General features: G+C 45.5%; 196 protein-coding genes and 1 pseudogene. 69 read left to right on the forward strand and 128 right to left on the reverse strand.

What is annotated here, in order from left to right:
- Window positions 1-792: 792 nt before the first annotated feature.
- Together ABWW54_RS15280 and purB are read right to left on the reverse strand one after the other, a co-directional pair.
- A complete protein-coding gene (locus ABWW54_RS15280; protein WP_353413493.1) occupies window positions 793-1593 on the reverse strand; it encodes a pseudouridine synthase in 801 nt (266 codons plus the stop codon).
- On the reverse strand, window positions 1594-2970 hold the full coding sequence (gene purB, locus ABWW54_RS15285) for an adenylosuccinate lyase (protein WP_353413495.1): 1377 nt from the start codon (window positions 2968-2970) through the stop codon (window positions 1594-1596).
- Between the two features lie 105 nt (window positions 2971-3075).
- Here purB and ABWW54_RS15290 point away from each other — a divergent pair, with 105 nt between their 5' ends.
- Genes ABWW54_RS15290 through ABWW54_RS15305 form a run of 4 tightly spaced genes read left to right on the forward strand, consistent with a single transcriptional unit; the run spans window position 3076 to window position 7135 of the window.
- Window positions 3076-3765 (forward strand): hypothetical protein, encoded by a 690-nt coding sequence (locus tag ABWW54_RS15290; protein ID WP_353413497.1) that lies wholly within the window; start codon window positions 3076-3078, stop codon window positions 3763-3765.
- A gap of 33 nt (window positions 3766-3798) precedes the next feature.
- The gene (locus tag ABWW54_RS15295; protein WP_353413499.1) at window positions 3799-4719 is read left to right on the forward strand and encodes a hypothetical protein; all 921 of its coding nucleotides are present in this window, start codon (window positions 3799-3801) and stop codon (window positions 4717-4719) included.
- Window positions 4720-4724: 5 nt separating this feature from the next.
- Entirely contained in the window at window positions 4725-5396 is a 672-nt protein-coding gene (locus tag ABWW54_RS15300; RefSeq protein WP_353413501.1) for a methylamine utilization protein, read from the forward strand.
- A gap of 20 nt (window positions 5397-5416) precedes the next feature.
- Entirely contained in the window at window positions 5417-7135 is a 1719-nt protein-coding gene (locus tag ABWW54_RS15305) for an adenylate/guanylate cyclase domain-containing protein (protein WP_353413503.1), read from the forward strand.
- A 14-nt stretch (window positions 7136-7149) separates the two neighbouring features.
- Here the strand turns inward: ABWW54_RS15305 and ABWW54_RS15310 are convergent, their stop codons facing one another.
- From ABWW54_RS15310 to ABWW54_RS15330, 5 genes are all read right to left on the reverse strand, one after another.
- A complete protein-coding gene (locus tag ABWW54_RS15310) occupies window positions 7150-7992 on the reverse strand; it encodes an alpha/beta hydrolase family protein (RefSeq protein WP_353413505.1) in 843 nt (280 codons plus the stop codon).
- An 89-nt stretch (window positions 7993-8081) separates the two neighbouring features.
- Window positions 8082-8882, reverse strand: a complete 801-nt coding sequence (locus ABWW54_RS15315) for a hypothetical protein (RefSeq protein WP_353413507.1) — start codon at window positions 8880-8882, stop codon at window positions 8082-8084.
- A gap of 57 nt (window positions 8883-8939) precedes the next feature.
- Complete coding sequence (gene cyoE / locus ABWW54_RS15320) at window positions 8940-9848, reverse strand: heme o synthase (RefSeq protein ID WP_353413509.1); 909 nt, start codon at window positions 9846-9848, stop codon at window positions 8940-8942.
- Window positions 9849-9887: 39 nt separating this feature from the next.
- On the reverse strand, window positions 9888-10502 hold the full coding sequence (locus ABWW54_RS15325; RefSeq protein WP_353413510.1) for a redox-active disulfide-containing membrane protein: 615 nt from the start codon (window positions 10500-10502) through the stop codon (window positions 9888-9890).
- A 37-nt stretch (window positions 10503-10539) separates the two neighbouring features.
- On the reverse strand, window positions 10540-11298 hold the full coding sequence (locus ABWW54_RS15330; RefSeq protein WP_353413512.1) for an SURF1 family protein: 759 nt from the start codon (window positions 11296-11298) through the stop codon (window positions 10540-10542).
- A 114-nt stretch (window positions 11299-11412) separates the two neighbouring features.
- On the opposite strand from ABWW54_RS15330, the gene ABWW54_RS15335 reads away from it, so the two are divergent.
- Window positions 11413-11700: a twin transmembrane helix small protein gene (locus ABWW54_RS15335; protein WP_353413514.1), complete on the forward strand. Its 288-nt coding sequence runs from the start codon at window positions 11413-11415 to the stop codon at window positions 11698-11700.
- Window positions 11701-11780: 80 nt separating this feature from the next.
- Here the strand turns inward: ABWW54_RS15335 and ABWW54_RS15340 are convergent, their stop codons facing one another.
- A complete protein-coding gene (locus tag ABWW54_RS15340; protein WP_353413516.1) occupies window positions 11781-12239 on the reverse strand; it encodes a DUF3237 domain-containing protein in 459 nt (152 codons plus the stop codon).
- Window positions 12240-12306: 67 nt separating this feature from the next.
- Entirely contained in the window at window positions 12307-13524 is a 1218-nt protein-coding gene (locus ABWW54_RS15345) for a BaiN/RdsA family NAD(P)/FAD-dependent oxidoreductase (RefSeq protein ID WP_353413518.1), read from the reverse strand.
- A gap of 331 nt (window positions 13525-13855) precedes the next feature.
- Here ABWW54_RS15345 and ABWW54_RS15350 point away from each other — a divergent pair, with 331 nt between their 5' ends.
- The gene (locus tag ABWW54_RS15350) at window positions 13856-14794 is read left to right on the forward strand and encodes an ABC transporter ATP-binding protein (RefSeq protein WP_353413520.1); all 939 of its coding nucleotides are present in this window, start codon (window positions 13856-13858) and stop codon (window positions 14792-14794) included.
- Window positions 14791-15552, forward strand: a complete 762-nt coding sequence (locus ABWW54_RS15355) for an ABC transporter permease (protein ID WP_353413522.1) — start codon at window positions 14791-14793, stop codon at window positions 15550-15552. Before ABWW54_RS15350 ends, ABWW54_RS15355 begins: the two co-directional genes overlap by 4 nt.
- A gap of 41 nt (window positions 15553-15593) precedes the next feature.
- Here ABWW54_RS15355 and ABWW54_RS15360 read toward each other — a convergent pair whose 3' ends face one another.
- Window positions 15594-16565 carry a TauD/TfdA family dioxygenase gene (locus ABWW54_RS15360; RefSeq protein WP_353413523.1) on the reverse strand — a complete coding sequence of 324 codons (972 nt, stop codon included), beginning with the start codon at window positions 16563-16565 and terminating at the stop codon, window positions 15594-15596.
- 33 nt (window positions 16566-16598) lie between these two features.
- Here ABWW54_RS15360 and ABWW54_RS15365 point away from each other — a divergent pair, with 33 nt between their 5' ends.
- Entirely contained in the window at window positions 16599-17630 is a 1032-nt protein-coding gene (locus ABWW54_RS15365; RefSeq protein WP_353413525.1) for a hypothetical protein, read from the forward strand.
- 7 nt (window positions 17631-17637) lie between these two features.
- On the opposite strand, the gene ABWW54_RS15370 is transcribed toward ABWW54_RS15365, so the two are convergent.
- The 4 genes from ABWW54_RS15370 to ABWW54_RS15385 all read right to left on the reverse strand — a co-directional run bounded on the left by ABWW54_RS15370 (window position 17638) and on the right by ABWW54_RS15385 (window position 20149).
- Window positions 17638-18144 carry a SixA phosphatase family protein gene (locus ABWW54_RS15370; RefSeq protein ID WP_353413526.1) on the reverse strand — a complete coding sequence of 169 codons (507 nt, stop codon included), beginning with the start codon at window positions 18142-18144 and terminating at the stop codon, window positions 17638-17640.
- Window positions 18145-18228: 84 nt separating this feature from the next.
- Entirely contained in the window at window positions 18229-18741 is a 513-nt protein-coding gene (locus tag ABWW54_RS15375) for a PDZ domain-containing protein (protein WP_353413528.1), read from the reverse strand.
- A 20-nt stretch (window positions 18742-18761) separates the two neighbouring features.
- The gene (locus tag ABWW54_RS15380) at window positions 18762-19490 is read right to left on the reverse strand and encodes a hypothetical protein (protein ID WP_353413530.1); all 729 of its coding nucleotides are present in this window, start codon (window positions 19488-19490) and stop codon (window positions 18762-18764) included.
- Window positions 19491-19519: 29 nt separating this feature from the next.
- Window positions 19520-20149, reverse strand: coding sequence for an RNA polymerase sigma factor (locus ABWW54_RS15385; RefSeq protein WP_353413532.1), 630 nt, complete (start codon window positions 20147-20149; stop codon window positions 19520-19522).
- A gap of 206 nt (window positions 20150-20355) precedes the next feature.
- Between ABWW54_RS15385 and ppc the strand changes: the two genes are divergently transcribed.
- The gene (gene ppc, locus ABWW54_RS15390) at window positions 20356-23121 is read left to right on the forward strand and encodes a phosphoenolpyruvate carboxylase (RefSeq protein WP_353413534.1); all 2766 of its coding nucleotides are present in this window, start codon (window positions 20356-20358) and stop codon (window positions 23119-23121) included.
- Window positions 23122-23307: 186 nt separating this feature from the next.
- Here ppc and ABWW54_RS15395 read toward each other — a convergent pair whose 3' ends face one another.
- Complete coding sequence (locus ABWW54_RS15395) at window positions 23308-24090, reverse strand: ion transporter (RefSeq protein ID WP_353413536.1); 783 nt, start codon at window positions 24088-24090, stop codon at window positions 23308-23310.
- 249 nt (window positions 24091-24339) lie between these two features.
- Between ABWW54_RS15395 and ABWW54_RS15400 the strand changes: the two genes are divergently transcribed.
- Both ABWW54_RS15400 and ABWW54_RS15405 read left to right on the forward strand, forming a co-directional pair.
- Window positions 24340-25290, forward strand: coding sequence for an SPFH domain-containing protein (locus tag ABWW54_RS15400; protein WP_353413538.1), 951 nt, complete (start codon window positions 24340-24342; stop codon window positions 25288-25290).
- A gap of 231 nt (window positions 25291-25521) precedes the next feature.
- Complete coding sequence (locus ABWW54_RS15405) at window positions 25522-26001, forward strand: 2TM domain-containing protein (RefSeq protein ID WP_353413540.1); 480 nt, start codon at window positions 25522-25524, stop codon at window positions 25999-26001.
- 77 nt (window positions 26002-26078) lie between these two features.
- On the opposite strand, the gene ABWW54_RS15410 is transcribed toward ABWW54_RS15405, so the two are convergent.
- The 5 genes from ABWW54_RS15410 to ABWW54_RS15430 all read right to left on the reverse strand — a co-directional run bounded on the left by ABWW54_RS15410 (window position 26079) and on the right by ABWW54_RS15430 (window position 30785).
- Window positions 26079-26828, reverse strand: a complete 750-nt coding sequence (locus tag ABWW54_RS15410) for an SDR family oxidoreductase (RefSeq protein ID WP_353413541.1) — start codon at window positions 26826-26828, stop codon at window positions 26079-26081.
- A 24-nt stretch (window positions 26829-26852) separates the two neighbouring features.
- Window positions 26853-27557 (reverse strand): histidine phosphatase family protein, encoded by a 705-nt coding sequence (locus ABWW54_RS15415; RefSeq protein WP_353413543.1) that lies wholly within the window; start codon window positions 27555-27557, stop codon window positions 26853-26855.
- A gap of 1 nt (window position 27558) precedes the next feature.
- The gene (locus ABWW54_RS15420) at window positions 27559-28626 is read right to left on the reverse strand and encodes a phosphotransferase family protein (RefSeq protein WP_353413545.1); all 1068 of its coding nucleotides are present in this window, start codon (window positions 28624-28626) and stop codon (window positions 27559-27561) included.
- A 22-nt stretch (window positions 28627-28648) separates the two neighbouring features.
- Entirely contained in the window at window positions 28649-29461 is an 813-nt protein-coding gene (locus ABWW54_RS15425; protein ID WP_353413547.1) for an SDR family oxidoreductase, read from the reverse strand.
- A 91-nt stretch (window positions 29462-29552) separates the two neighbouring features.
- Complete coding sequence (locus ABWW54_RS15430; protein WP_353413549.1) at window positions 29553-30785, reverse strand: acyl-CoA dehydrogenase family protein; 1233 nt, start codon at window positions 30783-30785, stop codon at window positions 29553-29555.
- 155 nt (window positions 30786-30940) lie between these two features.
- On the opposite strand from ABWW54_RS15430, the gene ABWW54_RS15435 reads away from it, so the two are divergent.
- Complete coding sequence (locus ABWW54_RS15435; RefSeq protein WP_353413550.1) at window positions 30941-31852, forward strand: LysR family transcriptional regulator; 912 nt, start codon at window positions 30941-30943, stop codon at window positions 31850-31852.
- A gap of 8 nt (window positions 31853-31860) precedes the next feature.
- Here ABWW54_RS15435 and ABWW54_RS15440 read toward each other — a convergent pair whose 3' ends face one another.
- The 10 genes from ABWW54_RS15440 to clpB all read right to left on the reverse strand — a co-directional run bounded on the left by ABWW54_RS15440 (window position 31861) and on the right by clpB (window position 43093).
- Window positions 31861-34611, reverse strand: coding sequence for a [protein-PII] uridylyltransferase family protein (locus ABWW54_RS15440; protein ID WP_353413552.1), 2751 nt, complete (start codon window positions 34609-34611; stop codon window positions 31861-31863).
- Window positions 34612-34890 carry a GNAT family N-acetyltransferase gene (locus ABWW54_RS15445; protein WP_353413554.1) on the reverse strand — a complete coding sequence of 93 codons (279 nt, stop codon included), beginning with the start codon at window positions 34888-34890 and terminating at the stop codon, window positions 34612-34614.
- Between the two features lie 65 nt (window positions 34891-34955).
- Window positions 34956-35615 (reverse strand): glutathione S-transferase, encoded by a 660-nt coding sequence (locus tag ABWW54_RS15450; RefSeq protein ID WP_353413555.1) that lies wholly within the window; start codon window positions 35613-35615, stop codon window positions 34956-34958.
- Between the two features lie 13 nt (window positions 35616-35628).
- Window positions 35629-37053 (reverse strand): TonB-dependent receptor, encoded by a 1425-nt coding sequence (locus ABWW54_RS15455; RefSeq protein ID WP_353413556.1) that lies wholly within the window; start codon window positions 37051-37053, stop codon window positions 35629-35631.
- Window positions 37050-37526: a 2-C-methyl-D-erythritol 2,4-cyclodiphosphate synthase gene (gene ispF / locus ABWW54_RS15460; RefSeq protein WP_353413557.1), complete on the reverse strand. Its 477-nt coding sequence runs from the start codon at window positions 37524-37526 to the stop codon at window positions 37050-37052. The genes ABWW54_RS15455 and ispF overlap by 4 nt, the downstream gene beginning before the upstream one ends.
- 21 nt (window positions 37527-37547) lie before the next feature.
- Window positions 37548-37793 carry an NF038104 family lipoprotein gene (locus ABWW54_RS15465; RefSeq protein WP_353413558.1) on the reverse strand — a complete coding sequence of 82 codons (246 nt, stop codon included), beginning with the start codon at window positions 37791-37793 and terminating at the stop codon, window positions 37548-37550.
- A gap of 123 nt (window positions 37794-37916) precedes the next feature.
- Window positions 37917-38642, reverse strand: a complete 726-nt coding sequence (gene ispD, locus ABWW54_RS15470; protein ID WP_353413559.1) for a 2-C-methyl-D-erythritol 4-phosphate cytidylyltransferase — start codon at window positions 38640-38642, stop codon at window positions 37917-37919.
- On the reverse strand, window positions 38629-39144 hold the full coding sequence (locus ABWW54_RS15475) for a shikimate kinase (protein ID WP_353413560.1): 516 nt from the start codon (window positions 39142-39144) through the stop codon (window positions 38629-38631). The genes ispD and ABWW54_RS15475 overlap by 14 nt, the downstream gene beginning before the upstream one ends.
- A 6-nt stretch (window positions 39145-39150) precedes the next feature.
- Window positions 39151-40278 carry a nucleotidyltransferase family protein gene (locus ABWW54_RS15480; protein ID WP_353413561.1) on the reverse strand — a complete coding sequence of 376 codons (1128 nt, stop codon included), beginning with the start codon at window positions 40276-40278 and terminating at the stop codon, window positions 39151-39153.
- 229 nt (window positions 40279-40507) lie between these two features.
- On the reverse strand, window positions 40508-43093 hold the full coding sequence (gene clpB / locus ABWW54_RS15485) for an ATP-dependent chaperone ClpB (protein WP_353413563.1): 2586 nt from the start codon (window positions 43091-43093) through the stop codon (window positions 40508-40510).
- A 137-nt stretch (window positions 43094-43230) separates the two neighbouring features.
- Here clpB and nadC point away from each other — a divergent pair, with 137 nt between their 5' ends.
- On the forward strand, window positions 43231-44091 hold the full coding sequence (nadC, locus tag ABWW54_RS15490; RefSeq protein WP_353413565.1) for a carboxylating nicotinate-nucleotide diphosphorylase: 861 nt from the start codon (window positions 43231-43233) through the stop codon (window positions 44089-44091).
- Window positions 44092-44138: 47 nt separating this feature from the next.
- On the opposite strand, the gene ABWW54_RS15495 is transcribed toward nadC, so the two are convergent.
- The gene (locus ABWW54_RS15495) at window positions 44139-46352 is read right to left on the reverse strand and encodes a S9 family peptidase (protein ID WP_353413566.1); all 2214 of its coding nucleotides are present in this window, start codon (window positions 46350-46352) and stop codon (window positions 44139-44141) included.
- Window positions 46353-46587: 235 nt separating this feature from the next.
- Window positions 46588-47535 carry a Gfo/Idh/MocA family protein gene (locus tag ABWW54_RS15500; protein ID WP_353413567.1) on the reverse strand — a complete coding sequence of 316 codons (948 nt, stop codon included), beginning with the start codon at window positions 47533-47535 and terminating at the stop codon, window positions 46588-46590.
- A 147-nt stretch (window positions 47536-47682) separates the two neighbouring features.
- On the opposite strand from ABWW54_RS15500, the gene ABWW54_RS15505 reads away from it, so the two are divergent.
- Entirely contained in the window at window positions 47683-48270 is a 588-nt protein-coding gene (locus tag ABWW54_RS15505; protein WP_353413569.1) for a Maf family protein, read from the forward strand.
- 69 nt (window positions 48271-48339) lie between these two features.
- Window positions 48340-49089 carry a glycosyltransferase family 2 protein gene (locus ABWW54_RS15510; protein WP_353413570.1) on the forward strand — a complete coding sequence of 250 codons (750 nt, stop codon included), beginning with the start codon at window positions 48340-48342 and terminating at the stop codon, window positions 49087-49089.
- Window positions 49090-49173: 84 nt separating this feature from the next.
- Here ABWW54_RS15510 and ABWW54_RS15515 read toward each other — a convergent pair whose 3' ends face one another.
- The 4 genes from ABWW54_RS15515 to ABWW54_RS15530 form a co-directional block, all read right to left on the reverse strand.
- Window positions 49174-50148, reverse strand: coding sequence for a S49 family peptidase (locus ABWW54_RS15515; RefSeq protein ID WP_353413571.1), 975 nt, complete (start codon window positions 50146-50148; stop codon window positions 49174-49176).
- A gap of 85 nt (window positions 50149-50233) precedes the next feature.
- Window positions 50234-50590: a Rieske (2Fe-2S) protein gene (locus ABWW54_RS15520; RefSeq protein WP_353413572.1), complete on the reverse strand. Its 357-nt coding sequence runs from the start codon at window positions 50588-50590 to the stop codon at window positions 50234-50236.
- A 4-nt stretch (window positions 50591-50594) separates the two neighbouring features.
- Window positions 50595-51263, reverse strand: coding sequence for an HAD-IA family hydrolase (locus tag ABWW54_RS15525; protein ID WP_353413573.1), 669 nt, complete (start codon window positions 51261-51263; stop codon window positions 50595-50597).
- Window positions 51251-52456: an RluA family pseudouridine synthase gene (locus tag ABWW54_RS15530; protein ID WP_353413574.1), complete on the reverse strand. Its 1206-nt coding sequence runs from the start codon at window positions 52454-52456 to the stop codon at window positions 51251-51253. Before ABWW54_RS15530 ends, ABWW54_RS15525 begins: the two co-directional genes overlap by 13 nt.
- A 1171-nt stretch (window positions 52457-53627) precedes the next feature.
- On the opposite strand from ABWW54_RS15530, the gene ABWW54_RS15535 reads away from it, so the two are divergent.
- The 5 genes from ABWW54_RS15535 to ABWW54_RS15555 all read left to right on the forward strand — a co-directional run bounded on the left by ABWW54_RS15535 (window position 53628) and on the right by ABWW54_RS15555 (window position 59933).
- Window positions 53628-55775, forward strand: a complete 2148-nt coding sequence (locus ABWW54_RS15535) for an Rne/Rng family ribonuclease (protein ID WP_353413575.1) — start codon at window positions 53628-53630, stop codon at window positions 55773-55775.
- A gap of 63 nt (window positions 55776-55838) precedes the next feature.
- A complete protein-coding gene (gene asnB, locus ABWW54_RS15540; protein WP_353413576.1) occupies window positions 55839-57635 on the forward strand; it encodes an asparagine synthase (glutamine-hydrolyzing) in 1797 nt (598 codons plus the stop codon).
- 1 nt (window position 57636) lies between these two features.
- Window positions 57637-58839: a glycosyltransferase gene (locus ABWW54_RS15545; protein ID WP_353413578.1), complete on the forward strand. Its 1203-nt coding sequence runs from the start codon at window positions 57637-57639 to the stop codon at window positions 58837-58839.
- Window positions 58840-59211: 372 nt separating this feature from the next.
- The gene (locus tag ABWW54_RS15550; RefSeq protein WP_353413758.1) at window positions 59212-59541 is read left to right on the forward strand and encodes an antibiotic biosynthesis monooxygenase family protein; all 330 of its coding nucleotides are present in this window, start codon (window positions 59212-59214) and stop codon (window positions 59539-59541) included.
- 35 nt (window positions 59542-59576) lie between these two features.
- Complete coding sequence (locus tag ABWW54_RS15555; RefSeq protein ID WP_353413579.1) at window positions 59577-59933, forward strand: hypothetical protein; 357 nt, start codon at window positions 59577-59579, stop codon at window positions 59931-59933.
- A 19-nt stretch (window positions 59934-59952) separates the two neighbouring features.
- On the opposite strand, the gene ABWW54_RS15560 is transcribed toward ABWW54_RS15555, so the two are convergent.
- The 10 genes and pseudogenes from ABWW54_RS15560 to ABWW54_RS15605 all read right to left on the reverse strand — a co-directional run bounded on the left by ABWW54_RS15560 (window position 59953) and on the right by ABWW54_RS15605 (window position 71752).
- Window positions 59953-60279, reverse strand: coding sequence for a low molecular weight protein tyrosine phosphatase family protein (locus ABWW54_RS15560; RefSeq protein WP_353413580.1), 327 nt, complete (start codon window positions 60277-60279; stop codon window positions 59953-59955).
- Between the two features lie 447 nt (window positions 60280-60726).
- Window positions 60727-61563 (reverse strand): annotated as a pseudogene (locus ABWW54_RS15565) (ATP-binding protein); the annotation flags it as partial.
- Entirely contained in the window at window positions 61560-62255 is a 696-nt protein-coding gene (locus ABWW54_RS15570; protein WP_353413582.1) for a response regulator transcription factor, read from the reverse strand. The pseudogene ABWW54_RS15565 and the gene ABWW54_RS15570, both read right to left, overlap by 4 nt.
- Entirely contained in the window at window positions 62255-64798 is a 2544-nt protein-coding gene (locus tag ABWW54_RS15575) for an ABC transporter permease (protein ID WP_353413583.1), read from the reverse strand. The genes ABWW54_RS15570 and ABWW54_RS15575 overlap by 1 nt, the downstream gene beginning before the upstream one ends.
- Complete coding sequence (locus ABWW54_RS15580; protein ID WP_353413759.1) at window positions 64795-65523, reverse strand: ABC transporter ATP-binding protein; 729 nt, start codon at window positions 65521-65523, stop codon at window positions 64795-64797. The genes ABWW54_RS15575 and ABWW54_RS15580 overlap by 4 nt, the downstream gene beginning before the upstream one ends.
- 19 nt (window positions 65524-65542) lie before the next feature.
- A complete protein-coding gene (locus ABWW54_RS15585) occupies window positions 65543-66526 on the reverse strand; it encodes an alpha/beta hydrolase (protein WP_353413584.1) in 984 nt (327 codons plus the stop codon).
- A 102-nt stretch (window positions 66527-66628) separates the two neighbouring features.
- Window positions 66629-68110 carry a sodium:solute symporter family transporter gene (locus ABWW54_RS15590; protein WP_353413585.1) on the reverse strand — a complete coding sequence of 494 codons (1482 nt, stop codon included), beginning with the start codon at window positions 68108-68110 and terminating at the stop codon, window positions 66629-66631.
- Between the two features lie 105 nt (window positions 68111-68215).
- Window positions 68216-68920 (reverse strand): tellurite resistance TerB family protein, encoded by a 705-nt coding sequence (locus ABWW54_RS15595; protein WP_353413587.1) that lies wholly within the window; start codon window positions 68918-68920, stop codon window positions 68216-68218.
- A 187-nt stretch (window positions 68921-69107) separates the two neighbouring features.
- A complete protein-coding gene (locus ABWW54_RS15600) occupies window positions 69108-69926 on the reverse strand; it encodes a hypothetical protein (RefSeq protein WP_353413589.1) in 819 nt (272 codons plus the stop codon).
- A gap of 98 nt (window positions 69927-70024) precedes the next feature.
- Complete coding sequence (locus tag ABWW54_RS15605) at window positions 70025-71752, reverse strand: bifunctional helix-turn-helix transcriptional regulator/alpha/beta hydrolase (protein ID WP_353413590.1); 1728 nt, start codon at window positions 71750-71752, stop codon at window positions 70025-70027.
- Between the two features lie 189 nt (window positions 71753-71941).
- On the opposite strand from ABWW54_RS15605, the gene ABWW54_RS15610 reads away from it, so the two are divergent.
- Window positions 71942-72424, forward strand: a complete 483-nt coding sequence (locus tag ABWW54_RS15610) for a hypothetical protein (RefSeq protein ID WP_353413591.1) — start codon at window positions 71942-71944, stop codon at window positions 72422-72424.
- A gap of 101 nt (window positions 72425-72525) precedes the next feature.
- On the opposite strand, the gene ABWW54_RS15615 is transcribed toward ABWW54_RS15610, so the two are convergent.
- A complete protein-coding gene (locus ABWW54_RS15615; protein ID WP_353413592.1) occupies window positions 72526-73980 on the reverse strand; it encodes an alpha/beta hydrolase family protein in 1455 nt (484 codons plus the stop codon).
- A 203-nt stretch (window positions 73981-74183) separates the two neighbouring features.
- Here ABWW54_RS15615 and ABWW54_RS15620 point away from each other — a divergent pair, with 203 nt between their 5' ends.
- Window positions 74184-75560: an NAD(P)/FAD-dependent oxidoreductase gene (locus tag ABWW54_RS15620; protein ID WP_353413594.1), complete on the forward strand. Its 1377-nt coding sequence runs from the start codon at window positions 74184-74186 to the stop codon at window positions 75558-75560.
- 30 nt (window positions 75561-75590) lie between these two features.
- Here the strand turns inward: ABWW54_RS15620 and ABWW54_RS15625 are convergent, their stop codons facing one another.
- Genes ABWW54_RS15625 through ABWW54_RS15635 form a run of 3 tightly spaced genes read right to left on the reverse strand, consistent with a single transcriptional unit; the run spans window position 75591 to window position 78680 of the window.
- Window positions 75591-77144, reverse strand: a complete 1554-nt coding sequence (locus ABWW54_RS15625; RefSeq protein ID WP_353413595.1) for a cryptochrome/photolyase family protein — start codon at window positions 77142-77144, stop codon at window positions 75591-75593.
- A complete protein-coding gene (locus tag ABWW54_RS15630; RefSeq protein WP_353413596.1) occupies window positions 77137-77301 on the reverse strand; it encodes a DUF2256 domain-containing protein in 165 nt (54 codons plus the stop codon). The genes ABWW54_RS15625 and ABWW54_RS15630 overlap by 8 nt, the downstream gene beginning before the upstream one ends.
- Window positions 77302-77327: 26 nt before the next feature.
- Window positions 77328-78680, reverse strand: coding sequence for a DASH family cryptochrome (locus ABWW54_RS15635; protein WP_353413597.1), 1353 nt, complete (start codon window positions 78678-78680; stop codon window positions 77328-77330).
- A 530-nt stretch (window positions 78681-79210) separates the two neighbouring features.
- Between ABWW54_RS15635 and ABWW54_RS15640 the strand changes: the two genes are divergently transcribed.
- Genes ABWW54_RS15640 through ABWW54_RS15650 form a run of 3 tightly spaced genes read left to right on the forward strand, consistent with a single transcriptional unit; the run spans window position 79211 to window position 83153 of the window.
- Window positions 79211-81271 carry a DUF1800 domain-containing protein gene (locus ABWW54_RS15640; RefSeq protein ID WP_353413598.1) on the forward strand — a complete coding sequence of 687 codons (2061 nt, stop codon included), beginning with the start codon at window positions 79211-79213 and terminating at the stop codon, window positions 81269-81271.
- Window positions 81272-81285: 14 nt separating this feature from the next.
- A complete protein-coding gene (locus tag ABWW54_RS15645) occupies window positions 81286-82671 on the forward strand; it encodes a DUF1501 domain-containing protein (RefSeq protein ID WP_353413599.1) in 1386 nt (461 codons plus the stop codon).
- Between the two features lie 8 nt (window positions 82672-82679).
- The gene (locus ABWW54_RS15650) at window positions 82680-83153 is read left to right on the forward strand and encodes a hypothetical protein (protein WP_353413600.1); all 474 of its coding nucleotides are present in this window, start codon (window positions 82680-82682) and stop codon (window positions 83151-83153) included.
- Window positions 83154-83677: 524 nt separating this feature from the next.
- Here ABWW54_RS15650 and rlmD read toward each other — a convergent pair.
- Complete coding sequence (gene rlmD, locus ABWW54_RS15655) at window positions 83678-85027, reverse strand: 23S rRNA (uracil(1939)-C(5))-methyltransferase RlmD (protein ID WP_353413601.1); 1350 nt, start codon at window positions 85025-85027, stop codon at window positions 83678-83680.
- A 178-nt stretch (window positions 85028-85205) separates the two neighbouring features.
- Between rlmD and ABWW54_RS15660 the strand changes: the two genes are divergently transcribed.
- A complete protein-coding gene (locus ABWW54_RS15660) occupies window positions 85206-85586 on the forward strand; it encodes an MAPEG family protein (RefSeq protein WP_353413602.1) in 381 nt (126 codons plus the stop codon).
- A gap of 134 nt (window positions 85587-85720) precedes the next feature.
- Here ABWW54_RS15660 and ABWW54_RS15665 read toward each other — a convergent pair whose 3' ends face one another.
- From ABWW54_RS15665 to recJ, 4 genes are all read right to left on the reverse strand, one after another.
- Window positions 85721-86500, reverse strand: a complete 780-nt coding sequence (locus tag ABWW54_RS15665) for a 3'-5' exonuclease (protein ID WP_353413603.1) — start codon at window positions 86498-86500, stop codon at window positions 85721-85723.
- Window positions 86501-87400 carry a cysteine synthase CysM gene (cysM, locus tag ABWW54_RS15670; RefSeq protein WP_353413604.1) on the reverse strand — a complete coding sequence of 300 codons (900 nt, stop codon included), beginning with the start codon at window positions 87398-87400 and terminating at the stop codon, window positions 86501-86503.
- 83 nt (window positions 87401-87483) lie between these two features.
- On the reverse strand, window positions 87484-88194 hold the full coding sequence (locus ABWW54_RS15675) for a Bax inhibitor-1/YccA family protein (RefSeq protein ID WP_353413605.1): 711 nt from the start codon (window positions 88192-88194) through the stop codon (window positions 87484-87486).
- 76 nt (window positions 88195-88270) lie between these two features.
- Window positions 88271-89989, reverse strand: coding sequence for a single-stranded-DNA-specific exonuclease RecJ (gene recJ, locus ABWW54_RS15680; RefSeq protein ID WP_353413760.1), 1719 nt, complete (start codon window positions 89987-89989; stop codon window positions 88271-88273).
- Between the two features lie 45 nt (window positions 89990-90034).
- Here recJ and ABWW54_RS15685 point away from each other — a divergent pair, with 45 nt between their 5' ends.
- The 3 genes from ABWW54_RS15685 to ABWW54_RS15695 all read left to right on the forward strand — a co-directional run bounded on the left by ABWW54_RS15685 (window position 90035) and on the right by ABWW54_RS15695 (window position 97158).
- Window positions 90035-90445, forward strand: coding sequence for a hypothetical protein (locus ABWW54_RS15685; RefSeq protein ID WP_353413606.1), 411 nt, complete (start codon window positions 90035-90037; stop codon window positions 90443-90445).
- A 246-nt stretch (window positions 90446-90691) separates the two neighbouring features.
- Window positions 90692-95257, forward strand: a complete 4566-nt coding sequence (locus tag ABWW54_RS15690; RefSeq protein ID WP_353413607.1) for an ATP-binding protein — start codon at window positions 90692-90694, stop codon at window positions 95255-95257.
- A 143-nt stretch (window positions 95258-95400) separates the two neighbouring features.
- Window positions 95401-97158, forward strand: coding sequence for a hypothetical protein (locus ABWW54_RS15695; protein ID WP_353413608.1), 1758 nt, complete (start codon window positions 95401-95403; stop codon window positions 97156-97158).
- A gap of 77 nt (window positions 97159-97235) precedes the next feature.
- Here ABWW54_RS15695 and ABWW54_RS15700 read toward each other — a convergent pair whose 3' ends face one another.
- From ABWW54_RS15700 to ABWW54_RS15715, 4 genes are all read right to left on the reverse strand, one after another.
- The gene (locus ABWW54_RS15700; protein ID WP_353413609.1) at window positions 97236-97628 is read right to left on the reverse strand and encodes a DoxX family protein; all 393 of its coding nucleotides are present in this window, start codon (window positions 97626-97628) and stop codon (window positions 97236-97238) included.
- On the reverse strand, window positions 97628-98356 hold the full coding sequence (locus tag ABWW54_RS15705) for a DNA-3-methyladenine glycosylase I (RefSeq protein WP_353413611.1): 729 nt from the start codon (window positions 98354-98356) through the stop codon (window positions 97628-97630). The genes ABWW54_RS15700 and ABWW54_RS15705 overlap by 1 nt, the downstream gene beginning before the upstream one ends.
- A gap of 200 nt (window positions 98357-98556) precedes the next feature.
- Window positions 98557-99195 (reverse strand): trimeric intracellular cation channel family protein, encoded by a 639-nt coding sequence (locus tag ABWW54_RS15710; protein WP_353413612.1) that lies wholly within the window; start codon window positions 99193-99195, stop codon window positions 98557-98559.
- Between the two features lie 153 nt (window positions 99196-99348).
- Window positions 99349-99978: a DUF302 domain-containing protein gene (locus ABWW54_RS15715; RefSeq protein ID WP_353413613.1), complete on the reverse strand. Its 630-nt coding sequence runs from the start codon at window positions 99976-99978 to the stop codon at window positions 99349-99351.
- A gap of 62 nt (window positions 99979-100040) precedes the next feature.
- On the opposite strand from ABWW54_RS15715, the gene ABWW54_RS15720 reads away from it, so the two are divergent.
- Genes ABWW54_RS15720 through ABWW54_RS15735 form a run of 4 tightly spaced genes read left to right on the forward strand, consistent with a single transcriptional unit; the run spans window position 100041 to window position 104581 of the window.
- Window positions 100041-101975, forward strand: coding sequence for an ATP-binding cassette domain-containing protein (locus tag ABWW54_RS15720; protein WP_353413614.1), 1935 nt, complete (start codon window positions 100041-100043; stop codon window positions 101973-101975).
- A 58-nt stretch (window positions 101976-102033) separates the two neighbouring features.
- Entirely contained in the window at window positions 102034-103041 is a 1008-nt protein-coding gene (locus tag ABWW54_RS15725; protein WP_353413615.1) for a 2-dehydropantoate 2-reductase, read from the forward strand.
- Window positions 103038-103868 (forward strand): Rossmann-like and DUF2520 domain-containing protein, encoded by an 831-nt coding sequence (locus tag ABWW54_RS15730; RefSeq protein WP_353413616.1) that lies wholly within the window; start codon window positions 103038-103040, stop codon window positions 103866-103868. Before ABWW54_RS15725 ends, ABWW54_RS15730 begins: the two co-directional genes overlap by 4 nt.
- Window positions 103865-104581 carry a glutathione S-transferase C-terminal domain-containing protein gene (locus ABWW54_RS15735; RefSeq protein WP_353413617.1) on the forward strand — a complete coding sequence of 239 codons (717 nt, stop codon included), beginning with the start codon at window positions 103865-103867 and terminating at the stop codon, window positions 104579-104581. Before ABWW54_RS15730 ends, ABWW54_RS15735 begins: the two co-directional genes overlap by 4 nt.
- A gap of 23 nt (window positions 104582-104604) precedes the next feature.
- Here ABWW54_RS15735 and ABWW54_RS15740 read toward each other — a convergent pair whose 3' ends face one another.
- The 5 genes from ABWW54_RS15740 to ABWW54_RS15760 all read right to left on the reverse strand — a co-directional run bounded on the left by ABWW54_RS15740 (window position 104605) and on the right by ABWW54_RS15760 (window position 108463).
- Entirely contained in the window at window positions 104605-105030 is a 426-nt protein-coding gene (locus tag ABWW54_RS15740) for a rhodanese-like domain-containing protein (RefSeq protein WP_353413618.1), read from the reverse strand.
- Between the two features lie 6 nt (window positions 105031-105036).
- A complete protein-coding gene (locus tag ABWW54_RS15745; RefSeq protein WP_353413619.1) occupies window positions 105037-105615 on the reverse strand; it encodes a rhodanese-like domain-containing protein in 579 nt (192 codons plus the stop codon).
- Window positions 105612-106415, reverse strand: coding sequence for a sterol desaturase family protein (locus ABWW54_RS15750; protein ID WP_353413621.1), 804 nt, complete (start codon window positions 106413-106415; stop codon window positions 105612-105614). Before ABWW54_RS15750 ends, ABWW54_RS15745 begins: the two co-directional genes overlap by 4 nt.
- A gap of 87 nt (window positions 106416-106502) precedes the next feature.
- Window positions 106503-106904 (reverse strand): hypothetical protein, encoded by a 402-nt coding sequence (locus tag ABWW54_RS15755; RefSeq protein WP_353413623.1) that lies wholly within the window; start codon window positions 106902-106904, stop codon window positions 106503-106505.
- Between the two features lie 32 nt (window positions 106905-106936).
- Window positions 106937-108463, reverse strand: coding sequence for a fumarate hydratase (locus ABWW54_RS15760; protein WP_353413624.1), 1527 nt, complete (start codon window positions 108461-108463; stop codon window positions 106937-106939).
- A 220-nt stretch (window positions 108464-108683) separates the two neighbouring features.
- Between ABWW54_RS15760 and ABWW54_RS15765 the strand changes: the two genes are divergently transcribed.
- Window positions 108684-110408 carry a proline--tRNA ligase gene (locus tag ABWW54_RS15765; protein WP_353413625.1) on the forward strand — a complete coding sequence of 575 codons (1725 nt, stop codon included), beginning with the start codon at window positions 108684-108686 and terminating at the stop codon, window positions 110406-110408.
- Between the two features lie 2 nt (window positions 110409-110410).
- Window positions 110411-111112, forward strand: coding sequence for a transglycosylase SLT domain-containing protein (locus ABWW54_RS15770; protein WP_353413627.1), 702 nt, complete (start codon window positions 110411-110413; stop codon window positions 111110-111112).
- A gap of 13 nt (window positions 111113-111125) precedes the next feature.
- Here ABWW54_RS15770 and ABWW54_RS15775 read toward each other — a convergent pair whose 3' ends face one another.
- Complete coding sequence (locus tag ABWW54_RS15775; protein ID WP_353413629.1) at window positions 111126-112046, reverse strand: YihY family inner membrane protein; 921 nt, start codon at window positions 112044-112046, stop codon at window positions 111126-111128.
- A gap of 27 nt (window positions 112047-112073) precedes the next feature.
- On the opposite strand from ABWW54_RS15775, the gene arsC reads away from it, so the two are divergent.
- Both arsC and wrbA read left to right on the forward strand, forming a co-directional pair.
- Complete coding sequence (gene arsC / locus ABWW54_RS15780) at window positions 112074-112424, forward strand: arsenate reductase (glutaredoxin) (protein WP_353413630.1); 351 nt, start codon at window positions 112074-112076, stop codon at window positions 112422-112424.
- 1 nt (window position 112425) lies between these two features.
- Window positions 112426-113013: an NAD(P)H:quinone oxidoreductase gene (wrbA, locus tag ABWW54_RS15785; RefSeq protein ID WP_353413632.1), complete on the forward strand. Its 588-nt coding sequence runs from the start codon at window positions 112426-112428 to the stop codon at window positions 113011-113013.
- 73 nt (window positions 113014-113086) lie between these two features.
- Here wrbA and hda read toward each other — a convergent pair whose 3' ends face one another.
- Together hda and ABWW54_RS15795 are read right to left on the reverse strand one after the other, a co-directional pair.
- Window positions 113087-113788, reverse strand: a complete 702-nt coding sequence (gene hda, locus ABWW54_RS15790) for a DnaA regulatory inactivator Hda (RefSeq protein WP_353413634.1) — start codon at window positions 113786-113788, stop codon at window positions 113087-113089.
- The gene (locus ABWW54_RS15795; RefSeq protein ID WP_353413636.1) at window positions 113788-114474 is read right to left on the reverse strand and encodes a CDP-alcohol phosphatidyltransferase family protein; all 687 of its coding nucleotides are present in this window, start codon (window positions 114472-114474) and stop codon (window positions 113788-113790) included. The genes hda and ABWW54_RS15795 overlap by 1 nt, the downstream gene beginning before the upstream one ends.
- A 5-nt stretch (window positions 114475-114479) precedes the next feature.
- Between ABWW54_RS15795 and purM the strand changes: the two genes are divergently transcribed.
- The 3 genes from purM to ABWW54_RS15810 all read left to right on the forward strand — a co-directional run bounded on the left by purM (window position 114480) and on the right by ABWW54_RS15810 (window position 117011).
- The gene (gene purM, locus ABWW54_RS15800; protein WP_353413637.1) at window positions 114480-115538 is read left to right on the forward strand and encodes a phosphoribosylformylglycinamidine cyclo-ligase; all 1059 of its coding nucleotides are present in this window, start codon (window positions 114480-114482) and stop codon (window positions 115536-115538) included.
- Between the two features lie 4 nt (window positions 115539-115542).
- Window positions 115543-116193 carry a phosphoribosylglycinamide formyltransferase gene (gene purN, locus ABWW54_RS15805; protein WP_353413639.1) on the forward strand — a complete coding sequence of 217 codons (651 nt, stop codon included), beginning with the start codon at window positions 115543-115545 and terminating at the stop codon, window positions 116191-116193.
- Window positions 116194-116321: 128 nt separating this feature from the next.
- Window positions 116322-117011 (forward strand): DUF3108 domain-containing protein, encoded by a 690-nt coding sequence (locus ABWW54_RS15810; protein WP_353413640.1) that lies wholly within the window; start codon window positions 116322-116324, stop codon window positions 117009-117011.
- 62 nt (window positions 117012-117073) lie between these two features.
- On the opposite strand, the gene ABWW54_RS15815 is transcribed toward ABWW54_RS15810, so the two are convergent.
- The 19 genes from ABWW54_RS15815 to ABWW54_RS15905 all read right to left on the reverse strand — a co-directional run bounded on the left by ABWW54_RS15815 (window position 117074) and on the right by ABWW54_RS15905 (window position 142237).
- The gene (locus ABWW54_RS15815; RefSeq protein WP_353413642.1) at window positions 117074-118093 is read right to left on the reverse strand and encodes an MraY family glycosyltransferase; all 1020 of its coding nucleotides are present in this window, start codon (window positions 118091-118093) and stop codon (window positions 117074-117076) included.
- Window positions 118094-118104: 11 nt separating this feature from the next.
- The gene (locus tag ABWW54_RS15820) at window positions 118105-119883 is read right to left on the reverse strand and encodes a carbamoyltransferase family protein (protein WP_353413643.1); all 1779 of its coding nucleotides are present in this window, start codon (window positions 119881-119883) and stop codon (window positions 118105-118107) included.
- A gap of 30 nt (window positions 119884-119913) precedes the next feature.
- Window positions 119914-121296, reverse strand: a complete 1383-nt coding sequence (locus tag ABWW54_RS15825; protein WP_353413644.1) for a hypothetical protein — start codon at window positions 121294-121296, stop codon at window positions 119914-119916.
- A gap of 170 nt (window positions 121297-121466) precedes the next feature.
- On the reverse strand, window positions 121467-122639 hold the full coding sequence (locus ABWW54_RS15830; protein WP_353413645.1) for a glycosyltransferase family 4 protein: 1173 nt from the start codon (window positions 122637-122639) through the stop codon (window positions 121467-121469).
- Window positions 122636-123571 carry a glycosyltransferase family 2 protein gene (locus tag ABWW54_RS15835; protein WP_353413646.1) on the reverse strand — a complete coding sequence of 312 codons (936 nt, stop codon included), beginning with the start codon at window positions 123569-123571 and terminating at the stop codon, window positions 122636-122638. Before ABWW54_RS15835 ends, ABWW54_RS15830 begins: the two co-directional genes overlap by 4 nt.
- A gap of 4 nt (window positions 123572-123575) precedes the next feature.
- Complete coding sequence (locus ABWW54_RS15840; RefSeq protein WP_353413647.1) at window positions 123576-124472, reverse strand: glycosyltransferase; 897 nt, start codon at window positions 124470-124472, stop codon at window positions 123576-123578.
- Window positions 124469-125851, reverse strand: coding sequence for a glycosyltransferase family 4 protein (locus ABWW54_RS15845; protein ID WP_353413649.1), 1383 nt, complete (start codon window positions 125849-125851; stop codon window positions 124469-124471). The genes ABWW54_RS15840 and ABWW54_RS15845 overlap by 4 nt, the downstream gene beginning before the upstream one ends.
- Window positions 125852-125929: 78 nt before the next feature.
- On the reverse strand, window positions 125930-126967 hold the full coding sequence (locus ABWW54_RS15850) for a glycosyltransferase family 4 protein (RefSeq protein WP_353413650.1): 1038 nt from the start codon (window positions 126965-126967) through the stop codon (window positions 125930-125932).
- A gap of 95 nt (window positions 126968-127062) precedes the next feature.
- Window positions 127063-128004, reverse strand: a complete 942-nt coding sequence (locus tag ABWW54_RS15855; protein ID WP_353413651.1) for a UDP-glucuronic acid decarboxylase family protein — start codon at window positions 128002-128004, stop codon at window positions 127063-127065.
- Between the two features lie 77 nt (window positions 128005-128081).
- Window positions 128082-129491 carry an O-antigen ligase family protein gene (locus tag ABWW54_RS15860; RefSeq protein WP_353413653.1) on the reverse strand — a complete coding sequence of 470 codons (1410 nt, stop codon included), beginning with the start codon at window positions 129489-129491 and terminating at the stop codon, window positions 128082-128084.
- Window positions 129492-129513: 22 nt separating this feature from the next.
- Window positions 129514-130101 (reverse strand): hypothetical protein, encoded by a 588-nt coding sequence (locus tag ABWW54_RS15865; protein ID WP_353413654.1) that lies wholly within the window; start codon window positions 130099-130101, stop codon window positions 129514-129516.
- Between the two features lie 130 nt (window positions 130102-130231).
- Window positions 130232-132325, reverse strand: coding sequence for a GumC family protein (locus ABWW54_RS15870; protein WP_353413655.1), 2094 nt, complete (start codon window positions 132323-132325; stop codon window positions 130232-130234).
- Entirely contained in the window at window positions 132322-133668 is a 1347-nt protein-coding gene (locus tag ABWW54_RS15875) for a polysaccharide biosynthesis/export family protein (RefSeq protein WP_353413656.1), read from the reverse strand. Before ABWW54_RS15875 ends, ABWW54_RS15870 begins: the two co-directional genes overlap by 4 nt.
- A gap of 260 nt (window positions 133669-133928) precedes the next feature.
- Window positions 133929-135311, reverse strand: coding sequence for an outer membrane beta-barrel protein (locus ABWW54_RS15880; RefSeq protein WP_353413657.1), 1383 nt, complete (start codon window positions 135309-135311; stop codon window positions 133929-133931).
- 95 nt (window positions 135312-135406) lie between these two features.
- Entirely contained in the window at window positions 135407-136924 is a 1518-nt protein-coding gene (locus ABWW54_RS15885; RefSeq protein WP_353413659.1) for a hypothetical protein, read from the reverse strand.
- 522 nt (window positions 136925-137446) lie between these two features.
- Window positions 137447-138727, reverse strand: a complete 1281-nt coding sequence (gene serS / locus ABWW54_RS15890) for a serine--tRNA ligase (protein ID WP_353413660.1) — start codon at window positions 138725-138727, stop codon at window positions 137447-137449.
- A gap of 163 nt (window positions 138728-138890) precedes the next feature.
- Window positions 138891-139265 (reverse strand): fluoride efflux transporter CrcB, encoded by a 375-nt coding sequence (crcB, locus tag ABWW54_RS15895; RefSeq protein WP_353413661.1) that lies wholly within the window; start codon window positions 139263-139265, stop codon window positions 138891-138893.
- A gap of 5 nt (window positions 139266-139270) precedes the next feature.
- On the reverse strand, window positions 139271-139900 hold the full coding sequence (lolA, locus tag ABWW54_RS15900; protein WP_353413662.1) for an outer membrane lipoprotein periplasmic chaperone LolA: 630 nt from the start codon (window positions 139898-139900) through the stop codon (window positions 139271-139273).
- Window positions 139901-139906: 6 nt separating this feature from the next.
- The gene (locus ABWW54_RS15905) at window positions 139907-142237 is read right to left on the reverse strand and encodes a DNA translocase FtsK (RefSeq protein WP_353413664.1); all 2331 of its coding nucleotides are present in this window, start codon (window positions 142235-142237) and stop codon (window positions 139907-139909) included.
- A 251-nt stretch (window positions 142238-142488) separates the two neighbouring features.
- Between ABWW54_RS15905 and trxB the strand changes: the two genes are divergently transcribed.
- Both trxB and ABWW54_RS15915 read left to right on the forward strand, forming a co-directional pair.
- Entirely contained in the window at window positions 142489-143442 is a 954-nt protein-coding gene (gene trxB, locus ABWW54_RS15910; protein ID WP_353413665.1) for a thioredoxin-disulfide reductase, read from the forward strand.
- A gap of 39 nt (window positions 143443-143481) precedes the next feature.
- Entirely contained in the window at window positions 143482-144006 is a 525-nt protein-coding gene (locus ABWW54_RS15915; RefSeq protein ID WP_353413666.1) for a Smr/MutS family protein, read from the forward strand.
- A 181-nt stretch (window positions 144007-144187) separates the two neighbouring features.
- Here ABWW54_RS15915 and ABWW54_RS15920 read toward each other — a convergent pair whose 3' ends face one another.
- The 9 genes from ABWW54_RS15920 to bioB form a co-directional block, all read right to left on the reverse strand.
- Window positions 144188-145075, reverse strand: coding sequence for a cytochrome c oxidase subunit 3 (locus ABWW54_RS15920; protein ID WP_353413668.1), 888 nt, complete (start codon window positions 145073-145075; stop codon window positions 144188-144190).
- A gap of 77 nt (window positions 145076-145152) precedes the next feature.
- The gene (locus ABWW54_RS15925; RefSeq protein WP_353413669.1) at window positions 145153-145704 is read right to left on the reverse strand and encodes a cytochrome c oxidase assembly protein; all 552 of its coding nucleotides are present in this window, start codon (window positions 145702-145704) and stop codon (window positions 145153-145155) included.
- A gap of 205 nt (window positions 145705-145909) precedes the next feature.
- On the reverse strand, window positions 145910-147493 hold the full coding sequence (gene ctaD, locus ABWW54_RS15930; protein WP_353413671.1) for a cytochrome c oxidase subunit I: 1584 nt from the start codon (window positions 147491-147493) through the stop codon (window positions 145910-145912).
- Between the two features lie 19 nt (window positions 147494-147512).
- Window positions 147513-148799 (reverse strand): cytochrome c oxidase subunit II, encoded by a 1287-nt coding sequence (gene coxB / locus ABWW54_RS15935; protein WP_502907822.1) that lies wholly within the window; start codon window positions 148797-148799, stop codon window positions 147513-147515.
- Between the two features lie 372 nt (window positions 148800-149171).
- Window positions 149172-149885 carry a dethiobiotin synthase gene (gene bioD, locus ABWW54_RS15940; RefSeq protein ID WP_353413672.1) on the reverse strand — a complete coding sequence of 238 codons (714 nt, stop codon included), beginning with the start codon at window positions 149883-149885 and terminating at the stop codon, window positions 149172-149174.
- A gap of 4 nt (window positions 149886-149889) precedes the next feature.
- Window positions 149890-150651, reverse strand: a complete 762-nt coding sequence (locus ABWW54_RS15945) for a methyltransferase domain-containing protein (protein WP_353413673.1) — start codon at window positions 150649-150651, stop codon at window positions 149890-149892.
- Window positions 150644-151405 (reverse strand): alpha/beta fold hydrolase, encoded by a 762-nt coding sequence (locus ABWW54_RS15950; protein ID WP_353413674.1) that lies wholly within the window; start codon window positions 151403-151405, stop codon window positions 150644-150646. The genes ABWW54_RS15945 and ABWW54_RS15950 overlap by 8 nt, the downstream gene beginning before the upstream one ends.
- 4 nt (window positions 151406-151409) lie before the next feature.
- Complete coding sequence (bioF, locus tag ABWW54_RS15955) at window positions 151410-152609, reverse strand: 8-amino-7-oxononanoate synthase (RefSeq protein ID WP_353413676.1); 1200 nt, start codon at window positions 152607-152609, stop codon at window positions 151410-151412.
- Window positions 152610-152645: 36 nt separating this feature from the next.
- Window positions 152646-153656 (reverse strand): biotin synthase BioB, encoded by a 1011-nt coding sequence (gene bioB / locus ABWW54_RS15960; protein ID WP_353413678.1) that lies wholly within the window; start codon window positions 153654-153656, stop codon window positions 152646-152648.
- 55 nt (window positions 153657-153711) lie between these two features.
- Here bioB and ABWW54_RS20155 point away from each other — a divergent pair, with 55 nt between their 5' ends.
- From ABWW54_RS20155 to ABWW54_RS16015, 10 genes are all read left to right on the forward strand, one after another.
- Window positions 153712-154425 carry a double zinc ribbon domain-containing protein gene (locus tag ABWW54_RS20155; RefSeq protein WP_502907823.1) on the forward strand — a complete coding sequence of 238 codons (714 nt, stop codon included), beginning with the start codon at window positions 153712-153714 and terminating at the stop codon, window positions 154423-154425.
- A gap of 178 nt (window positions 154426-154603) precedes the next feature.
- Window positions 154604-155470, forward strand: coding sequence for a helix-turn-helix domain-containing protein (locus tag ABWW54_RS15975; protein WP_353413679.1), 867 nt, complete (start codon window positions 154604-154606; stop codon window positions 155468-155470).
- A gap of 317 nt (window positions 155471-155787) precedes the next feature.
- Window positions 155788-156240 carry a pilin gene (locus ABWW54_RS15980; protein WP_353413681.1) on the forward strand — a complete coding sequence of 151 codons (453 nt, stop codon included), beginning with the start codon at window positions 155788-155790 and terminating at the stop codon, window positions 156238-156240.
- Window positions 156241-156697: 457 nt separating this feature from the next.
- Complete coding sequence (locus ABWW54_RS15985; RefSeq protein WP_353413682.1) at window positions 156698-157465, forward strand: O-antigen ligase family protein; 768 nt, start codon at window positions 156698-156700, stop codon at window positions 157463-157465.
- Window positions 157452-158057 carry a hypothetical protein gene (locus ABWW54_RS15990; RefSeq protein WP_353413684.1) on the forward strand — a complete coding sequence of 202 codons (606 nt, stop codon included), beginning with the start codon at window positions 157452-157454 and terminating at the stop codon, window positions 158055-158057. Before ABWW54_RS15985 ends, ABWW54_RS15990 begins: the two co-directional genes overlap by 14 nt.
- Window positions 158058-158078: 21 nt before the next feature.
- Window positions 158079-159434 (forward strand): exopolysaccharide biosynthesis polyprenyl glycosylphosphotransferase, encoded by a 1356-nt coding sequence (locus ABWW54_RS15995; RefSeq protein ID WP_353413685.1) that lies wholly within the window; start codon window positions 158079-158081, stop codon window positions 159432-159434.
- Window positions 159435-159666: 232 nt separating this feature from the next.
- Window positions 159667-160929, forward strand: coding sequence for an oligosaccharide flippase family protein (locus ABWW54_RS16000; protein ID WP_353413686.1), 1263 nt, complete (start codon window positions 159667-159669; stop codon window positions 160927-160929).
- A gap of 2 nt (window positions 160930-160931) precedes the next feature.
- Complete coding sequence (locus ABWW54_RS16005) at window positions 160932-163043, forward strand: hypothetical protein (RefSeq protein ID WP_353413687.1); 2112 nt, start codon at window positions 160932-160934, stop codon at window positions 163041-163043.
- Window positions 163044-163056: 13 nt separating this feature from the next.
- On the forward strand, window positions 163057-163791 hold the full coding sequence (locus ABWW54_RS16010; protein WP_353413688.1) for an FkbM family methyltransferase: 735 nt from the start codon (window positions 163057-163059) through the stop codon (window positions 163789-163791).
- Between the two features lie 63 nt (window positions 163792-163854).
- Window positions 163855-164802 carry a class I SAM-dependent methyltransferase gene (locus tag ABWW54_RS16015; RefSeq protein ID WP_353413689.1) on the forward strand — a complete coding sequence of 316 codons (948 nt, stop codon included), beginning with the start codon at window positions 163855-163857 and terminating at the stop codon, window positions 164800-164802.
- A gap of 11 nt (window positions 164803-164813) precedes the next feature.
- Here the strand turns inward: ABWW54_RS16015 and ABWW54_RS16020 are convergent, their stop codons facing one another.
- Window positions 164814-165785 carry a glycosyltransferase family protein gene (locus ABWW54_RS16020; RefSeq protein WP_353413691.1) on the reverse strand — a complete coding sequence of 324 codons (972 nt, stop codon included), beginning with the start codon at window positions 165783-165785 and terminating at the stop codon, window positions 164814-164816.
- A gap of 131 nt (window positions 165786-165916) precedes the next feature.
- On the opposite strand from ABWW54_RS16020, the gene ABWW54_RS16025 reads away from it, so the two are divergent.
- The 7 genes from ABWW54_RS16025 to coaE all read left to right on the forward strand — a co-directional run bounded on the left by ABWW54_RS16025 (window position 165917) and on the right by coaE (window position 173018).
- Window positions 165917-166738 carry a glycosyltransferase gene (locus ABWW54_RS16025; protein WP_353413692.1) on the forward strand — a complete coding sequence of 274 codons (822 nt, stop codon included), beginning with the start codon at window positions 165917-165919 and terminating at the stop codon, window positions 166736-166738.
- A 1-nt stretch (window position 166739) separates the two neighbouring features.
- Window positions 166740-167507: a WecB/TagA/CpsF family glycosyltransferase gene (locus ABWW54_RS16030; RefSeq protein WP_353413694.1), complete on the forward strand. Its 768-nt coding sequence runs from the start codon at window positions 166740-166742 to the stop codon at window positions 167505-167507.
- Window positions 167504-168424, forward strand: coding sequence for a glycosyltransferase family 2 protein (locus tag ABWW54_RS16035; protein ID WP_353413695.1), 921 nt, complete (start codon window positions 167504-167506; stop codon window positions 168422-168424). Before ABWW54_RS16030 ends, ABWW54_RS16035 begins: the two co-directional genes overlap by 4 nt.
- 96 nt (window positions 168425-168520) lie before the next feature.
- Entirely contained in the window at window positions 168521-170218 is a 1698-nt protein-coding gene (pilB, locus tag ABWW54_RS16040) for a type IV-A pilus assembly ATPase PilB (protein WP_353413697.1), read from the forward strand.
- 71 nt (window positions 170219-170289) lie between these two features.
- Window positions 170290-171510 (forward strand): type II secretion system F family protein, encoded by a 1221-nt coding sequence (locus ABWW54_RS16045; protein WP_353413698.1) that lies wholly within the window; start codon window positions 170290-170292, stop codon window positions 171508-171510.
- Window positions 171511-171529: 19 nt separating this feature from the next.
- The gene (locus ABWW54_RS16050) at window positions 171530-172396 is read left to right on the forward strand and encodes a prepilin peptidase (RefSeq protein ID WP_353413699.1); all 867 of its coding nucleotides are present in this window, start codon (window positions 171530-171532) and stop codon (window positions 172394-172396) included.
- 28 nt (window positions 172397-172424) lie between these two features.
- Window positions 172425-173018: a dephospho-CoA kinase gene (coaE, locus tag ABWW54_RS16055; protein ID WP_353413700.1), complete on the forward strand. Its 594-nt coding sequence runs from the start codon at window positions 172425-172427 to the stop codon at window positions 173016-173018.
- Window positions 173019-173097: 79 nt separating this feature from the next.
- Here the strand turns inward: coaE and mutT are convergent, their stop codons facing one another.
- From mutT to ABWW54_RS16075, 4 genes are all read right to left on the reverse strand, one after another.
- Entirely contained in the window at window positions 173098-173496 is a 399-nt protein-coding gene (gene mutT / locus ABWW54_RS16060; RefSeq protein ID WP_353413701.1) for an 8-oxo-dGTP diphosphatase MutT, read from the reverse strand.
- A gap of 8 nt (window positions 173497-173504) precedes the next feature.
- Window positions 173505-174719, reverse strand: a complete 1215-nt coding sequence (argJ, locus tag ABWW54_RS16065; protein ID WP_353413702.1) for a bifunctional glutamate N-acetyltransferase/amino-acid acetyltransferase ArgJ — start codon at window positions 174717-174719, stop codon at window positions 173505-173507.
- 40 nt (window positions 174720-174759) lie between these two features.
- Window positions 174760-177429, reverse strand: coding sequence for a preprotein translocase subunit SecA (gene secA, locus ABWW54_RS16070; protein WP_353413703.1), 2670 nt, complete (start codon window positions 177427-177429; stop codon window positions 174760-174762).
- Window positions 177430-177751: 322 nt separating this feature from the next.
- Entirely contained in the window at window positions 177752-178684 is a 933-nt protein-coding gene (locus ABWW54_RS16075; protein ID WP_353413704.1) for a M23 family metallopeptidase, read from the reverse strand.
- 99 nt (window positions 178685-178783) lie between these two features.
- On the opposite strand from ABWW54_RS16075, the gene ABWW54_RS16080 reads away from it, so the two are divergent.
- Window positions 178784-179314: a hypothetical protein gene (locus tag ABWW54_RS16080; RefSeq protein WP_353413705.1), complete on the forward strand. Its 531-nt coding sequence runs from the start codon at window positions 178784-178786 to the stop codon at window positions 179312-179314.
- Window positions 179315-179380: 66 nt separating this feature from the next.
- Here ABWW54_RS16080 and lpxC read toward each other — a convergent pair whose 3' ends face one another.
- From lpxC to ABWW54_RS16170, 18 genes are all read right to left on the reverse strand, one after another.
- Window positions 179381-180289: a UDP-3-O-acyl-N-acetylglucosamine deacetylase gene (lpxC, locus tag ABWW54_RS16085; RefSeq protein WP_353413707.1), complete on the reverse strand. Its 909-nt coding sequence runs from the start codon at window positions 180287-180289 to the stop codon at window positions 179381-179383.
- Window positions 180290-180891: 602 nt separating this feature from the next.
- Window positions 180892-182082, reverse strand: a complete 1191-nt coding sequence (ftsZ, locus tag ABWW54_RS16090; RefSeq protein ID WP_353413708.1) for a cell division protein FtsZ — start codon at window positions 182080-182082, stop codon at window positions 180892-180894.
- An 18-nt stretch (window positions 182083-182100) separates the two neighbouring features.
- On the reverse strand, window positions 182101-183336 hold the full coding sequence (gene ftsA, locus ABWW54_RS16095) for a cell division protein FtsA (protein ID WP_353413709.1): 1236 nt from the start codon (window positions 183334-183336) through the stop codon (window positions 182101-182103).
- On the reverse strand, window positions 183333-184235 hold the full coding sequence (locus ABWW54_RS16100; protein WP_353413710.1) for a cell division protein FtsQ/DivIB: 903 nt from the start codon (window positions 184233-184235) through the stop codon (window positions 183333-183335). Before ABWW54_RS16100 ends, ftsA begins: the two co-directional genes overlap by 4 nt.
- Window positions 184228-185166: a D-alanine--D-alanine ligase gene (locus tag ABWW54_RS16105; RefSeq protein WP_353413711.1), complete on the reverse strand. Its 939-nt coding sequence runs from the start codon at window positions 185164-185166 to the stop codon at window positions 184228-184230. The genes ABWW54_RS16100 and ABWW54_RS16105 overlap by 8 nt, the downstream gene beginning before the upstream one ends.
- Complete coding sequence (gene murC, locus ABWW54_RS16110; protein WP_353413712.1) at window positions 185163-186563, reverse strand: UDP-N-acetylmuramate--L-alanine ligase; 1401 nt, start codon at window positions 186561-186563, stop codon at window positions 185163-185165. The genes ABWW54_RS16105 and murC overlap by 4 nt, the downstream gene beginning before the upstream one ends.
- Entirely contained in the window at window positions 186556-187620 is a 1065-nt protein-coding gene (murG, locus tag ABWW54_RS16115; protein WP_353413713.1) for an undecaprenyldiphospho-muramoylpentapeptide beta-N-acetylglucosaminyltransferase, read from the reverse strand. Before murG ends, murC begins: the two co-directional genes overlap by 8 nt.
- Window positions 187617-188792 carry a putative lipid II flippase FtsW gene (gene ftsW, locus ABWW54_RS16120; protein WP_353413714.1) on the reverse strand — a complete coding sequence of 392 codons (1176 nt, stop codon included), beginning with the start codon at window positions 188790-188792 and terminating at the stop codon, window positions 187617-187619. Before ftsW ends, murG begins: the two co-directional genes overlap by 4 nt.
- Entirely contained in the window at window positions 188789-190183 is a 1395-nt protein-coding gene (murD, locus tag ABWW54_RS16125) for a UDP-N-acetylmuramoyl-L-alanine--D-glutamate ligase (RefSeq protein WP_353413716.1), read from the reverse strand. The genes ftsW and murD overlap by 4 nt, the downstream gene beginning before the upstream one ends.
- A gap of 5 nt (window positions 190184-190188) precedes the next feature.
- Window positions 190189-191271, reverse strand: coding sequence for a phospho-N-acetylmuramoyl-pentapeptide-transferase (mraY, locus tag ABWW54_RS16130; RefSeq protein ID WP_353413717.1), 1083 nt, complete (start codon window positions 191269-191271; stop codon window positions 190189-190191).
- Window positions 191271-192656, reverse strand: a complete 1386-nt coding sequence (locus ABWW54_RS16135) for a UDP-N-acetylmuramoyl-tripeptide--D-alanyl-D-alanine ligase (RefSeq protein WP_353413719.1) — start codon at window positions 192654-192656, stop codon at window positions 191271-191273. Before ABWW54_RS16135 ends, mraY begins: the two co-directional genes overlap by 1 nt.
- Window positions 192653-194134, reverse strand: a complete 1482-nt coding sequence (locus ABWW54_RS16140) for a UDP-N-acetylmuramoyl-L-alanyl-D-glutamate--2,6-diaminopimelate ligase (RefSeq protein WP_353413720.1) — start codon at window positions 194132-194134, stop codon at window positions 192653-192655. Before ABWW54_RS16140 ends, ABWW54_RS16135 begins: the two co-directional genes overlap by 4 nt.
- Entirely contained in the window at window positions 194134-195951 is a 1818-nt protein-coding gene (locus ABWW54_RS16145; protein ID WP_353413721.1) for a peptidoglycan D,D-transpeptidase FtsI family protein, read from the reverse strand. Before ABWW54_RS16145 ends, ABWW54_RS16140 begins: the two co-directional genes overlap by 1 nt.
- Window positions 195938-196237: a cell division protein FtsL gene (gene ftsL, locus ABWW54_RS16150; RefSeq protein ID WP_353413722.1), complete on the reverse strand. Its 300-nt coding sequence runs from the start codon at window positions 196235-196237 to the stop codon at window positions 195938-195940. Before ftsL ends, ABWW54_RS16145 begins: the two co-directional genes overlap by 14 nt.
- Window positions 196227-197198, reverse strand: coding sequence for a 16S rRNA (cytosine(1402)-N(4))-methyltransferase RsmH (rsmH, locus tag ABWW54_RS16155; protein ID WP_353413724.1), 972 nt, complete (start codon window positions 197196-197198; stop codon window positions 196227-196229). Before rsmH ends, ftsL begins: the two co-directional genes overlap by 11 nt.
- 8 nt (window positions 197199-197206) lie before the next feature.
- Window positions 197207-197662, reverse strand: coding sequence for a division/cell wall cluster transcriptional repressor MraZ (mraZ, locus tag ABWW54_RS16160; protein ID WP_353413725.1), 456 nt, complete (start codon window positions 197660-197662; stop codon window positions 197207-197209).
- A gap of 410 nt (window positions 197663-198072) precedes the next feature.
- Window positions 198073-198534 (reverse strand): hypothetical protein, encoded by a 462-nt coding sequence (locus ABWW54_RS16165; RefSeq protein WP_353413727.1) that lies wholly within the window; start codon window positions 198532-198534, stop codon window positions 198073-198075.
- Window positions 198535-198572: 38 nt separating this feature from the next.
- The gene (locus ABWW54_RS16170; RefSeq protein WP_353413728.1) at window positions 198573-200414 is read right to left on the reverse strand and encodes an SLC13 family permease; all 1842 of its coding nucleotides are present in this window, start codon (window positions 200412-200414) and stop codon (window positions 198573-198575) included.
- Between the two features lie 262 nt (window positions 200415-200676).
- On the opposite strand from ABWW54_RS16170, the gene ABWW54_RS16175 reads away from it, so the two are divergent.
- Entirely contained in the window at window positions 200677-202497 is a 1821-nt protein-coding gene (locus ABWW54_RS16175) for an SLC13 family permease (RefSeq protein WP_353413730.1), read from the forward strand.
- Between the two features lies 1 nt (window position 202498).
- Complete coding sequence (locus ABWW54_RS16180; protein ID WP_353413731.1) at window positions 202499-203455, forward strand: DMT family transporter; 957 nt, start codon at window positions 202499-202501, stop codon at window positions 203453-203455.
- Here the strand turns inward: ABWW54_RS16180 and ABWW54_RS16185 are convergent.
- Both ABWW54_RS16185 and ABWW54_RS16190 read right to left on the reverse strand, forming a co-directional pair.
- Entirely contained in the window at window positions 203452-204480 is a 1029-nt protein-coding gene (locus ABWW54_RS16185; RefSeq protein WP_353413733.1) for a metal-dependent hydrolase, read from the reverse strand. The two genes, ABWW54_RS16180 and ABWW54_RS16185, sit on opposite strands and share 4 nt — an antisense overlap.
- Window positions 204480-204800: a 2Fe-2S iron-sulfur cluster-binding protein gene (locus ABWW54_RS16190; protein WP_353413735.1), complete on the reverse strand. Its 321-nt coding sequence runs from the start codon at window positions 204798-204800 to the stop codon at window positions 204480-204482. The genes ABWW54_RS16185 and ABWW54_RS16190 overlap by 1 nt, the downstream gene beginning before the upstream one ends.
- A 154-nt stretch (window positions 204801-204954) precedes the next feature.
- On the opposite strand from ABWW54_RS16190, the gene ABWW54_RS16195 reads away from it, so the two are divergent.
- Entirely contained in the window at window positions 204955-206214 is a 1260-nt protein-coding gene (locus tag ABWW54_RS16195; RefSeq protein ID WP_353413736.1) for a 6-phosphofructokinase, read from the forward strand.
- A gap of 98 nt (window positions 206215-206312) precedes the next feature.
- On the opposite strand, the gene ABWW54_RS16200 is transcribed toward ABWW54_RS16195, so the two are convergent.
- Both ABWW54_RS16200 and ABWW54_RS16205 read right to left on the reverse strand, forming a co-directional pair.
- Window positions 206313-206522: a lasso RiPP family leader peptide-containing protein gene (locus ABWW54_RS16200; protein WP_353413737.1), complete on the reverse strand. Its 210-nt coding sequence runs from the start codon at window positions 206520-206522 to the stop codon at window positions 206313-206315.
- Window positions 206506-208413 (reverse strand): asparagine synthase-related protein, encoded by a 1908-nt coding sequence (locus ABWW54_RS16205; RefSeq protein WP_353413739.1) that lies wholly within the window; start codon window positions 208411-208413, stop codon window positions 206506-206508. The genes ABWW54_RS16200 and ABWW54_RS16205 overlap by 17 nt, the downstream gene beginning before the upstream one ends.
- A 374-nt stretch (window positions 208414-208787) precedes the next feature.
- On the opposite strand from ABWW54_RS16205, the gene ABWW54_RS16210 reads away from it, so the two are divergent.
- On the forward strand, window positions 208788-210869 hold the full coding sequence (locus tag ABWW54_RS16210; protein WP_502907824.1) for a TonB-dependent receptor: 2082 nt from the start codon (window positions 208788-208790) through the stop codon (window positions 210867-210869).
- A gap of 87 nt (window positions 210870-210956) precedes the next feature.
- On the opposite strand, the gene ABWW54_RS16215 is transcribed toward ABWW54_RS16210, so the two are convergent.
- Window positions 210957-212825 (reverse strand): N-acyl-D-amino-acid deacylase family protein, encoded by a 1869-nt coding sequence (locus tag ABWW54_RS16215; protein ID WP_353413741.1) that lies wholly within the window; start codon window positions 212823-212825, stop codon window positions 210957-210959.
- A gap of 42 nt (window positions 212826-212867) precedes the next feature.
- Entirely contained in the window at window positions 212868-213482 is a 615-nt protein-coding gene (locus tag ABWW54_RS16220; RefSeq protein WP_353413743.1) for a TetR/AcrR family transcriptional regulator, read from the reverse strand.
- A gap of 158 nt (window positions 213483-213640) precedes the next feature.
- Between ABWW54_RS16220 and ABWW54_RS16225 the strand changes: the two genes are divergently transcribed.
- The 4 genes from ABWW54_RS16225 to ABWW54_RS16240 all read left to right on the forward strand — a co-directional run bounded on the left by ABWW54_RS16225 (window position 213641) and on the right by ABWW54_RS16240 (window position 218280).
- Complete coding sequence (locus tag ABWW54_RS16225) at window positions 213641-214546, forward strand: alpha/beta fold hydrolase (protein ID WP_353413745.1); 906 nt, start codon at window positions 213641-213643, stop codon at window positions 214544-214546.
- 135 nt (window positions 214547-214681) lie between these two features.
- Window positions 214682-215305, forward strand: a complete 624-nt coding sequence (locus ABWW54_RS16230) for a response regulator (protein ID WP_353413747.1) — start codon at window positions 214682-214684, stop codon at window positions 215303-215305.
- Window positions 215306-215308: 3 nt separating this feature from the next.
- Window positions 215309-217075, forward strand: coding sequence for an ATP-binding protein (locus tag ABWW54_RS16235; protein WP_353413749.1), 1767 nt, complete (start codon window positions 215309-215311; stop codon window positions 217073-217075).
- A 173-nt stretch (window positions 217076-217248) separates the two neighbouring features.
- Window positions 217249-218280, forward strand: a complete 1032-nt coding sequence (locus ABWW54_RS16240; protein ID WP_353413751.1) for a pectinesterase — start codon at window positions 217249-217251, stop codon at window positions 218278-218280.
- A 76-nt stretch (window positions 218281-218356) separates the two neighbouring features.
- Here ABWW54_RS16240 and ABWW54_RS16245 read toward each other — a convergent pair whose 3' ends face one another.
- Window positions 218357-220216, reverse strand: a complete 1860-nt coding sequence (locus ABWW54_RS16245; RefSeq protein WP_353413752.1) for a DUF885 domain-containing protein — start codon at window positions 220214-220216, stop codon at window positions 218357-218359.
- 200 nt (window positions 220217-220416) lie between these two features.
- On the opposite strand from ABWW54_RS16245, the gene ABWW54_RS16250 reads away from it, so the two are divergent.
- A complete protein-coding gene (locus ABWW54_RS16250) occupies window positions 220417-222444 on the forward strand; it encodes an oxidoreductase (protein WP_353413753.1) in 2028 nt (675 codons plus the stop codon).
- Between the two features lie 92 nt (window positions 222445-222536).
- On the opposite strand, the gene ABWW54_RS16255 is transcribed toward ABWW54_RS16250, so the two are convergent.
- The 3 genes from ABWW54_RS16255 to ABWW54_RS16265 form a co-directional block, all read right to left on the reverse strand.
- Entirely contained in the window at window positions 222537-224678 is a 2142-nt protein-coding gene (locus ABWW54_RS16255) for a carbohydrate binding family 9 domain-containing protein (RefSeq protein ID WP_353413754.1), read from the reverse strand.
- Between the two features lie 86 nt (window positions 224679-224764).
- Window positions 224765-225130 (reverse strand): beta-lactamase hydrolase domain-containing protein, encoded by a 366-nt coding sequence (locus ABWW54_RS16260; RefSeq protein WP_353413755.1) that lies wholly within the window; start codon window positions 225128-225130, stop codon window positions 224765-224767.
- 121 nt (window positions 225131-225251) lie between these two features.
- Complete coding sequence (locus ABWW54_RS16265) at window positions 225252-226886, reverse strand: hypothetical protein (RefSeq protein WP_353413757.1); 1635 nt, start codon at window positions 226884-226886, stop codon at window positions 225252-225254.
- Window positions 226887-227132 lie beyond the last annotated feature (246 nt).

Here is a 227132-nt window from a genome sequence, read left to right on the forward strand (position 1 = left end):
CGTATAACGCCCGCTTAACGGGGCGCGTTGAAAACGCGTCCCGCCCGACCAACGGGAGGGATATTTAAAGCGCTTGTTAAGTGTTTTTATAAAAAGAACAAGTAGCATAAAAAACTATAAACGCTATAAATTATCATTACAAAGACCCAGTCCAGCCAAAATGGACCTTCATCCTCGATATCACTCATCGAGAACATAGATAGCATGTGAAGACTAAAAAAGAAAAAAACCGTGCTCAGTAGAAAGGATTGGACCGTCTGTTTAAATTCAAACTTTATCAGGAAGTATGTAGGTAATAGCGCATAGCCAAATGCCATAAGGCTAAAGTATACATTCTCCTTAGTTTTCTCTTTCATACACTTAACAGCGTATTAGTGTGCATGCGCATTTACGCCCTTTTTGAATTCGTTCGAAAACGTTGTAAGCCTTTGATTTAATTTTAAATATCAAGAATCCCTCCTTTTTCGATGGGATGAAAACGAGCATGCTCATTTTTGTTCCTTTGAAGGCACATTAACATTCTCCGCATGTTTTATAAAGCGCTGTTTATAATGCTTTATTCGTTACATGAATGGATAAAAACGCGCACAGACTAGTGACAAAGTTGACTCTGAATCGCAGATTATTCGAAAGTACCGCATATCTGCACTCAGCTAAGGGCTAATTCTCAATGCTTTATGATTTTTGAAATACGGTATTATTGGGCTCGAATACGTTAACCCAATAGGAAAAAGCGGTTAACGCTAACCCAAACTGATGCGCTCAAAAGAATTGCTTGGATTAAAAAGACGGCTAGTGTTTACGCTGCGTACGTTTATGGTGTCGGGGCTTTGATTGTCTACTTTGCTGCTTATTTCGGTGGGTAAATTCCTCTGCCTTTACGTAGCGCCACTCTCCTTCGGCGAGCTTACCTAGCCGCAATTCGCCCACTCTAACCCGTTTTAAGCCAGATACGTGTAGGCCAACGGCTTCGCACATGCGTCTAATTTGGCGTTTTTTACCTTCACGAAGGATGATCTGCAGCTGGTCTGGATTAAGCTGTTTTACCTTAGCCCGCTTAAGTGGCTTGCCGTCTAACTCTAGGCCAAAGGATAACTGGTCAATTCGCGCATCGCTAATATCGCCTTTTACGCGCACTAAGTATTCCTTCTCAAGCTCGGTGTTTTCGCCAATGAGCTGCTTTGCAATTCGTCCATCTTGAGTAAGCACGAGCAGTCCTTGGGAGTCTATATCGAGTCGCCCGGCTGGCGCGAGCCCCTTGAAGTGCGAGGGTCTTAACCTTAAGTTGGTCTGGTCCGTATCTGAATGAGTTTCCGCCGTAACCAATCGCACGGCGGGAACATAATCATCTTCTGCTTGGCCTGACACGTAGCCAACCGGTTTATTAATCATGATGGTCACACGCTCGTTTTGAATCGCTTGAGCGCGCTCAGATAACTCGATCTTTACGTCTTCAGGGAATTTAACGCCCAGTGTATTAACGGTCTGACCGTTAACACGGACTAAACCCTGTTCGATTAATTTATCAGCCTCTCGGCGCGAACATAATCCGCGCTGTGACATTAACTTTGATAATCGAACCGGATCACTCATTTAAGATTTTGCCAACTTGTCAGCAACACCAATGTAGTTAGATGGGGTCAATTTCTTCAGTTCGACTTTGGTGGCTTCAGGCATATCGAGAGATTCAATGAATACTTCTAGCGCCTGCTTATCGATGCCGTCTTTGCCTCGAGTTAATGCTTTCAGTTTTTCATAAGGCTCGGGGATGTCATAGCGACGCATCACGGTTTGGATGGCTTCGCCTAACACTGCCCAGTTGTCGTCAAGATCAGCTTCCAGTGCTGGCTCATTCACTGCCAACTTACCGATTCCTTTTAACGTTGCTGCGCACGCTAGCATGGTGTAACCAAAGCCCACGCCTATGTTTCTCAATACTGTGGAATCCGTTAAATCGCGCTGCCAACGACTGACCGGCAGTTTTAATGCAAGGTGATCGAACATTGCGTTTGCCAGCCCTAAATTACCTTCAGAGTTTTCAAAGTCTATTGGGTTAACTTTGTGAGGCATCGTCGAAGAACCTACTTCGCCAGCCACGACTCTCTGTTTAAAGTAGCCAATGGCTATGTAGCTCCAGATGTCTCGGTCAAAGTCCAACAATATGGTGTTGAAACGGGACACAGCGTGAAACAATTCGGCCATGTAATCGTGAGGCTCGATTTGCGTGGTTAATGGGTTCCAGTCAAGATCCAAGGATTCCACAAAACTCTTAGAGAACCGTTCCCAATCAACTTCTGGGTAGGCGACCACGTGTGCGTTGTAATTACCGGTGGCACCATTGATCTTACCTAAAATAGTGACGGCTTTAATCTGTTCCAGTTGTCGCTCTAAACGTGCGACCACATTGCGCATTTCCTTACCCAGCGTTGTTGGCGATGCCGGTTGGCCATGAGTTCTGGCCAACATAGACAAGTTGGCATTGTCATTTGCTAACTTAGAGATTGCGGCTATGACGTTTTGGAACGTCGGCACAATGACGTCTTTACGAGCGTCCTTAAGCATCAACGCGTAAGACAAGTTGTTAATGTCTTCTGACGTGCACGCAAAGTGAAAAAATTCACTCACCGCGTGAACTTCCTCAATTGACTCGGCTTTCTGCTTTAAAAAGTACTCAACCGCCTTAACATCATGATTAGTCGTGGCTTCAATCTTTTTAACTGATTCGGCATCGTCAACAGAAAAACCATCAATAATGGCGTCCAGTTTAGAACTAGACTCAATAGAAAAAGCAGGTACTTCGTTGATATTGGGTTCATTGGCCAGCGCTTGCAACCATCGAACCTCAACTAAAGAGCGATACTTTATTAAGCCATATTCACTGAATATTGGGCGTAAGTCGCCTACCTTATTGGCGTAACGACCATCCAATGGAGTTAGTGCGGTGGTTTCTGTCAACGGAAAATCAATCATGGGGCGTTCATGTGGCCGATTTTGTCGGCTGTGAAAGTGTGACTAAATTCGGGGCGGAATGTTACCATAAACCTTATCGTAGCTCTTGGCTAAAAAGCCCTAAATATGACATTTAACTGGCAACAATACACCGTTGAGGACTTGAGGTCGCATGCCACTTTCACGTTTAGAGAAGGTGGTGGCTCGCGACCAGATGTACTACTGATTGAAATTGATGGCCATAAAGCCGTACTCAAAGATCAGGCAGGTGCTGACAAATGGTTTGGATTACTGATCGGCCCGCTGCTTAACTGGCGGGAATGTAAAGCGCTAAAAAAGCTTTCAGACGTAAGCTGTATTCCTGATTTACTGAGCACACCAAGCAAACGCTCATTCTTAATGAGTTACCACGAATCAGAACAGATCACGCGGCTTACCAACTTCGAGCCTGATTGGCCTTCTTTTTTTGAAAAACTGGCTGGCGCGATCGAAGAACTTCACCACACGGGCGTAGCTCACAACGATTTACGCAACCCCACCAATACATTGATAACGCCCGATGGAGAGCCCGTGCTGGTCGATTTGGTCGCGTGCTTTTGTCGAGGGCGAAGCTGGAATTGGCCGAACCTTTGGCTTTTTAATAAATTTAGCCAAGTAGATAAATCAGCAATCACTAAAATGAAAAGTCGTGTGGCTCCAGAACTGCTCACAGACGATGACGTCAATCCGGAGCAAATTGCTGGTAAGGCCGGGATGTATGCAAAAGGGCTAGGGCAACAAATACGACGACTTTCTCGTAAGCTCTTCACTGGATGAGTAGAGACCCATCACTGCGATAATATTGCTTATATGACGGACATTATCAGAAAACACCAACCAACCAACGTAAAGGCTGGGGTCATACTCAGCCTGATATACGCTTTGTCGCCCCATTCTTGCCTAGCGGTTGAAGCGTTTAACGAGCTTTCTGTGGATGTCTCGTACTTAGATAATGTCGGCCTATCAAGTGTCGAGAATGACAAAACCAAAAGTTCAATACTAGAAGTCAATGCTGCAAGATTCTATCGAAAGACACTGGGTGTCTCCGAGTCCGTCAACTACGGTGCCAATCTAAGAACACGCAGCTATTCTAATTACCCGTGTAATCAGGCCAGCGTTGGCATTGCTCTTGGTTACAGAAAAAAATTGGGGCTAGGCTTTGATAAGCCGATTTTTTCGGCCACCTGGAGCGGCACCAGACATGTTTACAACGTCTCTGCTCGAAACCGCTTAGACTCGGAAGTCAGTCTAAGCGTCTCCAGACCCTTTGGAGAGCATTGGGATGCAAGTATCAGCTTGAGTAAGCGCTGGGAAATACCTGACCGAATCAATCAGACAGTGGGATTACCTGACTCACTTCAAGACATTGCCTCTAACGCCCTCGATAAAGAGTCCATACAGGTAGCGATCGCGACTGAGTATTACGCGTCTTCAACCTGGAGCTTTCCAGCATCATTGTCTTTCAGCAATGGCGATATCACCTCGGGAGCTCGTTATCGTCCGGCTTTGTCAAACGATGCGCGCGCGATCAGCAATGACGTTGGTATGGGCAACAACTGGTATATCTATCGCTATGAGGGCAGCGCCTGGTCAGCGAGCTTAAACGCGAGCCGTCTGCTGTCCGACGGGTCGTCATTAAACTTTGGAATAAGCAGAGTAGATGCACGCTCAGACGGCAACATCAGGTATGATCGCAATTCACTCTCTATTTCGTGGATAAAAAACTGGTGACCAATTTGTTTAATCTCGCAAGCATGACGTTTGTAAGCGCGAAGACACTTTTTTTATTGAGCGCCATCGTCGGCTCTACTAACACGCTGGCGCAACGTGGCTCGGCAAGCTTATCACTGACCGATCAAAAAGGCGTCGCGTTAACGGATGCTGTTGTGACCTTTAGTGCAGTTGCTAAACACCCCACCGAACTACAAGAGAACAAGGCCGTGATTGATCAAATCAACAAGGAGTTCGAGCCTCAGGTGTCAGTAGTACAGGCGGGCACCGCTATCAGCTTTCCGAACAACGATAACATTTTGCACCACGTTTACTCGTTTTCTAAAACCAAGTCTTTTGACTTACCCCTTTATGCTGGTACTCCTTCAGAGCCCGTCGTTTTCGACACGCCGGGTTTGGTAACGCTTGGCTGCAATATTCATGATTGGATGAGGGCATACGTTGTGGTCGTTGACACTCCCTTTTATGAAATCAGCAACCACAATGGCTCAGTCGAAATCTCAGACATACCTTATGGTGAATACGTGCTGGAGGTATGGCACCCGAGGCAACGTCAGCCTTTCAAGGACACGGTTAATATCGATGAAGGTTATTCTCTAAACTTAGAAATCGCCACCAAACCTCAACTCAGATCGCGGCGACACTCTTCAGGGAAAGGCAGTCGCTACAAACCGTAAGTGAACTGGCTGCCTTCGTAATGCTACGAACACGCTTTAAAAAAAGCCTTCGCTGGCGTATTGCCATCCTTTTTAGCGGCTTGATCTTAGTGCTGCTCACCACGGCGCTACTCGTGGTGAATCAACAAAACATCAAGAATGCTGAATCGAACATAGAATCAGATTTAGCGGTCACCGCTGGCGTTTTCCAGAGATTAATTAGTAACCGAACTCAAAGTCTGCAAGATATCGCCAAACCTGCCACAAGTGATCATGCGTTTCGGCAGGTATTTGGCGAAGGCCATACGCCCACCATGGTCTCTGCGATGAATAATCTCGTATCTCGCATATCAAACGTGTCCACGGGAACCATGCTGTTGATTGACTTTGATGGTCAAGTCATCGCCTCCACAAACGAAAAATTTAATACTGGCGAGCCAAACCCTTGGCCTTGGATGGTGGAAAGGGCTGAGAACAATGACCTGCTGGAATCCTCTGGCACGGTACTTATCGACAATAGGCCGTACCAACTGACGGTTTCCCCTCTTCTGATCCCCGACCCTGAGGCATGGGTCATCCTTGGTTTTGCAATCGACGACGAATTTGCTAAAGAAATTTCTCAAATTGCACTGACGGATGTCTCTGTCTACTCATCGACTGACAACCAGCGTCCAATGCTGCATGCCAGCAGTTTGGATGAGCAAATCAGAGCTTCTTTGTTCAGCGACTTCACGACTAAGATTCGATCGCTGGGCCGCCTCATCAAACATGAAACCCGCGGCGAAAACTTTCTCAGTTTGAATTTCAGTTTAGATAAAACACCGTTAACCCAAATAGACGTTGCCATACACGGTTCTCTTGATAAAGAGCTGGTTCCTTATCAACAACTCAGCCTAGCTCTAGTTGTAATATTTACTCTTGGCTTGGTTTTTTCTGCCATTGGCACATTCACTATTAGTCAGTCAATTACAGAACCAATACAACAGCTGAACCAGAGCGTTAGCGCTATCGGCGATGGCGATTACGGAGTTCGTGTCGGCGAATCCAGAGAAGACGAAATTGGTTCATTAGCAAAAGCAGTCAACATAATGGCCGTCGGCCTGGAAGAAAAAGAACGGGTGAGAAATTTGCTTGGCAAGGTCGTGTCCAACCAAGTCGCCGATGAATTACTTAATAACGACATAGAGCTAGGAGGCGAAGAGCGCGAGGCCAGCATTATGTTTTCAGACATTCGTAATTTTACCGGCTTAAGCGAAACCATGCCGCCGGCTGACTTACTGAATCTGCTGAATCGCTATTTTAATCGGATAACCTCCGTGATCGAGGAAAACAACGGAATCGTTGATAAATACATTGGAGACGCCGTAATGGCGGTGTTTGGTGCGCCCATTCGCTCAGAAGACCATGCAAGTCACGCCGTCAAGTCCGCTTTGGGTATGGTGGTTGCGCTCAAAGAGTTTAATCAAGAGCTCAAAGAAGAGTTGGGCATCGAGCTTGAAATCGGCATTGGGATATCCAGTGGCAAGGCGGTCGCAGGCAATATGGGCTCTGAAAGTCGCATGAACTACACCCTAATTGGAGACACGGTAAACACCGCGTCGCGTCTCGAAGGTTTGACTAAGGAATACGACACTCCCATTATTGTAAGTGCGCACACGGCAACGGCGGCCAGTGAGTACGATTGGGCAGATTTAGGTTTAACGTCGGTAAAAGGAAAAGTGAAAAAAATTCAAATTTTCACACCGTCAGAAATGATTTAACCCAGCAACACTGACTATAAACACTTGTTATTAAGAAAGGTCACCGTAGTCTCAATAAGCTTGTCTCTGGAAGAAGAAAAGCTATGGTCATCGTCAATTAAGCGATACTCAGTCTGATGACCTTTGTCCGAGCTCAAAGCGGCCTGTAGCGGCAGTATGTGTAGCTTTTCAGGTATTACTTCGGTGTCGGCCGAGAGCAACAGTACGGGTCTGCCATTGACTCTGGAGGCTCTCTTTGTCAGATCTAGCTCTTTGCCATAAGTTGATATTTCAGCGACAGCTTTATTTCCACTCCAGCCACTTAACATAAATAAAGAATCGGAGTACTCCTTCCATAACGCTTCACTTGTCGCGTCGGCAAACAGGCCTCGGCCTTTCGCTCCTAGGTTCGCGCCATCATAGGCGACTGCACACTTCACCGTTAAGTTATCCAGTAGACCGGCGATGGCCATATGCCCTCCCATGCTGTGGCCCACTAACACGATGTTATCGGGGTCCACCCTTAGCCCTTTTGCATTTTTAGGCATTTGGAGAAACTTGATTACGGACTGCACGTCTTGCTCAGAATTTCGAAACGAGAACTCGCCTTCAGCACCCCACGCGCCTCGGTAATTAAAATACACCGCATTCCAGCCTTTTTTACGGACCTCTTGCGCCACGTCTAGATTTTTTTCGTTGCCAGGGTAACCATGCAATAGAATCATCGTGGGGTGCGGACCCACTCCGGCCGCCTGATAAATAAGTCCAGGCAAGCGCTGACCATGTGAATCAATGGTTAACTCCGAAATGCTCGCTGGCGACGCTAACGCGACCATTGGCGCAAGGAGGAGTACTAAAATGAGTCTTTTTAAAATCACGAACATACCTTCAATATTTTCAGAGAGTAAGGTTTATCAAACAAGCGAGCCGCTCGCCATGAATAGACAGAGCGGTCCCTTTGGTTACGTCAAGCCCCACCAAACAAGCCTTCTAAACCAGGTGTTTTAGGCATGTCTTTAGCAGGTCGTGTAATCTCGGTTTCTGCGCCACTGCCCCCATACTCGAGCAGTTCCGTCGTTTCGTTACTCGTTTTGCCGTTGGTAGTCGTGGTTCCCTCCATTTTGATCAAGCCGAAAGGAATATCATTCGAATACCAATGAACCATGTCACTCTTAACCCTAATCTTTTTGATTATTGCGTTAATCTCTGTAGAACCTACACCTCTGGCTTTCGTAGCGTTGAACTCGCCAGCCGCCACGGTGACTGTTTCCGTACCCATTGGCTCAAAATCAAACTCGATATCCACGTTTGCCAATTGCATTGCACCAGAAAACATACCACCGGAATCCGTGATTCTCATCGGCTCTTGCTTGCCGTTTTGTACGATGGTTTCAATCGAAAAATTACGCAAATTTGACAGTACATTTTCAGGGTCGGCTTTAAGCTGTGATTCAGGCATAAGAGACTTCATGACAACTCGCTTACCCTTGTTTTTACGCTTACCTTTTTTACTAATTTTAAAACTCTGCATGGCCATTTCAACCCAGTAATGAGTTTCACCGTCGCGGTCTTCCTTGCCCACCATCGACGTGCGGATCGTGCTTCCTGTTTTCTTGCCTTTATGGTTTGTGGATATTTGCTCTCTGAGCTGCCAACTTCCCACAGGCGATGAAGCCACAAAATCGAGTATTGACACCTCGGCTTTACTGACGGATGGAAATACACACATTACAACGAGCACAACGCTCATTAAGACCCGAATCATCATTGCTTAATCTCCTTAATATTTAAGCTAAAAATCACCTCTTGTGATGATGAAACATACTCAATAAAAGAACTTCATCAACAAGAGGTCCCAAAAATAGTGATCAACCAGCATAACCGCAAACAAATACATCAGATACATGATCGAATAATAAAATGTCTTACGAGAAAGCTCGTCACTGTAGTTACGATACAACTTCACAACATAATACATAAACCGCGCGTTTAGATACAACGCACCCACTAAGTAAATACCACCGAACATATGAATGGTAAATGGCAATAGCGTGACAGCCACCAAAATATAGGTATACAGCAATATTTGTAGCTTAGTAAATTCCTCACCATGAGTAACTGGCAACATCGGCACGCCCGCTTCGGCGTACTCTTCTCGGCGATAAAGCGCCAATGCCCAGAAATGTGGCGGAGTCCACGCGAAAATAATCAGGAACAGCAAGCACCCTTCTGGCGTAATCGCATTGGTCATAGCGGTCCAGCCTAGTAACGGCGGAGCCGCTCCTGCAGCACCTCCGATCACGATATTTTGTGGGGTGGCCGGTTTTAAAAAGACGGTGTATATAACTCCGTAGCCAACCATTGACACGAACGTCAATATTGCCGTCAGTGTGTTTACCCACACCACCAAAATGACCATTCCGGAAATACAAAGTAATGCGGCAAATACCACAGCCTGCCACACATTAAGCCCACCTGTCGCAAGCGGTCTATCCTGCGTCCGCGCCATGATTGCATCCGCTCTCATGTCGATAATTTGATTCATCGCAGCCCCAGAAGAAGCCGCCAGTCCAATTCCCAGTGAAGCCAGAACAATGGTGACAAAATCTGGCCAACCTGGTACCGCCAAAAACATCCCTACAATGGCAGTAAACACAATCAACATCACCACTCTGGGCTTAGTTAAATCGTAATACTGTTGGATCGAGTGACTCAGTGATTCTTGATTTGCCATGATAGTTGCTATGCCAGCTTAGTTCGGTAGACTGTTAATTTAACGGCGTGACTTAAGCAGACGACTAAGGTCTTTCTTAACTCGGTTTGGCTCAGCATCGCTGGGGTAACTGATCATCAGAAGCCCCTTGGAGTCGACCACGTAAAACCGATCATCCAGCTCATTCGCCGGCACTCCTTCAGGCACTAACTGCTCTGCCCAGACCTTAAGTTGTTCAGGGTCTGCTTCATACACGTCGACGGGCTGGTATTTTTTGGCCAAATCTTGTGCTACTGAAGCGGGTAAATCGGAATAGATCAAGACCGAACGCAAACGTTCCAAGTGCTTGCCTTGCATCGCTCGCAGTTGGCGACTATTCAAAATGCTTTTCTCACAATTCTCCCCGCACGCGCCTTGAGCAACCACTAAAAACGCCCAAAGGTCTTGCTCTTTATATTGAGCAAATTCAGTCTCCCCATTCACGCCGGTCAGCGCTAACGGCGCCAATGTCGGAGCGGGAGTATACAAGTCGCCATAGTTATTAAACTTTGTGGGTTTGTATAAGAAAGCACCGGCTATCGGAGCCAAAAAGACAGCGAAAACCGCTAGCAGTTGAACACGATTCCAAAATAGGGTTTTGGCATCGGGCTTATAATCTGTCGTTTGCTCAGTCATATTACTAACGTTATATATCGGTCATCGCCGAGAGAGGTTAAGCGGGGCGAACGAAATTGCGAAACAGCAAAATCAAACACGCTATAAAAAAAGCCACCGCCATTGAGAACCATTGAAATGCATAGGCTTTGTGTTTTGCCACCCATTCATCGTTTATCGATTGCCATTGAACTTTTAAGCCCTCAGACCCGGTACTTTCGGGTGCCAATTCTATCATCAAAGGCAGTACGCTTGCCTGTATTTGAGATGCATACTGTTCAATCGGAAGGTATTGCCAAACCTGCCCCTCATTCACAGGGTAACCCTCTTTCCATAGAGGTGGCTGAGCGAACGGCTTGTTTAAACGCCCTTGTATAGTGACTCTTCCTTCAGGCGTTTCGAATTCGGGTAGGTCTTGACGCGTTGCTCCAGATGGCAACCAACCTCGAGACACCAACACTAACGATTTCATTCCTGCGACTCTGAATGGTGTCACAAGTTGATACCCGCCTTGGTGCCCAACGACTTGATTATCTATCAAAATAGACTGTTCGGAGATGTATTCACCAATCGCCTTGATGGGAGAAAATCGAAGATCGGTTTTCCCATCCGTGGTCAACAAATGGGGCTCTAAACCGGCTAACTCAGCGGGCATTGATTGCGACCTTTTTTGCACTTGAGTAAGCAATACTTGCTTTTCTTCAGCCCTATCCAATTGCCAAACACCCAATCGCAACATGCATAAAATCATCAAAACTGCGGCGATCAATAAGATCGGCAAAATAAATGCTCTTTTTGGTGACTTTTGAGACGGCATTCGCAATTCATAGACAGGATTAGGATAAACTCCGCGAACATATCACAGAGTGAAATGAGTTTCGCTTTGTTAAATGCCTATATTTAAATTAAGTTTACTGAAGCGAGAAGTATCATGACCAAGTTTGTCATCATCGTATTAATGATAGCCATGGTAGTCAGCCTAGGGATTGGCCTATACCATCTTCTAAAATCACCTGACGAGCGAGACAGCGGAGATAAGGTGGTTAAAGCGCTCACGTGGAGAATTGGCATTTGGATTGTTTTATTCGGCTTTATATTTTTATCTATAAAAATGGGCTGGATCACACCCAGTAATTCAGTAAACCCAGCTAAATTTAATGAAGAGCAACAACAACGAATCGACGACTCAAATGGTCGATACGAACAGCCTGAAAACTAGGGCCTTTTTGAGCCCTGGACCTGCTTGGTTACCCAGAGCTATTTAGGAAATGCCGTAGAGATAGAGAAGGCAAAAAAACGTCACAAGACATGATACATCTGGTAGCTAACGCCTCCGTCTATTTTTCTTCCCTTGCCCACACTAACAATGTGATTCAGCCATTGATAGTTTGACGCCGAAGTCTCAAAACGAGCCTGGGTTCTCAAATAGTACTCGTCCTCAGAGATAGACGCACCACTGTAGTAGCGCTCTAACACGTCTGCTTCAGCGTAAAACAGACCGTCATATTGCATATAGATAGACTGTGAATCATCGGTTTCTAAAGTCAATCGCACATCAATACGAAAGCTACCGTCGGGCTCAACTAATACCCAATCTGCGCCACCGGGCAGCACACGACCGTTCAATCTATCACCCGAAAAGCGCCCTCCTGAAATCGGCACTATTCGCCTTCCTCCATGAGGCAATGCTCCGATATTGATCATTTTCTCGGTAGACACCTGCAGTGTCATTTCAAACAGTTCTTTAGCTTCTAACATAAAATATGTATTGATCGATTGATTGATGCACCGAAACGGAAACACAGTATAACGGAATTAAATAACACTAAGCGTTCATTCCCGCAACGTAGCCCGACGACCATGCCCACTGAAAATTGTAGCCTCCAAGGTGGCCTGTTACATCTAAAACTTCACCTATAAAATACAGATTGTCTACTCTCTTATGTTGCATTGTCTTTGATGAAATTTGATCCACGCATACTCCGCCCTTAGTTACTTCAGCAGTTCGATAGCCCTCGGTGCCAGAGGGTGTTAGTCGCCACTGATTCAATTGAGCCCCTATTTGGTCCAACTGCGAATTCTTACACTCATGTATTGGCTTATCAATGAACTCAGAAAACCAACTGAGCATCATGGCCGTGACTAACGAGTTAGGGAGCAGCTTTGACAATATCGTCTCCAATTTCAGGTTCGGAGACTGAGTTTTGACGTGTTTTAGCTCATCGCTAACAACCATATTTGGCAGCAAGTCCAACAGTATGCCTTCACCCAATTTCCAGTAGTTCGAGAGTTGCAATATAGCCGGTCCACTCAGTCCTCGATGTGTAAACAAAAGGCTTTCGTAGAATCCCTTATTGGGGACGCTTGCGTAAACCGGCAAAGACACCCCCGAGAGAGCTGAAGAAAATTCCTGCCAGTGGCCACTCAGCGTAAAAGGAACAAGGGATGCAGATCGAGGCGTCACGTTGAGGCCAAATTGCTCAGCCAACCTATACCCTAACCCCGTCGCGCCACCTAACGAAGGAATTGATAGCCCCCCTGTGGCTACAATCAAACTGCTTGCGTTTACACTAATCCCCTCGCCTTCAACACTAAATCGATTTGCCACGCACTGCTCTACGGTCGATACCTCAGAGCCAATGATAAACTCTACATTATTAGTCTCGCATTCGTCGATGAGCATCGCCAGAATATCTTTGGAGGAATGGTCGCAAAACAATTGCCCGAGGTCTTTCTCGTGATAATCAATTCCGTGGGCAGCGACCATGCCGATGAAATCCCAATTTCCAAATTGGCTCAAGGCCGATTTTACAAAATGAGGGTTGTCACACAGAAAATGCTCGGCTTTTACTTCTAAATTTGTAAAGTTGCACCGCCCTCCGCCTGACATCAAAATTTTCTTGCCAAGTTTGTTGCTCACCTCTACGACGATTACTTTTCGTCCTCGTTTGGCGGCCGTTGCCGCAGCCATCAGTCCCGCGGCGCCGCCGCCCAGAACAATAACGTCATAGCTGTTTCTTTGGTCACCCGATGTTTGTGTCATACCTACAATACTGTTAATCAATGCATCGCCTAATTACAGTGCCTCCGTTAAAGGAAACTAAAACTTCTTAAAAGCGATTAAAGGACAAATTTGGCCCGAAATTATATAGGGAGACTGCCTTACATTCACCTCTCTAAAACCGGTAAAAATTCTATCGAATATCTATTGTACGGGTGTACACTTAAACTAACTTCACCTGAGTTTTTCTCTTAAGCCAACCTGTGAGAACTTTCCCCAAAGTTTACACTTTTATTCACCACTCGAAGACACTCAAAGTGAAACACTACCCCGAAGCGACTAGAAACCAGCACAGGAAAACGTGATCAGCGGCATGGACAACATAATTTCAATTCAGAATGTCTCCAAGACATACGACAATGGGTTTGTAGCCCTAAAGAACGTTAATTTAGATATCAAACGCGGGGAAATTCTCGCTCTACTTGGCCCCAATGGCGCAGGTAAGACCACACTTATTTCGGCAATAACCGGCATCGTAACCACGTCCGGCGGCTCAATTTCAGTTGATGGCAATGATACCGTCAAAGAGTTCAGAGAAGCCCGCAAACGCATAGGATTAGTCCCGCAAGAGCTAACCATCGGTGCGTTTGAAACCGTGTGGAATACCGTGCGCTTTTCTAGAGGTCTTTTTGGTAAACCTTACGAGCCTGAGCAAATCGAATCATTGCTGGCTGAATTATCTCTTGCAGATAAGAAGGATAATCAACTTAGAATGCTCTCAGGCGGAATGAAGCGGCGGGTGCTGATTGCCAAGGCGCTGTCTCATGAGCCTGAAATTTTGTTTCTTGACGAACCCACCGCTGGGGTTGATGTGGAATTACGAAAGGACATGTGGCAAACCATTTCAAAGCTTCGCGATCGTGGCGTCACCATTATTCTGACCACCCACTATATAGAAGAAGCTGAAGAAATAGCCGACCGCATCGCTGTAATCAACGCTGGTGAGATCCTGCTCATTGAAGAAAAAGCGAAGCTCATGCAACAACTTGGCAAAAAACAATTGATTATTGAATTGAAAGAGCAAGCTGACCAACTGCCTACAAAGCTAAAAAAACTGCCATTAGAATTAAGCTCAGATGGATTGTCCCTCACTTACACCTACGATATTAATGCCGATGCAAGTGGCATTACCTCCTTATTACAAGACCTGAAAGAAGAAGGTCTACAAATGAAAGATTTACAAACAACACAGAGTTCACTCGAGGAAATATTCGTTGACCTAGTGAGCCGAAAAGGCGGAGCGCAATCATGAACACAAGAGCCATTGCTGTGATATACCGCGCCGAGATGATGCGCGCCATTAATACTTTGTTTCAAACAATCGCTTCCCCGGTGATCTCAACCTCACTGTATTTCGTTGTGTTTGGTTCGGCAATTGGATCAAGAATAGACAGTATAGATGGCGTCGAATACGGACTATTCATTGTGCCTGGCTTAACGATGCTCACTCTACTCACTCAAAGCATTTCTAACGCATCTTTTGGCATCTACTTTCCCAAATTCACTGGTTCGATCTACGAAATACTCTCGGCACCGTTAAGCTTCTATGAAGCGTTAATCGGCTATGTGGGCGCGGCAGCGACGAAGTCTTTCGTTGTTGGAATTATAATTTTAGCAACCGCAAGCATGTTCGTTGATATGCGAATCGAGCACCCAATTTGGATGCTCAGTTTCCTCGTTCTTACCTGCATCACTTTCAGCCTTTTTGGTTTTATCATAGGCCTGTGGGCAGACAGCTTTGAAAAGCTCCAAATTGTGCCAATCTTAGTAATAACACCTTTGGTGTTTTTAGGTGGAAGTTTTTATTCTATAGAAATGCTTCCCCCTTTTTGGCAAACCGTGTCCCTATTTAACCCCGTTGTATATCTGGTCAGCGGCTTTAGATGGGCGTTTTTTGAAGTATCCGATGTAAATGTAATGACGAGCTTAAGCGTCATTTTAATTTTTCTGATCGCGTGTTTAGTTATCGTGTCATGGATGTTTAAAACGGGATACAAACTTAAGGAGTAGTCAGGTAACGACCCTCATTGGCGGTCCAAGTAACCCAGAACTTATGACCGCCATATTTGCTGCTCTAAATTCGGATAATCCTGAGGCACAAACGACACATAACCGAATTGAGTTAGAATCTTTCGGTTTTGAGGGTCTCCGATAGGATTACGGCCATGCATAAAGCGGGTGTTGTCCAACATGATGAGGTCTTTCTCACGCCACTTAATTTCGACCGACACCTTACGCGTTGCCGATTCAATTTCATCCACCCACTTATCTTCAATTTTCGCACCTGATAAATACGTCGGGAAGTTACTTATCCCTAGGTTTCTTCGAGCAAACACCAAAAAACTACCGTAGGCCCAGCGATCGTCAAACATCGGTTTATGCAACATAGGGCGCTCATAGGTACGAATAAGTTGGCCATTAACAATACTGAATTTAAAGCCAGACAAATAGCCGCTCTCCAAAAGCTTCGATAAGGTTAAGGTTGGGTCCTGTAAAAACTGAGAAGCCCAACCTAAATCGGTGGGCAATGCGTGCGACAAACCATTGTTCTGCATTAGCTCTATCAGCTCTGTCGAGAATTGTTCTACCGCCGCCACGCCGTCACACACTATCGTCTCCCCACCGACGTTGGAGGGAGACTGACAGGCAAACCAGGCTATGTCAGGCTGCCAAGGTTCACGGGCAATTTCAGGGTGTAATGAAAAGTGTTTTTCGCCCAGATTCACGGTCTGAACCCGTCCATCATCTGATAGTAGATCGCGCCCCGGGCTTCTATTACTGACGTAATTGCTGCAAAATTGATCGGTGAATAACTTGAATTCGTCAATTGTATAATCAAAACCACGAAAGAGTAGCGCTCCAAACTGCTTGTACTGCTCTGTAATTTCAAGGACATCAAGAGAGCCCAATGAACAGCCTCCATTGCTGGGTTTAACCACCAATAGTCCTTGTTCTATTTCACAGGTTTGAGTGTTCACTAACATTTTCACTGGTCTACATTCGAGCAGCAGATTATAGTCCATGTGGCCTCTCAGACTTAACCTTTAAATCGCGAAATGCAACTCCACATAGACTCCATCTTAGAATCGCCTGAGTTTTACCCACTAAAATTTGAGGGCCCTAACTTAGTCTTTGTTCGTATGTCTCAGGAAACCTACAAGGACTCTTCTTTTACGCTGCCCCGCCGCATCATTTCCAAAGGCAAAGAAACCTGGTCAATACCGTTCTCTGCGATCAATGCATTGGTCTCAGAAGACACTAGCCAGAGCCAAACACCCGCATTTTTGTTTCAAATTGCGCATTGTGGATCGACTTTATTATCAAAGGCGCTTGATCACGATGACGCCACTCTTGTAATCAGAGAGCCTTATGCGCTTCGACAGTTTGCGGCGGCCCCAAAAGGCTTAGATGAAGCCACGATCATGGCGCGCCAACAAGCTCTCAGTGTGCTAATGCGGCTTTACAGTAGAAAATTCACGAATGGCCAACGAGTCATAATAAAAGGCAATGTCCCGGTCAATTTCATCTTTGATGAGCTGTTAAAATACCAAGCTTCGCTCAACGCGATCTGCCTCCATTCTGACCTTGATAGCTATATAATCGCGGCCTTAAAATCCCCCGAAAGACAACAATGGGCTGCCCACGTTGTTCGAGAACTCGAGCTGAAAATTAGGGCAAGCCTTGATAATCAGCGCCTAAACACAATGAACTTCAGCCTGCTTAATCCGGCTCAGTCAGCCGCTTTACTTTGGTTCAGCCAAGTTGGAAATTTCACCAAGCTGGCCTCCACTAACGAGCAAATTGAACTGCTTGAGAGCGAACATTTTTTCACTACGCCATTCGATACACTGGTGCATTGCAGTCGCCTATTAGGCTTAACAGAAAACTCGCGCGCCCTAAAACTGACCACTGAGAGCACTTTGTTTTCTCGCCATGCAAAGGAGCCCAGTCAAGCTTACGACAATACCCAGCGCGCCTCTGATCAAGACAAAGCACTGCAACGTTATGCGGATGATCTCTACGCCGTTAGAAAGTGGTGTCTTGATATGTCTCTAACCAAACAAGGCGCCTTAGAAATCAAGGTATAATAAGCATTCAGTCATTTTCGCAGCCCGTTTTCGGCCTAGCAAAGTCGACGAGTCGGCCCATGCCCTGCTTGATATCACCCCATCGTTGACAGTCGAACTCCAGCATTGCAATCGCGGCCGTTGGAAAATTTGATACCTTATCTTCGCGACCAAAATTGGATAGTTGGTTCAGCACCTCCGTGACGGCTGGGTTATGGCCGATGACAGCAACGTGATTAAGATAGTCCGGAAGTTCCAAAACAACCTTTACAAGTCTCGAAGAGTCAAACGTATAGAGTGAGTCATGGATCTGTAATTGAGCACCATGGTGGCGATGAATGAACGCCGCTAGGTCTAACGCTCTGGTCGCAGAGCTCGAGTACACGATTTGGATTTCGGGAAAATTCGACTTGGCGAATTTAGCCATTACCATCTTCTCTCGCTCACCTCGTTGACTTAAGGGGCGATCATGATCATCTGTATCTGGGCCTGTCCAATTCGATTCAGCGTGACGGATTAAGTAAAGTGCTTTCATGGATTACAACCATAATGCGCCACCCTACCGAATCAGTCCATCGAATTTATGCCATACATTGAACTTTAGAGATTAACTGACAAATCAACTTCCTATTTCACAAACAAAGGCTGGTTGGCTTAATGAGCCAACGTTTACATCAATAGTCTGAGGTTCCCCTGAGCGTATTATCTCCATCTTAAGTAGGTCACCGGTCTTCATGTTTTTAACGATGTCCCAGTATCCATGGTCCTTCTTACTTCCATCTTTTCCCGTCATTGAAATGCCGTTAATCGCCACAACGAGATCACCTGTTTTCAGGCCATTTTTGTCAGCTTGTGATTCCGGGGTGATGCAGGTCAGTTTTACGCCTTGTTCATCAACCGAATTGCACACTCCAATAAATGGTTTGACCACGGAAGAAGATCTGATAGTCAATGACTTTTCTCCCTTCATGTCCAACAACTTTTTAGCCCAGAAACTGATTTCGCGTTTAATATCTTCTTCCGTATACTCTTTTTTCTTACCGTCTTCACCAGCGTGTACGCTCCAGAAACCAGAAATCAGAAAACAAACAATCGTTGTGAACAGGAGCTTTTTACGAAGCACTGCTTTCATCAAATTCATCATAATAAAACCTAAATCTGGCCGTTATTGGCCGCTACTTGGTTGTTGTAATACAGCTTATTCAGTTCATTCAAGGCATCAACTCGGTCCGCCCATAGTCCCTTTATTTGCTCATAGTTGATGTCATCAGAAGATTCACTTTCGTGAATTTTTTGATCCACCATCATCAATCTCCACTGTAACCTCTCTTCCATCGACTGTTGTGAAACCGTCAGAGGACTGGTTCGGGTCGCGACTTGTTGAAGCACACTTTCTAGACCCCGAGAATTGTCCATTAAGTTTTGCACACTGGCTTGTAGTGCTTGCGTTTCAAGTCGAGCTTGCTGATCTCCTTGAAACGTATAAAGGCTGACCGCACCTGTAAATACCACGGCCGCCGTTAAACTGTAAATGGCCGTACTAATTGAAGACCAAAAAGCGGTGTTAGTAGTTGTAGTCATCGCCTGGTGAGTGGCAACAGGAGGCACAGAAGCATGATCCTCTATACCCTTTGAGCGAAGCTCAGATTCTATTTTCAGCCACGCCGCATTCGGGACCGGTAATTCGGCTTCGAAAAGCAGTACGTCTTGTATCGATTTAGCAGCAGAATACACTTCTTCTAAGCGCGCCTGACAAAACACACATTCGTCTATGTGTTGAGTATGAGGTGATGCGTCACCGTCTCGCATACTGATCAAGTCACCAATGGAGGCGTGCTTGTTGTCAGTGTCTTCGATGTTGCTGTCAAAAGTATCCGTCATATTTATTAACCGTATGTCAGTGGGAATAATTAACCCACTTCTACTGTGCTTGTGGCGGCATTAGTACTTAATGCTACCTTCTTAGCCAAGGCCTTAAACGCCCGATGAGTTATTGATTTAGAATAACTTGGAGATTTATTCACCATCAGTGCTATTTCGTCATGTGTATAACCTTCAACTTCTTTCAACCAAAGTACGGTTCTCACGTCTAGTGGCAAGTTACTCAGCAGTTTTGCTAAATCGTGTTGATCCCCAAAGAGTTCAGCCATATTCGATTTTCGATTACTCAATGATTGCGTTTCTTGGTAATTCGTAAACTCATATTCATCAGTCGACAAGGTTTCCGAATATTTTTTATGCTTACGTAAGTACATCAAACATTCGTTCACGGCGATTTGACGTAACCACATACCAAATGGCGCCCTAAAGCCAAACGAACCAACTTTGTCGAAAAGCTTCAAAAATATGCTCTGCAATAAATCCTCAGCGCAGTGGGGGTCACGACAAATCCCGTTAGCCAGAGTATAGATTGCTTGTGAGAACATTTTGTAAAGCTCACTGTGCGCAGCCATATCTCCATTCTGAGCGCGACGAACCACTTCATCAGGCACGGCCTGCTGAAAACGCTGATATTGAATCGTCGTATTTTTGCTCTGCATGACCCAATGATGCACTCAATTTAAGTTTGGTCGCAAACATATTTAAAATAAGTTGCGATATTTTTGGCTTTTTAGAACATTACCATCCTTACTCAGTCAGTTTTTGAAACGATTAAGAAGACAGTAAATCAATTTATGAAACTTTCTTACAAAAGCTCGGCGCGCTATAATCAACTCGATTGAAACTCTTACACTATAGAAATTCTGTGAATCCACCTATTAGCGCCCTCGGCGACAATGCCAAACTGCTTCCTGATTTACTCGGCGAAGTTATTCTCGAACAAGAAGGTCAAGCCGTCTTCGATGCGGTTGAACTGCTTCGTAAAGGCTTTATTCAACAGCGTCAACAGCCAAACACACTGACACACGAGGAGCTAATAACGGCGATTGAAACAATGGACGTGGACTCTGTAGATCGCGTCATTCACGCATTCAGCACGTTTTTCCATCTCGCTAATATTAACGAGGAACAAGCCAGTCAAAAGATCCGTGCCCAGCTTGAAGAAGCAGGAGAAACATGGAACAACTCTTTTCTGGACACCATCAGTGGGTTTAAGGAGCAAGGAAAAAGCCTGGACGAAGTCCTTGAGCTAATCGGCAATTTAAATTATTACCCGACCTTTACCGCACACCCAACGGAGGCTAAACGCCCGATCGTCTTAGAGGCACTTCAAAGAATTCACAAGGAGTACAAAACCCTAACGAGTGGTCATATCCCCGAAGCTGAAGAAGCGGAATTTAGACATCGCCTAAAAGCGATGATCCAAATATTTTGGAAAACTGAAGCTGTACGACCCGCAAAACCAACCGTTTATGATGAAATTGAAAACTCTCTGTATTACTTTCGAGAGAGCATATTTTGCTGCTTGCCTGATATTTACAGAGACCTAGAAAACGCAATTAAAAGCGTTTATCCGGAAGCTCGAGGAGATTCACTAAATTTGCCCAAGATTGTTCAGTTTGGCACGTGGGTCGGTGGTGATCGCGATGGTAACCCGTTTGTCACGCCTGAAATTACCCGTAACGCGTTGCGCATGCAACAACTCGAGGTGTTGCAGGAATACGTTCGTCGTGTTGACCACCTAAGTAAAGTGTTCACACACAGCGCGGATCAGGTCGAGCTTTCGCCTGAGTTTGAAGCGTCAATGCAACGAGATGAACTTCGCTTAAACAAATACTTAGGGGCAAAACACGCTACCGAGCCATATCGAAGAAAGTTGAGTTTCGTAAAGCTTCGGCTAGAAAAAACAATCCATCAAGTGGAAGCACGTTTGGGCGATGCCACCCCATTCTTCGATCCATTGGCGTTCAAGCATGAAGATGAATTCCGTGAAGAGCTATTATTGGTTCGGAGCTCTTTGAGGCACCACAATGAGGGAAATATCACTCGAGGAAGCCTTAAGGCTCTATTACGATTGCTCGACACTTGTGGTTTTTATCTATCGAAAATGGACGTACGACAGGAATCAACCCTCCATTCTCAAGCCATTCATGAAATCGGCCTTACATTAGAAGATCCGATTGATTATTTTTCGATGGACGAAGCCCAGCGCCAACAATGGCTAACTGAGCAACTGCTTAAAACCTCGAAACTCAATTACGATCGCCGCCAAATTACCATTCAGAGCGCAGACATAATTGAAGTGTTTGAGTTGATGAGCGAGATGCGCTCCGAAGTATCCAAAGACTGCTTCGGAAGCTACATCATTTCCATGACGCACGAGGCGAGCCATTTATTAGAAGTTGCTCTGCTGGCCAAGATGTCTGGTTTGATCGAAACTGATGAGCAAGGAACCGTAACCAGTCAAATTCACATTGCTCCTCTGTTCGAAACAGTCAAAGATTTGGAGCACGCAGAGCCAACTCTTGAAAGTTTATTTCAGAATCCGGTGTATCGACAACTTCTTTCCTTCACCAATGACACTCAGGAAATAATGCTGGGTTACTCCGATTCGTGTAAAGACGGCGGGATCTTAGCGTCGAGCTGGAATTTATACAAAGCTCAACAGAACATCGTGTCGGTCAGCACAAAGCACGATATCCGTTGCCTGCTGTTCCACGGTCGTGGAGGCACAATCGGTCGCGGCGGTGGCCCAACTCACGAAGCAATTTTGAGCCAACCCAAGGGTACGGTTCAGGGCGGCATAAAGTTTACTGAACAAGGCGAAGTATTGTCGTTTAAGTACAACTTCAAAAACACAGCCCGATACGAGCTTACCGTTGGCATCACCGGTTTAATGAAAGCCAGTGCGTCTGATAGCGTCATAGACAAGCCTGAATACGTCGCAATGATGGAACAACTCACCAAAGACGGAGAATCTGCTTTTCGTGAGTTGACCGACGATAACGTCGCGACCATGCAGTACTTCTATGAAACCACCCCATCTAATGAAATCGGTTTATTGAACATAGGCTCCAGACCCTCACATCGTAAAAAAGCCGATTATTCAAAGAAATCCATTCGTGCGATTGGGTGGGTGTTTGGTTGGTCACAGTCAAGACAAAATATTCCAGGCTGGTATGGTCTTGGAAGTGCCCTCAAGCAAGCGATTGACGGCGGCGGCCTTGAAACATTGAAAGACATGCATAAAAACTGGCGCTATTTCCGCACACTCTTAAGTAACTCCCAAATGGTGATACTCAAGACGGATCAAAAGGTCGCTGAGGAGTATGCTCAACTATGCTCGGATAAAGACATAGCAAAGCTTACGTTTGATACGATATCAAGCGAATTTGACCTCGCAGTTTCAAACATATGCACGGTTGCCTCGATCGATGAAATGATGGCTGACTTCCCAGAAATCGGTCAATCGGTTCGTTGGCGGAATGCTTACCTTGATCCACTCAATCACATTCAAATATTGATGCTCAAGCGATTGGCTAAGGAAGACGACAGAATGCAGTCGCCTTGGCTGAAACCAGCGTTAGACAGCATAAACGGGATTGCGACAGGGTTACGAAACACTGGGTAATGAGTAAGCATAGCCGGTTTAGAGATCTATCGACCTCTGACTAAAGGCCAGCGAACTCCTTATTACGTTTGATCCTTAATAACACTAAGCCAGTTTGGGAAAGTAAACTGGCTTAGTGGATCCAACCAGCGCGTTAACACAGGCTGTTTAACATTGATCCCAATTCTCGACCCAGGCCGAGCCTAGTTAGTTGGGGTTAGAAAGCTCCGCGCGCAGCTCTTTTACTTCAGCATGCAGCTTACTGATCATGGTTTCAATGTCATCATGATCCGCGTGCAACTCTTTAGTCTCTGTTTCCTTTACCGTCGCCATGGCGTCGACGACGATGCCGATAAACAAATTGAGAACAGTAAAGGTAGTCACCGTTATAAACGGAATGAAAAAAGCCCAAGCATAGGGCTGTACGTCCATGATCGGCCTTACAATCCCCATGGACCAAGACTCTAGCGTCATTATTTGAAATAGCGAATACATCGACTTACCGAGTGTTCCAAACCACTGAGGAAAATTTTCGCCAAATAACATGGTACTTAATACACCAGAGATGTAGAAAACCAGCAACAACAGGCCAGCCACTGAACCAACACCAGGTATAGCCAACAGCATTCCTGACACCACGCGTCGAAAAGAATCTACGGCTGTGACCAAACGAAGCACACGTAATATTCTAAATGCTCGTAAAATTGACAGCCCACCAGAGGAAGGAATCAAGGCTACGATGACGATTGCGAGGTCAAATATATTCCACCCTTGTCGGAAGAACCCAAATCGATAAACCACGAACTTCATTAGAATTTCAATGCAAAACACGGCCAAACACATCGCATCCACAAGATCTAATAACTGCACCGTCTGAAGACTAAACTCAGACGAAGTTTGAAGACCAAGGACAATGCCGTTCAGAATAATCACAGCAATGATAAACGTTTGGAACCACTTGGATTCAACGGTGTTTTTAAGAAAAGTCATATCTGCTAGTAACCTTGGTTTGACTAATTTATTCACATTTTGGATTCAGCCCTAATGTAATGCCTTTTCGAGAAACTAAAAGGGCCTCTTCGCACCAAATTCATTCACTGAATAAAGCGACTATGACGGCAATTTACACTAAATCGCCACTTCTTTTACTTTCATTAAATGTGAAAATTTGTCATATTATGTCAAGAGTAATGAATGTTCGATACCAGAACTATAATTTCTATAAAAGGAGTATTAACTATGTTTGAAAACATCCAATTTATTTCGATTGCTATCATTCTATGTTCAATCGTCATACTAGTTGCCGGCAAACAAAATTCCACGTTAGGAGCGTTTAGAGGGCTAGCTAAAACGATCATTGCCCCAGCCGCCATTGTCTTTGTGGCCCTGTTCTGCGTACAACAAGTTCCCGCAGGCCACGTCAAAGTAGCCGCATTATTTGGTAAGGTACAGGATCAAGTCTATGAAGAGGGACTGCACTTCCCGGTAAATCCACTCTACGCCTGGAACCAATACGACGTGCGCCAAAAAACCATCAAGTTCGATAAAATGGGAGTGCCATCACAAGACCAGCTAATTTCACACTTCGATGTATCGTTGCAATACCGAATAATAGGCAGTAAGGCGCCTGAAATTAAAAAGAACACAGGTACATCCAATGACGTGGTGAAAATACACGTTGTGCCGTATTTCCGCTCATTGGTAAGAGAGCAAGGCAAAACCGTTGCAAATGCAGAGGAGTTTTACTCTGAGTCCGTTCAAAATCGTATGCAGGTGGAAATGATGGCCTCACTCACGCAAAAGCTTCAACCTATTGGCATAGAGATGCAAGGAATACTGATTCGTAACGTGATCTTACCGCCTTTTATCGCCACGGCCGTTGAAGATAAGAAAAGACGCGAGCAGGAAGCTGAAAAGCAAAAAGCCGAACTAAAACGATTTACGACAGAGCAAGAACAAAAGATAGCGACAGCCAATGCGGAATTCGAAGCAGCAAAACTCGAAGAACAAAAAATTCGCCTTTTAGCGGACGCTGAGGCCTATAAAATTGACAAAATTAATAAAGCTGCGCAACAGAGCCCAGCTTACATTCAGTTGAAACAAATTGAAGCGTGGGATGGCATCTTACCCAAATACGTGGGTGGCGAAAATATGCCGATTCTCGACTTAAGAGCCAACGAGCCTCAATAGGTGTATGTCTGGATTAATACGCTGGGTTCCTCTTGGAGTCACAAATCATGTCTTCAGGTGCGCATTGTCAAATCCGACATAGGAAAATACACTCCAATTGAATGATCGCTAACACATTGATAAGTATAGGTTGTCATGCGACAGTCGGGTGTTTGGCAGGGGACTGTCATGGTTTTAGAGTATAGTTCGCTATATCGTCATTTCATCACAACGCTGAGGAAAAATAGCTACATGATTGTTCGTAAACTACGATTGCAAAAAGGTTGGTCTCAGGAGCAGCTGGCGGAAATGGCAGATCTGAGCGTTCGCACCGTACAACGTGCAGAACGCGGCCAAAGTATCGGAATGGAGTCATTGAAATCCTTAGCCGCTGTGTTTGAAGTTGACCTTTCTCAGCTTCATCAACCATTCACAGAAGAGGATGACACTATGAACGAAGAAAACATGACCTGGGAAGAACAACGAGCGCTTGAATACGTAAGAGACATAAAAGGCTTTTATTCACATTTAGGCAGCTTTGCGTGCGTAATCCCCTTTTTATTTGCCATTAACTATTTCATCACTCCCGGTTACATGTGGGCGTGGTGGCCTTTGTTAGGCTGGGGAATAGGTCTTGCATCACATGCGCTATCCGTGTTCGAAGTATTTCCATTTTTCGGACCTGACTGGGAGAAAAAGCAAGTCGAAAAGAAATTGGGCAGAAAACTCTAATTTGACCAAGGGTTTGTCACTCAGCGTAGAAACTGAGTGACGATTACCCGTTGTCAAATAGTTGACGCCAATTCCAGCTAACTCATTTTTGTTAGATAACTTAACGGGGCGAATTTCATAAGGCGAACCATAATTTCCCAAGGCCAACTTGGCACATAATAGTTTGCTCCTTCTTTATCGATGGCCTTTAAAATGGCGCGGCAACCCGTCTCGGTGTCAACCATGAACGGGACAGCCTTAACCTTTTCATTAATTTCACTACGAATAAATCCAGGATGTATCGTTGTCGCCTTGATCGGCGAACCAAGAAGGTCCACGCGAATACCTTCCGTCAACGAAGAAACGGCGGCTTTGGTTGCCGCATACACCGTCATTGCTCGACGAAAGCCTCTGACCGCACTCACCGACGATATCATCACCAAGTGACCATGGTTTTGTTCACGAAAATGTTCTAGAGCCGCCTCACACTGGGCTATCGCCGATACAAAATTGGTGATCGCTGTTTGCTTATTGGCATGAAAATATCCGGTACCGAGTGAAGCGCCCTTCCCCATACCGGCATTAACAATGACACGGTCTATGTGGCCGAGGTCGTCAACGAACGCTTTAAAAACCTCGAACACTTTGTCGTGATCATTGACATCGAGCTCTCGAATAAAGACCTTAACATCAGGATTCAACGCGGCAATTTCCGTTTTCAGTTCTTCTAAACGCTCTGTTCTTCTGGCGCACAACGCTAAATTTTTACCTTGCTGTGCGTACATTTTTGCCATTGTATAGCCCAGCCCTGAACTAGCGCCGGTAATTAATATGTTCTTTCTACTCATGCTCTACTCTCTCGTCGATGATGCTTAAGTGTATGTAATCAGGTGTTTATTGTCCGCACCCTCAAAATGTGTGTGCTCATTCAATGAGGCTAGAAAGCGCCTCGAACCGGTTGTCACTACCTTGGTTACGCCGCAGTTCATCAAGGTCCAATTCATGTGCATAATTCGATGCGCATCGACTCCAAGTAGCGACTGACTAATTAACGAGATGGGACCACCAGAGGTAAACACCGCAATGGATTTCGCACCCATATTATTTTCTATTACCGAATCCAATGCACCATGAACTCGATTGTTAAAGTCCTGCCATGACTCACTGTATTGATCGTCAAATTTGCCGGAAATCCAACGATTCATTGCGGCATTAAATTCTTGTTCAAAAAATGCCTTGGGGTCGTCTTGTTGATGAATAAAGACCATCATATCTCTAGCCGTGGAATACTCTGGTCGGTACACGCGCATGATTTCCTGGTGATTGTATTCGTTGAATCCTGGGTTCACCTGAGGATTGGATTCAGCGTATCCGGCATCATAGGCCTTTAAAAAGTTCGTGGCTGTCTCTTCATGCCGATACATACTGCCTAATGATATTGCGTCAAATTTATCCAGTCGCCGGCTTAGCACTTCCCCCAAACGAGTCGCTTGCGTGTGCCCGAGATCTGAAAGACGATCGTAATTGTCTTGACCAAATGACGCTTGGCCATGTCGAATCAAATAGATTATTGCCATACTAAGCGCCTCTCTTAATCACTTTGTTACACCGATAAAGAAGATAATGAACGAAAACCCATAAATTCTTAAACGACTTATTACGGGTCTGCTTATGGTGGTAGCGGTAATAGATTTGCTGAACGATGCCAGCCAATCTAAACAACCCATAAACCTCGTAAAAACGAAAGTCACGTACCTCAAATCCAGTCTTCTCTAAGTAATAATCGATAACCTCTTGTCTGGTCATCATGCCCTTTAGGTGCGTGGGTTGACGACGCGTGCTCTGTGCAAAGCGGTCGTCTCCCGACTCAACCCAATAGGCAAGCGAATTACCCAAGTCCATCAATGGGTCTCCTAATGTTGCTAATTCCCAATCAAGCACCCCAATGATCTTAGTTGGATCTTGAGTGTCCAACACCAAATTATCCAATCTGAAATCATTGTGTGTCAAACAAATAGCCTCAGTGCCAGGCATATTGTCTGACAACCAAGACATAATCTTCTTACCACCTGGCACGTTCCAAGTTTTCGCTTTGGTATAGCGATGGTTCCAACCGTCAATTTGGCGTTTGGTATAACCTTCACCCTTGGCTATATGGCTTAAGTCAGCCGCTTGATAGTCGACTTGATGTAGATTAATCAAACTGTCAATTGCATTAGTACAAAGCTGTCTGACTTGCGTCTCGTCCAGTTGCAGCCCTTTGGGCATATTAGTCCGAGGTATGAGACCATTGATTTTTTCCATCACGTAGAACTCAGTGCCGATTATTGAATCGTCGTCACTGTGCGCCAACATCGATGGGACGTAAGGGTAAACAGGCTTAAGGGCATCTTGAAGGCGATGCTCACGGCCCATGTCGTGCGCCCCTTTCGCTTTAGTACCCGCGGGAGCTCTGCGAAGCACAACTTCTTTTTCTGGGTAACTTAAACAATAAGTCCAATTTGACGCACCACCCGAATATTGGGTTACCTCAGGATCTCCTGAAATTCCGGCGACTCTTTCCTTTAACCAAGGATTTAACACGGACAGCTCTAACTCTTCACCAGGTCTGACCTTACCCGCTTTGTCTAAAGTGGCATCATTCATAGCTTGCTCAACTCTTCTTCAGTTACGTAGTGGGTTTAACGAATTTGGCGGTCCGCTTCTTAATCATTGCCAAGTATCGCTCGATCGGAAGAAAGCGCTTCATTCGATACGCCTTTATTCCTTGCTTATGAGTCAGGATCATAAATTTCCGTGCATTCACGCCCGCATACACTTTATCGGCAATTGAATCAGCCGATATCCCTGACTTTTTAATCATTTTATCAACCACACTTTTCATTTTTTCGTCGCCAGTACGAAGTGACTTATTTAGATTAGTGTCGAAAAACGCTGGGCACACCGCGCTTACGTGAATGCCTTCGGGTGCTAATTCTAAATGTGAGGTCTCAGACAGGCTCACCATTGCAGCCTTTGATACGCAGTAGCTGCCCATGCCCGGCGCCGCCGTAATGCCTGCTTGAGAAGCGATGTTTACAATGTCTTTCTGTGCGCTTTGACTTTTGCGCAACAATGGCAACATCGCCTTGGTCATTCGCACGTGACCTAGTAAGTTGATCTCCAAGACCCACTGCCATTGCTCCATACTCTCGTACTCGAGCTGACCTGCGGTAGCCACGCCAGCATTATTGATGAGCATATCCAACGCTCCCCATCGTTCTGCTAGCGCAATGGACAATTTATCAACATCCCATTGCTTGGTGATATCACAATCAAGAAAAAACGCTGAGCCACCAAGGTTGTTGATTAGCTGCACGGTTTCATCACCACCTTCTTTGTTCACGTCGCAAACACAGATCTCGCCACCTGCTTTTGCATACCTAAGAGCTAAGGCTCGGCCTAAACCCGACCCAGCACCCGTAATCAATATCTTCTTCATAATTTATTATCTTTCTCGGTAATCCATTCGTTGCGCATCTCGTCGACATCTATTGTGAGCGCAAATACGTAAAGCAGTATTTTGGACCAGTTTACGTTCTGGGTGCCATATATTTTTTCAATTCTAAGCGACTAACCATCGCCATATGAACTTCGTCTGGCCCATCAGCAAGGCGAAGCGAACGCACCCCAGCTGCAAAATGAGCCAATGGGAAGTCATTACTCATGCCGGCACCGCCATGCACTTGTATCGCCATATCCACTACCTCCTGAGCCATCTTAGGCACCACTACTTTGATAGCGGAGATTTCCGTCATGGCGTTTTTCACCCCAACATTATCGATTTTCCAAGCCGCGTTTAGCGTCAATAAGCGTGCTTGATCAATTGCCATTCTTGCATGAGCGATTCGCTCTTGGTTTCCGCCCAATTTGATAATGGGTTTCCCGAAAGCGACTCTCTCCATGCCTCTTTTTATCGCGAGCTCCAAGGCCTTTTCAGCAAGGCCAATGGTTCGCATACAATGATGTATGCGTCCAGGGCCTAATCGCCCTTGAGCAATTGCGAACCCCTTCCCCATCCCCATGACTATATTTTCTTTCGGCACGCGCACATTGGTAAAATGCATTTCCCCATGACCATACGGAGCATCATAGTCCCCGTACGCCGTCAACATTCTCTTGATCTCCACACCATCGGTATCAAGTGGAATAATAACCATCGCGTGACGATTATGACGATCGTTACCCGGGTTTGACACCCCCATAAGAATGGTAAACTTAGCATTCGGATGCCCTAAGCCCGTGCTCCACCACTTCTGCCCATTGATCACAACCTCATCGCCGTCCTCCACAATCGAGGCTGCCATATTGGTCGCGTCAGATGACGCAACATTAGGCTCCGTCATGCCAAACACTGAGCGGATCTGACCCGCCAACAAAGGCTTAAGCCACTGCTCTTTTTGTGATTCACTACCAAAGTGATACAACACCTCCATGTTTCCAGTATCAGGGGCATTGCAGTTAAATATTTCAGGGGCGAACAACATCCGCCCCGTCTCCTCTGCAAGCGGAGCGTATTCTAACGTAGTTAAACCTTGAGCCAGCTTGGAGTCAGGCAAAAAGAGATTCCACAGACCTTGTTCACGCGCCATTACTTTGAGTTTTTCAAGCATTGGATGCAGCTTCCAATTCTCCCAATCGCCACCGGGATTGAGTTCATGCATTTCACTGTAAATTTGCGCTTCAACCGGCTCCACATGCTCGGACATAAATGATTTAATGCGAGCAACGTAGTCTTGAGTTTTTGAACTGTGTTCGAAATGCATAGGTCATTCCTCGAAGGTAAATCTGATAAAACGAGAGGGTCACACCGTGAGTTCTGATGCGGTATTTTTATTAGAATAACGCAAAGATATATGAATGTAATGAAAAGTGGTATATTTGAACTATGATTTAAATTCACATGAAATTTGTTTTTTAGATGAATGACAGTAAGCGCATTAACCAACTAGACCTAAATCTTTTGAAGGTATTCAAGACCCTATACGCTGAGCAAAATATGACTCGCGCTGCCGACCTTCTTCACCTCACTCCGTCGGCGGTTAGTCATGCCGTCAAGAGACTGCGCTTTGCACTTGGGGATGATTTATTTGTTCGAAGCCAGAATAAGATGGTTCCTACTCCCGCTTGCCAAAGAATGGCCCCAACCATCATTAACAACCTGACGCGTTTACAACAGGCTCTACAACAATGGGGAGAATTTGACCCCAGCACGTCAGACCATCACTTTCATATAGGCATGCACGACGCCTTAGAACCATCGGTTGTACCTCGTCTGGCAAAAGTGCTGGCTCGATGCGCTCCTAAAGTTGGTTTTTCGAGTATAAAAGTAGATCGAGCGAACATCGGTCGTGAGCTTGCTTCATCAAAAATTGACTTGGCAATAGACGTTGCCGTGCCCTTTAAGGCCCCCGTTAAGCGCCTTGATATGATCGCAACAGACTTCATGGTGCTGATGCGAGAGGATCACCCTGACTGCAATGACATCAGTAAAGAAAAATATCTCGAAGCGACTCATATTACGGTATCCAATCGGCCCAGTGGAATGACGGCGGAGGATGCGCTATTTCAGGAACGTGGCGTCGAACGTAAATCGCTTATTCGTTGCCAAAATTACTTTGCTGCCAGGGAAATAGTAAGAGAATCAGATCAAATCCTCACGCTACCACGGCTACTGGCATTACGCCTACTCGAAAAGGGGCTCGCCATTAAGCCCGTTCCGTTCAACCTAACCCCATTTCCAACCAGCCTTTATTGGCATGAGCACACAGAAAATGATGCCGCCTTAAGCTGGTTGAGAAACTTAATAATCAAAGAAATAAAACTGGACTAAACGAGCTTCTACTGCCAGGTCACGGATGTTTCTTGCCAATCTTCCAGTTCTTCGTCAGTCAGGTCTAAAGACTGAGCGAAGAACTGGGTCATGCCTTCTACGACATAGTCTGCGTAACGCTTTTTCTTTGCCAGCAATTCATCCATGCTGGTGCAACTGGAGTGTTCCAGAAGGCGCGCAAAATAACTATCACGCAAACTACTAAGCGCTTGATCGGTTTTGCCTAGCAGGCGCTCCCAGAGCTGCTGAACACGCCAAAACTGAATGATTTCAGGCAGCTCTTCCAGTCCATAGTGCGGAAGACATTCATTCAAAAGGTCATCGAGTTGCGTGCTCTTAGTTGTAAATTTAGCGCCATAATCGATGACCAAACAGGCCACCAAATATTCGGCTTGCATCAACCCTCCGACCCTGAGTTTACTGTTCATCATGGTGAGTGGAGCATCACCAACTCTATGCTCAATGACTCTCTCCCACATCTTTCGTGCGTCTTTCTTGAACTGATCAACGTCTCTGTTGCGCACGATCAACTCATGTTTAATTTCCCTAAATTTAGTTTCTATTTGACGACGCCCAGCAACAATTTGACTTGGCATAAGTGCAATGTGCTCCCACGTATGAGCGCGGGTGGAATGGTGATTTGCAAAACTGTCCACACTTACCGTAGGCGCTCCCGAGCGACCTGACGGTCGAAGGCGGGTATCCAATTCGTAAAGTATTCCTTCGCGCATAGGGCTTGCTATCGCTGTCTGCAGTCGGCTTACAAACCGTGAGGCCAAATCTAAGGTTGTATGCTCCGGATCATAAATAAATATAAGATCCAGATCAGACATGGGAGACATTCGTTTAAGCGCAATCTTACCCATCCCAATGACGGTGATTGGTACTTCTTCTAAGTTCATACCCGTGGCCACGACTTCCAGAGCCAGCTCTAGAGTATGTTCAGCAAGGTCAGACAGCGCCGCTTGAAAAACGACCACGTCGAGTTGCCCTCGTAAAAACTGCTGATAGAGCTGATATAGATGCTCATTTACAAAACGGCGGAGGCGCTCTAAGCGCTCACCGTAGTCTTCGGCCTGACGAATGTATTGTGAATCAAATGCATCGGGATAACGCCACTCACCGTGTACATAACAGTCAATAATATGAGGAGACTGATTCAATAAGACAGTCATTGGTGGCGAATACAGTAAAGGGGGCACCAAACTGTGAAGCAAGCCAGGGGATTCCGCCAACAGTCTGAAATATTGTTCACCCTGTGGCAAAGACTTAAAATAGTCGTGCAGTCGAATAATTACTTCACTGACATCGGGACCACTATGATCAGCGCCTTCATCAAGGTATTCGGCAAGCGCATACGCCAAAGGCTTTAACTTATGACGAACTGAATTAGAGACACCGTAATTCTGAAACCCGTTTTCCCACCCTTCCACTACTTCGTCTGCACTGAGGCTAAGGCCATCAGGCCACACTAGAGGCCCTAATTGAGTTCGCTCCTGTTCGGCAAACAAGGTGCTAAAAAGCTGATTAACAAACCCTCTGTACACATTCAGTTGTTCAACCAATCGACTCCAATCCTCAATAGCGAGCAGCGTCAACACGTCACTTTTATTGGTATCGGAAACCGGCAATAGATGGGTTTGCTGATTCGAATGAATTTGAACCGCATTCTCGAGTTTACGCAGAAATACATACGCACCTTTCAGTTTTTTCAGATCTTCCCGGTTAAGCCTACCTAGCTCGCAAAGTTGATCCAACGCTAACAAAGTGTTGGGGACTCTCAGGCTATGATGGCGGCCACCCAACAACAGTTGTTGCGCATTAACGAAAAACTCGATTTCTCGGATGCCACCACTGCCAAGCTTAACGTTAAAGCCTTCGATATCGTCGCCAATAGGTTCGCTCCATGTGCGTTGAGCTCGCAAGCCAGGGTGTTCGAGATTAATCCTTTGCTTTATTTCGGCCAATTCATCGAGTGCTCGAAAATCCAAGTTTTGCCGCCAAATAAATGAGCCTAACGTGCTTATAAACGCCTGTCCTAAGGACATATCTCCAGCAATTACTCGCGCCTTCATTAAAGCGAGCCTATGCCAAGGTGACGCGTGATAATAATAATAATCTTCGGCGGCGGCAGTGGACATGGCAAGACTGGTCGCCGACGCATTAGGTCGCAAACGCCAATCTACTCTCCAAATAAAATCCGACGCACCACCGCGACTCAATATACGCGTAAATTCTTGCAGTGCTTGGTGACATACATAACTCTTACCAATCACGTCAGGGATCGGCAGTACTTCAGGGTCAAAGTAAGCCACTAAATCAACGTCACTCGAAAAATTTAAGTCATTACCTCCTAACTTGCCCATGCCAAAGATAAATAAGCCAGGAACTGAGTACGCATTACTTTCTAATATAGGACCAAGCAGTTTCTGTTTATTGGCAAGCCTCTGCCAAGCTAGACCTAGGGCAAACTGTATGGAAACCTCAGCAAACCGGGTTTGTAAGCCCCCGCGCTGATGTTGCGAACCAACACCTTGCAGTTCGGTTAAACACCATAGATACGAGAACTCTTGATTGATGTCGACTAGCCGCTGTTCGGTTGCATCCAAGTCCGAAAAATGATCAACAACAAGCCCTGAGATTAGTTTTTCCAACTGACCAAGTAAGCTATCAGGCGATGTATCTACCCGTCCCTGTACTTGCTCAGCCAATCTAGTTAGATATGGCGAGCAAGCAATTTGCTGTTGAATTACTGTCATTTACGCTTCTTTATCGGCCAGTATTTTCGCCGCGTACCAACAAGACGTGTCTATGTGAAATCCTTGTGCTTTCGCCCAAGCGAAACCATGCTCCACTAACTTGGATGCTAGCCCAGTACCTCTGTGCGATTCAGGTACAAATGTACTCCAAAAGTCGACGGCTGATTGTGCCGCACGGTTCCCTAAGCGACGATACTTCAAAAAGGCTCTTTGACCGTCTTCAATGTTCACAAAAAACAACTGCTCTTCTGGTTGGTGCTCAATCTCGTAAGTCGACATGCGGTGGGTTTCTCATGAATGTTTTTATATTAATCGTTAAATTATAGACAAATGCCAATAAAACATTAAGCAATTAGTCCGTCGCCACCAAAATCAATGGCATTGCTTCGCTCAACAGACCACGCAGGGTATTTTTTCATGACGTGACTGAACATCGGCAAGTCAAGGCAATGCCGCAACCAGCGTTGTAACTCAGGTAACTCTAATGCACTAAATTTTGCCATGTCTGAGTGCGCAAATTGCCGGATAAACGGAAAAATGGCAGCATCAACCGCCGTAAAAGCCGCGCCCTCTAGGAACCCATTGTGAGTCGCAATCAGTTTATTCAGCGACCTTAAGAAAGGCAATGCTTGCTCAAGATAGACCGCTTGAGTAAATTCAGGGTAACGTTCAAAATATTTGTAACGATCAAGTATGGGCTTAAAGTGGAAATCATTCTCTTGTATCAACGCATTTTCCGACAATGGGGTTTCAGAAGCACCAAAGAGCCGAGTTGAAACAAGATTATCCATCGCCCACTGCATAATCTCTATACTTTCATCTATCACGGTTTCTGGCAGAATCAACACTGGCACTGTTCCCTTCGCGGACGCCGTCAACATTTGTTCAGGCTTATTTTTTAGAACCACTTCTCGCAGTTCTACTCGATGGCCCAAACAATACAATGCCACTCTGGCTCTGATTGCGTAAGGGCATCGTCGAAAGGAATACAATATAGGATGCATTTTTATCACCCTATCAAGCTTCTCCCGGATAACCGAAAAGCTTTCGCTCTATAATTTTTTCGGCCGTTTTACTTGGTAATGCTTTTTCCCAATCACCGCGACCATTAGGAATTTGTTTCGCCACCTCTCGGGCCGAAATTTGCAAGTTTGCCACATCCTTAATATCCGCTGATACCATCGCTTTGTTATGAACTAAGTGTTGCAATAAGTAGCGAAGATCATCACCAACAGCCGCATTCTCTAAGGTGATCAATTTACCATCACGAATTGTCGGGTAAACATAGACATTCGTGTTATCAGAAAACAATTTACCAAAAGCTTCTAAGATGCCTCCTTCGAGCCCGTCGTAATAATCCTTAGCGAATAGATAATCAAAATCCAAAACGCTTAATACAATACCAATACGATTTTGCGTGTAACGTCTTATCCATGAACGTAATCTAAAAAACCTCAGATAATCAGAAATGAGCACCGAAAAGCCCAATTCGTTTAACAAGTCCACACGAGCTAAAAAGTCTGAATCAGCGTCATCTCCTTGCCCAGTCAACTCATTCATGGTTATCTCAGCTACGGCCAAAATATTATCCGCATCAACGCCATCTTCCTTCGCAAAATGGTCTATTGCAACGTCCTTCATGTCCATATGAACTTTCGTTGGTGGCTTAAACGAACCACGAATGACGACGGTGTCTTTTTTACGTAGCGCAGACGCCGGCACTATTGACCCCCCTTTTGCATCAAACATCACGGCCCGGCAAGACCAGCTGTGAATTAAATGCAGGTTCATCAAGCGATTTTCTACCTCGGCAAACTCAGGCCCTGAGAAGTGAATCATATCGATCTCTATTCTCTTGTCATGCCCCATACCGTCCTGCAAGTTATCTATGATCGTTTTCGGAGTATCAGCATGATAGTAGGCGCCGTGAACCAAGTTCACGCCCAATATACCAAGCGCCTCTGATTGCTCTTTATTAGTATCATCGAGCATTCTGACATGCAGAATAATTTCACTTGGCTCGGCTCCAGGGCTTAATTGACGTCGTACTCCAATCCACCCATGACACTCATTTTTTTGAGAGTAGCTGCGCGCTGTTACCGTCGCCGCATAAGCAAAAAAATGACTTTCATCGCCTCTTGATTCATTCAAACGATTTAACATCAAATCATATTCGTGCCGCAACATTTGCTCACAGCGTTCCTTGCTAACGTAACGTCCGGCCTTACCATACACATCATCACTGACCTGCATGTCATACGCTGACATGGTCTTGGCTACGGTTCCCGCTGCCGCACCTGCCGAAAAGAACTGACGAGCGGTTTCCTGACCAGCGCCGATTTCCACAATCGCGCCGTAAATTTTACTGTCTAGATTTACTTGCAGCGCCTTCTTTTGAGTAAGGTTTTTGTTCTTTCGGTTTTCTAAATTAATTTCACTCATGCGTCTTTATGTGTTTGAAGTAATACTACTGCGTGAGCTTCAATACCTTGCTCACGCCCAGCAAAGCCCAACTTTTCTGTCGTTGTTGCCTTTATATTAATTTGCGATTCTCGACATCCCAAGTCACGCGAAATATTGGATTTCATGTGTTTGATGTGTGGTGCAAGTTTCGGAGCTTGAGCAATAATAGTCGCATCCAAATTGCCAATTTGATATTCGTCCAGCATGGTCGCGACCTCACGTAATAATACTCGACTGTCGACCCCTTTAAACTTGGCGTCAGTGTCTGGAAAATGATGACCAATGTCACCCAGCCCAAGGGCTCCTAAAATGGCATCGCAAATAGCGTGAATCACCACATCAGCGTCTGAATGACCCAGCAGCCCTAATGTGTGTTCAATTTCAACACCACCGAGAATTAACTTTCTACCTTCAACAAGACGGTGAACATCGTAACCGTGACCTACTCTCATCGTACTGAGCCTTCTAACTATTTAGTGGATGCCTTCAGATTCGCCGTGTAAAACTAACGAGCTCTCATTAACATCAAAATCGGATTTTTGTTCTTGTTGACTAAGGTCGTCCCCGGTCACTACATCAACCGCCGCCCCAACGACTTTAAATGGTATTTTCACAACTTCGATAGTTGTGTCAACCGCTGCGCCAACAACCGTACCCAAACACCCACTCAATGTGAGACATAGACAAGCTACCACCACCAATTTGACTGTCATCTGCATAAGAATTCTCAGTTAGTTAAATTAAATCATTGGGGCCACAACAAGTAAGAGCAAGATGCAGCCTAAACCCGCTATCGCCAATAGCCCAATTGTAGTCGAATCAACCAGCCTGAGGAGAATAAGTTAGTCTGTAGACAACAAGAATTGCACAAGTTTGCGATCTTCAGGGGTCGTCACCTTAATATTTTGCGAAGACCCTCGGATCAATTTGACACTGTGACCAGCTTGTTCAACGGCGGAGGCTTCATCCGTGACCGTCATCTTTCTTGATTTACAGAATTCAAGAGACTCTAGCAGTAAGCCATAGCGAAACATTTGCGGCGTCTGAGCCATCCAAATTCTTGATCGATCCAAGGTACAATCCACGTGATGTGGCTCAGATGTTTGTGCGGACATTTTTATTGTGTCTTTTGCAGGCAAAGCCAAAATTCCACCCACAGGGTCAGCCTCGATAGAACTCACTAAACGATTAAGTTCATCCAATTGCAAACATGGCCTAGCCGCATCATGGACTAACACCCAATCGCTTTTATCGGCTTTACCTCGTAGTGCGTGGAGTCCATTTAAAACACTTTCCGCGCGAGACTTCCCCCCCAACGTGCTAATGACTTTCGTTCGGTCAAACGACAATTTTGTAAAATAGTCGTCGTTATCAGACACGCAGACCAGAACAGATTCGAGTTTTGGCATTCTAAGAATGGCATCGATACTGTGTTCAATAATTGTTTTACCTGCCACCTGCAAATACTGTTTGGGCTTATCGGCGGCCATTCGCGATCCCACTCCGGCGGCAGGCATGACGGCCCAGTACTTTGATTGTGACGTCATCGCGCGCTTAATTTCGTTCACAATCAAACAGCGCGATCAATTGCCCTGCTCTGATAGCCGACAATGGCGCGTCATTATCGAAGGTGATATCCGCGAAATCTGGATACAGATTCTCCCTCTCGTGAAAGAGGCGAAGCAATGAATGAGAGGGCAATTTATAAAGCCCTCGAACAGCACTGTTATCCACTCGACGAATCAGACTATTACGGGTAATGCGCAAATACAGACGAGGGCCTAATGTGGCCAAGTGATTCATCGCAGACAGACTATAAACGGCGCTACCGCCGGTTGAAATAATTGTATTTTCGACATCTATCTCACACAAAACCTGCTGTTCAAGCTCTCTGAATCGGTTCAATCCCATTCGATCGACAACGTTCTGAATACCCATATTCGCAGCACGTTCAATCAACCTATCGCTATCAATAAACTCCATATCAAAGTGGTGAGCGAGTATTCTTCCTACCGTGCTTTTTCCAGACCCAGGCATGCCTATGAGGGTAATATTTGAACCTAAAGACATCACTTTTTAGCCATCTTGGTCATCAAATGAATTAGTCGGAATTCGTGAATCAGTAACCCAATCCAAGTGCATTTTATTGCTTTCGAAGCTCTTGCCATCTTTATCGACAAAAAACCGTCCAAAGGCGACGGAATTTTTAACGATGCTAGCCGACCCTATACGAGTGTATTCAAAGATAATGCTCTTTGAAATACCTGCATTTTGGCGAATATGACAACCATGCCCAATCCACGTAGGGCCTACGATCATCGCTCCGGCTTCAATTTTTGTCCCACTGCCTATGTACACCGGGCCTTGGATCTCACACTCATCCCAATCAATACTAACGTTTAAACCTACCCAAACACCTGGGCGCACTTCTTTGCCTGGCATTGGGATTGTGCGTAAGTCACCATTCATGATCTTTTGGTTAGCTTCCCAATAGTCCGAAATTCTACCTATATCAATCCAATTAAACGGAATATTGATGGCATTAAAGCCCAACCCTCTTTCAACCAACAACGGAAAGAGGTCGCTGCCAATATCAAACGTTGTGTTCTCAGGAATCATGTCTATCACTTCGGGCTCAAAAATGTAGATGCCCGTGTTCACCTGATTGGACAACGCTTCATCGACGGTGGGTTTTTCTTGGAAAGACGTAATTTGGCCATTTTCATCCGAAACGACCACGCCGTAGTCTGAAACCGACTCGACCGGAACCTCGAGTGTGCAAATGCTGGCAACAGCGCCACTTTTCCAATGCTCTCTAACGGCTTTGGTCAAATCTAGATCGATAAGAGCGTCACCACAGACGACCAAAAACGTATCGTCGAAAAATCCACCAAACTCCTGAATTCGCTTGATTCCACCGGCTGAGCCTAGGGCTTCAGATTGAATCTTACCGTCCTCGATATAACCTTCAAAAGAATAGCCTATATCAACGCCTAAGCGCTCTCCGTTGCCAAAATAGCTTTCGATTTTTTCGGGCAGATGACTCACATTGATCATAATTTCATCAAAGCCGTGCCTTTGCAGCTCTTCAATTAGATACTCCATCACCGGCTTACCAATAATTGGAATCATCGGCTTTGGCATTTCATTCGTAAGGGGTCTAACACGAGTTCCCTTACCCGCGGCAAGAATCATTGCTTTCATAGATAGTCTTTAAGTTCCGTGTTGATAAAGGCAAAACAACATCGATTAACCTTTATTAAACTAGCACCAGTGTGGCAGCGCGATTAAATGTAATTCAACCCAGAAAAAGCGTATGTATACACCATCTAGGCCGAGAGTTTCAAACAACCATACTATAACTCGCATCGGTACTCGTGGTCGAGTCAGTCCTCGACCACGAGTACAAGCAAACGCAGGATTCAGTCAAAACTCAATGCGCTTTGGCCTTCTGAAACGTAAGCGCATTATCAACGACGCTTACCACAACCACATCACCACCTTCAAATTCAGCGGCTAAAATACGACGAGCCAAAGGATTCTCAATTAAGTCTTGTATGCTGCGCTTGAGAGGTCTCGCGCCATAGACTGGGTCGAAACCAGCTTCACCGACAAGATCCAATGCCTCAGTACTGATATCCAATTGAATCTCCAATTGAGTCAGTCGTTTACGCAGAATATCTACTTGAATATTAGCAATTGATCTGACGTGTTCCTTACCCAGGGCATGAAACACAACAATATCATCGACACGATTAATAAATTCAGGACGAAAATGTTGTGTCACATTCTCCATCACTAACGCTTTCATGGTTTCATAGTCAGCACCATTACCATGTACGTGTTGAGAACCTAAATTCGAGGTCATAATAATGACGCAATTCTTGAAATCAACCGTTCGACCTTGACCATCAGTCAACCGGCCATCATCCAATACTTGCAATAGAATATTGAATACATCCGGATGAGCTTTCTCAACTTCGTCCAGCAAGATTACGGAATAGGGTTTTCGTCTCACCGCTTCCGTTAAATAGCCTCCTTCCTCATAGCCAACGTACCCTGGAGGCGCCCCAATCAGTCTCGCAACTGAGTGCTTTTCCATGAATTCGGACATGTCAATTCGAACCATGGCATCATCCGTATCAAACATAAATTCAGCCAACGCTTTGGTCAGTTCGGTCTTACCCACCCCGGTGGGCCCTAGAAACAGGAACGACCCAGAAGGGCGGTTCGGGTCCGACAAGCCGGCTCTTGAACGCCTTATCGCGTCTGACACTGCGACAATGGCTTCATTCTGACCAATGACACGTTGGTGCAGCCGATCCTCCATGGTTAACAGTTTTTCGCGCTCGCCCTCGAGCATTTTGTTAACCGGGATGCCAGTCCAATTTGCGACTACTTCCGCAATTTCCTCTTCGGTCACATTGGTCCTGAGAAGTTGGTTCTCCACGCCATTAAGTTCATTATGTTGCGCTTGTTGCAACTGAGACTCTAACTCGGGAATGATTGAATACTGCAACTCGGACATCTTAGCCAAGTTCCCTGCCCGTTTAGCCACCTCCATCTCCAAACGAGCCGCTTCCAACTCTTCTTTAACGTGTTGTGCCCCATGAACCGCCGACTTTTCAGCCATCCATATTTCGTTAAGTTCACCATACTGCTGCTCAAGCTCACTTATCTCAGCTTCAAGGTTCGCTAGGCGCTTCTTCGAGGCATCATCATTCTCTTTCTGTAGTGCCTCTCGTTCAATCTTTCGGCGAATAATTTGGCGATCCAATTTATCCATTGATTCTGGCTTAGAATCAATTTCCATCCTAATTAAACTGGCTGCTTCATCGATCAAATCGATCGCTTTGTCGGGTAAATTTCGGTCAGTGATGTACCTATGAGACAAAGTTGCAGCAGAAATGATCGCAGGGTCGGTAATATCCACTCCGTGATGCACTTCATATTTTTCCTTTAAACCCCGAAGTATCGCAATGGTGTCTTCAACCGTCGGTTCGTCAACCACAATTTTTTGGAAGCGTCGCTCTAACGCGGCGTCTTTCTCAAGGTATTGGCGATACTCATCTAAGGTGGTAGCTCCAACACAATGTAACTCGCCTCTGGCGAGCGCAGGCTTAAGCATATTCCCCGCATCCATCGCACCCTCGGCCTTGCCAGCACCTACCATGGTGTGCAATTCATCGATGAATAGTATCACCTGCCCCTCATGCTTAGAGAGGTCCCTAAGCACTGCCTTCAACCTTTCCTCAAACTCACCTCGAAACTTAGCTCCGGCTATGAGGGCACCAAGATCTAAAGACAACAACCGCTTGTTTTTGATTCCTTCAGGTACCTCTCCATTGACTATTCGTTGTGCCAATCCTTCCACGATCGCCGTTTTACCAACGCCTGGCTCACCGATCAACACTGGATTATTTTTTGTTCTCCGCTGCAAAACCTGAACCGTACGACGAATTTCATCATCGCGACCTATCACAGGGTCTAGCTTCCCTTGCTCAGCTCGCTCGGTCACGTCAATGGTGTATTTCTCTAACGCCTGCATTTGATCCTCGGCATTAGCATCATTGACGTTTGACCCACCTCTCACATCCTCAACCGCTTTCGTTAATGCCTCTTTCGTTGCACCGACCTCACGCAATAATACGCCCGCTCGGTCCTTATCGTTTATCAACGCCAACAAAAAGACATCACTGGAAATAAAAGAGTCGCCACGCTGTTGAGCCAACTTGTCGGCTACGTTTAGAATTCGAGCGGTCTGCTGAGACAGGTGAATTTCACCCGCTTGTCCTTGAACTTGAGGTAATTCCGACAGGGCTATGTCGAGTTTATCTGATAGGTTTTTCTCAGCAACCCCCACCCGCGCTAGCAATGGCCTAACGCTACCTCCCTCTTGACGAAACATGGCATTTAAAACATGCAGAGGTTCTATAAATTGATGATCTTTACCAACCGCGATGCTTTGCGCGTCAGACAAAGCGAGCTGGAATTTTGAAGTTAGTTTATCCATTCTCATGGGACACCTCACAAAAATAATTAGTTTCTGAGACATATGTAAGAACAGCTTTGGATAAAACAAGGGCACCGTATTGTCGCTGACAGCCGAAATTCTGTTATTCTGTTAGCAACGATTTATTGAACCATGAGGACGTTATGGAGCACCCCTTACCCGCAAAAAAAATCATAAAAAGACTGGTTAAAAATTGCCTACGAGAAGATATAGGCTCTGGTGACGTGACCGCAAGACTGACGCCAAGAGACAGCATCATTGACGGCAAAATTATCAGTCGAGAGCGTGGCGTAATCTGCGGTACAGCGTGGGTCAACGAAGTCTTTCGTCAAGTTGGCAAGCGACACAAAACGAAGCTGGACGTCGATTGGCATGTTAAGGACGGAGACATCGTAAAAGCCGGCGCCACCTTATGTCGGTTCGAAGGATTAGCTCACCCAATCCTATCAGGCGAGCGCACTGCGCTGAATATCATGCAAACTCTTTCAGGCACGGCAACCGTGACACGCCTATACGCCGATGCAATTGCTCACACAAAAGCTCGATTGCTGGACACGAGAAAGACGTTGCCCACCATGCGAGAAGCTCAAAAATACGCGGTCTTATGCGGTGGTGGCGTAAATCATCGAATGGGCCTATACGATGGCATTATAATTAAAGAAAACCACTTAAGAAGCGGCAAGAGCCTCGAGCGCATTGTCGCTGATGCAATTGCGTCGATGCCGGCGGACGCGCTTGTTGAACTTGAAGTCGAATCTCTTGAGGAACTCGAACGGGGGTTACACGCGGGAGCAAAGCGCATCATGCTTGATGATTTTAGTCTGGAAGACATGCGTGAGGCTGTTGAGCTCACTGGAGATCAAGCCGACCTTGAAGCCTCTGGCGGTATCAACATGAAAACAATCGCCGCTGTCGCCGAAACTGGAGTCGACTTTATATCCTCGGGCTCGATCACAAAGCACGTTAAGGCACTTGATCTGTCAATGTTGTTTGACTATAAGTAAAACCTCAACGGATCAGGGTTACTTGATACTCTGATCCGTTATTCAAACTACCGCTTAACGCCGAAATGTAAATCAAAGAAGTTTCTGATCATATTCAAGCGGTGCATTTGCGTTTTCTTACCCTTAATGCTGTGTTTCTTACCTGGGTAATCCATGCTGTAAAACGGAAGATTTTTATCCTGAAGCAATTTATATAACTTGGTACTATTTTTAAACAAAACATTGTCGTCTGCCATTCCGTGATAGATAAGCAATGGCCCCGCCAAGTTCTTTGCATAGGGAAACACCGACGCTCTTTCATAAACACCGCCGTCGTTAATAGGGCTTCCCATATAACGTTCGGTGTAGTGAGTATCGTACAAACCCCACTCAGTAACCGGCGCACCTGACACGCCAGCGCTGAAATATTCAGGCGCTTTAAACATCGCCATTAAAGTCATGTACCCGCCGTAGCTGTGCCCATGAACACCAATACGCTCTTTATCGACCCAAGGCTGCGTGTGTAAGTATTTAACGCCCTCTATTTGATCATCCACCTCTGTACTTCCCATCGCACGGTAAAGCGTGTCTTCAAAGGCCTTTCCTCTCGCCGCTGCCCCACGGTTATCTAGAGTGAATACCACATAACCTTGTTGCGCCATGTACTGAGGCAAATACCTCCCCCAAGCGTTCTTAACCATTTGTGCATGCGGCCCGCCATAAAGATACACTAACGCGGGGTATTTCTTAGTAGCATCGAAGCCTTTAGGCTTGAACAACTGAAAATACAGCATTACGTTGTCTTGATTTTTGATAGAGCCGAACTCTGGAGTCACCCACTCCGATTGGTAAGGGTACAGAGGATGACGTTCATCTATTGTATTTTCCAGCAGCCAAGCTATGTGCGTTCCCTTTGAGTCATGCAGGCTCACTTGAGGTGGTTGAGTTGTTGATGAAAACTTATCAACGTAGGCTGCGCCATTATCCGCCAAACTAATATTATGATAACCAGCTCGCTCAGTGAGCTTTTCGATGTTAAGACTGTCTAATGAAACTGAATACAAGTGCTTTTCTAAGGGCGACTCTTTCCGACCTGTGAAATAGACTTCCTTACCGCTGTCGCTGATGCCTTCCAGTCGATCGAGAGCCCATTCCCCCTTCGTTAATTGGCCTACCAACTCACCGTCCATTTTATAGAGGTATAGGTGCTTAAAACCGTCTCGTTCGGATGACCAAATAAAACCACTACCGCCATCGAGGAATAGTAAATCTTTATGGAGATTGATCCACGTATCACTCTTCTCACGTATTACGACTCGAGTGTCATCGGTTCCCCAGTCATAAAACGTAAGTCGAAGTTCTTTTTGATCTCTGGACTGCCACTGAAACGACAGCAATTCGCTATTTTTAGTCCATTTAACCCGAGGCAGATAGATGTCTTTATCAGCCCCCAGATCTACCCAACGAACGCTGCTCTTATTACTCATCGCGATGACGCCGAGCTGAACATGAACGTTGTTTTTCCCAGCAAAGGGGTAACGCTGAGTGATGGTCTTAATCTCTTCCGCGTAGATCTCTGTGCGACTAACTTCCTCCACTGGAGACTCATCAACGCGCGTAAACGCTATCTTTGATTCATCTTCTGACCACCAGTAGCCGGTCAATCGAGACATTTCTTCTTGAGCGACAAACTCAGCCATGCCGTTTTTAATGGCGCCACCACCATCGCTGGTCAATTGATGTTCTTGACCAAGCTTGATGTCAAAAACGTATAAATTTTGCTCACGGATGAACGATATAAAATTACCACGAGGCGACAATTTTACGTCCGTTTCAAATTCAGGCGTATCAATTAATTTGATGCTTTCCTTGTCACCGAGTCGGTAAAAGTAAACGTCTCCAGCGAGGGGAAACAACAATGCCGAACCATCTTCGGACCATTGATAACTCACAATACCAGACCCTGTCAATCGTAAGCGCTCGCGCCTGGCCTTCTCTTCATCGGATAAGACCTCTTTACCAGAATGTAATTTGTCAGAGTCAAAAAGAATGCGAGTTTCTTTAGAGCCAATATGATACTCCCACAGATCCAGCCGTTCATAATCGGACTCTTTGCCTCTTAAAAAGGTAACTCGTTCCCCATCTGGAGATATCTTGAGCCCCTTAATCGAAGGACCATTTAACGAAGGGGACGAAAAAATACGTTCTACTGTCAGTTCTTTAGCGTTCGCCGGGTGTAGGGAAAGCAAAAAGGCTATAAAACCAATAAAAATATAAGGCATGTTAATCTCTCAGTGCGAGCAATAACGCTGGAGCATAAAGCGCCAGTCGTACAAAATAAGGGCGAAAAATCGATGCCCAGCACTATAGAGCACTCGCTTAAAGTTAAGCAAGCAACATTGAGACTGACCGCATTTTTAGCAACGTCTTTCTCCAAAACGCCGCACGCCGTACTCTCCAAAGAGCAATATGTAGAATAGGCGTCTGAGCACTGGTCATTTCATGACCAACTAATTTCTATTCAACAAAGTCCTCAACGTGATGTCGGTTTCCGAGTAAAAATGCATCGGCCACTAACTTAAGAGGCGTGAGATCTACGGCGCTCTCCTTATTGGCTATTGCTCGGGCAAACTTGTCATAAATAGCTTCATACTCTCCGTATGGCGAATGAACGGGAACCTCAATTGGCTGACCATCAAGTGATAATTGAGCACCTCCCGATGACAGACAAAGCGTACCTTTATTGGTCATCAATTCAATATCCCATTGCTCATCGCCGTCAATACGCCAATCAAATTCCGCAGAAACTTTACACTTTGAAGCAGTGCGAAAGCTAACGTTGGCAGCAATAGGGGCAGCCTTATTAAGTGGAAAATGTAATTGCGCTGATTCCACGAATATTCTCTGCGGCAATAGGTAAGTCAATATAGACAGGCCATTGATTCCAGGATCAAATACGCCTAGACCACCAGCCTGCCAGATCCACTCCTGCCCCGGATGCCACTTTCTAACATCCTCTTTCCAATGAACCTCTGCCGACTGAATCTCAACATCCGCCCGCCTTAAAAACTCTCTGGCCACATCAACTGCCGCGCCATGTCGAGAATGCCACGTTGTGTAAAGACAACAATCATTTGTTCGAGCAAGTTCTGCCAACTGTTCTACTTCACAAACCGTGGCCCCAGGTGGCTTTTCAAGCAACACATCAAGTCCTTCACTCAATGCATAATGCGCGGCCGAATATCGGTATTGCGGAGGCATGCACAGCGAGACAGCTTCGATGTCTGGACGATCGCCTAGCATAGCCTGTATATCTTTATAGGCATCAACTCCATCGATTGTTTCATTGCGGCTCGCTGTCGCCACCAAGTCATAGCATCCAGAGCGCTCGATTGAAGGTAAATGTTGATCTCGGACTATTTTGCCAACACCGACTATTGCAAGTTGCACTTTTGAATTTTCCATACCGTTTAAACACCGTTCAGCTTAATGCCCAAAAATTAAATATATCACATATATCTTACAATTAAATCAAAGCCAGTCAGACTTGATGCATACATCGTATTATTGTCGCATAATCAGCGTCTGAAAAATAACCGCTAGCAGCCCCCAATGTCCAACCCAACTTTAGTTCTAGGCTCATCCTCTCCGTTCCGAAAAAAAGTACTCTCCAGTTTATTGGTGCCATTTGAAACCAGCAGCCCAGATATAGACGAGACGCCACTCGAAGGAGAATCTCCAGTACAGTTGGTTGAACGGCTAGCCGTTGAGAAGGCCAAAGAAATAGCCAGATCGTATCCCAATGCTCTTATTATTGGCTCCGATCAAGTCGCCATGCACGGTGAAAAAATCGTGGGTAAGCCACACACCCACGAACGAGCCGTTGAGCAATTAAACGAAGCATCAGGCAAAAAGATCGAGTTATTCACTGGGCTAGCATTAATTAATTCGCGCTCAGGCACTATTCAATCCACCGTAGAGCCTTTTTCAGTGCACTTTAAAGATCTCAGTGATGACACAATACAGAACTACCTACTTAAAGAGAAACCCTACAACTGCGCAGGGAGTGTAAAATCTGAGGGCCTAGGCGTATCGTTGTTTAAACGTTTTGATGGCGAGGATCCCAACGCGTTGATAGGACTGCCTTTGATTCGTTTAGTCGAAATGTTGGAACGTGAAGGGTTCGACCTATATACCTAAGTAGTCAACTTAGCCACCGCTTCAATGACCATTCTGTATCACAAAAGACACTAATTTTATACCTCGGAAATGCTCGATAATATTACTCCCGTCATACTGACCTATAACGAAGCCCCCAATATTGAGCGCACGTTGTCTGAACTGACCTGGGCTAAGAGGATTGTGGTTATGGACAGTTTCAGCGACGATGAAACACAATCCATATGTCAGCGGCATGCAAATGTGGACTTTTACCAACGGAAATTTGATGTTCTCGCTGAGCAATGGAAGGCCGCAATTGCTCAGGACATAAAAACCGACTGGATCCTAGCGCTTGATGCCGATTATGTTCTCACAATGGACCTGCATGAAGAACTTAAAACATTAGAACCAACAAACGAAATCCAGGGTTATAAAACGTCCTTTATTTATAAAATCGACGGCAAACCTCTGCGCGGAACACTCTATCCTCCCGTAGTAACCCTGTATCGAAGGGAAGGGGCCACTTACCGTCAAGATGGGCATGCCCAGCGTGTCATTGTCGATGGAAAAATTTCGGTGTTACAGGGAAAATTTTTTCATGATGATCGTAAGCCGATGAGTCGATGGCACAACTCGCAACGAAACTACGCTGCCCAGGAAGCCAAGAAGTTTCAATCTCTACCTTTTAAAGCCATGAATTTAAACGACAAAATTAGATACCTTGGGTTGGGCCCGCTGTCCGTAATTCCGTACACACTTATCATAAGAGGCGTCATTTTTGATGGACTGGCGGGCTTAAAATACACTTGGCAGCGAGTGATTGCCGAATTCTATTTACTGCGAGCTAGGTTCAAGTAAATCTACTCAAACCTTCAATTAGTAGTCGCCACCCCAATTGTTAGAATGTTAAATCCCAGGGTCTTCACGCGTCTCCTTGCTCTGCTATTCAAGCGTCATTGAGCTCGTAAAAAGCGCACCTAATGTAGTCGCAATAGACACACCCAAATCCTTAGAAAACTGCTCGAAAAAGTCAGGACGATACGTGTAGTCAACAATCCTATCCTCCCCAATCACATTCGCAGCAACGTGATTTAAGCCTCCAAAGTCATCAATTAGACCTAGATCTTTTGCTTGACGTCCACTCCAAAACAAGCCGCTAAATAGGTCCGGATTATCGGTCAAGCGATCTCCTCTGCCGTCTTTAACCACATTGATAAATTCTTGGTGAACCACGCCCAACATCTCCCGCGCATGAGCTTCCTGACTCGGCTTAGTTGGCAAAAACGGATCCAAAATCGATTTATTTTCTCCAGCCGTCAATGAGCGCCGCTCTACGCCAAGCTTCTGCATGGCATCGACAAACCCGAAACTGTCCATGCGGACCCCAATAGACCCGACAATTGAAGATGGATTAGCGTAAATATTGTCCGCCGCGGCGGCGATGTAATAACCGCCTGAAGCACAAACATCAGACACCACCACATGTACGGGTTTTGAAGGATATAGTTGCTTTAAACGAGATATCTCCGAGTTAATCTCATCAGACTGTACTGGCGAGCCGCCCGGGCTATTAATACGCAACACAACGCCTTTCGAGTTTCTCGCCTCAAAGGCTTTGCGAATGCTCTGATTTGCTTGGTCAGCGGCAATGCCACCACCAATTCCAATCACCCCATTGAGCTCAACCAAAGCGGTATGAGGCGCTGATGCGCCAGCAAAACCAGCTTCCTTACTGGCCATTTTCGCGACACTGATAAAATAAATAATGATCAACCCCAGTACCGCAAATTTGAAAATACGGCGCCACTTTCGATCCTTCATATAATCAATGGCGAGCTGCTGCATCACCTCATTGGAAGTAACCGGTACTCGATTGCTTCCAGGCAATGCGCCGTTGTCTTTTTTCTTACCAAACATAAAGGCGTTCCTCTACTTATTTAACTTAATCATTACACACTATAGGCTCTGCCTATCCCCAATCTTTTTCCTGAAAGCAGCCACCTTACGCAACGGTGTAACCACTTTGTTCTAAGACTATTTCGCCCTCATGAATCACAATTGACAGAGGTTCAAGACCAACGCCAAAGCACGGCCCTCCTAAACATGCGCCACTATCCGGTGCGTATTCAGCACCGTGTGTCGCACAAATCAAAGAGCGCCCATCATCACTAAAAAACTCCCCAGGCATATAATCCAATTGCACCGCAATGTGTCCACAACGATTTAGGTATGCAAAGTACTGATAATCAAAATGAATCACAAATGCGGGTATTTTTTCACCGTCACTATTTAGAACGTCAAATCTAAGCCCTTTTCCGCCCTCTTCCAGACCCGCGGTGGAGCCAATAATATTTTTCATAGAATCATTCATATGCTTTTTCAATCCGGCCATCTAGTAACCACTCTATCATTGTATTTACAGAGTGCTGCACGCTCAGCGCATTGCTCTCTAACAAGGTTGCCTCAGTGTGAGCGCCGTATGACACTCCGAGTCCAGCCATCGCAGCATTAGACGCCATATCCATATCATAGGAGGTGTCACCAACCATGATAGCCTTACTGACATCAATCGCTGTGAAATCCAAGATTTCATGCAACATCTGAGGGTTTGGCTTTGTCCGAGTCTCGTCAGCACACCTCGTTACAGTAAATCGCGTGTCTAGGCCAGCCACACCAAAAGCCCTATCCAAACCAACACGGGATTTACCCGTTGCGACGGCCAACAATGCACCTCTTTCTTCTAATTTCTGAAGCCCTTGGTTAACACCTTCAAATAAGCTTTGCTCGGTTTTATCTTCAGTGACAAAGTGATACTTATAGCGATCAACCATTTGGTCGCGAGCCGTTGTAGACGCTTCTGGGAACAGCACCATCATGCATTCGTGAAGGCCTAAGCCAATGATGTTCTTAGCTTGCGCGACGGTTGGCTCCATCAGCCCAACATCTCGAGCTGCGGCTCTGATGCAATTAGCGATCTTTTGCGTGGAATCCATTAAGGTTCCATCCCAATCAAAAATTATCAGTTGATACATAAATCAAGGGCATCCAAAACCCGCTTTAAGTCCGTAGGAAGGGGAGCATTGACGGTCATCATCTCGGCGGTCAGCGGATGAGTGAACGACAACTTGCAGGCATGCAAGAACAGGCGAGACAGCCCTGCTTGCTTCATAGTCGAATTAAATTGCTTGTCCCCATACCTTGAATCCCCACCAATGGGATGACCTTCGGACAAGACATGAACTCGCACCTGATGAGTGCGCCCGGTGAGCAACTTAACCTCTAATAACGAGGCCACGCTAGACGTATCTATAGGCGTGGCTATTGAACTCGCGTAGCTGCCGTTCTCATCCACGACCACATGACGCTCACCATGGCGACGCGCATCCGTGTTAAGCGACTTAGTAATCCTACGCTGCCCATACTTCCAGCCACCCTTCACTAGGGCCAAATAACGCTTATCTAAACGATTATTTTTGAGAGAATTATTTTTAAAATCTTCCTGAAGTAACTTCAAGGCACTGCTTTTTTTCGCTAACACCAAACAGCCTGAAGTTTCTCGGTCCAGACGGTGAACCAGTTCCAAATATTTAATGTCAGTCCTCAACGCTCTTAACGCTTCGATAATTCCAACCTTAATACCACTGCCCGCATGCACCGCCATTCCCGACGGCTTATTAATAATAAGCAGAGCACCATCCTCAAACAGCACTGATTTACGTAAAAATTCATAACGTGCACCATCGACGACAGTATTGCTAGCATCAGACAACCTAATTGGAGGAATTCGTATCGAGTCCCCCTCGACTAGGCGAGTAGTTTGTTTCACTCGCCCCTTATTAACCCTTACTTCGCCTTTGCGAATTATTCTGTAGATATGAGTTTTGGGGACACCTTTCAGGTAGGCTATTAAGTAGTTATCCACTCGCTGGCCATTATGCTCTTCATCGATCTCAATGAAAACGGGGCTATCGTGCAGCTTAGGTTTATTAGCACCAGACGATTCACTGGCAGGCTTAACCGTCACTGCGGCAGACTTCGTCAAAGATCCTTGCGAATTTCTAACCTTATTGGCTGGGGCGTTACGGCTCGACTTAGCTTCCGTTTGAGAATTATTCCGACCCGAACGCCTAGAATTCTTATTGGGGGCCTTGCCGACGCGCTCTGACTTTTTAGAGCGAGCAGCCGAACCACGTTTTGGTCTCTTATTTGATTTATTCTTCGACAAGATTTTGCCCCTAATTTCAAGCATCGGAATTATAAGGCAAGCTTTCTCTACAAGTCAGCCCTTTTAGGCCTTTAGCGCTAATTATCATTAAAATCCAAACAATTGCGTTAGTCATTCATCACTGTTATTATTCGCCAGTCTGAAAAGACGAGTAATTGCAAATGATGCAAACTCTTTTTTCCGACTTAAGTTTTTCCAACTTAGGGTTGTGGTTTCAAGTTACACCGATACTTGCTAACACTGCTCTGGAAACAAAAAATTCAAAGAGTGAATGGGCAGGCGTTTATAGAGTATTCACATCGAAACATCGATGTAATCTCCTCAATTCGAAAGTTTTGAGCCTTCGTACCACCCAAGCATTCAATCTTAATAGGTGCGCGTTCGAACCCCGGTTGTCTCACACTGCAACAAAAGGCAGCGACAATGGGTTGGGCAACAAATGGCCTCTGTTTTTTAGACAGACTTTGAACCGCACTAACGGGGTATGCCCTCCACCCTGACCTTTGGAGGCAATGGGCTTTACAGCCTAACTGGTAAAAACGTTGTTTTGAGAAATGTGTCTCTAACAGGCGCCATACTCAAACAACCGAACGCTAGTCTATTGCTGAGCATGTTTTAAGCTGAGCGCTGAGACGGGAATATTTGCGGCAAAGGTGGATTCACACTACGGCACACAGTGCACAAAGTGTCACTAACTTTGCTTCAGGTGCGATGACATTTTTAACGCCAAATCATTGACATTATGATTGCAAGTCAAAGAGCACCAATAATTAGAATGAATTTAAGAATTACGTTGTTTAGGAGTTAGGTCTCGGCCTACTAAAATACAATAAAAAATGACCTCAGGCTTAATTAACACGAAACAGTTTCGGTTTTAGGCTTCAAAGTCATAATTTTTGCTTTAGAACATTAAAAAATAGCCAACGTTAGCATTGCTAAGTTTTTTGGCTGAGGTTAGTTTCTTTAAAACTGACTCGTGGTTTCCCTCATAAGGAAACTCATGACTTAAATTAGATGTTTATCGACTTGTTTTCGGTACGGGTTTAGTCTATTTAGTCAAATGTTCATTTGCATTCTTTCTGCCCTCTCTGTGCATCACCGCACCGCTAATAGTAATGGCCTCGCACTAATTTACCGCACAGGTGTTCTTTGGAACACGCGAGAATATAAAATGAAAAGAATGTTGTTTAACGCCACTCACCCAGAAGAGTTACGCGTAGCAATTGTTGATGGTCAAAAGCTGGTTGATTTGGACATAGAATCATCTGGAAACGCCCTCAAAAAAGGAAACATCTACAAGGGCAAAATCACTCGAATTGAGCCCAGCTTAGAAGCGGCTTTTGTTGAGTATGGTGGCAATCGACAGGGCTTCTTGCCGATGAAGGAAGTGTCACGCACTTACTTTCAAAACTACAACTCTGAAGTCCCTATTTCTCAAGTAAAGATTGCTGATGTCTTAAAAACAGGCCAAGAGCTTCTAATACAAGTAGAGAAAGATGAGCGCGGCAATAAAGGTGCGGCACTGACAACCTTCATTAGCCTAGCCGGTAGGTATTTGGTATTCATGCCGAACAACCCTAAGGGCGGCGGCATTTCAAGAAGAATCGAAGGCAAAGAGCGCCAAGAACTGCGCGAAGCAATGTCTGAACTTGACATTCCCAGAGAACACGCCCTCATTGCTCGAACAGCTGGTATTGGCAAGTCTGCCGAAGAATTGCAATGGGACTTAGATTACCTTCAACGCTTGTCCGATGCGATTGCGCAAGCTGCCGAGTCTCAGCCAGCGCCGTTCCTTGTATATCAAGAAACCAACCTTGTGGTTCGCTCAATCCGAGATTATTTCCGCAGCGACATCAATGAAATCATCATTGATGACAAAGACGTTTTCGAAAGAGCGTCTCGCTTCATGAAGCAAGTCATGCCACACAACGTCATTAAACTTAAGTTGTACGATGACACGGTTCCACTTTTTTCACGGTATCAAGTTGAACACCAAATCGAGTCTGCCTACGCACGTGAAGTTACTCTGCAGTCAGGTGGCGCGTTGGTCATTGACCCAACAGAAGCATTGACTTCGATTGACGTCAACTCTGCGCGCGCCACTAAAGGCGGAGACATTGAGGAAACGGCGCTTCAGACAAATCTAGAAGCAGCCGAAGAAATCGCACGCCAGTTACGCATTAGAGACTTGGGTGGCTTAGTGGTTATCGACTTTATCGACATGCTCGCAACAAAGAACCAACGCGCCGTAGAGCAACGTCTCCAAGACGCATTGAAAGCAGATCGAGCTAGAGTTCAGGTTGGTCGCATCTCACGCTTCGGCCTATTGGAAATGTCGCGTCAGCGTTTGCGTTCATCAATTTCAGATTCAAATTACCACATTTGCCCTCGCTGCGAAGGCAATGGACACATAAGAAGTGTTGGTTCATCCTCATTAAGCGTTCTACGCATCATTGAAGAAGAAGCCTTAAAAGAGAATACTGAGGCTGTCATTGCTCACCTTCCGATAAAAACGGCCACCTTCTTGTTGAACGAGAAACGCCACGAAGTGAGCTTGCTGGAAAACCGATTAGGCACGAACATAACCATCGTGCCAACCCTTGAATTGGAAACTCCGCACTTTAAGATCCAAAGATTGCGTAGTGAAGATTTGGATGAAATGCCAGATCTACCCAGTTATAAAACTGAAATACAAGAGCCCAAAGAAGACCCTCGCAAAGCCCGCTACCAAAAAAAGCCGCAGGCAAATAACGTGGTAATCGCGCCCAATACAGCGCCTGCCGTAGGTATCGAGTCAATTGAAATGGGCGATAAGCCACCAGCCCCAGAGCCCAAGCCTGAGCCGGTAATCGAAAAACCTGGTCTTTTCGTGCGCATTTGGCGTTCATTGTTTGGAACGGGCGAAGAATCGCAGCCAAAAGAAGAGAAGCCTAAACCTAACAACCGCAACAACAATCGTGGCGGACGTAATCAAGGTGGCAACCGAGGTAACAACCGCCCTCAAAATCGAGGCAACAACCGCGGTAACAACCGAAACCAAAATAGAGGTGGACGCGGAAACCCAAATAACAGAAACCGCAACCAAAACAAGCAAGGGCAAGCTAATACTGCTCAAGCTGACAATGGCGGCAATGCTAATAAAGGGCAAAATGAAAAGCCTCAAAATTCAGGCAATCAAGACAAGCCTGCAGGCAATAACCGAAATCGAAACCGAAATCGAAACCGCAACAGAAACAGAAATAAAAAGCCTCAAGGGCAAGGTAACCCAAACAGTCAACCGAACTCAGAAAAAGCCCCTCAGAATAAGTCTGAGGACTAACTCTGGCTGACCCATAGCATGTTATAGTTGGCCTCTGTTTGATCAGAGGCCAACAAAAAATTTATGTGCGGAATTGCCGGAATTCTCTCCACTGATAACGATCTCGACTCTGCCCTCTTTCGTAAACGTATCGAAGTAATGCAACGCGCATTGCTGCACCGCGGTCCAGATGGACACGGAACGTTTATTGCGCCTTCCGGACACGCAGCCTTATGCCACACACGGCTTGCAATCATTGACCTTAGCGAGGCTGGCAAACAGCCAATGCAGAGTTCCTGTGGACGCTACGCTATTAGTTTTAATGGCGAGATTTATAACTATAAGGCACTACGCACGGAGCTTAAGCGCCAAGGAGAGACCTTCAACAGCACTACGGACACAGAGGTGTTACTAAAGCTTTATCAGCGTGAGGGAGCAAAATGCGTTGACAAACTTAGAGGAATGTTCGCGTTTCTAATCTGGGACGAAGTGGAACATACTGCATTTGCAGCGAGAGACCCTTTGGGTATAAAACCGCTCTACTATACTCACGAATCTAAGGGGAAATTCGGCTTTTCATCCGAATTAAGAAGCCTAGTCAAGGCTGAATTGGCCCCCTCTAGTATTTGCCCTGAAGGCCTTAGTAGCTATTTTCTAAGAGGAACCGTGGCTGAACCAAACACCTTACTAAAACAGATAAGGTTATTGCCCGCCGGTCATCATCTTGCCTGGAGCAAGGGCAAGGTTAAAGTACATCGGTATTGGCAACCTACCTTTAGAAGCACTCCCAAAACTCGCGACGAGTCTGTTAAGCAAACACGCTCAGCCTTAGAGAGTTCAGTTAGAGCGCACCTAGTCAGCGACGTGCCGGTTGGTGTATTTTTGAGTGGAGGTATTGATTCCAGCGTATTGGTTGCCTTAGCATCGGCACAAAAAAACACTCAAATAAACACCTACTCGATTGCCTTCGAATCTCCAGAGTGGAACGAAGGAGAGATAGCAAAGCGGGTCGCAAATCACTTCGGAACAAATCACACGGAATTCTTAATTACACCAGAGATTGCCCAGCCGCTCTTTGATGAATTTCTTTCGGTGATAGACCAACCAACCATAGATGGCTTCAACACCTTTTGCGTTGCAAAATTTGCACGCAAACACGGAGAAAAAGTGGTTCTCTCAGGCGTTGGAAGTGATGAGCTATTTGCGGGCTATAAATCATTTTGCACTCTGCCAACAATGCTTAAATGGAGCAATTACTTAAGGTATTTTGCTCCATTTTCGAACTGGATTAACGCCACCTTAGGAAAATGGCTTCCAAGCAAACTGCAGCGCGCGCTCGATTTTCTCAGCAAACCTGGTGACATGAAGGCTGCACATCAATCTTTAAGAGGAATCTACTCTGAAATTGAATCCCAGCACCTTTGCGAACTGTATAACGTAACTCGTACCCAAAAAGAGACAACGCCGCTAAATGTTCACTCTGACAGCGACGCGATTAGCCTGCTCGAACTTACACATTACATGCGCAACCAGCTATTGCGTGACAGCGACGTTATGAGTATGGCGTGCGGATTAGAATTGCGCGTGCCGTTCGTTGATAGGGAACTCGTGGAAACATTAACGGACATCCCAGCGGCACATCGCCTTGAATATGGTAAGCGGCTTTTAATCGATGCTGTTCCAGAATTACCCGACTGGGTTGTCAATCGCCCCAAACAAGGATTTAGATTTCCGTTTGATGAATGGTTCTCAAACGATTGGCAGAAGCTCACACAACGCACGCAAACTCCGCCATGGATTAAACTAACTCCGTGGTACAAACGGTGGAGTTTACTTGTATTAGATCACTGGACAGACAGCCATTTAAAAGCAAAATCATAGAATGAAAGTACTTCATGTTATTCCATCGATATCTCCATTAAGAGGTGGGCCCAGCAAGGCCGTGATAGAGATGGTCTTGGCGCTTAATGATATCGGTGTAACAACCGAGATTGCCACAACAAATGACAACGGCCGCGATGAGCTCAATGTGCCGTTGGAACAGTTGTCTGAATTCAATGGTGTGCCAGTGAGGTTTTTTAAGCGATTTTCGCCAGCAATCCATTCTATAAGAGAATTCGCGTACTCTGGCCAGTACCGAAATTGGATTAATAAGAACATACACAACTACGACATCATTCACGTACACGCTATCTTTTCATTCGTTTCGAGTTACACCATGTACCTGGCTCGAAAACGAGATGTAAAATACGTGGTCAGACCCATAGGGCAGCTGGAAGAATGGTCACTGAAGCAGTCCAAATTGAGAAAATCCGTTTTCTTATCGCTCTTTGAGAAAGAAAACGTAGAAAACGCAGCGGCCATTCATTTTACCGCAGACTCCGAGCTCAAGCAGGCAACCAAGGCACTTCCTAAGTTAACCAGTCAGGCTGCTATTGGGCAACACGCATTGGTCATCCCGCTTGGCATAAAACTGCCAACTCCGGAGGCAAATGCTCGCTCAGCGATCGTTAAACGATACGGATTGGCATCAGATAAGCGAATATTGCTCTATCTATCGAGGATCCACCCCAAGAAAGGGCTGGAGCTTCTCTTTAGCGCACTGGCAAATCTCAAGCAAGAGAAATACCAACTCCTAATCGCTGGCGATGGCGAAGATTCCTATTTGGAAAAATTACAGCGGCTGACAATGGATCTCGGCATCGGCCAGTGTTGCCAGTTCATCGGTTTTAAGACCAATGAGCTAAAGCAAGAATTACTACAGGGTGCGGACCTCTATGTCCTCACATCGCATTCGGAAAACTTCGGTATCGCTGTTTTAGAATCATTAGCCGCAGGAACACCGACCTTGGTTAGCAAGGGCGTAGCTCTTTCCACACTCATTTCCGAACAAGATCTGGGCTACGTCTGTGACCTAACCGTTGAAGATGTTCAGCACCAGTTAGAATATTGTCTGTCGGAAAAAAACAACGCTGAGTTGATCGCCCTAGGTGCCAAGAGTCGACAATATGTAGAACAACACTACCGCTGGGGTGCGATCGCAAGGGAGTTGAGCATCACCTACCAAAATATTATCAGAATTTGAAGTCCATTTTGTGCCTGAGCCTAGCCAATAAGCCACCGTTAGCTCTGGATTGCATCTCTGCTTTCTGGTCTAAACACAACTTCCGGGCTCGAACCTTGTGGCGTGTTAGTAGCATTAGAAAACGCTAAAATTAAGAAAAATAGAAACTAATAAACAGTCCATGACCTCTATACAATAAAAGTGATGCATCGTCTCAAAGTCAATCAATTAGCTTGCTCTGGGTTTAATCCTCTAAAGCAAACTACGCTAATGTCATTCAAACCAGAGCGCTACACCAGAGAGAGAGCCTGGATGTAAGAAACATCGATCAGCTCAGAATTCTCACCGATTAACGTCGACTCGACCATTTTATCCGAGACTTCAACATGAGGCATACCAATGATAGCAAACACGCCTAAGCCACCCTATTACGCCGTTATCTTCACATCAATAAGAACTGACCACGACAATGGCTACAATAAAATGGCCGACCGCATGATCGAACTCGCCAAACAACAAAGCGGCTTCTTGGGGATAGAGTCTGCGCGAGAAAACACGGGGATCACGGTCTCATATTGGACAAATCTAGCGTCTATTCATGCTTGGAAAGCAAATGCCGAACATCAACGAGCACAAAGAAAGGGACGTGAGGAATGGTATTCGAACTTTCGTGTTCGAATATCCAAAGTTGAGCACGAATATGGGATGCAACACCATACCTGAATTCTCAACTAAACAACCAACCCAGAGGCCGTTCAATGGTTTCCAAGACTAAGCTGTACAACAAACTAGATTTGCTAGAGGCTCAACTACAAAAAGACTTGATCGATCAACTAACCCAAGCAATAAAGCATGAGGATGAATTCATTTTTTGCGTATCAACCTTCAGCTCGCGTCGCTGGCTGAAAAGACACTCAAATAAGAAAATGGAGCAATCAGTCACTATCGGCGCTCATATTCTTACTTTGAAAGAAAAGTTGAATGAAACTGTGACAGGGTCAATTGCAGAGCGCGTCTGTTGGTATTGCAGAGAATGGAATAGAACCCACGACGAAAACACACCGACAGGGGTCTTTCTTGCAAAGCGGTTTTTGACTGAAATTGAAGGTCTTTAGTGAGCCTCTAAAGCCATCTCTACGGTAAATGATGCTCTACAGAGTCATCCAAAATTTCCACCAATTCAGCGTCCATGAACCCATAATCATCGGGTATATCAAGAATAACGATTCTTTTGTGCACCAAAGCTCTGGAGAATTTGGCCTGTATTCTCTGTCGGTGCTTCTTTTCCATCACAAATATATGCGTAGCCCAATGAATGTCATTCACCGAAACGGACCGCTTGGCATTAGGGCTTGTACCGGCAGAGCGAGCGTTGTAGCCTTTTCCTATGTAAATTTTTTCAGCCGTTGGACTACGCCATTGGTTACGACTACAAATAAAAAGTAAATTCCAGTTTGTCATTCATTTAAGCGGCTCAAATTCTAAAGAAGCATTATATCGCCCACTGGCGCTATGGGTTAACCCAGTTGAAGCCAGGTCCTCACCGTTGTTTGAATTAGAAATGACCAGTCTACAACCAAAGCGCTCACAAAGACGACTTGTGATCGACTCACCGATACCAAATCCAGGTTGACCGTTTTCCTCTATTGAATAATCATTGGAAACAATGACACGCTGTTCCGCACAGGTAACGCGAATTGATGCTTTATCACCATGCTCAATAGCGTTGGTGAGAAGTGAACGCATGATCACCATCATTGGCGCGAAAGGTATTGGATAGTAATGGTCCTGCGCCAATTGAGCTTCGAACTCAATTTTTAATGAAGGCCACGCTGTTTCACATAAGCTTTGTATTTGCTCCGGCGAGGTTCTCTCGCCTGAGGTCAATTTATCACTGGACAGCCACAAAAAGGCCTCTGCGACCTCTTCCATCTGTTGGACAGCTCGCTTAAGTCTCGGCAATTCAGAGCCTCTAGAATCACCTGGTGTGTCTTTCTTTTGTCGAAACTCCAGCAGTTCAGCGGCCGATTTAGCGACTTGTATCGGGGACCTAAGCTCATGACTAACCCCTTGATTAAACTCGAACTCTCGCTGTGCTGAATCATGCTCCTGTTCAACGGACTTCGCCAGTTCCTTTGCCAAAACCCCGACCTCATCCCCTGAAAAATTATCCGCAATAACCCTGATTTTCTCCCAACTTTGCCCCTCCTCTAGCGCACCCGTGAGTAGCTGAATCGGCGTAAGTGTGTGAGTAGCCAATTTGCGAGAAAGCACGATTGCCAATATGGTGATTAGTAGACTGAGAATGCCCAGGAGAATTAAAATAGAATTCTTACTCGCACGCACGACAAGCAGCGAGCTGACATCATACTGCAAGAATAGCGGACGCTCAGTAAGAGGATGAACCAAATGGCTTATAAAGCCAGCTGACTGTTCGTTGAAATACTCATGAATGCCCTGACTGGTCGATATTACTGTCGCTTCGCTAGCGCTAAGTGCCCCCTCGAACGTAGTTAATGATTCGGACAACGTCAATCCCGGCAGAGATGCGTGCCAGCCCGTCAACTCACCCCCTTGATCTAAATAGATCAACAAGTCTTTTTGCTGGACCTTAAGTTGATTTACAAAAACCTGATCCTCAATCACAAAAGCAATCATGAAAATCACGGCACTAAACCCCACGCACAACAATAACGACATACCCACCAATGCGTTTCGAATGCGAGACTTGATGCTAATCGTCATACAATACCTTCATCAGATTCGGATAACTCAGACAAAACAAACCCCACGCCACGAACCGTCCTTAACATCTTACCCGTACGACCTTTATCTATCTCTTTCCTGAGTTCATACATGTGCGACCTAAGAGGATCACTGCTAGGCGGGTGGTCAGCCCAAAGAAGATATTCAAGATCTTGCCTTGTCACCACATTGGGCGCTGACCTCATCAACTTCTCTAATATTTTGAGGCTTGCTAAATGAAGTTTCATCTCGGCTCCGGCTCTTTCCGCGTGATACTGCTTTAAATTCAACGTGATGTCACCCACGGTTAACACGTTGGACGCTTGTGCGTCTGAACGAGTAGCCAGCACTCGCAACCTGATTTCAAGCTCTTTTAACTCAAACGGCTTCACCAAATAATCTAACGCGCCTACTTCAAACCCCTCTACTTTATCGGCTAAAGAGTCCCTTGCCGTTAACATTAAGATTGGCGTCCAAACCTGATGTTCTTCCTTTAGCTTACGACACACATCAAACCCTTGTAAACGAGGCAGGTTAATATCCAGAACGATTGCATCATAATCATTCGCTACTGCCAAATTTAGCCCCATCACTCCATCGCTAGCGTAGTCAGCGCTGTGCCCTAAAAGCTCCAAGTAATCGCCAACATTGGCAGCGATGTCTAGATTGTCTTCAATAATTAGAACTCGCATTAATACTCTCCTAAACGTGGTGGCTTTCTTAACCCCCTAAGGGTGATTAGATAACCTGACAGTGCAAAACACCCACAGAACACGAACGTTAACAAGAACACCTTTACCCAGTCCAAGGTATAGGGCAGTCCAAATACATTTTCAAACATCGCAGATCCGATGACTTGTACACTAATCATACCCACCAAGCACCCGACAAGGGAGACTGTGATTTGTTCGGCTAGCCCCATCTTGATACAACTATTTTTGTCTGCGCCGACAACACGCATTAACCCAATGAGTTTATCTCTGCCGCGAGTATTCACTAACGCAGACGCCAGTATTACAGTCGCTCCGGCACCAAGTAACGTGAACATAATAATGTTCATTAACCTCGTTAACGCAGTCATCACTCGCCTTATTCCTGAAATTTGTGACTCCAAATCCGTTACCTTTATTTGCGGAAACGCCCTTAACAAAGGCTTAATCACCTCACCCGCTGCGCGATTCTCAGGAATCAGTAATCCCCCCATTGCAAAAACTTGATAGCGCTCCAACACCTCTTCAGGAAAAACAAACCAAAACATCATTCGAGATCCGCCCGCTTTGTACTTTCTGACACTTGTTATTCTGGCCGTTAATTTTGAGTAAGAGGTTGATCGCGAATCCGCGGTCGGCGAAGACAATCTGAATGTAATGGTGTCTCCCAATTTTAATCCAAGATCCTCCATTACTTCGGCTTCGACTGAAACTTCTTTTTCGCCTGGTTTCGGCCATGCCCCGGAAATCAACTGATTGTTACCGGGCAAGACTGATGACCAAGTTAAGCGAACACGAGATCGCGCCTCCTCCCGAGTTTCGCTTTCGTGTGACAGGGCCTCATCCACAGGCACTTCATTGATCTCTGATAGTTGAGCACTGACAACAGGATGCACCACCTTCAGTTCAACACCAGAATCATTGAGAGTATCTTTGAGTTGTTTTAATTGGGTGTAAGGCAGTCGACTGAAAATATAATTCCCATCGACCTCCAGCATTTGCACCTGCAGAGTATCCAAAAAACCGCCTCGTAATGTCGTTGTCAATAACAGCGCTAGCATCACCAACGCAGTACTAATCAATTGTACAGAATAGCGACTCGGTGTCCGCCCAATAAACCTGACAGCCACTTTCATCGACCCTTTCAGCAACCGGTGAAACTGGGACGCAAATTTGCTTAAGGCCCAGGCGAGAAAAAGCGACAAAGAAACAATGACGACGACTGAAATCAACAACAGCAAAGTTAATCGAGGGTTGTCGCTGCTCGCCCAAAGCATCCCTATCACAACCAAGGTTGCCAATAAAATGGACCAACGGTTTGAGATCAAATTATGCGAGCCACCTCTTAATATTACGCTAACCGGCAGCGCTCCTAACGCTATAAATTTAGGAAGCACAAAACAGCAGACGGCTAAAGCGCTTATGATGAGAGGCTTCGCAATAAAACTATGGTCCAGTGGGATATGAGCCAAGGTTAGATGCGGGGTAAGCGCCATCCCAAAAAATGGTTGCATCAACCAACCACCCAGCCCCCCAATAAAGCTTGCAAAAACGGTCAGAACAATCATTTGAATACACACCGATGCAATCACCACACGCTGCCTAACCCCCATACTGCGTAACACAGCAATTGATATAGAATATCGTCGAACTACGTCACTTGCTAAAATTGCAGCCGCCCCTCCGCACAAAAGAAGAGTTAGAACAACCACCATACCCATTAGTTTTTCGGCTCTTTTAGCAATGCGAGAAAAAGGATGGCTGCCTGCTTTGGCCGTTAATACCTCCATCGAATCAATTTTGTTTGCCCTACTTGCTACGCGCTCCAGAGCCACCTTGTCGCCTGCTATTAACAGTCTATGTTCTCCACGCACATTACCCGCTGACACTCCAGAAGCACGCAACCCCACAAGCGACACCATGACTCGCGGGATCGCATGTTGAAGCTGAGTAAGCCGATCCGGCTCAAAGGATAACTCACCAGCAACCTGATATTCCGCTTGACCAACACTAATAACATCACCGTGGCCAACATCAAGCTCATTCATGGCCTGGTTCGACAACCATGCCTCGCTAGCCCCTAAATTCGACGCATCGACCGATATAGGATCCGCGCCAAAAGAAACCATCAATTTCCCCTGTAGAGGGTAGTCTTTACTAACCCCTTTTATCGTTACACTCTGATAATTCGATCCGCTAACGGCCCCTGAAGTGAATGAACTCGTCGACGCGGCCTTGAAGTTTTCCCCAGTCAGCTCCTCAGACCCAATAAGCTGGCTGGATTCAATCGGGTTACTTGAGCGCACCACTAACGGAGCCCCCAGATAATTGGAGATATCATGATCGAGCGCGGTTTGAACGCTTTGAGAGAACACAGCAATTGACGATGCGATGAATGAACAGACGAGAATACAGGCGCAAAGAGCTTGATTCGTGCGTTGTCGTAAGGAACGCTTGAGCAATGACCTAGCTAAAACACAGGCCTGATGAAAACTCGATTGAACATCTGGAGCGGCCCCGTTCACGTCATCTCTCCTTTTATTATGTCCTGAGTTGCCTCTTCCCTTCGAAGCACCGAGCTATCAACAATTTCACCCTGGGAGAGCAAAACCACCTCGTCACAACGGTTAGCCAGAGACTCATCATGCGTCGCAATCACCATGGAGGTATTTCGTTCAGCTTGCAACCTAAACAGAAAATCAAGTACGCGTTCTGCGTTATCTGCGTCTAAGTTGGCTGTAGGCTCATCCGCAATGACTAATTCAGGGTCAATCGCAAACGCGCGTGCTAACGCAACGCGTTGTTGCTCCCCACCGGACAACTGCTTTGGAAAGTGATGAAGACGACGTTGAAGTCCCAAACCGGCCAAGGTCTCTGCGGCCTTTTCCGTCGCGTTTTCCCAGCCGAACAATTCCATCGGCAACGTCACATTCTCTATTGCCGTCAACTCATCGATAAGGTTGAATGCCTGAAATACAAACCCTATCTTGTTTGCACGTAGCATCGCACGTTGATCTTCGTTTAACGCAGAAAGACATTGCCCTTTAAGCTCGACGCTACCGGTTTGTGGGACGTCCAAGCCTGCTAACAGCGTTAAGAGCGTTGACTTTCCGCTGCCTGACGCCCCCTTTACGGCAACAGACTTTCCGATCTTGACGGACATAGAAACATCGTTCAAAATTTCCAGCTCACCAAACTCAGTATCCACCACTCGTCCTACATTCTGGGCCACTAAATAATTTTTCGAAATCATAGCTTACTCCTGATCACTATCGCGAAACATCGTCTACAAATTGATTTACCGACTCTAGATAATCAAGCGGTAATCGATGGTTACTGTCAAACCACACAATGTCCTTATCCACTGAGTTCAAGCCATCAAAAGTATCCTGTGTTTGCTTGCGTGTGGAGTATTGATCTTGCTTAGCCGCTAACCACAGTACGCTCTTACTGCGAATTGAACCCACTCTGTGGCGTGGCGCAACCGGTAAGCTATCATTGGCGACGTAAGGTGGAACCATAATCAAGGCATGATCAACCGACGGTTCGTAACTCGCGAGCAAAATGGACATCTGCGCCCCCATACTGTAGCCAGCCACCATGATTGACTCTGGTTGCAAATGTTCCTCTACCCAAGAAAGCAGCTGTCGGTAATCGCGCACAGACCCAATGATACTTTCCAGATAGTATCTCGGCGTGCTGCTGCGCGCACTGCCAATAAGAGCTGTAGCCACCTCTCTAGAGCTCAGACCGTTTTTAGACCTGTTACCATGCTCGCGTGCATCAAGTGAAATCACCGTATATCCCTTGCTGCGAAGCTTTGACGTGATCGATGATGCCTTCATAGGGTGCGCTTGGTCCCACCAAAACGATTGATTTAATCCCATTGGATGTAAAAGCAGAGCGACTTTGCTTGGACCTGAAATACCATTTTTAGGATTAGCCAATGTGCCATTCACTAATCGTTCATCATCGCTTGTAAAGACAAACTCACGACGATTACTGAGTTCATCATTAATGGTATCCGCAAAGATCGGCGCAATCGTTTCATTCTTAGCAACACTAAACCAATGCTCAGCATATTGTGCATTGAGGTTGGCAATTGGAATGACGGTGGACGTCGACTCTTTAGATATACCTAATGCGCAATTGAGTAGCGCTAGATACAGAAAGATCAAAAAGTTGCTTAAGGTTGGCATGAGAACCCGTTTCATTATTTGTTTGAGATGCGTGTACAGTACGCTCTGAAACATCAAATGAACCTCAAATAGCCTATCCTGAACCGAATTTCAGTTACTTAGCGTTCACAAAAAAGGCGCCCTCAGGCGCCTTAATATAATCTGTAAATCAATAACTTAGATCTCGGAGGTGGCCGCCCAAGATAATTCAGCGCGATTACCGAACACAAATCTATTTATCGCAAGCGCGCTCCCAATCGACAGCCAAAGCGTTACAAACATATGATGAATGTAATGCCAGTGCTCTGGTTGTGCTTCTCTGAACTGAGTAAACCCATAATAAGAGCAACCGATTAACACCGCACAAATCGCCGCGCGATAATCAACGTTTTTAAACAGTAAGCCGACCGCAAAACACGAGAGTATGGGCATGCTAATTAGTCCGTACAGTTTTTGCACCAAGTTAATCAAACTCTCAGACTGAGCCCAAATAGGAACTAAGCACAAGGCTATGATAATAAATGCCGCCGTCACCAGAAGGTTAAGAAGAGGAACATTCGTTTTCTTTTCACTGGCAAAGTATTTTTCATGGATATCACAAATATAGAGTGCTGAAGAAGAATTCAAAATACTATTGAAACTCGTCAACACAGCCGCTGCCAGCGCAGCCGCAAACATTCCAGACATCCAAAGCGGGAGTACGTCACCCACAATTCTCCCATATGCCGCGTCGCCTATATCTCCATAAAGCTTATAAGAGACAATACCAGGCAAAACAATAATTGGCGGAATAATCAATAGGCGAATAGCCGCCGCGGTTAAAACGCCCTTTTGCGCTTCTTTCACATTTGGCGAAGCCATCGCACGCTGTGTAATTGTTTGATTCGTACTCCAATAATAGACTTGAATGAATATCATGCCAGTCAACAACGTATGCCATGGAATCGGGGAATCACTGCCTCCAATTAAGGTGAGTCTCTCGGCCGGAATCCCTGTAAAGTCAAAATTAATAGCACTCAAACAAAGCCACACGACAACCAACGCAAGACTCAACAGCAAAAATCCACTGTAGGTATCAGAAATAGCGACAGCACGTAAACCGCCAATAACCGCATACGCGGCGCCAGCGATGGCGAAAGCCACCGCAAGAGCCATTAACGGGACGGTTTCGAGCCCAAACATTTCCTTCATAAACAATGAACCACCGTACAAAATAGACGGCAAGAATATGAAAATATTTCCGAGCAAGAACATGACGCTAATCAGAGCGCGAATATGGTGGTTGTTGTAGCGCTTCTCTAATAATTCCGTGGTGGTGGTGCAGTTATAGCGATAGTAAATTGGTAGAAATACCTTCGCCAACACGATCAAACCAAACACCGCGGCAAATTCCCACCAGGCCAGCAACGCCATTTGGTTTCCATTCATGCCCACCAATTGATCGGTACTCAAATTTGTCAGCGTGATTGAACCAGCCACGAAAACCCATGTTAAGCCACCTCCAGCCAAGAAGACTTCTTTGTTTTCTTGCTCTTGATTTCGTTCGTGGGCATTGGCTCGTTCGGCCAAAATAGCCTGTCGACATTTTCGATACGTCAGGTAACCAATCAACCCCGTCACAAAAACGAAAATTGCTATTTGTTCAAACTGCAATTCCATGGTGTTCTCCAAAAGTGAGTTCAACGGCCTCTTTCGGGCCTTAAATAATCATATAAATCATACCAATAAGAACTGACATACGCCAGCCCTTATTAATAGATGTTGCTAGGTCACTTGTTGATCTAGAGAATTTTTTAACTCGTCAGCTAGCCCTAATGCCTGAACAAGATCTTGTAAATACCCTTGCTCTTGAGCTGAAGAATCCTTGCCAATTATTAGCCGTGACGCTAAATAAACCTCAGACGCTATCTGCTGCGTTGTAACCAGGGAAGCCAATTGCCGAGCAGAATTCGGAGAATCTAAGATAGATTCAACTTCCTCTGCCAATGATTGAGGCAAATGCATCTCTATCAATTCGTGTCGAATAGTTTGAATTTCTTGATTATCTACATGCCCATCAGCGTGCGCTGCAGCAACCATAGCCTTGAGTATCAACATGCTTCGAGTATTAGCCCTTGAGTCAGATAGCTGATGAACGGGCTCCCCTCCATCATCGGTTCCCAACGGACTGCCTGTTTCCTGCCAATTTCGATACCCTTTAAACGCCGCCGTTCCCAAAGCCGCAAGACCACCTATTTTTAGCGCGGTTCCAGTGAGACTACGTCCAGTTTTAGTGCCTAACAACCCAACAAGGACTGCGGAAGCTAATGCTCCTTTTTTTAACCCACTGACCATCGCGTCTCGTTCGACGCCGTCTTCGGGGATGTCCAGTTGATCTTCGGCTAGATCCTGCCCTTTTGCGGCATATTCCTTCCCCGCTGCCAGCAATCGGTCCAGCAATCCGCTCAGTCCTCTCAAATCATCAGTCATATATTCGCTCCAGATGTATCAATTGATACTGCAAGAGTAAATCACAAGCCACGCTCGCACAAACCACGTTTAACGAAAATAGGACACGCGCGTAAAACGGAAAAAATACACGAATTCAAATCCAATCAATTAAAGCCTAACGGTCAAGTTAACGACTTAAAGACACCTGCTTAATCTAAATTCGGAATCAGTTTTTCAATGACATCATACTCACGGACTTGGAGGTCCGTCGGTCGTAAGCCCTCCTATCGGCAATTCGCTGCAATAAAAGAGATTCATTGGCGGACACCCATTCACCAAGCAAATCAAAGCTTCTATTTTCGCGCTGATAGGGATGAGCTTGAAAAACCAACTCACAAGAGAATCTTTTATAGGGGCTTGTAAAACCTATATTGCTAAGCGTTGACCTCTTAATCCTATCTCGTTGAGCGGATCGTATTAATTGACATGAACTCAGTTCTCTCTCATCCAGCTGATACGCAACGATGCTTGTCGGCGGTGTCGAATGCCCTTCAGACAGACCAACGCCTAACGCTATTTGATAGCTGGCGCCCGCAACAAGATCAAGCTCCAATACCCCTGCATGCCCCATAACTTCATCATTACTATTTCCCTGCATGGCGTAAGCTACTAACGAGATATCTTCAATATCAACGTCGATGAAAGAGTTTCCATGTGGGAATCCACTACGATTATTCTTGACCTTCAAAAGTGGAGTGAGCCCCCCTGCTTTGCTTTGCACAATGTTAAAGGAAAAGGTGTTCACATACCCGTAGTTAGCGACCAAGCGAGAGGCAAAGCTTTTGAACCCTAATTCTTGTCCCACGACTGGCTGCAGGCCTGGCACACCAAAGAATAATCGAGCACTTCCCTTAGCAATAGGTGGCAATTCAAATTGAGCAACACGAATGAACTGAGCTTGTAAAGGCGATGAATGCACAGTTTGCCCCCCTCCAATACAAACCCCAATTAAAGCTAAACAGCTTAGGTACGATAAGTATCTCATGATGGCCTCATAGTTCGTAAACAGGTGAATTTAAGCGACTCAATTGAAGAGTAATGGACATGACGGCGTCGATCAAGTTAAGCAAAACCAATCTCTCATTACCTAAGCGATAAATGCCTAGCGATTAAACTTAACAAATTGTCTCCCAATGAAAACAGCATCAACTGACCTTCACCTTTTACTAGCACAGGTAACCATTGAGCAGAAACCGCCCAGCTTTCAAACTTATCATTAGCAAACAATGCATTATCGGCGCCCAAAATTGTGAGCGCCTTAACATCACCCAGCTCCGTCGCGTCCTCCGACCAGTCCGTTACCCAGTGCGTAACGTTATAGACCAGTTGCTCTGGCTCCGACAATGAGTAAGAGATAAGCTGCCGAAGGTCTTCCGATAACGCGGTACTTGCGGCTAAGCGCGCCGCGTCATTTGGCTGGCCCTTAAAAAAGAACTCCATCACTCGTTGTTCACCCTCTTTGGATGAAAAAAAATCATTCGCCACAATCTTATGCGGTGTCAACAATAATCTGTGAGCATACCTCGCCGGAATAAAGGTTCTTCGAGTGTCGGTAGGCAAGGATAGAAAGTCCCTGATGTGTGTCCGCGGATAACCGGTATCGACGCACACCAAAGACGATACGTCCTGTCGATGCTTAACTGCCAATTGAGTTGCGTAAACCCCTCCTGATGCCACCCCTAAGACAGTGGCGTCGGCATCCAAATTTTGAGAACGAAACAGAGCTGACAATTGCTTTATGTAGCTCTTAGCGTGGTCTGAATAATTTTGCGCCGACGCTCTACTTCTGTGTGCAACAACTAATTTAATGCCATACCCAACAAGGGATTGCTGCCATCTTGAAAAGTACGTTGAAGGAAGAGTCGGGCAGACTACGAACATGAGCCTACCGTCAGGAGCACCAAAAACATCAAACCCCAAAACACCTCCGTCCTCAGATATAGGTACATTCGGCGTCGTATCCGCCTCTTTATGATCAACTCGGTCAACCATCATCAAGATGGAGGCCAAGAGTTGCACTAATTGACGCTGAGAACTAACCGACGCCTTTTCCAATATAGACTTTACTTGCTTACGAATCGTGTAAACAGACCGATGCCTTAACTCGGCAATATGCGCACTTTCATGCCCTGCGTATACCAGCTTGGTAACCTCAAGCTCGGTATCCGAAAGGCCCAATAACTTCTTTACAAAAGTGCTGTGCTTTTCCCTCCAAAATCGCTCGGAGAGCTCAATTAAAAAACGTTTCGGGTAGACGTTTTTATCGCTGACTGGCACCAACGCTAACAATCTCGCGCCTTGATTAGAAGGCGACATGATCATATGGACTCTATTCAAACTTAAATCAAGCTCACTCAATTGATGTTCGAAATGCTCGCTTCGATCAAACCCCGCTTCGATTAACCCTGCTGATGCCGCTAAAACCTCCCCTTGTGAACTCAACTCCACCCAATCTCGGTCGTTTGTATTAGGTTGTTGCATGACAACCTGTATCTTCGCCAATTTTGATTCCAGTGCTGAATCCAGCCGTTGCATATCCTGCGTCAATTGCTGAAGAAGGGTTTTATGACGGCGCTCAGAGGCGCCAGAATCGGAAAAAAAAGCACCATCCCACGCTTTAATCATTGGTCTGAAATCTGAGTTCTCCATCACCGCGGACCACATTTGATCGATGAATAATTTATGATGCTGTCTTTCAGACAAGCTAGGTTCGATAACTTCTTCAGACCCTAAACGATTCTTTTGATCCGATTCTGAGGCCGGGACACTTGGCGAATCACCTAACGCTTCAAATTGAACGGTATTATTCATTAATCACTTAACTTCTCAAAAATAACCAATATTAGGTATAGGGCTTTTATTCAACACACACTAAAGTAGACATAGATTTCAAAAGTGTACATCACTTTCGAAAGAGAGGTTAACGAGCCTAGCATTCAACCCTTAACACCTCATCATCAAACAATATCAATCGATCTAACCAATAAAGGGATATTAATTATGCGCCTTGTTTATTCTATCGCAATCATATTAGTGCTTTCATCAAACGCCATACTCGCAAGTAATGACATAGAACGACTGGACGCGGCGTTTAAGATATACGAGAAAAAATATAAACAAGTTTTCGAAGAAAAGGCCCCCGAAATTGCAAAATTGCTGCCTAAAATTAGCCTTGATAATGAATTCGAAAAAGCACTGCAATGCTTCTTAAACGAGTTGGAAGCGTCACAAGGTAGACAGGGCGTGGAAAAGTACCTTAATGACTATGAGGTCTTTGTTCAACAGAACTTCACGTCCGTTAGACAACTTACCGGAGCGCCCACGGGGCTGCCTGTTGAACAAGCGATGCAAACCAATAAAGCATGTGGCATAACAGCTCTATCGCTAAAACGAATGCAAGACAGTGGATACAATAAAATATACTCTGATCCAAAACTATTGGAACAACTCACCGAACTATTCAGCGCCCCTGAGCCGTCCTAAATATACGCATAAAGGAACAAGGGTATTACGCCATAGTTAACCTTACAGAGAACCGTTGATCGGCAGCGACATGGCTCCACAGCAGGAGCCAAATTTGCTAGCTACCTTACCTCGCCTTTAGTTAAGCTGTGCAATTCCAGGCCCAATGCCTGTCGACGCTTAAAACCTTTCCAGTAGGTACTAGAACCGTTGCTCCCATCCGCGTATTGATCGCTGTAGTCTTTGAGCATGGGTTGCTCCCAAGTACCTTCATTAGAGTTGGTTGTCGGTAGCGCAAAGTATGCGCGTTTTGACGCGTCGCCTTTCAAATGGAGATCGAAAAAAGCCGTCATAAAATGCGCGCCAACCGAGAGTAATTTCTCTCGCCGCCATGTCGGGTCCTCAAACGTCTGCCATGGCACAACGTCTAAATGCGCGGCGGGAGGCGCCGGTACTTGAACTATGTTATGCAGTGCATTTTGAAACACGACTAGATGTCTATCTGCGCCAATAGTTTTATCAAATATTCGTTTTATGCCTTCATTGAAATTCGATATATCGTCTTCGCTTCCTCCCAAGACCATCAGCGGTGCCGAAATGTTCGCCAATGCTGTATCAGTAAACATGCCGGCTTCTGGCTGCCCTCCCCATGGAGCAAAGGCAATGACAGCATCTATATGCTCGCGAGACTTAGCTTGGAAAGCCGGATCGCCTTCGGATTGGCTTTTTAAAACATCACCAGGCACCCAGCCATACGCTTTTCCATCAGGGTTATATCCTGCCCCAGCATGATTAAGCACTCCATACCCGCCCATGGAGAACCCCATTATTCCTATTGCGTCGGTATCGATCAGATTACCTATCGATGTGCCGGCACGAGCGAGCGCAAGCATTTCAGTCAGAATACGCTGTTGATCCAGCGAACGATTGAGCATCACTCTTGCGAAGTTATGAATCGGCGTTGCGGACTCAGGATCATCGTCAATGTGGTCAATCGCCGCAACAACATACCCTTTTGTCACCAAGTTTTCGGTTAATCCGCTGAGCACGCCCGGTGTGTTAAATAGCCCATGAGATACAATAACCAACGGGAACTTGGCATTGACAACCGGCGCCGCATCACGCACAGCCAGCCCCTTTATTTGAAACGTTTTAGGCAAGCCCTCAACATTTGTTAGACCCGTTTGATAGTTTCCAGGGTAGATTGCATCCGGCTCATCATTGGCAGAAAGTTGAGCTGGATACAAAATATCAACTGACAGACGGCGATCGGATTTTGGTGCGTCACCTGCGATGAAGGCCGTGAGAGCAATGTCATTCTGATCCACATACGTAAATTCACGAGTAACAACGCCCGCTCGATAGTCGCCCAATTGCGCTAACTCAGGCGCGTCATCGCCTGGCACAGGAGCAAAGCTAAAACTGCTTAGTGTTGTGGCATCAGAAGTCTCGGCATCACGTGTACACCCAGTTATGGTCACAACCAGAATAATGCTCACGACACATACACCAAGTGCTTTTAAATGACTCAGTTTAGGCTTCGAGTCCAGCGTTCTCAACTCATGTAATTCAGACATAGATAGTATGAAAGGCCGGAGCACCAGCCTATGATCTTATTGATTAGTAATATATATAATATATAACAAGAATAACGTCAGCGCTTTGCTATTCTTCGAGTCTATACGACGAGTATCTTTATACACAACGCCAGTAGAGGAAGACCAAACGAAGCAACTCAGTTTATATAACGAGTCATTAAAATTAGTCATGGAATAGCAGAATGAATGATCAAGCTGAGATAGCCATAATCGGCATGGGCCTAGCGGGTATCGCGACAGCCTATTACTTAAGTAAGCAACATGATAAAAGATCAATCGTCTTAATAGACCCTCGCGACCCAATGTCTTACACCAGTGCACAGTCTGGTGACAACTTCCGAGACTGGTGGCCAAGTAAGACAATGACTCAGTTTTCAAGACGCAGCATTGAACTCATGGAATGTTTGGCCGATGAGACTAACAATGTGTTCAATATGCAAAAGGGAGGCTACGCATTGGCGAGTTCTAAAGAGGACATCACTGCAATGCTCTCCTCGCTAGAAAGCACCTACAAAGATCAACCAGGCCAAATTCGAAGACATGAGAAGAGCACCAGTAGCGCGTACGAGAACGCCATAGACTCTCATTGGCGAAACCCCAGATCAGGCGTTGATCTACTGAGTAATCCAACCTTAATTAAGCGTGTCTTTCCTGCATTCACAAAAGAGATTAGACACGTGCTTCATATTCGTAACGCTGGCCATATTTCAGCACAACAAATGGGAGCCTACATGTTAGAACAAATTAAACTCAAAGGCGGTAGACGAATAAGAGGTGAGGTCACACATATTGAAAACAACAATGGTCACGATTTAACAATTCGCTCTGCCTCTGGAGACGCAATACTAAATGCCGATATCCTCGTAAATGCGTCGGGACCATTCATTGCAGATGTAAGCGCCATGCAAGGCGTTGAACTGCCGGTTACGAACGTGTTCCATCAAAAACTCGCATTCGAGGACACGCTCAATGCCGTTCCTCGAAACCAACCGTTCGCGATTGATTTAGACCCAATCACGCTAAATTGGACTCCGGAAGAATTAGATTATCTTTCAAATGATGCGTCACTAGCCTGGCTAACGAAGGAAAATCCAGGGGGAATTCATTGTCGCCCCGAAGGCAATGGCAATTGGATTAAGTTAGGTTGGGCTTACAATCAACTCGCGAGCCAGCCAAAGCAAAACCGTGAACTCAATGAAGATCCCAGACACGATTCAGTCTTTCCCGAGATCGTAATACGAGCCGCTTCAAGGCTTAACCCAGGTCTTAAACCGTACATTCAAAGCCTTCCGACTTCGCGTTCTCACTACGGGGGCTATTACACAATGACCAGGGAAAATTGGCCATTAATCGGCCCCATCAATCAACAAGAATCTTTTGTAGTTGGCGCACTGTCTGGCTTCGGTGCCATGTCAGCATGCGCTGCAGGAGAACTTTGTTCACAATGGATTGACCGGGAAACCTTACCAGATTTTGCACCCGCCTTATCCCCCAGCAGATATGACAATTCGGATATAATGAATGAGCTGCAATTCGCCAGCAATCTGGGAATTCTATAGACCTGTGATTAGCAAATAAAGCAGCTCGATTTATAAGGTATCGAGTTTAGTCAACAAGCTACGCCCATTTTCTAACACTCTCGATCTAAGGTTTTCTTCCATTCGATCGAAATTACGGTAGATCATGCCGATCCTTGGGTTCTTTTCCAGAAGGTCTCGGTGCGTGTGCATAAAATGCCAATACAGGCTATTGAACGGGCAAGCCTTATCACCAACCTTTTCCTTGACCTTGTAATGACAACCATTGCAATAATCACTCATCCGGCTAATGTACGCGCCACTGGCGGAATAGGGTTTGCTGGCAATTATCCCGCCATCGGCAAATTGGCTCATGCCTCGAGTATTTGGCATTTCCACCCACTCTATCGCGTCGATGTAGATGCCTAAGTACCAAGCGTCGACCTGGTCTGGGGCGATTCCTGCAAGCAAACAGAAGTTGCCTGTGATCATGAGCCGCTGAATATGATGAGCGTACGCGTACTCCAGTGATTGATCTATAGAGTGCTTCATGCAGTTCATCTTTGTATTCCCTGTCCAAAAGAACTCAGGTAAATCTCGCTTGGCACCCAACGTATTAAGCATTGAATAACTGGGCATATTCACCCAATAAACACCTCTCATAAACTCACGCCAACCCAAAATCTGCCTAACGAAGCCCTCGATTTGAGCCAGAGAGATTTCAGTCGTTCGCGCTCTGTACTCCTCAATAGCACGATTTATTACCCTCATAGGGGCAATGAGCTTAGCGTTCAGCGCAAAAGAAAGCCTCGAATGATATAGGCTCCATGCATGCGAAGATTTATGGGTCATGGCATCTTGAAACATGCCGAAACTAGGTAAGCAATGAACACAAAAATGTTCAAGTAATAACACAGCCTGCGCACGTGATGTAGGCCACACAATTGCTCCCTTTATGCGCCCAATATAATCAACGCCATGACGATCGATTCTCTCTTTTACCACAGAGACATCATTTTCGAACACCCTAGGCGCAGGTATCTCACTTAGGTCGCTTTGCTTTAGTTTATTCCTATTTAGAGCGTCAAAATTCCATTGACCTCCCCATGGCTCGCCATCGCTCATCATTATGTTAAAGCGAGTCCGCATTTTGCGATAAAAAGACTCCATTCGATGCGACTTATTAGGAGAAAAGTACTGCGATAACTCGTGAAACTCCAACACAAAATGTTCCGATTCCGCGACCTTTATGTCGACTTGATCTAGCTCAAGTGATTCCATCAATTTGACTAAGCGGTACTCGTCGGGCCGCTGATATTCAAAAACCTTAGCATTCACTTTGGTCGTTAAGGCGCGCACTATTTCTCCAAGGCCCTTGAATTCCGCCGTCTCATCCAAGGTCAGATGGATAACGTTATGTCCAGCAACCTTAAGAGCCTCGGCGAAGTTCTGCATGCTCAAAAAAAACGCACAAAGTTTCTGTATGTGGTGCTTTGTATAATCTGTCTCTTGACGCAACTCCATAATCAGGTACGTAATATGCTCATCTCTCTTCTTAAACCAAGAATGCTCCGCATTCAACTGATCCCCAAACACCAGTCTTAATGTCTTTATTTGGCTAGTCATTAGGCAGACTCTCACCCGCTTTGTCTCTTTGAGAACGGCATCTTTTTGAGCAGTATTTTACGTCTTTCCAGTCCTTGGACCACTTTTTACGCCATAGAAATGGTCGTTGACAGCACTGACATTGTTTACTCGGCAAATTCATCTTTTTATGTGTCATCAAATGATAGATCTAACGTTAATTAGTCAAGCGGGCCAATCGGCCATATCAACCGAATCCAAAGGTAGGATCTCCCGGTCAGTCCCCCACTTCTCGCAATACTCCCCGGACTTATCAAACAGACGAGCCTGCTTCTCCAGATCAAAATGGCGTTTACCCTTTGTGCCTGATCCGACTCCAGCCAGGTATTGCCAATTACCCCAGTTACTCGCAACATCATAATCAAGGAGAGTTGATTCAAAGTACGCAGCACCATAGCGCCAGTCCAGTGATAACTCGTTAACAAAACAACTTGCCACAATTTGCCGCCCCCGGTTAGAAAGGTACCCCTCAGAGTTCAAATGATTCATGCATGCATTTACAATTGGATACGGCGTTGTGCCCGAACACCATTTAGCAAAACGCTCTGAATAAAAGCTGGTCAGAGGCTTTCGACCGTTGGTTCCTGAGTGGGCAAACAGCTTCTCCTGATTTACGTAAGCGGACCACTGAAAATACTCACGCCATAGCAACTCAAAATACACCCAATAGGTAGATTCATTAGCAGTGACTTTAGCTTCATAATGCTTTAAATATTGGTAAACCAAGCGAACGGACAAGCACCCGTTTGACAACCAAGCAGACAGTTTAGTTGAGTTTTCCCAACCATTTAATGAATTTCTAACTTCCTTATAATGTGCCGGCAGGTGCTCTGAAAAATAGTCCGTAAGGTGGTTCAACGCACGAGTTTCACCTCCCCAAAAATGACGTTGATGAGTAGTATCATCGCCCAAGCCCGTCAATTGGAAGTGTGGAGATTTAGTGATCAATACATCGTTAATATCTGACGGAGGTGGCGGAAGGCTTGTCAAAGTGGGTATCGGTGCAAGAGGCTCCTGCGACGACTCTATTCGCTTACGAAATTGAGAGTAAGATAAATCGAAGCTGTGGAACAAAGGCACCAGTTGCTGCTTTTTAAAAAGAGTATGCGTTTCAATTTCCTCAAAGTTTACTAGAGGCAAATCCCGCGCAGCGGATTGCCATTCCCTATTTTCGTAAACGCCAACATTGAACGACCTAAACACGCTATTGATCGTCGACCCAGGTGTTAAAGAGCGCTCAAGCTCTTCAATTGCCTCAGTCACAGACCCAGTAAAAAGAAGTAACGTTTGCCCCATACCATCTAGAACATGCCCCAAGTTCATCAAACTCTGTGTTAGAAACGCAGCTCGGTGATGGCCTAATGATTGACCTTGCTGGAGATGGTTTTCGAACCACCACGTCTTATAACAAAAAAGACAGATCAAGTGACCTTGTCTTTTCACAGCATTAGCTAACGCCTGATTATCATGAACCCTTAAATCGTTGGTAAAAAGGAACACATTGACGCTCTCTCCCATCGGTAGTCCCGTGTTTCTGTTGATGATATTTCAAGAGAGAGTATCTGACTGACCAAAAATATAGGTGAAGGATCGCTAAAGTCCAAGTCCAAGTCCAAGTCCAAGGAGATCATGATCATCGTGTTTGAGCATAAAGCGGACGATATTATACTGATGACAGAATTTGTCGCCTAACAATGTCCTCGAGCGCAGGTTCAAGTTTACGTAATTCAGAATCTCAGGCCGACAACAAAATGAACCCCAACTCATTGATTTAAAAGTACCTTATTTATGCTCAATCAATAATTCACATCAACTCAACCAAACAACTCTGCAAAAATTTAAATTAGTGAAAACACCGCTTAGAAATGAGATATAAATAGTGTGCTAACTAATTAAAGAACGTGATGAATTTACTTTTTCATACGGTCTAAAGCGATTCGAGTCTACCCAACTCTCTATGGTCGCGTATTTGATTTAACCTAACCTAAGCGAATGACCCTACCTCTATGAGACATCTTGTTCTTATATCGCTCCTACTGTGCTCGTTTGTGTTTGGAGCATATTCACAAGCGCAAGAGCGCAATGCTGGCAAATTCTTACCTGCAATCATGATGCTGTTGGAGAATGACCAGATTCCGATTCAAATTGGCCAAATCAACAACACAAGATTTACCAGTCGCCGGTACCCTGACGGAGTTACTTTTGGTTTTGGCCTGCTAGCTAATGATCTGGAACTCACGGTTACACTAACTGGGATACCCACAGGAAAGAGTCTCGTCTTAATGCTAAATGGATCAGTAATCGCTGAGCTCCACAACGGGATAAACACCATTGTTCTGGCCGCGACAAACCTGCTGGAAAACACAATACGCATTGGGAACCACGCAGGACAAGATCTACCTTGGGTTCTCACCCAATTTAAATCCGTTTTAAGAGACGCAGGGCCCCAAACGCGGGCTCAGGCGCAACAGTTTTTGATGCGCGGATCTTTTGGACCGACTCTAGCGGAGCTAGACCGACTGCTCGCAGTCGGCTACGAGTCGTGGATTAATGAGCAAATCAAGTTACCAAGGGCTTCTTCGATTGATGCTTATAATCAGCATTTACAAAACCAAAAAGAGGCTGCTACCGTAGACGTTAGTAACAATGGCCCCACATCGCAGTGCATCAGCCGTGGTTTCTCACAGCTGGCAGACTGTATAAGCTATATGCATGCGCTGTTAGAAGGATCTGGCGCAGCCAGGATAAGAATGGATCAATGGTGGCATCGAACTATTAACGGTGAAGATCAACTTCGTCAACGCGTTGTGTATGCATTAAGTCAGATATTAGTCACCTCTCTAGACCTTGGAGACGCATTACGAGGGCGAAATAGAGCCGTGGTGGTGTACGAAGACGTATTGTCAAAAAATGCGTTTGGGAATTTCAGAACACTTCTAAAAGACGTCACACTTAACCCTGCAATGGCGTACTACTTAAGCTTCGTAGGGAATCAAAAGGCGGGCAGATTTGGTCAACCAGATGAAAACTACGCACGCGAAATTCTGCAGTTGTTCAGCATCGGGCTGGTGGAACTGAACCTAGACGGCTCGCCGAAATTAGATCGTAACGGCAATGAAATCGAAACCTACACTCCAGACACAATCCAAAACCTAGCGCGTATCTTTACAGGCTGGATCTACGCACAAGGTAGTTTTGTTTTTTCAGAATGGGACCTTGAACCACTCATCGTTTGGGCTGAAGGAAGCTTTCATGACTCAGACCCAAAAGTCTTTTTGGGGCGTACCCACCCCGCAGGATTAACGGCCGAAGAAGATTTAGACATGGCCCTCAACACCATATTTAATCACCCCAATGTCGGACCATTTATCTCAACTCGATTGATTGAAAGGCTGGTCATGAGCAACCCTCCTCCCGAATACGTTGCTCGCGTTGCCACCGTCTTTAATAACAATGGGGCCGGCGTTCGAGGAGATCTCGCGGCCGTTGTGAAAGCAATACTTATGGATCCCGCCGCATTTAACTCAGCTACCTCTGCGTCGGGCGGAAAGATAAAAGAACCCATCATCGCGATCTCTCAATTATGGCGCGCTATGAACGCAGAATCAGACATAGACGTCATTCGGTATGCGAACCCACACAATGATGTTGGACAGCGCCCCTATGACGCGCCCAGTGTCTTCAATTTCTACGCACCATCAGATACAACACCCGCGTTAGCACAACAAAACCTCGTTGCTCCTGAACTGACTCTATTCAGTGACGATGTGGTATTGAACTACCTCAGAAATATGTATCGACTAGCAACATCAGCGCCTCAGGGAAGTGATCCTATTAGCGACTCAGCACCCTATTCATCTGACACAACTAGGGCAATGACACTAAATTTGTCCGAAGCTCAACTCTCAGCGACCACCCATGAGAAACTCTTAGACTTTTACCAGGAACGATTATTTGGGGGAATCATGTCGAGTGGGTTGAGAAACGACGTCATCACTTTCTTAAAGACATTGCCCGATCAAGGAAGTGCGAGTGCCAACAGACGACATTGGGCTGAACAAGCACTGACGGTACTCACAGTTTCTCCCGAATACAACTTCCAGCGGTAAAGGTAGGTACCCTTATGCAACAGAATCAGTCTCGCAGAGAGTTTTTACGCCGCTGCACAACATTAGGAGTTTTGGGCGTTGCTAGCTCCTACACAACACTCGGCGCACTCTCGGCGCCAGTCCTTGCCGCAAGTCGCCCTAATGGTTATCGGGCCATGGTTTGCATCTATTTAGTGGGCGGGAACGACTGCAATATTTTAATAAAAGATGAAGACGACCATTTTGACGCCTACCAAGACCAACGAGGAGACCGAGGACTTGACCGCAACACCCTTCTGAAAGTTGACTCGGGGGCAGAGAAATATGGCATACATCCCGCAATGGAAGAGGTTAAAGACCTTTACAACGATGGCAAGGTCGCGTTTTTGGCCAATGTTGGCTCTCTAAAGCAGCCAACAAACGTAGCGAGCTACGTAGCTCGAACCGCCAACTTACCACCCAAGCTATTCTCCCATATTACCCAGAAAGATTTTATCCGCGCAGGCTTACCCTTTGAAGGAGAGCAGAGGAGTGGCTGGGCTGGACGAATCGCCGACCTTTACAACGACACGTGGTCTGCTCAAATTCCCTTCAATCTGAGTACGTCAATAACGAATAACGTTTGGCAACAAGGACAAGACACGAACCCCTATGGGTTTGGTGGCGTTGTTCATATTGTCAATGGATATCAAAACTTGGTACCTGTGCAAAATGAACGACGCATGGCCATAGAATCCTCCTATTCTCACCAGTACGACAACCCGTTGTTGAAAGAGTTTGCTCGCAAGTTTAAAACCTCTCTCTCTCAAAGTGACTTTGTGAGAGATGCGCTGCGTTCACCAATTCAAACACTGACCACTCAATTTCCATCAACGAGAGTGGGGCGAGGTTTGAAGAACATAGCAACTCTTATAAATTGTCGACGCAGCCTAGGTGTAGAACACACACAACAAGCCTTTTATTATGGGATGGAAGGTTACGACACTCATACCGCGTTAGGCAGCTCTCAAGCAAGCAACCTTAAGCAGCTCAGTCAAGCACTCAAAGCCTTCAATGACGCACTCACAGAAATGGGACTTGAAGACGATGTCGTGACATTTACTAATAGTGATTTTGGCCGTACCTCAGTTGGCAACTTCAGTGGCTCAGATCACGGTTGGGGCGGACACCAGCTTGTCATGGGAGGAAGCGTTAATGGTAGTAAGGTGTATGGAACGATGCCTCAATTTAGTGGAGATGATCCTCAATATTGGGATAATGGCAGGGGAATCTTGGTCCCGACCACTTCTCATGATCAGATGAGTTCGACGATAGCAAAGTGGTTTGGTGGGTTTAGTAATAGCGAGCTGCGTGACCTGTTTCCGAACCTAAACAATGGTTTTTGGAGTGACCGTGATCTGGACCTGGGCTTCATGAGCTAAGCCTCACGATGCTATTTCGATCTGCAGCAATAACGATAGCTTTGCTTGTCGCATGCAACACGACATTCGCTTCACCGCAATTTCTAGCTGAGTGGAAAAATATCTACCCATTCTCCCTGTCCAGTCAAAGAAACTGCCAACTTTGTCATGCCAACGCGGAAGGAGGCGAACCCTGGAACCCGTATGGATTCGAAATTCGAGATATCTATCTAGAACAGTTTGGCTCAACTCAAATTAGCTTAGCCATTCGCTCAGTTGAACAAAACAACTCAGACAACGATCCGCAAGGGCGCCCTAATATCGAAGAAATCAACGCGGGTTCCGACCCCGGCTGGGCTATAGAACCCATAAATCGTTGGATATTCAAAAACGGAGATGTGTTCACCAATAAACCCTCCCCCTTTTCGGCCCCAGCTAGTTCAGAAGAACTATGCCTGCTATTGACGCACTCAAATGGAAACGCTTCCTTTATTTGTCTGTGAGTCCGGCCTTGAGTTCTAAGTTGACGTTCTAGAATGATGTTCGTTATCCCTAGAAACAATATAATAGTCGAGCGTAATAACTTTTTTTCATACCTAATATGATTGCACCTTATACCTTTGGGTGATAACTTACGCGCTCTGACTTAATCTAGCTTTGAAAACGAAGCAAGCAATTTAACTAACCTCGCGACTGCGCGAATAGACAATTTACCAGCCCTAATAAAAATAATATCGGCTTCTAAATTAAAATCGACCTAGTTTATTGTCCTTAAGATCAAAAATAAGCTTTATTAGCATAGATCTAGTCAGAAAGTCTTTGAGCAAGTTGAACCCGAGAGGTGATGTGCAACAAGCTGAATAAAAATAAAAAATACGGTGCCCAAAGACAACAACGATAATAATAATAAAAGATTAAATTAGACCTTTTCTAATTAGAGCAACCGAATAAAAACAACATATTGCTCATACCTATTGAACGGTAACTGTTTTCAGTTACCGTTTTTTATTGCGTCATCTAAACTCTTTTACTTTTCGAATACAGCGATGGACTCTACGTGCGCGGTGTGGGGGAACATATCAATCACGCCAGCGTGTGTCATTCGGTAACCATGCTCATTCACTAAGACACCAGCATCTCTGGCAAGGGTAGCCGGGCCACACGACACATAGACAATTTTAGATGGATCAAACTGAGGCATACGCCGAACCATTTCAGCCGCTCCCGAGCGAGGTGGGTCCAAGAGCACTTTATCAAACCCTTGTTGTAGCCATTCACCATGAGAATCCGCTGTCATGTCTTCCTTAAACAAATCTCCAAAAAAGAAGTCAACCGTTTCTAAATTATTCAGTTTCTTGTTATGAATAGCTCTATTGACCAGCGCTTGATCTCCTTCCACGCCGACCACTTCTCTGGCTTTTCGCGCAAGCGGAAGAGTAAAATTGCCAACACCACAAAACAAATCTAAAACACGGTCGTCCTGATTGATATCCAATAGCTCAATGGCTCTGCTAACCAACGCGTCATTAATATCGCCATTAACTTGAATAAAGTCTGTGGGCAAGAACTCTACTCGCACATCAAACTCCTTAAAATCGTAAAACAGCGGGTCAGGGTTTTCTGGGTAAAGCGGGTGTACACTCTTAAGATTGCCCGGCTGTAAAAACACCACCACGTCGTTGCGCTTAGCGAACTCTGTCAATAAATCTAGGTCCGTCTGTAAAAATGTTTCCAGATGCCGCACAATCATGACCGTTGCATTATCCGCAACCGAGATCTCAACCTGAGGAATCTTATCGTTACAAGAAGTCTTTTCTAAAGTTTCACGCAAATCAGGCAAAAGGTCAGAAACTTCTGGGTAGAGCACATCGCACTTGGAAGTAGGCTGGATATAGCTGCTGTTACGCTCCCTAAACCCGACGATCATCCCACCCTTCTTTGGCACAAATTTTGCGCCCAGCCGGGCTCTTCGCCGATAGCCCCAATGCTTACTTGTCATGGGATCAAACCAGCTTTCAGGCTCCACTCCACCAATTTTTTTAAAATTTTCGAGTAACTGCTGTTGTTTATATTCGATTTGCTTATCAGGATCTAAATGCTGGAGTACACAGCCCCCACACTGACCAAACACCTCGCAGCGCGGTTCAACGCGATGCGGAGAAGGCTCAAGAACTTCGATTGTCGATCCAAACAAATAGCTCTTACGATGCATTACAGGCACAAATCGAACCTTCTCTTCAGGCAGAGCGTAGTCAACAAACACCACCTTACCCTCTGCATCGCGACCTACTCCACGCCCATCATGAGCTAGCGAATCTATGGTAATTTCTTGAGGGGTTAAATCGAGCTTTTTTCGTTGACGACGACGTCTTGCCATAGAGCACCTAAGATATTTCTTCTAAATTGGGAAGAGCAATGATTGAAGGAGTCGCATTTTAGTGCAAGGAACGCCTCAAGGGTATATTATTTGACGCGTTAAACGTTGGTTTCTAAAGAATTTAATAAAGCTAAAGTTCAAGTCAGCGCAACCCAGTCAAAACATTGAGGAAATAACAATGCTCACAGTCGCCCTAGTCACTCTTTTAATTTTGCTTCAATACATGTACTTCACCCTACAGGCAGGAATGTCTCGGGGAAGCGAGATTAAGGCGCCAGCCACCAGCGGCAGTGAAGCGTTTGAGCGTAAGTTGAGGGTTCAACTCAACACGCTAGAGCAAATGATGGTTACCCTCCCTGCAATGTGGCTATGCGCTCATTTTTTCCGCTGGGATGTCGCTGCGGTGTTGGGCGCTGCGTTTATAGTTGGCAGGTTCATTTATGCGTCAGCGTACGTTAAAGATCCCACTAAGCGTGCGCCCGGATTTATCATCGGCTTTTTCGCAAACGTCTTGCTGATTCTGTGCTCTTTATGGGGCGTTGTCAGCCAACTGGTCTAAAGATCACTGACAACCCGACATTAAATCCATGAGCTTCTGACATTTACCCAAAAGCTCAACAAGCAGCCAACGTCCGATCGGCCGGGAGCGCGATCTGGCGCTAGATCAAACGGTCAAAGCTTCCTATTGGACGCTCATGCCGCTGACCATACATCTAAGAATTCTTTAAGATGAGGCTCGCCATCCTCTAACGCTGATTTGACCACAGCATGCTCTTGCTGCAAACCAGCATCGGTTAAATGACCTCGAGTATGAAGCCAATGCAGGTACACTAAATAGGTATTTAAAGCGTCGGTCTCGCAATAGTCCCGTATGGCTTTAATTTCGCCAGCCTTATATTGATCCCAAACTTTAGATCCGCTCATGCCCATCTTCCCAGGAAGGCCTAATAATATTGCAATTTCATCTAAGGGAGCATAAGCGCGATTATTGTAACCAGCAATGACGTCCATCAAGTCTGTATGTCGTAGATGAAAACGCCCCAGATAGTTATTCCATTTAAAACTGCTGTCGTCTTCACCAAGATCCCAGTACCTAGGGGCTTGCACCGAATTAATCAATCCACGGTAATGCAACACAGGAAGATCGAACCCTCCGCCATTCCACGTAACCAGCGTAGGGGTGTGTTTATCTACGCCATCAAAGAAGTTCTGAACTATTTCCTTTTCGGTGCTCTCTTCTGTACCAATAGTCCACACTGAAAACTTGTCATGAGTCAAGTTACGATACACCGCCGAAATTGCTACCACTTTCTGTAGATGCGTTGCAATAAAATCTGTGCCCGTCTTTTCACGCCGCTTAGCAAACATTGCTTCAGCAACGTCCGAATCACTCAACTCGTCACCAAGCTCATAGAGCTTTCGTCCGCCCGAGACATCTGGAATCGTTTCGATGTCAAACGCCAATACGTTCATCTAATATACCCCCGTCGAAAGATACCGATCACCTCGATCGCAAACGATTGAGACTATCGTGGCCGACGTATTTTGCTGTTCCAATTTTGAAGCCAGCTTTAACGCAACGGCCATGGCACCACCAGAAGAAACGCCTGCAAAAATACCCTCTTCCCTAGCCAGAGCTCGCATTGTTTCTTCGGCAACGGATTGTTCTACGTCGATGGTTCTATCGACCCGTTTGGCATCAAATATTTTCGGGAGATATTCTGTGGGCCAACGCCGAATACCGGGTATCTGGGACGATCCGGCGGGCTGCACACCAACAATCTCAACCCTGGGATTCTTTTCCTTTAGAAAGCGCGACACGCCCATAATCGTACCCGTTGTTCCCATTGAGCTCACAAAATGAGTGACTCCTCCATCGGTATCACGCCATATTTCTGGGCCTGTACTCTCATAATGTGCATTCCAATTATCATCGTTCGAGAACTGATCCAACACGGTGCCTTTTCCTTGCGCCTGCATTGATAACGCCATATCACGCGCCAACTCCATACCGCCATCCTCCTGCGAAACAGAGATGATGTCAGCGCCAAACGCACGCATTGATGCTCGACGCTCTTCACTCATGTTATCAGGCATAATCAAGGTCATTGAGTAGCCCTTCATAGCGGCTGCCATTGACAGAGCAATCCCAGTATTTCCACTGGTGGCTTCGATCAAATTATCTCCAGGTTTAATATCTCCTCGCGCCTCTGCCTTCTGAATCATATTCAGCGCGGGGCGATCTTTAACAGACCCAGCGGGATTATTCCCTTCCAGCTTTCCGAGTACCGTCACATACTCGCCTTTCCATAGGCGTTTCAATTTGACTAATGGTGTGTTGCCGACTAGATCTTCTAGATGTGAATAGCGCACGTAAATCTCTCTTTTTATTAAAGCCCAAATGAAAGCGAGCGGCTAAAAAGCCGCTCGCAGTACTAAAGATGGTTTAACGGGGCCTAGTCATCGCCAGCGAAAGCCATTAAAAACTGAACAACATACCAGAACATGGTGGCAACAGATGCGAACAACGCCAAAGATGCGGCTACATGTTGTTCCTCATTGTAATGATGGATAATATTCGAGGTTGTATATAAAACGCATCCCCCCATGAACAAAATCATTACAGCCGAGAACCACATTCCTAATCCCATTCCAAACGCAATAGACGCCACAATCAACCCGAGAGCGACGAAACCGCCAATCTTAAGCGCGGGTCCAATGAATGAAAAGTCCTTCTTAGTGGTGAACGCAACAAAGGTAATTCCAGCCACTAACGCACCAGTTATCAAGGCAGCGTTTGGCAACACGCCTGGCGCAAAAGTATTTGCCATATAAATTAAGGGTAAGAACACAATGGCGTCGGCAACGATATATAAGCCTAGCCCAGCATACTGAAGCTCGCGTGATGCACCAGAATGAGCCCATTTATCGGCCAACATTCCTACAACCATAAAGGCGCCTAGCACAAACAGCCAACTCCATTTACTGGTGGACAGCACTTTCATGGCTATTTCACCAGCTCCCATATTGATTAATGTTGCTTCCAATAGTGCGAACAATGCAATTGCACCGGCAAGATGGGTATACGTTCGGCGAATAAAGCCAGCTCTTGCTTCCGCAGGAAGTTGACTAACGACAGCGCCAGAACCGGCATTCATGTAACTCATTTTGAAGTCTCCGTAATAAAAAAGTGAGTAATCAATAGTATATATAGACTGATAATAGCATGGTGATGATAAAAGACTATTCAATATGCTCAATCATTAATTGTAAGCTAAGGTTATCGCGATACTCGTTCACATCAAGCTTATAGGCCGCGTGAATTGTTCCAGACGGAAGGTCATCATGCGTATCCAAATAGCCGAAACAGATTGCGTCAATGGGTTGATTACCGTCAATAGGTCTAAGTTTAAGTTTGGCATGGGTCAAACCCACCGTTCGCGCATCCAAAACCTCGAATTCACTGTCAAACAAAGGTTCAGGAAACCCTTGTCCCCACGGCGTGGATTGTCGTAGTTCCTCGGCCAACTTCATTGTGAAATCGCTAGCCGCCAGCGGACCGTCGGTCCAAATTACTTGACTCCAGTCCTTATCTTTTGTCAGTTCCGCGGCGATACGTTCAACGACGCTGATGAATTGAGTCAGCTTGGTTTCTGGCACGGACATTCCGGCCGCCATCGCGTGCCCACCAAACTTTGTCATCAAACCGGGATGCAATGCATCCACTCTGGCAAGCAAGTCCCGGATATGCACACCCTCGACACTTCGAGCAGAGCCTTTCCATTCTCCCTCCTCTTCCCCTGGCGCCATAGCAATAACCGGCCGATTAGTGCGTTCCTTGATTCGTGAGGCAACCAAGCCAACAACCCCTTGATGCCAAGTCGGATCATGAATTGCATAGATCGACGGCGAGGACGTCTCATCGACTTTGATGTTCTCAACGATCAAAAGGGCATCTTGCTGCATCGATTGCTCAACCTGCTTGCGCTCCTTATTGAGATCATCCAACTGAACCGCTAGCGCTAGCGCCTTGTCGGGATCGTCGCTCAATAAACATTCGATGCCAACGGACATATCATCCAGCCTACCAGCCGCATTGAGACGAGGCCCAACGGCAAAACCCAAATCGGCAGACGACAACCGCAAAGGGTTACGGTTGCCTATCGTTAACAGCGCATTAATACCAGGACAAGCCAAGCCTTGTCGAATTCGCTGCATACCTTGTTGCACTAAGATCCGGTTATTTCTATCAAGCGGCACCACATCCGCCACTGTTCCGAGCGCAACTAAATCAAGAAATTGAGACATGTTCGGCTCTGAAACACCCTGTTGGGAAAACCAGCCCATCTCTCGCAACCTGGCACGCAGCGCCAACATCACATAAAAAATGACACCAACACCGGCTAGATTTTTACTTGCAAAACGATCTCCGGGAAGGTTCGGGTTTACAATAACATCCGCTGTTGGCAACTCTTCGCCAGGCAAATGATGATCAGTCACTAAGACCGACATCCCCAATGCTTGCGCGGCATGCACACCGTCAACGCTGCTTATTCCATTATCTACGGTAATAATAACGTCCGGTTGACGCATCGCCGCTACCCCGACTATCTCAGGCGATAACCCGTACCCATACTCGAAACGGTTCGGCACCAAATAGCTGACGCTGGCTAAGCCAAACGCACGCAGACAACGTACCGCCAGCGCGCTGCTGGTGGCTCCATCCGCATCGAAATCCCCAACAATAACCACGCTAGCTTCGGCGGTTACTGCTTCAGCTAATAGCTCCGCAGCTTTATCAATGTGGCTTAACCCTTGAGGCGGCAATAAGTGCTTCAAGCCGAGATCCAAACCGCTTGATTGACTGATTCCGCGTGAAGCAAGAATGCCAGTCGTGATAGAGCTCAATCCTAAGTGATTATCAGGTAAATTGGTTGGCCTTTGACGAGCCTTGATTTGCACACTGGTCACGTTATAGTCATCGTTTGAATATTGGGTGAGAGAAGTATGAATCAATCGGCATTTTTAATGAAATGGTTTTGCCGTATTTCATTGACCATAATCGCCATCAGTTTTACCTACGTTGTTGCGCAGCCAAGCTACAACTTTGCGCACTGGGTACCGCATGATTTCCTGCGGATGCTCGGCGTTAAGTACCAACAGATACTGTGGGCTGAGTCCAATGCTGACATCTTTCTGCATTTTTTCGGCGCGGCTCTACTAACGCTTCTTACTCATGGGTCAAATATAAGACCATTCAACTTTCATCCAATCGCGCCATTTGGCTTTATCTGCCTACTCTGTGTATGCGCCGAAGTTGTGCAACATTTAATAGGCAGAGGTATAGAAACTAGCGATTTACTGCTCGGAATTTGCGGTAGTTTCATGGCATACTTGGCACAACATAAAAATAATTAACTTCCGCTCTATTCAATCAACGATTCTCTGTGTAACTAGTCAGGTTGACTAGAATATTTCATGAAAAGCCAAAATAAAACAATTGCTTTTATGAGATACACGTTCACATATAAAAATTTCGCTTCGCTGTTTAGTGGCCGACTGGTCATGGCGGAGGATTGAATTTTGAGTTTTAAATAACAAATACTTTGAGAACAATTAAACATTCTCAAAGCTGGGTAAGTTTTGGATAAAAGGTAGGCTCCCTTGAAGACTAAAAACCAAATTACAGCGCCAGATGGCATCAATACTAGTTTATTTTCAGACATAGAGAGACGGGCTCATAACCAATCTCTAAATGGCAATAAGCATCCTTTTAAATGGCACCAAGATATAAGCGGCCTTATCCCTACGAAAGAAGTAGAAAAGATCAGGCAGAGCTTAAAAAAACTTGCCGTTGACGATTATGTCGCCAAAGTTTTAGACGGCGCTGAATCCGCCAGTCGACCCAGTGCGAAGTCGATAGTCAGCAAACTCCGTGGAAAGATCCATAATGAGTTTGAGTTGGGGCCGCTGTACAGCTTAGAAATCTCGCTTGAATACAACAATGAAAAACGCCGCCTGGCATTCATTGTACAAAACCGCAGCATTGCGAATGGTGTTTGGAGTCCTGAACACCACCTAGAAGCATGCCGACTTGCTACTGAATACTCGGCTAGAGCAATCCCTATTATCACGTTCATGGACACCCCTGGTGCAGACGCTGGTACAGAGGCAAACGCCGCCAACCAAGCCCACACCATTTCAAGGTTAATCGCCGTCATGGCCGCTGTGAAGGTACCGACCTTAGGCATAATTTATGGCTTGGGTTATTCAGGTGGTGCCATTCCATTAGCAACAACCAACCTTTTGCTCGCAGTGAAAGATGCGGCGTTCAATACAATTCAACCTAAGGGCTTGGCCAACATCGCCCGCCAATACAATTTGTCTTGGCAGGAGAGCGCTCGCTACGTAGGGGTTTCACCCTCGGAGCTGTACCGCAGTGGTGCCATTGATGGTGTAGTAGATTGGAAGCCAGACACACAATCCGATGACACTAACAACTTGGTCGCGGCGATTTTTACTGGCATTCAAGAAGTAGAAGCAAGCGCAAAGCGCGAAGTACTCGAAAATCCCATTGTCGCTGCCGATTACGTGAATAACGTTCGCACGGAAAAATTACACAAAAAAGCTTTCGATGAGTTACAAAAGGCCGCTCATTTTGAGCTTTATGGTGAGCTCTCTGAATTCCCAAGCGTTTATTCGCACGCGATGCAGTACCTACGCTCTTTGTCAATGCGTTGTCGAATTCACTCAGAAACGGTTGAAACCTATGGTCGACTAGCGGAAGAGGAAATCCCAAAAGGTGATTTGGCTCAACGTACGCAACAGATGAGAAAGGTGTCATTTGATCAATGGCTGTCTGACCCAGAAAAATTAGTCTATAACGACCAGCTGTCAAAAGCGTGGAGCAACCTCAGACAAAAACACGAGGAGCTGAATAACGATCGCAGTAAGATCACGGCGCTGATTCTTGGAGACCCACAAAGCAACTACCGCAGCGCACAGAAATCATTCTGCTTCATTCTGTGCCTCTACCTCTATAATAGATGGAAGTCGGACGCGGCGTTCAACTTCATCGAGATGAATCGAAAGCTTGAGGCCATTACCGAAAATAGCCCGAGCTTTTTACACAAACATGAGTCCGACCTAACACTCCTCGACACGTTAAACGAGCCGAGCTTGAAGGACATCATGCAGTCTCAGTTTCGCAACATCTTAGTATTTGACGCACTGTATAATAATATTGTCGATAATTTCGGTGAGATCGCGGAAGAATCTCAGGCATTCCAATCTTTATCGCAAGACACGCTTAAACGAATTTTAGACACCTCATTGGAAAAAGTAGCTGACAGTGTCAGTGGGTCAATGAGCGAAGAGGTGGTCAATAGCGACATTAAGGCTGAGTTTGCAAAATGGTTAAACCATTTTGTTAAGTACGACCAACGAGGCTCGTTCTTGTCAGACGTGGAAGAATGGAAACGCGTTAATTTCCCAAGAATGTCAGACTCTTTGCTAGTTCTGATCACTTATTTCTTCGAAACGCTGGTGCCTCGCTTCATCGAATCTCAAATGAATGCCAAAAGCTACAATGGGCAAATTAACCCTTGGCGAATTGGTAAACGTAAGGATTTTTGGAATCAACTAAATATAGCTTACCAAGACCTTTTGATTCAGAGAGTTCTTGCCTCTTACAAACGTCAGAAATTAAGCACAGTGGATGCGTTTAAGAGCACTCTTTTCACCGAATTCACGGAAACACACTCGAATAAAATGACGGCAAATCCGGTTCAGTTTCCCGGTTTCCGCCAGTCTATCGAAAAGGCCCTGAATAATGACATTACACCTTGCGGCGTAGTCACTGGCATAGGCGAAATAAAACTCGAAGGTGGTAAGACCGCAAAAGTTGGGGCTCTGATATCCAATGTCGCGTTTCAAGCTGGCGCGTTTGATATGGCCGGCGCAGAGAAACTGTGTGGTCTGCTGATAGATTGCGCAGAACAAGGTCTCCCCATCGTATGTTTTGTTTCTTCTGGTGGCATGCAAACCAAAGAAGGCCCAAGCTCATTATTCTCTATGGCGATTGTGAATGACCGCATTACCAGTTTCATATCAGAAACGGGGCTACCAATCGTTATTTTCGGATTTGGCGATTGTACTGGTGGCTCGCAAGCCAGTTTCGTCACACACCCGCTGGTCCACACCTATTATTTTAGTGGCACAGACATGCCTTTTGCTGGCCGAGTCGTTGTGCCCTCCTTTCTTCCTTCGATGTCAACCACATCGAATTACTTGGCCAATAATACCGGAGCAATGCAGGGTTTAGTAAAACACCCGTTCGCCGAAGGATTAGATGAAAAACTGCGCGAGGTTGACCCAAACATTACCCTCCCCGAAGAGTCTGTCGGTGAAGTGGTAAATAAAGTCATTTCCGGCGTCGCAAGCGTAGAAGAAAAAGCTCAAAAAAACCAAGTGCATCGAGCGATCGACCGCATGGGGAAAATTGACAAGGTCCTAGTTCACGCTCGTGGCTGTACCGCGGTAAAACTGATCCGAGTAGCGCAAGCCCAAGGACATAAAGTACTGTTAGTGCAGTCTGACCCCGACATGGGCTCCGTTGCCTGCGATATGCTCACAGAACAAGACGAAGTAGTCTGCTTGGGCGGCCAAACACCGGGAGAAAGTTACCTCAACGGACTGTCGGTAGTAACCATCGCAAAAAATCGAGGAGCCACCGCTCTTCATCCGGGCATTGGCTTTTTGTCGGAAAATGCCGGATTTGCGCGCCTTTGCCGAGCAAATGGACTGAACTTCGTTGGCCCTAAAGGTAGCAGCATGGACACCATGGGCAACAAGTCAAACGCCATTAACACAGCGATGGCAAATAATGTGCCCGTCGTACCGGGATCACACGGCATCCTGACCAGCGCAGAAGCAACCGCCAAAGTAGCGGAAGAAATTGGCTACCCCGTGCTGCTTAAGGCCGTACACGGTGGTGGCGGTAAAGGCATCAAAGTAGTACGAAGCCCTTCTGAGATCAAAGACGCGTTTAATAATGTCTACAGCGAGGCCAGAAGCGCGTTTGGAAATGGCGACTTGTATCTAGAAAAATTTGTTGTCTCAATGAGACACATCGAAGTACAAATCCTTAGAGATGCACATGGCAATACTAAAGTGTTGGGGCTACGCGACTGTACCGTACAAAGAAACAACCAAAAAGTATTAGAGGAATCTGGCTCAACCATGCTTCCCAAAAAGCTAGAAAAGCAAGCCTATGAGTGCGCTGAAAACCTAGCTAACTCGGTAGACTATTTTGGAGCAGGTACAGTTGAATTTATCTATGATTTGAAGTCAGACGCCATCTACTTCATGGAAATGAATACACGCCTTCAAGTCGAACACCCAGTAACTGAGTGGACGTCAGGCGTTAATATTGTTGGCAAACAATATGAAATCGCCGAGGGCCTTTCTATCGCCGACATTAAGCCTAAAAGTAAAGGCTTTTCAATCGAGGCTCGAATCACCGCCGAAAAAGCACGGTTAGACACCAACGGCACAATCGATTTTCTACCGACTCCCGGATTGGTCACGGAATGTAAATTCCCCGAAGGGGATCATATAGAAGTTATTGCATCAGTGTCTGAAGGCAAAACGATTTCTCCATTTTACGACAGCATGATTGCGCAGCTGGTTGTCTATGGAAAAGACCGCAAAGATGCCATTAAAAAACTCATTGCCGCGTTAGATCAAACGGTGATAAAGGGCGTGTGCACCAATATGTCTTTGCTAAAGCGCATTCTCAAAGACGATACGTTTATCAAAGGCGACTATGACACAGGGTACTTGCCTGCATTCCTTGACACCTTGGATAAAGACCAAATCGTGGAAGAGATGGCCTATACTGGTGTTGAAAAAGCCGACAGCGATCTAGCCAGCTTAAAAATCGCTGGAACGGATGAGATTAAGGTGATTTCACCTATGACCGGCATTTACTATGCAACTCCGACTCCTAGCGAACCTGATTTTGTAAAAGTAGGAGACAAGGTAAACTTGAGCCAAACTCTGTGCCAAGTCGAAGCCATGAAACTGTTTACGCACATCTCTCTCTCCAGTGTTCCCGGATCTGGTGAAATTTTTACCGCGGAAAATAATTACGAAATAGTTCGCGTCAATCAATCTAACGGCGCGCAAGTCAACGCCGGAGACTTACTCTTTGTAGTAAAGCCAGTTTAGCTGGCTTTACTACATTAGTTATTTTGATAGTATTCAATACGCTTGTTTAGCCACTGGGGTACTCGTCCCAGCGACTAAACAAGACTTAATAGAAAGTTATGTGGCTCGGAGGCATTGATTGTTTCACCCAGCTTCGATAGCTAATGGACACCCTACAACGTTTGAAGGACATTTTGATGATACAACGTGCTCTAGTTACTATTTTTGCCATGCTCAACCTGGCCACAAACTCTTACGCGGAAACCGATCGAGGCCTTGTTGATCCGACATTCTCACAACCGAGCAACGGGTTTGGCCTCTTAGCAAACGTGGACCAGGTGATTGAACTTAAAAATAAAAAGCTGCTTGTTGCAGGAGCTATTGAAGCTGATGAGGGTAATGGGCTAGAAAGAAAAAACCTTCTAAGACTCAATAGCGACGGAAGTTTGGACTCGACCTTTAATCAAACGACGATTAATAAAACTTTCTTTTCTGTTGAAGGACTTAATAACTTTGATTCTCTACTTGAGTATGACGACGAATCAATCATACTAACTGGGACCTTTCAACTAAACCAGACATTCGCCCAAACGCCAGAAGTACCTAATGTGCTTAGAATGAATTCTGATGGTACCTATAACGCTAACAGCTCCTTTAATCAGAATCTCTCCCAATACATAGTCAAGGATGTTTCACAAGGTAACGGGATTCTTATAAAGGGATTAATGAACGATGGGCGTGTTGTGTTAGGCAGCAAGTTTCCTGATTCACCATTTACCATCAATACGGCCTCCGGCCCCAAACAAGTCGCCTCGGCATTTATACAACCCGATGGAAGCGTGATCGAAATTAACGTTAATAATAGCTACACAAGAACCAGATTCGTGCCTAATGTATCAGGTGACAAAATACTTATGATCGGAGCAGGTAGTGACGGGCGCGAAGAATTAACCTTATTGAACAGTAATCTGACGGTTGATCAATCTTTCTCTCACACAGCGAAATACCGTCAATATATTCAAAATATAAGATTCGACAACAACAATAACATTTATTTTACCGCCGCTAATAGTGACGGCACCGTAGACAAACATATATATAAAATTCTACCGACCGGTGATGTAGATCGTAGTTTCAACCAAAGCGATATAGGTAGGTTTTCTGGTAGAATTAGCGATCTGGAGGTTCTGCCTAACGGCAAAGTACTTGTAGCGAAAATAGAAACCAACACCCTCTTTCTTACAGACCCACCGCAAACAGATACGACCTACAGCGCGACCCTTTTTAGACTGAACAAAGACGGATCCTTGGATGTGGATTTTAATCGTGAGACCAGAAATGATTATCGACAGTTCACAGTAGGAATCACGCCTCAGAAAGACGGCAGACCCATCGTGTTTACACGCTTCCCATTCCACTCAGGCAAAATGATTGAAAGAACAGGCTGCGTGGACACATCGCCGGTAACCCAAGCGCTTGACGCCGTTGCTGACTGGTGCTCAGGCGGGCCTGAGGGCTTCTCTTCGTTTATTGATTCCAGCCTAATGAATCAAACGGTCTTGCAAAGTGGTGAACTCAGCGACGATGAGTCCAGTTGGGTAAGTGGTCGATTTAACTTTCCTGGCGAACTTACATTCTCTTGGAAGGTGTCATCAGAAACCAGTAACGACTACCTACGCATACTGGTTGATGGACAGGAAGTAGACCGAATCAGCGGAGAGATAGGTTGGACCCAACGTACCGTTTCTCTGACCAATAAAAACAGCCTGGTTCGCTGGGAATACATTAAAGATGACAATTCGCAAGCGGGCTTAGACAGAGGCTTTATCGGCAACATTAACTACGCCGAAGACAAGCCTGAAGAGCTTAACTGTTCCGTAGTTAAAAACTCTCTCGGAAAAATAGCACCGATTTGTATTTAAAATACTAAACCAGATTGTGTGACAACTGGTCGAGGGCTAACTAAACTCGACCAGAGCAATGTAAACCTTCAGCTCTTTTAATCCGTTTGTTTGGTCGCCAAAACCAGCAATCCGGCGGCTATGCCTAAGTTTTTTATGAAGTTCTGTAGTTCGTGAGCAAAACTAGGCTCTCCTTGAAGCGCCCAAAAGTTATGGATATACACATTGATCAAAATGGTCAAGCCAAACAAAAGCAGCGCGCTGACTCTGAGTTGTTTACCGACAATCACCATCAGACCTAAACCTATCTGTAGAACTATTGTTAATGGCAATAGTATGCTGGCGAGCGGAACCCCTTTCGCTATCATCAAGTCAAGCGTTCCAGAGTATTGAACTGCCTTCATCACACCAGGCAATAAAAAGTAACTGCCAAGCAGCACTCTGCCCAACAAAAAGTACACACCGTCATACTGTTTTAAAATTTGGTTCATTAGCTTGTTACCGTTTGAGACCCTTGATACCCCTCAAGCACATCAACCGGCACATTATCGCCTACCGAGTAACTGAGGATTTTACTAAGATGAGTAATCGGCAACCCTGTTTCTTGTTGCCAATGATTGAACGCATTTTGAATATTCTTCAAATCACGCTGACTGGTCGCTTTCTCGTTAGTGTCGACTCCATTGGCTATCAACGCAGAAATCACATCTCCAGTTAAGATGAAACTGTCTTTACCAGTAAAGCGCAGAAACCACTGGGCTGTTTTCCCACCTAATCTAGCACCGTTTTTATGTAGGTATTTCATCAACCCCACTTGATCAGTCACCGGCCAATCAGCGAAAAATTCCCCAAAGCTACCATGTTCAGCGGCGACTTCATCCACCATTAGCGCATTCTTAAACACCGTTTCGATCTTTTGCCAATTTCGAATAATACGGGCATCTTCCACATAAGACTCCCACTCATCGGGGGATTTGGTCAACAATGCGCCTAAATCAAAGCCGTGAAAGGCTTCTTCAAAACCAGACCACTTAGCGGTGATAACGCGCCAGTGAAAACCCGCGTTGAATACGCAGCGTGTCAATTGAGCTAAATAGCGATCATCACTTACTTCCCTAAGCTCACTCTCAGTCGCCGGGATAGTGAGCAAACGAGCTAATTCAGCAGGACCGCCCTTACGCTTTTCCGCGGACTCTTTGATACGTTTAAATTTATTCATAAACCGACAAACAACTCTGTATTCATTTCAAAAACGACGAATCAAGTGTAGGTTATACGGCTAGCAAAATACAGTAAAGTGACTATCCAGTGCAGTCAAAAAAACCACAACTAACCTCAAAGCAGACCGTAAAGCAGTTGGCTTTTGTGGTACGCACTCGTTATAGGCCCACAAATTTTTCGTGCCCGCCTATTATCGAATCAATCATCAGGATTACTTGGGTTACGATAGAGTTTCCCTCGAACCCAGTCCGAACTTGGCAAAGACAGCTCATACTTAATCGCCATCGCTCTGATGGTGAATACAGCAATAAAACCAAGTAAAAGTGAAATAGGTGTACTTACACCACTAAACAGAGCCCAACAGCCCAAACTGCTTCCAAATAAGGCCGCTGTGGCGTAAATATCCTCTTTTAGTAGTATTGGAGGGCCGCCACAAACTACGTCTCGAATCAAGCCTCCTGCCGTTGCTGTGATGGTGCCCATCATGACCGACGTCATGAAACCTGCGTCCAGACTGTACGCTTTATATGTTCCTAGCATTGCGAACAATGCTAAACCTAGCGCGTCCACCCATACAAACAATTTGACTCGGGTCCAAGACTTGTAAATGATGGCGCCTACTCCGCCAGCCAGCGCGACGCAAACAACCCATGGATCTGCCAACCAAAAAACCGGAACATCGAGCAGTACATCCCGTAAGGTTCCGCCGCCAATTGCTGGCAGCAACCCCACAACCAGTATGCCAAACAAGTCCATGTTATGCCGAATTGCGACTAATCCTCCCGACACAGCGAAAACAAAAACGCCGATATAATCTGCAAGTGTAATAAAACTCATAAATTGTCTCGTTCGTGTATGAGGGCCTAAACGCCCTCATAGTATCAAACTTGATATGTGAAAACTCACTAACTAAAGATCCAATGAACTTTACTAATCCCACCATACATTAGAAAGTTCCGGTTTTTTATTACAACTTTTTGGTATTTAGCCTTAGTGAAGGACCCTGTTCGATGTCAGCTCGCAGAGATCGCTAACAATGTTTTCCATCAGATTGGCTACACCGTTCACCAAACTATCATGCTCATTAATGTGAGCCGCGTTGTTTAATCTTTCCACGTTGTTGTAAGTCACCCAAACTGCCCTCTGGTCATCTTCAAACACAACAAACGAAAGCGCTAATCCTAAGCTGTCAATTAACGAGCGCTCCATCGATCCGACACATCCTTTTTCTTCACCCAGAAGTAACAAAGATTTCGGAAGAGCGCGACCATCAGCGCTGTGAAATCGACTCATATGATCAACGTGCGCCTGAATTTTCAATCCCTTCGCCTCAATTAGATACGTGAGCGCTTGGACTGTTTTCCGATAACCCAACGAACTTTTAACCCTGATTGACGATTCATTTGATACGTCACCAACTAACCCTGCTTCTAAGCTTTCAAACATAACCATACCCCGTGTAGAATGAACAGCAGGCTTGAACCCGAACCACCAAATGCCTGCTGCTACCCCTCGTTTATACCCAATTTGAAAGCCCACACCTGTGATCAATGTGACAAAATACCGATATTTAGACGTATTTAACACTTTGACACACGTTTTGCTCCTTTGATTTACCATGCGGATAGCTCCCACACGCGAAGTCTGCTTGCTTACTCCTGAATTCGCATTAAACTACGCCCATGATTCAGTTTGACAACCTCAGCATTCGGCGCGGCGAAACCTTATTGTTTGATAAGGCCAGCTGTCAAATACACCCAGGCCAGAAAGTCGGGTTAACCGGAGCCAATGGCTGCGGAAAATCCAGTCTGTTCGCTATGCTTCGCAATGAACTTGTGATCGATAAAGGCGATGTCAAAGTACCGAAAGACTGGGTGCTAGCCCATGTGGCGCAAGAGGCTCCAGCCAATGAGAGGCCAGCCATCGAACACGTACTCGATGGCGATGAAGAATGGCGTGAGTTGGATCAAAAAGTACTCGATGTTGATCACCCTCGCTTTCTGAAGTTTCAAGCGCGATATGAGGAAATAGATGGCTACTCAGCACGCAGTCGAGCCGCTCAGTTGCTGAGCGGCCTTGGGTTTAACAACAAAGACATCGACAAACCTGCCAAGGAGTTTTCTGGTGGCTGGCGGGTCAGACTGAATGTGGCCAAAGCACTCATGTGCCGCTCCGACTTGTTACTGCTGGATGAGCCCACAAACCACCTGGATCTGGACGCCGTACTTTGGCTGGAACGTTGGTTAAAGAGCTACACAGGCACCTTGATCTTGATCGCGCATGATCGTGACTTTTTGGATGCGTTGACCACCCACACACTCCATATAGAAAATCAAAAGGCACAGCTATTCAAGGGAAATTATTCCGCCTTTGAACGCATTAGAGCCGACCAATTAGCCAATCAACAATCAGCGTTTGAAAAGCAACAACGAGAAATTGCTCATATGCAGGACTTCGTTCGACGCTTCAGAGCGAAAGCCACTAAGGCGACTCAAGCTCAAAGTCGATTAAAGGCCTTGGAAAAAATGGAGCGAATCGCTCCTGCCCATATCGATTCACCCTTTGACTTCAGCATTCCAGACCCTGAGAAGAATCCCAGCCCTCTATTAAGTCTGCACGACGTCAGTGTTGGCTATGGTGACACACCGACGGTTCAAAATATCGAATTCTCGATGACACCCGGTGACCGAGTTGGTCTTATTGGGCCAAACGGCGCAGGTAAGTCAACTGTGATCAAAATGTTAGCCGGTGAGTTAAAGCTAATGAGCGGTAACTACCACAGCTCAAAAGAGATAAACATCGGTTACTTTGCACAACATCAGATCGAAAAGTTACAGATGGATCATACGCCGATGGAGCATATGGCCCTACTGGACAAAGAATGTAACAACGGGCAAGCAACGGAGAATCAACTGCGGCGTTATCTCGGGAGTTTCGGTTTTATTGGGTCCAAAGCCCTCAGTAAAGTAGCCCCATTCTCAGGCGGAGAAAAATCTCGGCTCGCATTGGCTCTTCTTTGCTACCAACGACCAAACCTATTACTTCTAGATGAACCGACAAACCATCTGGATCTTGAAATGCGCCAAGCCTTAGCGGTAGCGCTTCAAGAGTATTCCGGCGCGGTAGTATTGGTATCGCATGACCGCCATTTACTTAAAGTAAATTCGGATAAGCTGATTTTAGTTGCCGACGGTCGCGCGTCTGAATTTAAAGGCAGTGTTGATGATTACCCAAAATGGCTTGCCGAACACAAGCGCGGTGACGCCAATGCAGTCATATCAAATAACGTCGAAGAGGCCCTAAAACCCAAACACACCGCCGTCGCCAAGAAAGAACAAAAACGCGTAGATGCTGAACGCAGAAAGCAGCTACAACCCATCACTAATAAGATAAAACGTGCGGAGCGGGTGATGGAAAAACTGGGACTCGAAAAAAACGCTATCGAAACCCAACTCGCTGATACCGACCTATACAGTGATGACAATAAAGAGAAGTTAAAGAGCCTCTTAGCAGACCAAGCCTACGTTCAAAAAGAACTGGATGACGCAGAAGCACAATGGCTTGAATCAAGCGAAGAGTATGAAGCACTATCTGAGAGACTAAGCTCCACAGACTAATGTCTCTGCGGTCACTTACGACTTTTTATAAAGACGTAACACGTGCATACTTATCCGTATGACACATTTAGTATTTGGAACTGGCCTAATTGGAGGGTTTATCGCTGGCGGATTACTACACGCTGGGATCGACACTCGATTGATTGGCCGCGAGAAGCAACGCAAGGCAATGCACAACGGCCTGACACTGTCTGACCTAGATCACAACCGCGCCGACATTGATCCACCCACGTTTTTATCAACTGGAGCACAAGACGACGAATCACCTGATATAAGAGTTCTGTGGCTGACGGTTAAATGCACTGCGGTGCAATCATCAATTGCTCAAATATCAACTATTATCTCGCCGGAAACCGTGATCATTTGTTGTCAAAACGGGTTTGGAAGTGATGCGCCGATCAGACAAGCTTTTCCTGACAACCCAATCCTCCAAGCGGTGATAGGGTTCAATGTTTCAGAACAAGGTGAGGCTCACTTACATCGCTCTACGGATGGCAGTTTGGTAATTGAATCGTTTTCTGAACTTAACTCAACATTTGAGAGACTGCATTGCGGCTTGCTACCCGTCCACCTGACTAACAATATTACGGCGGAACGTTGGGCTAAACTGCAACTCAATCTAGCAAACTCAGTCAACGCACTGTCTGACATACCCACGAAGGCCATGACTGAGGACCCCTACTTTCGCAGAGTAATAGCCGCATTAATGAGCGAGTTATTAGACGTCACTAATGCCATGAAATTACCGCTTCCAAAATTAACACCACTGCCTGCGGCTTGGTTGCCGAAGATAATGCGGCTCCCTAATTGGCTATATCTGAAACTAGCACAAAAGACATTAGCAATAGATCCAACGGCTCGTGTCTCAATGTGGTGGGACCTAAGCCAAGGAAAACAATCTGAAATTGAGTACCTAAACCAAGCCGTAGTTGATCACGGTTCAGCTTTAGGGATTGAATGCCCCTTAAATGCAAAGATATCCGAATTAATAAGAAAGGTAGAACAAGGTGATGAGAGTATTGGTATCAGCGGCCCAGAATTAGCCAGAAGACTGGGTATTCTATGAGTTCGATTGAACATATCACCATCATTGGTTCTGGCAAAGTTGGTACCAGCCTATACGAGGCATTTAGTGCGGCTGGGTTTCAAGTAGAACTGCCCGGAAAAAACTTGGCCGCACAAAAGCACGCCGTCATAGAGACTGACCTACTTCTGTTGACAGTTCAAGACAGTCAAATCAGAACGTTGTGTGAGGGACTCTCCACTACCCTCAATAGCAATACAATCGTAGCTCACTGCTCAGGGGCACTAGGCTCCTCCGAATTATCCGCGGCTAAGGAGGTTGGCTGCCACGTGGCCACTGCCCATCCACTTAACACCTTTCCGACCATAGAGTCAGCAAGATTATTGCTCCGCAATCCTACGCATAATACCCATTGTTTTATATCAGGAGAATCAGAGCCAGCAACGACACTAAGCTGGCTGTTCAAAAAAATTGGGTGTATCACTCATCAAATGAAGGACGATTCTAAAACGGCGTACCATACCGCCTGCGTCTTCGCCTGCAATTACCTAGTATCTTTAAGCGAGTTGAGTCTTCAATCAGCCGAGAACGGCGGGCTAGACCGCGATCAGTTTTGGCAAGCAATTCAGCCGCTAATGCTCTCAACACTAGAAAATATAAGCGCTCACGGCACCTCAGCAGCGTTAAGCGGACCGGTTCCACGCGGGGACATTTCAACCATAAAAGCTCACCTTACGCATCTCGACTCAGGGCGTAAATTGACTCGCAATTTATACACCCTATTAGGCCAACAAGCCGTTGAGCTGGCAGCCGATAGAAACGAACTATCAGACTCGCAGTTAGCACAACTAAAAGAGACCCTATCATGATCAAACTGTATTCTTTCGGCCCGGCATTTAACCTTCCTGACCCAAGCCCGTTCGTTACTAAAATTGACCTTAGCTTACGAATTGCTGGCCTTGAATATGAGAGCATTGCGAGTGCAAGCAATTTGCAGAAAGCACCAAAAGCAAAGCTCCCATTCATAAAAGATAACAACGAAATAATCGCCGATTCGGTGATTATTTTAGAGCATCTTAAGAATCTTCACGGTGTCGAATTTGATGACTGGCTTTCCGACGAGCAAGCCGCCTACGCACAACTGCTCAGTAAATCTCTTGATGAAAATCTATATTGGACGATAGTCTACTCCAGATGGATTAAAAACGATGCATGGCCAACGGTAAAGGCACAATTCTTCGACCCACTCCCATTTCCAATGAATCATTTAATCGCTTCCTATGCACGCAGGTCAACTCGAAAGCAATTTTTGGGGCACGGAATGGGAAAACACAACGACCAAGAAATTACAGACATTGCCAACAAAAGCTGGACGAGCTTATCCGTTATTTTGGGTGATAAGCCCTATTTTTTCGGCGAAAGAATTTGCTCCTTTGACATAACAGCGTTTGCTATGCTCGCATCATTCACAGTCTGTTCTTTAGAAACTGACCTAGGAAAAGAAGTAAAAAAGTACGATAACCTTGTCGCATTTACTCATCGAATATCGAGCCAATATTACGCTGGCGAGATTGAGTTATAGTTTCCAGTGAGCAAGGGGCGCCTTTAATCTTGTAACTCGTTTTTGCGCCAAGCGTTGATGCCTCCATCAAGGTGCAGGAGATTGCGAAATCCAGCCTCTTTTAAAAGGGTTAAAGCTTTTGTGCTTCGAACACCCGAGCGGCAATGAACTAAATAGGTTTCATCAGAGTTCAGCATCGCCACCCTTTTGGTAAAATCACTGGCGAAATAATCAATGTTTATGGCATCGTCAAGATGCCCTTCATCAAATTCCACTTTTGTCCGCACGTCCAGAACTAACGTAGTTGGATTCTCGTTTAAATAATCCTTAGCCTCTTGAGCACTGAGATTTTTAACATTACTACTCCCCACTTCGGCAACACTCATAGGCGGCATTACGCACACAATCCAAGCCATGCCCATCACCATAAAATGCCTAAGAGTGGGTCTCCCTGAAATTAATCTATTCATAACAACTTACCTCTGATTCAAATATGATTTTTTACTGGAGTCGTTTATCAATCTCCCCCAATATTCATTGTAAGGGTGGACATATTCCCCTTCGACATCCAGTCCCTGATTTACCCAGGAAAAGATTCCACCCTCCAGATTCGCGGCAGACTGAGCACCGTGTTTTTGAAGCAGACCGTTAAATTCAGCCAGCTTATCTGATGAGCGCCTGCCAACCGAGCAATAAAATATTACTTGTTTGTTTTGAATTAGCGCTGCGTATCTATCCTCAAAGTCTTCAGCCTTCATATTGGGAGGCAAATGAATTGCACCGGCTATGCGCCCAACGTCATACTCTTCACTCTCCCGCACATCAAATAGTACGACGTTATTAACAATTTCAGGGGCACTATTAGAACCGTCAAAATCCGTTGAACGATCAATTAAAGACAAATACTTTGATATTGAAATATGTGCCAAGCCACGATGCTGCGAAAGAATCGACTGATGAAGATCATCAAGCGTTGGTTTCTTCCATAAGAACCCAAAACAAGCCAATATCACACTCATAAAGATAACAAAGAAAGCGAACTTACTCACGCTCATCGACTCTTCATGAACGGAGACAGAAGACTCCATCTAAGTGATGAAGGCTCATCACTTTGAAACTCTCTCAGACCTATTGTCATCCCTTCATGCCCGCCTTTTGGCTGGTCAATATAGGTCCTAAACAGGCGATCCCAAACCGACAGAAAAAAGCCATAATTACTGTTAGTTTCCTTTTCCTCGATAGAGTGATGTACACGATGCATATCGGGTGTAACAATGAGTTTTCGGATCATCTGATCGGTTTTACGCCCAATAGTCACATTGGAGTGATTGAACATCGCTGACGCATTTAATAACACTTCAAACAAAAATACAGCCATCGCCGGCGCTCCAAGCAAAGCTATACAAGCAAACTTATAAACCATAGACAATAAGATCTCCACGGGGTGGAATCTGGCTCCGGTCGTAACATCGATATCCCTATCGGCATGATGCACCCTGTGAAATCGCCATAAAACAGCGAAACGATGGGATGCTACGTGTTGCCAATAAATAAGCATATCCAATACCACGACGGCCAAGATCACCTTTAGTGAGGTAGGCAGTACAACCCAATTCAATATGCCCCAGCCAGCATCAGCAACACAACCGGCTACGCCAACGGCCAATACAGGAACCAACAATCTTAACGTGAGACTGTCGATAATAACCAACGCCCAATTCACACACCAACGGCGCATTCTAGGTAACACTCGTTTGGTCCGAGGTGATAACACTTCCCACAGCGCCATGGCCACAAATGTACCAAAAAATACAGACAGTCGAATCAAGTCTTCATTATCTTGAATAAAACTCATGCGTAACGTTAACTCCAAACTATCAAGAAGAACCGAGCTATAAACAAACCCTCACTCTAGATGACAAAAAGTGCCATCAAAATACCTCTAATTACGCTTTGATCGTAGCATCAGCGTATTCAAAATAGTGTGCACTAAAACGCCGGCTAAAAGGAACACCACAGCCCAAAACGTAATCGGTCGGTCTATCAGGTACTCTTGTGGTTCAATGAAGAACGCCGCTGCCAAGAGCGCAGAGGAAATGACTATCAGCAAAGAGGCAATACTGCTTAAGCGAGGATGCAGGTCAGCGGCAACACGCGAAATGAAGTTCGCCGACATTAAATTGATCAACGAAGACATCAGAAGATAGATGTGCGTAGCACGATACATCATTCTGATCTCCTCTCTTTGCTGATAAAGTTCAGGAAAACCAAACAGCATGTACGCACCTGTTGCCAAAAAAAGCAACAAAGAGCCGACGCCAACGACTAAATGAACTCTATACATAAACAACGCTCAGTCGGCAAGGACGTGTATGACTAGACAACCTCAACATTGATTTTTTCCATTATTTTGCTTTTCCAAGCTGCAGGGCCAGTGGTGTGAACCGCTTCGCCGTTGGTATCTACGGCAACCGTTACCGGCATATCGCGTACCTCAAACTCGTGAATCGCTTCCATACCCAACTCCGGAAACGCGACGACCTTAGAACCTGTAATCGCTTTCGACACTAGATATGCGGCGCCACCAACAGCCATTAAATAGACCGATTTATGTTTGGCTATTGATTCAACAGTGGCGTTTCCTCGCTCTGCTTTCCCAACCATGCCCATTAACCCGGTTTGTTCAAGCATCATGTCCGTGAATTTATCCATTCGCGTGGCGGTAGTCGGACCCGCCGGACCAACCGCTTCCTCACGAACAGGGTCAACCGGGCCAACGTAGTAAATAAACCTTCCATTGAAGTCAACGCCGTCAGGCAAGCCTTCTCCGCTCTCCAAAAGAGTCTGAATTTTCTTATGAGCGGCATCTCGGCCTGTCAGCAATTTTCCAGATAACAGAAGTGTCTCGCCCGGTTTCCAATCAAGCATTTCATCTTTAGTAACCGTGTCTAAATTTACCTTTCGAGTGCTCGGGCCAACGTCCCAAGTAATTTCGGGCCAATCATCTAATTTTGGCGGCGTTTGAAGTGCAGGACCAGAACCATCCAGAACAAAGTGAGCATGCCTTGTAGCGGCACAATTTGGAATCATGGTGACCGGTTTTGATGCGGCGTGAGTTGGATAGTCTTTAATCTTAACGTCCAAAACCGTGGTCAACCCGCCTAAACCCTGCGCACCAATCCCAAGCTGATTAACCTTTTCGAACAATTCTAAGCGAATTTCCTCTAATCGACTGTTTGGGCCGCGCTTGATCAGCTCATGAATATCAATGGGCTCCATCAATACTTCTTTCGCTAACACAGCAGACTTTTCAGCCGTTCCACCAACACCTAGACCCAACATGCCGGGCGGACACCAGCCAGCCCCCATAGTTGGCACGGTTTTAAGAACCCAATCCACCAACGAATCACTCGGGTTGAGCATCACCATCTTCGATTTATTCTCTGACCCCCCCCCTTTGGCAGCAACATCGATCTCTACTCTGTCACCCTCTACAATCTCATAATGAATGACTGCAGGAGTATTATCCTTTGTATTTTTGCGCGCACCCAATGGGTCAGCTAATATTGAAGCCCTCAATACATTGTCAGGGTGTAAATAAGCACGCCTAACCCCTTCGTTGATCATGTCAGACAGCGACATTTCGGCATCCCAACTAACGTCCATACCGACCTTAGCAAATACCGTCACAATGCCGGTGTCTTGGCAAATCGGGCGACGTCCCTCAGCACACATTCGAGAGTTAATCAAAATTTGAGCCATGGCGTCTTTCGATGCTTGCGACTCCTCTCGTTGATACGCTTCATGCATTGCATCCACGAAGTCCTTTGGGTGGTAATAGGAAATGAATTGAAGAGCGTCTGCAACGCTGTCAATAAGGTCGTCTTGCTTAATGGTGCTCATATTTCGTATGTAATAGACAAAAATAGGTGCCTAATTCTAACAAAAATACCAACGAAACAGGGATTTGCTGCGTAGCAAACCGAATATTTAACCAATTTTAGTAGAAATCGCTTCCAAGCCTCTGATTTTTTGTGGTTTTGAGTTAGAATTACTGGCCGTTTTGACTCGGCTTTGTATTTTGAGAGCCTTCATTCAACCTTTTTGTTTCGATACCAACTCAATGCGCACCAGCAATTTTTTACTTTCCACTCTAAAAGAAACCCCTGCCGACGCAGAGATAATAAGCCATCAGTTGATGCTGCGCTCTGGCATGATCCGTAAAGTCGCGGCTGGAATTTATAATTGGCTGCCTTTGGGTCTGAGAGTGTTAAGAAAAGTAGAGCATATCGTTCGCGATGAAATGAACAATGCCGGGGCACAAGAACTATTAATGCCGTCGGTTCAGCCCGCTGAACTATGGCAACAATCTGGGCGCTGGGAATTATACGGTGGCGAACTTCTCAGAATGAAAGACAGGCATAACCGTGATTTCGCTTATGGCCCTACACATGAAGAAGTGATCACTTCTTTAATGAGTAACGAGATTCGCAGCTATAAGCAGCTACCCGCAAACTTTTACCAGATCCAAACAAAGTTTCGCGATGAACGTCGACCAAGGTTTGGCGTCATGAGAGCACGCGAATTCGTAATGAAGGATGCCTACTCTTTTCATTTAGATGCCGAAAGCTTGCAAGAAACCTACGACGTCATGTTCCAAGCTTACACAAACGTCTTCACTCGGCTTGATTTAGGCTTCAGAGCAGTCGAAGCCGACACGGGGAGTATTGGGGGAAATGCATCCCATGAGTTTCATGTGTTAGCTGATTCAGGCGAAGACGCCATTGCCGTCTGCGACAAGTACGACTACGCCTCGAACGTAGAGTTGGCTGAGGCTCTTGCCATCGGCGGTGAAAGGCCGGCGCCACAATCAACCATGGTAAAAGTCGAAACACCGGGGCAACACAGCATTGATGATGTCGCGAAATTCCTTAATGTTTCAACCCCAACTACCATTAAAACGTTACTGGTTGAAGGTGAAGAAGTCCCTGCTGTAGCGATAGCGTTGCGCGGCGATCATGAGCTTAATGAGCTCAAAGCCGAAAAACACCCCTTGATTAAGGCACCTCTAACTTGGGCTAGCGATGAACTTTTAAAATCCGAAGCCGGCTGTTCTGCGGGCTCAATTGGTGTTGTTGGTTTGTCTATTCCAATCATTGCTGATCGCTCAGCACATAATTTAGCTGATTTTGTCTGCGGCGCCAATGAAGATGGGTACCACTACACAGGCGTGAACTGGGTAAGAGACACTGTCGAACCCGAAGTCTTCGATCTAAGAAAGGTAGAAGCTGGAGACGTTTGCGCAAAAGCGGCCAGCAGTAATCCAGACGATTTATTGAGCCTCACCAGAGGCGTCGAAGTTGGTCATATATTTCAACTCGGCACAAAGTACAGTGAAGCAATGAACGCGACGTGCTTGGATCAAAACGGCAAAGCGGCCGTGATGCCAATGGGCTGTTACGGGATAGGCGTATCTCGAATTGTTGCTGCAGCAATCGAGCAAAATCACGATGATCGCGGAATCATTTGGCCTGCCAGTATGGCTCCGTTTCAAGTTGTTATTGCGCCAATCGGCTATCAAAAGTCTGAGGATGTCAAAGAGGCATGTGATGCGCTCTATCAAGAACTTAAGTCGTTGGGCGTCGACGTTCTTTTGGACGATCGTAAAGAACGCCCAGGCATCATGTTTGCCGACGCAGACCTAATCGGCGTGCCACATCGAGTAGTCATCGGTGATAAAAGCCTGAAGAACCAGGAAATCGAGTATAAAAAGCGCGGGGCTGACTCGGCACAAGACTTACCATTGAATGGCATTGCTCAATGGTTAACCAAAGCGATAGAAATGTAAAAATGAATTGGGTAGGGTTAGACAATCAGCGCTTCTTGCGCACACTGGGCTCACTTGCCCGCAAAGCGCTGATCTGTGGTGTCCTGCTTGCTGGGCAGCCTCTTTATGCTCAATCAGATCCTGCGCTCATTCAAGCACTGCAACAAGAGACCCTAGATTCCTCGACAAACACGACTGATTTAGAGTCATTGGTGTGGTTATCTACCATGTCAAAGAAGCTTGAAAGGCGAATACCCAACGCTTTTTACCGAGTTCGGCTACTTAGTTCCATTTTCCAAGAGGCGAAGGCAGAGGGGTTAGATCCACAGCTTGTATTAGCGCTCATTGAGGTTGAAAGTAACTTTGATCGCAATGCACTTTCTCATGCCGGAGCCCAAGGGTTAATGCAGGTCATGCCGTTCTGGAAAAATGAAATAGGTAATAAATCTGATGACTTATATCACCCTCTTACCAGTCTTAAATATGGCTGCAAGATACTACGCTACTATCTAGATCGCCATTCTAATCCGAGCGACGCTCTTGCTGCGTATAATGGTTCTCTTGGCCGCACGGTATATCCAGACAAGGTTCTTAGCCGGTTAAACAAGCGCTGGAGATACAATGCCGATGACATTGCAAGCGCGCGCGCTAAAGGCCTCAATGTTGCGGTTAGCGACCGACAACGTGGCACTTCTAATGCTAGCCGAAAACTAATATTAAACTAGCTGCTTCTCGCAATTAGCGATGCAATGGTTGATCTAACTGTTTAGATAATTCTGCCGCATCTTCGGGAGAAGCCTTACTGATTTTATCCAATAGGGTATTTTCGAGTAGCTTTTTTTGTTGCAAAACTGCAACGACCTCGGCACCAAATAATGTCACCACCCACGATAAATAGACCCATATCAAGAAAACGGGCAATGTGGAGAGCGCGCCGTACACGGCTTTGTAGTTAGCAAAGTTGCTTATGTAAAATCGAAATCCCATTTTCGTGGCCTCGAACAAACATACAGCAACAAAAGCACCAATAATTGCGTGCATAAGGCTGACTCTGGCGTTAGGCATAATCAGGTACAACAACATAAATGCCATCATTTCCAATAGAAAAGGGAGCATTAAGACACCCGCTGAATTAACCTGAGTAAAACCATCTCCTGCCTTAGCCGCTAACGCCAACAGGTAGCCAGATATCGCCAGACTGGCACCCATCATTATTGGCCCCAATGTGATCATGGCCCAATAGACTGTTAACCTGGAGGTCATGTTTCGTCCTTTATTCACACGCCATATATCGTTGAACGAAGACTCAATATTTGAAAGCAATAATAAAGCTGTTAAAAAGAAAGCAAATAGCCCCAAAATAGTTAGACTACCTACCTGACCGGAAAACTGCTCTAAATACACGCGTACCTCATCACCGGCGGTAGGCACTAAAAATTGATAGATAAAATCTTCGAGCTTATTCCCCAGCTGTTCGGTACCCGCAAATAGCGAGAACATCGACAGCGCAATCGCCATGATTGGAGCAAGCGCTAACAAAGAGCTAAACGCCAATGCAGCAGCATGACGAGGCAAGCGATCGGAGTTAAATCGCTTAATCACGGCTAGAGGCACGTCAAAAATTTGAATAAAGGTTTTCTTTAAAGAATAATCAGTCATGAAAAAACTTATCAACTATTATTAGCTATGGATATCATTCTCTATCATAACCCAAGGTGCTCTAAGTCTCGCCAAACGCTTCAACTTATTCAAGATAAAGGCATAGAGCCGACAATCATTGAATATCTGAAAACGCCACCAACACACCAACAGCTCGACAGTATCTTACGAGGATTGGAGATTGAACCGCGAGAGCTGATGCGGACAAAAGAAGAACAATACAAAACACGAAACTTAAGCGATTCCAAGCTCACTCGAGACCAATTGATCGACGCCATGATAACCACGCCGAAATTGATAGAGCGCCCGATCTTCATTGTTGGGGATCAAGTTGTCATCGGCCGCCCCCCTGAAAACGCGCTAACTATCTTGCCTTAACATGAAAATACTCGTTGTTTACGACAGTAAGCTGGGCTCCGTTAAGCAGATGGCCAGACTGATTGCGCGAGGAATCGAGTCCGTCGACGGAGCCGAAGCAATTGTTCGCTGCGTCCCAGAAATTTTCATCGGTTCAGAATCAAGTATGGACGCTAGTGAGGTGGGCGACCTAGAAGCCACTACAAACGACCTTAAGTCAATTGACGGCTTGATTGTGGGCAGCCCTACCCGATTTGGTAATATGTCGGCGTCGATGAAGCATTTTCTCGACAGCACGAGTTCATTGTGGATGGCCGGCACACTTAGCGGAAAGCCAGCGGCCGTGTTCACATCCAGCTCGTCCATGCATGGCGGGCAAGAGTCAACTTTGTTGTCCATGCTAAATCCGCTGCTTCACCATGGAATGCTTTTTTGTGGGCTACCATATTCAGAACCCGCCCTTGGCAAAACAACCAGTGGCGGCACCCCTTATGGCGCCAGTCATGTCGCTGGCAGTAGCAACACCAATCCCATCAGTGCGGATGAAAAGGCCTTATGCATCGCATTGGGAAAACGAGTGACGGTCATTGCCGGCAAGCTCAAGAGCTAGCACTAAGTGACTAACTCCAAGTGAGCTGCACTATCTAAACTGTTTGTATGAGCTGAGCATCAGGCGCTAGCATTTAGCTGAGTAAGTGTTGTAAAAAAGGGATGGTGATTTTCCGTTTTTCCACCAAGGACGCTTTATCTATTTTGTCTAATAATGCAAACAGCTTGGTGTTATCTCGCGGAGTCCGACTTACTATATATTTTAGGACGTCATCCGTGATGACCAAACCTCGATGGTTAGCTCTCATCTTTAGAGCATCATATCGTTGGCTGTCACCGAGTTCCTGCAAAGCGTAAATAAGCCCACTCGACAACCTACTTATTAAGTCCCTAAGTAAGAACTCGCTCATATCAGGGCTCTGCTTTGCCGTTAAAACCAACTGCCCTGCACCATGCTTCACCTGTTCAAAAAGGGTAAAAAGTGCGCGCTCCTTAGCGTCGTCACCGGCCCAACAATGTACGTTGTCGAGACAGACCACACCCGAAAAATTCATCACCTCAAGCATTTCTGGACTGACAAACTCGTCTTGCAAGGACAAATAGCTGGTGGCCACATCGTTCAATTTAGCCATTCTCAATAGGGCGTATAAAAGGTGGCTCTTACCACTTCCTTCTGGCCCGTAGAGATACACAACCTTTGGTTCGTTCTGCGAAGTCAATGACTTAAGAGCATTAACGATTTCTGTATTTCTACCCACCAAAAAGTTTTCAAAGCTGGCCTTATCATCTCCAGCTAATGGAAATGCCAACTGACTTCCAGACACATTATCAACCATTAATTAAGTCCTTCCTCTGACATCTTGGTGGCTTTAACAGAGCCAATATAAACATACGCCAACCCACTCGACACGCTGGTAACCGCAACAAGCATCCCCACCACGGTGATCAATGCCAAAGAATTAAACTCAAAGCTCAATGAGGCCAAAACAAGAACAATATAGAGAATTTGCACAACAGTATTGATCTTAGAAATACCTAGCGGTTTCATCTCCATCGTTGAGAAAAAAAGTGCCATCAGTAAATTACCGCCAATAATGACTAAATCACGAAACACAACGACCACCATCAACCAAAACGGTATGATTTCCAACACCGAAAGCATGATGTAACTGGTAACCAAAAGGATTTTATCCGCTATTGGATCTAATATGGAACCCAAATAGGTTGTGGCATTAAATCGCTTGGCGATAAAACCATCTAATCCATCGCTCACACCGGCGATCACAAACACCGCAAGCGACCATCCATACTGTTGGTTTTGTAACAAAACAACCAACCAGGGCACCAGCCCAATACGTGCGAGAGTCAATAAATTTGGAATATAGATCATAAATGACGACTTTTCTGCTAAGAGCGGATTATCACTGGCTTTTATTCGATACACAATAGGTAAGTAAACCGCTACAATACGCGCAAATTTTCCGGCCTTTGCCGTAAACCTGTTTGAATTACTTCGGAGCATTTGTTGTGTCTCAATCTGATCATTCCCAGTCTGAAAAACCAGAATCTCTTTCCTATCGCGACGCAGGTGTTGATATTGATGCGGGCGATGCATTTATCGACGTAATAAAGCCAGTCGCTAAACGCACACAACGTGAAGGCTGCTTAAGTGGTCTTGGTGGCTTTGGCGCACTATTTCAAGTGCCAAAGAATTATAATGAACCCATTTTGGTTTCTGGTACTGATGGCGTAGGCACCAAGTTAAAACTGGCATTTGACTTAAATAAGCATGACACCATCGGCATTGACCTTGTAGCCATGTGTGTCAATGATGTACTTGTACAAGGTGCAGAGCCTTTGTTCTTTCTAGATTACTTTGCCACAGGCAAGTTAACGCCCGACGTCGCCGCTAAGGTTGTTGAGGGTATTGGAGAAGGTTGTGTGCAAGCGAATGCGGCTCTTATCGGCGGCGAAACAGCCGAAATGCCTGGCATGTACTCGGAAGGCGAATACGATCTCGCGGGGTTTTGTGTTGGTGCGGTGGAGAAGTCTGACATTATAGACGGCAGCAAGGTAAAGGCTGGCGATGTCTTGATCGGATTAGCATCGACCGGCGCGCATTCGAACGGCTACTCATTGATTAGAAAAGTAATTGATACACACAACGTGCCTCTGACCACGAAAATCGGCGGCAAACCTTTAGCCGAAGCCGTACTGGCTCCAACAAAAATCTACGTGCATTCCGTTCTTTCTCTCATGAAAGAAGTTGATGTACATGCTCTCGCCCACATAACAGGCGGTGGAATCCCAGGTAATCTCAATCGTGTGTTACCTGAAGACTGCCACGCGGTCGTCGATGAGTCGGCATGGGAATGGCCTGAACTATTTACCTGGCTAATGAAAACCGGAAACATTGCGCGTAGTGAGATGTATCGCACGTTCAATTGTGGCGTAGGGATGATTCTAGTCGTAAATTCGGACAACGCAGAGGACGCAATCAAGCACCTAACTGATGCCGGCGAAAAAGCGTTTGTGGTTGGCAAGATCATGCCTGGGGAGTCGGAGCAACAAGTTCATATTACCTAACGCAATGACCACAAAATCCAAGGCCGTCATACTGATTTCAGGTGGTGGCAGCAATCTACAAGCCTTCATAGATCAAGTTGATGCAGGTCAACTTGATGTCGATATTGCCCTGGTAATTAGCAATGTATCAACGGCCTATGGCTTAAAAAGGGCGGCCAATGCGGGCATAGAGCATCATTGTATTGATCATCGCAACTACGCCAGCCGATTAGACTTCGACAAAGCACTCATTAACCATATCGACTTAGTTGAACCAAACATTGTTATTCTCGCTGGCTTTATGAGAATACTAACCCCAGAGTTTGTTCACCACTACGCTAATCGACTCATTAATATTCATCCATCACTGCTTCCTAAATTTACCGGTGTCAACACCCACCAAAGAGCCTTAGATGCAGAAGAAAAATGGCATGGTGCGAGCATTCATTTCGTCATTCCAGAATTAGACGCTGGCCCTGTGATTCTTCAAGGCCAAATCGAAATCACCGCAGATGATACTAAGGAATCATTGCAATCACGTATTCATAAAATAGAGCATGAGCTATACCCGTTGGCCGTCAACTGGTTCACACAGGGTCGACTGACCATCGAAAATGGCAAAGTATTACTGGATGGTGAAATTTCAAGTGAGCAGTTGCAAACATTTGACCACTAAGTTAGCGTACTTGGGTTTGTTAATTTATTCATTAACTTAGTTTGATTAAAATTTTAAAAACGACACATTCCAACGTCTCTTTGCGTAAGCTGCGTTCGTCAATAGCCTGTATGGTTCTGGTTGCCTGTATGTCAAACAATGGTCATTCTCAAGCAATCGCAGCCAATGTGGCAGCGCCGTTGGAACCGGTCTCAATAGAATATAAAATTCGTATTAGTAAGTTTGGTAACGCCACGCTCGGCAAAGTTCAGAGCCAACTTACTAATACCGAAACCGGCTATGCCATCAAATCGGTTACCAAGGCCCAAGGAATGGCATTACTTCTCATGCAGAGTAACATTCAAGAATCTTGTGAATTTGAAGTTGTGGATGGCCGAGCCATCGCTCGAAACTACTCTGGTGGCACAGTAGACGAAACACAATACTCAGTCGACTATGACTGGGAAAAGCGAAAGGTGAGCCTGAGCGACCAAGAATCACTCGATATGCCACAAGGTTACGTTGTAGACAATTGCATCATGTGGTTTGCGGCGGCATTGTTAAAGGGCGAACTCCCTGACGGTGAAGGCGTCTACATTGTTGACGGTAAATCTAAGCGAATTCGTGGCTATAAACTTCGCTCGACACAAGAAGAGCGTATCGCAACACCTTTGGGTGATCGTGATACGATCAAAATGGTTCTCGAAAGAGAACTGCGGCCAAATCGCACGCTAACGTTTTGGCTGTCAAAAATTGACCAGTACCTACCCGTTAGAATAGAAGAATCCAGAAAATCAAGGACCACGACATTTGAAATTTCAGAACTAAATAAAGTTTAACCGCCCTATCAGAAAACCATTTAAGACACGCGTAGTAAACGAAAATAAAGACCTACACGCTTTTAACCACGACTCTTTCTGGTAAACCACATCAAGCTGACGACATAGCAGGCAAACAGCGCAAGGAACGCGATCAGTTGTAAGTGATCGGCAATACGAATACGCCATGCCCATAGCCCAAGAGCTATAAAACCCGCCTGGGATATCACTGCGATAAGAACGGCAACATTCACCCCGACACCTCTATCAACCAATTGGTGGTGATAATGAATCCGGTCTGCCGCAAACGGGGAATTTCCTCTTAAGGGCCTAACTAATAAAACAGCGACCGCATCGATAAGTGGCAGAGCTAACAGCCATAAAGCGGTAACGGGCCAAATCCCTCGATCTAACTGAGAGTATTTAATCAACAGATACGCCAGCAACAGACCGAGCATTGTAGACCCTGCGTCGCCCAAGAATATCTTTGCTCGATCACGAAATAATCTAAGATTTAAAAATAAGAAACCAATGACGGCAGCTATGCTTATCATGATCAAACCCTGACCACCACCTCCAATAAATAACAGCGCAATTAACACCAATAACACCAAGCTCGCGGCTAGCCCATCATGACCATCCGACATGTTCACTGCATTTATCACGCCAATGGTCGCAAACAAAGTCAAAGGTACTGACCAAGTATTTAACAATACTTCATTGTCAGGCGTTAAATAACCAAGAGAATGAAGCTGTACACCCGTCATTTTAATCATCAAAAAGGCCGCCAACGCCTGAGCAACAAAACGAGACCATGAAGGCAATTTGAAACGGTCGTCCAACGCACCAATTGCACACATAAACATTAACGCAGGCATTATATTTTTATGCGTTCCATCTAAGAAGATCACCCCAACCAGTACCGCTGAGTAGACTGCCAAGCCGCCCACCATTGGCGTCGCTTTCTGGTGCAGTCGGTGTTCGCCCGGTTGAGCTAACAGCTTCAATGGCTCAGCGTAGTGCGCAAGCACGAGAGCCACAACGACGGAAATCACAGTGATTCCTATCAAAGCGAATAATACATACACGATTGGCTGCCCCATAAAAACCTCCGCTAGCAGCGTTGAATTACATGGGAACCAAGAACAAGCACATCCATATTTGTCCGAAGAAAACAATCTATAGCTTGGTCCGGAGTACACACCACAGGTTCGTTTTCATTAAACGAGGTGTTTAACAACATCGGCACCCCGGTTTTAGAAAAGAAGCTCTTTATCAGCGCATAATAACGAAGATTCCCTTCTTCAGTAACCGTCTGCAAACGCCCGGACCCATCCACATGAGTCACTGCCGGGATTTTCTCACGCTGAGCTTCTCGTATTTGAAATACCTTCATCATAAAGGGCACATCACCATCGGACTCAAACCAATTTCCAACTTCTTCACGCAGCACAGAAGGGGCGAACGGGCGAAAAGACTCCCTTCTTTTAATTTTCAGGTTCAAGATATCTTTCATATTACTTCTTCTTGGGTCACCCAAAATCGAGCGATTACCCAATGCCCTCGGTCCCCATTCCATGGCTCCTTGAAACCAACCAATCACCTTCCCGTCAGCTATCAAAGCACTCACTTTATCGACCAAGCTATCTAAATCCAATTCCAGCTCTATCTGACAATCAGCCGATTGGAAATCGCCACTGCGCTGTGAAATCAGGGTAGCCAACTCCTCGTCTGAAAACGATGGCCCCCAGTAGGAATGGGTCATTGAAAATTTAGGCCGCTTCCCACCCAGTCGCTGGCCAGCCACCACCGCAGCGCCTATTGCGCCACCTGCATCACCTGCCGCTGACTGTACGTAGATATTCTTATAAGGTGTATTTAGGTGAACTTTACCATTCGCAACCGAGTTCATTCCACAACCACCTGCAATCGTTAGATTTTCAATACTGGTTCCCGTTTGCTCGGTATGGCTGCGGTGCAAGTGATTCAAAATATGAAAAAAAGTCCGCTCGTAGCAGTCCTGCACTGATCGAGCAATGTCTTTGTGATGCTGCTTGAGAGGTTCACCGGGTTGTCGTGCAGGCCCTAACAAATCACAAAGGCAATCATGATACATCTGACTAACCATAGGAGCTTCATTATCCCATTCATACCCAATCGGCTTACGATGATGTTGAAAGTAGCTGAGATTTAGCTCAAACGCACCGTTCGATTTATGAATTACAATTTCATCCATCTGATCTCGATATTTCGCAGTGCCATACGGCGCAAGCCCCATTATCTTGTATTCATCGCCATAATAGGGGAAACCCAGGTATTGGGTTAAACCCTGATAGAAAACCCCGAGTGAGTGAGGGAAATAGATTCGTTTCTGCAAGTCAATTTCATCATTTACGCCTAGACCCCAAGACGTGGACGCAAAATCCCCAAAACCATCAACTGAGACTATACTCGCTTGCTCATACGGCGAAACGGAATACGCCGACGCTAAGTGCGCTAAATGATGTTCTACATAGTCGACTGCTCCAGAAAACGTTTCGTTTGGGAAACTTTCTCGTAAGTAATCCTCAATACTTTTACGCTTTTCCCGCACCCTCAACTTTTCTCTGATTAACGCTAACGAAGCTTGCCCCGATAAAGCGTACTTTATTTTTTTGCCACGAGCTGACTTCGCATCCGAATTAATGGCAATGGCATCAACATCCTTAAGTTCGATACCTCCGGCGGCCAAGCAGTATTTAATTGACTCGCTTGGAAATCCAGCCCAATGTTTAATTCTACGAAACCGCTCCTCTTCAACCGCCGCGACCATAGAGCCATCCACAATCAAGCAAGCGGACGCATCGCCGTGAAACGCATTCAAGCCAATTATATTCAATGTATTCGTACCCATATCTAATCCTTACCTAGTTGAAGACGCAAACTAGCTGCCGCCACCTTCTTGGATCTCACGCGCTACAAGTTTTGGCAGAGCAAAGAGGAAACCCGCTAACAACCCAATCAAAATTAAAATAAACATATCACCATAAACCTGTGTGGCTACAGCAAAAGTTAAAACATTAACCAATAAAATTCCGGCGATGCCCAGCATGAGAGGCATCAGCCTCTCGGGTACAAAGTTCTGTGCACTCAATCGAATAGAGGTGCTGATGTATCTTGCAAGTGCGTACATTAACCAGAGAGAGACCAACAAACCGGGAACGCCCAGCTCGACCATTATTTTTCCTAAGCCCCCTTCACCTGATCCACCAGCAATCGTAGACACATTAAAAAAGTGGCTCCCTTGAGAAGCAATGCCTAATCCTCCCCCTAAAAATCCAACTCGGTTAAATGCCCAGTTAATTGGGCGCAAACCTAGTTCAAGTGCTCTTTCAGATGCAGATGAATACACGGATGTCCCACGAGCGATGTAATTACCCAAACCGTCGCCGTAACCTCCGGGCGCAACCAACTCGACCGCCAACCAAACACAAAAAATCAGAGAGGCTGCGGTAACTAAATAACTGACGCTAAACTGTTTCCGATAATACGCGAATCCAACGCCATAAAGCATTCCAAAAATAGTTACCAACATCAACATCTTACGACGCCCTGTAAAGGCGATTGCAGCCATCATAAACAAAATAACAAGCACGACCAACAGCGCAGACGCTCTACTTTTAGATGCAAAGAATAAGACAATAATAAAACAACATGACGTAGCCATATGCCAAGCCGCTATTTCTCCGGTTCGCATAAATCCGGAAAATGACCTTAGGATTGTTCCTTGATCATATATGAGCAAGCCTTTCCCAACTTCTTTAAATATCTTCATCTCTATGCCTGAAAAGGACAACCACACAGTAAGAGATAAAACAAATCCAACCACAACATAGACCTTCATGAACGCTCGTATATCGTTCGAGCGTTCGACCATATAATACCCAACCACAATAGCGAAGAATGGAGCAGTGTAAGACAATAATCCAATCAAACTAACGAACGGGTTTCCGTACCTAACCATGGAATGCGCAAACTGCAAGCCCAAAACTGCGAAGAACAAATTGAGCGGCTGTCTTGTAATGGTCGTCCACCCTGTAAAAGGGGTTGCTAGCCCACCAATACCTTCTCTTTGGAGTGTGGATAGAAAGACCACTCCAAAAACAAATCCTACGGTCACAATAAAATAGATGGGTTCACCTGGGACCAATTTTCTAAACGGATCTTGCAGGAATCCGATCGCCAATATGCTCACTATCGCATATCGCGGACTGGTCATACTTGCTATGCAGGCCACAGCAAGAATTATTAAAAACAACGTCAGCATCTAAAAGCCCAGCGAATCAAAACCCCACTTAAATGAGGACCGTCTTGTAAGTTCATACCAGTGAAATCAACCATACCCAAGTTTAGCATTGAGCTAAATTAAAACCGTTTTATTAGGCAGAATTTCGGCAACAATTATCCAAACTTTACTTTTCCATAAATACGATTTCATTATTCAGTGCATATTGTGGCAATGCAGTCAGCCATTGTCGATTTATCGTGGCTTCTAGCCATTTCTCTGGAAGCTTTGGAAAACGCGCTGTACATTCCTGGATCGAGGAACAGACGCTCCACTTGTTCTGCAAGCTTATCAATATCACCACACTCATAGAGCAAACCATTAACCCCTTCAATAATGCTCGCCCCAATGCAACCAATGTTGTCAGCCGCTATAATCGGCAACCCGAAAGGCAACACTTCACTAGCGACAGCCCCGTAGGGCTCCCTTTCTGACGGAAACACAAACACATTCGACAATTGAAAATAGTTCGCCAACTCAGACTGATTCACAAAACCAACAAACTTAATACGATCAGATAAGCCCAGCTCATCCACCATTACTCGCAAACCAGACTCCATTTCACCACTGCCAAGAAACAGAGCTGAAATGCGTCTGTCCCTAAGTTTTTCAATCACTCGCACCACATCCTGAGGTCTTTTATGTTGAACCAACTTGCCTGCGAACAATAAGATTTTATGATCGGAGCCAAAGCCTAGCTCTGAGCGCAGCTTCTCAGTAGTGCCTTCATCTAGCTGGTTTAACTGATGTTCTAAGCGATTGATGTCAACAGGAAACTTCGTATCAAATATTCTCTGCGCTTCAACTCCGTAATACTCCAAATAGAGCCTCCCTCTCGGGCTGTAGCTCAGACAGTGATCACAGAAACGTAAGAAGTTCGCTACAACGAACCTCTTAAAAAACTTTTTGACCCGCCCACGAGGATCCACGATATTGGAGTCAGCTGTATAAACCACGCGAGCACCAAATCTTGAGGCAAATAGCGCTCTCCAATTTACTAATTGCCCATAACCATTGATCCAAATAACATCAGGCTCAAAGTTCTTTAACTGTTCTGAGATATTGGTACTGTCTACTGCTCTAAAGCCAAAACTATTGAGAATTTTCCCTGGCTCTAAAAACGTAAAATTGTAACCCTCAGTTAATGGCACATCCCATTTAATCTTCCGACCAAACTGAGGATCAAAGGATTCAAAAGCGCCATTTTCAGCAACATAGAAAACCTTCAATCGAATGTTCTTGTTTTTCGCCAATTCTCTGTAAACTGGCACGTAATGCTGTATCGGATGAGATACAACGATCGCCAATGATACAGGCCTCTTCAACGCGCTGTCTCCAGATCACAACTTACTAGGGATTGCCCTTTTTTTATACTGAGTATCGCATTAACTAGCCCTCTTACTTCCGCCACAATCCGCACAGGGATATACCATGGCTTCTTTAGATAGAATTTTGCCTTAAGACTAAATACCAGTCGACGAAGCACGTAGAGTGCGGAAGCCATGTTTAAACCATTTAACAAAGCATAATAATAATCGCCCATACTGTGGGCTGGAGAAAAAGACGTTAAATGATTAGCATGCGCTCGCGTACCTCCACTCTTCACATAAAGATGATCAAGTTTGGGTGTGGGCGTATATTTAAAAAGCGTCTTATTGCGCAAACAGAAACGTTTACAAAATTCAGTTTCAAATCTAAAAGCAGACCCCGTAAAATTTTCGTCAAAACCACCTGCGTTAAGCGCAGCTTCCCGGCTAACACACAAATTTCCAGCCATACAGTTTCGAATTCGGAATTCTCGATCTGCGTTAAAACGAAAATCCAAATCTTCATACAATCCATTGCCCGATTCATATTTCAGCATCCTTGTATTCGGTTCCTGCCACGGTTGAACGATTTGACCGACATGTGCCAAAGCATCGCCTTTTTCAATTTGCCGAAGATGCTCCTGAATAAAATCCCGCGCGAACTCAACATCATCATCTAAAAACAACACCCAATCCGACGAACTGGTTATCAAACCCTGGTTCATGGCTTGTGGAATGGATGGCTCCGTTCTGCGCACCCAAATTATCTTGCCACGTTTATGCAACGTACTGAGTCTTGAAGCATGCTCATCCCCAGAAACATATTGGGTTTGGTCAACGACAATAATTTCGCCCGGCAATACCGATTGAGCAAAGAGAAAGTCAAGAGTATCGAGCAATACCGCGCCACGATTGTAAGTCGGTAGTACAACAGATAAAGACGCATTCATTTAATCAACTACCCAACCTATTCCGACGCATCACGATACCAACTCCCCTAAAAAGCCCAACGTTGATTACGCACTGATAAAAATGATCTTTACGCCCCTTTAGCAACTGAACGCCTCCCAACACGACTTGCTTTAGTGCTTTAACAAGCCAATCATCACACGAGACGTTTGGATTTGATAATCCTTTCTGTATCCCATAACGGTAAAAGTAAGATAACGTAAACCGTTCCTCCTGAAATCTATGCTCAACCTCGGCTAAATCTAAGTACATGCCGGACACTCCTTGATTAATTGCTCGTAAAAAGAAATCCGTTTCTTCACCTCGACCTATCTCAGCTCCTCTTACACCAAGACTGGAGTCAAACTCTCCGATGACTTTAGTGTGGCTTGTATTTAACGCAAAGTTTGCTCCGTAAGGTAACAGCTTTTCTGGTGGAAATGCTGAACCAACGGGTGGTCGATAATGCCCAACTAACCCATTAATCAAAGGCAGCTCGTAGCCTCTAAACCATTTCGGAGCACCATTCTTCCAATACACACTGATTCTCCCCCCGTAAAAACCAACGCCTGAGTGCCGCTCTGCCGCCTGACGATACGCCGTTACTGTGCCAGGCAACACATTAACATCATCATCGAAGAAGATTAAAAGCGTGTTTTTTGCAAACCGTAACCCTGCATTTCTAGCGTGAGACAGTCCCTGCTTGCTTTCAAATAGGTATCTGAGTGGAATCCGCTCGCGAAAAGATTCAGCAACGACCTTAGTATCATCATCTGAGTTATTATCTATAACAATAACCTCATCGCCAAATTCAAATTCAGCGGCGACAGTGCATATAGACTGTAGTGTCAAAGCAAGTTCATGAGAGCGATTGTAGGTGCAGATGACAATACTCAGGCTCATATGGCACCCTCATTGTTTTTGTGCTCACGTTTACCGGAGGAAATTGGTGAACGATCACCTACCGCATTCATTTCAATTGACTCTAATTTTCTATAAAAATCATCGTACGTAGGGTCATCGGTTTGTGCGTGTGAATGAGGCCACTCATCGCCGGCACTAAACATCGCCACCTTCAAATTCAAACACCGCCTGACAAAATCACCTGCCTCAACCCCCAACCACGTCTCAAGACGCCCTCTTGGAGCAATTCGAGGGATTTTTGGTGCGGCAATACTTAAGGAACTCTCAGACATCGAGGAAAAAACATCCGCCCAGGCTTGAACCGATTTCTCACGATTATATCGCTGCTCCAATAGTTTATAAGCGTTATCTATCATTTGTTCTCTTAAAACCGAATCCGCCAGAACTTGAAAGCATTCAGCGGCACCATCAGAGTCACCCACATCAAAAATCAAGCAGTTCTTCAAATGTTTTAGAGCCCCTTCTGAGCTCAACCCGTTATACCGACTGGTAACAATGGGTACACCATGAGCCATTGCCTCCCAAACAACGATAGGTCCAGTTTCCCATTCAGATGGGAGCAACAATGCGTCAGCTCGCCGATAAGCTTTGTCAGTCATCTCATTAACAGACAATACCCCCAAGTCAACAACCGAAAATTGTTTAAGCTCGCTAAACAAGGTTGAACGATAAGGGCCATCACCCGCAATTAACAAATTGAAGTTAACCCCTTTATTCGCTAGTTGCGTGGCTATACTTTTCAAGTCCTGACATCGTTTTTGTGTCGTGTCAATTCGCCCACAATACAGAATATTAATAGGCCGTTCGGGTGACCTATCGTGGTCGTTCTTTGGATATATTTCCACACCATACGGTGCATAGTGCAACTGCGTTGAAGAGTATGACGTCTCTGACTCCAGCATCGCACACGTTAACTTATTTGTTGCAACTACGTCATTAATAACGTCAGAATATTTATTTAAATCCGAAAACAAACGGGGAAGGATGCCGTGAATAGTGGACACCAAACGAAAATCTTCACCTATTTTTTTACGTCTCATCAGGCGAGTTGCCAAATAGACATCAGGAATGTTCACGGACACAACCATTGTTGGCGATACCTTAGAAATGACGTCAGCCAACGAACGCATTCGAGAATACAAAGATCCAGAGCCTAGTTCTATCTTAACAACATCTGAAAATGGATAATGTTGCAGATAAGTATCTGCATTGTGCGATTTTCCGTTGACCAGTCCCAACGTCACGATGAACCCTTTCTTTCGTAAACTCGGGAGTAGATAATTTAGCCAGACTGACACTCCTCCTAGAGGGTAGGCTGAGGGAGCAATAAACAACAAATGTTCTTTTCGAAATGACATATGTCTTTCTATATTTAGTTTAGCGGCGAATCAATTGACATTAAGACCCACGGATGGACTTTGGTACCCAAACCAAAATTATACGTTATACGCTTTCATTAAGCGATTTAGGACAGGTTCAGTGCGAAACTGATCCACCCACCGTTCCCCATGACGCAACACCTTCTTCTTCATACTCTCATCGGTAAGGCAAGTGTAAACTAGGTCAGCTAATCCCGCGACATCATCTGGCTCTGCCGTCAACGCTAACTCTCCTCCGACCTCCGGTAGGCTTGCTGCATTGGACGACACAACACACGTACCACAAGCCAGCGCTTCGGCAACAGGCATCCCAAAGCCTTCGTACCAGGACGGAAAGAGTAAGCAGTCAGCCGCACTGTACAGAAGAGGAAGGTCCAGATGACTCTCTATGTAAATAGACTTGGCTTTGTCTGCTATTTTCTCTTGCTGAATGAGCTGATCAAATGAAGGATTGGGCAGGCCGCTTTTGATCAACACGACATTAACATTCTGATTAAGCAACCTCTTAACCACTCGAATACTTGTTTCGAAATTTTTGTAGTGTTCTCGTCCAGAGATCATGACGATTTTAGCTTCCGAGTCTCCGACCAATTGCTTTCTGTATTTTGAAACCGCATGCGGATCTTGGTGGCTAAAGTGTTCACCAATGACGGGAGGCACTATACTAATTTTATCAGCGCAAACCCCGAGTAGATCAATCAGATCTCTCGCAGTACTCTGACTCATCGCTATCACTCGATCGTAATCACGAAGGTATTTGAGTGAATGGAGGTTTAAATGAGGCTTTCGAACTTTTCCCTCACTTGGAATTCTTCCTTGCCAAGTCAAGAACGGGATAAGGTCATGCGCCGAAACCACTTTCAGCCCACGCCCTAAATTACTATGGAGATGCGCATAACCATGATCAATCACATGCTGCACATCTGCGACCTGATCGTGACGTTGCACCTGTCGTGGGTAGGCAAAGTAACGAAGATATCGCATTGCAAAACGTGAATGGTGAACTCTCTCTAAAGGGTGCCGTGGAGTAAAGATAGAACTTTGGCAACCAATTTCATTTAGCCCAGCATTAATTTGACGAGCATAAATATCCATACTCAATCGATAATCTGAGCGAAAACACTCAAACAAATTTATTTTGAATCGGCTCACGCTCTAAAATGGCAAATCGTGCAAAGGCAAATTACTAGCTAAACAATCTTCCTAAAATACTCGATCGTTTTACTAACGCCTTCTTCAAGTTCTATTTGAGGAAACCAATTTAGCTCAGAGTTAGCCAACGAAATATCGGGACGGCGTTGTTTAGGGTCATCACTAGGCAGAGGATTAAAAACCAGCTCAGATTTCGAGCCTGTTTGATCAATAATGACTTCTGCCAATTGTTTTATCGTAAATTCATTGGGGTTTCCAATATTGACTGGTCCAACAAACTCATCAGCCGACCCCATCAAAGAAATCATTCCCTTAACTAGGTCATCAACAAAACAAAAAGAGCGCGTTTGACTACCGTCTCCATAAATCGTAATGGGTTCGCCTTTTAGTGCCTGCACAATAAAGTTTGAAACCACTCTCCCATCTTGCGGGTGCATTCTAGGTCCGTAGGTATTAAAAATACGCATGATTTTAATACGCAATGAATGTTGCCGATGATAATCAAAAAACAATGTTTCAGCACAACGTTTCCCCTCGTCATAACAAGATCTAACACCAATCGGATTTACATTCCCCCAATAATCTTCACGCTGAGGGTGCATCGATGGATCTCCGTACACTTCGCTGGTTGAGGCTTGAAGAATTTTTGCGCCGACACGCTTAGCCAGCCCCAGCATGTTGATAGCACCATGGACGCTCGTTTTAGTGGTCTGCACCGGATCATGTTGATAGTGAATGGGAGATGCAGGGCAGGCCAGATTGTAAATTTCATCCACCTCTACATACAGAGGAAACGTCACATCGTGCCGCATAAGCTCGAAACGAGGATTATCGAGCAAGTGTAAAATATTTGCTTTATTACCGGTAAAATAATTATCAACGCAGAGTACTTCATGCTCGCTTTTTAACAACTGCTCGCACAAATGAGACCCGAGAAATCCGGCTCCACCCGTAACGAGTATTTTTTTGGTTTTAAGCATAATATTTTTTGACCATAAAAAAGTGCGGTTAAACAGAGCCCAAAGGCTCTGTGAGAGACAGAGGAAATGGTATCAGGTTATTTGTGAGACCGCACCCGATGTTCAACTTCAGGAGCCGCTAAGACTAACGCTAACAGCACCATAAAGTAACTTCGAATCGTAAGCATTTGCAAATTGTAATCTACCATCGACTGTATCATCGATGCGACAATGATTATCAATGCGGCGCCCATTGAAGATCTAACCAAACTACTTCTATGGGCCATACTGTGGTGATACGCGTGCTTTAGCAAGGTAAACAACAGTGCTACCCAAACCGTCAACCCGATTAACCCTCGCTCCAGCCATAAGTGCAGATAGTAATTATGTGATTGAGCGTAGACCACCTGGCGAAAATCATCTCCATGCCGATACGACTGAAAGACGGTTGAATAACTCCCTCCTCCGTAACCGAATAACGGGTTATCCCCAATCGCTGCAAGAGTAAACTTCCACTGCTCCCAACGCTCCCCCAAACTAAATCCGTCTTTAACAATACGAGCCAATAGTTCTTGTCCAAAATAAAGCAATAACATAGCCCCAATGATGACAATGACAGAAAGAAACTTAGGCCCTAGAACTTTATCATCGCGCTTAGTCAATGTGATGACCAATACGAACGCAACAATAATAGAAAAACTTGCTGCGCGAGACTCACTACTGATCACAGCAATCATACCGAAAGCGATTGCTACAAAAGCCCATAAATAGAAGCCTGTAAATTGCGCTATCACCATTTCCTTCGCCTTAACTCCCGCGTACTTTGAAAAAAAACGTAGCTGCCATCCAATGCCACCAAACAGGCAAATCACCACAAACCCACCAAAATGATTTCGGTTTACAAACAAACCTCTAGCAGCGCTGAAATGACCGTCGAGCTCTTTAATATCCACCAAAACAAGCCCGGCGGTCTTGCTCACAAGTCCTATAGCTGAATGAACTACACCGACGATCAATATCATAATTAAAAGTATTCGCAATCGCTGCCTGCTATGAACTATCGCTAAGACAGATAGAAACATGCAGAAGAATAGCGATTCACTTAATAACAGCCACTGAGTCCGCGACGGAGTCACGCTCCATACAGCTTCAGGCCGAAACCAAGAAGGCGGAGCAACTTGACTAACCAAAGAGAGCTCACTCAATGCACCATAGAACGCATGGCTGAATGGAAGTGTCATCTGAAAATAGAGCCAAACCAATGAAAAAAGGAGCAATCCAATACAAACTCTAGCGGCCTTTAATGCTCGATAGTTGGCTTTTGCGCCAAGTCCCACAATCAACAAATATATGGAAAACCATAGATAGAATACGCCACTGAACATGAGCCAATCTCTCGTTGCATATCCACCAAAGACAAACGAACAACTAAAGAGAATAACTAAAAATCCGCACCAAAGTAACTTCTCCAAGAGATCTACTAGAGAGCCGGATCTGTACTCTGGCATACTCAACCTCCACGCATTACTCCTAGCGGCCATCAAGACCTCTCGTGGCTTCTAGCTGCTCTAGCCTTACTCTTAGTTGCTTTTCAAGCAGATCATGACTTACTCCAAGATCTCTCGCATTCATGGCATTTGATTCATGCGGTAAGCTTGCAAGTAGCTTTTCACATAGAGAAGGGTTTCCCTCGAATATATTCGTTGGCGAAAGCAAGCATGGTCGCGTAATGTGCAGCCGATAAACATGATTCCAACCACCTAACATGAGCGCGTACTCCATGGCCCAAAGACGCTCATTGATGCTTGCTTGCGTTTCGTGTTGGAGAGAAATCAACTCTAGCCAAAGAGGCAGACTGAATGGCCGAACATTTAGTTTTTCTTGTACAGAGTAGAGCTTTTTTCCTGCCTCTTTTTTGCGTTCCGCCGCAAAAGTCATAAACTCAAGTCTTCGCTCAGATTCTCGAACCGACTCTGAGAGAGCGCTAACCTTCTCGTTGGCACTGCTGTAAAACGGGTTCCATATTAACCTGACAGCCCAGGCATCCTGCTTTGGCGAATCCAAGCGATAAACAGATAAAAATGCACAAGCCAGCTGCATAAAAAAAAGAGTGGCCATGACCCAAACACTGGTTACTAATTTCGCTGAATGTCGCCCCCACAACTCCATATCAATACCTATATTGCCGTTCCTAGCTAGTGATGATTTCTCAAAGATAGCGTCGTCATACTAAGTCCATCGGCAACTTTCATTTGATTTTAGTATTTTCTTCAACGTAAGCATACGCGCCATAGCCATAATAGCCTCCGTAGGCGTAGGGGTTATCCTTTTTAATATTCGCCTGCGTCAATATAAGCCCTGAAACATTTACCTTGCTGTTGGTTAGACGACGTATCGCATCACGTGCCATATGATGAGTTGTTCTATCTGATTGGACAGCCAACATTAAACAATCACACAACTGCCCCAATACCACAGCATCAGACGCTGGCAACACAGGAGCAGTATCTATAATAATGTGCTCGAACTTCTTTTTTAAGGTTTGAAGAATCACCTTAAATCGATCACTCGCTAAGAGCTCCAAAGGGTTAGGTGGAGTGGTGCCAGCCTTGAGTACGTAAAGGTCATTTTCCTCCGCGTCTTGCTTAACACAATCTTTATAATCGACAACTCCCGCAACCAAGTCCACCAAGCCCACAGTTACGCCAGTATCCACGATATTTTTTATTCTCGGTCTTCGCAAATCAGCATCGATCAGTAACGTTGGGCCCAGTTGAGCATAAGAAAGAGCAAGATTTGAGGCTAAGGTGGTTTTGCCCTCGCTTTGTACTGAAGACGTTATAACAATCACTTGAGGAGGGTGATCGACATTAGAGTACATGACACCCGTTCGAATATGGTTTACCGACTCAGAGAATACCGAACGTTTATTATCCAGATAGTGGCGCTCTACGCGATCCACGTTTTTATCCAAAGACTGCATAACGCCAAAAAGTGGCAGTCCCAGCTTATTCTCAACCACTCGCCCATTCTTAAACGTCGAGTCTAATTGTTCTCTAAAGAACGCTAAACCAATCCCCAAAAACAGCCCGCCCATAGCCCAAGCCATTATTATTCTCTGTTTCTGCGGGTAAATAGGACCACCAGGCGGCATAGCACGATCAATAATTCGTGCGCGGGCAACTTGAGTGGCGGACGAAGATAAGTCTGCCTCTCTAAACTTATTCAAAAACGCTTCATAAAGCTCTTTATTACTATCAACCTCACGCTCTAAACGAGCAAGCTCAATTTGCTTTTGCCTATTAGATGAAATAGACCTCGACTTAGAGTCAAGGCGTCGTTTTGCTGCCAGCACTTCGGCTCGTGTCTCAGCAATTTTAGGGTGCAATCCACCGTAACGTTTTTCAAGCTCATCCAATCTAGATCTAGATGCGATGTATTCGGTATTAAGCGCGCGCAATTCAGATGCCGTAATATCTGATCCGCTCGATGAATCTAACATGTCCTCTTCAACCAAAAACGTCTGAAGGTTAGATTGAGCTTGATCAAGAGTTTTCTTCAATTCACTGATTCTTTGCGACAACCATCGTGTGGTTTGTTGAGAGCGATTCAGTTGGGAATCCAAACCTTGATCTATATAAGCCTCAACAAGGGTGTTTGCAACTTCAGCCGCGAATTCCGGGTTTATGGAACGATAGGTAACATTAACAAGGTTTGTTTTTTCACCGCCACTGACGCTCACTCCTGACTGTACCACCGACGTAAGCCACCTCTTTCTGCCCTGTAACTCACTGTCAGAGAGCGCCGATACCGAGTCAAGCTTTTCAAGTGGTTCAGAAAATTTCACACCGACTAATTTTTCAAATTCAAATATCAATGTCTGTGTTAGGCTTGGAGGTACCAGCAAGCTGGTCACAGAATCCCTCTCAGCAAGCGCTAATTTATCAACGACCCTTTCTGCCACTGAACGGCTTTTCAGCAGTTCATATTGGGTTTCATAAAACCGGTAAGCGTACGGATCAAACAACGCTTGGGTACCAGATGATGAGCCACTTGGCTCAACAGCCATTGTTAAACTGGCTTGATAAATCGGGGTTTCAGAGAGTGCTTTCACCACGCCACCAATCGTCGCTAAAACGATCAGCAGGATTATGCTCCATTTGCTTTCCTTAATTACCTGACTAAATACAGCCAGAGTGGTTGCCAACGAATCAGATTCCGGACTGCCCGAAGCAGGACTGGGTGCGGCGCCCACGGAGTTCGAAAACCAATCTCGAACCAGGCGCTCGCCCTGCTCTGTTGGCTCCTCGTTGATCGAATTGAGTTGTGGTTGCTTAGTCAAAACCAGCTCGCCCCCACTCTAATTACGTCACCCGGTTTAACCGGCGTGTACAACTTAACACGCCGTAGTTCTGCAGGTTCGCCATCTTCGCTTAAGGCTTCATATCGAGTAATATCGATTTTCCTCTTCGATGCGCGCAATGTAAACCCACCAGCTAATACCACCGCTTTCTCGACGGTTAGTCCCGGCCTAAATTCATATTCGCCAGAAACTGCTACTTCTCCGTGTAAGTAGATGAACGCAGATTCAGCTTCCTTGAGACGTTTATCTGCGGCGACACTGACCACATCTCCAGAAGAAATCACTTGTAAACTATTAACCGACAGGTCTTGGGCGATGATCTTCCCGTCACGCATTAAACTGATCCCAAGCTCTTTAGCTGAGGGTTTAACTCCACCCGCGAGGGCTATCGCTTTTGCCACCGTAAGTCCTTCGTTATAAGGAAATGACCCAGTTGAAATGACTTCTCCTCTAATAAAGATCGGCCTATAGCTGAATATAGAAACCGACAACTTCGGGTTTTTGACGTACCCCTTTGACAGCAGAACTTCTAGCTCTCTTTCAATATCAGTCGTTGTCTTTCCTACGACTTCGACTGCGCCAATGAGTGGAAACGAAACGCTTCCACTTTGTGGAACACGAACGCCTCGTAAACTTAAGTCTGCTTCACCGAATACTAACAAAGATATGGCATCACCTGGCGCTATCAGGTGAGTACTAGCTTGGCTCAACGTACCTTGCGAATTCGCATCATCCACATTGGCAGATACCTCAGGCTCCTTACTTTGCATGGTCGCCTTAACAGCCGTTCCTACAGAATTCTCTGAAACCGGTGTTTCAGGCGCCTTAACTTCATTACCTGAAGACTTTATATTTGCCACCAGCACGACCAATGAGGCTGGTGCGAAAATTTGCACAAAGCCATCACGTCTTTGAAGCACTCGACTGGTGTGATTACGATAGAGTTGAGTAATACGCAATGATGATCGTGATGGCTGAACCCTGAAATTTAAGACGTCCGTATCCACTTTTATAAAACCAACCCCATTAGCGTCGGTTTGAAATTCAACAAACTCTTCGCTCACCCACCCTTTCACGGTAGGTTTGACAAATTGCACCCGATCAAAACCTTGTTGTTCTTCCAAAGTTATCGAACGAGAGGATGCTGGCACCACACCAAGCAAGGCTTTACTATTAACCCCATAAATTTCAATGGTTTCTGTGGCTGCAATTGACCATTGAGAAGCCAGCAATCCCAGAAAGACAATAACCAATAGAAACCGCAATCGCGCTCCCTGAACTCTTAAGTTCAAGGTGTGAGGCCTATTAAGTGATTCCATCATGATCATTATCACGTCAGTAAATTTAGATTTTCATTTTTAATATAGGCGTTTAACTTTCGGCAAGTGCACCTTAGAGCACAACTTATCAGATTCATGGGCCAGCAAAAAATGACTTATTTCATAAACCCTTAATATATACCACCACTAGAAATGAAAGAGAACTTTCCTTAAAAAATCTAAACGTGCACGTCAATTTCTACGTTTATTAACAATTGGCCCGGGAAGGATTAGCCCAGGCTCAAAGGTAATTAACGTCAAAGTTAATTACCTTGAGTAGATTTAGTTCTCTGAGTATTGTCAAATGAGTACGGCTCAACCTTGTCTTCATTATTAGATCCTAGCAACGATCTTAGATCAGAACGCAACCTAATTCCGTAATAACGATCATCGTACTCGAAGTCTTCAAGAGTAGACTCCCTGTCAATTTCGCCATAAAAAATACTGGCCGCTAACCAATTACGCCAGTTGTAATTTAGCTCCAAACCCCAATCGAAAAACTGATCTTCTCGGCCGGTATTAAAATCGTCGTCAATCGCCTTCGCATAAGCACCAAGGCTTACCTTGGAATTAAAGGCATGACTCCAACCCAACCCAATAAATTCACTTTGATAAAAGTCGGCATTCACTTCACCAGGCTCTTCAACCGTGCGAGAAGCATTTAAGCTAACGGTAGAAAATGGATTGAAGGCATAGTTAACGTTTGCATAATAAATACTGCCTTCAAATTCATCACGGAATGGATCTTCATAATCTTTTGAGGAATATCCAACTCCCAGCGCACCACTGAGCGCGCCCGTAGGTTTCCAACGCAAGCCCACTAAATAATCCGTTTGCCTGCTATCTAGGGTTGTATCGCGACGATCATAATCGATATCAGTTTGTTGCACACGACCAAAAACTGACGTCTTATCAGCAAACTGCCAACTCAAATCTAAGTGAATAGATTCAGTTTCGCGATCACGACTGTCTTCGAAATTCTGATCACTGGACAACCCTTCACTGTCAAAATTAGTACCCGTGTATTCGTACCCGAGTACGCCCTGAAGAATTCCAATTTTCCGCCCAAAGATTAAGTCTGCACCGTAACTAACGTAGTCCACTGTTTCTGGGCCGGAATCAATGCCATTATTTTGAAACGCAAAGAACTCGCGCGCGCCAGAAACTCCTCGTTCTTCATAAGATTCGCCGATCGAACCAAACAATTCTAGATCCCAACGGCGCGTAAGGTCTAAACCCAATTTTGCGTTGAAGGCATTTGCCTGCGCATCTTCTTGCTCTATGTCATCGTGAAACACAAAAGATCCTTGGTAGGCAGCGTAAAACTGATGCCTACCAAAATTGGTTCTGTAACCCAATGCCGGATTGACTGCGATCCTAAGGTCATCTTCATCAAAGTCCGGCCGCCTGCGCACGTTGTCGTGCTTACCGATAACAACCTCAATACTTGGGTAGAAATCGTTCAGCAGGTCTAACGGCTGATATAAACCAGAATCTCTGCGTATTGACGCATCTTGATGAGATCGGAACGTATTTGCAGCAGGGCTCAATCCTTTATCCACAACTTGAGCATACAGTGGCTTAGCCACCGCTACCGCCCCGGTCAGGCCAACCAGAATTAACTTACCCTTGACACTTTTAAACATGTTGCAATTCAACTATTTGAAGTTTTCTATTTTGAAATTTCATCGCGTTGTTGATTTTCTTAATTATGATTCGACAAAACTTCTAATGAGTTTGGTTATTGATCGATACACGGAGGCGACGCACATGGCGTTATCCCGCCACTCGAGCTAGGTGGTGCCGGATTCAACAATGTGCCCGTAACGGAGTTGATCAACCCTCTAGCCCCCTTGATGAATGGCTTAGTCCGATCGCTATCAATATAATAAAAAGAGACAGGCACCTTTGTTACACCTAGAGTTTTCAATGCGGCAAGCAAGTCTGGACGATTGAAAATCATACCTTCACCTAAGATGTTTTCCATGGACAATGAATCATTGTCCCTAGGCGCCACGTATTGAAACTCAGCTTCAGTTCTTGGGTCATCCCAAACGGCGAACTGCACGTGGCTATCAACAACTTTTCGTTTCGCTAGGGCTGTTTGCTCTTCTGACTCGTCTTCACCGCTGCCTCCACTCAAAATCACCACAATGAAGGACGTATTCATTACGGAATAGTCTTCGGCTTCCTCTAAAAGCTTGATCCAAGCTTCGGGTTCAAAATCATCTTCTTCCGGGATGTCAAAAATATCGTAAAACTCTGAAACGTCAGCGTACATATGATACTCACCCAATTGCCATTCAGGCGTCGGTGTAAGCATAAGTCGCTCTTCAGAATACGCTTGCTGAACACCTCGCAACGTCTTTGAATAACCTAGTTGGTCTATTGAACGCTCATTAACTCGATTGAAAATAACAACAACCGGCAGCAACGCTTCAGGGTCTTTTGCTAAAGCGTCTGTAATTCTGTCTTCTCCGTCGATGAGAACGGCTTGATTACCTTCATACAACGAAACAAAAACCGGCCGTTGATCTATATCCACTGTCGATTTGGTCCGGTACCACTTAACTTCTTTTTCTGGGTTCTGCAACTGCTCCAACTCTTGGGCAGACGCCAAAAAGTGATACTGACCTTCAAACCAATCAGGGTAAGGCCTTAGCACCTCTCTTTGCTCGAAAAATCGATCAATCACATCTTGAACCTTATAGGACTCATCATCTTCTCGCTCTAGATCCTCGAGCTCATAGCCTGAATATAAATAACTGGCCTTATCGGATAGGACGGGAATAATACTCACAGCAGAAGCTGCGAGATCTTGAGCTTTATCGGGCTCGTAACTAACCGACGCTTTTAAAACGTCTTCAATATCAACACCCATTGCTACGGCTTGCAAGAAAACAAGCATTGACGGCGTATCCTTACTTAACAGGCGAAGAACTTCCAGTTTGGTCGGAATGCTCGCTTCATTGTACATCAAGTCACCGAACTCGGTGTCATCGTAGTCTGGATCAGCATTACGCCAATCACGCACGAAAGAGTCGGAGTAATTATCGAACTCACTCTCTCCTTCGCCTAAAATCCGATACCCATCCTCATTAAGATAGTTACCATTGTTGACCGGAGCGGCCGAAGCGGCACTTCCTGAGGTTTCCTGAGCGCCCACGCTCGTACCGATAACTACCGTCGATGTAAAGACGATGGCAGATAGTATCCGCAAACACCTGCTAGGAAAAACACTTGAATAGTTGAACAACATATTTTCATCACCGACCAAAATAACGAAATTAAATCTTCAAATTCCTGTATCAACAAAGCACACACGAAGACTCAAAATTCCATTAGTTACCGTGCTGCCCCGTTTACACCGGAACTTATTTTTGACAAATAACGGATAGGCCAGCACTGATTAAGGTGCTCACACATCCAACCCTAAAACAAAAAAGTGAGTCACCACAAACATATTCATTACCCCAGACTTAGCAACGCAAGTACCACAAGGGCTATTTTTATTATTAACGTTGAAATGAGTCTGGTGCCTTTTAAGTGACCCGTAGCACCAGATACTCAACAACTCAAACAGTCAAAGAAAATATCTCGACCTTTACGTTTGAGCCTAACTCAACTTCCCCATCGCTTACGTCGAGGGCAATAATACCAAAAACTAGTAAAAACAACTAGTTCCTAATACTTTTATACTATTTTTGTTTAACTAACAGTAACTACAGCCCATATTTATCAATTAATTACAAACATCAAGCCAAAGTGACCAGTAACTTACCTATTCTGGCTCGATAACCTCGAGACCATTCATATATCCGCGTAACGCCGTTGGCACAACAATCGAACCGTCTTCTTGCTGACAGTTTTCCATTATGGCTAATAACGTTCGCCCAACGGCGAGCCCAGATCCATTAATGGTATGAAGCAACTCCGTTTTTTTACTTTCACCGCGAAATCTAGCCATCAACCTTCGAGCTTGAAAATCCTCAAAATTAGAACACGAAGATATCTCTCGATACGCATTTTGTCCCGGCAACCACACCTCTAGATCAAAGGTTTTAGCGGCGGAAAAACCAAGATCACCACCACATAAAACGACCTTTCGATAGGGTAATTCTAAACCTTGAAGTATGGCCTCGGCATGGCCGGTCAGCTCATCTAAAGCGGCATAAGAATTATCCGGATGGACCACTTGCACCAACTCAACCTTCTCGAATTGATGCTGGCGAATCATCCCCCGCGTGTCTCGCCCATAGGAACCAGCCTCACGTCGAAAACACGGTGTGTGAGCCACCATTTTCAATGGCAAGTCCGCCTCTGAGAGTATGACATCACGCACGATATTAGTGACTGGCACTTCCGCCGTAGGAATTAGGTAATAACCATCCTCAGCTTGAGCCGCGAACAAGTCGTGATCACCAAATTTAGACAACTGACCAGTGGCAGTAAGGCTTTCAGCGTTAGCCAAGTAAGGCACATATGTCTCTTGATAACCATGATTTTCTGTGTGCGTATCAAGCATATACTGTATCAATGCTCTGTTCATCCTAGCAAGCGCTCCGCGCATTACGACAAACCGTGATCCAGTTATTTTGGTTGCCAGCTCAAAATCCAAGCCATTTAACTGTTCACCCAGATCGACATGATCTTGCACTGAAAAATCAAAGACTCTGGGCTCGCCCCATTGTGCAATTTGTATGTTGTCGTCTTCGGTCTTACCCGCAGGGACAGACTCATGAGGAACATTGGGAAGCACAGAAGTGATGTCGTGCAAAGCACCGCGCACCACCTCTAGTTCTTCTTGAGACGTTTTTAACTGCTCAGCAAACCCATTGACTTCGTTCATCAACGCGGCCACATCCCCACCTTGAGCTTTAATCTTTCCAATATCTTTGGACTTAGCCTTGCGCAGAGCCTGCAGCTCTTCGGACTTAACCTGCAAGGATTTTCTCTTGGCTTCTAATTCTTGATAAGAATTGATATCCAGACTAAATCCTTTAATGGTGAGTTTCTGTGCGATAGTCTCTATATCGCTTCTTAACAAATTAGGGTCTAACATGAAGATTTACTTTCTAGTGTGCTCAGTGACCGGCCCAAGAAAAGAGTTCTGAGACCTTCCGAAAAATTCGCATTAGTGTAATGTCTTTAGGCCGCCACTCATAGCCAATATTCAAAAAAAGACCGCTTACAAAGGATAAACGGATACCCCAAATTCAACGACCTTAAGACGGGGCTTTGGCCATCATCACTCCAACAGCGCACACAGAGACACACAACACCAAAGTAAGGCTCATATAAGCAATGGCTTTGAGAACGGCCCCTTGCTCGAACATGCCGACAACCTCTAGAGAAAATGCCGAGAAAGTGGTAAATCCACCAAGAAATCCTGAAACAACGACAAACTTAGCTTCTTCCGACAGCCCCCACTTTTGAGTAAGCGCCCACGCCAGATAACCTATCAAGAAACTACCCAAAACATTTACAAACAATGTTGCGTAGGGAAAGCCCAGCCATCCCTGGGTCATGACAACTCGAGAAACACCAAACCTTAACAATGCCCCCGCACCGCCAGCGAAGGCAACCCACACATAGATCATCTTTATCACTCACTTAATAGGTCAGCGCCTTCGGGCACGTCAAACGCAAACACGCTGGCATCTATCTTTACGTTACTTTGCACATTCAACAAATCCAAACGGGTTGTATTCCCTAAACCATCGTATAACAGAAGGCTCTTTATCACGCCCTGATCGAATCCAATCATTAACTGCTTATACCCGGCGTCGGCATCTTTTGGCTTAAGAGAAATCCAACTAAGCCCATCGGTTACACCGTAGTCGACCACATTGAAATGCTCTTCAATATTCGCGCCACTTTGCACCAGCAGCAGACTCGGAACCTGCCCAAGAGAATCCTTCAATGATCGTTTACTGACTTGCTCCAAGTCTGGATCATAGAAAAACAAGTGTTCTCCGTCTGCGACTATTTGTTGGCCATTCTCAATGCTGTCATCGAGACTATCGTAATCCCACCTAAATTTTCCGGGGCGAGACAAATAAAATGAACCGGAGGTAGTCTCCAGTACCGCGCCAGTTTCATCCTCGACCCGTTGCTCAAAGCCAGCTTTCAAGGTGCTGACTTCTGTAAAGAATTCACTCAAGAACACCTCAGATGCCACACCTGCCTTGTTACCAAACAACAACACACACAACACGAATATTTTAAATATCATCAAAACCTACATATCTTCGGGTGGGGGTGGAGCCAAAACTTGCCTCCGCCCATTTTCTTCAGCAGCGGTAATCACACCGGTCATCTCCATCGTCTCGATCATTCTAGCTGCTCGATTATAACCAACCCTAAGTTGGCGCTGGACCGATGATATTGACGCCTTTCTCGTGCGAGTCACAAACTCCACAGCCTGATCATAAAGTGGGTCGTTTTCAGGATCATCATTTACCGCTTCGTCTCTAAATGCACTTGGCAACGCATCGTTAACTTCTTTTGGTGCACTGAGAATACTTTCATCATACTGCGGTGAGCCTTCACTTTTCAGCGATTCGACGACACCATGAACCTCTGCATCACTTACGAAACTCCCATGAACACGCTCCGGCAAGCTTGACCCCGGCGGCACGTACAACATATCTCCGTGCCCCAAAAGCATTTCAGCACCCATTTGGTCAATTACTGTTCTTGAATCAACTTTTGACGACACTTGAAATGCGATACGGGTAGGAATGTTCGCTTTGAGCAATCCAGTAATAACGTCTACAGAGGGTCGCTGTGTGGCCAACACCAAATGTACGCCTGAAGCTCGCCCCTTTTGCGCTAAACGTGTAATCAACTCTTCAACCTTTTTGCCAACGGTCATCATCAAATCAGCGAGCTCATCGATAACCACAACCAAACAGGGCAGCTCTTGCAGTGGTTCAGCAACCTGGCCCTCTCGCACCATAGGGTCCATAATTGGGTCACCCGACTCCTCTGCTTGCTTCACTTTTCGGTTATAGCCAGCAAGGTTCCGTACGCCCAACTCAGACATTAGTTTATAACGCCGCTCCATCTCAACGATACTCCATCTAAGTGCATTAGCCGCTTCATTCATATCCGTGACTACCGGACACATTAGATGGGGAATTCCTTCGTAAACTGAAAGCTCGAGCATCTTTGGGTCGACCATGATTAATCGAACTTCTTGCGCAGTAGCCTTATAAAGCAAGCTCAAGATTATGGCATTGATACACACCGATTTTCCCGAACCTGTCGTACCCGCAATGAGCACATGAGGCATTTTAGCAAGGTCGGCGATCACAGTTTTACCGCTAATATCTTTTCCAAGCACCAAGGCCAAAGGAGAACTCATGTTCTCAAACTGCCTGGATGACAACCCTTCTACCAATCGTACAATTTCCCGCGACTCATTTGGAATTTCAATCCCCACATAAGGCTTACCAGGTATGTTCTCAACAACTCGGACACTGACGGTTGAAAGAGCTCTAGCCAAGTCCTTAGACAGGCCAGTAATTGTTGCCGCCTTGATCCCTGCGGCCGGGTCAACTTCAAACCTCGTAATTACTGGTCCTTGATGCACACTAACCACCTCAACAGACACATTGAAGTCAGCAAGCTTCTTAACCAGCAACACGGATAACGCGTTCAACTCATCATCGGAATAACCAAACGATTGTGGCTCAGGAACATCCAACAGTGACAACGCAGGCAAAGAGTTGTTATCGCTGTGCATTGAGTCAAACATGCTGGTCTGTTTTTCCCGCTCCATTCGACCACTATCTTCTACCTTGGCCGCTTCTGCAGGAGGTATCCTAGGCTTTATCGTCGGCGCGACTTTCACTTTCTCTTTCAGCTCGGTAACGACTTCTTGCCGAACGATCCGGGCTTTTTCGCCAATCTCCCTGTCTTCTTTCTGTTCTCTTCGCTCTTTAAACTTGTCAATACTGATGAATATTCTCTCGCCAATAGCATCCATCAACCAAAACCAGGACAAACCGGTAAACACGGTAACACCTGTTAGAAACAGAACAACCATCAGCAAGGTGGAACCAACGTATCCGAAGAGGCTAACTAGAGAGCCGTTTAACCAATCCCCTAAAATGCCACCGGCGACAAAAGGCTCACCAATGGCCCAATGATTAAAATGGAGATTCTCTAGCCCACAGCCCCCCATCACGGTGATCAAAAAGCCCACACCAACAAGCACTCTATTAATGTAAGAAGGTTCAGCCGTACTATGGCGATTGCGAAAGAAATTGACGCCTAGCACCAAAATCATTATAGGAACCAAGTAGGAAACGTAGCCAAAACCGTGCAAAAGCATGTCTGAAAAGTTGGCACCAAACTGCCCGCCCAGATTCTCTATAGTGCCCTCGTCTCCACCGCTGTGTGACCAACCCGGATCCGACGAGTCGTAGGTCAGCAACGACAACAGCGCATAGATTGCCAAGAACACGCTGAACACCACCACAATTTCCGAACCCAACTCCTTTACACGCGGCGACATTACCCCTGTGTCTGATTCCTTTATTTCTTTTTTCTTTGCCTGTGGCATTGCGTTAAGCCTAATTTATTCAAACCCCTATCAATAGTGTATTTTAGCCTGATTAGGCAATAAACACACCTGCCAAACTTTTAATGATTCAACTTAAAACTTCTTACATTTTTTAACTCAAGTTAATCCGCAGGATACCTTGAAATAATAAAAATGCCCGCTATCAAAAAGAGCTGTAATTATTTAGAATTTCACGATACTAACACCAGCAGGGTAAATTGTTTATCCTAGCCTCATTGGAGAGCATCAATATGTCTGACCCCAAACACTGCAAGGTTCTAATCTTAGGCTCTGGCCCCGCAGGATATAGTGCCGCAGTCTATGCAGCCCGAGCTAACTTAAATCCAGTTCTGATCACCGGCCTCCAACAAGGCGGCCAGCTAACAACCACAACTGAAGTCGACAACTGGCCGGGGGATGATCAAGGTGTGGATGGAAATGAACTCATGGCAAGAATGCTCAGACACGCTGAGCGCTTTGAAACCGAAATAGTATTTGATCATATTCATACGGTCGAATTAACTCAAAAGCCATTGACGCTTACCGGCGACGCAGGAACTTACACATGTGACGCCCTGATCATTGCTACGGGCGCGTCCGCCAAATACCTCGGGCTTCCTTCTGAAGAGGCCTTCATGGGCAAGGGTGTCTCGGCCTGCGCTACGTGTGATGGTTTTTTCTATCGCGGCAAACCTGTCGTGGTCGTAGGCGGCGGCAACACAGCTGTAGAAGAAGCATTATACCTATCAAACATCGCTTCTGAGGTCACCGTCATACACAGACGCGACGAGTTTCGAGCCGAAGCTATTTTAGTCGACCACATCATGGACAAGGCTGAAAACGGCAATATTAACGTCGAGTGGAATCACACTCTAGATGAAGTTCTTGGAGACGACAGCGGAGTTACGGGTGTGCGCATCAAGTCCACCGAAAGCGAGGCTACTAAGGACATTAACGTAGACGGCGCATTCATTGCTATTGGGCATAGCCCTAACACCAGTATTTTTGATGGGCAACTTAACATGAAAGGTGGCTACATAGAGGTTAATAGCGGCTCAGAAGGCAACGCTACGGCAACGAGCATACCGGGCGTATTCGCTTGCGGAGACGTAATGGACCATATTTATCGTCAGGCCATCACTTCTGCTGGTTCAGGCTGCATGGCCGCGTTAGACGCGGATCGCTACCTCAAAAATCAAACGTAACTGAACACCGCTCATACAGCACGCACTCAAACACCAGAAATGCCCGACGACAAAGACAGCATGGATAGATTGTTAGGCATGGGTGTTAAACCAATAGCCCAAGATAAGGTCACGCCATATCGTAAGGCTATTAAGCCAATCCCCAGGCAAAGACTGTTGGATGACCAACGAGTCATGGACGAGCTACTTGAGTATTCGGATGAAGCCGTTAGCTTCGAAAGCGGCGACGAATTAAAATTTCTTCGAAGCGGCCATTCGTCTCGAATACTTAAGAAGCTACGCCGGGGAGATTTCGCGATCCAAGATGAGCTTGATTTGCATGGCTACACGGCAAGTGAAGCCAAAATTGAGACACACGGGTTTATAAATGAGTGCGCACGCGATCAAGTAAGAGGCGTGAGAATAGTTCATGGAAAAGGACGAAATTCTGCCGGAAGAACCCCGGTGATCAAACGCATGCTTCTAGGTTGGTTAAGTAAAAACCAACATGTTATCGCCGTGGTATCAACACCAAACAATGATGGCGGCACAGGGGCCGTCTACGTGCTCCTTAACAAGCAATAAGAATGCCGCTTCTTGCGATTACCCTATTAAAACCGCCAATTAAAAAGGCCCTGATACGAATTAACTGTATCTGGGCCTTAGTTTAAATCGACTAACCACCAACAGCCAGCTTCTGAACAACAGGCTCGTTGGGGTAAGATTTACCCAAAAACAACTAGGGTAAATACGCAGCCTGAGTCGCTTACAAGATATAAACAAAAATAAACAAGCCAACCCACACTACGTCAACAAAATGCCAATACCAAGCACCAGCCTCAAACGCAAAGTGTTTTTCGCCAGAAAAATGTCCTTTCAACATACGCAGCAACACGATGAATAGTATAAATGCCCCTAAAGTAACGTGGAATCCATGAAATCCAGTCAGTAAAAAGAACGTAGAACCATAAACACCGGTACCCATTGTAAGACCGAGAACTTGATAAGCTTCTATGTATTCTTCAGCTTGCAGAAACAAAAACCACACACCCAATGCAACCGTGATAGCCAACCAAACGATAGCCTGAACTCGATTATTAACGCGCAGCGCATGATGCGAAATTGTAAGTGTGATACTCGATGTCAAAAGTAACAACGTGTTATATAAAGGAAGATGAAGCGGATCAACTAGACCGTACTTAGTACCCTCCATAACAGCCGTGGCATCCGGGAGCGCTCCAGTTACTAGCTCAGCACCTATCGGCCCCGAAGACGGCCAAGTAGCTTCAAACCCAGGCCACAGCAATTCAGTTTCAGCCAACCAAGGAATTGATAGATTACGTATGTAATAGAGTGCGCCAAAAAAGGCAGCAAAAAACATAACTTCCGAAAAAATAAACCAAGACATCCCCATGCGGAAAGACTTATCTACATCCATATTATATTCAGGGCTTTCCTTTACCACGCTGCTAAACCATTTAAACAGCAACACCCCCATAACCAAAAAACCGACCATCATCATGTTCGGCCCCATGGCCACGCCATTTAAATAGCTAGCGCCACCCATCGCGATTAAGAACAAAGCGATTGAGCAGGCAAAGGGATATACGCTCGCGTCGGGTACGAAATAATGATCTTGTGAATGTGAAGCCATATTGGTTTCCTCTGTATTAATTAGCCAAAGCTTCTATGAACTTCAGCTCAAATTGTAATTCTATTTTGTAGTCTAAATTATTGCCCAGCGTACTTCGCATTATCGAAGAATGTATAGGACAAAGTGAGCTCATGCACATCGTCAGGCAACTCAGCATCTAACATGTAACGTACGGCCATCTCTTTCTCTTCACCCGGCTGCAATATCTGCTTGGTAAAACAAAAACACTCTGTCTTCTTAAAATGAAAACCTGCACGCGGCGGAGTGACGTTAAATGTTGCCATGCCAGTGATCGCCTGCTTTGAAGTGTTCTTTACGTAAAAGACGGCTTCTTGTATTTCACCCACCTTAATATCCGCGCCCTTAGTGATCGGCTTGAACACCCAAGGTAAGGATGAGTGAGCGTGGGACGTAAAACTCACGGAAACATCTCGGTCCACTAAGGTTGCTGCTTGTGCCGCAGCTTCCTCAATAACATCGGTCTTACCACCAAAGCCAGTAACTCGACAAAACGCCTCATACAGAGGCACCAACGCATAGCCAAAGCCAAACATAACCGCGGCAATGATCACCAGTTTTATAACCACGCTATTTCGTTGATTACTTGAATTTTGTAAAGTTTCAGCCATCAAAAAAAACTCATGCGTTAAATCAACGTCGAATAAAAAAGGCAGCAACAAACAAAAGCAATGGCACAATTGCGATCACTAACGCCAACCTTGCATTGCTCTTTTTCTGCTCGTCGTTTTGTCTGTTTCTATTCATTATCTGTGTTTGCCCCTCTACTAGAAAGGGGCGACAAGTCACCAACCTATACGATCTGAACTGAATCTCTTACTTAACAGTAGGGGGCGTATCAAAGGTATGAAAAGGTGCCGGACTTGGCACTGTCCACTCTAGCCCTTCAGGATTATCCCAAACTTCAGCTGTCGCTTTCTTACCACCTCTAACCGTGACGATAATAATATAAATGAACAGCAATTGAGACAGACCTAAACAGAAAGCACCGATAGAAGACCATTGATTGAACTCAGTGAATATCGGATTGTAATCTGCATAACGCCTAGGCATTCCCGCTAGCCCTAAGAAATGCTGAGGGAAGAATGTGACGTTAAACGATATGGCAGTTAACCAAAAATGGATTTTACCTAACTTTTCGTTGTACATATGCCCTGTCCACTTAGGCAACCAAAAATAGGCTCCCCCCATCATCGCCATAACAGCGCCTGAAAACAATACGTAGTGAAAATGAGCAACAACAAAATAAGTGTCGTGGTATTGAAAGTCAGCCGGTGTGATGGCCAACATCAAACCTGAAAGACCGCCCAGCGTAAACAAGAACACCACGCCAATAGAAAACAACATGGGTGTCTCAAAACTCATGGAGCCGCGCCACATCGTAGTGACCCAATTGAAAACTTTCACGCCTGTGGGGACCGAAATCAACATGGTGGCATACATGAAAAATAGCTCACCTTGCAAGGGCATACCCACGGTAAACATATGATGAGCCCAAACGATGAAAGACAAAAAGGCGATCGCAGCCGTAGCGAAGACCATTGAGCTGTAACCAAAAAGAGGCTTTCTAGCAAAGGTTGGGATGATATGAGAAATGATGCCGAATGCAGGCAAAATCATAATGTACACTTCTGGGTGGCCAAAGAACCAAAAGATGTGCTGATACAACACCGGGTCGCCACCGCCAGCTGGGTTGAAGAAAGCCGTTTCAAAATGTCGGTCCGTCAACAACATAGTGACCGCACCAGCAAAAACTGGCATAACAGCGATCAAAAGAAACGCCGTGATTAACCATGTCCATACGAACATGGGCATCTTCATCAATGTCATACCAGGAGCACGCATATTCAAGACGGTAACGATCACATTAATCGCCCCCATGATCGATGATATGCCCATCATATGAATGGCTACAATCGCCATATCAACACTCATGCCACCTTGAATCGTCAAAGGCGCATACAAAGTCCATCCTGAAGCCGGAGCACCACCTGGCACAAAAAAACTTATGATCAAAATACTGAACGCGAAAGGCAATATCCAAAATGACCAGTTATTCATGCGCGGCAGTGCCATATCTGGCGCACCTACCATCAATGGCAACATCCAGTTTGCAAACCCAACAAAGCCCGGCATAACAGCGCCAAACACCATAACCAAAGCGTGAACTGTCGTCATTTGGTTAAAGAAATGAGGATCCACAAACTGCAATCCCGGCTGAAATAACTCCGCGCGGATAACCAGCGCAAAAGCACCGCCTAGCATAAGCATGGCGAGTGAAAAAACTAAATAAAGCGTGCCAATGTCTTTGTGATTGGTAGACATAAACCAACGTTTGAAGCCAGTTGGCATATGATCGTGATCATCATGGTGATCGTGAGCAGTTGCTGCATGTGACATGATATTTCTCCTACTCTCTCTATCGATTCTCAGCAATATCGGCAGCTTGCACCGAATCACCAACACTGTTACCTAAGGCGTTGCGCTGATAGGTCAGCACAGCGGCGATCTCTTCATCATCTAACTGGCGCCCAAAGGCCGCCATTGCCGTGCCGGGCTTTCCATTCATAACAATATCCAGGTGCGCGTCGAGGGGACCTACCACCAGCGCACTCGCTGTAATTGCTGGAAAAACACCGGGCAATCCAGCACCATCCGCCATATGACAAGCAGCGCACTGAGAATTATAAACACTCTCGCCCTTGGTGAGTAACTCATCCATGGACAGAGTCGCGCCTTCATCAGCGGCTTCAGCCGCGGGCACAACCGCTTCAATCACAGACTCAGCGAAACTGGATTCTTTTTCTTCAGAGCTATCAACGCTTGGCGTCTCGGCCACTTGCTCAACAGCCTTTCCGTCTAATTTAGCGAAACCTTTGGCATTGAATTCTCCGCCAGCCGCAACCCATTTATCAAAGTCATCGGCAGACAGCACTTCAACCACAATTGGCATATAAGCATGATCTTTACCACACAACTCGGCGCAATTTCCTCGATAGACTCCGGTTTTGTCCTCGTCAACATTAAACCAGAGTTCATTGATGTAGCCGGGAATCGCGTCTTTTTTGGTTCCAAACGCAGGAATCCACCAAGCATGAATTACGTCATTAGCAGTAATCAATGCACGAACCTTTCTGCCTGCTGGCACGATGAGCGCCTTGTCAGTCTCGAGCAGGTAATTTTCATTAATTTCGGTGGCAGTTTCTTTATTAAACTGGTCAATTTCAGTGCGAGGGGTGGATAGCGTACTGTAAAAGCTGATATCGCTCCCATCCATATATTCATAGCCCCATTTCCACTGATAACCCGTAATCTTAATCGTAAGGTCAGACTTGGTGGTATCTTCCATTTTGATCAGCACACGCGTCGCAGGTACGGCCATGCCCACCAAAATCAAAAATGGAATGATCGTCCAGATGATTTCCACGGAAGTGCTATGACTAAACGTCGACGGAGTAAAGTTTTTACTCTTTCTGTGTTTGAAGATCGAGTAGAACATCACGCCGAATACGCCCACGAAAATAGCAACGCAGATCCAAAAAATCAGCATATGCAAATCGTAGATCTCGCGAGCAACACCTGTCACAGGATCTTGGAAGTTCAAGCGATAATCCGCTTGAGCTAAGCCACTAAATAGCATGGTGACTATCGTGGCGCTGACTGCTACCAAACGAGCAGAAAGCTTACCGTGTTGAGAAAACAACATAATTAGAGGCACTCCAATTAAAATATTTATTCGTGACGATCAAAAAACAGCTATAAAACAACAACTTAAGAAAATAAGCCGTGATTCACTGTTTCTAGCCGCAATCTAATTCTCGAGCGTAAAGTCTACCATCGATTATCCGACTTAAGTTCACCAATGTGAATAGCCTTTACCAGGGCGCCCCTTGTTACAGAACACCTCCGAGACCCTCACGTCGAAACTAATAATACGACTTACACTACTTTTTAAGCCCATGTTTTGGGCGGTGAGAAGGTATCACAGGCAGTAGTTATCATCAATAAGAACCCTGCCTAATATCGGCAAAAAAGGCAGATCCAGCTTATATAGAGCACCCCACCCTAAAATAGCAGCCTAAATGTTGACACTTAAAGGAACATAAGCGCGTCTCGCGAGCTCATCAGCGAGAAACGGCACCTCGAAGAGCAGCCTCGCGGGCATCAACTGCTTCAGCGTACGCATATTTTCATTACTGCATTCAAAGTCTGGCGTTACTGCGCAAGCAACCCACCCCAGCAACGGCTGTCCATCTGCTAAGATTGCCCTGGCTGTTAACAATGCATGATTCAAACACCCCAACCTAAGCCCGACAACCAAAATGATGGGCAACTTCAAGTTATTAGCCAGTGCGGATATGTCTTTTTGCGCATGCGAGGCACAGGCAGACTCACCGCTTTCACCACAAATCCCCAACGGAACATTCCACCCTCCAACCCCTTCAACCACAAGAGTGTCAACTCGCGCTTTCGCGATCCCCACAGCATTCGCGACGCAGTCGAAATCAATTTCCACGCCTTCAAAATCAGCCGCGATATGAGGAGCGATTGCAGGCACAAACCCATATTGATTCACCAACTCATCCGGCAATTTGTACGAGCTAGCAGATTGCAGCATCTGAATGTCGGCGTTAATCAACTCGCCGCCAACCCTGTCAAAACCACTGGCCAATGGCTTCATGCCAGCTACCGAGTCCCCGCTCTGAGCCAAGTAACGCAACAACGACGCCGAGGCAACTGTTTTTCCAGCATCAGTGTCGGTTCCAGTCACAAAACAATGTGGAAACTTCATAGCGCTAACACTCCTTAATCGCCAGCATTGAAACAACATGATACCGCATGGGGAAGGCCCCAAACTTGAGGACTTGAGCATTAACATTTTCCCGAATTCGGGCAAATTCACGCCTTCCAAACAAACCTTTAGAAGAGCGTCTATTTGCTCCAGCACCCAATCCACGCACACTGGAAACCGCCGCCTCAAAGCCGTCGCACCATTGTGTCTGCCAGTTCGTTTCCACCCTCTTAATGCTAAGACCAACCTTTTCAGCCGCATCAACACACTGATCTTCGGTCGGCATCTCTAATGTTTCTGCCCGCCATAGACGACGCCACTCCAACAAGGTCTTATCAAGATAAGTGGAAATAGCAATATGCCCCCCCACTTTGGTAACGCGCGCGGCTTCCTTTAGCGCTTGCTCGATGGGCACCCATTGCATAGCTGAAGACGACAGCACCAAACACTGAGACTCAGCGCCCAAGGCGATATCAACCAAATCCTGATTCAACCAGTTGCCGCCACTCACCTTTGATGCCGCGACATCAAGCATCGCTGATGAGCAGTCAACACCGGTTAATTCGGCCAACGGGTTGTGCGCCTGGCATTTTGACAAAAGACGCCCAGTACCACAGCCCAAGTCAACGATATGCTTAGCATCAACCACCTCAGGCAGCACACTGGCGAACAAACTATCCGATACTTTGTTTTGGATTTGCGCCAGATTGTCATACCGAGCAGCCCCTTTATCAAAACACCGGGCGATTGTTGCAGCTTCAATCATTTCTACCCACACTGGCGATTAAGACCTTCATCAATGCCAAGGTCTTATCTGGCTGAGTAAGGAATGGAGCATGCCCCGCATCTAACACTTCAAATTGCGCATTCAATAAGCGCGCCATTTCAGCCGACCCCTCAGGATTCGCAACGCGATCCAGGCTTCCAGCTATCACCTGACACGGCACGGATATTTGTGGAATAGCGCCTCTAAGATCCGCGTCTCGCAAACAATCTATCCCTGATTGAAGAGTCAAAACAGAGGGGGCATCATACTCACAAATCGCCTCATGAGCTCTCTGGGCCAATTCCCTCGCTCCAAAGTTCTTACCCGACTGCATCAATAAAAAGACAGATAATGTGCGCCGATAATCCGCCTTCAATTCATCAGCAAACCGCTGAAAAACTTCAAGGTCAACACCCGCCGCCCACTCTCCATCAGACACGAATTTTGGGCTTGTACAAATTAACTGCAATGCAGATATTTGCGCGGACTCATCCAGCAAAGCAGCCTGTAAAGCCACCATACCTCCCAGACTCCATCCTACCCAAATCGCGTTTTCAGGGGCCCGTTCCAAACACGAACGAGCCATCGCCACAATATCACCATCACACTCAGCCGACACTTGAGTTCCATAGCCTGGCAGATCAATGAGGTGCACAGCAATATCAGGCACCTCGCTCAAAAGCTGCTCAGTATAATCTCGCCAAATTCCCGAGTTAACACCCCAACCATGCAAAAACACAATATTTTGACTCATAGCCTTATGCCGTACGAATTGAACTATTTTTTCTATTTACCACCTGAGCAAGCGCCATAAGGAGCGCACGGACCTGCTCGACGGAATGCGACGCAGTCAAGGTGACTCGCAATCTGGCCTCGCCTTTCATCACTGTCGGGGTTCTAATGGCTGGAACAAAAAAGCCCCTCGTGCTCAACTCATGACTTACTCTAATAGCTTCAGATTCATCTCCTATTAACACTGGCTGTATTGGGGTTTGAGATTTCATTAACGTTAGACCAATCTGATCACCGCCATTCTTGAAGCACTCGATTAATCGTGACACATGATCCATCCTTGATGATTGCTGTTCCCGCAAAACTTTCAATGCGGCAAGATTCCCGAGCACGGTAGATGGTGGCAGCGCCGTCGTGTAAACATAGGTCCTAGCATATTGGACTAAATGCTCTATAAACAGAGCATCACCGGCAATAAACGCACCGTATCCACCAAACGCTTTACTCAGCGTCCCCATTGACAAAACGTTTCCAGCTGGCGCCAAACCCTCACACGCCAATGAGCCAGCACCATCGGCGCCCAAAACGCCAAACCCATGCGCGTCGTCGATGCAAAGCAATCCGCCATACTGATCTGCGAGACTTTTCAGGTCGCCTATCGGCGCTATATCACCATCCATGGAGAAAACACCATCGCTGATCAGAATCAACGAATCGAAATCCGTCGTCAATATTTGTTTCCGCGCATGCTTCAGGTCTCCGTGCTTAAATCGCTTAAATATACCCGAACTTAGCCTTGCTCCATCGATTAACGACGCATGATTGAGCCGATCATGCAGCAGCAAGTCTCGCTTCTTAGCAAACACACTATTTAGTGCCAAGTTGGCCATATAACCATTTGAAAAAAGTAACGCTCGCTCAGCACCAACGAATTCTGCGAGTTCTTCTTCGAGCTCCTGATGCAGGCTTTGATGGCCGCAAATCAAATGAGAGGCACCAGCACCAACACCCCACTGATCAATGCCGCTCGATATCGCACTCGCGATCGCTGGATGCCCAGCCAGCCCTAAATAGTCATTACTTGAAAAATTAGTTCGCCACTCCCCATCAATTTCAATGAAGGAGTGCTGGGCCGAGCCAACAACTCTTCTGTCACGCCACAAACCAGATGCTTTACGTTCACTGTGCTCTTCGCCCAGCCTCTTTTCCCATAATTCAACGGACATACTACTGCTCCACTACCATCCGACTTTCACTGCAAATCAATTTAGCTCAGGAGACATTCCTAACTTATCCATCAGATCTCGATCATGATCTACAGACGCGTTACTGGTGGTTAACAACTCTTCGCCATAAAACACCGAATTGGCTCCAGCGAAAAAACAAAGCGCCTGCATTTGATCATTCATCGCTTCTCTGCCCGCAGAGAGCCTAACGTAAGAGGTTGGCATCGTAATACGTGCAACCGCGATTGTTCTTATGAATTCAAAATCATCAACAGGGTCAGCTTTTGCAAGCGGAGTTCCAGAAACCTGAACTAGGTTATTAATGGGCACACTTTGAGGTGGCGTCGGCAAATTTGCCAAATTAGCAATCAGGCCAACTCGATCAGATCTAGCCTCCCCCATTCCCACAATTCCGCCGCTACAGACATTCATTCCGGCATTTCTCACATGCTCAAGCGTTTCCAGGCGGTCCTCATAGGAGCGAGTGGTTATCACCTCCTTATAATAGGACTCTGACGTATCGAGATTATGGTTGTAATAATCCAGTCCGGCTGACTTTAATCGATTCGCTTGCTCCTCATCCAACATCCCAAGCGTAGCGCACGTTTCAAGACCCAATGATTTGACTTGTCGAACCGCTTCTTCCACAACCGCAAGGTCAGCGTCTTTAGGGCTGCGCCATGCAGCCCCCATGCAAAACCGTCCTGCCCCATTGGACTTAGCGCTCTTTGCCGCTTCCACAATCTTCTCAACACGCATCAATCTTTCTACGTCAAGCCCAGTCTTGTATCGAGCACTTTGCGGGCAATACTTACAGTCCTCTGGGCATGCCCCCGTTTTAATACTGAGCAAGCTACTCAACTGCAATTTATTCTGATCGAAATTCTCTCGATGAATCGTTTGCGCTTTGAATATCAAGTCATTAAAACTCATTTCAAATAGAGCAGTAACGGCAGATATCGACCAACGATTCTCAATCGGTGTTGAAGCCTCTACGACAAGGGCGGCATCTTCTCGCTCGACTTGAGCGCTATTCGTGTTTGTCATATAGTGAATTTTCCAAGGAGCAAATGGACAACAGCGGAACGGGCTGTAAACTAAAATGGATTTTACACTTTACAACACGCAACTCAAGTCATTTATACAGTGGCTACTTCCACGCACGTGCCAAGATTGCGGACAAAAATGCGATTCTGACACTCTATTTTGTCCTGATTGCGAGCGCAAACTTCCAAGAATCAGCAATGGATGCAAGCAATGCGGCCAACCAATCCCTAATGCTCACACATCCAGCTGTGGCCGTTGCCTCTCATCCCCTCCGCACCACGACTCGTGTTTTTCACCCTTTGAGTTCTCCCGCCCTCTGGCTGACCACATAAGAAGACTCAAATACCAAGACTCCCCACAAACTTCAAGGCGACTCGCAAACCTCTTTCTGAAGGAACTTGACGGGGCAGACCTTATGCCACCTGAAGCGCTTATTTATGTCCCCCTACACTCACGAAAACTCAGGTCTCGCGGCTATAATCAAGCCCATCAATTAGCGAAGGCCATTAGCATAGAATTAGAAATCCCCATTATTAAGGGAGCGATCGTTAAAACCAAGTCCACTCCAGATCAAGCCAGCCAAACCCTCTCTCAACGCAGAGCCAACCTAATCGGGTGCTTCAAAATCAATAAACCCATTCCATTCAAACACGTAGCGATAATTGATGATGTGATTACTAGCGGCGCAACTGTCGAAGAAATTTCTAAAATTCTCAAAAAAAACGGTGTAGACTACCTACAGGTATGGAGCATTGCACGAACCCCCTAACACAACCCAATTATTTAAAGACGCAATGATCGCTTACCCACCACACATAGAAAAAAACCAATTGATCGGAACGTTCAAGATCAAACATAACCTATTGATAAATATAAAACTCACTCAAAACAATAGGCTTACATTACGCACAGAAATGTGGTTCACGAGGTAACCGGAAATAGCAAACATGACCACCAAACCGTCAGATCTAATTGCCATAGCAAACCCACAACTCGCCAAGAAGCTTGCTGAGAAAAATACGACCAAAGCAAAGCACACTTCAGCTGAAAACTCGACTGAAAGCTCGTCAGAGCCCCCCACAAACGCGCACAAAACCTACCAACAAGAAATATGGCGCGCCGTTTTTACACTAAACCTGTTTCGATATGGGTGCGCATTGATTATGTTGGCCTTAGGGTTGGCATCAGACTTAGTAAATAACTTTGCGCCCTTTAGAAACTTTCATCACCCAACTTTATTCATGTATTGCGCAGGCTTATTGTTATTATCGGCCATTGCATTCACACTATTCACCAAAACCAGGCGATTCCCACTAAGAAACATTCTTATCACCCAATTTTTTCTTGATACCGTTACTGCTGGACTAATAGTTCACTCTACCGGGAGCATAAGCAGTAGCTTTACCCTACTGTTTTTAGTTATCGTGACCACTGGGAGTGTGGTCCTTCGCCGTAAAGAAGCCCTGGCACTCGCGGCCGGCTCGATCATCACTGTCTTTTTTGAACATTTTTACAGCGTACTTGTTACATCAGACAACATCCAATGGCGGTTTGATTCACTAGCCATGTATGGGGTTTTACTCATGTTTTTAAGTGTGGCTGTTTCATCTCTTGCAAGAATGGTCAGACATGCCGAGTTGAAGAGCTTTGTTCCTGGCAACGAATCGATTGAAGAGTACCTAGTCCGAGAAGAAATCACCGCCCTAAAATCGGCACTCATTGCGACCAACGGAAACAAGACCGAAGCGGCAAAACTTTTAGGAATGACGTTCAGATCTTTCAGATACAAGTTAAGCAAGTACGAAATATCCTGACAATAATTGTCAAAATTTAATTTTATGGATTTCGCAAAAAATGTCATAGCCATTTTACCAATTAAAATCAACAAGATAGCCAGTTTTAAAAGTTTTACATTCTTAGGGCTGAAAAAAATAAATTCTCTGGTATAAATGTACTCAAGTCTCGATGGGAGGCGGGCTCTTTTTAAGAGGGGCAAAAATCGTTTGAGGTCTGTGGATTATTGTCTGTAGATTTCGAGCCAGCAACCGTCATCAGCTTTAACAACTTTCATCAATTATGGGGTTGGGTTGGGGTTGAGGACAGTTCAAAAAACCAACGTTAGGAAATTGACATGAAAAATATCCAAGTATCACACGCAAACGCTAAGGGTTTCACTCTTATCGAATTGATGATCGTTGTTGCGATTATCGGCATTTTGGCAGCGGTTGCACTGCCTGCATACCAAGACTACACAGTACGTACTCGTGTTTCTGAAGGCTTAGCATTGGCTGCAGCAGCTAAATTGGCTGTTTCTGAAACGGTTCAAGACCGTGGTCAAACTGACTTCACAGGACTAGATCAAGGCGACACAGGATACTCTTTTGTATCAAGTAAATTTGTTGCGTCTATCGCAATTGGAGACAGCGGAATCATTACTGTTAGCACTCAAGCGACTGGTGCCGATGATGATCCAATCATCGTACTAACGCCTGATTTTGGTTCAGGCCGCGTTGACTGGGCTTGTACTCGCTCTGAAGGTATCTCGCAGCACGTTCCAGGACAGTGCCGTACAGCGACACCTTAGTATCGCCTCTAAAAGACTTCATTTAATGATGTCGATTTTAGAAATAAGGCCATCGTCATTTAAAGACGATGGCTTTTCAAAAGGCGCCCAACACTGTTGGGCGTTTTTCTTTGCCTGTATAATTATATGCGGCATATCGTTACTCCACGCTCAGAGTATGCTTAGCAGCGTTGCTCTTTTTATATCCGCGATAGCCTTCGCCCTATTTGGCGGCTACAAGGTTGTTGAGCGTTACCGAATTTTACTAATGGCAGTCGCCATCATCTACTTTCAGAGCATGGTATTTAGTAATTACACGAGCAGATCGATAACTCTAAGCCAATCAATAATTACAAGCTTTTTGGTATTCTGTGTCCTCGTGAAATTACACGGCGAGACAAGTTATAATCAATCAAAAGATCGATTTTTACTGCAGAATTTTGTTCTCGTTACCTGCATGCTAGCCCAAAGTTGCTTGATGATCTGGGGCTACATTCAAGACCCAGTCAGACAGTCCGGGCTTCTACTTGATTACAGTCAAAGCTCATTCTTTTTACTGCTCATTTATGGCTATTTGTACCATACACTGAAGAGCCGACAGTACTTCCCACTACTCACTTTTATAGTTGCACTCGCGATCTTTACGAGCTTTTCAAGAACAACCAATTTTTTGCTGGCTGTCTTCATACTGTCACTCATAGTCTTTCGCGTTTACACCCGAGAACATTCAATTAAAGGCGGAACAATAATTGCAATTGTTTTCGCTTTTGTATTCTTGCATCTGTTACCAGTAATTCTAGGGAGCGATGCCGTCGACAGAGGTGGCCTGCAAGACTTCAATACACTCAACAGTCGCACTCAATACTGGAGTTTAGCTTGGCAAGCAATAATGGAGAAGCCTCTACTTGGCCATGGTCTAGGAAATTTTGAGTATTTGGGCGCCAAAGACAGCTTCCCAAACCAAAAGATATTTTTCGTGCATAACGATTATTTACAGATTTGGATGGAGCTTGGAGTAATCTGGTTTTTTCTGTTTATTTACTCAGTCGGATATCTCTTGATAAAACATCGACAGGTGATCGCCATTCCCCTTGGCGTCAAGGGTGACCTTAAACGTTATATCGACTGGGTAATGCTGTGCTGCTGTGCGGCTTACATGGCCATAAATTTTATAATCGGCTCTTTAATTTTCCTTCTATTGATAGCCTTAATCATTGCAAGACTTACGACCTATGGCGAAAATTAGAGTCATAAGTCTCATCTTTGCCGCTTTTGTCGTTGTTCACGGAACCATCGTGACATCGAGCGGGGTTGTGGGTAAAGATGCTAGCTTTTGCAACTTGCCACTTATTCAAGCGTTCATACCATGGGATTCAGGGTGCTATTACAAGGCGCTATACAATACTGAAGTCACCTACGAGCAACTTCTCTATGAACAAGCTAGATTAGAAATATTCACTGAAAAAGGCGGCTACTCCCCATTTGTGCGCTGGTACCGATATCGGGTTAATCGGCAATATATAGAGTACTATAAAACATCATTTTCAGAACTTGATGAGCTCTATTGGGGGTACTTAGAAACTGACCCTGGAGACCTGAATCGTTACATGGACCACTTGGGTTACTTAATCCATAAAAAACACAGAGAGATCGCCCAATCATCGGTTGACAAATATTGCACGCGTTATGCTTCTAGCAGAACAGACGGGTTCACGCTCTTTTCTGCAATCACACAAGAATTGCGTAAAGCTAACATTGAATTATCATTGAAGACCTGTTTTGACAGCATTCACCCTAGTTATCGAAAATACATTAGATTCGAAACAAATACTCAATAGTAGTCGCAACTGATTTGATCGATGATTCCAAGCAGCTCTCCAGTATACAAATTTGCAGACGCATTACTGATCATAATAGCTTGCTGGGTTTCATATAAGTTAAGGTTCGGCACCTTTCTGATGCCTCAAAACTACTTCATAATCTCTATATCACACGTATTTTTTACCCATTTAGCACTGCAGTCGACCTCTTTTTATCGAGACTCAAATTCTCAATTGTCCCCTAACGCAATCGTTAGCTGTGCGGCTGCCTTTATTGTATCTTTGTTTATTATTTCCACTCTTTTGTACATCACGAAGACTGGTGAGGATTTCTCTCGACAATGGATTGTAGTAACGAATGCAATTGCAGCTGCCTTTATTATCACTTTCAGAGCGTTTATTTCACGCGTACAACACAGTCGTCCGAGAGAGAAAAACATTGCTATCATCGGCAGAGTTAGCTCTCTCGACACCGAAAAGAAGGCCAAGTTATTTTGTGCGGCGAATGGACTTAAGTTAGCCCTCTATGACGCCAATCCAGACGATCAACTTCAGTCTATTGTGGATGAAATCGAAAGACTTCGGCGACTATCAGACAAGAGTGTTGCTATAAGTGAAGTTTGGCTGGCCTCTTCAGTTTTCAATCGGCTTTCAACACTCGAAATAGAAGCTATCTTTTCGGACACCGCAGTTAGAATTGTCTACTTGCCGGATCTTCCTCACGGGCTCATCACGACGACAAACTCGCTGGCCCTGCAAAACGGCGTGTTGACGGTAGACTCCTCTATTAGTAAATCCAATAAACTCAACCATGTGCTGAAGTTTTTGGAGGACAAATTGATTTCCATTACCGCATTGATCTTACTTTTTCCGGTTTTTGCGCTAATTTCACTGGCAATAAAACTTGATTCAAGAGGCCCCATTTTTTTTAAACAAAACCGCTATGGGGTTGATGGAAAAGAGTTTAAGGTTTGGAAGTTTCGAACTATGACGAACCTTGAAGGTGATTCCGAGTTTCGCCAAGCAACCTCTGACGACACGAGGGTTACTCGAGTTGGAAAACTATTGCGACGCTCATCACTTGATGAACTTCCTCAGCTGATAAATGTTCTGTTAGGCACAATGTCTATCGTTGGGCCGCGCCCTCACCCAATAAAATTAAATGAGCAGTTCAGAGGAGTCTTGGATGGGTACATGAAGCGGCATACCATGAAGCCCGGCATCACAGGCTTAGCTCAAATTAATGGCTTTCGTGGCGAACTTCAATCAGACGAAGACATGAAAATGCGTGTCCGAAATGATCTGGAGTACATCCGAAACTGGAGCGTTTTACTGGATTTCAAAATCATATTCCTCACGTTTACGCATCTAATCACCACAGACAAAGCCTATTAAGGCCGCTCATCATTTCGCTCAGAGCATACAATACTCCCTAGAAGCTCAAACTGGGCAAGTAAATAAGCCAAATTGGACCATTGAATTTTAACGAAAGGCACAACGTATTTTTTATCATTCACTCAAAGATTGCCATAGACCGATGAAACCAGTACTTTCTATTCAATCATAAAACGACTAAATAAAATTTAGAGCAAGCACCACATTGGACAACCACAACCTCAAAAGAAAAATGCTTGTAAACTTGAGCGGTGGTGCTACCTCTAAAGTCATAGCCCCCGCTATTCAGCTATTTATCGTTAGCCAATTAAGCCCAAGCGACTACGGCCTTTTTCTTACTTCATTGGCCCTTATCTATTTCTATGAATTAGTTAAGGATTTTGGTCTACTTGACTCTATCATTGCTCAACGCGCCTTTGGTGGAATCAATACTCTTTTTTCAATACAAACTGTCAGTGCATTTGCATTTGCCCTAATTATAGTGACAGGGTCAATCCTAGCACTGGATTTTGGATGGATCGGAAACACTGAAAGAAACATTATCATTATCGTTTGCAGTTCAGCCTTTCTGATGCCCTTCACGGACAGCATTCGAACGTTCTACAGATTGAATGGAAACTACGCCCCGGTTGCGATCTCAAACATCATTCATGGTGTAGCTACTGGCGCAGTGGGGCTATATTGCATTTATTTAAATCTAGACGCCTACGCGCTTCCCATTGGATTCACCGCAGGTCACTTTGTTTGCGCTATATATCTGCGTACAGGGTACCAACAAAGACTTACTTATCAAACGTCCGAATTCAGAACACTCTTCTCGCTAGGAAAACACGTGCTTGCTCAACGCTCTAGTGGCTTTCTTGTTGGGCATGCCGATACCTTTATCGTACGAGCAGCCTTAGGCCCAGCGGTATTGGGGATCTATAAACTAAGCCAGCAAATCGCGTATGTAATCCCTAATGCTACGATATTCTTTTGTAACCAAGTGCTTTTTTCCGAATTATCTACAGCAGCGACAGGCAAAAATTTCTCGTATATCTCAAGAGTCTACAAACTGTATTGTCGATTTGTTGGGAGCGCAATGCTACTACTTTCAATATTGATTGTCACAGTCAGTCAGTCGATGCTTCCCTACGCTTTAAACTCACAATGGCAAGATTTAGCCACCCCTTTAGCACTTATCAGTCTAGGCCTTCCAACCGGCTTCATGTGCCTAATCAACAATGACCTTGCGAAAACCCTGGGGTTTTCCAATAGATACACGGCGTTGCTAACAGTTCGTAGTCTAATTACTGTGTCTGTACTGTTAATTTTTGCCAAAGAGGGACTGGAAACCTTAATCGTGGCTGCCGTCATTACTGGTATTGTCGCGAACATAGCAAATGAAACTCTTTTTCATTGTTCACAAACCAGCGTGAGAGACATTGCGGGCAAGCTCATTCTCTATGCTTTAAGCATTGCATGGTTTCTTATAACAACTATGGTTATCCTTTAGAGATGGAAACACATCAACTACTTAACCCTCACCTCGATCAATTTTTTGACACAAAAAGCGGATCAGAGCCGGAATGGATAGATGCCAAGGAGCTGATTTCACACCAGCGGTTAGATTTGATGGCAAAATACATTTATGCAGAACAGAGACTTAATAGCCCCGATCTCGATTATGGGCGCGCCCTCTACAAAGCTCATTTAAAAGCAATCAATAATTTTAAAGAAGGCGACCAATCAGGAAAGGTTATTTACACCGATTTTGAAAATGCTTTCAACTCAGCCATAGATTCAATTGAACGCAATGGGTTCGACCCAACTGAATCTCTTATTCCCGTAGACAGGAAAAACATAATCATCGATGGAGCTCATAGAGTCGCTGCATGCGCCTTATTAGGTAAAAAGGTTAAAATCACTCGTTTTAATTTTTCGACTAAGAGCCTAGGGGCAAGAGAGCTACTCAATATGGGGCTTAATCGAGATGCCGTCGACGCCTTAGTAAGTAAATATCTGTCCCTCACAGAAAGCAACTATGTGGCGGTATTGTTTCCAATAATGAATGAAAACAAGCCAATTGCATTAAGTGAACTCAACGCGATCGGCGACGTTTTTTATGAGCAAAAGATTTCTCTCAGTGCAAAGGGAAAGTCTAATTTAATTCGAACTCTATATCATGGCGAGCCTTGGCTGTCCCCGTCGAAGCAACTTAGCGGGGGCCTAGAACACCACCTGAGTAAACGGTTCTACCGCAAACAAAATGTTGTTCATTTCGTATTCTTTCAATGTGACGACATACAACAAGTATTAAATGCCAAAGAACGCATCCGGAATAGAATCGGGCGGGGAAATCTGCCCATCCATATTACGGATCACACGTCCGAAGTGCGGAACATATCTGATGTTGTACTAACGAACAACGGTCGCCATTGGCTGAATAACGCACTCTATAAACCCAGAGAAAATTTCGACAAACTCATCGGTAAGTACGAACAAATTCTTTCTCAAACTAATGCCTCTGTGGATAATTATTGTCTCGACAGCAGTGCTACTCTCGGGGTGTACGGCTTGCGAGATGTGTCTGATTTGGACTATTTTGTGATTGGCGAAGATAAAATTGAGAAGTTAGAACCGTCAATAGACAACCACAGCCAAGAGATATTGAACCACGAACAGTCAATAGATTCGCTAATAAATGATCCGAATCAACATGTAAAAATTCATGGTATAAAGTTCATCTCCCTCGACAATTTGAAGTACATGAAGATGCGTAGAAACGAGGCCAAAGACCAAAATGACATCCTACTTATTGAGACCCTTACTTCATCCAATCGACTCTCACTGGAGAAAGCAATTGACTTTATTGCGACTAAGTTCCGCCTATATAAACACGCTGCCCGAGTCTATTTAGGTACTAACTTACCACCATCAGCCAAACGGCTCGTACGAGCCACCTATCTATTACCAAGAAAACTACGAGACTTTCTCCAAAGAGATAATCTAGCGATCAATATTGGGCAATATGAGATCAAGTACAATTATAAAAATAGACTCATTGAAGACATGCTATTAAAAGAGTCCTACAAACCCCAATTAACTTCTTTAGCCCTAGGTATTTTATATCAATATGATCACTCTAAAGTGGTGCACGTTAATGCCGATGTTGGCTTTTTCGCTTTTGAGCTGCTGAATAATTTACCTCGTGTGTCTGTGATTGCCAATGAAGGGAACCTAGAACGATATGAATTTCTCTGTTCGAACATTAACCTGAATCAACTGGAAAGAGTCATTTTCCCTGATAACCACATGGAATTGGAGCCTCTCTCGAGAGGCAAAATCGACCTGATTGTAATTTCAGATATAACACATTCAATAGCCGAAGAAACGAACATAAAGAAGTTGATTGATTCGCATAGGAGTCCTATTATTTTCGACTTCGATGATAAATATCAAAGCTCCATCCATGCTCAAATACTGAATGCCGAGAAACTCTGCAAGACCACAAACTATTCTCTTGAATCGGTTAGTGGTGAGACCATTAACCTGAAAACTTATACACCACCAATAGACGGCATACTGCCCTTATTGGCGGTTCCCAGTAAAAACTCCGCAACATCTTGAACGTGACTCCATTATGTATTTGAAAAACCAGATTTCTCGTTTTCTCCATAAAGCGCTCACTTTTAAGGTGATAAAGAAGAACTTCACTCAATCTGAGCTTGAAGCAGAGGGATATGTTAGCCAATGCGGTCAAGACAAATGGGTTTTAGAGAGTTTGTTTGGCCACGAGAAAGTTGGAACGTTTGTTGACATCGGCGCGAATGACGGAGTAACGTTCAGCAACACATTCCGACTAGAAAAAGCTGGCTGGAATGGGATCGCTATTGAACCACTCCCAATTATTTACAGTAGACTCAAATCCAATCGTTCTTGCATCACGGTCAATGGTTGCATCGCTCCCACTTCAGGCGTAGAGCACTTTCGCGCAATTTCTGGCTACTCCGAAATGTTGAGTGGACTGGTGAAGGAGTATGATAGTAGGCACTCAGAGAGAATAAAAAAAGAACTTAAACATCATGGGGGAGAAGAAGAAATTATAGAAGTAGATTGTTACAATCTAAATGATCTCTTAGCTGACAATAGCATCAAAACGGTTGATTATTTGAGTATCGACGTAGAAGGCATGGAGTTAAAGATCTTACAGAGTATCGACTTCACGCGCACAGAAGTTAAGTGCATTGGTGTGGAAAACAACTACTCCGACTACAGAATCCCAAGATACCTAACAAATAAAGGTTTTATCTTTCATTCTATCGTTGGGGACGATGAATTCTATGTTAAGCCGGAGCTTATTCAAGCACACAATTAGAGTACACATAATGCGTTCTAACCATTGCCCTATAACCACAGTCTCTATTTCATGAAATTCTTTTTGAAAAAACTACTACCCCTAATCGACGCTATTTTAATACTGCCAACGATTTTTTGCGCACTGGGGCTAAAATTGGTAAGAAGACTTGGTGTTCAACGACTACCATTTACCAAACGAGTACTCAGGAACATAGGAATATTCCCTCTAACCAAACATTATTATGAACCCCAATTTGATAATGCTTCCCCCAGAATTCCCTATTCTAGAGATAGAGAACTTTCGGGAATCAATTGGAATGTCGCCGGGCAACTAGCCCAAATCGAGAAGCTGAAATTTCATGAGGAACTTAAAAGCTTAAACACTGAAAAACCAGATGACTATGGCTTCTACGTAGATAATGATGCTTTTAAATCAGGTGACGCCGAGTACTGGTATCAAATTATTCGTGCGTTAAAACCGAAAAAAATCATAGAAATTGGAAGCGGGTATTCAACTCTCTTAGCAATTAAGGCTATCGAAAAAAACCGGTCGGAAGACCATAAGCACCAATGCAAGCTAACGTGTATAGAGCCTTATGAAATGCCTTGGCTTGAAAAGGAAGCCGTCGAGGTTATCAGACAGCCTGTGGAACATTTGGAGACATCCTTTTTTAGCTCCTTAGGAGCTAACGACATACTGTTCATTGATTCATCACACATAATTCGACCACAAGGCGATGTATTGTACGAATACTTAGAATTGCTGCCAACGCTTAGCCCAGGAGTCGTCGTGCATATCCACGATATATTCTCTCCCCGCAACTACTTAGAGAGTTGGCTAGTTGATGACATAAAGTTTTGGAATGAGCAGTATTTACTGGAGGCTTTTTTAACAAATAATGATAGCTGGGAGATTATCGGCTCTTTGAATTTTTTACATCACCACCACTATGACAGCTTAAAATCTATTGCGCCATTTCTTAAGCCGTCTCATGAGCCAGGTTCTTTTTATATTCGAAAAATCAAGTAGAACCGAAGCAATTACGCCCCCAGCTTCTTCAAAATCGGATCCACCAGAAAATTGAGCAGTTTAAAGTGCCGTTTCGTCGTAAACCTCAACCATCTCTGCAAGAATTTCTGCCTTATACTTCTTGGATCCCTAAAATCGGATGTGATTTTCCATGCTGTAGTTTCCCCAGAAATGTAGTCGGCCCTATTTTCCTCCCAAACAGGAATACGGGCAAACTCACTTAGTCCGTGCTCCTCGATAAGCTCTTTCATTAAAAAATCCCAACGATACAGTTCAGGCCCCTTTAACTCATTGAAAAATTTGCGCTGATCAGGCGTAAGCCAAGAAGGGCTAATTTGTTGGATATCTGAGTTACGTATCATGTACATATGCGAGTAGGTACGATGCAACTGAGTAGTGCTTTCAGTTGTCTTATTCAGGTATTCCCATGCCATATACCAACGTTGTTTGCTCTGCATTCGAGCCCAATCCACATATTGGAAATGCAATACCCTTATTTGTTCGAAAAAAATCTTTGTCTCAGACAAAGGAACTCTTGGACTGTGTATCGCATTTCCTATATGCGGCCTACCATCATCCACAAACCCCCATACGTGATGGGCTTTGGGGCTCCAACAACACTCTACATCGGGACACAGGTTGACCCATCTAAAGCAGAAATTAGTTCCTGCAGGGGCATCTAACATCGTCTTCCATTCTTTTGAAGCCGTAGCATCGGAAGAAAAAGCTTCATCAGCATCTAAAGAAATTAGAATATTATTTCCACCAAATTCTCTTGCAGCCTCAAGCAACAGCTTTTGGCGCTCTGGTTCATTAAACGTATCCGAGCGGTTCTCAATCAAATGAACCTTATTTGACTTTAGGGCTATTTCTCGACTGCCATCAGTCGAATTTTGATCAGCTATGATGATCACATCAGCCCAAGACTCAGCGGATTTAATAAAGTGCTCTAAAATCCAAGCTTCATCTTTAATAGGTGTCAAACATATTATTTTTCTCATATGCGGGGAAATCATTTGAATTATCCAACTAATAAACCAATTATAATGGAATCTAGCACGCACCGGATTAAATCAAAGAACAAGCGCCTAGAGCGCCGAGATATCACGGAATAATGACAAAGCCTGGCACCCAATCATCAAAGAGTCCACAGAGTATCTGCTTTATCGTAGCAACCTTGAACTGTGAGGGTGTTTTACATAAAACCATTGATAGTATTATCAAGCAAATGCATCCATGCGATCATTTGATCATCAAAGATGGTGAATCAAACGATCAAACAATTGATATCGCCAAGCAGTTCGACAACGAAATTAATATGACTATTCTGTCGATTCCTGACACAGGAATTTATGCTGCATGGAATCAAGCTCTAGTGCACAATAAAAATGAGTGGGTGACTTTTGTCGGGGCTGGAGATATTTTGGCTGATAGTTATCGAGAAGAAATGAGCGTTCTTCTCGATGGTAGCCAGAAAAAGTTAAACTTCATTTCACACCGTGGCACGCTATATCTGGATGACAAAAGAAACGGTGAACCTGTGCTACTAAGGTCCATAGGTCATGGCTATGAAGAACGGTCATTTACTCGCCAAATGAAGATTTTCCACCCAGGCGCATTACATCATCATTCACTTTTCCACCAAGATTCATTCTCGACCAAATATAAAGTCGTGTCAGACTATCACTTTCTTCTTAAGAACCGTCATAAACTCACATCAGCGTTCATAAACAAAGAACTCGTTATGATGGAAGCCTCAGGAGTCAGTAACTCAGGCTTAGCCCCTTTCATTGAGGAATTTAGCATGAAAAGAGATATTAACCTCCGCTCAACTTTAATTCTCATCGTAGAGTTTCACTATAAAACCTGTAAATACTTATCCTTTAAATTATTAGATTTTCTAATTCATTCATATCGGTCGAAGATTGGGTCATAAAATGAATTTCAATATTTTGGGAAATACGTTTATAAGTGCTCATTCTCTAGGCCTTATAGACATTATTTATCGGCACCTTAAAAGCGATAACAAAAATCGGCTTGTATTTACGCACTACAATCTTCATGGATTCGCACTTCAGAGAGATCATTCGGAGTTTTATCAAGCCCAGCAAGACGCTGACTATGGAATAATTGATAGCACAATCGTCTGCTGGGCACTTCAATTCCTAGGGTATGACATTGACCAAAAATGGCGTGCTACCATGCTTGATTGGATCCCACTGCTACTGACCGAAGCCAATAAAAATAATTCGAACGTGTTTCTACTTGGAACTAAAGCTGACTTAATTACCTCCTCAGAAAACATCCTAGCGTCACAGTTCCCGAACATCTCGTTCGCATCACACCATGGTTATATTAGTGACGAGAGTTCAACCTCGACCCTTCAACAGTGTTTAAAACAAATAGAAAAGCACAATACCGACATTCTTTTAGTTGGAATGGGTATGCCTATGCAGGAGATATTTTTAACCCAAAATAAACCTAACTTAAGAGCACCAATATTAATCTCAGTTGGAGGCTATTTCGACTATATCTGTGGCGCAACTTACACACCTCCCAGATGGTCTGGAAAGTTCGGTTTGGAATGGTTATTTAGGTTACTAGCCAATCCTAAAAGACTCTGGAAAAGATACCTAATTGAACCTTGGCCAGTCTTACTTAGCTTAGTGGCTGAGATTTTAAAAAAGAGGCTATTTAGACATTGAAAACGCCTCAATTCAGCATAATCACACCAACATTCAACCGCTCAAGTCAATTACGGCGAGCAATCGAATCAATTCTCGCTCAGACCCACACCGATTACGAACTAATCGTAATCGATGATGGATCCACTGATGATACCCAGGTGATGCTCAACGAATTCGCCGGATTGGAGAGAATTTCCATAGTTAAGCAATCCAACCAAGGAGCCTCGGCTGCTAGAAACAACGGCATCAAACAGGCAAGGGGGCGATACATTTGCTTTTTAGATTCAGACGACGTGTTTACTCCAGATCATCTAGAAAAAACAGCCTCTGACATCTCCAGACAACCTGATATTCAGGCTTTTTCAAGCAAACTACAATTTAAGAGAAAAAGTACCAACTACATCAAACCCTTTAAGGCTTACAACAATACTCAACCATTAGATGAGTACCTATTGTGCGATAGGGGTTCATTTCTTATGGTTTCCTTGACCGTCGAAAGTGAAGTCGCCCGGCAATGCCTATTTAACACTCAAATTAGTTATGGAGACGATATCGAATTTGTCATTAAGCTTTGGAAGAAAGGCTGCGAGTTTTACTCGCAAACACACATCGGCGCGATTATCGATGATCGAAGCGATGATTCGAGACTTTCTAGATCACTTCAGGTTAGACAAATTGATAGCTTACTATCCGAATTGCGCCCTTGGATAAGCGACAAAGCCTATCTTGGTGCACAGGGATGGTTTCTAGCTAAATCATATGCGTTAGACAAACGCCACCAAGAAGCGGCAAAACTCTACCTGTCCGCCATCAAACATAACTGTTACAGTATCAAAATGTCATTAATTGTTGCTGCTCAGGTATTTTTACCAGTCCCAGTGTATTATTGGGTATCCTCAGTTGTTGGGAAACTATCAAAAGCAAGCTTATCGTAGACTTGATGACCAGTTTAATGTGACGACGAAGCGTTATCGGTTGTGACACTGCGCAAAATATTTAGCATCTATTACATTCTTATTGTGAGTTAATTTATGAGCACCCAGGCCCCAAGAATAGCAAAGACACTGATTAATCTTGATCTAGTACCGGCTGAAGAAATTACTCCTATTGCCAATCAAACGCAGCGCACAGACGAATTTTTAAAGGAGGTCTTTCAAAAGGAGCTAATTTCAAGCAAACAACTTAGTAAGGAATTATCGTCAAGATTTGGGTCACCTCTGTTTGACTTGTTTGCTATTGACCCAGAAATGGTGCCCAAAGATCTCATAGAGCCTAAAATTGTCGAACGTCACTTAGCGGTTCCAATTTACAAGCACGGCAAAAATGTATTTGTGGCAATGATCGATCCGACTAACAGATCAGCCATCGATGAAATCAAGTTCTTCACGGGCCTTCAAGTTACTCCCATTCAAGTCGAACTTGACGCCTTAGAATCACTTCTCACCAGCTTAGAAGAAGAAGACTCAACCGCATTAGATGATTTTCTAGGCGATGGCGAAGTAGAGCTCGAAGCGGCGGATGAAGACAGCGACAAAGGGCCTGAGTCCGAGGAACAAGCCAACGAAGCTCCCATCGTAAAGTACGTCAACAAAATTCTCGTCGACGCCATTAACCGAGGCGCGTCGGATATACACATAGAACCGTTTGAGAAAGAGTTAAGAATCCGTTTTCGCGTCGATGGCATTCTTTATAAGGTCACATCTCAACCCATTAGCTTTGCATCTCGTATCGTGGCAAGAATAAAAATTCTGGCCAAACTTGATATCGCCGAACGGAGAGCGCCTCAAGATGGACGTGTAAAGCTCAAGGTTTCTAAGAATAAAGCCTTTGATTTTCGTGTCAACACACTCCCAACTGTCCATGGTGAAAAGGTCGTTATGCGTCTCTTAGACTCGAGTGCGGCAAACTTGGACTTAAACATACTAGGGTTTAGTGAAACTCAACTCGAGACATACGTAAAGACGGCCGCTCGCCCCTATGGGATGATTCTTATTACAGGACCAACAGGCAGCGGTAAAACGGTAACGCTGTATTCAGCGTTGAATATGCTGAACGACCCAACGAAAAATATTTCAACGGTTGAAGACCCTGTTGAGATTCAATTACCTGGCATCACCCAGGTCAACATTAATGAAAAAGCAAATCTCACCTTTGCAGAAGCTCTGAAAGCATTCTTGCGCCAAGACCCTGACATATTAATGCTGGGTGAAATACGAGACTTAGAGACAGCTGAAATCGCCATCAAGGCCGCTCAAACCGGACATATGGTGTTCTCCACATTACACACCAACGACGCACCATCGACCTTAACTCGAATGCTAAACATGGGCGTGCCGGCATTTAATGTGGCTTCAGCGGTAGAGCTCATCGTGGCGCAACGTCTTGTTCGGAAGCTCTGTACTGCCTGTCGAGTGCCTGCTGAGCTTCCAGAAAAGGTATTGATTGAGGCTGGGTTTGAAGAAGCTGAACTTGGGGAACTTAATCTATTTCAAGCCAATATTAAGGGTTGTCCAAGCTGCTCCAGTGGCTATAAAGGCCGAGCTGGTGTATTCCAGGTCATGCCTATTTCTGAAGCAATCAGAACCATCATCATGGAAGGTGGAACGGAACAAGACATCGAAAAACAAGCTCTTAGTGAGGGCATTACAGATTTAAGGCAATCTGGTTTATTGAAAGTTAAAGATGGTGTCACATCTCTGGAAGAAATTGAACGTGTCACCAACGTGTAATACACTATCCTTTAAATTCAAGGATTTAATCCTGCTTTTGGATAGAAACCTAACATAGAACAATACAGCTAATGGCCGCTAAAAAACAAAATAAGACCTTAGAATTTATCTGGGAAGGCGTTAATCAGAAGCGCATTTCAGTTTCCGGTGAGATAGAAGCCCCGACTCTTTCGCAGGCTAAAGCCATACTTCGACAACGTGGACTTCGTGTCACCAAGATAAAGAGAAAAGCGAAGCCCTTATTTGGCGGCGCAGGCTCAATTAAAACCGTGGACATCAGCTTTGCTTCTCGACAAATGGCCACGATGATTGGCGCAGGCATACCTATTGCGCAAACCATGAGGGCCATTGGTAAAGGGCATGAAAATGCCGCCATGGAGAAGTTGATGTTAGACCTTTCTCGAGACGTAGAATCGGGAACAACATTAAGCACCGCACTAACTAAGTACCCGATCTACTTTAATCGACTTTTCACCAGCCTCACTGAAGCTGGCGAGGAATCTGGTAAGTTGGACACCATGCTCGATAGAGTAGCTACTTACAATGAAAAAATAGAAGCCATCAAAAGCAAGGTTAAGTCTGCCTTAATGTACCCTTTGATCGTATTGTTTATAGCATTAATAGTGACCGTACTCCTACTCCTATTCGTGATTCCTCAGTTCGAAGAGATGTTCCAAAGTTTTGGAGCAGATTTGCCCACATTGACGCAAATCATTGTGGACATGTCACGCTGGATGCAAGATAAATGGTACATCGCCCTGTTTGTAATAATAGCGGCTGTCGTGGGATTCGTTTCAACCTATAAACGCTCAAAGAAGCTACAGTTTGCAATGGACAGGCTGCTGCTTCGAGTTCCTATTTTCGGCGTCATCCTCAAAAAGTCAGCACTAGCACGGTTCTCAAGAACCCTCGCGATCATATTTAGCGCCGGTGTTCCCTTGGTTGACGGGATGGATACGGTTGGTGCGGCTACCGGTAACCGAGTGTACCAAAAAGCCGTTAGCGACGTTAAAACGGACATCAGTACGGGTCGAAGCTTGGAGAATGCAATGTACACAACCAAAGTTTTCCCCAATATGATGCTGCAAATGGTGGCCAGTGGTGAAGAATCGGGTGAACTCGAAGTTATGCTTGATAAGGTAGCTGACTTTTACGAGCGCGAAGTTGACGACGCCGTGGAGGCGCTCAGCAGCCTAATTGAGCCCCTCATGATCGTAATGCTAGGCGGAATTATTGGCACCATGGTTTTGGCCATGTACATGCCGATTTTCAAAATGGCATCGGTTATTTAGTCTCGCAGTCAGTGACATCATGCTCTCAGATTTAGCTTTACTGCCTAATTCCGCGCTGTCGGTATTGGGGTTAATTTTAGGGTTGCTGGTAGGCAGCTTTCTTAACGTCGTCATTTTTCGCTACCCAAATCTCCTCAAACATCAATGGACTGTGCAGTCTAGAGCTTGGCTTGAACTTGCGCCAACCGAAGACCCTCCCCCTCCTGGGATAATCAGCCCGGCGTCTCATTGTGGTCATTGCGGCTCTTCAGTGAAACCGTGGCAGAATATTCCGATACTCAGCTTTCTCTTGCTCAGAGGCAAGTGTGGCTCATGCAAAAAAGCCATAGGGTGGAGATACCCTATGGTTGAACTGCTAACGGGGATGCTTTGCGCGATTGTTGTGTATCAGTTTGGCTGGAGCCTTCAAAGCGCCTTCGGATTGTTGCTAACATGGGTTTTGGTTGCGCTGACCTTTATCGACTTTGATCATCAATTATTACCAGACGATATTGTATTAACAACTCTATGGCTCGGCATTGGCTTAAGTTTAGTTCCCGTTTACACCGACCCTAAAAGCTCAATAATTGGTGCCATTGCAGGGTACCTGGCATTTTGGATGGTGTTTCAGCTCTTTTTACGCCTCACAGGTAAAGAGGGAATGGGATACGGCGACTTTAAGCTATTATCCTTGTTAGGAGCTTGGTTGGGGTGGCAGTACTTACCGCAAATAATACTTCTTTCGACTTTAATTGGCAGCGTGTTCGGCATCCTGCTGATGATTAGACAACGCGCTGGCGGAGACACGGCCATCCCATTTGGCCCCTACATTGCTCTTGCTGGTTGGATCGCTTTATGCTGGGGTGATCAGATTAACTCAGCGTATGCGGCCTATTCTGGCTATTAGTAAACCGAATATCATCTAGAGAGTAGAATTGAATATCATTGGTTTAAGCGGCGGCATAGGGTCAGGGAAAACGGTAGTCTCAGATCACTTTGGCCACTTAGGTGTTTCAGTAGTGGATACCGACGTGATTGCACGCAAGGTAGTTGAACCCGGCAAACCAGCTCTAGATAGCTTAGTTCAAGAGTTTGGCTCTTCAATTCTCAATTCTGATGGCAGCCTAAACCGCTCCAACCTGAGAGAACTCGCTTTCGCGTCTTCAAGCAATAAACGCCGTTTGGACGCAATAACTCACCCAGCTATTCGCATCGAAACTGTGAAGCAAATCAATCAAAGCGAAGGAAGTTACTGCATTGTGGTTGTGCCATTGCTTTATAAAGAGTCACCGTTTTTAGCGATGATGAATCGAGTGCTTATCGTAACTGCTGATCGGGAAGTTAAAATAGCTCGTGTTCAAAAACGTAACAACTTCAGTCGAGATCAAGTGATTCAAATAATGGACACGCAACTCTCCGACGAAAAGAGACTCGAATTTGCTGATGACGTCATAAAAAATGACTCTTCACTCGAGCATGTTTATCGAGAAGTCGAAGTATTACACGAAACGTATTCATCACTGACATAATCGTGCATGAGGGAGCCTTATTAGAGCCTAGGCACACAGTCTCGCCATTAAACGTTATCACACCGCGTAAGCGCTCGCTTCAGCCATATTCATTGATCAGCTTTTCGATCATCACTTGATTACCTTGTAGAAAGTCCAAATCAGAGAGTTCCTGAACAGCAACCCACTTCAGTGCTTGCCCCTCTAACGATCTAACGAGTCCTGTATATTCGCTCGCAGTTCTAACAAATAATGCCACTTGCCTATCAGGGTAGTCATGCGCTACCTCCATGAATCGCTGGGTGGCCCCCAGACTAATTCCGACCTCTTCCTTGAATTCCCTCGTTAACGCTTGCTCAACCGTTTCGCCAGGTTCAAGCTTACCACCAGGAAACTCCCACTTATCAAAATACTGGTCCTTGACAACCCGCTGGCCTACTAAAACTTCTTTATCCGCATTAAATACGATACCAACCGCTACTTTAATTCTTTTAGTCACGACACCACTTAACTTCGATAATCAGCATTGATACTAACGTAATCGTGAGAGAGATCTGAGGTCCATACGTTGAAACACGATGCTCCGGTGTTCAAGTTTATTGAAATAGTGATTTCTTCCTGTTGAAAAACCGCTTGCCCCGCTTCCTCACTGTAACTGCTCGCGGGCTGGCCATGTTCAATCAAAGCCACCCCATTAATGAAAATGTCAACCTTAGCCATTTCCAACGAATCAACAGAAGATTTCCCTAATGCCATCAATATTCGCCCCCAATTGGGATCACTTGCGTACAGCGCCGTCTTTACAAGAGGGGAGTGAGCGATATCGTAAGCAATGGTTCTGCAATCTTCTTCTTTCAATCCGCCCAGAACTTCGATGCTTACAAACTTCGTCGCACCCTCTCCATCTCGGATAATCGCCGTGGCGAGGTGCACCAATACTTCTTCCAATGCGCTTGAGAAGCTATCCAGCTCCTCTTCACTCGATAAATGCCCAGTGGCTGATCTGCCTGTGGCAGCTAAGACCAAGGCATCGTTGGTGGATGTATCACTATCAACGGTGATTCTATTAAAGCTTTTTTGGGTTGCAGCTGACAGCAAGCTTTCTAAATCGCCTTGGGCAATATCGGCATCAGTCACAACGTAAGCTAGCATGGTCGCCATATTAGGGCAGATCATTCCAGACCCTTTACTGATACCAGTAATAGTGACATCTTGTCCGTTGATTTGAATCACCACTGAAATGCCTTTCGGCACCGTATCAGTGGTCATGATTCCACTCGCCGCACTCAACCACTCATCGGCCGCCAGTCTAGGAACCGCATAATCGACCCCTGACAATAAAGCAGCCATATTCAAAGGTTCACCAATAACGCCGGTTGAAAATGGCAGCACTTGGTTGGCCTTAATTTCAAGACTGGATGCAACACGCTCACAGCTAAGCATCGCGTCACTCAGACCTTGCTCTCCTGTTACTGCATTTGCATTACCTGAGTTGATCAGTAATGCCCTAGTCTCGGCTTGAGCTAAATGCTGCTTAGCCACAATAACGGGAGCAGCACAACATTTATTCTGGGTAAACACGGCGGCGACTCGAGTGCCTTCGCACAGCGTGATCAGCACCAGATCATCACGCTCTTGATAGCGTATTCCAGCGGCTACCGTTGCCAACTCAACTCCATTGACTGGTAAAAGCGTTGTTGGCGGGCTTAAATTTACTGGCATTTCATTCTCTAAACGTCACAAAAATTACAGCGGCGGCTGTCTAGGACAGCTTGCCATGGCACTGCTTGTATTTTTTGCCAGAACCACACGGACAAGCCTCATTTCGCCCGACCTTAGGTTGCTGACGCACGAATGTTGACGCCTCTTCAGTTTCTGGCTCAGACACGGACGCAGAGGCGTGCTGTAGCTCTAAGTCCCTCTGAGCGGCTTCTTGTTGTCGCCTTTCTAACTCATCGACTTCAGACTCTTCTTTAAGTTGCACTTTAGAAAGAACACTCACCACTTCCGCTTTCACGCGATCTAACATGGCAGTGAACATTTCAAACGCTTCGCGTTTATATTCCTGCTTTGGATTTTTTTGGGCATAGCCACGAAGACCGATGCCTTGCCTTAGATAGTCCATCTCCGCGAGATGCTCTTTCCACTGTGTATCAAGAGTCTGTAACATAATCACTTTCTCTAAATGTCTCAAAATTTCGGCGCCGTATTGTGCTTCCTTCTCTTTATAACCGTCTTCGACACTGTCAATAATACGATCACGCAGAGTATCTTCGTATAACTGTTTATCATCATTCAACCACTGCGAAACAGGCAGCTCCACTGCGAATTCATGACGAAGGTCTTCTTCAAGCTGCTCGATATTCCATTGCTCAGGCAAACTTTGCGGAGGAATAGTGCGATCTATAACCGATTCAACGACATCCTCACGCATTTCGTTAACGTTTTCCGAAACGTCTTCGGTGGACATAAGTTGATTACGCTCAGAATATACCAACTTACGTTGCTCATTAGACACGTCATCATACTCAAGCAACTGTTTTCGAATATCAAAATTATGGCCTTCTACTTTTCGTTGCGCGTTCTCAATAACCCTCGAAACAAGTCGACTCTCAATTGCCTCGCCCTCTTCCATGCCTACTTTTTGCATCATATTAGCAATCCGTTCAGACCCAAATATGCGCATTAGGCTGTCATCCATGGATAGGAAAAAGCGTGTTTCGCCCGGGTCTCCCTGACGCCCTGAGCGGCCGCGCAGCTGATTATCAATTCGTCGTGATTCATGTCGCTCTGTACCAATAACGTAGAGACCGCCTTTCTCAAGAACTTCAGTATGATCTTTTTCCCATTGCGTACGAATTTCGTCTTTCTGCCTCTCTGACTCTCCCTCCAATAATCTAATATCGAGATTGCCGCCAAGAACAATATCTGTACCACGACCAGCCATGTTAGTTGCTATCGTAACTGACCCCGGAGCCCCAGCCTTGGCTATAACCTGAGCCTCCCTTTCATGTTGCTTCGCATTCAAAACGTCGTGGGCGATTTTTTGACGCTTAAATTCCTTAGAAAGTAGCTCTGAGTCTTCGATAGATGCCGTGCCTAGCAATACAGGCTGCCCATTTTCATGGCGCTCTCGAACATCATCAACGATCGCATTAAATTTTTCTTGTCGTGTTCGAAAGATCACGTCAGCCTGATCGACTCTGATAGCATTCCGGTGGGTGGGTATGACCACAACCTCTAAGCTATAGATTTCCATGAACTCAACCGCTTCGGTATCTGCCGTACCGGTCATTCCAGATAATTTATTATACAGTCGGAAGTAGTTTTGGAAAGTGATGGAGGCCAGCGTCTGATTCTCTCGCTGTATAGTGACTTTTTCCTTCGCTTCGATAGCTTGATGCAAACCATCTGACCAACGACGCCCCGACATCATTCTTCCCGTGAACTCGTCGACGATTACAATTTCATTTTCTTGAACAACGTAATCAACGTCTCGTTGAAACAATTCATGTGCTCGTATGGCTGCGTACATATGATGCAACAAACTGATACTTCCTACATCATAGAGGCTGGCGTCTTTGGCCAACAAGCCGATACGTTCCATCAACTGCTCGGCTTTCACATGACCAGCTTCAGTGAGGTAAGCTTGCTTTGACTTTTCGTCAATCGTGTAATCTCCCTCACCGTCCTCTTCTAACTGCCGAGTCAACTGAGGCACGATCACATCAATCTTTGCGTAAACGTCCGCCGCTGTATCAGCGGGCCCTGAGATAATCAACGGTGTTCTGGCTTCATCGATAAGAATGGAATCCACCTCGTCGACAATAGCAAAGCTTAAATCCCTCTGTGCTTTTTGATCGTTCGAAAACGCCATGTTGTCGCGTAGATAGTCAAAGCCAAACTCATTATTTGTTCCGTAGACTATATCGCAGGCATAAGCTGCCTTTTTTTCCTCAGGGTCCTGCCCAGTGCCAATAACACCCACGGTTAATCCCATGAAGTTGTAGAGCTTAGCCATCCACTCTGCGTCGCGAGCCGCAAGGTAATCGTTCACGGTTACCACGTGGACACTTCCAGCAAGAGCATTTAAATAGGCAGCCAAGGTTGCCATTAAAGTTTTACCCTCACCGGTTCGCATCTCAGAGATACGACCGTCATTCAACACCATGCCACCGATCATTTGCACATCATAGTGCCGCATTCCCAATGTGCGCACCGATGCTTCTCGCACCACAGCGAACGCCTCATTCAAAATATCATCAAGCGACTCGCCCTCTTTTAAGCGATCACGAAATTCAGGCGTCTTAGCCTTGAGTTCATCATCACTAAGTGCTTTACATGATTCTTCCAACAAATTGATCTTTTTAACGCGCTTCGACATTTGTCGAACTAGACGATCATTGCGACTGCCAAATATTTTCTTTAACACAGTGTTAGGGCCTTATTTATATTCTATGTATGTGCTCAATTAGAGAACTATCGTGGTGATTTCAGGAAAAACAAGTAGCCTGACACGGCCTTTTGTTTAACGCACAAAATTAGTGGCCAAGTATAAGGGTTTATTAGCAATATCAAAACACGGTAAGCCGTAAAATAGCGACTCTTGAACGGGTAACTCGCCTAGCCCCCTATCCATGATAGCGTGACGTTACCTAACTGGCTTAGACTCATTAAAAAGGCCAAACCAAGTAGCTTCAGCCCACTAAGGTTATCCAAACGCTACTCGCCTTACCTTCTTTCTATGAATAGATCTATCCTTTCTTGTAAAGGTATCTTACGGGATTGATTCTTCGACCATCCTTAGACACTTCAAAATGCACATGAGGGCCAGTAGACAATCCGGTTGAACCAACCTCGCCAAGCGGCTGGCCCTTAAGAACCGTTTCTCCCACTTGAACTAAATTTTTTCGATTATGACTGTATAGAGTCGTGTAGTTATCACCATGATCAACCTCGACCATCCAACCATAGTTGCCGGACTTTTTAGATTTAGTGACAACTCCGTCTGCGACCGCAAGAACATGAGCCCCGAGCTTACCAGGAATATCAACCCCTCTATGAAATTGCTTTCTGCCCGAAATGGGGTGCATTCTCGAACCGAAGTTAGAAGACACCCACCCACCTTTTACCGGCCAGCCAGCAGGCGTTTGCTGAGATTTAAGGTTGTTACGCGAAAGCAAGAAATCAACAGCCGCTATCTCAGATTCTCGTTGGGATAACTCTTTTTCTATGGCAAGTATCGCATTTTCAATATCGATCTGCTCAGACGCTTGATTACCACTAGAAGCACCGCCAATGGCAGGCTCTTGGTCAAACTGAAAGTCATCGAGGGTGATGCCGGAGGCTTCAGCTATTCGCATTTCCACTGCATTGATTCGAGATACTTGAGCCTGCAAGCCTCCTATCCGACTTCCCAGCACATCCAAATGCTGCCGTACATAATTTCTTGTCTTACGCATCTCCTGTTCTTGCTCGGCAACACGAGTTTCAACAGCGATACGATATTCAGGATCGACAAAGGGATTTACAGCTCTATCAATACTGGATGCAATCGTATAGGTAGTTAGCCCCAAAATAATTGGAAGAGCCACAAACATCGCAAGCCCACCTAGCAGCAATTTGTGGCCAGCGAAACAAACCGCACTGTTCCTAGCCGTATTGTCTTTTACTAGTATAACTTTCAAAATACACCCATTATAGGTTACTGGTTTTAGTCAAATTTTTGGCTAAATCATGTTTAATAACTAGACTTCACCGAAATCACCACTTACTCAACGCCCGACATGACGAACAAAAAACGCATCACCGACAGCAATCGTATAAAGCTATCGACGATTGTCGAACGATTGCCAATGTACCGCTTTTTAGACGACGCGCATTCGTCGCTGTTAAAACTGCAACCTGTCTGGCAAGAGTGGTGCAATTCACACCTGCCCGCCATTACGGTTAGTTCGGCGCATCTTTCGAGTTTCGAAGGAGACACCATTGTCATAAGCGCGGATAACTCAAGTACAGCAGCTCTGATCAAACATCAGAAATCAAGCCTGCTTCTTGCGCTCCAAAAATTCTCTTTAAACAACACATCTAAAAACGTCAAAAACATCAAGGTCCGTATCGACCTCATATCGACCTCAGCCGCTGACGACATTTTGCAAAGAGCCACTTCATCGCCAGATGATGCCAGGCGCTTCGAACGACCAAACTCTTCGGCAATTGAGTCGGTTGAACGACTCAAATCTGACATCAAAAACCCTGAGCTGGCAGAAAGCTTAGGTAATCTGGCCGAAACACTAAAAAACTTAAAAAACGATTAACCGTCAAATACACATTCTAAAAACTGTTTTCAATTCTGATAAATAGCACGTCGCTCTAGACGCCTGCTACGCGCTCGCAAGATGCATAAATGAAATGGGTGCGTCAGCAGGGTCATCATAAGTAACAAGTTCCCAAGCATCTTCCTGAGCCATCAATGCTCGCAACAGCTGATTATTCAACGCGTGCCCAGATTTGTAGGCGCTAAACTCACCAATTAGTTGATGTCCCAATAGATATAAGTCTCCAATGGCATCAAGAATTTTATGCTTCACGAACTCATCTTCATAACGCAAACCATCATCGTTAAGGATTGAGTATGAATCCATAACAATGGCGTTATCATGACTTCCGCCCAGCGCTAGGCCAGCTTCTCTCAATGCCTCTACCTCGTGCATAAAACCAAATGTACGCGCACGACTGACTTCTTTCACAAAAGAGGTAGTAGAAAAATCAACCGTCGCCTGCTGTGGCGATTTAGCGAATATCGGATGATCAAAATTGATAGCAAATGAGACTTTAAACCCTTCAAACGGTTCAAACTTTGCCCATTTGTCTCCATCTTCTATTTTGACGGCCTTCTTAACACGAATAAATTTTTTGGGAGCGCTTTGCTCTACCACGCCAGCAGACTGCACTAAAAACACAAATGGGGCGGCACTCCCATCCATGATAGGCACTTCAGGGGAGGTAAGCTCAACGTAAATATTGTCAATACCAAGACCCGCCAAGGCAGACATCAAATGTTCGACAGTTGATACTGACACATCGCCTTCTTTTAATGCCGTAGAAAGACGAGTATCACCCACTCTATCGGGCGTCGCGGAAAGTTCTACAACAGGATCTAAGTCAACACGTCTGAACACTATTCCAGTATCTACGGGGGCCGGCCGAAGGGTAAGGTAGACCTTTTCGCCAGTGTGCAGCCCTACTCCGGTTGCTCGGATAACGTTTTTTAGAGTGCGTTGATGAATCATAGGCTATGTTCCGTCGTTCTTAATCTCTGACTGACGCACAACCTATATTTTGACCGTAAAAAAGGTCAATCAAAGTGAGACTGTCATGAGAGTGTAGAGTATTCGTGCATCAAGTTAAGTCACCATGTATAGGTGATTCAAACTTAAAATCAGACATAACACGTGCGTGCGCTCTGTCTACAGTTCGATACTCATTTAATAAGGTCGATTGTATTCTCTTGGGTTTATTGAGTTGCCAAAAAGGTGGGGGAAGGTTCACGACCTTCCTTAAGAAACTAAATCGACTTGGCTGCATCTTATTCTTTTTGTTATTGCAAACCAAATGCGAAAAAATTCTCCCTACCCGGTTAATTTTCTCAACTTTTGTCTTTCTTATGTTGATATATGACGTATTCATCACACTCAACACGCTGTCATTGAAGTGTTTTAGTACACTTTTAATGGGCACAGCACAAAACCATTGGCGAATCCTACACGAAACGGGAGTAATTGTGTAGGCTTCAGCCAATGGTTTGTTGATTGACATTGTGACTATCAAGAGCAAAATCGTTCAATTGACATTGTTTTTCATTCAAACAATGCCGTTTAAACCAACAATTTAGTTAGTCTGCTTGCCGGCGTAAAAACGTTGGCACATCAATATCAGACGCTGATTCGGCATCAAACATAGGCAATGTGTCGGCACTTGCACCGCGTCGCCCAGGCATAAGGCCGCCATCAGCTGATGATGATTTATTATCGTGCGGCCTATCAATCGGCTCTTCCTCACCATAACTACTTCCGACCGCTCGCCCCATTGGCTGCACCACCTCCATCTTCGGCTGAGCTTGAGCGGCGCCTTCCATAATTCCTGTGGCCACCATTGTTACTCTGAGCTCATCCTGCATTGCCGGATCGATAGACGTGCCTATCACGACTGTTGCGTCTTCGGAAGCCATGTCTCTAATCATTCCGCCTACTTCACCAAATTCTCCAATTGAGAGGTCTGGGCCCGCAGTCACGTTCACCAAAATGCCTTTGGCTCCACGAATGTTGGTATCTTCAAGCAAAGGGCTACTGAGTGCATTATGTGCAGCCTCAGACGCTCTATTTACACCAGTTGCAGAAGATGAGCCCATCATTGCTTGCCCCATCTCCGACATAACGGTCTTAACGTCGGCAAAGTCTACGTTGATCAAACCAGGACTGGTAATCAACTCTGAAATACCTTGCACTGCATTACGCAACACATCGTTTGCCATGGCAAACGCATTTTCCAAAGAAGCGTCTTTTCCCATTACCTCTAACAACTTTTCATTAGGGATGGTGATCAAAGAATCCACAGACTCTTTCAGAAGCTTTAATCCTTGATCCGCTAACTTCGACCTACGAGCCCCTTCAAAACTGAACGGTCTTGTCACAACCGCCACGGTCAATGCGCCAATATCTCTCGCTATTTCAGCGATTATTGGTGCAGCGCCAGTGCCGGTACCACCCCCCATGCCTGCGGTGATAAATACCATGTCGCTTCCCGCTAGCGCTTCCGCAATTCGCTCTCGGTCTTCTATCGCTGCTTGGCGTCCAACATCTGGATCTGCACCCGCGCCTAATCCTTTGGTGAGACTTGCGCCTAATTGCAGGATAGTTGAGCAATCCGATCCTTGAAGCGCCTGCACATCGGTGTTTGCATTGATAAACTCAACGCCTTCAATATTGGATTCCTGCATGTAATTGACAGCGTTGCCACCGCCTCCGCCGATTCCGACGACTTTGATGACCGCTTGCTGGTCAACCGTATCTAATAATTCAAACATTTATATTTCTCCCGTTATTTAAAAATTACCTTGAAACCATTGCTTAAGGCGTTGCCAAAAAGCAGCGGTTCTAGATTCTGTAGTACCTGTTTTCTTTGATGTGGATTGGTTGGCGTGCCCGAACTGCACCAATCCAACCCCCGTTGAATAAATTGGATTTTTTACCACTTCACTCAAACCGCCTAAGTACTTAGGCATTCCTAAGCGCACCGGTCGGTGGAATATTTCTTCAGCCAGCTCAATCATCCCTTCCATTTTTGAACTTCCTCCGGTCAATACAATCCCAGACCGAATTATGGCTTCGTATCCATTACGGCGAAGATCCAATTTCACCAGATCAAATAACTCTTCAACTCGCATTTCCACTACTTCAGCTAACGTTTGCTTAGACAGTTTGCGAGAAGGTCGATCACCCACAGATTGCACGTCAATACTTTCGTCTGTTGGGGCTAGTTGGCGAAGCGCATACGCGTATTTCTTCTTAATCTCTTCCGCCGAAGGCGTCGGTGTTTGTAACGCCACCGCAATATCATTCGTGATCTGATCTCCAGCCACGGGTATGACCGCGGTATGCCTTACAGCACCATCGGCGTACACCGCAATGTCGGTGGTTCCGCCACCAATATCGATAAGACAAACACCCAGTTCTTTTTCATCCTCAGTAAGAACGGATGCACAGGATGCCAACTGTTCCAATATGATGTCGTCAACCTCTAAACCGCACCGTCGAATGCATTTTTCTATATTTTTTGCAGAGCTAACCGCGGCTGTAACCATGTGTAAATTAGCTTCAAGTCGTATTCCGCACATACCCAATGGATGCCGAATGCCTTCTTGCCCATCGATGATGTACTCTTGCGGTAACACATGCAAAATGGATTGATCATTTGGCACAGCCACCGCTTTGGCTGACTCAATCACCCTATCAACGTCATTTTCATCAACTTCGCTGTCACGAACAGCAACCACGCCGTGTGAATTAAAGCTATTAATATGAGCGCCTGCTATACCAGCGTAAACTGAATATATTTGGCAACCGGCCATCAATTCAGCCTCTTCGACGGCCTTTTGAATTGCAACAACCGTCTCTTCAATGTTGGCGACAACACCTTTACGCATGCCCGTCGCTGGGTGGTGGCCGTACCCAATAATTTCCACGTCCCCATCCACGTTAGTCTCACCAACGATAGCGAGGACCTTCGAAGTGCCTATATCAAGCCCAACAATTAACCTTGAATCTTCTTTTTTACTCATGCTTGCTGTCCTCCTCTAACTGCACCACACTCAAACTGGTGATTGCTAAAACAGCCTCTATTCGAAACGCCTAGGATCTCAACCGTGCTAGAGGCTTCCGCCTCTCGTTGATCTACGGCTAAGCCATCAGGGTAACGTGCATCCACACGTAAGAGAGAAACACCCCTGCCTTTAAATTGCCGATCAAATAGCACCAGAAAACGATCTAATCGTTGGACTATATTTTCACGCCCTAACAGCAATTCAAACGTGCTACCTTTCGTATCCAGTGCTAATTCCATGGACCATGCCTGACTTGCACTGAGCGTTATAGAGCGAATTTCGAGACCGCTCATCGCCAACCTTTTTTGCCATTGAACAGCCTTCAACAACATCTGCCCAGCGTCATGATCAGGCCCATTGAGAACCAACGGGCTTCGTAAATCCAGCGGTTCATCAATAGTGATGACGCTTCCCGCCAAACTTACCCACTTTTCAGTGCCTGACTTATTGCTCGTTGTCTCGCCCACAGTCTGCCACTTCATGACCGGCCTGTGCTCTTTTAGACTTATCAATAGCGTATCAGGCCATTCACGCCTCACGTCTGCGCTACGCACCCAATCAATTGCTTCGACTTGTTTCTTGATCTTGTCAAGTTCGACTGAAAAGTAGTTTCCCATTTTTTCTTTTTGAACAACCGTCTGCACTTCCTCCGGCGTCAAGTTAACAAACGCACCCTTAAACTTGATCTGCTCAATTTTAAAAGCATCTGGCCGATACAGATTATCCGCGATAAGCAATATTACGGTGCTAAAGGTCATGATCGTTGCTGTCGCCAGCAACATCGCCTTGGCTAGACGCAGGACCTTTTGTACCTGCACCTGTCTTTCTTGATTAGCAAGGGCCCTCGACTTAGACATCACCCCTCCTCTGCTCCAGCGTTTCTTGCAAAATTGACAACACCAAGTCGTCAAAGCTAATGCCTTTAGCCTTGGCTGCCATCGGGACCAAACTCTGGCCCGTCATTCCCGGCACTGTATTTACTTCTAATAACAAAGGCTCATTATTTTCCGTCAGCATGACATCCACGCGGCCCCACACATGACAATCGAGCGCATCAAAGGCGGCAAGAGCAAGGCTACGCACCTTGTTCTCTAATTCATCATCTAAGCCCGCCGGACAAAAATACTGCGTGTCATCAGACTCGTACTTAGCTTCATAATCATAGAACTCGTTGCTAGTTTTCATGCGGATGACAGGTAACGCTTCACCCATAAGAATGCTACACGTTAACTCGTCTCCGCCAATAAACTGCTCCGCCAAAACATCGTCTCCAACGCTCGCGGTTAGACGATAGGCTTCAAGAAGATCTTCCTCGGCAACGACTTTACCAATACCAACACTGGAACCTTCTCGCGCAGGTTTCAAAAACAGAGGTAAACCAAGCTCATCGATCACCCCATTTAGATCTGATTCGCTCCTTAATACGCGGTACTTAGCAGTCGGCAATCCCAAGGCTTGCCAAACCTGCTTAGTTCTAACTTTGTCCATCGCTAACGCACACCCTAACACTCCACTTCCTGTGTAAGGCATGCCGATGGCTTCTAATGCGCCCTGCACCACGCCGTCCTCACCCCAGCGCCCATGCAATGCAACAAAAACTCGATCAAAGCCTAGTTGTTTAATCGACTCAATGTTATCGGAATTCACGTCGTACCGGTGCGCATCGACTCCTTTGTTCAGTAATGCTTGGAGTATCGCTTCGCCGCTTCGTAAAGATACTTCTCGCTCGGCCGAAATCCCTCCCATCAATACCGCAACCTTGCCAAATCTCGAATGCTGAATGCTCATGACTGTTTGCCCACATAAGAATCGAAGAGTGACCGCGAGGCCTTACCGATGCTTCCTGCTCCCATGGTCAAGATCACATCTCCAGTACGGACAATCGGGCGAAGGATTTTATCGAGGTCATCAACATTTGGAACAAATATAGGGTTACTCTCCCCTCTAACTCGGATTGCCTGACACAAAGACTTTCCCGTCGCCTTAGAAATCGGCTCCTCACCCGCTGGATACACCTCACAAATCAATAGATCTTTCTGGTCGGTTAACGCGGCGACAAAATCATCAAATAGGTCGTTTGTTCTGCTGTAACGGTGTGGTTGGAAGACCGCAATTAGGCGCCGATCAGGCCAACAAGCCCTCGCCGCGCTTAATGTTGCGTTCAGTTCAACGGGATGATGAGCGTAATCATCAACCATCACCACTTTCTTACCAGCAATCTCAGCTTCACCAAATATCTGAAAACGCCTACCGACACCCTGAAACTCCTTAAGCCCACGTTGAATTGCATCGTCGTTTACGCCCAAGTGGCTGGCTATTGCGACAGCGGCTGTCGCATTTAATGCATTATGAACACCCGGTATCGCCAAATCGATTTCAAGCTCTCTTTCGCCTGGCCCCCGAGTAATTTTAAAGTTCATCCGAGACTCAGTTTGAACGAGGTCGTGTGCCCTAAAATCAGCTCCCTCATCTTTACCGTAGGTCAAAACAGGTTTGTGTATACGGTCACGTATCGACCTAACGTTTGCGTCGTCTGAACACAAAACAGCCAGCCCATAAAACGGAAGGTTCTGCAAAAAGGTAACAAATGTTTTCTTAAGTTCTTCAAGCTCTCCGTGATAGGTGACCATATGGTCTTCATCTATGTTGGTAACCACCGCCATTTGAGGTTTGAGATTTAGAAAAGATGCGTCGCTTTCGTCTGCCTCAGCAACCAGATAATCACCCTTGCCCAACTTGGCATTTACACCGGCACTATTAATCAGCCCACCCACCACAAACGTCGGATCCATACCTGCGGCAACGAGAATTGCCGCAACCAAACTGGTGGTAGTGGTTTTGCCATGCGTTCCAGCGACGGCGATACCTTGTTGAAATCGCATCAACTCGCCAAGCATCTCGGCGCGCGGAATAACGGGAATCCCGGCACTGATAGCACCGCTAATTTCGGGGTTAGTTGCGTCAATTGCAGATGAAACAACCACCACATCCGAGTCGGCGATATTACTCGCATCGTGACCTATCGTTACCGTCGCTCCTGCGCGACGCAACCTATCCACCACAGGGCCTTCTGAAATGTCGGAGCCGCTCACGGAGTAGTTCAAGTTAACCAACACTTCAGCGATGCCAGACATGCCACTGCCCCCAATTCCAACAAAATGGATGTTTTTAACTCGATTACGCATCCAACACCTCCTTGATCGCCAGCGTCGTTGCTTCTGTTGCATTAGGTTTATAAAGTGTTCGCGCGCACTCACCCATGCTCTGCAGTCGCTCACGCCCTGATGTGAGCCTCACTAGTGTGTCAACCATCTCAGAGGAGTCCAATTTATGATTTAGAACCATTTCACCTGCACCGACGTCTACCATGGCCATGGCGTTGTGTATTTGATGATCACCAGCTGAAAATGGAAATGGAATCAACAAAGCGGGTTTCCCCACAGCACAACATTCAGCGATCGTCATTGCTCCAGCCCTGCAGACCAACAAGTCAGACCATTGATACGCAGCCGCCATGTCATCAATAAACTCAACAACTTTGGCGTCTATCTCATGGAGATCGTAAAGTGCTCTTACCTGCTTAGACTTTCCTCGACCCGCTTGATGCTTTATCTTTAGTTCTAACCCTAAGTCCGAAAACACCTTAGGTAACTTCATATTGAATGAATGAGCCCCTTGACTACCTCCAATAACCAGCACACGCAGGCGTTTCCGTTTGCCTTCTTCTCTGGAGGATATTTCGCTTCGAACAGGGTTCCCAACCCATCGCGCGTTTTTGGGCAGGTCCAGCACATCAGGGAAACCCGTTAATACGATTTTCGCCAATTTTGCCAACCACTTGTTTGTCAGACCAGCGACCGAGTTTTGTTCGTGAATAATCAACGGCGTTCTAAAAACATAGCTCATCAAACCACCTGGGCCGGAAACAAACCCGCCAAACCCAATCACACAATCTGGTTGAATACTTCGCATCACGCTTGCCGACTGCCAAAGAGCACGCACCAGCTTGAATGGCGCCAAGACCAACTCAGCCCCTCCTTTACCGCGCAGGCCCTCGACACTGATGAACTCAATATCAAATCCGTTCTCAGGAACCACCGTCGCTTCTAACCCCCGGCGTGTTCCTAACCAAGTGATCTTTGCGCCCTGCGCAGCCAACATTTTCGCAACCGCAAGAGCTGGAAATACGTGACCGCCAGTTCCTCCAGCCATCACCAATATATGCTTACCATTCAAGCTCATGAATGAACCCTCTTTTGAGCTGAGTCAGCTTCACGAATACGAGTCTGGCGATCAACGCCAAACAACAACCCCATTGCGACGCAACAGACCAACATAGAGCTTCCACCGTAACTAATAAAAGGCAACGTAAGGCCTTTTGTTGGTAGCGCGCCAAGATTAACGCCAATGTTTATGACCGCCTGAAACACCAATAAAAACCCGATCCCCTGAGCCAATCTCGCGGCATAGATCCGGCCTATTAACTCTGCCGCTCGAGAAATGACCAGCGCACGATGCAGAAGCAATGCGTACAGCAGCACAACGACAATCACCCCTACAAGCCCCAATTCTTCTCCTATAACGGCAAGAATAAAGTCGTTATGTGCATGAGGTAGGTAGTACAGTTTTTGAATACTCGCACCAAGTCCAACACCAAAAATTTCTCCGCGACCAATTGCAATCAGTGCCTGTGTCAATTGAAAGCCTGAGCCAAATGGGTCCGACCATGGATCCATGAAGGCCGTCCATCGTTTCATTCGATAAGGTGAATTCACTACCATCAAGAACATTGCTACACTAACCACACCTAAACACATCGCCGTATGGAGCACTCTTATTCCACCCAAAAACATCATCAAGCCTATGGTTGCGGTAATAACAACAAAGCTTCCAAAGTCCGGCTGTGACAAAAGTAATCCACCTATTACCGCCAGCACCAATCCTAAATTAACGATACCTTTAGAAAACTTTTTAATTTCGGCTTGTCTTCGGGTCAAATAACTGGCCGCATACAAGACCATGGCCAACTTTGCCACCTCAGCAGGTTGCAACCTAAACCCTGACAACACGATCCAACGTCTAGAGCCGTTTACTTCGATACCCCATTGGAGTAAAACCAAAAGCAAGATAATCGCAACCCCTAAAAAAGGCATGCTTAGCTTTTGCCAAACCCAAACAGGAATGAGCGCAATCAATACGGTAAGACTTAGCCCAACGCACATGTGTATTAGTTGCTTCCAAAACTTATCGGTGTGAGTGCTCAATTCCTGATCACCCATGGCGATAGTCGATGAAAACACCATCACTAGACCAATCAACATCAACGCAACAAACACACCCAATAAAGCGGAGTCCACGCCAGCGGATGTAATCTGATTGTTATTACGGGTTGCTTGCAACGCGACCGAGCTCATACTTCGACCTCCGCCTTTCCATTCACAAGAGACAAAACGGCGTCGACAAAAGACTGCCCTCTGTGCTCAAAATCTCGAAACATGTCAAAGCTAGCACACGCTGGAGAAAGCAACACAACATCACCGTCGCGTGCCTTTTTGTAGGCCAATTCACATGCCTCTTTCATCGTTGCAACGTGTGAAATAGGGGCTAACTCAGCGATCGAATCAGCAATGGCTTTCGCATCCGAGCCAAATAGAATAGCCATTTTCATTGAAGGCCCAACTGCTTCTTTTAACTCATCAAAGTCAGCGCCCTTGCCTTCTCCACCGGCTATCCAGATCAGATTTCCCTCTAAGCTCTGCAACGCAGTTTTGGTGGCCCCTACATTGGTTGCTTTTGAATCGTTAACCCAAGTGATGCCGGACGCTTTGATAACCGTCTGCATTCTATGAGGAAGCCCACCAAAGGATTTAATGGCCTCAATTACGCGGCCTTGAGGCAACTTCAAAAAGTCAGTCAACGCCAGTGCGCTCAACACATTCAACACATTGTGCATGCCAGTCAGTGGAACATCACGCAGCTTCATTATCCGCTCACGACCCTGCATCAACCATCGTCCTGATTTTTCCCTGACTACGCCATACTCCGAACCATTGAGAGGCTGATCTAAGCCAAAGCTAAGCACGTCATTGGCATTCGTAATTTGCTCTAGACGCTCATCATGTCTCGGTAATATGGCGCGATTAGCCCCGCGCAAAATCTTCGCCTTAGCTAAAACGTAGTCGCCCATGGAGTCATAGCGATCCATGTGATCTTCACTAATATTGAGTATCGCTGCCGACTCAGCGGGCACGCTCCTAGTGGTTTCTAACTGGAAGCTTGATAATTCAAGAACAGCCAAATTATAGTTTTCTTGATCAGTGATCGCATCCAAGACCGGTTTACCGATATTTCCTGCAACAAGGGGTGTCATGCCCGCAGCACGGCATATTTCGCCAACCAGACTGGTTACGGTGCTTTTCCCGTTGGATCCTGTAATGGCAATCAATGGAGCTTGATTAACTTTCAAGAAAATTTCAACATCACCAATGATAACCGCACCATTGTATTTCGCAGCTAAAAGCGCTGGGGCGCGCAAACTCACGCCAGGACTCACGACCAAAAGATCAGCGCCCAGTACCGCCTCGCAGTTCAGGTCGCCATAATAAGATTTTACTTGCGGATAATCCGCACGCAGGTTCGCCGCCATACTCGGCTCTGAGCGAGTATCAACCACATTGACAGACCGCCCCTGAGAACTGAAATACCTAACGACGCTATAGCCGGTGACGCCAAGGCCAACCACCGTCACGTTACTAAAACGCGATAGGTCAGTTTGGTTAAATTGAATTGGAGCTATTAGTGACATGGGGTCTAACGAACCTTCAACGTGGCCAAACCAATTAACACTAACACCAAACTGATAATCCAAAACCGAACTATCACCCTAGGCTCTGGCCACCCTTTGAGTTCAAAGTGATGATGAATAGGGGCCATTCGAAAAATACGCTTTCCAGTCAACTTAAACGAAGCGACCTGTAAGATCACGGACACTGTTTCTAAAACAAAGATACCGCCCATAATAAACAGCACTAGTTCTTGCCTAACAATGACCGCGACAACGCCCAATGAGGCACCCAGCGAAAGAGAACCAATATCTCCCATAAAAACTTGAGCGGGGTAAGTGTTAAACCACAAAAATCCAAGTCCAGCGCCGACCAATGCCGCGCAGAAAATTGTAACTTCTCCAGTACCAGGAATAGCTGGTATTGCCAAGTATTGAGAAAACACCGCATGCCCTGACAAATAACAAAACACGCCTAGAGCACCAGCAACCATTGCCGTAGGAACAATGGCCAAGCCATCCAACCCATCCGTAAGGTTTACAGCATTGCTCGTACCCACAATGACAAAGTACGTTAATGGCAAAAAGAGAATACCTAACGGCAGCGCCACATCCTTGAAAAACGGTATGATGAGCGAAGTCTCAATAGGCAATTCAGCGGTGTGATATAGAAATGCTGCAGCCAATGCGGCGACTATGCTCTGACTCAAGAACTTATTTCTGGATCCCATTCCACGTGGATCCTTATTTATCAGTTTCTGGTAGTCGTCATACCAGCCAATTACCCCAAAAAAGAAGCAAGTAAACAACGTCACCTGCACGAACCGATTAGCCAAATCAGCCCACAGCAGTGTCGACATGATCACGGAGGACAGTATCAGCAACCCACCCATCGTAGGTGTACCGACCTTATCAAAGTGCGTCGGCGGGCCATCCTGCCTAACCGTCTGCCCTATTTGATGAAATTGAAGTTTACGAATCATCATTGGGCCAATCAGCAACGACACCGAAAATGCCGTCAAGACCGACAAAATTGACCTTAAAGTGAGATACTGAAACACATTAAAGAATGAAAACTGTTCAGACAGCGCATTGAAAAGTGAAAACAGCATTAACCTTGCCCCTGTGCGATTATTTCGCCACCCTTAGATTTTTCTTGTAAATCGCCATAAGACACTTTGAGCGCTTCAACCACATTTTCCATTTTCGCAGAACGTGATCCTTTCACTAGCACGGCCGAAGCACATATTTTTTCCCGCTGAAGGTATTCCAACAGTTCAGATTGCTCAGCAAATGCCACGCCATTGCCGTGATACTGGCTTATGACGGAGTCAGCGTAGTCACCACAAGCCAAAAGCGTATCCACACCATGCGCGTGTGCGAACTCACCCAAACTCACATGTTCCTTTTGCGCGGAATTGCCCAACTCGGCCATATCGCCAACGATGAGTACATTTCCGTCATATTCAGACAGAACTCTGATCGCAGCGTGCATTGAAGCAGGGTTCGCATTATACGTGTCATCAAACAACACAAACCCAGCAAGCATGATAGGGTTAAGGCGCCCTTTAACCGGCTGATAATTCTCGAACCCCTTCACAATAACCTCTAGCGGCACCTTAGCGGCCAGCGCCGTCGCTATTGCCGCCAGTGCGTTAGAGACGTTGTGTTCACCCACGCTATTCAATCTGATCTTAGCCTTTTTCCCTTTGGCGCTTACCTTGAGGATCAACTGCCCTGCGACTTTCTTATAGGTCGCGGTCACGTCTGCTTTCTTTTTCAAGCCAAACGTGATGGTTTTTTTGTCAACAACCAGATCACTCCAAAGATCGGCAAAAGGGTCATCAGCGTTAATGACTGCCACACCGTCATTGGCCATGCCCGAGAATATCTCACCTTTGGCATTGGCAACCGCCTCGATCGTACCGAGCCCTTCCAGATGTGCGGCGGCGGCGTTATTCACAATAGCAACCGTGGGGCGCGCAATCGCACTCAATCGTTCAATTTCTCCAGCCTGATTCATCCCCATTTCAACAACCGCGTATTGATCCTCTGGAGTAAGCCTCATCAAAGTCAGGGGAACGCCTATCTCATTATTTAGATTGCCGTGAGTCACCACCCCCTGTCCGATTTCGGCAGTTATCGCGCCGAGCATTTCCTTAACGGTGGTTTTTCCAACGCTGCCGGTTACCGCAAGAACAGGTATTGGAAATTGTAGGCGCCACCAGGCAGCCAAGTCTTTTAAGGCTTTATGAGTATCTTTGACTTTTATCATCGGCAATGAGCTGCTAACCTCGCGCTCTACCATAAGAGCCAATGCCCCGGCTTCTGCTGCCTGCTCGACAAAGTCATGAGCATCGAAGTTGTCACCTTTAAGGGCAACAAATAATCTACCTTCGCAATCAGCTCGGGTATTGATTGCAATATTACTGACGATTGAGTCACTTCCAATCAACTCGCCTTGAACTGCATTACACACTTGAAACAACGACATCATGACAAAACCCCTTTTGAAAGTTCTTCATTTGTGAGCTTCAGACATCGCTGCACTTGTTGACGATCTGAGAACGCCACAACATCCGCTCCTATGGTCTGTGTAGTTTCATGTCCCTTACCAGCCACCAGTACCCAGTCATTTTCCTTAGCATTACCAATTGAATAGTTTATGGCATCAGCACGATCCAGAATCACATCATAGCCCTCGCCCGACATCCCCGATGCGATATCCATGGCAATTCGAGATGGGTCTTCTGTGCGGGGGTTATCGTTCGTGATAATGGCATAATCAGCGTACTTTTCGGCCAGTCGCCCCATCTGTGACCGCTTGCCAGAATCTCTATCTCCGCCACACCCAAATACGCACCACAACTTTCCTGAGCAATGTTCGTCTATCGACATTAACGCTTTTTCAAGGGCATCTGGGGTGTGCGCATAATCGACCACAACGCGTGCAAAACCGCGATTCGTATAAAGCTCCATTCTTCCAGGTGCCGGATTCAATTCGGCAAGAATTCGTTGAATCTCGGCTACGTCAGTACTTAGTGCTAAGAGAGTCGCTACTAACATTTCTATATTGGGAACGTTCACCTGCCCAACCAGCGGCGTTTGTATCTCGAATTCGACACCACTGCCTTCGATCACCAACTCAATACCGCTCTCCTTCAATTCGACATCCTCTGCATAGACGTCGCCACCACTACCATACTGAACAATAAAGTCAGAGTTTGCGACATCAACCAGCCGCGCTCCTAAGTCATCCGCAGCATTCGCGATGGTCAACTCACTATGGAAATCAGTAAACAATCGCTGCTTTGCTAGACCGTAACCAGCCATATCACCATGATAATCCAGGTGATCGCGGCTCAAGTTTGTAAACAGACAACAAAAAAACTGAACACCATTGACTCGACCTTGATCAAGAGCGTGTGAAGACACTTCCATACAGACTTGCGTCATTCCCGCATCTCTAAACTGCGCAAGCGCCTGCTGCACCGCTATTGGGTCTGGTGTCGTCAGTCCGGAGCTACTCAAACTATCTAAGGGACCAACTCCGATAGTACCAATCATGGCAGCATTCATTCCTAACTTGGTCAATGCTTGCACCAAAAGATAACAACAGGTTGTTTTACCGTTCGTTCCGGTCACGCCGAATACTTGTAACTCTTGAGACGGTTCTTTGTAAAAGATATTTGCTGCGTGCCCAACCATCTCATTCAAGCCAGTCACTGGGAAATGAGGGATGCTTAGGCCCTCAACACTCTTTGCGTCGTCAGCCTCATACACAATCGCTAACGCTCCCGCTTTTTCGGCAGCCAACATATAGTCACGGCCATCACTAGCGTGCCCCTTGCAGGCAAAGAACACACTGCCCTCAGACGCCTTTCTACTATCAAGGGTAATTGAGCTCACCTTTTCAAGCGAAGCAGATTCGATTCCAAATACATTCAGTAGCTCTTTCAGGGTCATGCTGTACATCAAACACCCTCCACTCTGTCTTCGGAACTGGCTGTTTGGGCGCGTTTTATCATCAGCTCAATAGGTTTTTGCTGCTGTTCAACGCTGCGCTTGTTGCCTATATCATCTGGTGCAACGTGCAGATATCTTAATGCTCCAGCCATCACTTCAGAAAACACCGGAGCTGCCACCAGGCCACCGTAATAATCTATGCCTCTTGGATCATCGATCATGACAACCAGCACAACCTTGGGGTTTGAGATGGGTGCAAATCCAGCAAACAGAGACATGTATGCATCATCTTGATACGCACCATTAATAACTTTATGCGCTGTGCCCGTCTTTCCCCCTACTCGGTATTGGTCAACACGAGCTTTAGGGGCCGTACCTTGGTCACTCACCGCTAGCTCAAGCATTTTCGCCACCTCTTCGGTGGTTGCCTTGGAAAACACACGCTCACCCTTCGGCTTTTCTTTCACCGGATGCAAGCTGACCGGCAGTAGAACTCCGTCATTAGCCAGCGCCAAGTAAGCCCTAGCTAATTGAAGAGTGTTGACTGAGAGCCCGTAGCCATAAGACATGGTCGCATGCTCTATTGGCCTCCATGATTTACGGTTAGCCAAAATACCTCTCTGCTCTCCTTTTAAAGTGAGTTTGTTTTTCTGGCCAAACCCCAAATCAACGTAGGTTTTATACAAATCTCTCGGCTTCATCATCATGGCGATTTTCGCCGAACCGATATTACTGGACTTTTTAATCACTTCGCTGATGGTAATTTCACCCATCTTCTTAGTATCAGTAATTCTTGAGCCGCCAATGTACATACTGCCCTGCTCTGCGTCGACCAATGTATCTGGCTTTACAACACCCGCATCCATAGCCATGGCAACCGTGAAAGGCTTCATCGTCGATCCAGGCTCAAATGAATCTGTTATTGAGCGATTCTTAAAGCGGCTACTTTTAAATTCAGATCGATCGTTGGGATTAAAGTCAGGCATGCTCACCATGGCCAACACCTCCCCAGTCTCCGCGTCCAACGCAACTAAGGACGCTGTTTTAGCCTTGTGTTTTTTCACCGCGGCTTCAAGATGCCTGTGCGCGAGATATTGAATTCTCGCATCGATACTCACTGTCACGTCTGCCCCGTGCTGAACCCGACTAAGCTGCTCTACGTGCTCAACAACATGTCCTACACGATCTCGTAACACCTGGGTCCGCCCATTACGCCCCTTTAACGCACTATTAAATGCCAGCTCCAACCCCTCTTGGCCTTCATTATCGATGTTCGTAAAACCAACCACGTGCCCCATCACCTGAGCTGCAGGGTAGTAACGTTTATACTCCCGGACACTGTTAATACCAGGAACATTCAACGCGAGTATTTTCTTAGCATCCTGTGGAGCTAAATGCCTCTTAATGTAAACAAACTCGCGAGCCTTTCTACGCTCTGCCAGCGTCATTAACTTATCCCGAGTGATACCCAACAGAGACGTAAGCTGCTTATATGAATATTCATCTTTTTGCTCAAGAATCTTGGACGGATTCATCCAAATTGAGTCAACCGGCGTACTAATCGCGAGCGGCTGCCCATTACGATCACGAATCATCCCGCGTGTGGGCGGCTCATTCTGAACACGCAAATAGCGGGCATTACCCTGCGATTGCAAATAATCTCGATCCACGACCTGCAAATATCCGGCACGCCCAATAAGGCCTACAAACATTGCTCCAAAAATAAAGCCAACTACTTTATATCGCCAAGTTGAAACGGGAACGATCATTTCAGCGACTTGATTTGATGCTGATTCGTTTTGCACAATTGAGTTAGCGCGAGACATATTTATCCTCACGCCCAGCTTTACTGAGATCCACAAATTCCACGTCACCTTTTTTGGGTGCACGCATGGAAAGACGCTCACGCGCATCACGCTCTATCACGTTCGGCGACGACCACAACTCCTGAGCGATCAGCAGCCGCCCCCACTCATCATTCAGATCGTCACGACGAACTTCTTCCTCCTGAAACGCCAAGTACGCAATACGATGTTGATGACGAGCGTTAACAACAAATAGAGCACTGACAACAACGCTCGCGACAAGAAACCAAAATAAACTATCTCTCATAGTCGCCCTCCAAACTGGAAAAGGGTATGTCGGTTCTCTCAGCAATTCGTAAAACTGAACTTCGCGACCTAGGGTTCTCGATCACTTCGGTCTTACTAGGCTTTATCGCTCTCCCTATCGCTTTCAATGGGGTGAGATAATGTTGGTCAGTCACCGGAATCCGGCGCGGAGGCAAATTAGGCGTTGAGTGCTTACGAATAAACCGCTTAACAATTCGATCCTCCAATGAATGAAAGCTAATAACCGCCAATCGCCCTCCACTATTTAGCAACCGCATTGCTTGCGGCAACACTTGGGAAACTTCAACCAACTCCTGATTAATATGCAGTCGAATGGCCTGAAAGGTTCGAGTAGCTGGATGCTTGTGTTTATCCTTCTTTGGCGTCGCTTCGGCAACAATAGACGCCAACTGCAATGTACTTGTGATTTCCACTTCTTCGCGTGTCTCGACGATAGCCCTAGCAATTCTTCGGGCAAACTTCTCCTCACCCAGATCAAACAGCACTTGAACCAGCTCTTTCTCTTCCACACGAGCAAGCCATTGCGCCGCAGACTCACCCTGACTCACGTCCATACGCATATCCAAGGCGCCGTCCCTCATAAAGCTGAATCCCCGCTCAGCCTGATCCAATTGCGGAGATGAGACACCGAGGTCCATCAATATACCGTCTACTCGATCGACTGACTCCATGGCATCAATCACACTTTCGATTCGACTAAATGAGCTGTGCACAATACTGACTCTCGAATCCTCAGAAAATCGCTCTCGCCCCAATTCAACCGCCTGAAGATCTCGATCAAAACAAATCAACCTTCCGTCGCTATCCAGGTGACGCAATATTTCAGACGCGTGCCCACCACGACCCAAGGTCGCATCGATATAGATTCCTTTGGGCTGAATATTCAACGCGTCGACCGCCTCTCTGAATAAGACAGGTACATGCAACTCTTTAGTGGTCACGAAATCTCCTAAAAAGCGAGAGAAGCAAGCTCTTCAGGCAAATTAGCCTCGTCAAGCTCTACTTCATACATGGAATCCCGCTCAGCTACCCACTGAGCCTCATCCCATATTTCAAACTTATCGCCCTGCCCAACCAAGACCGCCTTTTTACCGATATTAGCGAATTCACGCAACGCAGACGGAAGCAGCACTCGACCACTCGAATCCATAGCAACGTCATCCGCGTGCCCGATCAGCATTCGTTTCAACTTCCGAATTTGCGGATTTAACGTAGGCAAAGAAACGAGCTTCGTTTCCACATCCACCCATGCATCCGCCGTGTAAAGCAACAAACATCGATCTGTAGCGCTAATCGTCACGACCAAAGCCGACTCTTCGGATGAACTCAAGGCGTGACGATGCTTTGTCGGTATCGAAACACGACCTTTTGCATCAACACTAATATGACTACTACCTCGAGACACGGCGCTCTAAACTCTTTGACACTTGTTGCTTCCATGGTAACGCGGGATTTCAAACGGTATTAACCACAAAATCCCACTATTACCCACATTTCGCCACTATCACTCAGCGACGGAATTGTGTCAAGCGTTAATGCTAAAGAAAACCTTTTTCTTTCAGTAAGTTAGCTCACTTTTATGCTCGAGATATAAACACAAGTTAAAGTAATACATTAAGTTGGACTCGCAAGATTTTATTTTAAAACACGCAAGAAAAAGACCTGCTTCGGGTAACGAAGCGTATTAATGATTGGTTAGGAGCTGTAGAGGAATCAAAACAGTACCGCAGCAGAACTGTATAAACAACCAGCAAAACATTCGCGCCTCTTACAGCCGCCCTTTCGCGATCAAGGCATTCCGCGTCAATAAGTAAATCACTTGGTCGCGGTGAAGGTTCCCGTCAACGTCACATCTGCCTGAATACCACTTATGTCGCACCGCCCCTCACCTGACACATCACCTGAGGCAGTCGTTCCGTCGACTCGTCCAGTTGTCGCCAAACTGCCAGTACACTCATCCTCATTAACAGTAAAATTGCCAGCGAATGAACCATCATTAGCCAAACCGACCGTAAACGTTTCATCCGGATCATCACCATCAAAACGAACCATTGCGTCCTGAGTTACTGTCACGGTGATATCGAACGTATCTGTCTCGCTCAAAGTAAGCGCTGACGCCGTGATAGTCAACGTGCCTCGATAAGTTCCAGCAAAAGACGCTGGCACATTGGTTCCTGGCAGCGTGGGTTGCACCATCGCACCAGAATCACTATCACCTCCCCCACAACCGACCAAACTTGCAAGAACCAAAATCAACAAAGAAATACGCTTAAACATGATATGAAACCCAACTAGCCTGCACTGGCTAAAAATAATTAATAGAAAATATTTAATACCAACAACATCACCAATAAAAACAACGTCGTCATGCCAAAACCCGCCTTCAGAAAATCTTTCACTGAATAGCCCGCAGGTCCCATAATTAAGGCGTTAACTTGATGGGTCGGTATCAAAAAGGAGTTTGAAGTCGCTAGTGCAACCGTCAAAGCAAATATGGCAGGGTCAGCCCCCACACCCAACGCCATTTGAATTGCCAATGGCACAAGTAACACAGTTGCCCCCACATTAGACATCACCAACGTAAAAACTGTGGCGATAATTGCCAAAAACAGTTGAATTCCCCATACCGGAAACCCGTCCATAAAAGTCAGGGCCAAGTCAGCCAAGAAAGCCGCCGCACCTGATTGCTGCATAGCCATCCCTAAGGGTATCAAACATGCAAGTAAAAATACGGTTTGCCAAGAAACGGCTTCATAAGCCTCTTCCATATTGAGGACCTTTCCAATCACCATTCCAACCGCGCCAACCATTAATGATAGCGATAATGGCAAATCACTAAACAGAACCAAGCTGATAGCGATAGCGAACGCTATCGATGCATTGCGCAACTTGTTGGTCCGAAATTCCTCCTTAGGGAAGTCAGTAACAACCGCGAATCGCTTATCCTTAGAAACGTTAATCATATCTTGCCAACGACTGTGGACCACCAATGTATCACCAGCCTGCAGTCGCAAACTTGATAAATCATCATCTATCACCGTATCGATACGATAAACAGTGAGAACTCTCATGCCGTAGCGTTTTCGAATATCGGCTTTTGAAATTGAGCTCCCTATCAAATCGGAATCTGGTGGTATTACCAACTCGGCAATACCCGCCGTGGTTGGGTTCAGTGCATCAGCAAATTCGTTCAAAAATGGGCTTACGATCAGGCTGTGCTCTTCTGCGTAGGAAGAAACTTCAACTCGAGCCCCCATAATCGCCAACATGGACCCAGCCTCGATCAATGTATCCTGCGCGGGAATTATTTGTACATTAGTGCCTGTTTTAATCCCCAGAATCCACCCTGATCGACCTCGAGCCTGAACCTCACCTAGCCTTAAACCAGCCAAATCACTGTCCTCCTTCACAGTGACCTCGAAAATTCTCCCATCGATGCCATACACATCACGATAATGCTGCAAATTCTCGGTCGTTAACGCTTGTTTTTCAGCGACAGGCAAGATCCGCTTCCCAAAAATCAAAAAATACAGCACTCCCGTAATAACCAGAGCAACGCCCACTGGCGCAACGGCAAACAAGCCAAACTTCTCCATAGGAATTGCATTATCAGGAAAATGTAAGTTTGCGCTCTCAAGCAAATCATTGAGCAAAATAAGCGGACTCGATCCTACCATTGTCATCGTCCCCCCTAAGATAGCGCAGAAGCCCATTGGCATGAGCAAGCGAGAAAGAGGAATTGCCGTCCGGCGCGATATCCTACTGGCCACAGGCAGAAATAAGGCAGCAGCGCCAATATTCTGCATAAAGCTGGATATCCAAGCGACGCACGCCGAGAGCACTAAAGTGATCCTTCCTTCTGTTTTGCCGGCGCGCTTTAATATTTGAGCGGCCATTACCCCCATCACACCGGTCTTATCTAAGCCTGCGCCAATGATCATAACCGCGATTATAGACATCACGGCGTTACTGGAAAACCCATCGAAAAGTTGATATATCGGGACTAACCCCCCATTAAACATTTCAATTTGAGAAGACAACCCAAGAATTACCAGCACAATCAAAGCAGCCACATCCACACGCACTACTTCAAAGACAAACAGCGTTACGGCAAAGACTAATATACCCAATACTGCAATAATTTCTGGCGTTAACATTAGCACTGAATTCCCTTGGCCCTAGATGGTTTTGTAAAATGACCGTTAATGCTCTGATGGTATCACAAGCTATAAAAAAAGATCAGCCAGAGCCGTATTTGTTACCGTCTCAAACGTAAGAATTTGTAAGGTCTTTCATTGCATTACTTCAAAGAAAGAATGTTTGTTGAAAATGCAAGTCTTTAAGCAGCAATATATAGCTTGAAGTGAAGCCCACTATTGCTCTTATAATTAGGGTTCAAAAACAACTTCAAATCATCGTATGCAATTAGACCCACACGCAATTTGGTCATTGGCGTTAACAGTAGTGGCTCTGATACTGTTTACCAGAGAGCGAATCCCTCTGGAAACATCGAGTCTATTAGTCATAGTGGCACTGGCTGTTAGCTTTCAATTGTTCCCATATGAAAACTCGGCTGGGCAAATACTACGCCCCGTCACTTTTTTCGCCGGGTTTGCGCATGAAGCGTTGATTGCCGTGTGCGGGTTGATGGTGGCTGGATACGCCATCGTCAGAACAGGAGCACTTGATCCCGTTGGCCGCGGCTTAGCCAAGCTCTGGGCCTTTAGCCCCACCTTTTCGGTTTTGGTAACACTCGTTGTTTCAGCCTTGTTAAGCGCAGTAGTTAACAACACGCCTATCGTAGTATTGCTCCTACCAATAATGCTAAATGTCGCTATCCGCACCAAAAGCTCGCCATCGGCGATACTTATGCCGATGGGACTAGCCACCCTACTGGGCGGCATGACCACCACCATAGGAACCTCCACTAATTTATTGGTTGTCAGTGTCGCCTCAGACATGGGCCTCTCAGATATCGGCATGTTCGATTTTTTCGTGCCGGCGGCAATTGTCGGCTCGATCGGCATAATCTACCTTTGGTTGATTGCGCCCAAAATTCTGCCCAATCGAACACCTCAATTAGAAGATAGCGGCCCACGCATTTTCACCGCCCACTTACACGTAGGCAAAGACAGCTGGGCTGTAGGAAAAACGCTCACTGAAATCATAGAGAAAACAGAAGGCGCTATTCAAATTTCTGGCATTCGCAAGTCTGAAAGTACATTCACAGCCCCATTACCTGATGCCAAGATTAAAGCCGGAGACCGCTTACTGGTTCGGGACACACCATCTCAATTGAAGGAATTTGAACGCACCCTGAACGCCACTCTTTACTCTAAGGGCAACGAGGTAAGCGACGATAACCCACTATCCGAGGACCAACAACACCTTGCAGAATTAGTCATCGACAGAGGTTCTCCGATGATTCACAGAACATTGAATGAGGTCCACTTTTCTGACGTTTATCAACTTGTAACGTTGGCAATTCATCGCAAAGGAAAAGTACTAGAAAGCATGCCGCAAGGCATTGCAAAGACACCTTTACGACTTGGGGATGTACTCCTGGTCCAAGGTTCAAATGACAACATCGAGGAAGTTAAGAAACGCGGCCATTTTTTAGTGCTTGATGCAACAACGGAATTGCCCTCGACAAAGTACGCGCCCAGAGCAATAGCCATTATGGCTGGGATAATCATTTGCGCTGCCTTTGGCATAATGCCCATTGCCATCAGTGCGGTTGTGGGGTCTCTGTTAATGGTTTTGACCAACTGTTTGAAATGGCAAGACATTCAACGAGCTCTGAGCGCTCAAGTAATTTTAATTGTCGCCGCCAGTCTAGCGCTGGGTACGGCGCTGACTCAAACTGGCGCTACAATGTATGTGGCTCAGGAGTTCGTAGCGCTGACCGAAGGCATGCCTGACCGCTTTATCTTTGCCGCACTTATGTTGCTAATGGCGATCCTGACGAATATTGTTTCAAATAACGCTGCAGCGGTAATCGGGACCCCTATCGCAATAAATATTGCCACACAACTCGGCTTGCCGCCTCAAGCGTTTGTATTGGCTGTTTTGTTCGGGGCCAACATGAGTTACGCAACCCCCATGGCTTATCAAACCAACTTACTGGTCATGAATGCTGGAGGCTATACCTTCATGGATTTTGTTAAGGCTGGGGTGCCATTAACAATCATTGTATGGCTATCGTTTAGCTTTGTTGTGCCAATGATGTATGGCTTCTAACATGGAACAGCCACAAACCGCCCTCAAAGGCCTTGTGTTTGCGCTGGCAGGCTATGCCTCATATTCTGTACACGATGCGGTCGTAAAAGCCCTGCAGGACTATAGTGTTTTTCAAATATTGTTCTTCGCTATGTTATTTACCTATGTGCCATTTTCGGTGGCACGTATCGCTGCTGGCAATCAACTTTCAGTTACCCCAAAATTTCCCAAGCTGGCATTTACCCGAGCACTGTTACACGTTAGCTCCTTGGGGTTTGCATTCTCTGCTTTTGCAACGTTGCCACTTGTGGAAGCTTACGTATTATTATTTTGTACTCCGTTAATCATATCTTTACTCGCGGTGATTTTTTTAGGAGAGCAAATAGCCTTAGTTAGATGGGGACTCATCTTAATGGGTCTGGTTGGCGTCATTGTTGTACTCAGACCTTCTATCGAAACAATTCAGATCGGCCATATACTCGCTCTCAGTTGCTCTTTTTGCAGTGCAGCATCAGCCATAATTGCACGCAAAATAGGCTCATCTGAAAACATGGCCACGATGATACTCTTCCCTTTGCTCGCGACGATATTTGTTTCGGGAGCCGCGCTGTACTTCGTCTATATTCCGATGCCAATCGAGCACTTAGGGATGATGTTTTTGGTTGGTGCGCTTGGCCTTCTAGGCCAATACTGTATTCTGACAGGATTCCGCTTAGCGCCCGCTGCCTACATTGCTCCGATGCAATACAGCCAAATTGTTTGGGCAATTATTTTTGGCTACCTATTTTTCAACGAATCGGTTGACCAGTGGGTAATTATCGGATCCCTCATCACCATTTTCTCCGGCATTGGCATGCTCCTACGCGAACGCCAAGTTTCCAGTATTCGCGCAAACTTAAATACGCGCAATGGTCGAGTCGTAGGCGCCCCTTTAATGAAACCCAAAGAAGCTGAAAAATCCGACGAATGGAGTAACTAGTCTAACTCTTGACCTTTGATCATTCGCCAAAGTCGCTTCATTAATGAAGCAGTCTCGGCAGAACCCGGACGATCAGTGGTCCATCTAATATGCTGCGTTTGGTCCGCATTTTCATCCAAAACAATGCCCCACATACCGCCCACTTCGTTAGGAATAAGTGAATACCTAACATCGATAATGCGCATTCCATTAGTCGGGTCTATCGCCAAGTGTTGATTGGAAAACCACCTGAAACGCTCGATGTCTTTCGCTTGTTGTGAGCCGCTAGACAGCCAAACAAAGTGCTTCTTCAAGTCCAGCTTTTTAACACTGACTCCCTCATAAACTTTATCGGTTAACCCTACCCTTATCGCATCTACGTAATAGAATCCCTCAAACTCATAGACCGATTTCCACACCAAAATATTCGCAAAGCTTGGCTTCACTCCAAGCTGTACCGGAGTGTGCCCCCGTTGTTCAGCCAATGAAAATGCCAGACTCTCCGCTCTTTGATTTTGAAGCAACCCAAGACTGAAATACAAAACCACATACGCCGCCGACGCGCCAGCCCATGATTGTGAGCGTTTCATCACAGACACCACAAGTAAAAATAACAAGGGAAGTGTAAATAATGGGTCAACCACGGACACCGTATTCCACGCTATCCTCGCATCACTAAAGGGCCACAGCAATTGTGTGCCGTAGGTTGTGCACGCATCCAGCAGGGCATGAGTCGCATAGCCTGCGAAGCTAAACAGGTACGTTTCGCGAAAAGACAACTCTATACGTTTAAACCAACGTTTAAACACAAAATGAAAAAATAGAGCGCAAAGCAAAGCACCAATCGGTATGAAGACGAGTGCGTGAGTAAAGTGCCTGTGATACTCCAGAAACAACAATGGATCGGAATCAGAACTGATCAAAACATCCAAGTCAGCAGCCATCCCAGCTAGCCAGCCAACCACGCCAGCCGCTAACTTCTGTTTCTTTTGACTGACCTGTTGCGCGGCGACTCCGCCTAATACTCCCTGAGTAATTGGATCCATTAGAATCCTTCGTTGAGCAACGTTACGCGTAACCCGTCGTGAGAATGATCTAATTCAAGCTGGCAAGACAACCTAGAACGCTGAACGTCGAAATTGTCTTCAAGTTCTAGCAGCGACAACTCATCTTCTTCAATGGTGCTTAACGGCTTGTCGGTGCCTTCAATGTATACGTGACACGTCGCGCAAGAACAAGAACCGCCACATACTGCCTGAACTTCGTCATGACCGGCATCACGCAAATGCTCCATCAAACTTAACCCGGGGTCGATTTCAAGCTCAGACTTCTCGCCCTTGGAATTCTCTACAAATACTTTACTCACGGTGTTTCCTAAATTCTTTACTTTCTAATGCGGATAACGATCATACAAGGTTCTAGCCTGACTGTTAAACCGTTATAATCACGCCAAAGCGATTCCACGAAACGATAAGCTCGCTCCCAACAACTCAAACCTGAACTCGATTCGGACTATATCTATGCCAGCCTACAACGCATTCTACGCACAATCTGGGGGTGTTACCCCAGTTATCAACGCATCAGCTGCTGGAGTCATCCAGACAGCCGCCAAACACCCAGAAAAAATTAACAAAGTGTATGCTGGCCAAGACGGTATTTTGGGCGCGCTCTATGAAGAGCTAATTGACACAAGCATGGAGAGTGATGAGGACATCGAGGCTCTCAAACGAACACCTTCTGGCGCATTTGGCTCATGCAGGTACAAACTCAAATCCTTAGAGGAACATCGTGCGCAATACGAACGACTTATCGATGTTTTCAAGGCTCATGATATAAGGTACTTTTTTTACAACGGCGGTGGTGATTCACAAGACACATCCCACAAAGTATCTCAGCTAAGCGAACAGATGGGGTACCCAATTACGTGTGTCGGCGTACCCAAAACGATTGACAATGATTTACCCTTCACAGACTGCTCTCCAGGGTTTGGCTCGGTCGCAAAATACGTCGCTATATCTATTCTTGAAGCGTCCATGGACGTTGCGTCAATGAGCTCCACATCCACGAAGGTCTTTGTGATGGAAGTGATGGGGCGACACGCAGGATGGATCGCTGCTGCAGCTGGCTTGGCTGCAGACGAAAGAAACCTCGGCCCAGACGTCATCTTATTCCCTGAAGTTGATTTTAACCGTGAAGCATTTCTTGAGAAAGTTCGACACACCGTTGATAACAAGGGGCAATGCAGCATCGTTGTCTCTGAAGGTGCAAAATATTCAAACGGAAAGTTTCTAGCCGATTCTGGCTTAAAAGATGCATTTGGGCACGCTCAATTAGGAGGCGTTGCTCCCGTTGTGACGCAGATGATAAAAGACGAGCTCAATCTTAAATGTCATTGGGCAGTATGCGATTACCTGCAGCGAGCGGCGCGCCACATAGGCTCTAAAACTGATATGGAACAAGCCTACGCCTTGGGCGCAGCAGCCGTAGAACTTGCAATTTCCGGAACGAACGCCGTTATGCCCACCATTGTGCGCACCAACGATGCACCCTATGAATGGACAATCGGTCATGCGCCTCTGGCAGATATCGCAAATGTGGAAGAAAAAATGCCGGACAATTACATCAGTGATGACGGTTTTTTTATTACTCAAGAATGTCGGACCTACTTAGCTCCTCTAATCAATGGCGAAGACTACCCGAGCTACTCTAACGGACTACCTGATTACGTGGTACTTCGAAAACACAGAGTTGATAAAAAACTTGCTCCATTCAAGGACTAATTAAAGCCACGGTACTTCTTTCAATGCTGGGGGCTTCTGAGTTAGACAAAAAAAACACAGCCTAGGCTGTGTTTTTTGCTATTTATTCTCGCCGAATATTACGGACGTCGACCTAATTCGTTACCACTTTCGCCAATACCAACGGTCGGCCCTAGCGTAACGTCTCGAACATCTCCGTAATACGCTAAGACTGGCGTTTCGTAGCCTTTTTTGATATTCCCACTAGCCGACTTCTGAGTAACCCTTTGGGACACCTGTTGAGAAACCCCACTCAGACCTTCAGCTGCTTCACTATTTTGTTTTGACATTTTGTTTCAACAATTTATTTTGGGGCGTTTGACCTAGCGACTCCCCAATACCATCGCTCGGCGCATCGTACCACATTCGGTACCAAAAATTATAGTAAGCACATTGCCACTTGACCAACGTTTTAAAGGTGTTTTGACCATTTTTATCGAAAAAATAACGTTGTTTTACATATTTTCGCCAATACTTAGGCTCTCTATCAAAGAGCTTTTCGTAAACCCTATCAGTCTTTACCCCCCGAAACAAAGCGCTCTGGAACTGTGTTTTATCGTTTCGGTTCAATAAGTCATCTGGAAATTCCGTCGCATATGCACTTTTTACAATCGGTCTGCTCACTCCCAATTTAATGAGCTGAGAAGTTGGGATTGCCAACATAAATTCACACAAATCTCGGTCACGAAATGGATATCTTCGCTCGATTTGATACTTATTTTCCATAACACGGCCAAGCATCGCATCATCGCCCGCAAATCCATCCATGGTGACAAGATACTGAATAGGCCGCAACGCTTTTCTAGCGACGGTTGACAGCCAATGTGGCTTCACCTCAATTACCTCAACAATATCGTTCTGAAGTAAGTCAGTGGCAATAGAACCTTTGCGCCGTGGCCTTAACTTTTCAACGGTATCGCGCACCACCGGAATGTGGATTAGTAGAAACCGCTTAACCATTGACCACAAACCTATTTGTCGTTTTGCCAACTGAAACCTAAACTCTTTCCAAGCCAAACGGCAGTCGCCCCGCAATAAAGCGCTGACTACTTGACTGTTATCGTGTGTATACAACAAGTCGCCCTGCAACCCCGTCAGCAATATCGTTACGCCATCCGCGCGTGCTTGACGAAAAGTTTGTTGCTGGAATTCAGCATAGGGTAATGAAAAGGGAAACAGCGGGTTAATGTGGGTATCTGAGTCAAACTTCGTCCACAGCTGATCACAATGCACCAAGTTTTGCTTAATATCAAACGCTTTACAGATTGGCTGAGAATAACGACGCTCATCCATAGTACTATCGATATCAAATACCCAAGAGTACGCTTGCAACTTCTCTACCTGCTCATCTTTGCTGGCGGAAATTGCAATTGGCACTGAGTCAAGTCCACCACTGAGCATCACGCCAATTTGCCCCACTGCTCTCGTTCTGCGACTTACAGCTTGATCAAGCAATCGGCGAAACTCACGAGCGTACGACTCATCATCAAATAAGTTAATGCGTTTAGCCGGAGAGGGGTGATAGAAGGATTTAGGAAGAGGTTTTTGATGTTGCGGGTTTGACCAAAATATACTCTGCCCAGGCTCTAAAACAGTCAGCCCCTTTAGACAGGCCCCCTGAGAATTCGTTTGGTGCCCGATTAACCACGCACCAATTTTTGCCTTATTTAGTGTATGCGATACATCAGGATGATCAATGAATGCCTGCTCAGTATTGGCGAGCATAAGGCGTTGAGAATCCTGCTTATAGACCAGATAACGCCCCCCCATCGTATCCCGCGCAGCTAAAACTGAGCCCAGAGAAAAATCGAACCACACAAACACAAATGGGCCGACCACCTCAGGTAATCGTGAATCGCCAAATCTCAGCAAAAACTCATGTAGCAAAGCTCCATCGCTTATTGCGCGCTCAATTCCCAGCTCTGCCAACAAATGCGTTCTATTATCGATTCTTCCTTCGAACAAAAGGCACTGAGAACCCGAGCTGTTATAAAGAGGCTGCTTCTCACCCACGTCCTCCGGTGTCATCCAGCGCGCAGCCACGCCTATCGCCACGTTATCATTGATCAATAACTCATGAGTATCACCGCCGTACGGGGCGATTGATGCAAACATACGTTTTGCGACCACCGGATCAATCGGTCTGCCGCTGGCTTCCAACCAAATAAAAAAGGCGCTCATAACGACAATTCTAACGTAGATAGAAACACGTCGCCATGCATCACCGCTCCTCCGCCAATGTTTATCGGAATCGATGTGGCTACCCCTTGCCGCCACTAACGGGAAACCTAACTACAGCGCCTCTAACTAGCTCGATTAGCAGCCCTTTGTCCAATAAATAATGTTTCAGGTAAATGTCACAAACGTATATTTGAAAGTAAATTCAAATATGAATCATTTGCATTTGCAAATGCAAATGAAAAATGTATATTACGGCACGCGGGCTGAGTAATACAAAAACTGCTGTTCAAACCTCAACTCGCGATGAATCCCCCCGAAATGTCGTTTTGATAGAAGGGATATTCCAAATACTTTGAGAGAAAAAGAGTCGAGAGATGCAAAAAAACAACATCGCCATTTTTATTACGGCAATGCTACTGGGTAGCACAGCGGTTGCACAAGAAAAGAGTGACATAGAAGAAGTTGTCGTAGAGGGACAATACCTCTCAAGCAACGAAGTTAATTCAATTAAGGCACCCACTCCAATCATTGACGTGCCTCAAAGCTTGTCTATCATATCCGCAGCACAAATAACCGAACAGGGAATCACCAGCATTGGCGACATCATCGATTACACGGCCGGAGTTAACACCTCACAGGGCGAAGGCCACCGCGATGCGGTAGTGTTCCGTGGCGTACGCTCCACCGCCGATTTTTATTTGGACGGTAACCGAGATGACGTTCAATACTATCGTGGCTTATACAACGTCGAGCAAATCGAAATTTTGCGCGGCCCTAACGCATTGCTTTTCGGTCGCGGCGGAACTGGCGGCGTGTTGAACCGTGTATCTAAAAAAGCCAAGTTAGATGAAGCCTTCACCAGCTACAAAGCAAGCGCTAATTCATTTGGCGGCTTTGGGGTAGAACTAGACCACAACTTTTCATCAGGCGACTCATCAGCTGTTCGTATTAACGCGATGTACGAAAGTCTCGACAACCATCGCGATTTTTACGATGGCGACAGAATCGGATTCAATCCCACGGCGCGCTTTGAACTTAGCGAAGCGACAACATTAGACTTATCTTACGAGTACGCTGATCACGAACGTTTCATTGATCGAGGCATTCCAACTGGCACCGACGGTCGGCCTGTTGAGGCTTTGGAAGACGTTATTCTTGCTGATCCAGAATTGAACCTCACAAAGCTAGAGGCGCATTTATTTCGTGCCGCTTTGCAACATAACTTCTCTGATAGCTTAAAAGGTAACATCAGTGCGTTCTACGGTGATTACGACAAGTTGTATCAAAATTTCTATGCGACTGATTATGACCAATCAACCAACATTGCAACATTGGATGGGTACGTCGATACAACCGAACGCACAAATCTAATTCTATCAGCGAATTTGGTGAATGAGTTTGCAACCGGTAACACCGAGCATACTTTGATTTTTGGCGCCGAATATATCGACACCAGTTCTGATCAAGATCGATTTAATCCAGTATTCAGCACCAGCGGTAACGACAAAGAAGATTTCTTTGCAACTCGCCCAATTTCCTTCCTTGGGGGCGTAGGTGTGACCGCAACTGGCACGCCAACTTCGTACACTTTCTCGGCGTTAAACGATGACACTCGAGTCGACCTGTCAGCCAATTCGTTCTACATCCAGGATCAAATCGCATTCTCTGAAAACTTTGATGTTTTAGTTGGCGCGCGCTATGACAGCTTTGATATCGAAGTATTCAACGCAAAAAGTAGTGAAAACCGTAGTCGTAAAGACAGCGAAGTGTCTCCACGCTTGGGTTTCATCTACAAGCCACAAGAGAACATTTCAGTTTACGCCAGCTACAGTGAGTCGTTCTTGCCTCGCAGTGGTGAACAATTCGCCAATATCAACGGTGACAATAACCGCCTTGAGCCAGATACCTTTGAAAACTCAGAAGTTGGTATTAAATGGGATTTCAAAAGCGGTCTAAGCTTAACAGCTGCGCTATTTGAGAATGAACAAAATAGACCCGTTGTATCCGACAGTGACGCATCTAGGTTTGACGTAATCAAATCTGAGGTGTCAGGCTTTGAATTACAGCTAACCGGCCAACTTACTGATTCTTGGTACATGACAACCAGCTACACAAGCTTAGATGGCGAAACCAATAGCAGCGGTAACGTGCCTCGTGAAATTCCAGAGAGCATGTTTTCGATGTGGAACAAATACCAAGTGTCTGACAAATTTGGACTTGGCTTGGGCGTTACTTATCAAAACGAGAGCTTTATTAACAACAGCAACAGTGCGGTTTTACCAAGTTACACACGAGTAGACGCTGCTGCGTACTACGATCTTTCTGATAAATTAAGAGTCCAAGTGAACATCGAGAACCTAACAGACGAGCTGTACTTCCCGAATGCTCACTCAACTCACCAAGCTACTGTCGGTGCCCCAATTCATGCATTGCTGACTGTAACTGGGAAATTCTAACCATTTACTTTAATTGGTGTATTGCAGGCGTTGCTTTCTGCAATACACCTACTCTCCACATATTCGAATATTTCGGCTAAAACAGAACTAAGCGGCGGATTCCGGCTTTAACAATCTACCAAACTTTTCTTGGCCAAAGCGATCGGAGAATGAACCCTCTTTCCAAGCAATTTTTCCACCTATCATCACCATCGGCACAACGCCGTCAGACCTGTTTACCAATTGCTGGTGTTGAAACTCTTCTCGATAAATTCTCTCTACGTTTGCTTCGCCATCGTAATTTTTTAAAACCTCGGGGTCAACTAAAATAAGGTCTGCGACATCACCCTCATAGATCGTACCACGGCCAACGCCAAACACGTCGGCGGCGTCTTTGGTTAATCGCTTAACCATATACGCAACGTCACCTTCTCCGCCTTCGGCCGCCAACTTTAAACTTCGAAGGTTAACATCGTAGAAAGCCATGTTAGTTAAATGGGCTCCACTGTCGTTGAATCCTGGTAACAGCGAAGGGTCCATCAACAACTCCCTCACGGTAGTTAGATCACGATTTGCAGTGATGGTAAACCAAGATATTTGTGTATCGAATGTTCTCAGCATCTGCAACATGAAATCTGCTTCGTCGGCCACCCAGAAAAAATCACGATCAATAAGGGCTTTCTCTGCTGAGTCAACATCGTCTGATGCGCGTCCTTGCTTTATTAAAATGACTCGCTCGAGCACCTGCTCAAACGTCATCCCTTCCCAGTTCTCTTGCGGGCACACGTCAATGGTCATCTGAGCTAAGTCACGATCGAATGCATAATCTTCCAAACGCAGCTTCCGCTTAAGTCGAGCTAAATTGAACCCAGACTTTCCTTTCATCCACATGGCACGAAATACTTTGATGTACTCTGGGTCCTGAAGAATTAATTGCCTTGCGGCGCGATCCTCCAAATCTGTTTCATTGAGCGCGCGTAGCTCTGGTATTTCTTCCGCAATCGGAGTGACGGCACCATCCGACCAAATTTTGAAAGACGCACCCAATGCTTGCATATAAAACTTCCCATTCAAGAGCTTAGAGTTCAAGAGTTTGTTCAATAGTCGCGTCAACTTGATAATGTTGCGGTTAGTCGCCACATCGAGTGCTGCCACTACCGTTGTCTTCAATGGTTTCCCATGTAATCGACCGGATGACAAAAGGAACGTCTTGAACACATCCACAGGACTGTCCTTAGGCGGTGTCGCTTGCCATAAACGACCCTCTTCACGAACAACTTGGGTGAGTTGCTTTAACTCATGGTATTTTGCGAACTGAGTGGGAATTGTCTTATGACAATTTGGCTGATTAGCTAGATAATGAAATGGCAAGGCATCTGTAGAAAAGCCAGCATAGCCCATCCGCAACCCTGCTCTGAGTCTATTTTGCATGTCCACGATTTCATTGGGAGTTGGGTCTCGACTAACGCTTGCGTCAAACCCCATCGATTCAATTCGTAACATGGAATGTGGAATCATGGTAATGACATTCGGCCCCATAGATACTTCGTCCAAGTGTTCTAGATACTCTTCTGGAGTATTCCAAGTAACTCGATCTGCGCAGGCTTTCAATACCGGCTTGGGAATATTTTCCACCCTTGCATAACAGTCCACTATAGGGTCGGTGTTATCAACACGCTGATTCCCAAATGCTAAGCCCAAACTGCAATTGGCGATCGCGACAGTTGTCGTGCCATGACGAGTTGACTCTGGCAGACCTGGAGCAACCTCCAACTCCAAATCGTAGTGAGTATGAATGTCAAACAGTCCCGGCATCGCCCACTTTCCAGATGCGTCTATAACCTCGCGGGCCAAACTTGGATCAAGATCCTCCCCCCGACGAACAATTCTCCCTTCAGAGATCGCAATATCCTGCATCACAGGTTCTTCGGTATCGTTAAAAATACGCGCGTTTTTAATTAGAATGTCAAAAGTCATAGTGTTATTTCTGTAAAGATTTGATCATTGGTATTTGATCGTTTAGGGCCTATTGGTCAAAAAGCTGGTGAGAATAGTCGCACCTATTTCCAACATCTTGTCAGGATTGTCTGGCTTGCTTCCAAACACCATTCGGTGTACTAACCCTTCTCCCATTGCAAATAGGCTATCAGCGACGACCATTGAATCATCGAGCTCGTAGTCTTCCAGAAATTGCACCACATGAGAACGCATCAGCTCCTCACCTCGGGTAATAATCTCGTCGAGCTTTTCATCCACACCACGTCTTTGCTCTAAAACTTGATGTAGCAGTCCATCTTGAATATGAAAATTATAAAGAAAGTGAAGAACTCGATTGAATAGCTCTTTAGCGCGCTCACTTCGTGTGGTTTCTGTGTCGCTAACATCCTGTGAGCTGCCCTCTAGAATACTTACTTGATGATGAAGATCAGTAAACCGGTTCTCAGCAACGACACACAAAATATCGTTTTTATTTTCAAAGTACTGGTAAAACGTACCAGTCGCCACGCCGGCCTTTGTGGCGATTGATTTGGCTGTTGCCGCTTCAAATCCAGCAACTCCAAATTCATGCGTTGCGGCTTTTAACAAGGCTATCCTCTTTTTTAAGGCTCGCTCTTGTGTTGGCATACTTTTCATCTAAATCGCCTCCCCTTCAAATTAAATCACGATGCTTTACATCAATATTGTCAAGAGATCTTCATATAAATTGAACTTGACGTCAAGTTCAATTTATATGAGACTGGTCTGCCATCGCCACTCTGGTCTAAGCTAAACTCTCAACCGCGCAGGTCGTTATGCAGAAATTTAAATCACAGCCACTTAACCGTTGGCGCGAAAAAGGCGATCTGACGAAATTAAATTGCAGGCTAGGCGCCTTCAACGTATTTTTTATTGATGAAAACAAAGAAAAAGAAGACACAATACTATTGATACATGGCTTCCCAACCTCCAGTTTTGACTTCGCTAAACTTTGGCCTTCATTTTCATCCACATATCGTCTCATTACGATGGATATGCTCGGATTTGGTTTTTCAGAGAAGCCTGACAACAGACAGTACTCAATACACCAACAAGCCGATCTGTACGAGTCTCTAATCGATCAATTGGGCATTGATAAGTATCACGTGGTGGCTCACGACTACGGCGTATCCGTGGCACAGGAGCTTCTAGCAAGGCAACTAGAAAGAGAAGCCCAAACTCAATGGCTATCTTGCTCACTTCTCAATGGGGGATTGTTTCCAGAAACACATCGCGCGTTACTAATTCAAAAACTGATGCTTAGCCCAGCTGGAAAATGGATAAATAGAGCGACGGGATTTAGCGCCTTTTCTAGATCATTCAGTAGCGTTTTTGGCCCGCAGACAAAACCCACCAAAGAGGAGCTCGCTGAGTTTTGGGAGTCAATTTGCTATAACAATGGCCGCCATCTATTTCACAATCTGATCACCTACATTTTGGATCGACGAGAACATAGACAGAGGTGGGTTTCTGCCCTACAACAATCTTCGGCCCCATTGGCTCTCATCAACGGGTCGTTCGACCCGGTTTCAGGCGCCCATTTAGTCACACGTTACAAAGAACTAAAGTGTCGGCTAGATTATTTAGTGGAACTTGACAACATTGGCCACTATCCTCAAGTAGAAGCCTCACAGAAGGTATCAAGTTCGATTTTAGCGTTCATTAACTCTCGTAACCCTTAAAGAATTTATGCTATGCAAGCCAAACGCAGGCAAGTAACGACAATAGAGCATAGTACTGATGGACTAGAGCGTAAAAACTTGTAATTATGAGACACTTATCTCTAATGGGAAATTGAAACAATGGAACGGCGTAACATGCAAAACAAACACATTCTCATAGTAGATGATCACTCATTGTTTCGCACTGGGTTAAAAATGATTCTCATGCAAATTGGAAAAGCACGAGGAATTTCAGAAGCCAACTCAATCAAAGAAGCGCTCGATTTTAGCGAATCTGGCGTGGATGTCATTTTATTGGATATACAGATGCCTGGAATTAACGGAATTGACGGCATAAAACCTGTTCGCGATCGATTCAAGACCTCACCAATTATCATCCTATCGGCAAGTAATGACCCTAACGCAATGGCAGAAGCCAAAAAATTGGGGGCCTCAGGTTACCTAAACAAGGCGGCAAGCGCGGATGAAATGGTCGCCTCAATTAATAGAGTGCTTCGGGGCGGCACATGTTTTAGTAGCGATGTCGATAAAGCAAACCCTCAGCACAACGCCAATAGCTTGAGCAACAATCTAACGCCAAGACAGTTGGAAGTCCTTATGTATTTATGTGAAGGAAAACCTAACAAATTAATCGCACGTGAATTGGAGATGTCGGAGAACACGGTTCGAGTGCACGTTTCCGCGATCCTGTCCGCTTTAGGCGCATCGAATCGATCTGAAGCCATGTTAATCGCGCAACGAGAAGGCATCACTGTTTAGAGGATGCTAATTAAAAATGAGCTGCCGGAACAGGCTGACATAGAACAAAGAGAAGCCAACAGAACTGAACAAGAAATTCTATATTGGCGCCAATTGCGATTGATTCATCGCAATTATGTACAGGGCGTATTTGGTTACACACTGGTAGCTCTCTTTACCTCCTATTTAATATATCAAGCGACATTAGACTTACGATCAATTGTTTGGGTTGCCGTGATGTGCATGGAAGCCATAGCAAGCATCGCCATTTTTTCATTTGGTTTTGAGCGATTCTTTGGTCGAAATGTTACTTTCGATACCCAGATCGTATTGTGTTTGGTTTTAATCCAAAGTCTTACGTACACGTATTTACCGTTCACATTTATCCCAGAAGGTGACCCTTCCGTTGTTATTCTACTGTGCGTAATATCGGCTAGTCTCGCGGCTGGCTCAGTCGCACTGTCTTCGCCGTTCTTTGTTGGCTTTGTGGCCAGCAGCTACCCAAGTATGCTCACAGTCAGTTATGCCCTTTACCTCCGCGAAGAGCCCCTATATCAATGGTTAGGTTTTGCATTTGCACTCATGCTTGTCGGTCTTACGTGGTTTGCGGTTACCCTTACACGAACAATCCAACAATCAATTGAACTTTCTTTAGAAAACCAAGGATTAGTTAAAGACCTTAGAAGCGCATTAAATGAAACAGACGAAGCGAACCGAGCCAAATCCGTATTTCTAGCGTCCGCAAGCCATGACCTACGACAACCATTACACGCACTCGGGCTGCTTAATGAGTCTTTGGGAAGAACAGAACTATCAGATGCTCAACACGAAATTCACCAACACATGAATTCCGCGTTAGGATCAACACGCGAAATGCTAGATGCATTGCTTGACATATCAAAACTCGATGCTGGAGCAATATCCGCGCAACCAAGGTCCTTTTTAATTAGAAATGTACTCAACAAACTTGAATCAGAGCTTGCTCCGACCGCTGATGAAAAAGAACTGATTTTCCGAACCAGAGAGACCATAGCTGCCGCTTACAGTGATCCTTTCTTGGTAGAGCTGATACTCAGGAACTTGATAGCGAATGCGATTAGATACACCAAAACAGGCGGGTTGCTGGTTGCTTGTCGGAAACGCAGAGATCACCTCAGCTTAGAAGTCTGGGATACCGGTGTTGGTATTGCAGAATGCGAGCATCACACCATATTCAAGGCATTCCAACAAATCGGCAACCCTGAACGTGATTCTCGCAAAGGCTTTGGCTTGGGATTGGCCATCGCGCAAGGCCTTGCATCCACAATCAACTCACGCATTTCGGTTGAGTCAAGAGTTAGGAAAGGAAGCGTATTTCGTTTTCTCATTCCGAAAGCGACGGAAGAAGTTATTGAGGACATCAATCAAGAGCTAGAGTTAGACCAATTTAAGGGCATCACTGTTATGGTGGTGGACGACGCACCTCATATTAGAGCATCAATGAACTCTGTACTTCGATCTTGGGGGTGTATTTGTATTCTCGCTGAATCAGCAGAAGATGCATTAGCCGCACCCAACGCCAACCAGACACAGATTTTGTTAAGCGATTACCGCCTACGTGAAGGCGTAACGGGCAAAGACGTAGTCCAACTCGTGAGGAATGAACTAAAACGCCACATCCCCGCGATTCTTATCACTGGAGATACGGGCTCAGAGAGAATCCGTGATGCGCAAACCACAGATGCACTACTACTACATAAGCCTGCGTCCGCAACGCAACTTTACATGATGATGCGCAAGCTTCTAGATTAACTGCCAGATATTAAAAGCTGGTGCATCGAATAGAGTTCCGCATTGATATAGAGTGAAGTTATGTTAGGATCTTGCAAAGCAAGACTGCTCCTTATTACTATTACCCGTATCTAAAGCGTGCCAAATGCGCTTGATTAGATGCACTGCCCTACTACTACGTTAAAGGACTAATTATGGATTCAAATACCCTCATCTTAAGGCGACTGTTTTGTTGTCTAGCTTTGGTGCTACTCTTTTCCACCTCTGCCCTATCGAAAACCAGCGTTGTGGTTTTCCCCGTGAGTGCAGAGTTAGATAACGTTATCACCGTTGCAAAAAAGGGCGGCGACTATACTCGCATTACAGACGCACTCAAATCAATTCCGGATAGTGGTGACAGCTCGGGCATCTCCGGAGAAAAACACCTAATTGTCATTGCCCCTGGCACGTACTTCCCTAAGGAGACGTTAATACTCAAGCCAAACGTTCATTTGGTTGGCTCAGGGCATGGCACGACGGTGATCAAATCTATCGTTGATAATAAATTTCAAAATACCACCACAGGCACGAACACGGTAGTTGAATTAAAGAGCTTCTCGAAAGTTTCTAACCTAACGCTGATCGCCACCGTCACTGGAGCGCTATCGGCTCAGGCTTTTGGTAACGAGGCGCAATCAAATCGAATTGAAATAAACAATGTGCGGGCCTCTATAAGCAGCTCTGGCGGTACCGCAATCGGGATTCACACCAGTAGTGATGTGACAGTAAGAGACAGCATTATTTCGGTCCAGGGTAATCAGAAATCGTATGGAGTGATCGGAGGCCGTGACGGTCTTCCAACAGAAAATTTCTTCATTGATTCAGCCTTTCATTTGAACGGGGGGTCACAAGAATGCATTGGGGTTTGGGAAAAGTTTGGATCTGACATCCAAACAACAACCCTCAATGGGGTATACATCGGCGACGGTTTACCGACTCTCGATGTCGCCCTAAACAATACGGCTAACTCCTGTGTCGCAATAAAAGCTTTTGGAGCTCACATTAGAATTCAAAACAGCACAATCAAAGGTGACGTTGTGTCTGAGAAAGACTTTGGTATTACGCCTGAACTAGTAATAAGTCAATCCATTCTCACTGGCACAGCGACGGGAAACGGAACGTTGCGTTGCCTAAACAGCAACAACTCTGAGCACCCTCTGAATAGAAACTGCCTTGCACCAGATTAATTTGTCGTCGAACTTAAGAACAAAGGAGGCTAATCAGTCTGATCGGCCTCTCTTCTGACACACTGTCTCTGGATTCCTATTTTTTTTCTAGTTCAGCTAACATCAGCTTTTTAATTACAGGCACAGGAGCATTGCCGTAACTCAAAAACTTATTATGAAAATCTTTTAAGCTAAATGCCTCACCTAACGTATTCTTTAACTCCTCACGAAACGCATAAATTTCAGAGTAACCGGTAAAATAGCTGGTTAACTGCACCTGCGAGAGCGTCGCTCGCTTCCACTTACCTTCGGCTTCGGTGCGTTCTTGAAAGGCTTCATTCATCAACAAATTTAGTGCCGCGTCCCGCTCCATGCCTAAGACTTGAACGCTGTAATCTAGAATAGTGTTTACCACCACTCGTAGGTTCCATTTCGAATACATCAACCACATTTCTGGTTCATTGTTTCCATAACCCGCCTCTAACATCATTCGCTCTGAATAAACGGCCCATCCTTCGATCATCGCCCCGTTAGCGAATATCGACTTAATTTTACTCGGGCTTTTATTAGCATGAACCAATTGCGTGTAGTGACCGGGGGTGGCTTCATGGATATTTAGAATCTGTAGAATCCAATGATTGTATTCTCGCAGGTAACTTTCAGCCTGCTCGTCAGAGTAAGAATCCAGTGGAGAGACATTGTAATACGTGTTAGCGGTGGCGTCATACGGCCCGGGAGCGTTGACTGAAGCACCGGCAATTCCCCGCTGATATTCTGGTGTCAACCGAACAACCAAAGGACGAGTTGGATCAGAATCCAACAACTGGTTGTCATCCATAAAAGCCTGAATAATCGGCATCTGACGACGAATTTCCTCCACAAAGTCTTCTCGATCGACATGCCTTTCGGAAAGCTTATCGATTAATTGCTTTACAGCAACAAGGTCTGCTTCTGGCCGCGTCGTTTCCGGAAAATAGGTCTCCCATAACTCTGACGTGATACGAATCATCTCCGCGTGTAGCTCTTGCTTTGCTTTTAAAGCAACCTCATAAAGCTCATTTGCTTTGTAGCTCGAGCCGATATCATGCTTAAACTTCTTTTCGTATATTTCGGCCCCTATTCTAAAACTGCGGGCATCATTACTGTCTAATAACGTTGATTTCTTATTCTCCAACCAGCTTACGTAGCCTTCCGCAGCTTTGGTGGCCATGGCCAATTTGGAATTTAGTTCTACAACAGCCTCTTCGTTTAGCGCAGAACCGTCAATTTTCTCCGGGATCAACTTAGAAAACAGGCTCACGGCTCCGCCTGTTTGTTGAATAGCCAGGTCGATGTGCTCTAGAGTCGGGTTTTTAATGTTCGCAACCGCTGCCTCATAATATGCAGGCACATTCTCCAGTCGCTTTGAAATAACCCCCAGACGATCAAGCAGGGGCTTATAATCGGTGTTTAGAATTACGCCAAAGGCGCCGGCTGGGTTATAACGAGCAGGGTTCCATTCGTAGTCACGAAATTCATCGATATACCATATGTTCGACTTTAGCTCAGCCTCGATAATGGCAAGGTCAGAGGCATTTGCCGCACTTAATTGGTTCGCATCGAACTCTTTAATAGCTAAGAGTTCGTTAACATAAAAGCCCCTTTCAGCCGCTCGCTGGACACCGTTTGGAACACGCAATTGGTCGTCGTGCTCATAATAGCCAACGTAAACGGCATAACTCGGTTTAAGCTCCCAAGTCTTAACTAAAAAATTCTCCTTAAATCTATCAAACGCTTCATTCTGATCAAGTATTTTCTCTTCCTTGATTGGGCTAACAGTTACTTCACTGGCGCTTTTAACATCAGTGTTTGCATCGGCTTCAACATCCTTAGCGTCGGGAGTCGAAACTTGTTCTGACCCCGTGCATCCACAAAGTATAGTGAGGGTAAATAGAAAGGTAATCAGGCTATGTTTCACCGGCGCAATCCAATTTGATAGTTTGTACAGACTATAAACAAAAATTGGTTTCTGCTCCACCATGATTAGTAAGTTGACGAGAGCAGACTAAATTCAATTTGATGAGCAAATACCCCGAATGTGGTTTTATTAGGTCAATTGCTTAGATACAATAATGCCACAAACCATAACAGTGTTATCTGATCGCGAGCACCCGCCTTATGACCGAACATTATTCTCATCTACTGAGCCCACTTGATTTGGGCTTTACCGTTCTAAAGAACCGCACTTTAATGGGATCCATGCATACAGGCTTAGAAGATCGAGCCAAAGATTTTCCAAAACTTGCTGCCTACTTCGCTGAACGAGCAAGAGGCGGAGTTGGCTTGATGGTAACAGGCGGGTTTGCTCCCAATGTTGAGGGCTGGCTTTCCCCATTTGGTAGCAAACTAAGTAAGAAATCTGAAGTTAAAAGGCACAGACAAGTGACCAAAGCGGTTCACGCTGAGGGCGGTAAAATTTGCTTGCAAATTCTACATGCTGGACGTTATGGCTACAGCCCATTATGCGTCTCGGCTTCTAACGTGAAGTCCCCTATCTCGCCATTCAAGCCTCGTGCTTTGAGCACAAAGGGTGTTTACAAGACGATAAACGATTACGCAAACTCCGCCTATCTAGCCAAAGAAGCTGGATATGATGGTGTTGAGATTATGGGATCAGAAGGTTACTTTATTAATCAGTTTCTTGTTACGCACACCAATAAGCGCACGGATGAATGGGGCGGTTCATTTGAAAACAGAATGCGTTTACCAGTCGAAATAGTTAAATCTGTTCGCGAAAAGGTTGGGCCCAACTTCATTATTATCTATCGATTGTCGATGCTCGATTTGATCGAACAAGGAAGCACCTGGGATGAAGTCGTCCAATTGGGTAAAGCCATAGAATCAGCAGGAGCCACTATAATTAACACAGGCATCGGTTGGCATGAAGCAAGAGTACCGACCATCGCTACGAGTGTGCCTCGTGGCGCTTTTGCATGGGTCACCGGGCGAATTCAAGACCATATAAGCATTCCTGTGGTGGCCACTAATCGAATTAACGACCCTGATGTAGCAAACGATATCATTGCTCGAGGTGACTCAGACATGATTTCCATGGCTCGCCCCTTTCTCGCCGATGCCGACTTCGTTAATAAAGCGGCCGCTGGTAAACCTGAACTCATAAACACCTGCATCGGCTGCAATCAGGCTTGCCTTGATCACACATTTTCTGGCAAGCGCTCGACGTGCTTAGTCAACCCCCGCGCTTGCTATGAAACCGAGTTAAATTATTCGCCAGCAACTTCGGTAAAAAGGATTGCCGTGGTCGGAGCTGGACCAGCAGGACTTTCCGCTGCGACCGTGTTGGCCGATCGCGGCCATCAAGTTGACCTAATAGAGATGTCAGATCGTATCGGAGGGCAATTTAACATTGCGAAGAAAATTCCGGGAAAAGAGGAATTCTATGAAACTCTCCGATACTTTGAACACAAAATTAAGGAAACCGGCGTCAACCTAATACTAGATACAAAAATTGACGCCAAACAGTTAGTCGAAGATGGCTACGACGAGGTGATTTTAGCCACGGGCATCACACCGAGAGAATTGTCTATCGAAGGAGCGCTCCATCCCAAAGTACTATCGTACATTGACGTAGTTACTCACAAAGCACCGGTCGGGAACAAAGTTGCTATCATTGGCGCCGGCGGAATCGGTTTTGATATTGCAGAGTTACTGACCCATCAGGGACAGTCGCCCAGTTTAGACATAGATACATTTAATAAAGAGTGGGGTGTGGACAGAGATTATGAAAGTCGTGGAGCCTATGTCCATGCAGACCCGGAGCCTTCTCCGCGTCAGGTCACCATGATGCAACGAAAAAGCACAAAAATGGGCAAAGGTCTTGGTAAAACCACAGGTTGGATTCATCGAGCGTCATTGAAAATGAAAGACGTCAATATGGTCACCGGTGCGGAATATACAAAGATAGATGATCAAGGGCTCCACTTCACCATAAACAATGGTGAACCGCAGGTTATTGAGTGCGATAACGTCGTAGTTTGTGCTGGTCAACTTTCACGTCGAGACCTGCTAGACGATCTAGATCGAGCAAATGTACCAACCCACCTAATAGGAGGCTCTAAACTTGCCGGTGAACTTGACGCAAAACGAGCCATTCGCGAAGGGTTTGAACTCGCGTCCAAACTCTAGAATCAAGCACACTTGACGATCTAAAATCCTTGGCCACCGATTTGGGTGGCCAACCTTTTCGTACAAGCAACCGCAACTATTAATTGCTGCATCTAAAGCTGATAATTAAAGCTCGCCTTGAATACGATTGAGTAATCATCTGCCTTATCAGCGGTGTTGTCGACCGTCTGATTAAAGACAAGTAGAAACTCTTTGTTAGCGCTTGGTTGATAACGCAGGCGACTATTGACCGATACGGTATCGCTCACATTATCTCCCTGAACCAGATTCAACCAAGCCCATTCAGTGTTAAAAGCAATATTCGCTCTTGCGCTGTAGAGCTTACTAGTAAATTCGCCCTCAGCTGTCTTAATGTCATTGTTTTCAAACGACAATCCAGCGAAAAAGTGCTTATTTGGCCTCCAATTTAGCTCGAGTTCTACGAGCTCACGGTCTCCACCAAAAAAATCACCATTTGCGTATAGAAATTCTGCGCTGAGCTCCCTTTGCGGCCCCGTTTCAAAGAATACCCCATAGCGTTTGAAATTGTACTCACCCGGCATCACCTGAAGCTCACCAGGTAACGTAAACGACTCCTCGATACCCTCAGTCTGATCGATCAAAAAAACCGTAAAGAAATCATTTTTTCCCGAAAAGCCTTCTAAAAAGTTTAATTGATACCGTTCTGTTTGAATTTCACCATCTATTCTATCGCTTCTAAAGTACTGAGCTCGCGCTCCAAGCCAATCGAAATAGGAATTATCTAACTGAAAACGCCTACGAAAACGTCCATTAATTTGCTCCACACCAGATCTATTAACGAACCCTAAGGCAGGGTTAAAATTCTCTTCGATTCGCCGCAAATCGATATGGCCTTCATATTTATAATTGGGGTAGCTCAATCTAACCCCGTAGGCACTTTGATCATCGTAAAAACCATTGGTGTTTGATTCCTGAAACCAAAAGTTTGCGCGAACACTTTGATCACCAAAAACATGACTGTTTCGGTATGTGTAATCGAGGCCGGTTAAAGAATTACCAGAGTCTGAGTTTGGATCACCCGACGTCGCGATAACTCCTATTTCAGATTCATCAAAGACGTTACGCGTTGCTCTCCCGACGAACAACTCGTCGTCCGCACCTTCAGCGATGGTATCTTGCTTTATCAGTAGGCCTCCCAAATTCCAATCGCCAGCACGCCCACTTAACTTTAGCCCAGTTTTTAAATCCAGGGGATCACCGTCATCAGATAAACCAATGCGTCTGGAGAAAAAAGGGCGTGCATTGCCATCCAAACCACCAAACTCGAAAATACTCGCGTCTCTAAGGAAAAAATCTCTTTTCTCAGGAAAGAACAATGAGAACCTTCCTAGGTTTAACTTTCGCTCATCGACCTCGGTCCCCGAAAAATCGGTATTCAGCGTTAACCCGGCCGTCAAAAAAGGAGTGATGTTGTAAAACCCTGTCAAAGACGGTTCGAACACTGAATCAGATCCAACGCTGTCACTGTTCTTGTACCCTAACGATAATGAAGGGTTGAGTTCAATACCCTTGCCTTGGCTGAATCCCGTCATTCCCGTGATTTTACCAAAGGCAGAGGGAGAAGTATTTCTGTCTACGGACGACCAAGCCATTTCCTCACCTCGCCTAGGGCTATTTCTTGTAAGGTTAAGACCCCACGTAGTGTTCTTCGGATCAAAAGCAATAGACTTAAACGGGATAGCCATTTCAACCGCCCAACCCCACTCATAGATTTTTGCAGCGGCGTCCCAAACGGTATCCCAGTCGTCGATGAAATAGTCGTTTCCTACCAATGCGTCCCTACGGACTCCGTTTGGATTGACCTGAAAGAAATAGGAATTACGTTGATCGTTAAACGTATCGAGGTTCACAGACACTCGATCATCAGAAAAAAAGGTTTGTCCTTGAACTAGCCCTTTAGCATCTATGGATTTCACGTCTGAATCATGGACCTTAAACGCTACGTAAAGGTAATCGGAGCTCACTACAATTTGAGCTTCCGTTTTTTCACTCACTGGCCCGTGATCCAATGGGCGAGATTGGTGAAAATCACTTATAACAGCTGATGCTTCCCAAATTGAGTCGTCTAGCACGCCATCAATTAGCGGACTCATTTTTTCATTCAAAAAACTTGGCTGAACTGTTGGACCTTCTTCGCCCGTCGTTTCTGCGCAAGTATTTACAGCGAAGGCTGCGTAGAATGCTACAAAGACAAACAATCGAACCAAATTCATTTCAAAACCCATAAGTGCCGTTATGGAGTTAAGGATGATGACATCAATAGAATAGTTTCAGCCAGATTTGTAAATCCTCGCCTCCTCTATTCTTTATCACTAGTATAGTCATGCCCGCCACAACCAATTTTATTTGCCATACGCCATAATCGCTTTGAGCGCGCACCCGAGCGGCAATATAAGTGCGTTCTTTTCTTTTCCGCAATGATTTCAATCAAGCTATCGCGATCGTCATTAGAAATTTGATAAGAGGAGAATGCTAATAGTTTAGTGTCAATACCATGAGCCGTTGCTGCAGCCGCGATAGCCTCGTAAGTTTCCTGGCCGGCATCTTCGCCATTGGGCCTATTACACACAAGTAATTCGACTTTCTCGTCTATGAGTCTTTCGATATCGCTCAGCGTTAGTTGACCTGATGCGGAAATTTGTTCATTCAATTTCAAATAATTCATCCTCTTCCTCTATACTAAAATTGCTTAATAGAATTTACAGATCGTCAAACCTTATCATACCCATTACCGTAATAATCATCTAACTCCATACTTCATGCCTCAACACCAACGCCATACGGTGTTAAATACATAATGCAGTAACCCGTAGTTCCAGGTCATGTACAACACCCATATTCGCCTCCCTATTATGTTGATTGGATTCTTTTTTACACTTGGCAAACATTATTTCTCCTAAGCTGTAGTCACATTGACCCTCGGTGCATTCCTTAGCGTAATTTTCCGCAAATTCAGAGGTGTCACTTTCAAGTTCAATGATGTCTAAGCCGTAGTAAAGCAGCTTTGAACGCCATGCGATATCGTTCTTAAAGCCCAAAAGAAGCCCGCGCCTCTGGAATGAAATTGAAAGATTCTCGGCCGCATACTGTCTTCTATTCAAATCGTCTTCGTTATAAGTAATTCGTCCCACACGAATTCTACTTAAATCTATTTCTTCCGCTTTCCAAAATGCCTCAATTTCCGAAACTAGATTTGATTCTAATCTATTTTCATAAACTCGAAGTTTTGTCTCACTGATACTAACGTATGCCAAAGGTATCAGTACGAAGAACGACAAGCAGAAATTACATAGGTGTGTAAAATATGAAGGCAGTTTTTTCAACACTATGAATATTGGAGTAATGCCAATTATGGCTGCAATCAGAATAGGAATCGACACTCTCCAACTTTCCGGTGATTGACTAGCTACTAAAAGAGGCAGAAGCGGTATAAGTGTAATGGCAATAAAGAAAAACGAATAGACGGTTGACTTTACATACGAGCGCGTAGTCAAAAATACAACGCCTGCTATAGTCACGCTAATACCGATTGGTACCCATTTCCACAATGACCAGAGACTTTCTATTTCGAAGTAAAATGAAAGCGGAGTCATATACACGTTTACCATCAAGTTCAACAAACTCCGCAATTTAAGAACTAGCGTAGCGGTATCAGTGAATATCAGACTAAGATTACTTATACCTCTTGCCCCAGCTGGATCAGGGAAAAGTGATGCGGAGACTTTACTCTGCACAATGTAAAATAGAGAGGCAAAGACAAAACATGAAATTAGTACAACTAGCCTCTCAAAAGACACTTTTCTTCCAGATAGAGCAAGAACAAAACATTCTGAAATGCCAAGCACAAGAAATATAACCAAAGCATACTCATAAGAAATAGAAACCAATAGTAATAAGGAGAAGGAGCACAACCTTGCAGTCCACGAAGATACGTTTGGTATCAATAACATATAGGAGTAGATAACCGTTGAAATAATTAGGCCCGATGAAGCAGTCACGTTCCAGAGGATTACCTCATTGGTAATTGGATGCGCAGCTAATAGTGCCGCTAACAACAATGCAGATACACTCCTCACCCCCCATAACATGAGTACCCGGTAAAGAAGAAAGGTGTAGAGGGTTACAAAAAATATTGCTAAAACCTTAGGCCATATTGATAGTACAAACTCACCTAGATAAGTGCCTGACAGACAAATATTTCCCATAGTGATCCATCGATAATCTTGAGGAGGGAAACGACAAATATCATATTTTATTACGGTGCTGTTTAGATCAACAAAGTAAAGAAAATCATCAGCGTACAATACGTTTTCTAATATACCTAAATACCTCAAATATGCGTTCAAGGCCAAAAGAGCTATAAAGGGCACTATTGCAGAACCTATGGAAGTATCTTTAACACTTTTAGTTGTAGTAAGCATTGGTTGATATATTAATTATGAAGGAATTATGATCCGAGGTGCAGATCAATAAAATAGCAGCCGTTATTAGTCGCAAACTATACCATTGAATAGCGTCAACCAATTTCGGAAGCGATCAAATTAGCAGAAAGTCTCTTTCACTTTTAAATTTGTAAGGTGGCATAGTATTCATCTCTTCGGTTCGTTCCGAACGGTCTATAAGAACCGCCTGTGATCGTAAAAGTCAACGCCCGTAATTAAGAAGGA

It is taken from the genome of Arenicella sp. 4NH20-0111 (assembly GCF_040366405.1).
Lineage (GTDB): Bacteria > Pseudomonadota > Gammaproteobacteria > Arenicellales > Arenicellaceae > Arenicella.

Bases quoted from the DNA above. Each gene is read 5' to 3' on its own strand.
- ABWW54_RS15280 (WP_353413493.1), bottom strand. From the start codon at position 1,593: ATGAGTGATCCGGTTCGATTATCAAAGTTAATGTCACAGCGCGGATTA.
- purB (WP_353413495.1), bottom strand. From the start codon at position 2,970: ATGATTGATTTTCCGTTGACAGAAACCACCGCACTAACTCCATTGGAT.
- ABWW54_RS15290 (WP_353413497.1), top strand. From the start codon at position 3,076: ATGACATTTAACTGGCAACAATACACCGTTGAGGACTTGAGGTCGCAT.
- ABWW54_RS15295 (WP_353413499.1), top strand. From the start codon at position 3,799: ATGACGGACATTATCAGAAAACACCAACCAACCAACGTAAAGGCTGGG.
- ABWW54_RS15305 (WP_353413503.1), top strand. From the start codon at position 5,417: ATGCTACGAACACGCTTTAAAAAAAGCCTTCGCTGGCGTATTGCCATC.
- ABWW54_RS15315 (WP_353413507.1), bottom strand. From the start codon at position 8,882: ATGATGATTCGGGTCTTAATGAGCGTTGTGCTCGTTGTAATGTGTGTA.
- cyoE (WP_353413509.1), bottom strand. From the start codon at position 9,848: ATGGCAAATCAAGAATCACTGAGTCACTCGATCCAACAGTATTACGAT.
- ABWW54_RS15325 (WP_353413510.1), bottom strand. From the start codon at position 10,502: ATGACTGAGCAAACGACAGATTATAAGCCCGATGCCAAAACCCTATTT.
- ABWW54_RS15330 (WP_353413512.1), bottom strand. From the start codon at position 11,298: ATGCCGTCTCAAAAGTCACCAAAAAGAGCATTTATTTTGCCGATCTTA.
- ABWW54_RS15335 (WP_353413514.1), top strand. From the start codon at position 11,413: ATGACCAAGTTTGTCATCATCGTATTAATGATAGCCATGGTAGTCAGC.
- ABWW54_RS15340 (WP_353413516.1), bottom strand. From the start codon at position 12,239: ATGTTAGAAGCTAAAGAACTGTTTGAAATGACACTGCAGGTGTCTACC.
- ABWW54_RS15345 (WP_353413518.1), bottom strand. From the start codon at position 13,524: ATGACACAAACATCGGGTGACCAAAGAAACAGCTATGACGTTATTGTT.
- ABWW54_RS15350 (WP_353413520.1), top strand. From the start codon at position 13,856: ATGGACAACATAATTTCAATTCAGAATGTCTCCAAGACATACGACAAT.
- ABWW54_RS15355 (WP_353413522.1), top strand. From the start codon at position 14,791: ATGAACACAAGAGCCATTGCTGTGATATACCGCGCCGAGATGATGCGC.
- ABWW54_RS15360 (WP_353413523.1), bottom strand. From the start codon at position 16,565: ATGGACTATAATCTGCTGCTCGAATGTAGACCAGTGAAAATGTTAGTG.
- ABWW54_RS15365 (WP_353413525.1), top strand. From the start codon at position 16,599: ATGCAACTCCACATAGACTCCATCTTAGAATCGCCTGAGTTTTACCCA.
- ABWW54_RS15370 (WP_353413526.1), bottom strand. From the start codon at position 18,144: ATGAAAGCACTTTACTTAATCCGTCACGCTGAATCGAATTGGACAGGC.
- ABWW54_RS15375 (WP_353413528.1), bottom strand. From the start codon at position 18,741: ATGAAAGCAGTGCTTCGTAAAAAGCTCCTGTTCACAACGATTGTTTGT.
- ABWW54_RS15380 (WP_353413530.1), bottom strand. From the start codon at position 19,490: ATGACGGATACTTTTGACAGCAACATCGAAGACACTGACAACAAGCAC.
- ABWW54_RS15385 (WP_353413532.1), bottom strand. From the start codon at position 20,149: ATGCAGAGCAAAAATACGACGATTCAATATCAGCGTTTTCAGCAGGCC.
- ABWW54_RS15395 (WP_353413536.1), bottom strand. From the start codon at position 24,090: ATGACTTTTCTTAAAAACACCGTTGAATCCAAGTGGTTCCAAACGTTT.
- ABWW54_RS15400 (WP_353413538.1), top strand. From the start codon at position 24,340: ATGTTTGAAAACATCCAATTTATTTCGATTGCTATCATTCTATGTTCA.
- ABWW54_RS15405 (WP_353413540.1), top strand. From the start codon at position 25,522: ATGATTGTTCGTAAACTACGATTGCAAAAAGGTTGGTCTCAGGAGCAG.
- ABWW54_RS15410 (WP_353413541.1), bottom strand. From the start codon at position 26,828: ATGAGTAGAAAGAACATATTAATTACCGGCGCTAGTTCAGGGCTGGGC.
- ABWW54_RS15415 (WP_353413543.1), bottom strand. From the start codon at position 27,557: ATGGCAATAATCTATTTGATTCGACATGGCCAAGCGTCATTTGGTCAA.
- ABWW54_RS15420 (WP_353413545.1), bottom strand. From the start codon at position 28,626: ATGAATGATGCCACTTTAGACAAAGCGGGTAAGGTCAGACCTGGTGAA.
- ABWW54_RS15425 (WP_353413547.1), bottom strand. From the start codon at position 29,461: ATGAAGAAGATATTGATTACGGGTGCTGGGTCGGGTTTAGGCCGAGCC.
- ABWW54_RS15430 (WP_353413549.1), bottom strand. From the start codon at position 30,785: ATGCATTTCGAACACAGTTCAAAAACTCAAGACTACGTTGCTCGCATT.
- ABWW54_RS15435 (WP_353413550.1), top strand. From the start codon at position 30,941: ATGAATGACAGTAAGCGCATTAACCAACTAGACCTAAATCTTTTGAAG.
- ABWW54_RS15440 (WP_353413552.1), bottom strand. From the start codon at position 34,611: ATGACAGTAATTCAACAGCAAATTGCTTGCTCGCCATATCTAACTAGA.
- ABWW54_RS15445 (WP_353413554.1), bottom strand. From the start codon at position 34,890: ATGTCGACTTACGAGATTGAGCACCAACCAGAAGAGCAGTTGTTTTTT.
- ABWW54_RS15450 (WP_353413555.1), bottom strand. From the start codon at position 35,615: ATGCATCCTATATTGTATTCCTTTCGACGATGCCCTTACGCAATCAGA.
- ABWW54_RS15455 (WP_353413556.1), bottom strand. From the start codon at position 37,053: ATGAGTGAAATTAATTTAGAAAACCGAAAGAACAAAAACCTTACTCAA.
- ispF (WP_353413557.1), bottom strand. From the start codon at position 37,526: ATGAGAGTAGGTCACGGTTACGATGTTCACCGTCTTGTTGAAGGTAGA.
- ABWW54_RS15465 (WP_353413558.1), bottom strand. From the start codon at position 37,793: ATGCAGATGACAGTCAAATTGGTGGTGGTAGCTTGTCTATGTCTCACA.
- ABWW54_RS15475 (WP_353413560.1), bottom strand. From the start codon at position 39,144: ATGTCTTTAGGTTCAAATATTACCCTCATAGGCATGCCTGGGTCTGGA.
- ABWW54_RS15480 (WP_353413561.1), bottom strand. From the start codon at position 40,278: ATGAAAGCAATGATTCTTGCCGCGGGTAAGGGAACTCGTGTTAGACCC.
- clpB (WP_353413563.1), bottom strand. From the start codon at position 43,093: ATGAGAATGGATAAACTAACTTCAAAATTCCAGCTCGCTTTGTCTGAC.
- nadC (WP_353413565.1), top strand. From the start codon at position 43,231: ATGGAGCACCCCTTACCCGCAAAAAAAATCATAAAAAGACTGGTTAAA.
- ABWW54_RS15495 (WP_353413566.1), bottom strand. From the start codon at position 46,352: ATGCCTTATATTTTTATTGGTTTTATAGCCTTTTTGCTTTCCCTACAC.
- ABWW54_RS15500 (WP_353413567.1), bottom strand. From the start codon at position 47,535: ATGGAAAATTCAAAAGTGCAACTTGCAATAGTCGGTGTTGGCAAAATA.
- ABWW54_RS15505 (WP_353413569.1), top strand. From the start codon at position 47,683: ATGTCCAACCCAACTTTAGTTCTAGGCTCATCCTCTCCGTTCCGAAAA.
- ABWW54_RS15510 (WP_353413570.1), top strand. From the start codon at position 48,340: ATGCTCGATAATATTACTCCCGTCATACTGACCTATAACGAAGCCCCC.
- ABWW54_RS15515 (WP_353413571.1), bottom strand. From the start codon at position 50,148: ATGTTTGGTAAGAAAAAAGACAACGGCGCATTGCCTGGAAGCAATCGA.
- ABWW54_RS15520 (WP_353413572.1), bottom strand. From the start codon at position 50,590: ATGAAAAATATTATTGGCTCCACCGCGGGTCTGGAAGAGGGCGGAAAA.
- ABWW54_RS15525 (WP_353413573.1), bottom strand. From the start codon at position 51,263: ATGTATCAACTGATAATTTTTGATTGGGATGGAACCTTAATGGATTCC.
- ABWW54_RS15535 (WP_353413575.1), top strand. From the start codon at position 53,628: ATGAAAAGAATGTTGTTTAACGCCACTCACCCAGAAGAGTTACGCGTA.
- asnB (WP_353413576.1), top strand. From the start codon at position 55,839: ATGTGCGGAATTGCCGGAATTCTCTCCACTGATAACGATCTCGACTCT.
- ABWW54_RS15545 (WP_353413578.1), top strand. From the start codon at position 57,637: ATGAAAGTACTTCATGTTATTCCATCGATATCTCCATTAAGAGGTGGG.
- ABWW54_RS15555 (WP_353413579.1), top strand. From the start codon at position 59,577: ATGGTTTCCAAGACTAAGCTGTACAACAAACTAGATTTGCTAGAGGCT.
- ABWW54_RS15560 (WP_353413580.1), bottom strand. From the start codon at position 60,279: ATGACAAACTGGAATTTACTTTTTATTTGTAGTCGTAACCAATGGCGT.
- ABWW54_RS15570 (WP_353413582.1), bottom strand. From the start codon at position 62,255: ATGCGAGTTCTAATTATTGAAGACAATCTAGACATCGCTGCCAATGTT.
- ABWW54_RS15585 (WP_353413584.1), bottom strand. From the start codon at position 66,526: ATGTTTCAGAGCGTACTGTACACGCATCTCAAACAAATAATGAAACGG.
- ABWW54_RS15590 (WP_353413585.1), bottom strand. From the start codon at position 68,110: ATGGAATTGCAGTTTGAACAAATAGCAATTTTCGTTTTTGTGACGGGG.
- ABWW54_RS15595 (WP_353413587.1), bottom strand. From the start codon at position 68,920: ATGACTGATGATTTGAGAGGACTGAGCGGATTGCTGGACCGATTGCTG.
- ABWW54_RS15600 (WP_353413589.1), bottom strand. From the start codon at position 69,926: ATGAGATACTTATCGTACCTAAGCTGTTTAGCTTTAATTGGGGTTTGT.
- ABWW54_RS15605 (WP_353413590.1), bottom strand. From the start codon at position 71,752: ATGAATAATACCGTTCAATTTGAAGCGTTAGGTGATTCGCCAAGTGTC.
- ABWW54_RS15610 (WP_353413591.1), top strand. From the start codon at position 71,942: ATGCGCCTTGTTTATTCTATCGCAATCATATTAGTGCTTTCATCAAAC.
- ABWW54_RS15615 (WP_353413592.1), bottom strand. From the start codon at position 73,980: ATGTCTGAATTACATGAGTTGAGAACGCTGGACTCGAAGCCTAAACTG.
- ABWW54_RS15620 (WP_353413594.1), top strand. From the start codon at position 74,184: ATGAATGATCAAGCTGAGATAGCCATAATCGGCATGGGCCTAGCGGGT.
- ABWW54_RS15625 (WP_353413595.1), bottom strand. From the start codon at position 77,144: ATGACTAGCCAAATAAAGACATTAAGACTGGTGTTTGGGGATCAGTTG.
- ABWW54_RS15630 (WP_353413596.1), bottom strand. From the start codon at position 77,301: ATGACACATAAAAAGATGAATTTGCCGAGTAAACAATGTCAGTGCTGT.
- ABWW54_RS15635 (WP_353413597.1), bottom strand. From the start codon at position 78,680: ATGGGAGAGAGCGTCAATGTGTTCCTTTTTACCAACGATTTAAGGGTT.
- ABWW54_RS15645 (WP_353413599.1), top strand. From the start codon at position 81,286: ATGCAACAGAATCAGTCTCGCAGAGAGTTTTTACGCCGCTGCACAACA.
- ABWW54_RS15650 (WP_353413600.1), top strand. From the start codon at position 82,680: ATGCTATTTCGATCTGCAGCAATAACGATAGCTTTGCTTGTCGCATGC.
- rlmD (WP_353413601.1), bottom strand. From the start codon at position 85,027: ATGGCAAGACGTCGTCGTCAACGAAAAAAGCTCGATTTAACCCCTCAA.
- ABWW54_RS15660 (WP_353413602.1), top strand. From the start codon at position 85,206: ATGCTCACAGTCGCCCTAGTCACTCTTTTAATTTTGCTTCAATACATG.
- ABWW54_RS15665 (WP_353413603.1), bottom strand. From the start codon at position 86,500: ATGAACGTATTGGCGTTTGACATCGAAACGATTCCAGATGTCTCGGGC.
- ABWW54_RS15675 (WP_353413605.1), bottom strand. From the start codon at position 88,194: ATGAGTTACATGAATGCCGGTTCTGGCGCTGTCGTTAGTCAACTTCCT.
- ABWW54_RS15685 (WP_353413606.1), top strand. From the start codon at position 90,035: ATGAATCAATCGGCATTTTTAATGAAATGGTTTTGCCGTATTTCATTG.
- ABWW54_RS15695 (WP_353413608.1), top strand. From the start codon at position 95,401: ATGGACACCCTACAACGTTTGAAGGACATTTTGATGATACAACGTGCT.
- ABWW54_RS15700 (WP_353413609.1), bottom strand. From the start codon at position 97,628: ATGAACCAAATTTTAAAACAGTATGACGGTGTGTACTTTTTGTTGGGC.
- ABWW54_RS15705 (WP_353413611.1), bottom strand. From the start codon at position 98,356: ATGAATAAATTTAAACGTATCAAAGAGTCCGCGGAAAAGCGTAAGGGC.
- ABWW54_RS15710 (WP_353413612.1), bottom strand. From the start codon at position 99,195: ATGAGTTTTATTACACTTGCAGATTATATCGGCGTTTTTGTTTTCGCT.
- ABWW54_RS15715 (WP_353413613.1), bottom strand. From the start codon at position 99,978: ATGGTAAATCAAAGGAGCAAAACGTGTGTCAAAGTGTTAAATACGTCT.
- ABWW54_RS15720 (WP_353413614.1), top strand. From the start codon at position 100,041: ATGATTCAGTTTGACAACCTCAGCATTCGGCGCGGCGAAACCTTATTG.
- ABWW54_RS15725 (WP_353413615.1), top strand. From the start codon at position 102,034: ATGACACATTTAGTATTTGGAACTGGCCTAATTGGAGGGTTTATCGCT.
- ABWW54_RS15730 (WP_353413616.1), top strand. From the start codon at position 103,038: ATGAGTTCGATTGAACATATCACCATCATTGGTTCTGGCAAAGTTGGT.
- ABWW54_RS15735 (WP_353413617.1), top strand. From the start codon at position 103,865: ATGATCAAACTGTATTCTTTCGGCCCGGCATTTAACCTTCCTGACCCA.
- ABWW54_RS15740 (WP_353413618.1), bottom strand. From the start codon at position 105,030: ATGAATAGATTAATTTCAGGGAGACCCACTCTTAGGCATTTTATGGTG.
- ABWW54_RS15745 (WP_353413619.1), bottom strand. From the start codon at position 105,615: ATGAGCGTGAGTAAGTTCGCTTTCTTTGTTATCTTTATGAGTGTGATA.
- ABWW54_RS15750 (WP_353413621.1), bottom strand. From the start codon at position 106,415: ATGAGTTTTATTCAAGATAATGAAGACTTGATTCGACTGTCTGTATTT.
- ABWW54_RS15755 (WP_353413623.1), bottom strand. From the start codon at position 106,904: ATGTATAGAGTTCATTTAGTCGTTGGCGTCGGCTCTTTGTTGCTTTTT.
- ABWW54_RS15760 (WP_353413624.1), bottom strand. From the start codon at position 108,463: ATGAGCACCATTAAGCAAGACGACCTTATTGACAGCGTTGCAGACGCT.
- ABWW54_RS15765 (WP_353413625.1), top strand. From the start codon at position 108,684: ATGCGCACCAGCAATTTTTTACTTTCCACTCTAAAAGAAACCCCTGCC.
- ABWW54_RS15770 (WP_353413627.1), top strand. From the start codon at position 110,411: ATGAATTGGGTAGGGTTAGACAATCAGCGCTTCTTGCGCACACTGGGC.
- ABWW54_RS15775 (WP_353413629.1), bottom strand. From the start codon at position 112,046: ATGACTGATTATTCTTTAAAGAAAACCTTTATTCAAATTTTTGACGTG.
- arsC (WP_353413630.1), top strand. From the start codon at position 112,074: ATGGATATCATTCTCTATCATAACCCAAGGTGCTCTAAGTCTCGCCAA.
- wrbA (WP_353413632.1), top strand. From the start codon at position 112,426: ATGAAAATACTCGTTGTTTACGACAGTAAGCTGGGCTCCGTTAAGCAG.
- hda (WP_353413634.1), bottom strand. From the start codon at position 113,788: ATGGTTGATAATGTGTCTGGAAGTCAGTTGGCATTTCCATTAGCTGGA.
- ABWW54_RS15795 (WP_353413636.1), bottom strand. From the start codon at position 114,474: ATGCTCCGAAGTAATTCAAACAGGTTTACGGCAAAGGCCGGAAAATTT.
- purN (WP_353413639.1), top strand. From the start codon at position 115,543: ATGACCACAAAATCCAAGGCCGTCATACTGATTTCAGGTGGTGGCAGC.
- ABWW54_RS15810 (WP_353413640.1), top strand. From the start codon at position 116,322: ATGTCAAACAATGGTCATTCTCAAGCAATCGCAGCCAATGTGGCAGCG.
- ABWW54_RS15815 (WP_353413642.1), bottom strand. From the start codon at position 118,093: ATGGGGCAGCCAATCGTGTATGTATTATTCGCTTTGATAGGAATCACT.
- ABWW54_RS15820 (WP_353413643.1), bottom strand. From the start codon at position 119,883: ATGGGTACGAATACATTGAATATAATTGGCTTGAATGCGTTTCACGGC.
- ABWW54_RS15825 (WP_353413644.1), bottom strand. From the start codon at position 121,296: ATGCTGACGTTGTTTTTAATAATTCTTGCTGTGGCCTGCATAGCAAGT.
- ABWW54_RS15835 (WP_353413646.1), bottom strand. From the start codon at position 123,571: ATGAATGCGTCTTTATCTGTTGTACTACCGACTTACAATCGTGGCGCG.
- ABWW54_RS15840 (WP_353413647.1), bottom strand. From the start codon at position 124,472: ATGAGCCTGAGTATTGTCATCTGCACCTACAATCGCTCTCATGAACTT.
- ABWW54_RS15845 (WP_353413649.1), bottom strand. From the start codon at position 125,851: ATGTCATTTCGAAAAGAACATTTGTTGTTTATTGCTCCCTCAGCCTAC.
- ABWW54_RS15850 (WP_353413650.1), bottom strand. From the start codon at position 126,967: ATGGATATTTATGCTCGTCAAATTAATGCTGGGCTAAATGAAATTGGT.
- ABWW54_RS15855 (WP_353413651.1), bottom strand. From the start codon at position 128,004: ATGCTTAAAACCAAAAAAATACTCGTTACGGGTGGAGCCGGATTTCTC.
- ABWW54_RS15860 (WP_353413653.1), bottom strand. From the start codon at position 129,491: ATGCCAGAGTACAGATCCGGCTCTCTAGTAGATCTCTTGGAGAAGTTA.
- ABWW54_RS15865 (WP_353413654.1), bottom strand. From the start codon at position 130,101: ATGGCCACTCTTTTTTTTATGCAGCTGGCTTGTGCATTTTTATCTGTT.
- ABWW54_RS15875 (WP_353413656.1), bottom strand. From the start codon at position 133,668: ATGATGGAATCACTTAATAGGCCTCACACCTTGAACTTAAGAGTTCAG.
- ABWW54_RS15880 (WP_353413657.1), bottom strand. From the start codon at position 135,311: ATGTTTAAAAGTGTCAAGGGTAAGTTAATTCTGGTTGGCCTGACCGGG.
- ABWW54_RS15885 (WP_353413659.1), bottom strand. From the start codon at position 136,924: ATGTTGTTCAACTATTCAAGTGTTTTTCCTAGCAGGTGTTTGCGGATA.
- serS (WP_353413660.1), bottom strand. From the start codon at position 138,727: ATGTTAGACCCTAATTTGTTAAGAAGCGATATAGAGACTATCGCACAG.
- crcB (WP_353413661.1), bottom strand. From the start codon at position 139,265: ATGATCTATGTGTGGGTTGCCTTCGCTGGCGGTGCGGGGGCATTGTTA.
- lolA (WP_353413662.1), bottom strand. From the start codon at position 139,900: ATGATATTTAAAATATTCGTGTTGTGTGTGTTGTTGTTTGGTAACAAG.
- ABWW54_RS15905 (WP_353413664.1), bottom strand. From the start codon at position 142,237: ATGCCACAGGCAAAGAAAAAAGAAATAAAGGAATCAGACACAGGGGTA.
- trxB (WP_353413665.1), top strand. From the start codon at position 142,489: ATGTCTGACCCCAAACACTGCAAGGTTCTAATCTTAGGCTCTGGCCCC.
- ABWW54_RS15915 (WP_353413666.1), top strand. From the start codon at position 143,482: ATGCCCGACGACAAAGACAGCATGGATAGATTGTTAGGCATGGGTGTT.
- ABWW54_RS15920 (WP_353413668.1), bottom strand. From the start codon at position 145,075: ATGGCTTCACATTCACAAGATCATTATTTCGTACCCGACGCGAGCGTA.
- ABWW54_RS15925 (WP_353413669.1), bottom strand. From the start codon at position 145,704: ATGGCTGAAACTTTACAAAATTCAAGTAATCAACGAAATAGCGTGGTT.
- ctaD (WP_353413671.1), bottom strand. From the start codon at position 147,493: ATGTCACATGCAGCAACTGCTCACGATCACCATGATGATCACGATCAT.
- coxB (WP_502907822.1), bottom strand. From the start codon at position 148,799: ATGTTGTTTTCTCAACACGGTAAGCTTTCTGCTCGTTTGGTAGCAGTC.
- bioD (WP_353413672.1), bottom strand. From the start codon at position 149,885: ATGAAGTTTCCACATTGTTTTGTGACTGGAACCGACACTGATGCTGGA.
- ABWW54_RS15945 (WP_353413673.1), bottom strand. From the start codon at position 150,651: ATGATTGAAGCTGCAACAATCGCCCGGTGTTTTGATAAAGGGGCTGCT.
- ABWW54_RS15950 (WP_353413674.1), bottom strand. From the start codon at position 151,405: ATGAGTCAAAATATTGTGTTTTTGCATGGTTGGGGTGTTAACTCGGGA.
- bioF (WP_353413676.1), bottom strand. From the start codon at position 152,609: ATGTCCGTTGAATTATGGGAAAAGAGGCTGGGCGAAGAGCACAGTGAA.
- bioB (WP_353413678.1), bottom strand. From the start codon at position 153,656: ATGACAAACACGAATAGCGCTCAAGTCGAGCGAGAAGATGCCGCCCTT.
- ABWW54_RS20155 (WP_502907823.1), top strand. From the start codon at position 153,712: ATGGATTTTACACTTTACAACACGCAACTCAAGTCATTTATACAGTGG.
- ABWW54_RS15975 (WP_353413679.1), top strand. From the start codon at position 154,604: ATGACCACCAAACCGTCAGATCTAATTGCCATAGCAAACCCACAACTC.
- ABWW54_RS15980 (WP_353413681.1), top strand. From the start codon at position 155,788: ATGAAAAATATCCAAGTATCACACGCAAACGCTAAGGGTTTCACTCTT.
- ABWW54_RS15985 (WP_353413682.1), top strand. From the start codon at position 156,698: ATGATCTGGGGCTACATTCAAGACCCAGTCAGACAGTCCGGGCTTCTA.
- ABWW54_RS15990 (WP_353413684.1), top strand. From the start codon at position 157,452: ATGGCGAAAATTAGAGTCATAAGTCTCATCTTTGCCGCTTTTGTCGTT.
- ABWW54_RS15995 (WP_353413685.1), top strand. From the start codon at position 158,079: ATGATTCCAAGCAGCTCTCCAGTATACAAATTTGCAGACGCATTACTG.
- ABWW54_RS16000 (WP_353413686.1), top strand. From the start codon at position 159,667: ATGCTTGTAAACTTGAGCGGTGGTGCTACCTCTAAAGTCATAGCCCCC.
- ABWW54_RS16005 (WP_353413687.1), top strand. From the start codon at position 160,932: ATGGAAACACATCAACTACTTAACCCTCACCTCGATCAATTTTTTGAC.
- ABWW54_RS16010 (WP_353413688.1), top strand. From the start codon at position 163,057: ATGTATTTGAAAAACCAGATTTCTCGTTTTCTCCATAAAGCGCTCACT.
- ABWW54_RS16025 (WP_353413692.1), top strand. From the start codon at position 165,917: ATGACAAAGCCTGGCACCCAATCATCAAAGAGTCCACAGAGTATCTGC.
- ABWW54_RS16030 (WP_353413694.1), top strand. From the start codon at position 166,740: ATGAATTTCAATATTTTGGGAAATACGTTTATAAGTGCTCATTCTCTA.
- pilB (WP_353413697.1), top strand. From the start codon at position 168,521: ATGAGCACCCAGGCCCCAAGAATAGCAAAGACACTGATTAATCTTGAT.
- ABWW54_RS16045 (WP_353413698.1), top strand. From the start codon at position 170,290: ATGGCCGCTAAAAAACAAAATAAGACCTTAGAATTTATCTGGGAAGGC.
- ABWW54_RS16050 (WP_353413699.1), top strand. From the start codon at position 171,530: ATGCTCTCAGATTTAGCTTTACTGCCTAATTCCGCGCTGTCGGTATTG.
- argJ (WP_353413702.1), bottom strand. From the start codon at position 174,719: ATGCCAGTAAATTTAAGCCCGCCAACAACGCTTTTACCAGTCAATGGA.
- ABWW54_RS16080 (WP_353413705.1), top strand. From the start codon at position 178,784: ATGACGAACAAAAAACGCATCACCGACAGCAATCGTATAAAGCTATCG.
- lpxC (WP_353413707.1), bottom strand. From the start codon at position 180,289: ATGATTCATCAACGCACTCTAAAAAACGTTATCCGAGCAACCGGAGTA.
- ftsZ (WP_353413708.1), bottom strand. From the start codon at position 182,082: ATGTTTGAATTATTAGATACGGTTGACCAGCAAGCGGTCATCAAAGTC.
- ftsA (WP_353413709.1), bottom strand. From the start codon at position 183,336: ATGAGTAAAAAAGAAGATTCAAGGTTAATTGTTGGGCTTGATATAGGC.
- ABWW54_RS16100 (WP_353413710.1), bottom strand. From the start codon at position 184,235: ATGTCTAAGTCGAGGGCCCTTGCTAATCAAGAAAGACAGGTGCAGGTA.
- ABWW54_RS16105 (WP_353413711.1), bottom strand. From the start codon at position 185,166: ATGAGCATTCAGCATTCGAGATTTGGCAAGGTTGCGGTATTGATGGGA.
- murC (WP_353413712.1), bottom strand. From the start codon at position 186,563: ATGCGTAATCGAGTTAAAAACATCCATTTTGTTGGAATTGGGGGCAGT.
- murG (WP_353413713.1), bottom strand. From the start codon at position 187,620: ATGAGCTTGAATGGTAAGCATATATTGGTGATGGCTGGAGGAACTGGC.
- ftsW (WP_353413714.1), bottom strand. From the start codon at position 188,792: ATGAGCTCGGTCGCGTTGCAAGCAACCCGTAATAACAATCAGATTACA.
- murD (WP_353413716.1), bottom strand. From the start codon at position 190,183: ATGTCACTAATAGCTCCAATTCAATTTAACCAAACTGACCTATCGCGT.
- mraY (WP_353413717.1), bottom strand. From the start codon at position 191,271: ATGCTGTTTTCACTTTTCAATGCGCTGTCTGAACAGTTTTCATTCTTT.
- ABWW54_RS16135 (WP_353413719.1), bottom strand. From the start codon at position 192,656: ATGATGTCGTTGTTTCAAGTGTGTAATGCAGTTCAAGGCGAGTTGATT.
- ABWW54_RS16140 (WP_353413720.1), bottom strand. From the start codon at position 194,134: ATGTACAGCATGACCCTGAAAGAGCTACTGAATGTATTTGGAATCGAA.
- ABWW54_RS16145 (WP_353413721.1), bottom strand. From the start codon at position 195,951: ATGTCTCGCGCTAACTCAATTGTGCAAAACGAATCAGCATCAAATCAA.
- ftsL (WP_353413722.1), bottom strand. From the start codon at position 196,237: ATGAGAGATAGTTTATTTTGGTTTCTTGTCGCGAGCGTTGTTGTCAGT.
- ABWW54_RS16165 (WP_353413727.1), bottom strand. From the start codon at position 198,534: ATGTTTAAGCGTATTTCTTTGTTGATTTTGGTTCTTGCAAGTTTGGTC.
- ABWW54_RS16170 (WP_353413728.1), bottom strand. From the start codon at position 200,414: ATGTTAACGCCAGAAATTATTGCAGTATTGGGTATATTAGTCTTTGCC.
- ABWW54_RS16175 (WP_353413730.1), top strand. From the start codon at position 200,677: ATGCAATTAGACCCACACGCAATTTGGTCATTGGCGTTAACAGTAGTG.
- ABWW54_RS16180 (WP_353413731.1), top strand. From the start codon at position 202,499: ATGGAACAGCCACAAACCGCCCTCAAAGGCCTTGTGTTTGCGCTGGCA.
- ABWW54_RS16185 (WP_353413733.1), bottom strand. From the start codon at position 204,480: ATGGATCCAATTACTCAGGGAGTATTAGGCGGAGTCGCCGCGCAACAG.
- ABWW54_RS16195 (WP_353413736.1), top strand. From the start codon at position 204,955: ATGCCAGCCTACAACGCATTCTACGCACAATCTGGGGGTGTTACCCCA.
- ABWW54_RS16200 (WP_353413737.1), bottom strand. From the start codon at position 206,522: ATGTCAAAACAAAATAGTGAAGCAGCTGAAGGTCTGAGTGGGGTTTCT.
- ABWW54_RS16205 (WP_353413739.1), bottom strand. From the start codon at position 208,413: ATGAGCGCCTTTTTTATTTGGTTGGAAGCCAGCGGCAGACCGATTGAT.
- ABWW54_RS16210 (WP_502907824.1), top strand. From the start codon at position 208,788: ATGCAAAAAAACAACATCGCCATTTTTATTACGGCAATGCTACTGGGT.
- ABWW54_RS16215 (WP_353413741.1), bottom strand. From the start codon at position 212,825: ATGACTTTTGACATTCTAATTAAAAACGCGCGTATTTTTAACGATACC.
- ABWW54_RS16220 (WP_353413743.1), bottom strand. From the start codon at position 213,482: ATGAAAAGTATGCCAACACAAGAGCGAGCCTTAAAAAAGAGGATAGCC.
- ABWW54_RS16225 (WP_353413745.1), top strand. From the start codon at position 213,641: ATGCAGAAATTTAAATCACAGCCACTTAACCGTTGGCGCGAAAAAGGC.
- ABWW54_RS16230 (WP_353413747.1), top strand. From the start codon at position 214,682: ATGCAAAACAAACACATTCTCATAGTAGATGATCACTCATTGTTTCGC.
- ABWW54_RS16235 (WP_353413749.1), top strand. From the start codon at position 215,309: ATGCTAATTAAAAATGAGCTGCCGGAACAGGCTGACATAGAACAAAGA.
- ABWW54_RS16240 (WP_353413751.1), top strand. From the start codon at position 217,249: ATGGATTCAAATACCCTCATCTTAAGGCGACTGTTTTGTTGTCTAGCT.
- ABWW54_RS16250 (WP_353413753.1), top strand. From the start codon at position 220,417: ATGACCGAACATTATTCTCATCTACTGAGCCCACTTGATTTGGGCTTT.
- ABWW54_RS16255 (WP_353413754.1), bottom strand. From the start codon at position 224,678: ATGAATTTGGTTCGATTGTTTGTCTTTGTAGCATTCTACGCAGCCTTC.
- ABWW54_RS16260 (WP_353413755.1), bottom strand. From the start codon at position 225,130: ATGAATTATTTGAAATTGAATGAACAAATTTCCGCATCAGGTCAACTA.
- ABWW54_RS16265 (WP_353413757.1), bottom strand. From the start codon at position 226,886: ATGCTTACTACAACTAAAAGTGTTAAAGATACTTCCATAGGTTCTGCA.